Annotated in this window: 169 protein-coding genes, 3 tRNA genes, 1 rRNA gene and 1 pseudogene (1 of these 174 cut by a window edge); 123 read left to right on the top strand and 51 right to left on the bottom strand. The window is 64.6% G+C overall.

Annotated elements, in window-relative coordinates; translation table 11 throughout:
• A protein-coding gene (locus AC1AYN_RS07080) for an alpha-1,4-glucan--maltose-1-phosphate maltosyltransferase (protein ID WP_476532723.1) crosses the window boundary here: on the bottom strand, nucleotides 1–362 show its 5' portion. Its footprint begins 1,903 nt before the window's first position; 362 of the gene's 2,265 nt are visible here — the first part of the coding sequence; it begins with the start codon at nucleotides 360–362; the stop codon falls past the left edge of the window.
• A 400-nt stretch (nucleotides 363–762) separates the two neighbouring features.
• On the opposite strand from AC1AYN_RS07080, the gene AC1AYN_RS07075 reads away from it, so the two are divergent.
• A complete protein-coding gene (locus tag AC1AYN_RS07075; protein ID WP_476532722.1) occupies nucleotides 763–2,886 on the top strand; it encodes a hypothetical protein in 2,124 nt (707 codons plus the stop codon).
• A 157-nt stretch (nucleotides 2,887–3,043) separates the two neighbouring features.
• Here the strand turns inward: AC1AYN_RS07075 and AC1AYN_RS07070 are convergent.
• Nucleotides 3,044–3,120, bottom strand: a tRNA-Met gene (locus tag AC1AYN_RS07070).
• 189 nt (nucleotides 3,121–3,309) lie between these two features.
• Here AC1AYN_RS07070 and AC1AYN_RS07065 point away from each other — a divergent pair.
• From AC1AYN_RS07065 to nucS, 10 genes are all read left to right on the top strand, one after another.
• Nucleotides 3,310–4,344 carry a homoserine O-succinyltransferase gene (locus AC1AYN_RS07065; protein ID WP_476502689.1) on the top strand — a complete coding sequence of 345 codons (1,035 nt, stop codon included), beginning with the start codon at nucleotides 3,310–3,312 and terminating at the stop codon, nucleotides 4,342–4,344.
• Between the two features lie 373 nt (nucleotides 4,345–4,717).
• Nucleotides 4,718–5,530 (top strand): F0F1 ATP synthase subunit A, encoded by an 813-nt coding sequence (atpB, locus tag AC1AYN_RS07060; RefSeq protein WP_476502688.1) that lies wholly within the window; start codon nucleotides 4,718–4,720, stop codon nucleotides 5,528–5,530.
• A gap of 53 nt (nucleotides 5,531–5,583) precedes the next feature.
• Nucleotides 5,584–5,814, top strand: coding sequence for an ATP synthase F0 subunit C (gene atpE / locus AC1AYN_RS07055; RefSeq protein ID WP_034528870.1), 231 nt, complete (start codon nucleotides 5,584–5,586; stop codon nucleotides 5,812–5,814).
• A gap of 55 nt (nucleotides 5,815–5,869) precedes the next feature.
• A complete protein-coding gene (locus AC1AYN_RS07050; RefSeq protein WP_476502714.1) occupies nucleotides 5,870–6,388 on the top strand; it encodes a F0F1 ATP synthase subunit B in 519 nt (172 codons plus the stop codon).
• A 28-nt stretch (nucleotides 6,389–6,416) separates the two neighbouring features.
• Entirely contained in the window at nucleotides 6,417–7,247 is an 831-nt protein-coding gene (locus AC1AYN_RS07045; protein WP_476502687.1) for a F0F1 ATP synthase subunit delta, read from the top strand.
• 117 nt (nucleotides 7,248–7,364) lie between these two features.
• Complete coding sequence (gene atpA / locus AC1AYN_RS07040) at nucleotides 7,365–8,993, top strand: F0F1 ATP synthase subunit alpha (RefSeq protein ID WP_476502686.1); 1,629 nt, start codon at nucleotides 7,365–7,367, stop codon at nucleotides 8,991–8,993.
• A gap of 3 nt (nucleotides 8,994–8,996) precedes the next feature.
• Complete coding sequence (locus AC1AYN_RS07035) at nucleotides 8,997–9,917, top strand: F0F1 ATP synthase subunit gamma (protein WP_476532721.1); 921 nt, start codon at nucleotides 8,997–8,999, stop codon at nucleotides 9,915–9,917.
• A gap of 9 nt (nucleotides 9,918–9,926) precedes the next feature.
• Nucleotides 9,927–11,414 (top strand): F0F1 ATP synthase subunit beta, encoded by a 1,488-nt coding sequence (gene atpD / locus AC1AYN_RS07030; protein ID WP_034528882.1) that lies wholly within the window; start codon nucleotides 9,927–9,929, stop codon nucleotides 11,412–11,414.
• The gene (locus AC1AYN_RS07025; RefSeq protein ID WP_034528884.1) at nucleotides 11,414–11,710 is read left to right on the top strand and encodes a F0F1 ATP synthase subunit epsilon; all 297 of its coding nucleotides are present in this window, start codon (nucleotides 11,414–11,416) and stop codon (nucleotides 11,708–11,710) included. The genes atpD and AC1AYN_RS07025 overlap by 1 nt, the downstream gene beginning before the upstream one ends.
• Before the next feature lie 255 nt (nucleotides 11,711–11,965).
• Entirely contained in the window at nucleotides 11,966–12,700 is a 735-nt protein-coding gene (nucS, locus tag AC1AYN_RS07020) for an endonuclease NucS (RefSeq protein WP_476532720.1), read from the top strand.
• 165 nt (nucleotides 12,701–12,865) lie between these two features.
• Here the strand turns inward: nucS and AC1AYN_RS07015 are convergent, their stop codons facing one another.
• A complete protein-coding gene (locus tag AC1AYN_RS07015) occupies nucleotides 12,866–13,858 on the bottom strand; it encodes an FKBP-type peptidyl-prolyl cis-trans isomerase (protein WP_476502683.1) in 993 nt (330 codons plus the stop codon).
• A gap of 82 nt (nucleotides 13,859–13,940) precedes the next feature.
• Here AC1AYN_RS07015 and AC1AYN_RS07010 point away from each other — a divergent pair, with 82 nt between their 5' ends.
• From AC1AYN_RS07010 to AC1AYN_RS07000, 3 genes are all read left to right on the top strand, one after another.
• On the top strand, nucleotides 13,941–15,128 hold the full coding sequence (locus AC1AYN_RS07010) for a hypothetical protein (RefSeq protein WP_476532719.1): 1,188 nt from the start codon (nucleotides 13,941–13,943) through the stop codon (nucleotides 15,126–15,128).
• Complete coding sequence (locus tag AC1AYN_RS07005) at nucleotides 15,125–16,147, top strand: DUF8094 domain-containing protein (RefSeq protein ID WP_476532718.1); 1,023 nt, start codon at nucleotides 15,125–15,127, stop codon at nucleotides 16,145–16,147. Before AC1AYN_RS07010 ends, AC1AYN_RS07005 begins: the two co-directional genes overlap by 4 nt.
• Before the next feature lie 86 nt (nucleotides 16,148–16,233).
• Nucleotides 16,234–17,214 carry a tetratricopeptide repeat protein gene (locus AC1AYN_RS07000; RefSeq protein ID WP_476532717.1) on the top strand — a complete coding sequence of 327 codons (981 nt, stop codon included), beginning with the start codon at nucleotides 16,234–16,236 and terminating at the stop codon, nucleotides 17,212–17,214.
• 211 nt (nucleotides 17,215–17,425) lie between these two features.
• Here the strand turns inward: AC1AYN_RS07000 and AC1AYN_RS06995 are convergent, their stop codons facing one another.
• The 4 genes from AC1AYN_RS06995 to AC1AYN_RS06980 all read right to left on the bottom strand — a co-directional run bounded on the left by AC1AYN_RS06995 (nucleotide 17,426) and on the right by AC1AYN_RS06980 (nucleotide 20,293).
• The gene (locus AC1AYN_RS06995) at nucleotides 17,426–18,052 is read right to left on the bottom strand and encodes a CYTH domain-containing protein (RefSeq protein WP_476502679.1); all 627 of its coding nucleotides are present in this window, start codon (nucleotides 18,050–18,052) and stop codon (nucleotides 17,426–17,428) included.
• Between the two features lie 50 nt (nucleotides 18,053–18,102).
• Nucleotides 18,103–18,711 carry an urease accessory protein UreG gene (gene ureG / locus AC1AYN_RS06990; protein WP_476532716.1) on the bottom strand — a complete coding sequence of 203 codons (609 nt, stop codon included), beginning with the start codon at nucleotides 18,709–18,711 and terminating at the stop codon, nucleotides 18,103–18,105.
• 84 nt (nucleotides 18,712–18,795) lie between these two features.
• The gene (locus AC1AYN_RS06985; protein WP_476532715.1) at nucleotides 18,796–19,524 is read right to left on the bottom strand and encodes an urease accessory protein UreF; all 729 of its coding nucleotides are present in this window, start codon (nucleotides 19,522–19,524) and stop codon (nucleotides 18,796–18,798) included.
• A gap of 31 nt (nucleotides 19,525–19,555) precedes the next feature.
• A complete protein-coding gene (locus AC1AYN_RS06980; protein WP_476532714.1) occupies nucleotides 19,556–20,293 on the bottom strand; it encodes an urease accessory protein UreE in 738 nt (245 codons plus the stop codon).
• A gap of 301 nt (nucleotides 20,294–20,594) precedes the next feature.
• Here AC1AYN_RS06980 and cbiM point away from each other — a divergent pair, with 301 nt between their 5' ends.
• Genes cbiM through AC1AYN_RS06965 form a run of 3 tightly spaced genes read left to right on the top strand, consistent with a single transcriptional unit; the run spans nucleotide 20,595 to nucleotide 23,543 of the window.
• Entirely contained in the window at nucleotides 20,595–21,761 is a 1,167-nt protein-coding gene (cbiM, locus tag AC1AYN_RS06975; protein WP_476532713.1) for a cobalt transporter CbiM, read from the top strand.
• Nucleotides 21,758–22,666 (top strand): energy-coupling factor transporter transmembrane component T, encoded by a 909-nt coding sequence (locus AC1AYN_RS06970; RefSeq protein WP_476532712.1) that lies wholly within the window; start codon nucleotides 21,758–21,760, stop codon nucleotides 22,664–22,666. Before cbiM ends, AC1AYN_RS06970 begins: the two co-directional genes overlap by 4 nt.
• Nucleotides 22,667–22,715: 49 nt before the next feature.
• The gene (locus AC1AYN_RS06965; protein WP_476532711.1) at nucleotides 22,716–23,543 is read left to right on the top strand and encodes an energy-coupling factor ABC transporter ATP-binding protein; all 828 of its coding nucleotides are present in this window, start codon (nucleotides 22,716–22,718) and stop codon (nucleotides 23,541–23,543) included.
• Nucleotides 23,544–23,906: 363 nt separating this feature from the next.
• Here AC1AYN_RS06965 and AC1AYN_RS06960 read toward each other — a convergent pair whose 3' ends face one another.
• The 6 genes from AC1AYN_RS06960 to AC1AYN_RS06935 all read right to left on the bottom strand — a co-directional run bounded on the left by AC1AYN_RS06960 (nucleotide 23,907) and on the right by AC1AYN_RS06935 (nucleotide 31,900).
• Nucleotides 23,907–24,503, bottom strand: coding sequence for a hypothetical protein (locus AC1AYN_RS06960; protein WP_243394372.1), 597 nt, complete (start codon nucleotides 24,501–24,503; stop codon nucleotides 23,907–23,909).
• Nucleotides 24,504–24,648: 145 nt separating this feature from the next.
• Nucleotides 24,649–25,857, bottom strand: coding sequence for an NUDIX hydrolase (locus AC1AYN_RS06955; RefSeq protein ID WP_476532710.1), 1,209 nt, complete (start codon nucleotides 25,855–25,857; stop codon nucleotides 24,649–24,651).
• Between the two features lie 278 nt (nucleotides 25,858–26,135).
• Nucleotides 26,136–28,373 carry an RNA degradosome polyphosphate kinase gene (locus AC1AYN_RS06950; RefSeq protein WP_476502671.1) on the bottom strand — a complete coding sequence of 746 codons (2,238 nt, stop codon included), beginning with the start codon at nucleotides 28,371–28,373 and terminating at the stop codon, nucleotides 26,136–26,138.
• Between the two features lie 142 nt (nucleotides 28,374–28,515).
• The gene (locus AC1AYN_RS06945; RefSeq protein WP_476532709.1) at nucleotides 28,516–29,796 is read right to left on the bottom strand and encodes a type II secretion system F family protein; all 1,281 of its coding nucleotides are present in this window, start codon (nucleotides 29,794–29,796) and stop codon (nucleotides 28,516–28,518) included.
• On the bottom strand, nucleotides 29,793–30,911 hold the full coding sequence (locus AC1AYN_RS06940) for a CpaF family protein (protein ID WP_476532741.1): 1,119 nt from the start codon (nucleotides 30,909–30,911) through the stop codon (nucleotides 29,793–29,795). Before AC1AYN_RS06940 ends, AC1AYN_RS06945 begins: the two co-directional genes overlap by 4 nt.
• A gap of 35 nt (nucleotides 30,912–30,946) precedes the next feature.
• A complete protein-coding gene (locus AC1AYN_RS06935) occupies nucleotides 30,947–31,900 on the bottom strand; it encodes a hypothetical protein (RefSeq protein ID WP_476532708.1) in 954 nt (317 codons plus the stop codon).
• A gap of 1,347 nt (nucleotides 31,901–33,247) precedes the next feature.
• On the opposite strand from AC1AYN_RS06935, the gene AC1AYN_RS06930 reads away from it, so the two are divergent.
• From AC1AYN_RS06930 to AC1AYN_RS06915, 4 genes are read left to right on the top strand one after another with little or no spacing between them, the layout of a single operon-like run.
• The gene (locus AC1AYN_RS06930; protein WP_476502668.1) at nucleotides 33,248–33,538 is read left to right on the top strand and encodes a DUF4244 domain-containing protein; all 291 of its coding nucleotides are present in this window, start codon (nucleotides 33,248–33,250) and stop codon (nucleotides 33,536–33,538) included.
• 5 nt (nucleotides 33,539–33,543) lie between these two features.
• Entirely contained in the window at nucleotides 33,544–33,918 is a 375-nt protein-coding gene (locus AC1AYN_RS06925; RefSeq protein ID WP_476532707.1) for a TadE family type IV pilus minor pilin, read from the top strand.
• Nucleotides 33,915–34,289, top strand: a complete 375-nt coding sequence (locus AC1AYN_RS06920) for an Rv3654c family TadE-like protein (protein ID WP_476532706.1) — start codon at nucleotides 33,915–33,917, stop codon at nucleotides 34,287–34,289. Before AC1AYN_RS06925 ends, AC1AYN_RS06920 begins: the two co-directional genes overlap by 4 nt.
• A gap of 57 nt (nucleotides 34,290–34,346) precedes the next feature.
• Nucleotides 34,347–35,480: a diacylglycerol/lipid kinase family protein gene (locus tag AC1AYN_RS06915; protein WP_476532705.1), complete on the top strand. Its 1,134-nt coding sequence runs from the start codon at nucleotides 34,347–34,349 to the stop codon at nucleotides 35,478–35,480.
• On the opposite strand, the gene AC1AYN_RS06910 is transcribed toward AC1AYN_RS06915, so the two are convergent.
• Nucleotides 35,477–36,058, bottom strand: coding sequence for a TetR/AcrR family transcriptional regulator (locus AC1AYN_RS06910; protein ID WP_476502664.1), 582 nt, complete (start codon nucleotides 36,056–36,058; stop codon nucleotides 35,477–35,479). The genes AC1AYN_RS06915 and AC1AYN_RS06910 overlap by 4 nt on opposite strands.
• Nucleotides 36,059–36,313: 255 nt before the next feature.
• Between AC1AYN_RS06910 and AC1AYN_RS06905 the strand changes: the two genes are divergently transcribed.
• The 7 genes from AC1AYN_RS06905 to AC1AYN_RS06875 all read left to right on the top strand — a co-directional run bounded on the left by AC1AYN_RS06905 (nucleotide 36,314) and on the right by AC1AYN_RS06875 (nucleotide 46,336).
• Nucleotides 36,314–39,130 (top strand): DNA polymerase III subunit gamma and tau, encoded by a 2,817-nt coding sequence (locus AC1AYN_RS06905; protein WP_476532704.1) that lies wholly within the window; start codon nucleotides 36,314–36,316, stop codon nucleotides 39,128–39,130.
• A gap of 22 nt (nucleotides 39,131–39,152) precedes the next feature.
• A complete protein-coding gene (gene recR, locus AC1AYN_RS06900; RefSeq protein WP_476532703.1) occupies nucleotides 39,153–39,755 on the top strand; it encodes a recombination mediator RecR in 603 nt (200 codons plus the stop codon).
• A 415-nt stretch (nucleotides 39,756–40,170) separates the two neighbouring features.
• Nucleotides 40,171–41,775 (top strand): replicative DNA helicase, encoded by a 1,605-nt coding sequence (dnaB, locus tag AC1AYN_RS06895; RefSeq protein WP_476502661.1) that lies wholly within the window; start codon nucleotides 40,171–40,173, stop codon nucleotides 41,773–41,775.
• A 5-nt stretch (nucleotides 41,776–41,780) separates the two neighbouring features.
• A complete protein-coding gene (locus AC1AYN_RS06890; RefSeq protein ID WP_476502660.1) occupies nucleotides 41,781–43,205 on the top strand; it encodes a MurT ligase domain-containing protein in 1,425 nt (474 codons plus the stop codon).
• A gap of 25 nt (nucleotides 43,206–43,230) precedes the next feature.
• Nucleotides 43,231–43,983 carry a type 1 glutamine amidotransferase gene (locus AC1AYN_RS06885; protein WP_476532702.1) on the top strand — a complete coding sequence of 251 codons (753 nt, stop codon included), beginning with the start codon at nucleotides 43,231–43,233 and terminating at the stop codon, nucleotides 43,981–43,983.
• A gap of 64 nt (nucleotides 43,984–44,047) precedes the next feature.
• Nucleotides 44,048–44,341, top strand: coding sequence for a phasin family protein (locus tag AC1AYN_RS06880; protein ID WP_476502658.1), 294 nt, complete (start codon nucleotides 44,048–44,050; stop codon nucleotides 44,339–44,341).
• Nucleotides 44,342–44,635: 294 nt separating this feature from the next.
• On the top strand, nucleotides 44,636–46,336 hold the full coding sequence (locus tag AC1AYN_RS06875; RefSeq protein ID WP_476532740.1) for an ABC1 kinase family protein: 1,701 nt from the start codon (nucleotides 44,636–44,638) through the stop codon (nucleotides 46,334–46,336).
• A gap of 4 nt (nucleotides 46,337–46,340) precedes the next feature.
• On the opposite strand, the gene AC1AYN_RS06870 is transcribed toward AC1AYN_RS06875, so the two are convergent.
• Together AC1AYN_RS06870 and AC1AYN_RS06865 are read right to left on the bottom strand one after the other, a co-directional pair.
• Nucleotides 46,341–46,745 (bottom strand): type II toxin-antitoxin system HicB family antitoxin, encoded by a 405-nt coding sequence (locus AC1AYN_RS06870; protein ID WP_476532701.1) that lies wholly within the window; start codon nucleotides 46,743–46,745, stop codon nucleotides 46,341–46,343.
• 160 nt (nucleotides 46,746–46,905) lie between these two features.
• On the bottom strand, nucleotides 46,906–50,307 hold the full coding sequence (locus AC1AYN_RS06865; protein WP_476532700.1) for a bacterial Ig-like domain-containing protein: 3,402 nt from the start codon (nucleotides 50,305–50,307) through the stop codon (nucleotides 46,906–46,908).
• 325 nt (nucleotides 50,308–50,632) lie between these two features.
• On the opposite strand from AC1AYN_RS06865, the gene AC1AYN_RS06860 reads away from it, so the two are divergent.
• On the top strand, nucleotides 50,633–51,733 hold the full coding sequence (locus tag AC1AYN_RS06860; RefSeq protein ID WP_476532699.1) for a LacI family DNA-binding transcriptional regulator: 1,101 nt from the start codon (nucleotides 50,633–50,635) through the stop codon (nucleotides 51,731–51,733).
• On the opposite strand, the gene AC1AYN_RS06855 is transcribed toward AC1AYN_RS06860, so the two are convergent.
• Entirely contained in the window at nucleotides 51,637–52,713 is a 1,077-nt protein-coding gene (locus AC1AYN_RS06855; protein WP_476532698.1) for a LacI family DNA-binding transcriptional regulator, read from the bottom strand. The genes AC1AYN_RS06860 and AC1AYN_RS06855 overlap by 97 nt on opposite strands.
• Nucleotides 52,714–52,932: 219 nt before the next feature.
• A complete protein-coding gene (locus AC1AYN_RS06850) occupies nucleotides 52,933–56,346 on the bottom strand; it encodes a bacterial Ig-like domain-containing protein (protein ID WP_476532697.1) in 3,414 nt (1,137 codons plus the stop codon).
• A 702-nt stretch (nucleotides 56,347–57,048) separates the two neighbouring features.
• On the opposite strand from AC1AYN_RS06850, the gene AC1AYN_RS06845 reads away from it, so the two are divergent.
• On the top strand, nucleotides 57,049–59,193 hold the full coding sequence (locus AC1AYN_RS06845) for a glycoside hydrolase family 36 protein (protein WP_476532696.1): 2,145 nt from the start codon (nucleotides 57,049–57,051) through the stop codon (nucleotides 59,191–59,193).
• Between the two features lie 88 nt (nucleotides 59,194–59,281).
• Here the strand turns inward: AC1AYN_RS06845 and AC1AYN_RS06840 are convergent, their stop codons facing one another.
• Nucleotides 59,282–61,546, bottom strand: a complete 2,265-nt coding sequence (locus AC1AYN_RS06840; RefSeq protein WP_476532695.1) for an alpha-galactosidase — start codon at nucleotides 61,544–61,546, stop codon at nucleotides 59,282–59,284.
• A 434-nt stretch (nucleotides 61,547–61,980) separates the two neighbouring features.
• Between AC1AYN_RS06840 and AC1AYN_RS06835 the strand changes: the two genes are divergently transcribed.
• From AC1AYN_RS06835 to AC1AYN_RS06820, 4 genes are all read left to right on the top strand, one after another.
• Nucleotides 61,981–63,330, top strand: coding sequence for an ABC transporter substrate-binding protein (locus AC1AYN_RS06835; protein WP_476532694.1), 1,350 nt, complete (start codon nucleotides 61,981–61,983; stop codon nucleotides 63,328–63,330).
• A 134-nt stretch (nucleotides 63,331–63,464) separates the two neighbouring features.
• A complete protein-coding gene (locus AC1AYN_RS06830; protein WP_476502649.1) occupies nucleotides 63,465–64,385 on the top strand; it encodes a carbohydrate ABC transporter permease in 921 nt (306 codons plus the stop codon).
• Nucleotides 64,382–65,266: a carbohydrate ABC transporter permease gene (locus AC1AYN_RS06825; RefSeq protein WP_476532693.1), complete on the top strand. Its 885-nt coding sequence runs from the start codon at nucleotides 64,382–64,384 to the stop codon at nucleotides 65,264–65,266. The genes AC1AYN_RS06830 and AC1AYN_RS06825 overlap by 4 nt, the downstream gene beginning before the upstream one ends.
• Nucleotides 65,267–65,631: 365 nt before the next feature.
• A complete protein-coding gene (locus AC1AYN_RS06820; protein WP_476532692.1) occupies nucleotides 65,632–66,660 on the top strand; it encodes a LacI family DNA-binding transcriptional regulator in 1,029 nt (342 codons plus the stop codon).
• A 170-nt stretch (nucleotides 66,661–66,830) separates the two neighbouring features.
• Here AC1AYN_RS06820 and AC1AYN_RS06815 read toward each other — a convergent pair whose 3' ends face one another.
• From AC1AYN_RS06815 to hypBA2, 5 genes are all read right to left on the bottom strand, one after another.
• The gene (locus AC1AYN_RS06815; protein WP_476532691.1) at nucleotides 66,831–69,134 is read right to left on the bottom strand and encodes an ATP-binding protein; all 2,304 of its coding nucleotides are present in this window, start codon (nucleotides 69,132–69,134) and stop codon (nucleotides 66,831–66,833) included.
• Between the two features lie 183 nt (nucleotides 69,135–69,317).
• Nucleotides 69,318–69,806: a GNAT family N-acetyltransferase gene (locus AC1AYN_RS06810; protein WP_476532690.1), complete on the bottom strand. Its 489-nt coding sequence runs from the start codon at nucleotides 69,804–69,806 to the stop codon at nucleotides 69,318–69,320.
• Nucleotides 69,797–70,069, bottom strand: coding sequence for a type II toxin-antitoxin system TacA family antitoxin (locus AC1AYN_RS06805; protein ID WP_476532689.1), 273 nt, complete (start codon nucleotides 70,067–70,069; stop codon nucleotides 69,797–69,799). The genes AC1AYN_RS06810 and AC1AYN_RS06805 overlap by 10 nt, the downstream gene beginning before the upstream one ends.
• A gap of 568 nt (nucleotides 70,070–70,637) precedes the next feature.
• Nucleotides 70,638–74,399, bottom strand: coding sequence for an OmpL47-type beta-barrel domain-containing protein (locus AC1AYN_RS06800; protein WP_476532688.1), 3,762 nt, complete (start codon nucleotides 74,397–74,399; stop codon nucleotides 70,638–70,640).
• 219 nt (nucleotides 74,400–74,618) lie between these two features.
• Nucleotides 74,619–80,174, bottom strand: a complete 5,556-nt coding sequence (gene hypBA2 / locus AC1AYN_RS06795) for a beta-L-arabinobiosidase HypBA2 (RefSeq protein ID WP_476532687.1) — start codon at nucleotides 80,172–80,174, stop codon at nucleotides 74,619–74,621.
• Between the two features lie 400 nt (nucleotides 80,175–80,574).
• Here hypBA2 and AC1AYN_RS06790 point away from each other — a divergent pair, with 400 nt between their 5' ends.
• The 5 genes from AC1AYN_RS06790 to AC1AYN_RS06770 all read left to right on the top strand — a co-directional run bounded on the left by AC1AYN_RS06790 (nucleotide 80,575) and on the right by AC1AYN_RS06770 (nucleotide 87,840).
• Entirely contained in the window at nucleotides 80,575–82,572 is a 1,998-nt protein-coding gene (locus AC1AYN_RS06790) for a glycoside hydrolase family 127 protein (RefSeq protein ID WP_476532686.1), read from the top strand.
• Between the two features lie 132 nt (nucleotides 82,573–82,704).
• Nucleotides 82,705–84,126, top strand: coding sequence for an MFS transporter (locus AC1AYN_RS06785; RefSeq protein ID WP_476532685.1), 1,422 nt, complete (start codon nucleotides 82,705–82,707; stop codon nucleotides 84,124–84,126).
• Nucleotides 84,127–84,363: 237 nt separating this feature from the next.
• Nucleotides 84,364–85,398, top strand: a complete 1,035-nt coding sequence (locus AC1AYN_RS06780) for a LacI family DNA-binding transcriptional regulator (RefSeq protein ID WP_476502642.1) — start codon at nucleotides 84,364–84,366, stop codon at nucleotides 85,396–85,398.
• 82 nt (nucleotides 85,399–85,480) lie between these two features.
• A complete protein-coding gene (locus tag AC1AYN_RS06775; protein WP_476532684.1) occupies nucleotides 85,481–86,566 on the top strand; it encodes a LacI family DNA-binding transcriptional regulator in 1,086 nt (361 codons plus the stop codon).
• A 152-nt stretch (nucleotides 86,567–86,718) separates the two neighbouring features.
• Nucleotides 86,719–87,840: a LacI family DNA-binding transcriptional regulator gene (locus AC1AYN_RS06770; RefSeq protein ID WP_476532739.1), complete on the top strand. Its 1,122-nt coding sequence runs from the start codon at nucleotides 86,719–86,721 to the stop codon at nucleotides 87,838–87,840.
• A 64-nt stretch (nucleotides 87,841–87,904) separates the two neighbouring features.
• Here AC1AYN_RS06770 and AC1AYN_RS06765 read toward each other — a convergent pair whose 3' ends face one another.
• From AC1AYN_RS06765 to tatA, 3 genes are read right to left on the bottom strand one after another with little or no spacing between them, the layout of a single operon-like run.
• On the bottom strand, nucleotides 87,905–88,165 hold the full coding sequence (locus AC1AYN_RS06765; protein ID WP_476502639.1) for a twin-arginine translocase TatA/TatE family subunit: 261 nt from the start codon (nucleotides 88,163–88,165) through the stop codon (nucleotides 87,905–87,907).
• Between the two features lie 4 nt (nucleotides 88,166–88,169).
• Entirely contained in the window at nucleotides 88,170–89,264 is a 1,095-nt protein-coding gene (gene tatC / locus AC1AYN_RS06760) for a twin-arginine translocase subunit TatC (RefSeq protein ID WP_476532683.1), read from the bottom strand.
• Nucleotides 89,261–89,551: a twin-arginine translocase TatA/TatE family subunit gene (gene tatA, locus AC1AYN_RS06755; protein WP_476532682.1), complete on the bottom strand. Its 291-nt coding sequence runs from the start codon at nucleotides 89,549–89,551 to the stop codon at nucleotides 89,261–89,263. Before tatA ends, tatC begins: the two co-directional genes overlap by 4 nt.
• A gap of 506 nt (nucleotides 89,552–90,057) precedes the next feature.
• On the opposite strand from tatA, the gene AC1AYN_RS06750 reads away from it, so the two are divergent.
• The 6 genes from AC1AYN_RS06750 (at nucleotide 90,058) to AC1AYN_RS06725 (ending at nucleotide 102,587) form a co-directional block, all read left to right on the top strand.
• Nucleotides 90,058–92,478 carry a beta-L-arabinofuranosidase gene (locus AC1AYN_RS06750; protein ID WP_476532681.1) on the top strand — a complete coding sequence of 807 codons (2,421 nt, stop codon included), beginning with the start codon at nucleotides 90,058–90,060 and terminating at the stop codon, nucleotides 92,476–92,478.
• Between the two features lie 224 nt (nucleotides 92,479–92,702).
• Nucleotides 92,703–95,861, top strand: coding sequence for an OmpL47-type beta-barrel domain-containing protein (locus AC1AYN_RS06745; protein ID WP_476532680.1), 3,159 nt, complete (start codon nucleotides 92,703–92,705; stop codon nucleotides 95,859–95,861).
• Nucleotides 95,862–96,634: 773 nt separating this feature from the next.
• Complete coding sequence (locus tag AC1AYN_RS06740) at nucleotides 96,635–97,393, top strand: single-stranded DNA-binding protein (protein ID WP_476532679.1); 759 nt, start codon at nucleotides 96,635–96,637, stop codon at nucleotides 97,391–97,393.
• Nucleotides 97,394–97,505: 112 nt separating this feature from the next.
• Entirely contained in the window at nucleotides 97,506–97,835 is a 330-nt protein-coding gene (locus tag AC1AYN_RS06735; RefSeq protein ID WP_476532678.1) for a HigA family addiction module antitoxin, read from the top strand.
• An 818-nt stretch (nucleotides 97,836–98,653) separates the two neighbouring features.
• On the top strand, nucleotides 98,654–100,291 hold the full coding sequence (locus tag AC1AYN_RS06730; RefSeq protein ID WP_476532677.1) for a YobI family P-loop NTPase: 1,638 nt from the start codon (nucleotides 98,654–98,656) through the stop codon (nucleotides 100,289–100,291).
• A gap of 31 nt (nucleotides 100,292–100,322) precedes the next feature.
• Nucleotides 100,323–102,587 (top strand): tetratricopeptide repeat protein, encoded by a 2,265-nt coding sequence (locus AC1AYN_RS06725; protein WP_476532676.1) that lies wholly within the window; start codon nucleotides 100,323–100,325, stop codon nucleotides 102,585–102,587.
• Nucleotides 102,588–102,705: 118 nt separating this feature from the next.
• On the opposite strand, the gene AC1AYN_RS06720 is transcribed toward AC1AYN_RS06725, so the two are convergent.
• From AC1AYN_RS06720 to AC1AYN_RS06710, 3 genes are all read right to left on the bottom strand, one after another.
• Complete coding sequence (locus AC1AYN_RS06720) at nucleotides 102,706–104,928, bottom strand: M13 family metallopeptidase (RefSeq protein ID WP_476532675.1); 2,223 nt, start codon at nucleotides 104,926–104,928, stop codon at nucleotides 102,706–102,708.
• A gap of 146 nt (nucleotides 104,929–105,074) precedes the next feature.
• The gene (locus AC1AYN_RS06715; RefSeq protein ID WP_476532674.1) at nucleotides 105,075–105,431 is read right to left on the bottom strand and encodes a hypothetical protein; all 357 of its coding nucleotides are present in this window, start codon (nucleotides 105,429–105,431) and stop codon (nucleotides 105,075–105,077) included.
• A 133-nt stretch (nucleotides 105,432–105,564) separates the two neighbouring features.
• Nucleotides 105,565–106,305, bottom strand: coding sequence for a 3'-5' exonuclease (locus AC1AYN_RS06710; RefSeq protein WP_476532673.1), 741 nt, complete (start codon nucleotides 106,303–106,305; stop codon nucleotides 105,565–105,567).
• A gap of 693 nt (nucleotides 106,306–106,998) precedes the next feature.
• On the opposite strand from AC1AYN_RS06710, the gene AC1AYN_RS06705 reads away from it, so the two are divergent.
• Entirely contained in the window at nucleotides 106,999–109,350 is a 2,352-nt protein-coding gene (locus AC1AYN_RS06705; protein WP_476532672.1) for a GTP-binding protein, read from the top strand.
• 43 nt (nucleotides 109,351–109,393) lie between these two features.
• Here AC1AYN_RS06705 and AC1AYN_RS06700 read toward each other — a convergent pair whose 3' ends face one another.
• Nucleotides 109,394–110,056 (bottom strand): alpha/beta hydrolase, encoded by a 663-nt coding sequence (locus AC1AYN_RS06700; RefSeq protein WP_476532671.1) that lies wholly within the window; start codon nucleotides 110,054–110,056, stop codon nucleotides 109,394–109,396.
• Between the two features lie 179 nt (nucleotides 110,057–110,235).
• Between AC1AYN_RS06700 and AC1AYN_RS06695 the strand changes: the two genes are divergently transcribed.
• On the top strand, nucleotides 110,236–111,465 hold the full coding sequence (locus AC1AYN_RS06695; protein ID WP_476532670.1) for a trans-sulfuration enzyme family protein: 1,230 nt from the start codon (nucleotides 110,236–110,238) through the stop codon (nucleotides 111,463–111,465).
• A 61-nt stretch (nucleotides 111,466–111,526) separates the two neighbouring features.
• Here AC1AYN_RS06695 and AC1AYN_RS06690 read toward each other — a convergent pair whose 3' ends face one another.
• From AC1AYN_RS06690 to AC1AYN_RS06675, 4 genes are all read right to left on the bottom strand, one after another.
• On the bottom strand, nucleotides 111,527–112,786 hold the full coding sequence (locus tag AC1AYN_RS06690; protein ID WP_476532669.1) for a MalY/PatB family protein: 1,260 nt from the start codon (nucleotides 112,784–112,786) through the stop codon (nucleotides 111,527–111,529).
• Between the two features lie 88 nt (nucleotides 112,787–112,874).
• Complete coding sequence (locus tag AC1AYN_RS06685; protein ID WP_476532668.1) at nucleotides 112,875–113,807, bottom strand: LysR family transcriptional regulator; 933 nt, start codon at nucleotides 113,805–113,807, stop codon at nucleotides 112,875–112,877.
• A gap of 63 nt (nucleotides 113,808–113,870) precedes the next feature.
• On the bottom strand, nucleotides 113,871–115,172 hold the full coding sequence (locus AC1AYN_RS06680; RefSeq protein ID WP_476532667.1) for an ATP-binding protein: 1,302 nt from the start codon (nucleotides 115,170–115,172) through the stop codon (nucleotides 113,871–113,873).
• A complete protein-coding gene (locus AC1AYN_RS06675) occupies nucleotides 115,159–116,133 on the bottom strand; it encodes an alpha/beta hydrolase fold domain-containing protein (RefSeq protein ID WP_476532666.1) in 975 nt (324 codons plus the stop codon). The genes AC1AYN_RS06680 and AC1AYN_RS06675 overlap by 14 nt, the downstream gene beginning before the upstream one ends.
• A 208-nt stretch (nucleotides 116,134–116,341) precedes the next feature.
• Between AC1AYN_RS06675 and AC1AYN_RS06670 the strand changes: the two genes are divergently transcribed.
• The 15 genes from AC1AYN_RS06670 to AC1AYN_RS06600 all read left to right on the top strand — a co-directional run bounded on the left by AC1AYN_RS06670 (nucleotide 116,342) and on the right by AC1AYN_RS06600 (nucleotide 133,451).
• Entirely contained in the window at nucleotides 116,342–117,850 is a 1,509-nt protein-coding gene (locus AC1AYN_RS06670; protein ID WP_476532665.1) for an FAD-binding oxidoreductase, read from the top strand.
• Nucleotides 117,851–117,865: 15 nt separating this feature from the next.
• On the top strand, nucleotides 117,866–119,146 hold the full coding sequence (locus tag AC1AYN_RS06665; protein ID WP_476532664.1) for an aminotransferase-like domain-containing protein: 1,281 nt from the start codon (nucleotides 117,866–117,868) through the stop codon (nucleotides 119,144–119,146).
• Nucleotides 119,147–119,330: 184 nt separating this feature from the next.
• Nucleotides 119,331–121,013 carry an ABC transporter substrate-binding protein gene (locus tag AC1AYN_RS06660; protein WP_476532663.1) on the top strand — a complete coding sequence of 561 codons (1,683 nt, stop codon included), beginning with the start codon at nucleotides 119,331–119,333 and terminating at the stop codon, nucleotides 121,011–121,013.
• A gap of 53 nt (nucleotides 121,014–121,066) precedes the next feature.
• Nucleotides 121,067–122,014, top strand: a complete 948-nt coding sequence (locus AC1AYN_RS06655; RefSeq protein WP_476532662.1) for an ABC transporter permease — start codon at nucleotides 121,067–121,069, stop codon at nucleotides 122,012–122,014.
• Nucleotides 122,015–122,033: 19 nt separating this feature from the next.
• Nucleotides 122,034–122,957: an ABC transporter permease gene (locus AC1AYN_RS06650; protein WP_476532661.1), complete on the top strand. Its 924-nt coding sequence runs from the start codon at nucleotides 122,034–122,036 to the stop codon at nucleotides 122,955–122,957.
• Entirely contained in the window at nucleotides 122,954–124,645 is a 1,692-nt protein-coding gene (locus AC1AYN_RS06645; protein ID WP_476532660.1) for a dipeptide ABC transporter ATP-binding protein, read from the top strand. Before AC1AYN_RS06650 ends, AC1AYN_RS06645 begins: the two co-directional genes overlap by 4 nt.
• 64 nt (nucleotides 124,646–124,709) lie before the next feature.
• Entirely contained in the window at nucleotides 124,710–125,747 is a 1,038-nt protein-coding gene (locus tag AC1AYN_RS06640; protein WP_476532659.1) for a uroporphyrinogen decarboxylase family protein, read from the top strand.
• A gap of 119 nt (nucleotides 125,748–125,866) precedes the next feature.
• Complete coding sequence (locus AC1AYN_RS06635) at nucleotides 125,867–126,730, top strand: NAD(P)H-binding protein (protein ID WP_476532658.1); 864 nt, start codon at nucleotides 125,867–125,869, stop codon at nucleotides 126,728–126,730.
• A 51-nt stretch (nucleotides 126,731–126,781) separates the two neighbouring features.
• Nucleotides 126,782–127,630 carry a GNAT family N-acetyltransferase gene (locus tag AC1AYN_RS06630; protein ID WP_476532657.1) on the top strand — a complete coding sequence of 283 codons (849 nt, stop codon included), beginning with the start codon at nucleotides 126,782–126,784 and terminating at the stop codon, nucleotides 127,628–127,630.
• Between the two features lie 302 nt (nucleotides 127,631–127,932).
• Entirely contained in the window at nucleotides 127,933–128,709 is a 777-nt protein-coding gene (locus AC1AYN_RS06625; RefSeq protein WP_476532656.1) for an SDR family NAD(P)-dependent oxidoreductase, read from the top strand.
• Between the two features lie 64 nt (nucleotides 128,710–128,773).
• The gene (locus AC1AYN_RS06620; RefSeq protein ID WP_476532655.1) at nucleotides 128,774–130,162 is read left to right on the top strand and encodes a lanthionine synthetase LanC family protein; all 1,389 of its coding nucleotides are present in this window, start codon (nucleotides 128,774–128,776) and stop codon (nucleotides 130,160–130,162) included.
• Between the two features lie 84 nt (nucleotides 130,163–130,246).
• Nucleotides 130,247–131,113, top strand: coding sequence for a transporter substrate-binding domain-containing protein (locus AC1AYN_RS06615; RefSeq protein ID WP_476532654.1), 867 nt, complete (start codon nucleotides 130,247–130,249; stop codon nucleotides 131,111–131,113).
• A 33-nt stretch (nucleotides 131,114–131,146) separates the two neighbouring features.
• Nucleotides 131,147–131,845 carry an amino acid ABC transporter permease gene (locus AC1AYN_RS06610; RefSeq protein ID WP_476532653.1) on the top strand — a complete coding sequence of 233 codons (699 nt, stop codon included), beginning with the start codon at nucleotides 131,147–131,149 and terminating at the stop codon, nucleotides 131,843–131,845.
• Nucleotides 131,842–132,558 (top strand): amino acid ABC transporter permease, encoded by a 717-nt coding sequence (locus tag AC1AYN_RS06605; RefSeq protein ID WP_476532652.1) that lies wholly within the window; start codon nucleotides 131,842–131,844, stop codon nucleotides 132,556–132,558. The genes AC1AYN_RS06610 and AC1AYN_RS06605 overlap by 4 nt, the downstream gene beginning before the upstream one ends.
• A gap of 11 nt (nucleotides 132,559–132,569) precedes the next feature.
• Nucleotides 132,570–133,451 (top strand): amino acid ABC transporter ATP-binding protein, encoded by an 882-nt coding sequence (locus AC1AYN_RS06600; RefSeq protein ID WP_476532651.1) that lies wholly within the window; start codon nucleotides 132,570–132,572, stop codon nucleotides 133,449–133,451.
• Between the two features lie 255 nt (nucleotides 133,452–133,706).
• Here the strand turns inward: AC1AYN_RS06600 and AC1AYN_RS06595 are convergent, their stop codons facing one another.
• Nucleotides 133,707–135,104, bottom strand: coding sequence for an ATP-binding protein (locus tag AC1AYN_RS06595; protein ID WP_476532650.1), 1,398 nt, complete (start codon nucleotides 135,102–135,104; stop codon nucleotides 133,707–133,709).
• Between the two features lie 628 nt (nucleotides 135,105–135,732).
• Between AC1AYN_RS06595 and AC1AYN_RS06590 the strand changes: the two genes are divergently transcribed.
• Nucleotides 135,733–136,491 (top strand): SDR family NAD(P)-dependent oxidoreductase, encoded by a 759-nt coding sequence (locus AC1AYN_RS06590; RefSeq protein ID WP_476532649.1) that lies wholly within the window; start codon nucleotides 135,733–135,735, stop codon nucleotides 136,489–136,491.
• A gap of 109 nt (nucleotides 136,492–136,600) precedes the next feature.
• Here the strand turns inward: AC1AYN_RS06590 and AC1AYN_RS06585 are convergent, their stop codons facing one another.
• Entirely contained in the window at nucleotides 136,601–136,810 is a 210-nt protein-coding gene (locus tag AC1AYN_RS06585; RefSeq protein ID WP_476532648.1) for a hypothetical protein, read from the bottom strand.
• Nucleotides 136,811–137,164: 354 nt separating this feature from the next.
• On the opposite strand from AC1AYN_RS06585, the gene AC1AYN_RS06580 reads away from it, so the two are divergent.
• The 5 genes from AC1AYN_RS06580 to AC1AYN_RS06560 all read left to right on the top strand — a co-directional run bounded on the left by AC1AYN_RS06580 (nucleotide 137,165) and on the right by AC1AYN_RS06560 (nucleotide 141,483).
• Nucleotides 137,165–137,857 (top strand): amino acid ABC transporter ATP-binding protein, encoded by a 693-nt coding sequence (locus tag AC1AYN_RS06580; RefSeq protein ID WP_476532647.1) that lies wholly within the window; start codon nucleotides 137,165–137,167, stop codon nucleotides 137,855–137,857.
• Nucleotides 137,858–137,924: 67 nt separating this feature from the next.
• On the top strand, nucleotides 137,925–138,773 hold the full coding sequence (locus tag AC1AYN_RS06575; protein ID WP_476532646.1) for a transporter substrate-binding domain-containing protein: 849 nt from the start codon (nucleotides 137,925–137,927) through the stop codon (nucleotides 138,771–138,773).
• Nucleotides 138,774–138,874: 101 nt separating this feature from the next.
• Complete coding sequence (locus AC1AYN_RS06570; protein ID WP_476532645.1) at nucleotides 138,875–139,597, top strand: amino acid ABC transporter permease; 723 nt, start codon at nucleotides 138,875–138,877, stop codon at nucleotides 139,595–139,597.
• A gap of 50 nt (nucleotides 139,598–139,647) precedes the next feature.
• Nucleotides 139,648–140,346 (top strand): amino acid ABC transporter permease, encoded by a 699-nt coding sequence (locus AC1AYN_RS06565; protein WP_476502776.1) that lies wholly within the window; start codon nucleotides 139,648–139,650, stop codon nucleotides 140,344–140,346.
• 105 nt (nucleotides 140,347–140,451) lie between these two features.
• Entirely contained in the window at nucleotides 140,452–141,483 is a 1,032-nt protein-coding gene (locus AC1AYN_RS06560; protein ID WP_476532644.1) for a uroporphyrinogen decarboxylase family protein, read from the top strand.
• Between the two features lie 113 nt (nucleotides 141,484–141,596).
• On the opposite strand, the gene AC1AYN_RS06555 is transcribed toward AC1AYN_RS06560, so the two are convergent.
• Complete coding sequence (locus AC1AYN_RS06555) at nucleotides 141,597–142,364, bottom strand: VOC family protein (RefSeq protein ID WP_476532643.1); 768 nt, start codon at nucleotides 142,362–142,364, stop codon at nucleotides 141,597–141,599.
• Nucleotides 142,365–142,412: 48 nt separating this feature from the next.
• Nucleotides 142,413–143,216 carry a pyrroline-5-carboxylate reductase family protein gene (locus tag AC1AYN_RS06550; RefSeq protein WP_476532642.1) on the bottom strand — a complete coding sequence of 268 codons (804 nt, stop codon included), beginning with the start codon at nucleotides 143,214–143,216 and terminating at the stop codon, nucleotides 142,413–142,415.
• A 282-nt stretch (nucleotides 143,217–143,498) separates the two neighbouring features.
• Here AC1AYN_RS06550 and AC1AYN_RS06545 point away from each other — a divergent pair, with 282 nt between their 5' ends.
• From AC1AYN_RS06545 to AC1AYN_RS06510, 8 genes are all read left to right on the top strand, one after another.
• Nucleotides 143,499–144,548, top strand: coding sequence for a uroporphyrinogen decarboxylase family protein (locus tag AC1AYN_RS06545; RefSeq protein ID WP_476532641.1), 1,050 nt, complete (start codon nucleotides 143,499–143,501; stop codon nucleotides 144,546–144,548).
• Between the two features lie 81 nt (nucleotides 144,549–144,629).
• Nucleotides 144,630–145,799 (top strand): ABC transporter substrate-binding protein, encoded by a 1,170-nt coding sequence (locus AC1AYN_RS06540; protein ID WP_476502771.1) that lies wholly within the window; start codon nucleotides 144,630–144,632, stop codon nucleotides 145,797–145,799.
• A 110-nt stretch (nucleotides 145,800–145,909) separates the two neighbouring features.
• Nucleotides 145,910–147,724 carry an ABC transporter permease gene (locus AC1AYN_RS06535; RefSeq protein WP_476502770.1) on the top strand — a complete coding sequence of 605 codons (1,815 nt, stop codon included), beginning with the start codon at nucleotides 145,910–145,912 and terminating at the stop codon, nucleotides 147,722–147,724.
• Nucleotides 147,725–147,733: 9 nt separating this feature from the next.
• The gene (locus AC1AYN_RS06530; RefSeq protein WP_476532640.1) at nucleotides 147,734–149,560 is read left to right on the top strand and encodes an ATP-binding cassette domain-containing protein; all 1,827 of its coding nucleotides are present in this window, start codon (nucleotides 147,734–147,736) and stop codon (nucleotides 149,558–149,560) included.
• Nucleotides 149,557–150,798 (top strand): amidohydrolase, encoded by a 1,242-nt coding sequence (locus tag AC1AYN_RS06525; protein WP_476532639.1) that lies wholly within the window; start codon nucleotides 149,557–149,559, stop codon nucleotides 150,796–150,798. The genes AC1AYN_RS06530 and AC1AYN_RS06525 overlap by 4 nt, the downstream gene beginning before the upstream one ends.
• An 86-nt stretch (nucleotides 150,799–150,884) precedes the next feature.
• Entirely contained in the window at nucleotides 150,885–152,180 is a 1,296-nt protein-coding gene (locus AC1AYN_RS06520) for an O-acetylhomoserine aminocarboxypropyltransferase/cysteine synthase family protein (RefSeq protein WP_476532638.1), read from the top strand.
• Between the two features lie 187 nt (nucleotides 152,181–152,367).
• Nucleotides 152,368–153,861: an RNA-binding domain-containing protein gene (locus AC1AYN_RS06515; protein ID WP_476532637.1), complete on the top strand. Its 1,494-nt coding sequence runs from the start codon at nucleotides 152,368–152,370 to the stop codon at nucleotides 153,859–153,861.
• Nucleotides 153,862–154,030: 169 nt separating this feature from the next.
• Nucleotides 154,031–154,819, top strand: coding sequence for a YggS family pyridoxal phosphate-dependent enzyme (locus AC1AYN_RS06510; protein WP_476502765.1), 789 nt, complete (start codon nucleotides 154,031–154,033; stop codon nucleotides 154,817–154,819).
• A 5-nt stretch (nucleotides 154,820–154,824) separates the two neighbouring features.
• On the opposite strand, the gene AC1AYN_RS06505 is transcribed toward AC1AYN_RS06510, so the two are convergent.
• Complete coding sequence (locus AC1AYN_RS06505) at nucleotides 154,825–155,376, bottom strand: type 1 glutamine amidotransferase domain-containing protein (RefSeq protein ID WP_476502764.1); 552 nt, start codon at nucleotides 155,374–155,376, stop codon at nucleotides 154,825–154,827.
• A 297-nt stretch (nucleotides 155,377–155,673) separates the two neighbouring features.
• Between AC1AYN_RS06505 and AC1AYN_RS06500 the strand changes: the two genes are divergently transcribed.
• The 3 genes from AC1AYN_RS06500 (at nucleotide 155,674) to clpB (ending at nucleotide 160,257) form a co-directional block, all read left to right on the top strand.
• A complete protein-coding gene (locus AC1AYN_RS06500; protein ID WP_476532636.1) occupies nucleotides 155,674–156,399 on the top strand; it encodes a DUF4190 domain-containing protein in 726 nt (241 codons plus the stop codon).
• Between the two features lie 71 nt (nucleotides 156,400–156,470).
• Nucleotides 156,471–157,292 carry a fumarylacetoacetate hydrolase family protein gene (locus tag AC1AYN_RS06495; RefSeq protein WP_034529047.1) on the top strand — a complete coding sequence of 274 codons (822 nt, stop codon included), beginning with the start codon at nucleotides 156,471–156,473 and terminating at the stop codon, nucleotides 157,290–157,292.
• Nucleotides 157,293–157,560: 268 nt separating this feature from the next.
• Nucleotides 157,561–160,257, top strand: a complete 2,697-nt coding sequence (gene clpB, locus AC1AYN_RS06490; RefSeq protein ID WP_476532635.1) for an ATP-dependent chaperone ClpB — start codon at nucleotides 157,561–157,563, stop codon at nucleotides 160,255–160,257.
• 195 nt (nucleotides 160,258–160,452) lie between these two features.
• Here clpB and AC1AYN_RS06485 read toward each other — a convergent pair whose 3' ends face one another.
• The 4 genes from AC1AYN_RS06485 to upp all read right to left on the bottom strand — a co-directional run bounded on the left by AC1AYN_RS06485 (nucleotide 160,453) and on the right by upp (nucleotide 164,543).
• Entirely contained in the window at nucleotides 160,453–161,568 is a 1,116-nt protein-coding gene (locus AC1AYN_RS06485) for a glycerophosphodiester phosphodiesterase family protein (RefSeq protein ID WP_476532634.1), read from the bottom strand.
• A 217-nt stretch (nucleotides 161,569–161,785) separates the two neighbouring features.
• Nucleotides 161,786–163,066, bottom strand: a complete 1,281-nt coding sequence (locus AC1AYN_RS06480) for a glutamate--tRNA ligase family protein (RefSeq protein WP_476532633.1) — start codon at nucleotides 163,064–163,066, stop codon at nucleotides 161,786–161,788.
• A gap of 247 nt (nucleotides 163,067–163,313) precedes the next feature.
• Nucleotides 163,314–163,793 (bottom strand): 23S rRNA (pseudouridine(1915)-N(3))-methyltransferase RlmH, encoded by a 480-nt coding sequence (rlmH, locus tag AC1AYN_RS06475; RefSeq protein ID WP_476532632.1) that lies wholly within the window; start codon nucleotides 163,791–163,793, stop codon nucleotides 163,314–163,316.
• A 108-nt stretch (nucleotides 163,794–163,901) separates the two neighbouring features.
• Entirely contained in the window at nucleotides 163,902–164,543 is a 642-nt protein-coding gene (gene upp / locus AC1AYN_RS06470; protein WP_034529067.1) for a uracil phosphoribosyltransferase, read from the bottom strand.
• Nucleotides 164,544–164,830: 287 nt separating this feature from the next.
• On the opposite strand from upp, the gene urtA reads away from it, so the two are divergent.
• The 6 genes from urtA to AC1AYN_RS06440 all read left to right on the top strand — a co-directional run bounded on the left by urtA (nucleotide 164,831) and on the right by AC1AYN_RS06440 (nucleotide 171,318).
• Nucleotides 164,831–166,168 (top strand): urea ABC transporter substrate-binding protein, encoded by a 1,338-nt coding sequence (urtA, locus tag AC1AYN_RS06465; protein WP_476502758.1) that lies wholly within the window; start codon nucleotides 164,831–164,833, stop codon nucleotides 166,166–166,168.
• 25 nt (nucleotides 166,169–166,193) lie between these two features.
• The gene (urtB, locus tag AC1AYN_RS06460) at nucleotides 166,194–167,078 is read left to right on the top strand and encodes an urea ABC transporter permease subunit UrtB (RefSeq protein WP_476532631.1); all 885 of its coding nucleotides are present in this window, start codon (nucleotides 166,194–166,196) and stop codon (nucleotides 167,076–167,078) included.
• Between the two features lie 18 nt (nucleotides 167,079–167,096).
• The gene (gene urtC, locus AC1AYN_RS06455; protein ID WP_476532630.1) at nucleotides 167,097–168,245 is read left to right on the top strand and encodes an urea ABC transporter permease subunit UrtC; all 1,149 of its coding nucleotides are present in this window, start codon (nucleotides 167,097–167,099) and stop codon (nucleotides 168,243–168,245) included.
• Entirely contained in the window at nucleotides 168,242–169,201 is a 960-nt protein-coding gene (gene urtD / locus AC1AYN_RS06450; protein WP_476532629.1) for an urea ABC transporter ATP-binding protein UrtD, read from the top strand. The genes urtC and urtD overlap by 4 nt, the downstream gene beginning before the upstream one ends.
• A complete protein-coding gene (gene urtE / locus AC1AYN_RS06445) occupies nucleotides 169,201–169,902 on the top strand; it encodes an urea ABC transporter ATP-binding subunit UrtE (RefSeq protein WP_476502754.1) in 702 nt (233 codons plus the stop codon). The genes urtD and urtE overlap by 1 nt, the downstream gene beginning before the upstream one ends.
• 258 nt (nucleotides 169,903–170,160) lie before the next feature.
• The gene (locus AC1AYN_RS06440; RefSeq protein WP_476532628.1) at nucleotides 170,161–171,318 is read left to right on the top strand and encodes an MFS transporter; all 1,158 of its coding nucleotides are present in this window, start codon (nucleotides 170,161–170,163) and stop codon (nucleotides 171,316–171,318) included.
• Between the two features lie 275 nt (nucleotides 171,319–171,593).
• On the opposite strand, the gene AC1AYN_RS06435 is transcribed toward AC1AYN_RS06440, so the two are convergent.
• Nucleotides 171,594–173,429, bottom strand: coding sequence for a KAP family P-loop NTPase fold protein (locus tag AC1AYN_RS06435; protein ID WP_476532627.1), 1,836 nt, complete (start codon nucleotides 173,427–173,429; stop codon nucleotides 171,594–171,596).
• Nucleotides 173,430–173,884: 455 nt separating this feature from the next.
• Between AC1AYN_RS06435 and AC1AYN_RS06430 the strand changes: the two genes are divergently transcribed.
• The 5 genes from AC1AYN_RS06430 (at nucleotide 173,885) to AC1AYN_RS06410 (ending at nucleotide 181,725) form a co-directional block, all read left to right on the top strand.
• Nucleotides 173,885–176,701 carry a nitrilase-related carbon-nitrogen hydrolase gene (locus tag AC1AYN_RS06430; protein ID WP_476532626.1) on the top strand — a complete coding sequence of 939 codons (2,817 nt, stop codon included), beginning with the start codon at nucleotides 173,885–173,887 and terminating at the stop codon, nucleotides 176,699–176,701.
• Nucleotides 176,702–176,876: 175 nt separating this feature from the next.
• Nucleotides 176,877–177,647: a restriction endonuclease subunit S domain-containing protein gene (locus tag AC1AYN_RS06425; RefSeq protein WP_476532625.1), complete on the top strand. Its 771-nt coding sequence runs from the start codon at nucleotides 176,877–176,879 to the stop codon at nucleotides 177,645–177,647.
• Nucleotides 177,648–177,670: 23 nt separating this feature from the next.
• The gene (locus tag AC1AYN_RS06420; protein ID WP_476532624.1) at nucleotides 177,671–178,090 is read left to right on the top strand and encodes a hypothetical protein; all 420 of its coding nucleotides are present in this window, start codon (nucleotides 177,671–177,673) and stop codon (nucleotides 178,088–178,090) included.
• The gene (locus AC1AYN_RS06415; protein WP_476532623.1) at nucleotides 178,083–178,877 is read left to right on the top strand and encodes a hypothetical protein; all 795 of its coding nucleotides are present in this window, start codon (nucleotides 178,083–178,085) and stop codon (nucleotides 178,875–178,877) included. Before AC1AYN_RS06420 ends, AC1AYN_RS06415 begins: the two co-directional genes overlap by 8 nt.
• 265 nt (nucleotides 178,878–179,142) lie before the next feature.
• The gene (locus tag AC1AYN_RS06410) at nucleotides 179,143–181,725 is read left to right on the top strand and encodes a CocE/NonD family hydrolase (protein WP_476532622.1); all 2,583 of its coding nucleotides are present in this window, start codon (nucleotides 179,143–179,145) and stop codon (nucleotides 181,723–181,725) included.
• A gap of 409 nt (nucleotides 181,726–182,134) precedes the next feature.
• On the opposite strand, the gene AC1AYN_RS06405 is transcribed toward AC1AYN_RS06410, so the two are convergent.
• Nucleotides 182,135–182,521 (bottom strand): hypothetical protein, encoded by a 387-nt coding sequence (locus AC1AYN_RS06405; RefSeq protein WP_476532621.1) that lies wholly within the window; start codon nucleotides 182,519–182,521, stop codon nucleotides 182,135–182,137.
• Nucleotides 182,522–182,534: 13 nt separating this feature from the next.
• On the opposite strand from AC1AYN_RS06405, the gene AC1AYN_RS06400 reads away from it, so the two are divergent.
• Nucleotides 182,535–184,526 carry a M28 family peptidase gene (locus AC1AYN_RS06400; RefSeq protein WP_476532620.1) on the top strand — a complete coding sequence of 664 codons (1,992 nt, stop codon included), beginning with the start codon at nucleotides 182,535–182,537 and terminating at the stop codon, nucleotides 184,524–184,526.
• Between the two features lie 613 nt (nucleotides 184,527–185,139).
• Here the strand turns inward: AC1AYN_RS06400 and AC1AYN_RS06395 are convergent.
• On the bottom strand, nucleotides 185,140–186,066 hold the full coding sequence (locus AC1AYN_RS06395) for a GmrSD restriction endonuclease domain-containing protein (RefSeq protein WP_476532738.1): 927 nt from the start codon (nucleotides 186,064–186,066) through the stop codon (nucleotides 185,140–185,142).
• A gap of 468 nt (nucleotides 186,067–186,534) precedes the next feature.
• Complete coding sequence (locus tag AC1AYN_RS06390; RefSeq protein WP_476532619.1) at nucleotides 186,535–187,731, bottom strand: ATP-binding protein; 1,197 nt, start codon at nucleotides 187,729–187,731, stop codon at nucleotides 186,535–186,537.
• 144 nt (nucleotides 187,732–187,875) lie between these two features.
• Between AC1AYN_RS06390 and AC1AYN_RS06385 the strand changes: the two genes are divergently transcribed.
• From AC1AYN_RS06385 to ureC, 5 genes are all read left to right on the top strand, one after another.
• The gene (locus AC1AYN_RS06385) at nucleotides 187,876–189,282 is read left to right on the top strand and encodes an Eco57I restriction-modification methylase domain-containing protein (RefSeq protein WP_476532618.1); all 1,407 of its coding nucleotides are present in this window, start codon (nucleotides 187,876–187,878) and stop codon (nucleotides 189,280–189,282) included.
• Nucleotides 189,264–190,211, top strand: coding sequence for a BsuBI/PstI family type II restriction endonuclease (locus AC1AYN_RS06380; RefSeq protein ID WP_476532617.1), 948 nt, complete (start codon nucleotides 189,264–189,266; stop codon nucleotides 190,209–190,211). The genes AC1AYN_RS06385 and AC1AYN_RS06380 overlap by 19 nt, the downstream gene beginning before the upstream one ends.
• A 20-nt stretch (nucleotides 190,212–190,231) precedes the next feature.
• A complete protein-coding gene (locus AC1AYN_RS06375; RefSeq protein WP_476532616.1) occupies nucleotides 190,232–191,731 on the top strand; it encodes a P-loop ATPase, Sll1717 family in 1,500 nt (499 codons plus the stop codon).
• Nucleotides 191,732–191,805: 74 nt separating this feature from the next.
• On the top strand, nucleotides 191,806–192,486 hold the full coding sequence (gene ureA / locus AC1AYN_RS06370; protein WP_476502742.1) for an urease subunit gamma: 681 nt from the start codon (nucleotides 191,806–191,808) through the stop codon (nucleotides 192,484–192,486).
• 125 nt (nucleotides 192,487–192,611) lie between these two features.
• On the top strand, nucleotides 192,612–194,336 hold the full coding sequence (gene ureC / locus AC1AYN_RS06365) for an urease subunit alpha (RefSeq protein WP_476502741.1): 1,725 nt from the start codon (nucleotides 192,612–192,614) through the stop codon (nucleotides 194,334–194,336).
• Between the two features lie 286 nt (nucleotides 194,337–194,622).
• Here the strand turns inward: ureC and AC1AYN_RS06360 are convergent, their stop codons facing one another.
• Complete coding sequence (locus AC1AYN_RS06360) at nucleotides 194,623–195,660, bottom strand: urease accessory protein UreD (protein ID WP_476532615.1); 1,038 nt, start codon at nucleotides 195,658–195,660, stop codon at nucleotides 194,623–194,625.
• A 242-nt stretch (nucleotides 195,661–195,902) separates the two neighbouring features.
• Between AC1AYN_RS06360 and AC1AYN_RS06355 the strand changes: the two genes are divergently transcribed.
• The 11 genes from AC1AYN_RS06355 (at nucleotide 195,903) to AC1AYN_RS06305 (ending at nucleotide 211,298) form a co-directional block, all read left to right on the top strand.
• Nucleotides 195,903–195,975 (top strand) — tRNA-Arg (locus AC1AYN_RS06355).
• 774 nt (nucleotides 195,976–196,749) lie between these two features.
• On the top strand, nucleotides 196,750–197,895 hold the full coding sequence (locus tag AC1AYN_RS06350) for a glycerophosphodiester phosphodiesterase family protein (RefSeq protein ID WP_476532614.1): 1,146 nt from the start codon (nucleotides 196,750–196,752) through the stop codon (nucleotides 197,893–197,895).
• 181 nt (nucleotides 197,896–198,076) lie between these two features.
• On the top strand, nucleotides 198,077–198,466 hold the full coding sequence (locus tag AC1AYN_RS06345; protein ID WP_476532613.1) for a Rid family detoxifying hydrolase: 390 nt from the start codon (nucleotides 198,077–198,079) through the stop codon (nucleotides 198,464–198,466).
• Between the two features lie 318 nt (nucleotides 198,467–198,784).
• Nucleotides 198,785–201,193 (top strand): alkaline phosphatase family protein, encoded by a 2,409-nt coding sequence (locus AC1AYN_RS06340; RefSeq protein ID WP_476532612.1) that lies wholly within the window; start codon nucleotides 198,785–198,787, stop codon nucleotides 201,191–201,193.
• A 6-nt stretch (nucleotides 201,194–201,199) separates the two neighbouring features.
• Nucleotides 201,200–201,784, top strand: a complete 585-nt coding sequence (locus tag AC1AYN_RS06335) for a hypothetical protein (protein ID WP_476532611.1) — start codon at nucleotides 201,200–201,202, stop codon at nucleotides 201,782–201,784.
• A 188-nt stretch (nucleotides 201,785–201,972) separates the two neighbouring features.
• On the top strand, nucleotides 201,973–203,379 hold the full coding sequence (locus tag AC1AYN_RS06330; protein WP_476532610.1) for an amino acid permease: 1,407 nt from the start codon (nucleotides 201,973–201,975) through the stop codon (nucleotides 203,377–203,379).
• A gap of 263 nt (nucleotides 203,380–203,642) precedes the next feature.
• A complete protein-coding gene (argS, locus tag AC1AYN_RS06325; RefSeq protein WP_476532609.1) occupies nucleotides 203,643–205,487 on the top strand; it encodes an arginine--tRNA ligase in 1,845 nt (614 codons plus the stop codon).
• 80 nt (nucleotides 205,488–205,567) lie between these two features.
• Nucleotides 205,568–207,154 carry a diaminopimelate decarboxylase family protein gene (locus tag AC1AYN_RS06320; protein WP_476532608.1) on the top strand — a complete coding sequence of 529 codons (1,587 nt, stop codon included), beginning with the start codon at nucleotides 205,568–205,570 and terminating at the stop codon, nucleotides 207,152–207,154.
• Between the two features lie 203 nt (nucleotides 207,155–207,357).
• A complete protein-coding gene (locus AC1AYN_RS06315) occupies nucleotides 207,358–208,674 on the top strand; it encodes a homoserine dehydrogenase (protein WP_476532607.1) in 1,317 nt (438 codons plus the stop codon).
• 15 nt (nucleotides 208,675–208,689) lie between these two features.
• Nucleotides 208,690–209,724 carry a homoserine kinase gene (locus tag AC1AYN_RS06310; RefSeq protein WP_476532606.1) on the top strand — a complete coding sequence of 345 codons (1,035 nt, stop codon included), beginning with the start codon at nucleotides 208,690–208,692 and terminating at the stop codon, nucleotides 209,722–209,724.
• Between the two features lie 110 nt (nucleotides 209,725–209,834).
• Entirely contained in the window at nucleotides 209,835–211,298 is a 1,464-nt protein-coding gene (locus AC1AYN_RS06305; protein ID WP_476532605.1) for a Maf family protein, read from the top strand.
• A 67-nt stretch (nucleotides 211,299–211,365) separates the two neighbouring features.
• Here AC1AYN_RS06305 and AC1AYN_RS06300 read toward each other — a convergent pair.
• A pseudogene (locus AC1AYN_RS06300) lies at nucleotides 211,366–212,325 on the bottom strand (LacI family DNA-binding transcriptional regulator); the annotation flags it as partial.
• Between the two features lie 42 nt (nucleotides 212,326–212,367).
• Between AC1AYN_RS06300 and AC1AYN_RS06295 the strand changes: the two are divergent.
• Entirely contained in the window at nucleotides 212,368–213,093 is a 726-nt protein-coding gene (locus AC1AYN_RS06295) for an HAD family hydrolase (protein WP_476532604.1), read from the top strand.
• Here the strand turns inward: AC1AYN_RS06295 and AC1AYN_RS06290 are convergent.
• Nucleotides 213,071–214,015: an AEC family transporter gene (locus AC1AYN_RS06290; protein WP_476532603.1), complete on the bottom strand. Its 945-nt coding sequence runs from the start codon at nucleotides 214,013–214,015 to the stop codon at nucleotides 213,071–213,073. The genes AC1AYN_RS06295 and AC1AYN_RS06290 overlap by 23 nt on opposite strands.
• 367 nt (nucleotides 214,016–214,382) lie before the next feature.
• Between AC1AYN_RS06290 and dapE the strand changes: the two genes are divergently transcribed.
• The 15 genes from dapE to AC1AYN_RS06215 all read left to right on the top strand — a co-directional run.
• Nucleotides 214,383–215,588, top strand: coding sequence for a succinyl-diaminopimelate desuccinylase (gene dapE / locus AC1AYN_RS06285; RefSeq protein ID WP_476532602.1), 1,206 nt, complete (start codon nucleotides 214,383–214,385; stop codon nucleotides 215,586–215,588).
• Nucleotides 215,589–215,882: 294 nt separating this feature from the next.
• Nucleotides 215,883–218,870, top strand: coding sequence for an Rne/Rng family ribonuclease (locus AC1AYN_RS06280; RefSeq protein WP_476532601.1), 2,988 nt, complete (start codon nucleotides 215,883–215,885; stop codon nucleotides 218,868–218,870).
• 153 nt (nucleotides 218,871–219,023) lie between these two features.
• Nucleotides 219,024–219,332 (top strand): 50S ribosomal protein L21, encoded by a 309-nt coding sequence (gene rplU / locus AC1AYN_RS06275; protein ID WP_476502726.1) that lies wholly within the window; start codon nucleotides 219,024–219,026, stop codon nucleotides 219,330–219,332.
• A 55-nt stretch (nucleotides 219,333–219,387) separates the two neighbouring features.
• Nucleotides 219,388–219,639, top strand: coding sequence for a 50S ribosomal protein L27 (gene rpmA / locus AC1AYN_RS06270; RefSeq protein ID WP_476502725.1), 252 nt, complete (start codon nucleotides 219,388–219,390; stop codon nucleotides 219,637–219,639).
• Nucleotides 219,640–219,761: 122 nt separating this feature from the next.
• Nucleotides 219,762–221,441: a GTPase ObgE gene (gene obgE / locus AC1AYN_RS06265; RefSeq protein WP_476532600.1), complete on the top strand. Its 1,680-nt coding sequence runs from the start codon at nucleotides 219,762–219,764 to the stop codon at nucleotides 221,439–221,441.
• A gap of 143 nt (nucleotides 221,442–221,584) precedes the next feature.
• Entirely contained in the window at nucleotides 221,585–222,718 is a 1,134-nt protein-coding gene (proB, locus tag AC1AYN_RS06260) for a glutamate 5-kinase (protein ID WP_476502723.1), read from the top strand.
• Between the two features lie 81 nt (nucleotides 222,719–222,799).
• The gene (locus AC1AYN_RS06255; RefSeq protein ID WP_476532599.1) at nucleotides 222,800–224,008 is read left to right on the top strand and encodes a pyridoxal phosphate-dependent aminotransferase; all 1,209 of its coding nucleotides are present in this window, start codon (nucleotides 222,800–222,802) and stop codon (nucleotides 224,006–224,008) included.
• 187 nt (nucleotides 224,009–224,195) lie between these two features.
• A tRNA-Trp gene (locus AC1AYN_RS06250) sits at nucleotides 224,196–224,271 on the top strand.
• Nucleotides 224,272–224,304: 33 nt separating this feature from the next.
• Nucleotides 224,305–224,532, top strand: coding sequence for a preprotein translocase subunit SecE (gene secE, locus AC1AYN_RS06245; protein ID WP_476532598.1), 228 nt, complete (start codon nucleotides 224,305–224,307; stop codon nucleotides 224,530–224,532).
• Nucleotides 224,533–224,573: 41 nt separating this feature from the next.
• Nucleotides 224,574–225,470, top strand: a complete 897-nt coding sequence (nusG, locus tag AC1AYN_RS06240) for a transcription termination/antitermination protein NusG (protein WP_476532597.1) — start codon at nucleotides 224,574–224,576, stop codon at nucleotides 225,468–225,470.
• A gap of 604 nt (nucleotides 225,471–226,074) precedes the next feature.
• Nucleotides 226,075–227,769 (top strand): sodium:solute symporter family protein, encoded by a 1,695-nt coding sequence (locus AC1AYN_RS06235; RefSeq protein ID WP_476532596.1) that lies wholly within the window; start codon nucleotides 226,075–226,077, stop codon nucleotides 227,767–227,769.
• A gap of 49 nt (nucleotides 227,770–227,818) precedes the next feature.
• Nucleotides 227,819–228,154 carry a hypothetical protein gene (locus tag AC1AYN_RS06230; RefSeq protein ID WP_476532595.1) on the top strand — a complete coding sequence of 112 codons (336 nt, stop codon included), beginning with the start codon at nucleotides 227,819–227,821 and terminating at the stop codon, nucleotides 228,152–228,154.
• A 317-nt stretch (nucleotides 228,155–228,471) separates the two neighbouring features.
• Nucleotides 228,472–228,903: a 50S ribosomal protein L11 gene (gene rplK, locus AC1AYN_RS06225; RefSeq protein WP_476502717.1), complete on the top strand. Its 432-nt coding sequence runs from the start codon at nucleotides 228,472–228,474 to the stop codon at nucleotides 228,901–228,903.
• Between the two features lie 15 nt (nucleotides 228,904–228,918).
• Nucleotides 228,919–229,611 (top strand): 50S ribosomal protein L1, encoded by a 693-nt coding sequence (rplA, locus tag AC1AYN_RS06220; protein WP_476502716.1) that lies wholly within the window; start codon nucleotides 228,919–228,921, stop codon nucleotides 229,609–229,611.
• A gap of 684 nt (nucleotides 229,612–230,295) precedes the next feature.
• A 16S ribosomal RNA gene (locus AC1AYN_RS06215) occupies nucleotides 230,296–230,686 on the top strand; the annotation flags it as partial.

Raw genomic sequence — 230,686 nt, 5'->3', positions numbered from 1 at the left:
ACGACCGCGGTGGCGCCCACCTTCGTGCGGCCTTCGATGAACACCTGCGCGGTGACCTCGAACGGCTCGCCCAGCTCGACGCGCGCCGGGTACACGCCGCGCTCCTCGTTCGGCGTGACGTCCAGGATGTTGATGCGGCCGAACTGGCCCGGTTCGGTGACGGGAATCGACTGCGCCGGGGTCTCGCCCACGACGGTGACCTCGACCTGGGTCGGCTTCGCGGCCTTGCGGCGGCGCGTGGTGGTCCTCTTCCTCGTGGTCTTCGCGGTCTTGGCGCCCTTCTCCGCCGTTGCCGCCTCGTGATCCTCCGACTTCGTATCGGCCACGGCGTTGTTCGTATCGCTGTTGGTCGTCTTCGACATGGCGACCTCCTCCTTACTTCTCACACGTATCGCACGGACCGCAGCACAATGTTGCGGCCACGCGACCTTGGATGTGCCACGGCACCCATTGTAGGGGCGGGTGTGCCGGAAATACAGCCTTTTCGGCCCGTCGCGGTGGATAACCCGGTGGACGGGCGACAACGTTTGTGGACGACCGTCGTGGGAAGCGCCCCGAATCGGCGGAATGTGGACAAGCAAACGTTTGAACTTATCCACAACACGCCCGGCGCCGGGGGCTCCGACCACAAGGCCCGGAAAACAGGGCGCGCGCCGCCCGTTTCCGCGAACATGAACGCATCCGTCCGACGGCTCCGGCACGAGGGCGGACGTAGGGAACAAGCAGCGCCCCATCGGGGCGCAGGACAGGGAGGACACGAGCATGACCGACGAATCGAATCTCGGGTCGCATGGTGAGACGCGCGCACGGAAGCGCCCCCGTCTCGCCGCGGTCATCGCGGCCATATCGGCGATGATGACGATGATGGCCGTCGGCGTACCCGCGGCGCTCGCCGACGGCGGCATGAGCTGGGCGCCGGTGAACACGTATCTCGAATACGACGTGGGCACGCTGAAGGGGCAACGGATCGGCGCGATCACCAGAACCGCCGACGGACGCCTCGTCTACTGCATGGAAGCCGGCAAGACCGCCGGAACCAGCTACTCGTCGTCGCACATCCGCGACGACGGCGAGGCGGCGAGACGCATCGGATGGCTCGCCGACCACTATCGGGAGAACCGCGACGCACGCACCCATGCCGCCATCGGCATCCTCGTGCATGACCACTTCGACGCGGATCCGGGCGAATGGCAACGGCACTACGCGGCGATCCTGCAACGGTATCCCGGACTCGACGCGCGGGCCGCCGAACTGTGGCAGGAGGCGGGCGCGCGCGTGCCGATGGGCATCCGCGTCGAATCCGAAACGGTCGACGGCGTGCGCAACGGATGGGTCGACGTGCAGGTGACCAACGCCGGCGGCCAGGGCATCGCCGGCATCCGCTACGAACTGCGCATCGAAGGCCCGGCGCGGTTCGACGCGGGCGACGGCGGCGCGGCGGGCACCGTCGTGAGCGGCGTGACCGATCTGAAACCGATACGGCACACGTGGACCGCCACCGGCAAAGGCGAGGTGAAGGTCCACTCGAGCTACGACCGTCCGCGCATCGAACAGTTCGTCAGCGACCAGGACTACATCGGATTCGGCAAGCAGGAAAGCGTGTCCAACGTGGGCGTCGCCTTCCGCGTGCGCAAGGACTTCACGCCGACGCTCGCCACCGTCACCGCGGCGAAGATCGTCGACGCCGGGCAGGAGGTCGGCGACCAGGTGACCTCCGGCGTGGCCGGCGACGACGATCACTGGAAGGACGGATTGAAGCTCGTCGCCGACGGCTGGTACTTCGACGACATCCCCGCCGACCGGCTCGTCGACCGCATGGAACCGAAGGAAGGCGAAAGCGTCGAGGACTTCCTCGCGCGCGTGAAACGACGCGGCTACGAGCCGGCCGCCCAAGGCGAGGCGACGTTCACCGGCGCCGGACAGCAGGTGACCGCGAAGGCGACCGGCAAGGACGGCAAGCCGTACCACGCGCCCGCGCGCGGCGGCTTCGGCACCTGGGTGTGGGCGATCGACGCGTCGAAACAGAGCGACGAAGCCAAGGAATACGTGCTCGCCGACGTGGTCACGCCGTTCCTCGACGCGACCGAAAGCAACTCGAACCGCGCGAAGCTGGAGGTCGAATCGACCGTCACCGAGCACGCGGCGCAGGTCGGCTCGCACCTGAGCGACACGATCACGGTGAAGGGATTCCCCGACGACCACGGCACGTTCGCCGGCGACGAGGCCTACGGCATCGGCGCCGACCAGCCGCTCGCGCAGGTGAGCGTCTGGTGGTCCGGCGACCCGGACGATCCCGCGAACGATGACGCATACGAGCCGAAGGGCGCCGAGGAGCCCGCCGAGGACGCCAACCACCGACTCGTGGGCACCTGGGACTATCCGGCCGTCAACGGGCGGATCCGCGTGGGGGCGGGATCGCCCGACGCGCACGGCAATCCGGTCGAGATCAAGGCGGACGGCCACGGCTGGTACGTGTTCGTCTGGAAATTCGCCGGCGACGACCGCGTGATGCCCGCCGCCAGCCGCTACGACGACAAATGGGAGCACACGCGCGTGACCGTCGAGGAGCCGGACGAGCCGTGCGAGCCCGAGGAGCCGTGCGAACCGGAGGAGCCGGAGGAACCCTGCGAACCGGATGAGCCGGACGAGCCATGCGAACCGGAGGAACCCGAGGAGCCATGCGAGCCCGAGGAACCGGTCGAGCCATGCGAACCCGACAACCCCGACGAGCCGTGCGAACCGGTGGGGGAGGAGTGCAAACCGGACGAGCCGAAGGAACCGCTGCCCCAGACCGGCGTGAACGTGGGACTCGTGTTCGGCGTGGGCATTTCCGCGCTCGCGGTCGGCGCGTTCATCCTCGCCGTGATCAAGCGCCGGAGCCTGTAGCAGAGGTCCGCCTCCGTGGCGGCCCGCTTCCCCTGCGCCCCCTTCAGGGGGAGCTGGCGGCGAAGCCGGCTGAGGGGGTCTGGGTATGTGCCCGGCAAGCGCCCGGCCCGGAAAACGAAAAACGCTAGGAATCATTGCGATTCCTAGCGTTTTCTGTTGGTAGCGGGGCATGGATTTGAACCATGGACCTCTGGGTTATGAGCCCAGCGAGCTACCGAGCTGCTCCACCCCGCGTCGGCTTGTCTTTGCGACAGCTCTATCTAAGATACCGGCGAATCGGTATACGTCAAATCGGAGCGTCGTCGGCGTGTCGCGCTTGCGTGGTTCGCGGGGCGGGGGTTGATAATCCGCGATAAGAAAGAAGTATGGCGTCGGGGAAGCGGGCGACGTGCGGCAAATCCGCGTTACGGCCATAATGAAGACATGCCTATCAAGATTCCCAGCGGCCTGCCGGCCAGAGCCATCCTCGACTCGGAGCGCATCTTCGCGCTTGAGAAGCCCGAGGCGGAGCGTCAACGCGTCCGCCCGCTCAAGCTGGTGATCCTGAACCTCATGCCCAAGAAGATCGAGACCGAGACCCAGTTGCTGCGTCTCATCTCGAAATCCCCGCTGCAGGTCGAGGTCGACTTCATGAAGACCTCGACGCACGAGGCCACGCACGTGTCCGCCGACCATCTGCTCAAGTTCTACGAGAACCTCGACGCGTTCGCCGACAACTACTATGACGGCTTCGTCGTCACCGGCGCCCCGGTCGAGCACATGCCGTTCGAGGAGGTGGACTACTGGGAGGAGTTCCAGACGATTCTCGACTGGGCGTCCACGCACGTGTTCTCCACGATGTACCTGTGCTGGGGCGCGATGGGCGCGCTCTACCGGCGCTACGGCGTGCGCAAGGTCGACTACGCCGAGAAGGTGTTCGGCGTGTTCCCGCAGTATCTGCAGGACGAATACTGCTTCCTGACGAACGGCTTCGACGAGATCGCGCTGCAGCCGCACTCGCGCCTCGCCGGCGTGGACGAGCGCGATGTGCGCGCCAACCCCGATCTGCAGATCCTCACGTGGGGGCCGGAGTCGGGGCCGGGGCTCATCGCCACGCGCGATTTCTCCGAGGTGTTCGCGCTCGGGCATTGGGAGTACGGCAAGTACACGCTCGCCGAGGAGTACGAGCGCGACATGGCGAAGGGCATGAGCAACGTGCCGTTCCCGAAGAACTACTTCCCGCACGACGACCCGTCGATCGAGCCGCTGTTCGCGTGGCGCGCGCACGCGAATCTGCTGTGGCGCAACTGGCTCAACTGGGTGTACCAGACCACGCCGTACGACCTGACGGAGGTGCCGGAACTGCGGGCCGAGAAGCGGCTCGGCACGGACCGGTCGATCCGGCACGAGCCGGGCGGACCCCGCAAGGACGGTTTCGCGCCGTTCGCGCACGACGGCTACGGGGTGATCCGGGGCTGATCCAAGGCCGATTTCGGGTTGCTTCGGAGCCGGCCTGCTTGCGATGCGGACAGTGAACGTCCATTATTTGGGCTGGTAAATGGTCACAATATGGCAACGGATTACTTCTGGAAAACCGCTTGAAAAAGCCGGAAACCCGCGTCGTTCCAACGATGTAATACGACAACACGCCGATGCGACGGCCATTTGGTTTTGTCCCAAGACCGGCCAATAATCGGCAATCAGTCAATTTCGGAGCTCGACGCCGGCCCGACCCCATGCCGAGGCCGGTGGTTCCGAAGAGGGAAGACGGAAGACGAATTCATCGACACGTCACATTCGCCGACCCAGTTGGTCTAAACTGACACCTGACTAGAAGAAGCAGGAGGCGCGAATGATTGGTGCTGCACTCAACTCGCTGACGTTGGCGAGTGCCACGCAACCGGAGTACCCGAGCATCGACGATTTTCTCCCTCCGGAACTGCTGTTCCAGGGAACCCCGTTCGCCATCAACCGAATCATCCTGGTCCGCATTCTCGCGACCATCATCATGCTGATTGTGCTGGGCATCACCGCGCACCGCGTGAAGCTGATCCCGGGCCGTTGGCAGGGCGCGGTCGAATGGCTGATCGAGTTCGTGCGCGACCAGATCGTCTACCAGGTGATGGGCGAGGTGCGTGGCAAGCGCTACGTGCCGATGGTCACCACCGTGTTCTGCACGCTGCTGGTGTTCAACCTGTGCGGCATCATCCCGGGCTTCAACATCGCCGCCTCCGCGACGATCACGCTGCCGCTGGTGTTCGCCATGTGGTGCTTCTGCCAGTACTGGATCGCCGGCATCCGCGAGAAGGGCCTCGGCCACTTCCTGCGTGACGAGCTCTTCCCGAAGGGCGTGCCCGCGCCGATCTACATCCTGCTGTCGCCGATCCAGCTGCTCGAGCTGCTCGTCATCCGCCCGTTCTCGCTGACGATCCGACTCTTCGCCAACATGGTCTCCGGCCACCTCATCCTCGGCCTGTGCCTGTCGGCCACCCAGTTCTTCCTGATCGACATCGCCAACAAGGCGATGGCCCCGTTCGGCGTGATCACCTTCGCCGCCGGCATGTTCATGTTCCTGTTCGAGGCGCTGGTCGCCTGCCTGCAGGCCTACATCTTCGCGATCCTGACGACCGCGTACATCAATATGAGCTTCCCCGAGGCCGACTGACCCAGGGACAACAAACTGTTGCTATCACGGCAATAACCAGAAAGGAAACAACCATGGATATCGTTACCCTCGCTGCGGTTGCGGGCAACCTGAACGTCGTCGGCTACGGCCTCGCGGCCATCGGCCCCGGCATCGGTCTGGGCATCCTGATCGGCAAGACCATCGAGAGCACGGCCCGCCAGCCCGAGCTCGGCGGCCGCCTGCAGACGCTGATGTTCCTTGGTCTGGCGTTCGTCGAGGTGCTGGCGCTGCTCGGCTTCGTCGCCGCCTTCATCTTCCAGTGATCGATAGCCCATCCGAAACGAATCTCCAAGGACATGAAAGGAGGAAGACGTTATGGTGACTGAAGCCGCGAGCGGCGTCGAGCTGTTCCTGCCTGAGACCTATGACATCGTGTGGTCGCTGATCATCCTCGTCATCGTCGCCGTATTCTTCTACAAGTTCTTCCTGCCGAAGTTCCAGGCCGTGTTCGATGAGCGCGCCGCCAAGATCGAGGGTGGCATCGCCAAGGCCGAGCAGGCCCAGAAGGACGCCAACGCGGCCAAGGCCAAGTACGAGGCCCAGATGAGCGAAGCCCGCGTCGAAGCCGCGAAGATCCGCGACGACGCCCGTGCGGAAGCCTCCCACATCGTCGCCGACGCGCGCACCCGCGCCGAGGCCGATGCGGCGCAGATCACCGCCAACGCTCAGCGTTCCCTCGAATCGCAGCAGCAGCAGGCTCTCGTCTCCCTCAAGGGCGAGGTCGGCACGCTCGCCACCGCGCTGGCCGGCAAGATCCTCGGCGCCAAGCTCGAGGACAAGGACGTGCAGTCGTCGATGATCGATTCGATGCTCGACGATCTGGACGCCAAGAAGTGAACATCCGCAACGAGAAAGGGAGGTGACCATGCGAGGAGAGGCATCTCGTATTGCAGACCGCGAGTCGCGTGATTCGCTGGCCCCGAAGCTTCGCGACACCCGTGAGGACGCGTGGCGGATCGGCAACGAACTGTTCACGATCACCCGTGTGCTGGATGACAACATCGCGCTCGAGCGCGCGCTGACCGACCCGTCCCGTCCGGTCGCCGACAAGGTGGCTGTGCTCAAGGAGATCGTCGGCGACCGCGTGCACCCGATGACGATGGAGATCCTGACCGATCTGGTCGGTCGCCAGTGGAGCAAGGCCCGCCACATCGCGAACGCCGTCGAGGACTTCGGCGTCGACGCGATGATGTACTACGCGGACGCCACCGGCGCCACGCTCAAGGTGTCCATCGAGCTGTCCCAGCTGAACTCGGCGCTGCTGACCCTGCCGGTCGTGCGCGCCAAGCTGTACGACGACCAGGCCACGAGCCAGGCGCGCGTCGCGCTGTTCCGCGAGCTGTTCGGCGGCAAGGGCCTCAACAAGGTCACGATGCGTCTCGCCGAGCACGCCACGTGCAACCTGCGCCGCCGCCGCTATCTGGAGACCATCCAGTGGCTGATCAACAAGTTCTCCCGCCACATGGGCGAGTCGATGGTCACCGTGACCACCGCCACCCCGTTGACGAAGGAGCAGATCCTGCGACTGGTGAAGATCTACACGGCGAAGGTCGGACGCCCGGTGCACATCAACGCCGTGGTCGACCCGTCCGTGCTGGGCGGCATGCGCATCCAGGTCGGCGACGAGGTCACGGACAACACCGTGGTCGCGCAGCTCGAACATCTCCACCGCACGGTGAAGGCCGGCACGAACTGAGCAACGACTGACAGGCCCGCGTGCGCCGGGCGGGGCCATCGGCTTCCGCAAGCGCCGCACGGCTGAACACACAAGCAAAGACTTGCACTGAACAAGAAACCAAATGAAGGAGTGATCATGGCAGAACTGACCATCGATCCCGCCTCGGTACGCAAGGCCTTGGACGACTTCGTGTCGTCCTACCAGCCGAGCGACACTCCCACCCAGGAAGTGGGCTATGTCGCCACGGCCGGTGACGGCATCGCGCACGTGACGGGATTGCCTGGTTGCATGGCCAATGAGCTGCTGACGTTCGAAGACGGCACGCTCGGCCTGGCGTTCAACCTTGACGCCCGTGAGATCGGCGTGGTTATCCTCGGCGATTTCGCTGGAATCGAGGAAGGCCAGGAAGTGCGCCGCACCGGCGAAGTGCTCTCCGTGCCCGTCGGCGACGGCTACCTCGGCCGCGTCGTGGACCCGCTGGGCAAGCCGATCGACGGCCTCGGCGAGATCAAGAGCGAAGGCCGCCGCATCCTTGAAGCCCAGGCTCCGGACGTGATGCACCGCCACCCGGTCGACGAGCCGCTGTCCACCGGCCTCAAGGCCATCGACGCGATGACGCCGATCGGCCGCGGCCAGCGCCAGCTCATCATCGGCGACCGCCAGACCGGCAAGACCGCCATCGCGATCGACACCATCATCAACCAGAAGGCGAACTGGGAATCCGGCGATCCGAAGAAGCAGGTGCGCTGCATCTACGTCGCGGTCGGCCAGAAGGGCTCCACCATCGCCTCCGTGAAGCAGAGCCTCGAAGACGCGGGCGCCATGGAGTACACCACCATCGTGGCCTCCCCGGCCTCCGATTCCGCTGGCTTCAAGTACATCGCCCCGTACACCGGATCGGCCATCGGCCAGCACTGGATGTACAACGGCAAGCACGTCCTCATCGTCTTCGACGATCTGTCGAAGCAGGCCGAGGCGTACCGATCGATCTCCCTGCTGCTCCGTCGTCCGCCGGGGCGCGAGGCCTACCCGGGTGACGTCTTCTATCTGCACTCCCGTCTGCTCGAACGCTGCGCGAAGGTCTCCGACGACCTCGGCGGCGGCTCGATGACGGGTCTGCCGATCGTCGAGACGAAGGCGAACGACGTGTCCGCCTACATCCCGACCAACGTGATCTCCATCACCGACGGCCAGATCTTCCTTCAGTCCGATCTGTTCAACGCCAACCAGCGTCCCGCCGTGGACGTCGGCATCTCGGTCTCCCGAGTCGGCGGCGCCGCACAGACCAAGGCTCTCAAGAAGGTCTCCGGCACGCTGAAGATCTCCCTGGCGCAGTACCGTTCGCTGGAATCCTTCGCCATGTTCGCGTCCGATCTGGATGCGGCGTCCAAGGCCCAGCTGACCCGTGGCGCCCACCTGACCGAGCTGTTGAAGCAGCCGCAGTTCCATCCGTACTCGATGGAGCAGGAGGTCGTGTCCGTCTGGACCGGCACCCACGGCAAGCTCGACGACCTCGAGCTCAAGGACGTGCTGCCCTTCGAGCAGGGTCTGCTGGACTACCTCGATCACAACACCGACATCCTCAAGACCATCCGCGAGACCGAGGACTTCACCGCCGACACCGAGGCGGAGCTGGCCAAGGCCGTCGATGCGTTCCGTGCGACCTTCGTGTCGTCCACCGGCAAGCCGCTGGTCGACAAGAAGCCGGACGTGTCCAAGGCCGCCCCGGTCGAGCAGGAAAAGATCGTGGCGGGAGAGAAGTAAGCCATGGGCTCGCAACTCGCATTGAAATCACGCATCCACTCCACCGAGTCGTTGGAGAAGATCTTCAACGCCCAGGAGATGATCGCGTCTTCGCACATCGCCAAGGCCCGTGACGTCGCCTTGAACGCGAAGCCGTACACCGATGCGATTTTCGATGCCGTGCAAGCGTTGGTGGCACACACCCATATCACGCATCCGATCGCGGTGAAGGACGAGAACAACCCGCGCGTGGCCGTTCTCGCCCTCACCTCGGATCGTGGCATGGCCGGCCCGTACACCTCTTCGATCATCCGCGAGACCGAGTCGCTGCTGGCTCGTCTCGAGGATGCCGGCAAGAAGCCGGAGCTGTTCGTGTACGGGCGTCGCGGTTCGACGTACTACAAGTACCGCAACCGCGACGTCGCGGCCACATGGGAGGGCGACACCGACCAGCCCGGCGTGGAAATCGCTGAGACGATCTCCAACGCTCTGATGGACGCCTATATGAAGCCGGCGGACCAGGGCGGAGTCTCCGAACTCTACATCGTCTACACCGAGTTCATCAACATGGTGGTCCAGAAGGTTCGCGTGCTGCGCATGCTGCCCGTCGAGATCGTGGGCGCGCCGACGACGCGCGCGTCCGAGGAGGAGTCCTCCGATTCGGACGACGTTTCGCCGCTGTACGCCTTCGAGCCGAGCCTGGACGAGGTGCTGGATGCGATTCTGCCGAAGTACATCCAGTCCCGCATCCACGAGTGCCTGCTGACCGCCGCCGCCTCCGAGACGGCGAGCCGTCAGAACGCCATGCACACGGCTACGGACAACGCACGCAATCTGATCGACGATCTCACGCGCAAGCTCAACGCCTCGCGTCAGGCCTCGATCACGCAGGAACTTACCGAGATCATCGGCAGCGCCGACGCGCTGAATACAAAGGAAGAGTAGGAACGCACTATGGCTGAGAATCAGACCACTGTGGCTTCCGAGAGCAACGGCGAGCCGATTCACGGACGCGTCACCCGAGTCCAGGGTTCGGTCATCGACGTTGAGTTCCCGGTGGGCCATCTGCCCGACATCTACAACGCCCTGAAGGTGACGATCGTCAACACGGGCGCCAAGGAGGAAGGCGAGGCCAAGTCGACCACGATCACCCTCGAGGTCGAACAGCACCTCGGCGACTCCACCGTGCGCTGCGTCGCGCTGAAGCCGACCGACGGCCTGGTGCGCGGCGCCTCCGTGTTCGACACGGGCGCGCCGATCTCCGTGCCGGTCGGCGACGTGACCAAGGGCCACGTCTTCGACGTCGCGGGCAACGTGCTCAACAAGAAGCCGGACGAGACTATCACCGTGACCGAGCGTTGGCCGATCCACCGCAACCCGCCGGCGTTCGACCAGCTGGAGTCCAAGACCCAGATGTTCGAGACCGGCATCAAGGTCATCGATCTTCTGACCCCGTACGTGCAGGGCGGCAAGATCGGTCTGTTCGGCGGCGCAGGCGTCGGCAAGACCGTCCTCATCCAGGAGATGATCCAGCGCGTGGCGCAGAACCACGGCGGTGTCTCCGTGTTCGCCGGCGTCGGCGAGCGTACCCGTGAGGGCAACGATCTGATCGGCGAGATGGACGAGGCCGGCGTTCTCGAGAAGACCGCCCTGGTCTTCGGCCAGATGGACGAGCAGCCGGGCACCCGTCTGCGCGTGCCGCTGACCGCACTGACTATGGCCGAGTACTTCCGCGACGTGCAGAACCAGGACGTGCTGCTGTTCATCGACAACATCTTCCGCTTCACGCAGGCCGGTTCCGAGGTGTCCACGCTGCTGGGCCGTATGCCTTCCGCCGTGGGCTACCAGCCGAACCTGGCCGACGAGATGGGCGCGCTTCAGGAGCGCATCACCTCGACGCGAGGCCACTCCATCACCTCGCTGCAGGCCATCTACGTGCCGGCCGATGATTACACCGACCCGGCCCCGGCCACGACCTTCGCCCACCTCGACGCGACGACCGAGCTTTCCCGTGATATCGCCTCGAAGGGCATCTACCCGGCCGTGGACCCGCTGAGCTCCACGTCGCGAATCCTCGATCCGCGTTACGTCGGCCAGAAGCACTACGAGTGCGCCAACCGCGTCAAGGCGATTCTGCAGCGTAACAAGGAGCTGCAGGACATCATCGCCCTGATCGGCATCGACGAGCTCTCCGAAGAGGACAAGACCACCGTCAACCGCGCCCGCCGCATCGAGCAGTTCCTCGGCCAGAACTTCTACGTGGCCGAGAAGTTCACCGGTCGCCCGGGCTCCTACGTGCCGGCCGACGAGACCATCGAGGCCTTCACCCGCATCTGCGACGGCGTGTACGACGACGTCCCGGAGCAGGCGTTCTCCGGCATCGGCGGCATCGACGATCTCGAGGAGAAGTGGCACAAGATGCAGAAGGAACTGGGTGCGTGATGGCAGGATCGGAAAAGACCACGATGAAGGTGAACATCGTCGCGGCCGACCACCCCGTGTGGCACGGCGAGGCGAAAAGCGTGACCATCCCCGCCTCCGAAGGCGGCATGGGCATCCTGCCGAACCATGAGCCGGTGCTCACGGTCATCAAGCAGGGTACGCTCACTGTGGTCGAGCCCGACGATGCCCGTCACACGTTCGAGGTGACCGACGGATTCATCTCCTTCGACTCGAACAAGCTGACCGTCGCGGTCGAACGCGGCCACGACGTGCAGTACTCCGGTCCCGAGCAGTGAGTCCGGGTCCCATTGACCCGTTGATTCGCTGACCGGCATCGCGAGACCCCTTCGAAGCCCCCTCACTTTGCGTGAGGGGGCTTTCTCGTCCCATGGTGCGGCAACACACTTTCTCCATATCCCCGGAATCATGCGGTTTTCGGCGACCGCACCATGGGAGTTTTACCGCACCATGGGAGTTGCGCCGGGGGTGTGAGTGGGTTGTGGGTGAGGTGTGGTGAGTGGGGTGGGGAGGATGCGGTACAGTGAGCCGTTATGCGCATTCTTGTGGCCGATTGCTCGGCGGAATACTCCGGACGACTCAACGCATCCCTGCCGTTCGCCAGGCGCGTCCTGCTCATCAAGGCGGACAACAGCCTGCTGATCTTCTCCGAACTCGGCTCGTACAAGCCGCTGAACTGGATGAGCGCCCCTTGTACGATCCGCGAGATCGTCCCGGAAGCGGGGGAGAAGGGCGCGGACGCGACGGATGCGGACGCGACGGATGCAACCGCACCGCAGCCCGAGAAGGTGCTGCGCGTCACGGCGGACAAGTCGTCGGACATCCTGGAAGTCACGCTGTACCACGTGTATTCGGACGAAAGCTATGATCTGGGCGTCGACCCCGGTCTCGTCAAGGACGGTGTCGAGGACCATCTCCAGCAGTACCTCGCCGAACAGATCCACCGCATCGGCGACGGCGCGAAACTCGTGCGCCGCGAATACCCGACCGCCATCGGCCCGGTCGACATCATGGCCGTCAACGCGGACGGCGAACACGTCGCCATCGAGATCAAACGCCACGGTGGCATCGACGGCGTCGAACAGCTCACCCGGTACTGCGAACTGCTGAACCGCGACCCGCTGCTCGCCCCCGTGCACGGCATCTTCGCCGCGCAGACCATCACCCCGCAGGCGCGCGTCCTCGCCGAGGACCGCGGCTTCCGCTGCCTGATTCTCGACTACGAGGAGATGAAGGGTGCTGAGGACGACTCCCTGCGTCTGTTCTGAACAGGCCGTGATGGCGCGTCGGCCGCGTTGCTCCTCGGTCGACGTGCCTGCGCACGCCTTCCCTCGGTGCGCCTTGCCGACACGCGCATCACGGCCCGTTCCAGCCCAACAGCAAAGCCCCCTCTGACGAGGGGGCTGCCATGTGGGACGTGATCGTGCGACCGATCAGTAGGCGCCGAGGATGTCGATGACGAAGACGAGGGTCGAGTTCGCGGGGATTGAACCCTGGGCGGTGTCGCCATACGCCTTGTCCGGCGGGATGATGAGCAGCACCTGCGAGCCGACGGTCTGGCCGCGCAGACCCTCCTGCCAGCCGGTGATCACCTGATGCTGGCCGTTCGTCGAATCGCTGAACAGGTCGGCGTCGAGCGTCGTGTTCTTCGACCAGGAGGAGTCGAACTGTGTGCCGTCGGTCAGCCAGCCCGTGTACTTGACGACCGCGGTGTTGTCCTTGGTGAGCTCCTTGCCCTTGCCCTTGACGAGCGTCTGCACGACCAGCGAATCCACGGAGCCCTGGCCGTTCATGTCGATGGACGGCTTGCCGTTCTTGGCGCGCGTCACCTTCGGCAGGTTCGACGGGATGTCGGTCACGACGTCGCCGGTGGCCTTGGTCAGGTCCTTGGAGCGGGAGACGAGCGTGTAGGCGAGCAGGTAGGACGTGCCGGAGCTGTTCGAGTCGTTGACGCCGAACACGATCGTCGAGTTGAGCTTCAGTCCCACCATCTTCGTGTACGGCGGGATCTGCTTGAGGTTCGAGTCGGACAGCTGGATCGAGCAGTCGGGCGTGTTCTTCTCCCACGAGCTCATCAGCTCGGAGCCGTCCTTCGCGTTGATCGCGATGCCCTGGGCGCACACGCGGTCGCCCTTTTCGATGGTCTCGCCGTCGCCGTTCTGCACGACCGCGTACGTGTTGTTCTGCACGGTCATCGGCGTCTTGAACTTGATGCTCGGCTTCGAGCCGAGATCGCCGGTCGCCGTCACGCCGGCGATCTGGTCCATCTTCGTCGACGAGGAGCTGGAGGAGGAATCGGACGAGGACTTCGAGGAGTCCTTCGAATCGGAGTTCGAACCGCCGCACGCGGCGAGCGTCGCGCACATGGCGAGCGAGCAGATGGCCGCCAGAGCGGTGCGGATCACGGAATGAGAAGTGTTGCGCATGGGCACCACCCTAGCCGCCAACCGCGATTTTCCCGCCGTTCCCACCCGGCTTTCAGGCCTGGCTTGTAGAATGGCGCTCATTATGAGTGTTGAGGAATCCAAGAACGAGAACGAGCGCGCGGACGAGGCCGGCCGCAAGGACGGCCGCACTCCGCACGATCGGCGCCGCGCGACCATCATGCGCGGCGTGGTCACGCCGTTCGTCGGCCTCCTGGCCGTCGCGGCGATCGTCGTCGGCGTGCTGAACGCCACGATCTGGCAGCCGAGCCGCATTATCACCACCGATGCCAAGGTCAGCGGCTCCCGCTACATCGTCACCGATCCGAACGTGCTCGGACTGGTCGACAGCACCGTGAACATGAACGTGGACGCGGGCGGCGGCGACGTGTGCGTCGCGACCGCCTCGTCGAAGGACGCCTCCGGGTGGCTGTCCGGCGCCGCCTACACGCGCGTCACCGGACTGGCCGACTGGGCGACGCTGTCCACCGAGAAGGCGGACGGCGGCCAGGACGAGAGCGCCTCGGGCGCCGCGTCCGCCACCGGCGACTCCACCGAAGTCGCGTTCAAGGACTCCGACATGTGGACCGCCGTCAAGTGCGGCAAGGGCGAGGTCACGATGAAGGCGACGTCGCGCAGCTCCACCGACGTCGCGATCGTCGACCTCGGCTCGTCGACCGCCGCCGACGTGTCGTTCACGTGGACGCGCCGCACGCTGCCCGACTACGCGACCCCGCTGTACTTCATCGGCGGACTGCTCGCCGTGCTCGCCGTGTTCACCGCCACCGTCTTCGCGATGCCGCCGCACAAGCGCCGCAAGCGCCACGTCGAAAGCGCCCCGGTCGAGCCCGAGGAGGAGGTGTCGATCGGCGCGGCCGTCGCCGGCAGCCTCGGTCTCAGCCCGAGCTACGAGCCGAAGACGAAACGCGGCGGGCGCGGCCGTCGCCGCCGCCACGCCGTCGGCACCGACACGGGCACGATCGAGCCGGTGAAGGTCGATTCGCCGGTGGTCGTCGATCCGACGTCGCGTAATCTCGTCGCCGACGCGGCGGGCGCGGCCGATGCCGCCGCCACGCCGCAGCCGGCCGCCGCCGCGCAACCGGACGTCAACGACGAGGCGACGTCCGTGATCTCCCCCGACGAACTGCAGGCGTACTTCGCGCGTCTCGCGCAGGAGGTCGGCGGCGACGGTTCGGATGATTCCGGCGATTCGGGTGCGGCCGGAGACGCCGCGACCGACGACACGACCACGGACGGGGAGGAGAACCGATGACGAAACGTATGGGAACCATCGCGGCGAAACTCACGGCGCTCACCCTCGCCGCCGGCATGCTCGTCTCGCTCGGCGCGTGCGAAGGACAGGTGCCGAAGGTCGCGACCGCGGAATCCGCGGCCCGCACGCCCGACCTGACCGTCGCGCAGGAGAAGAGGATCCGCACGGACATCCTCGACGTGATCGATGCGGCGAACGAGTCGAAGAACGTGGACGGACTCGCCGCGCGACTGACCGGACCGCAGCTCGAGGTGCGCACCAGCGAACTCACCATCGCCGCCGCGACCGGCACGCTCGACGCGAAGGCGACGATCCCGCGCAAGATCACGCAGACCGTCATCCCCGTCGACGACGGATGGCCGCGCACCGTGTTCACGATCACGACGACCACCGAGGACCAGCAGTCGAAGCGACTGCTCGTCATGACGCAGAATTCCGCGCGCGAGAACTACAAGCTGTGGGGCGTGGCCCGCCTGTTCCAGGGCGCGAAGCTGCCGAAGTTCGAAGTGCCGAAGCTCGGCACCGAGATGGGCACCGCGAAGGACACCAAGCTCGTCGCGACCCCCCAGGACGCGGTGGACTGGTACACCGACCTGCTCAACAACGGCGACTCCAGCCAGTACAAGGACAAGTTCGCCGACGATCTGTTCCGCTCCGACCTCCAGCAGCTGAACGCCACCGTGCAGCAGGGCATGGAGGCGAACAAGGGCACACAGGAACAGGAGTTCACCGCGCCGAAGAACCAGCTCGCGATCATGCGGTCCACGGACGGCGGCGACCTGGTCGTCGCGCGCATCGACTCCACCTGGACGCGCCAAGCCGGCGAGGGCCGCGAATCGCTGCCCGCCTCCGACCAGGAGAAGGCGCTGTTCGGCGACGGCAAGGCCACCAGCACGATGAAGGTCACGTACGTGAACGTGATCGCCATGTACATCCCGCCGGCCGGCGCCACCGGCGACGCCGCGAAGATCACCGCCGTCGGCGCCGAACGCCAGCCCGTCAAGGTCGAAGCGCTGTAGTGAACGCTGTAGGCGAAGCGGGGATGCCGTCACTAAGATGAGTGGCGGCATCTTTTTGTATTCTCACGACAAGTTGGAGGCGTGGCATGGCCGATCAGCCGAAGTTCAATCCCGGGGTCTCGTTGGCGGGAGCCGTCGATCTCGAGGCGCTCGCGCATCAGGTGAAGGCCGAGCCCGGCCAGGAGGGCGGCGCGCCCGCGGCCGGCGGCTACGTGATCGACACCACGGAGAACACGTTCCAGGCGATGGTGCAGACCTCCGCCACGTTCCCGATCCTGCTGCTCCTGTGGATCCCCACCGACGACCGTCTCTTCCCGATGGCGCGCGCGCTCGCCGACGCGGTGAACGCGATGAACGGCCAGATCCAGCTCTCCCGCATCGACATCAACGAGAATCCGTCGATCGCCCAGGCGCTGCAGGTGCAGGGCGCGCCCGCGCTGTTCGCTCTGATCGGCGGCTGTCCGATGCCGCTGCTGCAGGGCCTGCCCTCCGATGACGAGCTCGACCAGATCAAGACGCAGGTGCTGCCGAAGATCGTCGCGATGGCGCAGCAGTCCGGCGTGACCGGCACCGCCCCATACTCGGGCGACCCGTCCGCGGCGGGCGCCGACGGTTCCGGCACGGACGGCGCGGGTGCCGCCGCGGCCGCCGTCGTGCCGCCGGAGCATCAGGAGGCGCATCAGCTGGCGCAGGCCGGCGACTACGCGGGTGCCGCCGCCGCGTACGGCAGGGTGCTTGAATCCGATCCGAACGACGCGCTCGCCGCTCGCGAACGCGCCAAGGCGCTGCTGCTCGCGCGTTCGGCCGACGCCGACGTGCGCGAGGTGCGCGCCGCCGCCGCGGCCGCGCCGGATGACGTGGAGGCCCAGCTCGCCGTGGCGGACATCGACATGATCGGCGGGCAGATCCAGGACGCCTTCGACCGTCTGCTCGACTTCGTGGCCGCCGGCCACAAGGCCGACATCGAGCCGGTGCGCAAGCGTCTGCTCGAATACTTCGCGATTCCCGAGCCGACCGACGCCCGCCTCAAGGCCGCCCGCCGACGCCTCGCCACGCTCATGTACTGATTTCCGCTTCCTTGCCTCCCTCTGACGAGGGAGGTGGCCGCCGTAGGCGGTCGGAGGGAGAGAAACGGAAGTGACCGTAGGCCGCGGGAATGTCGCATCGACCGAGGCCGATGCCGTTTCCTGCGGCCTACGGCCGTGGTCTCTCCCCCAGTCCGCTTCGCGGACAGCCCCCTCGTCAGAGGGGGCCGGGTGCGCGGTCTGCCCGCCTCGTTCACTCCATTTTGTTCTTGCCGAAGAACTGTTGGAATTGGGGGCCGGTGGCGGCGAGTTCGCGCTCGAAATCGTCCTTCCATTCGCCGAATGGGCGACCGGCGAGACCATCGTTGTTGAAGCGCGGCTGGTCGGTGATCTCGGTGACGCAGAATTTCGGGATCGTGAGATTCGTGACGGGCGTGGCGCGCTCCGCCTCGGCGACGATGAGCGGCGCGTTCGCCCCGCCGAACACGTCCACGCTCCACCCGTCCTCCGCGATCCACACGGAATACCGGTTCTTGATGATCGGCCTGCCGCCCCGCCGCACCAGTTCGACGGCGATGCGCGTGTCGATCTCACGTTCCGCCTCATAGCGTGTGCCGCCCACGGACGGCCCTTTCACGGTGACGTAGGCGCGTTCGAAATCGTCGCAATGCTCCTCGAGCACCGCGCGCGGGTCGAGGTCGGGCGTCATGTCGATGCGCACACGTCGCGTCTTCAGGCGCACGCGCAGCGCATAGTTGTCCTCATAGACGAAATAGCTTTGCAGGATGAGGGCGGGTGCATCGCCGTCATCGTATTCGGGCGGCAGTTCACGACAGAAGAACCGCCGCTCGAACTCGAATTCGCTCACAGTCTCGGACATAATCCCAGTGTAGCTTTCACGGCGTCATATTCGCCCGATATCGCCGCGGATCACATGCCTTCGAACAGCACGCTCTTCTTGATCCAGTCGATCACGTCGTCGACGCCCGCGCCGCCCATCAGGTCGGTGAAGATGAACGGGCGGTCGCCGCGCATCTTCCTGGAATCGCGGGCCATCACGTCGAGGTCGGCGTGCACGAGCGGCGCGAGATCGGCCTTGTTGATGACGAGCAGGTCGGAGCGCGTCACGCCCGGACCGCCCTTGCGCGGGATCTTGTCGCCCTCGTCGGTGGCGATCACGTAGATCGTCGCGTCGGCGAGGTCCGGGCTGAACGTGGCGGACAGGTTGTCGCCGCCGGACTCGACGAACATGATCTCGACGTCCGGGTGGGTGCGCGCCATCTCCTCGCACGCCTCCAGGTTCATCGAGCAGTCCTCGCGGATCGCGGTGTGCGGGCAGCCGCCGGTCTCCACGCCGACGATGCGGTCCGGCGCGAGGCGCGAATGTTCGATGAGGAATTCGGCGTCCTCCTTCGTGTAGATGTCGTTGGTGACGACGCAGATGCTGTAGTCGTCGGCCATCTTGCGGGTGAGGCGTTCGATGAGCGCGGTCTTGCCGGAACCGACCGGGCCGGCCACGCCGATGCGCACGTAGGACATATGTGCTCCTTGGGTTGGTAGATGGATGTGGGTTGCGTGTTGTGGTTTTGTGGTTTGTTTTTTGGTTGGTGATTGCGGATCGCGTCAGCTCATGTACAGGCGCGAGTACAGCGTCTCGTGCTGCATCGCGGCGATGTCGAGGAACGCGCCGGAGATGCCCAGGTCGTCCGGTCCGAGCGTCATCGCGATGTCGACGGCGCGCACGAGCCGTGGGAACGAATCGTGCAACGCGACCTGGCCCGCGTACTGGCTCAGTGGAATCGCCTTCGCCGCGCACATGGTGAGCGCGCTCAGCAACGAATAGCCGTACATGATGGCCGCGTCGCGGATGTCCGGCGCATGGTCGGCCGCGTACAGGCCCATCGCGATCGAATGCAGCCCGCGGCAGCGTTTCGCGCGGATGAGTTCCGCGTACAGGCCGAGCTTGGGGGAGTGTTCGAGTCCCGGATCCATCTCGCTGGCGAGCTTGATGAGGCGCGTGCACATGCGCTCGCCGCCCTCGCGGATCTCACGCGCCGACTGCAGCGCGCCCGACAGCTCGTCGAGCGCGGCGAGCCGTTTCGTGAGCCCGTTGCGCGACAGCCGCGCGTCGGTGGCCGCTCTGCCGGCGAGCACCATCTGCCCGATCTCCTTGTACGGCGCGACCTCGAGATAGTTCTTCATGTACTGCTCGAAGTCGGGGCCGCGGCGCAGGAAATCACGCTGCACGAAGGTCTCCATGCCGTTGGACAGCGCGAACGCGCCCACAGGGAAGACGCTGTCGCACACCTGCAGCATGGCGAGGCGGCGTGCCTCGGTCTCGTTGACGTTCATGGTTTCGGCTTTCCTGGGGCGGAATCGGGAATCAGTGCGTGTGCCAGGTGCGGCCGCCGTCGTGGCTGTGCGAGCCGTCCGGGCGGTGCAGCACGCCGTTCGACTCGTATTCGCCCGGCTTGAGCTGGTACGGGTGGTCGGCATCGACGCCGGGCTCCTCGACGACATGATGGTGGTGATGGCCGTGCTCGTCGGCGTGCTCATGCTCGGCGTGATCGTCGTGCTTCCCGCCGGCCTCCTGCGCGGCCCACGCGGCGTCCGCCTCGGCTTCCTGCTCCTCCTCGGCCACGTCGCCCGTCGTCTTGTTCGTGCCGGGGATGATCGTGCCCGAACCGGCGTGTGCCTTGACGATGAGGAATCCGTCGAACCCGCCCTCGATGATGTGCGGCTCGTAGCCGATCTTCTTCGTGTACTCCATCGTCGGATGGTCGTAGGGGACGAGCACGCGGTCGTCCTCCACCTTGAGGCTCAGATGGCGGTTGCCGAGCTCGAAGCACAGGCGGCCCATCTCCTTCATCGAGTCCACGGGGATCTCGATGAGCTGCGCGGTGCGGATACGCGCGAAATAGCGCTTGTCGTCGGTCTCGGCGAGCACGTCGCCGTCCTTGATGGTGCGGCCCACCATGATGCCGAACTCGGTGCCGTCCTCGGCGACCTTGCGCATGCGCTTCTTGTCCGTCTCGAACCAGTCGAACGCGATCGGCACGGCGAGCTTGCCGTCGTCATACCGCTGGCTGATGATGTTGCCGGTGATCTCCTTGGCGATCATCCGCCCTCCTTCAGTGTCGGGGTGCATGGCCGTCCGACTGCCGGGCGGCGATCTGCGAACAGTGTAGGAGCGTCGCCGCGCGCGCATGTAACGGATGGGAATCATCGGGGAAATATCGCCGGAAAATGCCGTCCGGCATATGGACGGCTCGCGTCCGCGCATCGGCGTTTCGCAATGATTGCAACGGGCGGCGGGCCGCCGGACCCTGCCCGAATCACGGATGTGATATTACGTCACACGATACGACACGAAACCCACGAACCGAAGCGGAACCGACCGCGGCGGAGCAGAAGGAGCGCGCATGATCACCGACACCCCATCCGCACAGGCCGCCACGCTGGCGATGCACATCCCCGACAACTTCGTCTCGCCGTCCACCGGCGCGTTGTTCTGGGCCGTCATGATTCCGATCTGGGTGCTGTGCCTGCGTCATGTCATGCGTGATGCCACGCCGGAGCGGATGGCGTACCTGGGTGCCGGCGCCGCGTTCTCCTTCCTCATCATGATGTTCAACGTGCCCACGCCCGGCGGCACCACCGCGCACGGCGTCGGTGGCGCGCTCATCGCGCTCCTGCTCGGACCGCAGTACGCGACCGTCGCCGTGTCCGTCGCGCTGCTGCTGCAGGCGCTCCTCTTCGGCGACGGCGGCATCATCACGCTCGGCGCGAACTGCTTCAACATGGCTGTCGTGCTGCCGTTCGCCGCATACGGCATCGCCGCGGCGGGTCGTGGCGTCGCGCGTCTCGCCGCCGGACGCCGCGACGGCGCGAACGCGCGTGCGCGTCGCGACGGCACCGCGCGCGCGGCCGGCCGCGTCGCGACGTTCCTCGCCGGCTACGTGGGCCTCACCCTCGCCGCCCTGTGCGTGGCGCTCGAACTCGGCGCGCAGCCACTGCTCTTCCACGACGCCGACGGACAGGCGCTCTACTTCCCGTTCCCGTTCGCCGTCACCATTCCCGCGATGCTCGTGCCGCACCTCGCCGTCGCCGGCGTCGTCGAAGGACTGCTCACCGTGGTCGTCGTCGAATTCGTGCGGCGCACCGCACCCGAGATCATCGCGACGGGCGTGGGCGGCACCGATGCCGTGACGGTTCGTGGGGAACGTGACGGACTTGTCGGACATGACGAACGTGATGGCCGCGACGGATTGCGGCGCAGCGCGTGGATCGCGCTCGGCGTCGTCGCGCTGCTCTCGCCGATCGGACTCATCGCCACCGGCGACGCATGGGGTGAATGGGGAGCCGAGGACTTCATGACCGCGACCGGACTCGACTACGTGCCGCGGTACATCGCGCACGGATTCAGCTGGAACGCGCTCCTGCCCGACTACGCGCTCGCCGGGCTGCCGGACGTCGCCGGATACCTGCTGAGCGCCGTGATCGGCATCGCCGTGCTCGCCATCGTCTTCCGCCTGCTCGCCTTCGCCGTGCGCGGGCGTGCGCGGCGCAAGGCCGTGTCCGCGGCATGACCGGCGAGACGGACGCGCGCTTGACCGGACATTCGACCGGGTGTTTGGCCGAGCGCCTGGCCGGGCCGACGACTGGCGGCGAGACCGATGCCGTGACGATTCCCGCGTGGCTGCGCGCGTCCGAACGCTACGATCCGCCCACGGACCGGTCCACGTTCATCGAACGCAATCTCGCGCGGCTGGGCGGCATGCTCGGACAGGTCGGCGCGCCCGTGTCGGTCGCGGGCAGTCCGTTCGACCGCGCGCTGGGGCGGGTCTCGCCCGGACTGCGGCTCGTCGGCATCATCGCGATCATCGTCTGCGTGAACGCGACGCGCGGCATGGCGTTCTCCTATGCGGCGCTCGCGCTCGTGCTCGTCATGCTGGCGGCGCGGCCGGCGCGGCTCATCCTGGCGATTCTCAGGCCGGCGTTCGCCGTGACCCTGCTGAGCGTCGTGATCGGGCTGCCGGCGCTGCTCGTCGGACAATCCGGGGCGGTCGTGGTGCGGCTCGCCGTGCGCGCGTTCGTCGCCGTCGCGCTCGTGGTCGCGCTCGCGCGCACCGTCGCGTGGAACCGGCTGCTCGCCGGGCTGCGTGGCGTGGGCGTGCCGGACAGCGTCGTGTACGTGTGCGACGTGACCATCCAGTTCATCGACATCCTCGGGCGGTCCATGGTGGGGCTGCTCGACGCGTTGCGGTTGCGTAGCGTCGGGCGGGACCGGCGCAAGATGATGTCCGCGGGGCGTGTGATCGGCGCCGTGTTCCTGCGGGCGCACGTCGAGGCGAAGGCCATGGCCGAGGCGATGACCTGCCGCGGGTTCGACGGGCGGTACCATGTGCGGCGCGAACCGCTGGCCACTTGGGCGAACGCGGCGTATGCGGCGGTCGTGGCGGTCGTGGCGGCGGTGGCCGTGGTATTGGGATGATGGATGTGGTGATGAAGACGATGGTGAGGGGCTGTTATGGAGGTGGTCGATGATGGCTGACGGGGCGCTTCGCGAGGATGCGATTCGAGATGACGCGTTCGGCGCGGGGAAGTCGGGTGCGGCTGGAACGACCGGAACGGCTGACATGGCTGACATGGCTGGCGCGGCTGGCGCGGCTGGAACGGCTGGGATGCCGCTGGTGGAGTTGGAGCATATCGGATTCTCGTACCGCGATCCGTATGACGATGGTTCGCATGCGGTGCTGCGCGATTTCTCGCTGACCATCATGCGCGGCGAGTGCGTGGCGCTGCTCGGCCCGAACGGGGTGGGCAAGACCACGATCATGCGCATCATCAACGCGTTGGAGTTCCCCGATGCTGGCGAATACCGGTTCGCTGGCACGCCGGTGACGCGCGCGGCCGTCGAGGCGCGGAACAGCCGGTTCGCGAAGGCGCTGCACCAGCGCGTCGGATTCGTGTTCCAGAACTCGGATACACAGCTGTTCTGCCCGTCCGTCGAGGAGGAGATCGCGTTCGGACCGATGCAGATGGGATTGCCGGATGACGAGGTGGCGCGGCGCGTGGACGACATGGTGGCGTTGTTCGGATTGGAACGTCTGCGCGGCCGCGCGCCCTACCGGCTGTCCGGCGGCGAGAAGAAGCGCGTCGCCATCGCGTGCTGCCTGTCGATGAACCCGGATCTGCTCGTGCTCGACGAGCCCACCGACGGCTTGGACGAGCGCAACACCGATGTGGTGGTGCGCGTGCTGCGCGCGTTCGCGGATGCCGGAAAGACCGTGCTGCTCTCCACCCACCACCACGACATCGTGGAACGTCTCGCCGCGCGCGTGGTACAGGTCACACCGCTGGAGGAGTGAGTCAGAAGAGACAAAAGAGAAAGCGCCGAACCGTGAAAGCGCCTGTCGGCGCAAGGGCTGACGCGTCGAGCGGGGAATCCGGTGGATTCCCCGTAGCGTCAGCCTGAGTGAGCCGACAGGCGAACGAAGGCAGAATTGAGGCTTCGCGTAGCGAAGTCCGTAATTGCAAGGCCCGAAGGGGCTCGCGGCGGCGGATTCCGTGTGCGCGGCGTGGCATGAGCTTGTCAATGCTTATACTGTTATCCGCGTCGGGCCGTGCTTAAGCCCCGGGCTCCATTTTTTGCCGCCGCGAGCGGCCCTTGCGCCGACAGGCGCTTTCACGGTTCGGCGCTTTTCTTTTTGCTTTTTTCTTTTTTCTTTCCGCTACTCCAGCTTGCCGCGCCGCCAGAGGTTCGCGGCGTGGTGGAAGTCCTTGGCGGTGACGAACAGGTTCGCGGCCGTGTGCATGAGCCGCGCCGCCTTGTCGGCGTTCGACTTGGCGCCCAGCGTGGCGGCCTGTTCGGCGAGATGCTTCGCCTCGATGCGCAGTCCCAGCGCCACCACGTCGGTGAACGCGGCCGCGCGTTCCATCGCCACGGCGAAATCGCCGGTGAACGCGCCGGACAGAATCGAATCGGCGAGACGCGCGATGTCGTCCTCGGTCGGCGCCTGGTCGACGCCGGCGATCGCGGAGGCGGACGTCGCGACTGGCTCGCCGACGCGCCACAGCCGCGCAATCGCGTCGCGGTGCGTGCGCATCCACGTGCGCAGCATGTACAGGCGCCACAGCACGCCGGGCAGCGTGTCCGCCGGCGACGAGCTCCACAGTTCGGCGATGTCGTCCACTCCTTCGCGCTCGACGACGGTGAGCACGCGCGCGACGACCGCCGGATCCTCGCTGTGGCGCACGCGGTCGAGCAGCGCGGAGGCGGAGGAGTGCGCGATCTCGTTGACGACGCCCGGGTCGTTGCCGCCCGCCATCTGCTCAAGCAGGGCGGGGGCGAGCTGGCCGGGGCGCGACGGGCGCGGCGCGGAGCCGGGCGTGGGCACGAAGCCGGAGCGGGAGGCGAGCACGGAGCCGTTGCCCGTGTTGCCGGTGATTCCGGCGGTTCCTGTGGTGGGGAAGCTAGTAGACAAGCGGAATGACCTTCTGGATATCGATGATGCGGGGGCCCCTCGGCGTGGCGATGGCGAACAGCGCGAGCGCGCTGCCGGTGGGCATGTAGGGCGACTTGGCGATCAGACGCTTCGCGAGCGAATCGGAGACGCACAAGGCGCGCAGATGGTCGAATATACCACCGATCACCGGCCGGTGCATGCAGACCGCGGCCGGATTGCGGTGTTTGAGCGCATAGTCGATCTCGGACTTGAAACATTCCCATGCGGCCTGCGGGTCGGCGGCGAACGCGTCCTCGGTGAGCGGGTCGAGTTTGACCATGTCGCGGCCGGTCTGCCAGGAGAACGTCTCCAGGGTCTCCATGCAGCGGATCCATGGGGAGGTGGCGAGGCGCACCGGGTTGAAGCAGGCGAGTTCGTGGCTCAGGGCGAACGCGGCGGCGGCTCCGCGCGGTGTGATCGGACGGTTCGCGTCCGTGCCCTTCCAGGATTTGCGGGCCTCCGCCTTGCCATGGCGCACGAGAATGACCGGCACCGCGTCGGCCGCGCCCTCCTGGAGGCGGTCGATGAACAGGGCGAGGATCTCCTTGTCCGTGGAATGGGTGAGCTTCTTGCGCGCCTTGTCCGGGGTGAGCCATATTACGTCGTCGATCTCGCCCACATCGGCGCGGTGTACGGGACCGAGTGCGGCGGTGCGCTTGAGCTTGTCGACGGGGGAGATGGCGGTGGCCATCCAGAAGCGGATGTGCTTCGTGTTCACGTCGGGAGCGTAGTTCTTCGTGTGGCGGCGCTTGCTGCCTTCTTCGGACTGCGGGTATTCGACGTCGCCGAGGTACGGGCCGAGCGCGACGGGCAGGCCGGTCTCCTCGCCGATCTCACGCACGGCGGCGTGCATATGCGATTCGTTCGGGTCGACCTTGCCTTTCGGCCAGCTCCAGTCGTCGTATTTCGGGCGGTGTACGAGGCAGACTTCGATGTCGTCGAACCGCGGGGTGCCGAATGCTGGGGAGGCGGTGGAAGCGGTGGTTGCGGAATTTTCCGTGGTGGTTGCGTTGCTTGCGGCGACGTCCGTGGGGATTGCGGTCGTCGCGGGGACCGCGGCGGTGGCCGTGGCCGTGATCACGGAGGAGCCTTCGTCGGCGCGTCGTCGCGCAACGTCGTCAGGAAGACGGCGACGTCTGTAGAGGATTCCGCCGGCCGCTTCCACGATCTTGCTCATTTTCTTGTTCACCCTTCGATTGTACGCAGGGTCGCAGGCGGGGGCTCGCGTAGGACTCTACGTAGTTTTCCCGCTGCAACGACGAAGGCCGACCCATATCGGGTCGGCCTTCATTTGCGTTAACGTTCACGAATTCCGGGTTTCATCATACGCCGTTTGGCGCGAATCCGTCGCGCCGGTGGCCAAAGGTTCCACCGGCGCGACCGCTATGCGAACGTCGGGCGACGGGGTCTCATGCGAGGCCCGTCGCTTCAGCTGCGGCGTCAGCTGTGGTTGTCTCAGCTGTGGTTGCCGCGACGACGCGTGTGCTTGCGGATCAGGTACTCCTGGCAATCCACCAGCGGGCGTCCCTCCTCGTCCTTCGAGTGGCGCTCGTAGGAGCCGTCCGGCAACATATGCCAGCTGGAGGTGGAATCGGCCATCTGCAGGTCGATGTAGTCCAGCAGCTCCTGGATCTGCTCGGGTGCGGTGATGCGCACCAGCGCCTCGACACGACGGTCGAGGTTGCGGTGCATCAGATCGGCGGAGCCGATCCACACCTCCGGGCCGGACAGCGGGCCTTCGCCGATCTGCGGGCCGTCCGCGTTGCAGAACGCGTAGATACGGCTGTGCTCGAGGAAGCGGCCGAGGATCGAACGCACTCGGATGTTCTCGGACAGGCCGGGAACACCGGGCTTGAGCGAGCAGATGCCGCGCTCGACGATGTCGATCTTCACGCCCGCCTGCGAGGCGCGGTACAGGGCGTCGATGGTCTTCTCATCCACCACGGAGTTGACCTTGATCTTGATCCACGCCTCCTTGCCGGCGCGGGCGGCATCCTCCTCGCGGCGGATGCGCTGGATCAGGCCGGTGCGGATGGTGCGCGGCGCGACGAGCAGACGGTGGAAGCTCGACTTCGGCGCGTAGCCGGACAGCTGGTTGAACAGGCGGGTGAGGTCCTGGCCGACCACCGGGTCGCAGGTGAGCAGGCCCAGATCGGTGTAGATGCGGGCCGTCTTCGGGTTGTAGTTGCCGGTACCCACGTGGCAGTAGCGGCGCAGGCCGTCGGCCTCCTGACGCACCACCTCGATGAGCTTGCAGTGGGTCTTGAGGCCCACGATGCCGTACACGACGTGCACTCCGGCGCGTTCCAGCTTGCGCGCCCACGCGATGTTCGCGTCCTCGTCGAAGCGGGCCTTGATCTCGACCAGCGCCAGCACCTGCTTGCCGGCATGCGCCGCGTCGATCAGCGCGTCGATGATCGGCGAGTTGGAGCTGGTTCGGTAGAGCGTCTGCTTGATGGCCAGAACCTTAGGATCCGCAGCAGCCTGCGCCAGAAACGCCTGGACGGACGTGGAGAACGAGTCGTAGGGGTGGTGCAGCAGGATGTCACGCTCGCGGATCGCGGCGAAGATGTCCTGCGCGCGGCTCGACTCGACCTCGGCGATCTGACGGTTCGTGGTCGGGATGAACGGGCGGTTCTTGAGGTCCGGACGATCGATGCCGCCGAGCTCGAACAGCACGGTCATGTCGAGCGGTGCCGGCAGACGGTACACCTCCTCCGGCGTGACGCCGAGCTGGTCGGCGAGCAGCTGGGAGAGGAACGGGCTGGTCTGGTCGGAGATCTCGAGGCGGATCGGCGGTCCGAAGCGACGGCGGAGCAGTTCCTTCTCCATCGCGTTGAGCAAGTTCTCGGCGTCATCCTCTTCGACGTCGATGTCCTCGTTGCGGGTGACGCGGAAGGAACGGGCCTCCTTGATGATCATGCCCGGGAACAGGGATTCCAGGTGGGCGATGATGAGGTTCTCCATCGTGATGAACCCGTAGCGCTCCTCCTTGGACTCCTCGTCGGTCATGTCGTCGACCGGCACGAGTCGGTTGAGGTTGCCCGGGATCTTCACGCGTGCGAAGTGGGACTTGCCGGAAGCCGGGTTCTCGACGATCACGGCGAGGTTGATGGAGCCGCCGGAGATGTACGGGAACGGGTGGGCCGGGTCCACGGCGAGCGGGGTGAGCACGGGGAACACCTGCTGGCGGTAGTAGCGCGACAGGCGCTCCTGCTCGGCGGTGGTGAGCTTGTCCCAGCTGAGCAGCACGATGTGCTGTTCGGCGAGGGCCGGGAACAGCTCGTCGATCACGTAGTGGGCGTGCTCGTTCTGCAGCGCGTGCGCCTGCTCGCTGATCGAGCGCAGCAGCTGGCGCGGGCTCAGGCCGGCGGCGGAGGGCACGGCGATGCCCGAGTCGATGCGGCGCTTGAGACCGGCCACACGGACCATGAAGAACTCGTCGAGGTTGTTGGCGAAGATCGCCGCGAAGCTGGTGCGCTCCAGCAGCGGCTGGTCCTTGTCTTCGGCGAGTTCGAGGACGCGCTTGTTGAACTTGAGCCAGCTCAGCTCGCGGTCGAAGAAGCGGTCGGTCGGCAGCGGGGCCTCGCCTTCAAGGGTCTCGCGCCGATCGTTCTTGTCGGTTTCGGCGATGTGCTCTGCGATTTGGCTTCGCAGAATCGCTTTCGATGGTGCGTCAAAAATCTGTGCCATGATTGTCATCCTAGGCCTTGAGACGGTTGGGTTGTGGGTATACGCGCCAAAGTTCAACGCGAGTTCACATTTTGGGCGTCGCCCGGTGGGCGGGAGACGGTGCTGTGAGCGGTAACGCGTGGCCGGACGGCCGGCGGATGCCTCACAGCGCGAACGAGACGATGGCCGGTATCACGCCGATGAGCACGAACGCGGGCAGGAAGCACAGTCCGGTGGGCGCGAGCAGGCGCACCGAGAGCTCGGCCGCGGCCCGCTCGATGGCCGCGGCCTCGTCCCGGCCGTACCGCTCGATGGCGAGTTCCAGCCGTGCCGTCGGCGAGACGCCGTGCATCCACGCCTCGCCGAGGCAGTCGCGGACCGATTCGAGCGGCAGGCCTCCCGCACCCGCGCCGATCCATGCCTCATGCCAGGTCGCGCCGCGCGTGAGCGCATAGCCGGCCGCGCGCAGACACGTGGGCAGGTCCCGCGCCGGGCCGCGGCGCTTCGGTCCGTCATGTCGTGGTCCGTCACGCTTCGGTCCGCCGCGCCGTGTGCCGTCGCGCCTCGCCCGGTCACGCTCCGTATCGTCCTGCGCCGGGCGCTCGATCGCCTCGCCCACGGCAATCAATGCCCCCGGGATGGATGCGCCCTGCCTGAGCGCGGCATGGAGCATGGCGAGCGTGATCGGCAGGTCGGCGTCCGTGTCGCCTCCCGCATCGTCGAACGACGCCAACATCCGATGCGTCCACACCAGACCGGCCGCATACCACAATCCGCCCAATCCCAAGCACAGCAGTCCCTGCGGTGAGCCGAACAGGAACGCGACCGGTCGCGCTCCCAACAGCTCGCCGAGCGCCACGGTCACGGCCGGCAGTGCGGAAAGCAGCCGTATCGTCGCCTTCGGCATCGCGAACGTCTGCCGTTTCAGCTCGGCGGCGCGACGTGCCCGGCTCTGGTCCGAGGCCACCGCCTCCAGGCAGCGCGCCAGCTCGCATCCCGTACGTTCGCTCAACCGGCATGCCGCGGCGAGATGCCGTGCCGCCGTCGCGACGTCCGTTTCGGATTCGTCGTCCTTGGCGCGCACGCGCAGCACCGTCGCGGCGCGCGCGACGGTCACGCGCGGCGTCGCGAACCGTACGCCTCCCTGCTCTTCGAACGCTTCGACGGCGGTGCCGCCGCCTTTCACGCGCGCGATGACGGCGGCGATCGTCGCATCGATGCCGATGCGCGGCGGCGCGGCGGAAGCGACGACGCCGTTCCCAAGCCGTCCGCGAGTCCCGCGCGCTCGGTTCCGCGCGCCCGGCGGCATGACGGGGCGCACGATGGCGGGCATGACGATGGGCGCGATGGCGACGGCCGCCGCCGCTATCGCGAGAACCGCGATGAGCGGGCCGATGACGCCCGGCGCGATGCCGGCCGAGGCGATGATCGTGGTCGTCGTCATGGCAGCCTCCACCGGTCGGTGAAACGACGCCATTGCGGCGCATATGAGGGCTGGTCCGCGCCTGTCCACGTGGCCAGCGGCACTCCCGCGAGCGCGGCCGGGCGGACAGGGGTTCCGCCCGTCGCCGTGACGCCCGTCGCCATGCCGGTCGCGTCATCCGTCATCGCGTCATCCGTCATCGCGCCGTTCGTCATCGCGCCGCCCGCCGTCCCGCCCAACAGGCCGATCTGCGCGATGCGGCGTCGTCCGTCGACGCGTTCCAGGTGCAGGACCGCGTCGAACGCGTCACGGGCGAGCATGGCCGTCGCCTCGGGGGCGAGACCCGCCAACAGGCCGAGCGCAATCAGACGCGACGGCACGCGCGCGACGCTGTCGGCGTGCAGCGTGGTCATGCCGCCATGGTGGCCGGAATTGTAGGCGCGCAGCAGGTCGGCGATTTCCTCGCCGCGGCATTCTCCCAGCACCACGCGGTCGGGGCGCATGCGCAGCGTCGCCTTCACCAGTTCCGGCAATCCGACCGCGCCGGCGCCCTCCACGTTCGCCTCACGCGTGACCATCGACACGTGATCGTCGAGCGGCAGGACGCCCAGCTCGCGCACCTCCTCCACGGTGACGATGCGTTCCGCCGGGTCGCATTCGGCGAGCAGCGCCTTGAGCAGCGTGGTCTTGCCGGCGCCGGTGCCGCCGGTGAGGAGCAGCGTGGCGCGTCGCGCGACCAGACCGCGCAGCACGGGCAGCCAAGGCGCGGGAAACAATCCACGGCGGCACAGGTCCGTGAGCGTGGACGCCGTGCGGTCCGGCAGACGGATTGACAGGGACGCGCCATACGGCACGATCGGCGGAATCACGGCGTGCACACGGATGCCGCCGCCGCTGGAAGCATCGGCGATGGGGCACGCGTCGTCGAGACGGCGGCCGAGTTGCGCGCACAGGCGCACCGCGTAGTCGCGCACGGTCCGCGCATCGCGGAACGGTATGCGCGGCCGGCGCTCGCGCATGCCGTTTCCGTCGTCCGCCCAGACGCGTCCGTCGCAGGTCACCGCCACGTCGGTGACGCGCGGATCGCGCACGATGGAGTCGAGCGGCCCGAACGCGATCGCCGTGACGTCCGTCATCGCGTCCGTCATCGCGCCCGCCATATGGTTTCCGCTCATGATGGCCTCCGTTCCCCGTCCGCCGCACGGTTTCCTCCCGGCGCGCGGATGCCGGCGGCCGCGAGGATGCCGTCGGCTAACGCGTCGACCACGCGCCGGTTGCGTTTCGGCACCGTGCGGATGCCCAACCCCGCGAGCATGTCCGCGCACAACGCCGGTGCGCAGCGTACGGGGCCGAGCATGTCCTCGCCGATATAGGCGACCGCCTCCGCCACCGCGACCGACGAGGAGGCCTTGGATCGGGCCGGTCCGCGCGGCTCGACGCCGACGACGAGCGGCTGGGGAGGCACGGCTCCCGTCGTGCCGGCGCTCCCGGTCGTGCCGCCTCTGCCGCCGCGCATGGCGTCACGCAGCCGGTCGAGCATGGCGAGATGCGATTTCGCGCGGGCCATGCCCAGCACGGACAGGTCGACGGCCACCACCTGATGCGCGGCGGCGAATCGGGGCATGCGCGGGATGACCGTGCCCCGGCCCGCATCCACCATCACGATGTCGTTCGCTTCGGCCAGCGCGTCCGCCGCGGCCTCGAGCTCCCACCATTCCGGATTCCCGCCCCGCCACGGCGTATGGGCGAGCACGCGTATGCCCTCCCAGGCGGGGAGTTCGTGGTTCAACGCCGATCCCTCGATATGCCCGAGCGGTGCGTCGAGATCCTGCAGGGTGAGGCCGGGCTCGTGCTCGATACCGAGCAGCACGCCGAGCCCGCCGCCATCCAGATCGGCGTCGAGCAGCGCGCAGTCGACGCCGCGTCCGTCCAGCGCCAATCCGGTGAGCGCCATGAGCGTGCTCGTGCCGATGCCGCCGCTGGGCGAGGTGAACACGACGAGATTGCCCGGGGGCGAGGTCTCCGGGAGCGGGCATGGTACGGACGGCTTGGCGCGATGTACCGTCGCGATCGCGCCCCGACGAGACATGAGGCGTTGCGGCGTCGCCTTTCGTCTGGGGCCCACGGCCTTGGACGCGCCTTTGCGCCGTCGCCGGTCGGGTGGCGTGGAAGCGGCGGACTGCGGTGGTGCCGGCGTAACCGGAGCCGGTACCGTCACGGTCGGGACCGGCACCGGCGTCGGCGCGAGCGTGGATTGCGGAAGGGCGTAGTGGCGCCGTGGCGTCGGCCCATGCGCCGTGGTCACGATTCGCGGCGTGGCCGGGCCGCGTCGGGGCAGGGCGACGGACGGCGGGTCGGCCGGCATCGGGATGGCCGGCGTCGGCGCGGCCGGAGGAGCGGCCGATGAGGCGGTCGATGGAACGGGCGATGGGACGACGGCGGACGACGCGATGTCGGCGTGAATCGTCCGGTCATCCATCGGCGGCGGTATCGATGGCGATGGCGTGAGTGGTGCTGGCGTGTTCATGATTCGATTGAAGCGGTGTGGGCGGGTGCCGGGCAAGCCGTGCGGGGTGATGTGGTCGGAGCCCATGGTTTACCCGCGTAAACCGCCGGATTGTCCACCGTGTTCCGGCAGGTTGTCCACAACCGCCGACGGGTTGTCCACAATCGGGGGTTTCGTCGTCCGGATGGTGACGGTCCCTCGTATCGGTCAGGCGGCGGCCGGATGCCAATCGGACAGCGCTCGGCGCCAATTGGGCGACACGCCGCGATGACGTCCGAAACGCACGCAATGGCACAGAACGCCGGCGAAAAACGAACAGGAAACGCCAAAAAAGCGTTTTTCCGACGGTCGAACGACCAATTGCGCAAAGAAACGCACAACGCCCTTTCCCAGGTTGCGTGGTGCCGCCCGCACGCCTAGATTATGAACTACAAGGAAAACCGAACAGAGCAGAGCCCACAAAGAGTAATGGTCACGAGGACTGATACGTTGGACGGGCATTGGAAAGACTTACCGTTGCAACGATGATGTTGTGCTGAGATTCTGCTCCTAGGTTGGACTTGTGGAAAAGGCCCGCTTCGGCGGGCCTTTTCGTTTGTCCGAGCCTGGTTCCGTATGTATGTATCCCTGCATGTTTCGGAATCGGGGGTTATCGGCGGAAGCCGGTGATATCACGTGCCGTGTTATCCACAACGATGTGGATGACACGCCCGGGATGTGGAAAACCAGGGGGTACTGACCACATGCCCCGGAATCCGTTGCGAGTTCCGGCACCCATCGCGCACAGTGGAACGACCGATCGGTCCATAACTCAATATCGTGCCTCCTCCGGCGTCGTCGCCGACCTTCATCGCCAACCCCTATGGCAGCTGCCACCCCATTCTCCATCCGATTTCCCGCCAACCGGCGAACATCCACATCCATACCAACCCCCACCACCCACCATCCTCAAGGAAAGGAACTCCCATGAACACCGTCATCCCCGTCAACGGCGAAGGGCGGGCCGGCATCTTCACCCATGCCCGCGAGCGCGCCGAACGCCTGCGCGAAACGTGCCGCGCCCGACTGTGCGTGATGGACGCGCGCATGCGCACGCTCGCCGCAGAGCCCGAGGAGGGGGCCGCCACCGCCGAATACGCGGTCGTGCTGGTCGCCGCCACCGGTTTCGCCGCCCTGCTCGTCGCCATCCTCAAATCCGATGCCGTGCGCAAGATGCTGCTCGACATCGTCAAGAAGGCGCTGATGATGGGAGGCTGATCGCCATGACCGCACGCTATATGCGGCGTCGGGCCAGACGCCCGCCGCATGCCGATCCCGGCGCGGTCACCGCGGAATTCGCCACGGTGCTGCCCGCCGTCGTGGCGCTCGCGCTGCTGCTGCTCGCGCTTGCCCGCACGGTGATGGTGTCCATCGGATGCCAGGACGCCGCTTCGGCCGCCGCGCGCACGGCGGTCACGGCCGGCGACGACGCCGATCCCTCGGCCGTCGCCCACGCCGTCGGCGGTGGTGGCATCACGGTGAACGTGAGCCGCGCCGGTGATCGGGTGACCGTGACGACGCATTGCCCGGTGATCCCCGATCCGATGGGCGTGCTGCCCACCCGGGTCGAGGGCCGGGCCGTGGGGGTGATCACATGAGCCGCGCCGCGATCGGACATGCCGACGAGGGATCCGGCACGATGGCCGGCATCGCGCTCATCATGCTCGTCGCCGTGCTGCTGACCGCCGCCGCCTCGGCCGGCCACCTGCTGGTGCGTCGCGCCGTCGGCCGGTCCGCCGCCGACCTGGCCGCGTTGTCCGCGGCGGTCGGGCGGAACGTCGGCGGCGGCGAGCCGTGCGCCGTCGCCGCCACCGTCACGACGGCGCACGCCGGCCGCCTCGCCTCCTGCGAGGTCGGCGGCGAGGACGGCGGCGACGTGACGGTGCGCGTCGCGCTCGCCACCGACGTGCCGTTCATGCCAGAGATCACGGTCGACGCGCGCGCCGGACCGGTGCCGTGCGACGGCTGACCGCCATCGTTTCATCGGCACTGGCGGTTCCGCCGGCTTTCCGGTTATCGTGAAGGCATGACGGAGAGCAAGGATTACGGCGTGGTCGCGATGGTCGGCAACCCCGCGTCCGACAAGGGCAAGGGGACCGCGGTCGGTGAGCGCGTGCGCGGGCTGTTGGCCGCAGCCGGCGAACGGTACGGGTTCGACGTGATCGACCTGACCGGCGACGGTTTCGACGATTCCCTCGCCAACGCGCGCGGGCGTATCGCCGACTATGACCATCTCGTCGTGGTCGGCGGCGACGGCATGATCGCCCTCGGCGCGAACGCCGTCGGTTCCAGCGGCAAGCCGCTCGGCATCGTCGCCACCGGATCGGGCAACGATTTCGCCCGTGGCCTGAGGCTGCCGGTGAACCGTGTGGATACCGCGGTGGAGGGCATCGTCGGCGCCATCGTGCGCGGTTCGCACATCGACGTGGATATGGGGCGGGTGACGGCGCTGGCCGGTGCCGTCGCGACCGACCCGACCACCGGCGAGGAGGTGGAGCCGTCTAGCGAGGCGCGTGCCGGAACGGCGTCCGCGTTCGACCGCTACTATGCGGGCATGCTGTCGTGCGGATTGGATGCGAGCATCAACGACCGGGCCAACCGTTCGCGGCTGCCGGGCGGTTCGCTGCGCTACTTCGCCGCCGTGCTCGTGGAGGTTGCGCATCTCGAACGGTACGGCTACCACGTGAAGGCCACGTTGGCGGACGGCTCGGTGGAGGAGCGGGACATCGTCTCGCCGATGCTCACCGTGGCGAATTCGCGGCATATCGGCGGCGGGCTGGAGGTCTCCCCGTATTCGCGGCTCGATGACGGTCTGCTCGACCTGATCTGGATCGACCACATGCCGAATGTGGTGGAGATCGCCGATGCGATCTCGAAGGGCTACAACGGCAAGCTGCTCGGCTCGAAGGTGTTCGGCTGGAAGCGTGTGCGCGACGTCGAGATCACGCGTGCGGGGGAGGGCGTCGAGCCGCCCGTGCTCATGGCTGACGGCGAGTACGTCGGCCGGCTGCCGGTCGCGGTGCGGGCGTGCGGCCATGCGTTGCGCGTGCTCGTGCCTCCCGCCGTCGCCCGGCTGCAGGAACGCGAGCATGGCGAGGACCGTGTGCTCGCCATGCTTGGGCGCGACGGCCGCGACCCGGTCACCGGCGCGTTCGTCTAGTCCGTGCCGATGTATTCGGTGAGGTGCAGGGTCTGCGCGAGCAGGCTCTTCACCGTCTCGTCCGGCGTCTCCGGGTGCGAGCGCAGCAGCGAGATGAGGCCCACGATCAGCGTGAAGAACGTCTCGTGCACGTTGCTGATCGGCAGCCCGTGGAGCGCTTCGAAATCGCGTACGGTGGTCCGTTCGAACATGTCGGCGATGCGGTCGGCGATGCGGTCGATGAACCGGATGTACAGTTCGGCGTTGCCCTCGTGGATCATGCGTGCGGAGAACGGGCTCTCGTCCGCGATCAGCGCGCGGGTGAGGCGCACGATGTCGTCGAGCGCCTTGCCGATGTTGCCGGGTTCGCGGGACGCGTCCCAGACGGCCAGCTTGGTCAGGATGTCTTCGACCACGTCGTCGAGGACGGCGTCCGCCACCGCGTCCTTGTCGGGGAAATAGTGGTAGAACAGCGATCTGGTCATGTGCACGCGTCCGGCGATGTCGCTCACGGTGATCTTGGAGAAGCCCTTCTCCAAGCAGATCTCCCGTGCCGCGCGCACAATCGCGAGCCGTCTCGCGTCACCTTTGACCGTCATTGTTGACGTCGTGTCAATGCCCATATGCCCAGTGTATGCGCGGCGGGACGGCGGACACGCGCGGTCGCCGCGGCCGTGTGCGACCCCGTGCGCGGCGTCCCGTCCGGCATCGCGCGTGCGATGCGTAGTCGCACGTGCGCCGGTTGGGATAGATTAGAGGGCAGTGCAATGGACGTCCGGGCGGGCAGCGGCCCGCGGAATCCGGCGCGGGCCCGCGTTCCGGACGATCCGATGGAAAGAAAGTAGGAACCAGCGATGGCTTTGGCGCTGTACCGCCGTTATCGACCCGACACCTTCGCGGGGGTGATCGGCCAGGACCAGGTCACGGTCCCGCTCATGCGCGCCCTCGACGAGGGCAAGCTCACGCACGCCTACCTGTTCTCCGGCCCGCGAGGTTGCGGCAAGACCAGTTCGGCGCGCATCCTCGCCCGATGCGTGAACTGCGCGAAGGGCCCCACCTCGCATCCGTGCGGCGAATGCGAATCCTGCAAGGACCTCGCCACCGGCGGTCCCGGCTCCATCGACGTGGTGGAGATCGACGCCGCCTCGCACAACGGCGTGGACGACGCCCGTGAACTGCGCGAACGCGCCGGCTTCGCCCCCGCTCGCGACCGCTACAAGATCTTCATTCTCGACGAGGCCCACATGGTCACGCCGCAGGGCTTCAACGCGCTCCTCAAGATCGTGGAGGAGCCGCCGGAGCACGTCATGTTCATCTTCGCGACGACCGAACCGGACAAGGTAATCGGCACGATCCGCTCGCGTACCCACCATTACCCGTTCCGCCTCGTCCCCGCCGAAGTGATGGGGCCGTACCTGGAGGAGATCTGCGCCAAGGAGCACATCACGGCCGAGCCGGGCGTGCTCAAGCTGGCGATGCGCGCCGGCGGCGGTTCCGTGCGCGACACCCTGTCCGTGCTGGACCAGCTCATGGTCGGCGCGGTGGACGGCGTGATCACGCACGACGCGTCCGTGGCGCTGCTCGGCTTCACGCCGGAGGCGCTGATCGGCGAGGCCGTCGACGCGGTGATCGACGCGAGCGGCGAGAAGCTGTACGGCGTGATCCAGAAGGTCGTGGTCGGCGGATTCGACCCGCGCCGGTTCGTCGAGGATCTGCTCGCCCGCGTGCGCGACCTGCTCGTACTCACCCTGGCCGGCGACCGTGCGGAGAACGTGCTCTCCGACACCGCCGAGGCGGAGGACATGGACGACCTGCACCGTCAGGCGGCGGCGCTCGGACTGTCGCAACTCACCGCGATGGCGGACATCATCAACGCGACGCTCGGGCAGATGACCGGCGCGATCTCGCCGCGCATGCGACTGGAACTGCTGGCCGCGCGCCTGCTCGCCGGCCGTGAGAACGGATTCGCCACGTCGGTCGCCGGTGCGACGGGTGCCGGTGCGCCGCCCGCATCCGGCGTCGCGTCCGGTTCCGGCGCTCATACGGGCGGTACCGCCGCAGGTACCGCGACGGGTGCGCGCGTCGGTTTCGCCGGCGCGACGACCGGAACGCACGGCGTCGGTTTCGCTGGCGCATCCCGCAACCAGCATCACGAAACCGCCGCCTCTGCACAGGGCGGCGGTTCCCCGCGTCCCCATGAACGTGGGGGAGCCGTCGCGCACGGCGCGACCGAGGGGGAGGCGGCCCAGCCCTCCTCGACGACGGCCGTCGCGGCCTCGCCGGAGACGGCGCCGGCGCAACCCTCCGCCCCCGCCCAGCCCGACACCCGCACCCCCGAACAGAAGTGGGACGCGATGCTCGCCGCCCTCCCCGAGGACGTGCGCCGCTACGTGTCGCGTGACAAGGTGCGCATCAAGTTCGTCGCCGCATACCCGAAGACGGGCCGCCCGCGCGTGTGGATGCGGTTCGACACCGCGCTGAGTAAGTACGCGTTCGCGCTCGCCGTCGCCTCCGAGCCGGTGGACGGTACGAACAAGGTGGTCTCGATCGTGCGCGGCGAAGTGCGCAAGGTGTTCGGAGACCAGACCGACATCGCGCCGACGCCCAGCACGGACGACGGCCAGAAGACGCCGCCGTTCAGCAAGTTGCCGCAGGGCGAGCAGCAGAGGATCAAGGCCCAGCTGCTGCAGGAGAACCTGCAGGCGGCGGCCGCCAAGGCGCAATCCGGCGAAGCGAACGCCGTCGCCGCCAAGGAAGGCGCGCGCGAACAGTCCGCGGCGCCGTCCGCGGCGGCATCCGGCCAGTCGGAGGACGATGACAGTCACCGAGCTGTACCGTCCGGTCCGTCCGGTGCTGGTGCGGCATCGGACGGCTCCGCGCCGGCGAGCGACGATCCGTGGGCCCAGCCGGTGTCCGCGTCACCGGACGACGATCCCTGGGCGCACCCGATGCCGAAACGGGAATCCCCCGCGCAATCCCGGACGCAGGAGCCGGAACACCATCGCAAACAGGTGGCGGTGCCCGACCTGAGCGACGACACGGATCCGTGGGCGCAACCCGCGCCCGCCGCGTCCGTGTCGCCCGAGCGGCGCGCGGGCGACGGCGTGAAATCCGCGAATACGCCGGATCCCGCCGACCCGTGGAACACCGCCGCCGACCCGTGGAACACACCGCTGCCGGCGAACGGCGGTGCCGCGTTCGGTGGCGGGAACGCCGCGGCCGCTGGAAACGGTGATGATCGTGGCGCGAACGGGAACCGGCCTGCTGGCCCCGGCGCGGGACCGCGCGTCTCGCGGGCCATGGCGCCGGAGCCGGTCGAGCCGGACGACCCGTGGAAGGACGTGCCGCCGCCCGCGGAACCCGATGACCCGTGGAACGCGCCTTCGCCCGCCTCCACGCCGCGGCCCCAGTCGCAGCCGCAGCCCGGACCGGTTGCCCGGGCGAACGACCCGTGGAACATGCCGCCGGCGCAATCCACCGGGCCCGTGAAACCGCAGGTCGACGCGGACGAAGACGAATATTCGATGGACGACGAATCGCTCGGCAGCGCCGTGGCGATGAACCGCGACGAGCTGCGCAGGCTGTTCGAAGTGAAGAAGGTCGAGACGTTCGCTGCCGACGACCCGCGCAACCCGCGCAACATGCACGCCGCGCCCAAGCACGACGAGTAGATGACGGAAGGAAGACGACCACATGGCATTGGCGTATGACGGCGCGATTCAGCGTCTCATCGACGCGTTTAACAAGCTGCCCGGCATCGGGCCGAAAGGCGCGCAGCGCATCGCGTTCCACCTGCTCAGCGCCGACGAGCAGGAGGCCGCCGACCTGGCCGACGCGATCACCGAGGTGAAGGCGAAGGTGCGGTTCTGCGATGTGTGCGGCAACGTATGCGAGTCGAGCCCCTGCCCGGTGTGCGCCGATCCGCGCCGTGACCACACCGTCATCTGCGTGGTCGAGGAGCCGAAGGACGTGATGAGCATCGAACGCACGCGCGAGTACCGCGGCCTCTACCACGTGCTCGGCGGCGCCATCAACCCGATGGCGAACGTGGGGCCTGGCGACTTGAACATCGCGAAACTGCTGGAACGGTTGAAGGACGACACGGTCAAGGAGGTCATCCTCGCGCTCGACCCGAACATCGAGGGCGAGGCGACCACCACGTATCTGAGCCGGCTGCTCTCGCCGCTCGGCATCAAGGTGACGCGTCTCGCCAGCGGCCTGCCCGTCGGCTCCGACCTCGAATACGCCGACGAGATTACGCTCGGCCGGGCCCTCGCCGGCCGCCGCGAGGCGTAGCGGCGGCAAACGGGCCAGGAACGAACGAAAGGGTCCGGCGGATGCGTCCGCCGGACCCTTTCGAGAAGGAGAGAGAGGAAGAAGAAAGAGGATTTTCAGTTATGGTTATGGGGCCGGGAAGAAGGGGTACGGCCTCACCGGTTCGCTTTCGTCCGCCCGATGGTCTGTTCCGTCGTGGCGGTCTGTCGTTCGCCGGTGATTCATATGTAACCGCGTGAACCTCCAAGCGACGATGCGGAAGCCCGGGAAAGCCGATGCGATTCGCTGGGAAAACCCTGCGAATCGCGTATCGGCGATGGGTGCCGGTGGCGGGCATCGGCGATGGCATTGGCGGCAAGCGCCGGCCGCAATCCCAGCGCGCCGTGAAAGCGGTGGATATGTACCGCACTCGATACGGGAATCTATACTGTGGCCTATGGCTGAGGAACCTTGGAACGACGAACCGCATGACGACGGCGACGCCGGTTTCACGCCTCCCGAAGAGGACTTCGGCGGCGCGGACGGCGGCTTCGACGAGCCTGCGGACGGTGCGCCCGCAGATCGCCCGTACGGCGACGACGCGCCCGCGGACCGCCCCTACCGTGGCGGCGACCGTGGCGGCCGCACGCGCACGGGCCGCGGGAACGGTCGCGGCGGGTACGTGCCTGGCGCGACCGGCACGCCGGTGAGGGACGCCCTGTTCGACCGCGTGCCCCCGCATGACGACGACGCGGAGATGGCCGTGCTCGGCGGCATGCTCATGAGCAAGGACGCCATCGGCGAGGTCTCGCAGATGATCGAGGTCACCGACTTCTACCAGCCGAAGCATCAGACCATCTACGAGGCGATCATCAACCTGTTCTCCGCCTCGCAGCCCGTCGACGCGGTGCTCGTGGCGAACGAGCTGCTCAAAAGCGGCGACCTGGAGAAGGTGGGCGGCGCCGACTACCTCCATTCGCTCGTCGCCTCCGTGCCCACCGCGGCGAACGCCACGTACTATGCGGAGATCGTGCACCAGCGCGCGATCCTCAGGAACGTGATCGCCGCCGGCACCAAGATCGCGCAGCTCGGCTACTCCGCCGAAGGCTCGCAGGCGGAGGACGTCGTCAACCTCGCGCAGGCCGAAGTGTACGAGATGAGCGTCGGCAAGGTGCGCCAGGACTACGCCGCGATCGGCCCTGTCGTGCACGACGCGCTCGACCAGCTCGACAAGCTCCAGCAGGGACTCGTCAACAAGGGCGTGCCCACCGGATTCCGCGACATCGACGACCTCACGCAGGGCCTCCAGCCCGGCCAGATGGTCGTCGTCGCCGGCCGCCCGGCCATGGGCAAGTCGACGCTCGGCATCGACTTCGCCCGCGCCGCCGCCCTCCACCACCACATGACCACCATCGTGTTCAGCCTCGAGATGAGCAAGGTGGAGCTCGCCCAGCGCATCATCTCCGCCGAGACGAACATCCCGCTCGGAGCCCTGCGCCGCGCCGACGAGATCACGCCGGAACGCTGGAACACGCTGAACGGCTTCTGGTCGAAGCTCGACGACGCCCCGCTGTTCATTGACGATTCGCCGAACATGAGCCTCATGGAGATTCGCGCGAAATGCCGCCGTCTCAAACAGACCAACGACCTGAAGCTCGTCGTCATCGACTACCTGCAGCTCATGACCTCCGGCAAACAGGTCGAAAGCCGCCAGCAGGAGGTCTCCGAATTCTCCCGCGCGCTGAAGCTCCTCGCCAAGGAGCTGGAGGTGCCGGTCGTGGCGCTCTCCCAGCTGAACCGAGGGCCCGAGATGCGCAACGACAAGAAGCCGCAGCTCTCCGACCTGCGTGAATCCGGATCGATCGAGCAGGACGCCGACGTGGTGTTCCTCGTGCACCGACCGGACTTCTACGACAAGGAGGACCGGCCGGGCGAGGCCGACATCATCATGGCGAAGCACCGCAACGGACCGACCGAGACCTTCCACCTGGCGTTCCTCGGCGCCACATCGAAATTCAAGGACATGCCGCAGGACTACAACTCCGGCGGACAGGGGGTATGAGACACATGGCATGGAATTCGTTCGCCACACCCGCCATCGGCAAAGGCGTACGCTGGGCGTCCCGCCTGCTGCACCACGGCGGATCCGCGTTCCCCGGCAAGGTCATCGAGACCATCGACCCGGGCTTCCTCGCGCGCACGCTCGGACGGCTCCCGCTCGGCGTCGTGCTCGTCTCCGGCACGAACGGCAAGACCACGACCACGCGCATGGTCGCCTCGATGCTCTCCGACCTCGGGCTCAAGGTGTTCACCAATCCGACCGGCTCGAACTTCACGCGCGGCGTCGTCTCCGCGCTGCTCCAGCAGGTCACGCTGGGCGGCCGGCTCGACGCCGACATCGCCGTGCTGGAACTCGACGAGGCGTACGCCGTGCACTTCGTCAAGCAGGTCAAACCCCGTTACGCGCTCCTGCTCAACGTGATGCGCGACCAGCTCGACCGCTTCGGCGAGATCGACAACACGGCGCGGCTGCTCGGCGAGGTCGCCAAGACCACCACCGGCACCGTCGTGCTCAACCGCGAGGATCCGCGCATCGCCGCGCTCGCGGCCCTGACGCCCGCCGGCACGCAGGTGCGCTACTTCGGCCTGTCCGACGAATTGAAGAAGCTCTTCCCCTCCGACGACGACATGGCCACCACCGTGAGCGTGGAGGAAGGTGCAGTCTCCGGCACGGCCGCCGCCGGCCGGCAGGAGCGGAAAGACGACGCCGAGGCCGTCGAACTGCCGGCGGACGTGACGTTCACTGCATTCGGTGACCATCGGGCCACGTTCCGACTGGACGGAGGCGAGCACACGACCGACGTGAAGCTCGAAGGCGTGTACAACCTGTACAACGCGGCCGCCGCGCTCGCCGTCGTGCGCACGGTCGTCGCCGACGCGCCGCGGGCGCGGACCGCGGCTGCCCCCGCCGGAGGCGAGGCGTTCCGCGAGCGGCTCAGGCATTTCGCCGACTCGGACACCGACTCGCTTATCCGGGCCGTGGCGCGCGTCACGCCCGCGTTCGGGCGCGGCGAGGTCATCGAGGCGGCGGGCAGCCCGGTCGAACTGCTGCTCGTCAAGAACCCGATGGGCTTCCGGCTCTCCCTGGCGAGCTTCCCTCCCGAAGGCGCGGACACGATGATCGTCATCAACGACGAATACGCGGACGGCCGCGACATGAGCTGGTTGTGGGACGTGGACTTCACCTCCCTGCGCGGGACCGGCGTCGCGCAGGTGTCCGGCGTGCGCGCCTGGGACATGGCCCTGCGCCTCGCATACGACCAGGTGCCGGTCTCGCAGACCGACACCGACATCGAATCCGCGTTGAACCTGTTCGTGCATGCGAACCCGGGCACGCCGAAACACATCTACTGCACGTATACCGCGATGCTCAAGGTGCGCGCCGCGCTCGGCCGCATCGCCGACGTGGCGGACGCCGGCGTGGGCGAATAGGACGAAGGGAAACGAGGAACAAGACATGGGCAAGGTAATCGACGTGATGTCCCTCTACCCGAAGGACATGAACATCTACGGCGACTCCGGCAACGTGCTCACCATCACGCGCCGGCTCGCGCTCTACGGCTACGAGCCGCGCGTCACCGCGTACAACCAGGGCGACGAATGGCCCGAACACGTGGACATGATCCTCGGCGGCGGCGGGCAGGACACCGGTCAGAAGAAGATCGTCGACGACTTCTTCCGCCGTGCCGACCTGCTGCGCGCGCTCGCCACCGACGGCGTGCCCATGCTGATGATCTGCGGCATGTACCAGCTGTTCGGCGAATACTTCGAGACCGTGGACGGCACGCGCCTCGACGGCATCGGCGTGATCCAGGCGCACACCGTCGGCCGCGACGTGCGCATGATCGGCAACCTCGTCGAGCACTCCGACGAATTCGGCGACATCATCGGCTACGAGAACCATTCCGGGCAGACGTTCCTGCGGGCCGGGGTCGCGCCTCTCGGCCACGTCGACCAGGAGGGACGCGGCAACAACGGCGAGGACCATACGGAAGGCGCGCGCATGAACAACGTGATCGGCACGTACATGCACGGCTCGCTCCTGCCGAAGAACCCCGCCATCGCAGACTATCTGATCCGCGTGGCCGCCGAACGCCGCTACGGCGAATTCGGCACCGCCGACCAGACCGAGGAACAGCGCAGGGAGCTTGAGCGCATTGACGAGATCGCCGAGCAGGCACGCAAGGTGGCCGCGGCGCGACCGCGGTAGTAGGCTTAGAGCGTACGTGCGCATGGCAGCGAGCCGTGCGCGACCTTCACGAAGGAGGGATATCATGGCAGACTTCGATTTGGGTGACGGCCTGCGCAAGGTCGTGCTGGCGGGCATCGGCGCCCTTGCCACCGGATACGAGAAGGGCAGCGAGCTGGTCGACGACCTCGTCAAGAAGGGCGAGCTGACCGTCGAACAGGGCAAGAGCCTCAACACCGAGCTCAAGCGCAAGGTGGGCGAGTCGCTCGTCAACAACGCCGCCAAGGACGACGAGAAGCGCGCCGCCAAGGCCGCGGACGCCGCCGATCCGGCCGAAACGCCGGAGGAGCCGGCGGACGAGAAGGCCGACGAGGCCTGACCGCCGAAGCTTCCCATCCGATTGCGCTGACGACCGTCGGCGGATGAACCCTCGTCCGTGTGGGGGATTCCGCCGACGGTCGCCGCGGTTCAAGCCCGATCAAGGAGACGTATCGTGACGAATACGAAGCCCACGTCGACAACAGAGACGAACGGCGAACAGGCGGGGGCCTCGCCGTCGCGGTCGTCCGAGACGGCACAGTCGTCCGAGACGGCACAGTCGTCCGAGGCCGCGAAGTCGTCCGAGACGGCGCCGTCCGCGGAACGGTCCGAGCGGCAGTCCGCCGCGTCGCACATCTCCCCGGACATCCCCGTGCCCGTGCCGGTGTGGGACACCGCCCAGAACGAGACCATCGGACTGTTCGGTCCGCGCCGCGACGACTTCGCCGCGCGCTACCATCTCACGCGCCGGGGCAAGGCCAAGCGACTCGCGCAGATCGTGCGCATCGTCAACCATTTCGACGCGCTCAAAGGCCTCACGCCCGTCAAGATGCGCCTCATGTTCGAGGCGCTCGGACCCACGTTCGTCAAGGTCGGCCAGATCCTCTCGATGCGTTCCGAGATGCTGCCGCAGAGCTTCTGCGACGAACTCGCCAAACTGCGCGCCGACGCCGACCCCATGCCCTACGAGACCGTGCTCGACACGCTCGCCGCCGAATACGGCAGGCCCGTGGATGAGATCTTCTCGCATATCGACTCCAAGCCGCTCGGCTCCGCCTCGCTCGCCCAGGTGCATCGCGCCACGCTCGTCACCGGCGAGGACGTGGCCGTCAAGGTGCAGCGCCCCGGCGTGCGGGAGACCATGGCGCAGGACGTGTCCATCATGCGCTCCATCGCCAAAGGCGCCACCAAGGTGTTTCGCAACACGCAGATCGTCGACCTGAAGGGCGTGGTCGAGGAGCTGTGGGATACGTTCCAGTCCGAGACCGACTTCCTTGTGGAGGCGCGCAACCTCGCCGAGTTCAAACGGTTCGCCGCGCCCTTCAAATACATGGACTGCCCGACGCCCTACCCGGACCTGTGCACCGAGCACGTGGTCGTCATGGAATACGTGGAAGGCATCTCCGTCTCCCATCCGGGCAAGCTCATCGCCGCCGGCTACGACCTCAACGACATCGGCACCAAGCTCGTCGACAACTACGCCACGCAGATTCTCGACGACGGCTTCTTCCACGCCGACCCGCACCCGGGCAACATCATCATCCGAGGCGGGCAGATCGTGCTCATCGACCTCGGCATGACCGGCCGGCTCGACGCGAAGACGCGAGCCGTGATGAAGGAGATGATCTTCGCCGTCGCCAAACAGGATTCGCCGCAGCTCGCCGACGGGCTCCTGCGCTTCGCCGGCGCCGAAGCGGATCCGGCCGACTATCCGTCGCTGCTCGCCGACCTCGATACGATCGTCAAGGAATACGGCACCGTCGACCTCGCCGATTTGGACATCGCCGCGTTCATCACGGCGCTCACCAACCTCGCCACCCGGCACGGCATCGAGGTGCCGAGCACCGTCACCACCGTGGGGCGTGCGCTCGTCACGCTGGAGGGCCTGCTCGACGAGTTCATCCCCAACGTGAACATGATCGAGATCATCTCCAAGCACATCGCTACGTCGAAAAGCCCCAAGCAGATGGTCACGGACGAGCTGAAATCCCTGGGAGTGGAGGGACATGAGGCGCTGCACAGCGCGCTCGGCGCGATGAGCGAGCTCAACGTGGCCGTCCGCATGCTCACCCGCGGGCAACTGCGCACCAACATCGAGCTCGTCGGCTCGCAGGAGCCGTTCCAGCTGCTGAGCGACATGGTGAACAGGCTCACGATGGCGCTGATCGTGGTCGGCCTGTTCATCGGATCGTCGATCGTGTACTACGCGGGCATGAAGCCGATCATCTTCGGCATCCCGATCGTCGGATTCCTGGGGTACGTGGTGGCGTTCGTGCTCGGATGCTGGATCGTCGCCGACATCTACCTGAAGGGCCGCAAGCAGAAGCGGCGGTAGGCCGTCAGCCGGCGAGACGGTTGGAGATGAGGCGGTTGAGGCTGATGTGCTGTTCGGCGGCCTCGATGCTCAAGGAACGGTGCAGCTCCGGGGGGATGCGCACGAGGATGCGCCCGGAGAAGCGGCGTTCCGACAGTGGTTCCGGCGCCTCCTCGCCCGCCTTCACCAGTCGCGTGACCTCGGCCTCCGCGGCGTTGCGGATACCGACGAACGCCTCCAGCTGCGAAGCGCTTTCGAACGTCACGTCCGGCAGTTCGGCGCATGAGGCGACGAACCGTTCGGACTTACCGTCCCAGCGGATGCGGTAGGCGTAATGGTTGACGTCCGGGACGGTGGCAGTCGTGTCGGAGCCGTTCGGGGCGGCGGTGGCGGGGGTCTTCCGTGACCCGGTGTTCTGGGATTCGCTCATATCGGTGATGATACCACCGATATGAGCGTTGGAACGCGGGTGTTGGATGGAGTGGTGTTGGATGGGGCGGTGATTGCATTTCGGGTATCTCTCCCCCAGTCCGCTACGCGGACAGCCCCCTCGTCAGAGGGGGCCGGGAACCGCTCGCCCTAGAGGGCTGTCACGCGCGCTTGCGGCTCGTGAAGGTGAGGGTGATGCCGGCGGCCGTCAGCATCACCGTCGCGGCGATGATCGCGGCCACACCAGCGCCGGTGGCGCTCAGGCCGGTCTTGCCGGTGCCGTCGCTCGTACCGGTCTGCGGTTTGTTTCCGGCGTTGCCGGCACCGTTCGCGCCGTTGCCGTTTGCGCCGTTGCCGTTGCCGTTCGTGTCGCCGGATCCGTTGTCTCCGCTCTTGTCGACGGTGACCGTGACCTGGGTGGTGACGGTCTTGTCGCCTTCGGTGTAGGTGACGGTGACGGTCTGCTGTCCGGTCTTGTTCGCGTCGAACCCGCTGACCTGGTAGGCGCCGGCGTCCAGGACCTTGGACGATTTGTCGCTGTAGTGGGCGGTGACGGTGAGTGTGAGTTCGCCGCCGAGGGTGATGTGGTCGCTCGCGGCCTTCGCGTCGATCGACTCCAGCGTCACGCCCGGCTGAGGCTCCGGCTCGGTGTTCTCGACCTCGCCGGCGACCAGCGGGTAGAAGGTGATCTTGTCCACGTTCGGCGCGCCGCCCCACGAGACCGCAGCCTTGCGGGAGCCGACCTCATCCCAGTTGCCGAGGGTCAGGTCGCCTCCGGCCGTGGTCACGCTCACCGAACGGTTCATGAAGTGCTTGTCGGTGTAGGTGTAGCGGAACGCGCCGCGTGCGATCTCCTGGCCGTCGGCGCCGCCTTGGCGCACCTGCAGGCCGAGGTCGACGATCTGCGGGTTGTAGGAGTGGCTGCCGATGAACGCGTCGTTGGAGAAGCTCACGACCATGGTGTAGGTACCTGCCGGCACGCCGGACACGGTCATCGTGCCCTTGTTGTTCTGGATGACGGTGGGCACGTGGTCCGCGGTGGCCTCGACACGCGTCTGGTCGCCGTAGCCGGCCTTGCCGCTTTCGTTGGTGACGAACTGGTTGCCCAGGCCGGTCACGAACGCCTTGCCGCTCGCGTCGGAGGAGTCGTCCTTGGCGACTTTCGCACCGCCGGAGAGCTTGGTGTTCTCGGCTTCGACCGTGATGGCCTTCTCGTCGGAGTCGGCGGCGCGTGCCGTCGTGACGCTCTGGACCAGCGTGCCGGCCGCGCCTCCCAGCGTGATGCGGTTGATGCCTTCGGACAGGGCGACCTTCACGCGGGAGGTCTGGAGTCCGTCGACGCCGGCGGTCAGGGTAGCGGCCTGCTGGCCGTTCACAGCCAGCGCAATCGTCGCGCCCTTGGCGGCGTGGTAGGAGACGGTCACCTCGTGGTAGCCGGCCTGCCAGGCGTGGGCGAACACGTCTGCGGTGCCGCCGTTGAGATCGGCGAAGCCGTTCGTGCCGTCACCCGAGTAGGAGAGCTTGGCACCGTCAGACAGGCGGATGTCGGACGCCGGGTAGGTCACCTGATCGACGGGGGAGTCGCCGCCCTTGGAGACCTGGTAGAGCAGCAGCTTGTCGGACTCGTTGTCGAGGTCGGTCGCTTCGACGGTGATGGAATGCTCGCCCTTGGTGAGGTCGTCGAGCACGATCTCGGCGCTGCCGCGGTACTTCCACTTGGCGGCGTCCTTGAGCGCCAGCTCCGCGGGGATTTCCAGGTCGCCGGCGGCCTTGCCGTCGACGCTCACGTGGTTGACGCCGGGGAAGCCGGCGGGTGCGGTGATGAGCTGGAGACGGTAGTCGCCGTCCGCCGGCACGTCCACCTTCCAGGTCATCTTGGCGCCGTTCTTGAAGTTGCCGACGTCGGCGTTGCCGGAGAACATGAAGTTGCCCCAGGAGCCGGTGTTGTCGCTCTTCGTGTAGGATCGGGCGCCGTCGGTCATCTCGGTGTCCTCGGCCTCGATCGTCTGCAGCGAGCGGCCGTTCGCCGCGTCGTCCACGGCGACGGCGGTGTCCTGGTGTGGGGTGACGACGAGCTGGTAGGAGGCGTAGCGGTCGACGCTGACGGTGGTCACGTCGAGGGTGCCGTCCTTGACTTCGGCGTTGGAGACCGCATTGACGACGCGAGGCGTGGCGGCCACACCGTCGGGGCCCGTGTAGGCGTTCTCGCGCACGGCGACGTCCACGTGGTCGCCGAACACGTCCGGGTCGAGTCCGGTCAGATGCACGGTCACCGGCACGTCCGCGCCGATCTTGGTGCTGTCGTTCGCGCCTCCGTACAGCACGGTGGCCTTACGGTTCGTCTTGTCGATCGCGGCGATGCCCTGCAGGTTGTCGACGCTGTCCGGGTGCTCGCTGGTCACCTTCACGGTCTGCGTGCCGCGCAGGTCGCCGTACCACTTGTACATCCACCAGCCGCCGTTGGCGCTGTTGGCGCGGGCCATGTTGTCGTTGAGGTTGCCCGCGTAGTTCCAGTAGGCGGTCTGCGCCTGCACCTTCGTGCCCTCGAACATGCTCATCCACTGCACGAGCTGGCCCGGCACGGACATGTCGCGCAGCTCGCCGAACTCGGAGATGTTGATGGCGCGCGGGGAGATGCCGAGCTCCTTCTCGAACCCGCGGTACTGCTCATAGTGGCTGCGGTAGTTCTTCAGCGAGCCGTTGCCGAGCTCATGCCAGACGGTCACGTCTGGCAGGGTGTTCGCCGCCTTGGCGCTTTCGAGCAGCGCCTTGGTGCGGTTCGCGCGCCACACGCTGTCGCCGGGGCCGGCGACCAGCGCGTGGTCGGCGGTCGGCTTGACGCCGTTGACGTTGGCCTTCTCGCCGCTCTTGTACTGATTCCAGACCTTCTGGATGGTCGCGTAGGCATCGTTCCAATCGGTGAGGAACTGCTTGTAGATCGCGGCGTTCGCGTTGTCGCCGGAGGCGTACCAGTTGCCGCCGTCCGGCTCGTTGAACGGCATGAAGACGATGTCGTCCGGGTGGGAGGTGTTGGCGAGGATCTTGTTCATCACCACTTCGAGCACTTCGTCGAAGTCCCAGCGGCCGTTCGCCTGGCCGTCGGCGTAGGTGCCGTAGGAGGCGTCGTTCGGGTCGACGTCGAGCTTGTAGGTGCGGGTGTCGCCGGGGCGCTTGCCGCCGTTGTACGACCAGTCCGGGTACCAGTCCTGCAGGTTGACGACGAGCTGTTCGCCGCCGTTGGCGAAGAACGAGTTCTCCACGGCGAGTACGTCGGCGCTGGGGTGCTGCAGACCGTCGGCGGGCTTCTGCGAGGTCACCTGAACGCGCGCGCCGTCGAGGATCGCGTCGGTCGGCGAGCCGTCGTCGCCCAGGCCGTACAGCATGCCGGAGGCGCCGCCGTGGAAGTCGCCGGTCTCGGTCGCATAGTCGGCGGTGATGGTCTGCGCCGGCTTCGGATTGTCCTGCGCCTGGGCGCTCGCCGTCGTGACGCCGCCGATGAACAGCGTGGCAAGCGCCGCGGTCGCCCCGAAGGCCGATCGCAGTATGCGTTTCGTGATGCTCATGATTCCCTTTTCCTCGTTGACTTTCCTCGTTGACTGGTTGGTGCCGTAGCTCCCACATCGAACCGCGCCAACGATTCCCACATCGAATCGCACCATCGATTCTACGCGCGTAGATAAATGACGCAAATCAGCGCGATATGCGCGGCGTGTTATCTGCCATAACGAGAACGCCGCTATGTTCTACTGGCGTAGAACACGCGCATCGGCGATCATGGTCGATGACGTGCGGCAAGGTGAAACGGCAGGCGGGACCGCCATGGGCCACCGGGCCGGCGGCCCGGCGAATCGGCGGAACATCAGATCGGCGGAACATCAGGGAGGCGCAATGTCCGGAACCGAACGGTGGGGCGAGACGGCACGGCCGAACGGAGAGACGACGGCGGGGAAAAGCCGCCGCCGCAGGGCCACCCGCGCCGACGTCGCGCGTCTTGCCGGCGTCTCGATGGCGGTGGTCAGCTACGTGTTCAACGACGGCCCGCGCCCGGTCGCCCCGGAGACCGCGCAACGGGTCCGTGCCGCGGCCGAGAAGCTCGACTACCGCCCGAATTCGGTGGCGCGGGCGCTGAGTACCGGCTCGTCGCGCACGCTGGGTGTCGTCGTGCCCGATCTGTCCAATCCGTTCTTCTCCGACGTGTACGGCGAACTGGAATCCATCGCCTCCCGCAGCGGGTATTCGGCGATGTTCATGGCATCGCACCAAGATTCGGACAAGGAGCGGGACCGCATCGCCCGGCTCATTGCCCGTGAGGTGGACGCTGTCATCGTCGCTTCGGCACGGCCCTCATCCGAACTGGCGTCGATTCCGCGCCGGGAATGCCCGTTCGTCATCCTCGACCAGACGAAGCCGGTGCCCGGCGCGAAATGCGTGTCCACCGACTTCCAGTCGGCTGTCGAATCGGCGGTGAGGCATCTGCTTGCCCACGGGCGCACCTCGATCGCCATGCTGTCCGGCAAGGCCGGCGACGGGCTCGATGATCCGCGCATCCAGGGGTGGCGGCGCGTGCACGATCAGGCCGGCATCGCCGCCGGTCCCGTCGTCGACGCCGGATTCACCCGTCAGGGCGGCTATAAGGCGATGCTCGCACTCCTGGATTCCGGCCGGTGCCCGGACGCCGTGTTCGCCGATTCCGATCTGGAGGCGATCGGCGCGCTGCGCGCGCTGCACGAGCGGGGCGTGCGCGTCCCCGAAGACATTGCCCTTATCTCGTTCGACGGTACCGTGGATTCCGCGTTCAGCTGGCCGCCGCTCACCGTCGTCCGACAGGACGCCCACGCCATCGCCGAACGCATCTTCCGTGCGGCCGTCGAACCCGACCGCGCGCCTGACCTTCAGCTGGTCGCGGCGTCGCTCGTCGCCCGCCGCTCCTGCGGATGCGGCTGCGACGTCGATTCGCGCACAATGAGCTCGCCGGGCAACTCCGTGTAGCGTGTCCAATTGTCGGTGCGCCCGCGCCCGGCCACCACGTCGTCGATCTGGGCGGCCAACATGTCGAACGCGACGCTGCCGGCCCGGCGGAAATCCTGGCGCACGGTCGTCAGCGCCGGATCCCACACCTTCGCGAGCGGGTGGTCGTCGAACCCGACGACGCTCACATCCTCCGGCACTCGGCGGCCCACGTCGCCGAGCCCGCGGATGACGCCCATCGCGACCTCGTCGTTGCCTGCGAAGATCGCGGTCACGTCGCGGCGGGACCCTAGTTCGCGCCCGATCTCACGTCCGCTGTACGGGTCCCACGTCGCCATCACCGGCTCCGGCGCGAACACGCCCGCCTCCGCCAGCGCCTGCCGCCAACCGGACAGTCGGCTGTAGCCGCCCGAACCGCCGGGAATCGCCACATGGACGACGGTGCGGTGTCCGAGCGAGAGTAGATGGCGGGTCACGTCGCGGCCGCCGTCGTTCTCCTGCAGCGAGACCTGCGCGACGTCCGGATTGCGGTCGCCGGCGACGAGCACCACCGGCATGTCTGAGGGGAAGAACGTGGACGCCTCGGCGCTGGCCGCGTCGTAGTTGAGCAGGATCGCGCCGACCGGGTTCTGGTCCAACGCGCGGCGCACACTGCGGCGGATGTCGTCGCGCGACTCCCCGGTGATCATGTTGATGTTCAGCTGGTATTCGTCCTCGCGGGCGCGCAGTTCGATGCCGTGCAGCATCTCCGACTGTCCGTACAGCGTGGTGTCGGTCGTCAGCACGGAGATTAGACGCGTGCGCTCCCTGACCAGCGCGCGGGCGATGGGGTTCGGACGGTAGTCGAGCAGTTCGATCGCCTTGGCGATGCGCTGGCGCTTCTCCTCGCTGACGCGCTCGCGGTCGTTGAGATAGCGGGAGACCGTCGGCACGGAGACGCCGGACAATGCCGCGACGTCCTTGATCGACGCGGTCTTCGCGCGGTTCGCTGTTCTAGGCATCGGGATTCCCATTTCGTAAGATCGTTCATCGGTTCCGGAAAGCGGAATCGTGTACACGGTAGCACGGCGGCGTCATGACGCCGCCCACGACGAGCGGCCCGGTCGCGATCCGTGGGGATGCGGCCGGGCCGTCCGGTGATGTGCGACTGGGGCGCGGGGTGGCCGGGTGCGTGGCGTGCGCCACGTGCGGCTCACGTCACGCACGCCACGTCATCTGCGTCACGCGCGCTTGCGGCGCATGAGCGCGAGGGTGACGCCCGCCGCGGCGATCGCCACGGCTAGGACCGCGATCGCGGTCACGCCGGCGCCGGTGGAGCTCAGGCCGGTCTTGTCGGTCGTCTTGCCGTTGCCGGTCTGGGGCTTGTTCCCGGCATCGCCGGCACCGTTCGCGCCGTTGTCGGAACCATTGTTGTTGCCGTTGTCGCCCTTCTTGTCGACGGTGACGGTGATCTGGGTGGTGACGGTCTTGTCGCCTTCGGTGTAGGTGACGGTGACGGTCTGCTGTCCGGTCTTGTTCGCGTCGAAGCCGCTGACCTGGTACTGGCCATCCTCCAGCGTCTTGGACGTGCCGTCGCTGTAGTGGGCGGTGACGGTGAGCTTGAGCTCGCCGCCGAGGGCGATGTGGTCGCTCGCGGCCTTCGCGTCGATTGACTCCAGCGTCACGCCCGGCTGAGGCTCCGGCTCGGGCTCATCGGGCACGGCATCCTTGTTGGCGACCTCGCCGATCGTCACCGGGTAGAAGGTGATCTTGTCGATGTTCGGCGCGACGCCCCACGAGACGGCGCCCTTGCCCGTGCCGGCCGGATCCCAGTTGCCGAGCGTCAGCGCGGAGCCGTCGGTGATGAACTCCAGCGAACGGTTGAGGAAGCTGGTGTCCGAGTAGGTGTAGCGGAACGCGCCGCGCGCGATCTCCTGTCCGTCGGCGCCGCCCTGGCGCACCTGCAGGCCGAGGTCGACGATCTGCGGGTTGTAGGAGTGCTTGCCGATGAACGCGTCGTTGGAGAAGCTCACCACCGCCGTGTACGTGCCGGCCGGCACCTTGCCTGCGGGAATCGTCAGCGTGCCCTTGTCGTCCGTGTGGACGGTCGGGGTGTTGTTGGAGTCCTTGACCACGACGCGGGTGCGGTCGCCCATGCCGTTCGGGCCGGTCTCGGCGGTCTCGAACTGGTTGCCGAGGCCCGCCACGAACTTCTTGCCGCTCGCGTTGGAGGCGTCGGAGGTGACGACATTCGCGCCGCCGCCCAGCGTGGCGTCCTCCGCCTCGACGGAGACGACGGACTTGTCGGTGTCGGAGGAGGCCGCGCGCGCCGTGACGACGTCGCGGACGAGCACGCCGTCGCCGGCGGTCAGCGTCAGACGGTTGATGCCTTCGGACAGGGCCGCGCGCACGGTGGTGGACTGCAGGCCGTTGTACTGCGCGGTGGTGTCGAGCACGGTCACGCCGTTGATGACGAGCGTGAGCTTCGCGCCCTTGGCGGCGGTGTAGTCGAGGGTCACGTCATGGTAGCCGCTCTGCCAGGCGTGCGCGAACACGTCGGCCGAGCCGCCGGCGAGCGAGGCGAAGCCGTCCGTGCCGTCGCCGGCGTAGGAGAGCTTGGCGCCGTCCTCCAGACGGAACTGGGAGGCCGGGTATTCGGTGCGGTCCGCGACCGCGTCGTCACCGGTGCCGGAGACCTGGTAGAGCAGGAACTTGTCGAGCGTGTTGTCGAACGCGGAGTCGCCGTGCAACGTGATCGCATGGTCGCCCTTGGTGAGCTTCAGTTCGAGTTCGGCGCTGCCGTAGTACTTCCACTTGGCGGCGTCCTTCATCGCGAGTTCGGCGCCGAACGAGAGCTTGCCGGAGTCCTTGCCGTCGACGGTCACGGCGTTCGCGCCGGGGAATCCGGTGTTGCCGCTGGTCACCTGCAGGCGGTAGACGCCGTCCGCGGGGACGGATACGTTCCAGGTGGCGGTGCCGCCGGTCTTGAAGCTGCCGACGTCGCCGTTGCCGGAGGCCATGAAGTAGCTCCAGCCGGAGCCGGAGGGCGTCTTCGTGTACGCCTGTGCGCCGCCGGCGAGCTGGGACTTCTCGGCCTCCTGGACGAGCAGGGCCTTGCCGTTCTCCGCGTCGGTGACGAGCGTACGGTCCTGGTGCGGGGTGACGACGAGCTGGTAGGAGGCGTAGCGGTCGACGCTGACGGTGGTCACGTCGAGCGTGCCATCCTTGACCTCGGCGTTGGAGATCGCGTTGACGACGCGCGGCGTGGCGGCCACGCCGTCGGGTCCGGTGAACGCGTTCTCGCGCACCTCGACGTCGACCTTGCCGCCCAGTCCGGCCTTGTTGAGTCCGGTCAGGTGCACGGTGACGGGGATGTTCGCGCCGGTGTTCTGCACGGCGTCGGAGTTCGCGTCGTTCGCGCCGCCGTACAGCACGGTGGCCTTGCGGTTCGTGGCGTCGAGCGCGGCGATGCCCTGCAGGTTGTCCTGCTGGTTCGGGTGCTCGCTGGTCACCTGGACGGTCTTCTGGCCGCGCAGGTCGCCGTACCACTTGAACTGCCACCAGCCGGCGTTGGCCGAGTTGGCCCTCGCGGCGTTGTCGGACAGGTTGCCCGCGTAGTTCCAGTAGGCGGTCTCGGCCTGGACCTTGGTGTCTTCGAACATGGACTGCCATTGGATGAGCTGGCCCGGCACGGACATGTCGCGCAGCTCGCCGTATTCGGTGATGTTGATCTTCAGCGGGCTGATGCCGTGCTTCTTCTCCAGCGCGCGGTAGGCGGCGTAGTGGGAGCGGTAGGCGTCGAGGCTGCCGCGGCCCAGTTCGTGCCAGACGAACACGTCGGGCAGCGTGCCGGAGGCCTTCGCGTGCTCGAGGAACTTGTCGGAGCGGTTCGCGCGGTACGCGGAGTCGCCGGGGCCTGCCACGCGGGCGTGGTCGGCGGTGGGCTTGACGCCGTGCACGTTGGTCTTCTCGCCGCTCTTGTACTCGTTCCAGATCTTCTGGACGAGCTGGTATTCAGCATCCCAGTCGGTCAGGAAGGTCTGGAAGATGGCCGCGTTCGCGTTGTCGCCGGAGGCGTACCAGTTGCCGCCGTCGGGCTCGTTGAACGGGATGAACGTGTACTGGTCCGGGTGTTCGGTGTTGGCGAGCACCTTGTTCATCACGATCTCGGTGACCTGCGCGTAGTCCCACACGCCGTCGCTGCCCTCGGTGTAGGTGCCGTACGACGGGTCGGACGGGTCGACGTCGAGCTTGTAGGTGCGGTTGTCGCCGGGGCGCTTGCCCTTGTTGTACGACCAATCCGGGTAGTAGTCCTGCATGTAGATCGCGAGTTCGTTGCCGCCGTTGGCGAAGAACTGGTTCTCCAGCGCCAGCGAGTCGCCGCTGGGGTGCTGCGTGCCGAACGGGGGCTTCTGGGACGAGTTCTCGACGCGCGCGCCGTCGAGGATCGCATCGGTCGGCGAGCCGTCGTCGCCGAGGCCGTACAGCGTTCCGGACGCGCCGCCGAGGAAGTCGCCGGTCTGCTGCGAGTAGTCGACGTCAAGCGTCTGTGTGGGTTTCGTGGTCTCCTGGGCCTGGGCGGGGAACACCAGCCCCACGCCCATCATCGCCGTGGCCGCCACCGCCGCCACGACCGCACTCCATCGTTGTCCCATGCTTCCTTGCCTCTTTCTACGGGTGAACCGTTGCTTCGGGGTCTTCCGCCCCGCGCTCGCCGCCACACTGCGTCTCGACGAACACGGCCAGTGTATATCATAACGTTTTCACGAGCAAATCGAAAAATCACGCAAAGGAACGCAGAATCATTGGAATCATTGCGTTTACGGCGTCCGTAATCATCGGAAATCGCCATATGAAAACGTTATTGCGAATAACAACGCACCGTCGGCACCTGGCTTCGTCGCCCCCGTCGTCGCCGTCGCCGGGCCGCACGGCGACTCGCGTGCAGCCCGGTGCGAACGCCGGAAATCCGGGGAAGGCAGCCTGGTCCACGTCGTCGCCGGCGGGCCGTCACTGAGGTGCGTCGTGGCCGCGATGCCGCGATGCGGCCGCGGTCGATGCGGTGTCACGTCACGTTTCGGGACTTGCGTAATGGTACCGATACCATGTTGCTCGTCGCCACGGCGCGCGGAGTGTGCGTTGGTGTGTGTATGTCCGACAAATGGCGTGATTGCAGCGATGGTAGGTGATGCGTCACGTACCGTAGTTGCGGTTGCCGGTGCGTGCGATTTGCGGCGTTGCGATGCTGTCGATATGATATGAAATCGATACCACGAAATGTGCGACAGACCGTGTGGCGGTCCCGCTGCGGCGATGACGCAGGCGGGCGTCGACGGGCGCAAACGCTAAGGAGTGACATGTCGACCTTCACCTGGGGCGGTACGGCCCTGTCCCTGACCTTCGCATGGTCCGACGACGAGCCTGTGGCCGTCGCCGGACTGCGCACGGACGCCGTGGATGTCCGCTTCGACCACCGCCTGCCGCTGGTGGAGATCCTGGCAACGGGCACCGGGCACTGGCTCGCAAACGACCGTCTCGCCCACACCGATATCGGGCGCGCGCTGCGCTACGTGAGCCACGCCGCCACGCGCGACGCGCACGGCGACCATCTCGACGTGACTCTCGCCGACGCCGCGCTGGGACTCACCGTGACCGTCCACTACGATCTGCCGGACGGCGTGCCGATGTTCCGCACGTCGGTGACCGTCACGAACGACGGCGACGCGACCGACGCCGACTCGCCGGCGCTCGGCGAAGACGGCGCGGTCGTGCTCGAATCGGTGACGAGCTGGGTGTCGGCGTTCGGCGCGCCTGACGGCAAGGCAGCCGACTGCGATGCGTGGACGCTCATCGAAGGCGAGAACGAATGGCTGGGCGAAGGGCGCTGGCACGCCACCGCCACCCGCGACCTGTTCCCGCGCCTCAACCAGCAGATGACCGGTCATAATCCGCGCGGCGAGCACGCCGTCGTCAGCACCGGCACTTGGTCCACCGGCAAGCACACGCCGCTCGCCCTGCTTGACTCGCGTGAGCTGGGTCTCACCTGGCTGTTCCAGATCGAACACGACGCGGCATGGCGCTGGGAAGTCGCGCGCGACACCGAGGACGGCACCATCGCCCTCTCCGGACCGACGGACGTCGACCACGACTGGGTGAAACGCCTCGAACCCGGTGAATCGTTCACCACCGTGCCCGCATCCGTCACGCTCGCCCCCGACTTCGACGGCGCGACCGCCAACGTGACCGCCTACCGCCGCGCGATGCGCATCGAAAAGGCGGACAACGCCCGCCCGCGCGTCATCTTCAACGACTACATGAACACGATCAACGGCGACCCGACGACCGCCAAACTGCTGCCGCTCGTCAAAGGCGCGGCCGAGGTCGGCGCCGAGATCTTTTGCATCGACGCCGGCTGGTACGACGACACCGGCGACTGGTGGCCGTCCGTCGGCGAATGGTTGCCGTCGAGGAAGCGCTTCCCGAACGGCATCACCGAAGTCGTCGACGCGATCCGCGACGCGGGCATGATCGCCGGACTCTGGCTTGAGCCCGAGGTGATCGGCGTCAAATCGCCGATGGCCGTGACGCTGCCCGAATCCGCATTCTTCCACCGCCACGGCCGCCGCGTGGTCGAACAGGAACGCTATCTGCTCGACTTGCGCGATCCGGACGCGCGTCGGCACCTCGACGACACGGTCGACCGTCTCGTGAATGACTATGGCGTCGGCTACTTCAAGTTCGACTACAACGTCTCGCCCGATGCGGGCACCGATTACGACGCCGACAGCGCCGGCGACGGCCTGCTGGGGCACAATCGCGCGTACTGCGCGTGGGTGGAGGGCCTGCACGCGCGCCACCCTGAGCTCATCATCGAGAACTGCTCGTCCGGCGGCATGCGCATGGACTTCGCGCAGACCTCCCGCTTCCAGGTGCAGTCCACCTCCGACCAGCAGGATTTCCGCCTCTACCCGACGATCGCCGCCGCCGCGCCGATGCTCATGACCCCCGAACAGGCCGGCAACTGGGCGTACCCGAACGCGAAGGACGATCCGGAGACGTTCGCGTTCAACCTCAACACGACGTTCCTCGGCCGCTTCTTCCTCTCCGGCTACGTCAACCGGATGAGCGACGGCCAGCGCACGCTGATCGCGCGGGCCGTGGACGCGTACAAGCGCGAGATCCAGCCGGTCATCGGCACGTCGGTGCCGTTCTGGCCGCTCGGCCTGCCGAAGTGGGACGACACGGTCGTCGCGCTGGGGCTGAAGACGCCGGAACGCACGTTCGTGACCGTCTGGTCGCGCGACGGCGAGGGCGGCGACGTGGCGCTCGCCCTGCCGCACCTGACCGGACGCGCCGACGTGGGCGTGCGCGCGTTGCTGCCGGTCGGCGACGGGTTCGCCGAGTGGCCGGTCGCGTGGGACGGCGCACGCGGCGAGGCCGTCGTGACCGTGCCGGCGGGCGGCGGGTACATCTCGCGCACGTTCGCGTTCGACGCGGCGTGAGTCTCGGTTTTCGCTGAAAACGGGCGGGGCCCGCATTCCATGTGAACCGGAATGCGGGCCCTGTTGCGTGTGATGGGTGGTCTACCCTTCAGCGGCGGATGAGCTCGATGAGGAGGGCGTGTTCGGGGGCGAGCTGCGGCAGGCGGATGCCCCACTGGGCGAGCGTCGCGCCGTCGACGACGATGCCGTCGTCGCTCCACCAGTCGAGCGTGGTGCGGCAGTTCGGGCTCGTCTCGCTTTCGTACAATGCGACGCCACCGAGCGGGCGCACCTGGTAGACGGCCGACTCGTCCAATCCGGGGAAGCGCGTGAGCCCATACGGGTATTCGCGCGACGTGGCGATGGCGGTGAACCGGTAGACCGCGTGCGAACGGTCGGGGGCGACGAGGCCGTCGACGCGCACGGCCGGGTCGGTCGTGTCCGCGTGCACGAGCACGCCCTGCGGGATCGCCGCGCGACGCGCCTTGTACAGGTCGATCCAGCGCCTGAGGCTCGCGAGACCCGCGTCGTCCAGCTTCATGATGTTCCATTCGATGCCGAGATGACCGAAGAACGCCATCGCCGCACGCATAGTGAGCGACGTGGCGCGACGGGTCGCATGGTTCGGGGATTCGGAGATGTGCTCGCCGATCATCTCCGGCGGCACGATGAGCGACGTGCCTCGCTGTATGTCCGCGCGTTCCACCGGGTCCGTGCAGTCGGACGCCCACACGCGCGAGCAGCGTTCCAGCACGCCCGCGTCGATGCGTCCGCCGCCCGACGAGCAGGATTCGATCTCGAGGCCGGGGTGACGGGCGCGCAGATGGTCGACGATCGCATAGAACGCCTCGGTCTGCTCATGCACGGCCGGACGGCCGGATGCAGGGGAGAGGGGTTCGGTGAGGAAGCGGTTGTGGTCCCACTTGATGTAGTCGATGTGATAGGCGGAGACGAGCGTGTCGATCGCCGATTCCACATACCGCGCGGCCTCGGGATTCGTCAGGTCGATGACCTGCTGGCTGCGCGCCTCGACCGGCAACCGTTCGGCGTTCGGTGCGAGCATCCAATCGGGGTGTTCGCGCGCGACGTTGGAATCGGGGCTGATCATCTCCGGTTCGAACCACAATCCGAACTCCATGCCGAGCGCGTGCACGCGGTCCGCGACGGCGGTGAGGCCCCGCGGCCACAGATCCTTATCCACCTGCCAGTCTCCGAGTCCCTTCGTATCGTCGCGACGGCCGGTGAACCAGCCGTCGTCGATGACGAACCGTTCGATGCCCACCTGCGCCGCACGTTCGGCGAGGGCGATGACCTTCTCCTCGCTTTGTGCGAAATACATCGCCTCCCACGTGTTGAGCGTGACCGGGCGCGGCCGGGCGGGGTCGGCGAGTTCCGGGTGGAAGCCGCGCAGGTAGGCGTGGAAGCGCGAGGTGACCTCGTTGAGGCCATCGCCTGCGCCGACGAGCAGCCGGGGCGCGCGGTAGGTCCCACCCGGCGCGAGCGTGATCTCGCCGGCGTAGGGGAGTTCGCCACCGCCGATCACGCCGTGCGTGTACGGCGTGCGTTCGGCGAAGACGGTGCTGTTCCCGCTGAACGCGACATGCGCCGAGAAGACGAGTCCGTGCTCGAAGCCGAAGCCGGGCACACCGGCGCTCAGCAGGGTGGCCGCGTTGAAGTCGGGGCGGCCCATGCGCGCGTTCTTCGCGAACAGTCCCTCGGTGAACGGCTGACGTTGGAACGCGCGTTCGCGCAGATGATGGCCGGTGCAGGTCTCGACCTCGCCGACCTGCGGCGGCAGGGGAATCACGGGCGTGAGCCGCGAGACGACGAGCGGCGTGCGCCCGGTGTTCGTGAGCGACGCGTCGACGCGGATGAGGCCTTCGTCGCCGATCGCGACGGTCGCGGCGAGGGCGAGGCCCGCCGCGCCGTCCGTCGCGGTGAAGCCGATCGAATGGTCGTCATGGTGCGTTTCGTCGACGGTCAGGCGCGGGAAGACCTCCACGCCGTCGCGGGATACCTGGATGGCGGGCGTTCCGGTCCATCCTTCCGCCTGCGTGGGCAGCAGGGTGGGGGACTCGCCGATGGACAGGCCAGCGTCGAGTGTCTGTGGGAACTGCGGATCGACATCCGGGAACGCGGGTTCCGCGGTGTGGCGGTCGTCCGCGGTGTGGGCCGCGTGGGTGCCGTGGTGTGCGTGCGTGGCGTGCGATGCATCCGTGCGGGTGATGGCGACGACGTGGGGGAGCCTGCCGTCGGCGAACCCCATGGTGAGACGGACGATGCGGCCGTCCGCTGCGGAAGGCGTTCCGGAAGGCCGTTCGGAAAGCTGTCCGGAAGGTTCCGGTTGGGTGATGGTCACGGCGTTCATGTGCATGGCATACCTCGATGTATCTGAGTGAAGCAGTGGTTCGACTGTGGCTCGACCGTGTGCGCGAGGGGCGGGCCGGATGCGGTCCGGACGCGCCGCGCCTGCGTGGGAATCGATACCAACGAGGATACAACGTGGAATCGGTACCACAAAATCGAAGTTGCGGAGTTCGCTGGATTTTGTAGGTGTGACGTATGGTGTGAAGCGTTGATAAATCAATATGTGCAACGTTTTACGTTATCGGTTTCAGGCAAACGTTATCATTCTGCGACACTCCATGAGTGGTTGACATGGAATCGATTCCACCTACAATTGCAGCTATCGGAACTTCCGAGGTCGCGGCATCGCAGTGATGGGTGCCGGATCCCGCCAACCAACCGATGGATTCGTCCCGTTGGAGGGCGGGTCGAGGATTCACATCAGGCATAAGGAAAGGCTCAATGATGAGGAACTGGAAGAAAGCGACCGCCATCATCGCGGGCGTCGCTGCCATGGGCATGATGTTCGCGGGCTGCGGCAACCCCGCCGCCGCAGGTGGCGACGACAACGTCGACACCTCCTCCGCCGACTACTGGCCGGCCGAAGACACCAAGCTCGACGGCGTCAAGCTCACGTTCTGGGCCGCCCAGAACTCGAACAAGATCCCGGTCAAGGTCATCAAGGACTTCGAATCCAAGACCGGCGCCACCATCGATCTGCAGACCATCCCGGACAACTACGAGTCCAACGTGCAGACCAAGATCACCACCGGCGACTCCCCGGATCTCATGTTCTGGCAGGCCGTGCCGTCCACGCTGGCCGGCTTCGTCGCCCAGGACAAGCTGCAGAAGCTCGACAACGCCCCGTGGCTGAAGAACTACGCGGACGGCATCGCCGACGCCGGCGGCAAGTACCAAGGCACCTACTACGGCGCCCTCGTCTCCGCCCCGGACACCGAAGGCGTGTGGTACAACAAGCAGGTCTTCGAGAAGGCCGGCATCACCGAGACCCCGAAGAATTGGGACGAGTTCATCGCCGCCGCCAACAAGATCAAGAGCTCCGGCGCCGCCGACTCCGCGCTCTTCGAGATGGCCGGCTCCCAGTGGGGCACCCAGTGGGCCGTGCAGGTCCAGCTCGCCGAAGCCGCCAAGGACGGCCTGTGGGACAAGGTCAACTCCAACAAGGACAGCTTCCAGGGCAAGGACATCCTCGGCGCCATCAAGGAGTACAAGCAGATGCTCGACGACGGCCTGTACAACAAGGACGCCGGCTCCGCGAAGGACACCGACCAGGCCCAGGCCCTGCTCGACGGCAAGACCGGCATGATCATTCAGACCAACTCGATGTTCAACGCCATCTCCGCCCTCGCCGACAACGACAAGACCAAGCTGGACGACACCATCGGCTTCTTCCCGATCTCCAAGGAAGGCAACATCGGCACGTCCATCCCGCAGCAGGGCAACTCGGTCGTCGCGTTCAAGACCGGCGACTCCCAGCGTGAGGCCGCGACCCGCCAGTTCATCCGCTTCTGGCTCGGCTCCGAGTACGAGACCTTCATCAAGGACCAGAACCTCGTCTCCATCCTCAAGGACGTCAAGACCCCGGACACCGTGCCGCAGGCCCAGCTCGACGCCTTCGCCGCCCTCAAGGATTCCGTCGGCTCCATGCAGTCCCAGGCCGTCGCCAACCCGGATCTCTACCTGAACCTCGCCAACATGGTCAACGGCACCCAGACCCCGGAGCAGGTCGCGAAGACCACCCAGGACCAGTTCGCCCAGATCGCCAAGGCCCAGGGCGTCAAGGGATTCTGATTCTGACCGGAACCCGATAGGTTCCATCTTCCACAGGCATCCGGCCGGGGCCTTCCGGAGCGCGGCCCACGCCGCCTCCGGGCTCCGGCCCCGGCCGGAATGCCGCAACACACATATATAAGGAAACGAATCTGATGACGACGACACACGTCTCGAAGTCCGCCCCGGTCAAGGGCACGCGGACTCTGGAGCGCAAGAACTACCCGTTGCGCTACATCGTTCCCGCGGGCGTCATGCTGCTGGTGTTCTTCTTCCTGCCCACGGTAATGAACTTCATCTACGCGTTCACCGACTGGTCCGCGTTCAAGAAGACCATCGACTTCAACGGTCTCGACAACCTCAAGCAGCTCTTCGAGAGCGGCACCCTGATGGCCGACATCAAGGTCACCCTCATCTACGCGGTCCTCGTGGCCTTCTTCCAGAACGTCTTCGGCCTGGCGCTCGCCGTGCTCCTCGAAAAGGACACGCGCCTCAACCGCTTCGCCCGTACCATGTTCTTCATCCCCGTGATCATGTCCGCCCTCGGCGCCGGCTACATCTGGCAGGCCGTGCTCAAGACCGACGGCGTCGTCAACCAGATCCTGAGCTTCTTCGCCGGCCACACCGTCGCCATCCAATGGCTCGGCTCGACCACGTGGACCATCGTGATCGTCACCATCATCCACGCATGGAAGTGGATGGGCTTCGCGATGCTCACCTACCTCGCCGGTCTCAAGACCATCGACTCCGAAGTGCTCGAAGCGGCCTCCATCGACGGCGCCAACGCGTGGCAGACCTTCTGGCAGGTCAAGTTCCCGCTGGTCGCCCCGGCCGTCACCTTCAACGTCGCGACCGCGTTGCTCGGCTCCATGAACTCCTTCGACATCGTCCAGGCCACCACCAACGGCGGCCCCGGCGGCTCCACCGAGATCCTGAACCTGTTCATCTGGCGTACGTTCGGCAAGGGCCTGTACTCCCAGTCGACCACGATGAGCCTCGTGCTCTTCATCATGGTGATGGTCATCGCCATCCCGCTCGTCATCTACCTGCGTAAGCGTGAGGAGAAGATCCTATGAGTAGCGCATCCTACAGCGAATCCGGTGTCAAGACCAACAGCCTCACCGTCGTGCGCAAGAAGTCGAAGGCCGGCGGCATCATCCACGCCGCCATCGTCATCCTGCTCATGCTCGTGTTCCTCGCCGTGCCGTTCTGGATCCTCATCGTCACCGCCGGCAAGACCCAGGCCGAGGCCGTCGTGCCCAGCATGGCATTGCCGAGCAAGTGGCACCTCATCGAGAACATCCAGACCGTCATCGTGCAGGGCAAGGTGTTCCCCGCGCTCATCGGCTCCCTGCTCGTCACCGTGCCCAGCGTGTGCATCTGCCTCCTCTTCGGCTCGATGGCCGCATGGATCTTCGGCCGCCGTACCTCCAAGGGCGTGGCCATGCTCTACGCGCTGTTCATCTCCGGCGTCATCCTGCCGCCGTCCGTCGTGACCATCATGATGCTGCTCAAGATGATCAGCCTGTCCGGCACCGCCATCGGCATGAACTGCGTGTACATCGGCATCTACCTGTCCGTCGTGATCTTCTTCATCACCGGCTTCATCCGCACGATCCCGCCGTCCCTCGAAGAGGCGGCTCGTATCGACGGTGCCAGCCCGATGAGGATCTTCTTCACGATCATCTTCCCGCTGCTCGCCCCGACGCTCGCTTCCTCGACGATCCTCGTGGTGCTGTACATCTGGAACGACATCTTCTACTCGCTGTTCATCCTGTCCGGCAAGATGAGCACCCTGCCGCTCAACCTCTACAACGTGGCGAGCGCGGGCCTGTACCTCAACAACTGGCACCTCATCTTCGCCTACATCATCCTGATGACCCTCCCGCTCCTGATCGTCTTCATCATCGGCCAGCGCAAGATCATCTCGGGTATCACTGGCGGCGCCGTGAAGTAAACAGCGCGGTGCGCTGTCTACAGGCGCCGCCGAGCGGCGACAGCCGCGAGGCAACGATGAGCCTCGCCTCAGGCGAGTCCGTAATTGCTGACCGGCGCCGTGAAGTGAACAGCCTCACCCCTTGGCTCCCCTTGCCAGGGGAGCTGGCGCCGAAGGCGACTGAGGGGTAGTTTCCGCCAGCCACCCACGATTCTCTCCTCCTCCATTCCCGAACGCCCCGACCCCGCATGGTCCTCCTCCTTCGCCTGCCGGGGGCGGGGCGTTCATTCTCTTTCCAACGACCTCCATCCCGCCCGATTCGCGTGATTCATGCGCGCCGTCGCGCATCGCCTATACTGGGCGCGATGGAAGATAGACAGGTTCACATGCCAAGACCCAAGGAAAAGCGCGCGCCGGTGATCAAGGACGTCGCCGCGCTCGCCAATGTGTCGGTGTCCACGGTGTCCCGGTATCTCAACGATTCTCCCCGCATCAGCGCCGAAAGCCGGGAGCGTATCGCACACGCCATCAAACTGCTCGATTACCATCCGAGCCGCGTCGCCCGCGGACTCGTCAACTCGGCGATGAAGTCGATCGTCGTGCTCACCAGCGATACCACGCTGTACGGTTCGGCGATGACGATTCAGGGCATCGAGGACGAAGCCCGCACGCACAACTATCCGGTGAGCATTTCGAAGCTCGCCGACGAATCGACCGAGGCGCTGCGCACCGCGGTCACGATGGTCACGGACCAGAATCCGAGCGGCGTGATCGTGCTCAAATACGACGCGCTCGCCGCACAGGCGCTGCAACTGCTGCCGGACACGGTGACGAAGGTGGTCATCGCCGGTGACCGCGAACCCGACCTCGACCAGATCGACCTGTGCGAGAACCGGTCCGGACGCGAGATCACGCGATACCTGCTGTCGCTCGGCCATCGCAACGTCTTCCACGTGACGATTCCGGGCGGTGGCGGCGGCTACAGCCGCACCGCCGGCTGGGAGGCCGAACTGCGCGCCAACGACAAGCCGATTCCGGACATGATGCACTGCTCGTGGAATCCGGCCGACGCGCGCGAGCTCGGCCACCGCGTGGCGCATATCGACGGGCTCACCGCCGTGTTCGCCGGCAATGACGAGATTGCGATGGGCCTGATCCGCGGGCTCGAGGACGAAGGCAAGTCGGTGCCCGGCGACATCAGCGTCGTCGGCTTCGACGACCATCCGCTCTCCTGCGTGTGGACGCCTCCGGTGACCACATACCGCCAGGATTTCCCCGCGGCCGGCCGTAAGGCCGTGCAGCTGCTGCTCTCGCGCATCGAAGCGCGCGAGAACGGCGAGGAGCTCCCCGCCCGATTCGTCGAACTCCAAGGCGAACTCGTCATCCGCGACTCCGCCGCCGCCCCGCGCGCGTAGGCGCGAAGCGGAAGCGGGTACTTGCATCCTTGGTTTTACGGCATGTTGAGCTGTCGAAAAACTCATAGGACTGCTTGAGCCTGTTCGTTGACAATGCTCATAAGGGTTTGCGGCATTTGATTGTTGTGTTGCGGTGTGAATGACACCGCAACACAACAATCAAATGCCGCTCAATTAAGCGAATTGCGATATTCATCAATTATCGGATCGACGGATTGTTGATCCTGTTGTTGCTTATAATCTGTTGTAGAATCAGACCAGGTTTCATCATAATCATCAAGGTATTCGTCTAAATAGTCAGTGGGAATTGGAGGTTCCAGCTCAGATATGTATTTATCTACTATATCATGTGCGCTTGAGCTATTAGGGCATTCATCCGCAAAGGAATAGATAGAATTAATATAGTCATTATATGCATCGCCAGCAATCTTCTCTTCATCTAAGAAACCATCATATTCATAGTAGCTGTCGACATTCATATCGGAAAAAACAGAATCCCAGTCAGGATCTTGGAGCAGATCGCGGATTCGGCTCTCTGAATACTCTTCAAGTGTAGATTGCATGTCTAAATCTTTATAGCTAATCAGTGAATTCATAATTTTCGCACATGGTTCAATGGTAAAATAATCAAGAAAAGCTTTCATGATATTTTCATCTTTAATCCACTTTGATATATGGTAATAGTTGAATAAGTCTTGGTTGCATATAAAGTCAACAACATTGCTCTCTAGAAGATAAGAATGAGGGTCTCTTAAATGAGGTGTTGTAATATATTCAAACGATTTGTCGACAGCCGCTTGACGATTGCTATCTAGTACGTGATATTTATATATATACCGGAGGTTGATATAAAGGTTTCTTTTATCATTAATCGAAATGATAACAGGATTGCGATCGATGAAAGATTTCAACCCTTTAGGGTCTAATCTTTCGACTTGCTCTATATAAACTGCATGTTTTGCTATTAAGATACGGGTTTCATTGGAGTTGTTGATGAAGTTGCGCAAGTAATCGACCACTGACTGGTTTATCGCTGCAATGAAGTACCCATCAGGTCTGCTTTGACGTATGAGCATTGAGTCGGTCAGTCGCTTTATGCTGTCCTGGTAGTTGTTTTTTGTGTGATCGGCGTTGGTATTTGATATAACTTCATCGTAGGCAGCTCGTAGTTGCTCTTCGTGAATGGCGTCGTCGCTAAGAGAGTATAGGCATAACATGAGAGTCCTATCTTCTTCTTGAAGATTGTTATTGAATTCATTGCTCCATACTAAATCTTGATTCATAAGAGAGTTGAAAACGAATCGTCCGTATTCGTCGACTGTTTGGTAATTGCGGTAACGACTTGGGTTGGTGATGAATTCAAGTAGACGAGGATTGAAACCGCTGCTGAAGAGAATCTTTCGATAGTTTTCCGGTGTGATCAACCAACTGCGAATGTTTTCGTCTTTAACTTGTTTTTTGATTGACGAAATGTAAAGTCTCGCTTTATCTCTTGCGGACATATTGTCCATATTAATTGTATAGAGCTGAATGTTTGCTTCCGAGTTAAGATAATCCGAGAAAGAGATATTTTTTTCGGATATGTCGCGGAAAATGGTAATGCGAGAGTTCATGATTATTTTCTTGTTTCTATTGTATTTGCAATAACGAAGCAAAGATTCAATTTCATTTGCTCTTGAATCGCTTATTTTGTAATAAGCATGACCAAAGCAGTCGTCTAGTATTATTGCTTCCTTCTTGTTTTTGTCTTGCGACATTGCTTTTTTTATTTCTGATATATCATCTTGAGATGAAACTCGAACTGTGTATCCTGATTTAAGCAGATGCCAGCACAACATGTGCGTTGTCGTCGTTTTCCCGACGCCTGGGCCGCCGACGATAAACACAGGTTTGTTGTTTTCAAGTATTTTTATGCAATCTAGATATTCTTTTGTCTCTACAAAGTATTCCTTATTGTCCTCGATTTCTGATATAAGTGCGGTTTCATCTATAAGACTGTTGTTCTGAAGGATTGATTTGATTACAGATTCAGATGTGATCCACAATTTTACATGCCTGCTTACGATGTCTGAGTATTCCGGTTGTTGAAGTAGATGTTCTATCTCATTTAAATCAATCACGTCTTCTATAGATTGTAGGTGGTATGGTTTAAGCATTGCTGCAATTTCTAAGATATTTTTCCTGGTTAAATCTAAGGAGGTGCATACAATATACCTATCGATAGGAGACGTGGAATCTATTTCTTGAATCTTCTTTATTTCATCATTGAGCTTATTTTTTAAGATAGAGAAAGATGACTTATAGTAGTGTTTGCACTGAACCACTATCTTTGTGGAGGCTTCGTTGTCGGTAATATCTATGCCGCCGTCTCGTCCTGTAGCATATGTTCTTAATTTTATATTTAATTTGCGCTCCAGTAGATCACGGCAGAGGGTCTCGAACTCTGTACTGTCGATGTTGCTGTACTCGTACATTAGGCTCCTTTCGCCTCATTCGGCTTCGTTGGCGTTCCATCTCTGCAGTGAGATGGTTCACGTCGTTTGCCGTCGATGATACCTTTGTTTCTTTGTTTTGGTGGCCTGCGCCCGTAAGGTGGCGTGGTTTCTATGACGGTGCTGTTGATTCTGCTAACTTTTTCTACTTGAGGCAGCTCGTCATCAGACGAGCCGCAGATAGAGGGCGGTGGAGCCGGGGATGGGGCGGAAGCCGAAGTGTGTGTAGAACGTGCGGGCGTCGTCATCGTAGGGCTCCACGATGAGCGCGCGTGAGCCGAGCTGTGCGCTGATGGAGCGCGCCCGGTTGATGGCGTCCTGCAGCAGCCTCCAGCCGAGTCCTTCGCCTTGGAACCGCTGATCCACCCCCAGCATGCCGAGCAGAATGGCCGGAATGCGCTCGGGAACATTGCGTCTCAGCCAGCCGCCTTGTACCGAGGATCGTTCCACGGTGTAGGCGCTGAGCGTGTAGAAGCCGGCGGTTTCACCTTCGGTCGTCGATGAGACGTAGACCACGGCGGTGCCATGTTCCGCGGCGGTCGGTGCTCGTCGCTCGGCCCACTCGTCGATGAGCGGGACGCCGCAGGAGAATCCGGTGAGGTCCGTTCCCGGAGGGAGTCTGAGCGGTCGTTGGAATCGATGCGTCACGCCCATTGCGGATCCCTCGCCATCAGGTCGTAGGCGGCCTGCGGGGCCGGCTCGTCCAACGCTTCGAGGAACGCGTCGAATGCTTGGGATTCCAAACGCAACGTGGTGGCATCCTCGATGTCGCGCCGGGCGGATTCCAGCAGGTGACGGGCCGTCCACTGCGTCAGCGTGCTGCCCGTCACCGCGGCGGCGCGCTCGATGAGACGGCGTTGCTCGTCCGTCAGGCGGATGTCCAATCGTGAGGTCTTCTGTTTCGTAATCGTAGCCATGACAGTATTGTACGGAGAAAATGCGTACAAGGCCAATGTGGGCGGGTTGCTGTCATCGGCTCTGGCGCCGGTAGCTTGTCGGTGGGGTTGTCCCTCGACGTGGGAACGGTGTTGTTTTGCGTCGAGGGGCAGGCGGGTGTGTTGGGTGATTTGGGGGTCTGGTTGGGGAATGGCGGAATTTCAATGGTTTTGGGATTCGGCTTTGTGTCCCTCGATGGGTGTCAATCGTTGTAACCGGGTTGAGGGGCAAGGGGGCTTGCCCCTCGATGGAGAAATGCGGGGATAAGACGTCGAGGGGCAAGGAATTACGAGGATTGTTGTCCCTCGACGATGGAGGACGGTGTTTTGATGTTGAGGGGCAAGTGGTGTGCTCGGTTGCTCTCTGTGCATAGGTCTCTCCCCCAGTCCGCTTCGCGGACAGCCCCCTCGTCAGAGGGGGCCAAGAGGTAGATGCAGACTTGTGTCGCCTAGCCCCTAAGGGGCAGCGGGGTCGGAATATGATGAGGTCCCTCGCGCCAACCCGGTGCGAGGGACCTCTACTGTGTGGTGGCCTCAGTCGCTCAGATGCTCAGTCGCGGGTCTTGCGGCGGAGGATGAGGGTGATGCCGGCGGCGGCCAGCATCACGGCGGCCGCGGCGGCGACCGTGGTCACCGCGGAGCCGGTGGAGCTCAGCTTGCCGGCGTTCGAGGTGCCGGGCTTCTGCGCATTCGCGCCGTTGCCCGCGGAGCCGTTGCCGGCACCAGCACCAGCACCGGAACCACCGTTGTCGCCCGAGCCGTTATCACCCGAGCCGTCGCCGTCGCCCGTGCCGGGCTTATCCGGCTCACCCGGCTTGGCGACGAGTCCGGCGATCGCCTCGTTGAGGGCGCGGGTCGCGTTGGCCACGTCCGCCTGGGTGGCGTTCGGATTCTTCGCGACGTCCTCGGCGGCGTCGATCGCGGCGAGCAGCAGATCCCACGATTCCTTCGTGTAGTCGCCCTGCTTGCGGCCGTCCGTCGCCTTGGCGGCGGCGTCGGCGAGCTCGTCGCGCTGCTCCTTGGTGGCGGGCGTGTTCTCCGGCGTGGCCTTGACGAGTGTGCCGTCGGTCAGCGCCTTGTCCAGCGCGGCAGCCGCCGCGGAGACCTCGTCCTGCGTGGCCTTGTCGTTGTCGTACACGGCCTTCGCGGAGGCGACGACCTTCTGGAACGCCTTCCAGGAGTCGGTGGTGTAGTCCTTCTCCTTGAGCGCGGCGGCCTTGTCGAGCGCGGTCTTCAGCGCCGTCTTGTCCGCAGCCGGAGGCTCCGGGGTGACGGACTCGGGCGCGTGGACCTGCCATTCGACGGCGGCGGGGGAGGCGGAGCCGGAGGTGATGACCATGCGCAGCTTGGTCGTCTTCACCGGAGTCTTCCACGTCGCGTCGCTCCAGCCCTTGGCGTCGCCGGTGGCCCAGCCCTTGGACGGCGAGTTGGCGGTCACCGTGTACGTGGCGTCCGGGATGTCCGTGAAGGCGTTCTTCGCGGAATCCCAGTACTGGAGCTTCCACGAGGCGGGGATGCCGAGGCCGCCGTCATCGGAGGTGAACTGCACGCGGCTCGAATCGATGATGACCTCGCGGTCCCACTCGTAGTCGAGGCGCATCTCGCCGGTGTTCGGCCAGGTGCCCCAGATGTCCTCGTTCGCGTTGGTCGCGTCCGGGATGATCTTGCCGTCGTTGAGCGCGGCCACGCCCTTCGTCCAGCTCGACGCCTTCTTGTCCACGTCGGTGCCGACCGCGTCCTTCTCGATGTAGCCGGTCAGCGGCACGGACGTGTCGGACGGGATGTCGGCGGAACCGGCGGCGGACACGTTGCCGGCCTTGTCGGTCGCACGGTAGTACACGGTCGTGCGCGAGCTGCTCGGCGCGGCGATCGCCTCGCCGTCCTTGTACGCGGTCCACTCGCCGTCCTTGCCGATACGGTATTCAATCGAGGCGACGCCGGAACCGGTGCCGTCGTCGGCCTTGAGCGTGACCGTGCGCTTCGCCTTGTCCACCGTGGCGGTGACCTTCGGCGCGGCGGAATCGACCTTGCCGGAGGCCTTCGCGACGTCGGACACGTTGCCGGCGGCGTCGGTCGCGCGCGCCCACACCTCGACGTCACCCTGCGTGGTGATCGTCTGGACCGCGGCGTCCGCGTTCGAGGCGACCGTCTTCCAGTTCGCGCCCTTGTCGGTGGAGATCTCCAGCTTGGCGGCCGGCAGACCCGAATCGTCCGAGGCCTGGACGGCGGCGAACGGCGCGGTGGTGAGCCACGCGCCGTTGCCGGCGTTGGCGGCGAGCGAGACCTTCACGGTCGGCTTGGTCATGTCGGCGGCGGGCTTGTAGCCGTCCTTGACGGTCACGTCCACCGCGACGTTGCCGTTCACGCTCGCCTCGCCGGGAACGCCGGAGACGACGCCGTAGGCCTTGAACGTGCCGGCCTTCGCGTAGGAGGCGGCGTCGACCGGACGCCAGATTACGGGGGAGGCGACGGTCTTGCCGCCGTACGTCACGTCGACGGTGGCGGGCAGCTGCGGCGCGACGCCGGTGCCGGTGGTCACGCCGGCGGGCGCGGCGATGATGGGCGACTCATCGGCGGAGTCGACCTCCCACTCGGGCACGGCCACGGACGCGTAGCCGCCGTCCACGGCCTGACCGGTCAGATCGAGCTTCAGCGCGGTGGTGGTCACGGCGTCGAACGTGACGGTGTTCGGATGGTCCTTGCCGGTGGTCGTCGTGTAGGCACTCGGATTGGCGACGTCCTTCCACGTGCCGTCGGCGTCGAGGTATTGGAGACGCCAGGAGCCGGGCGCGCGCAGGGCGTTGGAGTCCACGTCGAACCAGACCTTGGAGGAGGAGACGCGCACGGAGCCGTCCCACTGGTAGATCAGCGAGTCGCCGGACTGCGACTGCGGGATCGAACGGTAGTTGGTCCAATGGTCCGGCGGCACGACGGCGGCGACGAGCACGCGGCCGTCATTGACGGAGCCCTTGTAGGCGGGCGTCTCGGTGAACGTGGCGCTCACCTTCGCGTAGGGGGCGACGTTGCGACTCGGCTGGGTCTTCTCGGCCTTGGTCGGGTGCGCGGTGGAGGTCATCTTGCCGTCCTTCCACGTGACCTCGTCGATGCTCACCGCGCGGCGGAAGTCGGTGCCGCCGGCCTTGTCGCCGGTGTGGTAGGTGACGTACCACTTGTCGCCGAACTGGAGCACGGACGGGTGCATCGTGGTGGCGGAGCCGGACGGCACGAGCACGCCCTGGTACGTCCACGGGCCGAGCGGGCTGCTGGAGGTGGAGTACTGGACGCACGCCTGGTAGTTGGATTCCACGCAGGTGGCCGCGCCGGAGCCGGGCTTGCCGCCGTCGTACACGTTGTAGTAGGTGTCGCCCTTATGGAACACCCATGCGGCCTCGAAGAAGCCCTTCGGACCGTTCGCGCCGGTCTCGGCGTCCTTCATCGTGTGCAGGTTCGGGGTGCCGTCGTCCTTGGTTTCGACCTCGGTGTAGGAGGTGCGGCCGGTTGCGGCGTCCTTCTTCATCTTGATGGCGAGCTGGGTGCCGAACGTGCCGAAGTGCAGGTAGCCGGTGCCGTCGTTGTCGACGAAGAACGCCGGGTCGATGGTTTCGATCTTCGTCTGGGAGGTGGTGAGCAGCGGCTTGCCGATGGCGTCCTTCCACGGGCCGAGCGGGCTCTTCGACTTGGCGACGCCGATGGCGAACGGGTCGAGTCCGGCCGCCTCGGAGGCCTTGTCCTTCACTGGGATGAAGTAGTAGAACCAGTCGTCGGACTTGTCGTTCGGGGTGCCGTTGTCGTCGGCGACGACCTGGCCGGCGTAGGCGCCGTCGCCGGTCGCCCAGCTGAACAGGTCGGCCTTCGCGACGGTCTTGTAGTGCGTCCACTTGCCGGCGTCGAGACCGTTCTGGTCGGTGACGTAGACGCCCCAGTCCTTCATGTTGAAGCTGCCGTAGTCGGGGGCGGCCTCGTCGTGTCCGGTGAACACGAACAGCTTGCCGTCGTAGGAGAGGGCTGCGGCGTCGGCCGAGTAGTAGTTCTGCGAGAGGTCGTTCGGGGTGTCGACGCCCTCGTTCTGGCCGATCGGGTTGCGCATGTAGCTCGGCAGCGCGCTGTTGTCGATCTGCGTGACGGTCACGTCCGGGTTGTTGTATGGCAGGTCGTTGTACGCGTGTCCGGCCACGCTGGGTGCGTTGTCGGCGCTGGGCGCGTCCGCGGCGAGCGCCGTGGGCGCGGCGATCAGGCCGCCGGCGAGCAGGGTGGCCGCGGCCACGATGCCTCCCGCGATCGACCGCCATGGGCGATTGCTGTGTGCGTTCATGTGTTTCGCTCTTCTCTGAGTGTGATGGACAGTTGCGATGATATCCGATTGCCGCGTTCGTCGCGGTTCGCTGTGGATTATCGCGGATTGTCGCGGATAGGGGACGACCCCGCCGGGGCGGAGTCACCGGTTTCCCGGTGCCTCACGTCCCAGCGGGGTCTGTCCGTCGCGTCACGTGCGTTGCCGCCTGCCGGCGTCACGCGGGTGACGCGACGGAGGTCAGCGGCCGGTGTCGCGGCGCTTGAGGGCGATGACGATGCCGGCGGCGGCCAGCATCATCACGGCGGCGACGGCAATGGCCGACACGGCCGCGCCGGTGGCGGCGGTGACGCCGCCGTTGGCCTTATCGGTCACACCGGGCTGGGAGGAGCCGGGCTTCTCCTCGGCCTTGGTGTTCCAGTAGGCCTTGTCCAGGGCGTCCTGCGCGGCGTCGATCTCGGCCTGGGTGGCCTTGTCGTTCGCGAGGACCTTCTTGGCGCTGGCGAGCTGCTGCTGCAGGGCGTTCCACGCCTCGTCGGTGTACTTCGCCTTGTCGGCCTTCTCGGCCTGGGCGATGGACGCCTCGAGGTTCTTGCGGTTCACCGTCGTCTCGCCGGGCTTGCCGGGCTGGTCGGGCTTGGTCGCCGGGTGGGAGGCGAGGACCTTCTGGGCGTCCTCGAGCTGGGCCTTCGCGGCGTCGACCTCGTCCTGCGTGGCGTTCGCGTCGTCGTACACCTTCTGGGCGGCGGCGACGACCTTCTGGAAGTCGTCCCACGCCTCGGCCGTGTACTTGGACTCGTCGAGCGAGGCGGCGGCCTTGAGGGCGGCCTCCAGCTCGGACTTGTCCACCTGCGGCTGGACGGGCTCGTCCTTGGCGGCGTGCACGCCCCACTCGGCGACGGCGGTGCCGAAGGTGCCGGTGCCGGTGTGCGGGGTGAGCACGAGGCGCAGGGCGGTGGTCTTCACCGGGGCGAAGGTCACGGTGCTCCAGCCGTCGTTCTCGGTGGCCAGGGCGGCCGGCGAGTTGCGCACGGTCGTGTAGTCGCCGTCCTTCGTCGGGGCGACGTCCTTCCAGGAGCCGTCCTCGGCGAGGTACTGGATCTTCCAGGCGTCCGGAACCTCGAGGCCGCCCTTCGCGTCGTCGGTCTTCGCGAAGTTGGCCCAGTACTGGACGCGGCTGGAGTCGACGGTGACGGACTTGCCGAAGTCGTACTCGGCGTACATGCCGTCCTTCGCCTGGCCCCAGGTGCCCCAGACCTTGGCGTTCACGTCCTGGTCGTCGGTGGTGGGCCAGGTCTTGTCCACCACGACGCCGTCGTTGAGCTTGCCTTCGGCCTTGGACCAGCTGGCCTCGGCGGAGACGGAGGTCTTCGAGGCGGTCTTCTCGATCCAGCCGTCGGCCGGTTCGGGCTCCGGCTCCGGGGTGGAGGAACCGTTCGGGTCGGCGACCACGTGGACGGTGAGCTTCGCGTCGGCGGAGGACTTGTCGGCGGTGCCGGAGACCGTGTAGTCGCCGATCTTCGTCAGATCGATCGCCTTCACGTCGGCGGCGTTCCACTCGACCTTCTCGTCGTTCAGCATGCCGTTCGGGAAGCGGACCGGCACGGTGGTCGGCAGGTCGACGGACTTGGCGCCCTGGTAGACGGTCTGCTCGACCGGCTGGGCGGCGCCCACCGTCTGGTTGGCGGTGTCGGAACGGGCGGCGACGTGGGCGGTGGTGCCGCTCAGCGCGCCGGCGACGGTGCCCTTGACGTCGAACTCGTTGTCGGCGGCGAGCTGGTCGTCGGTCACCTTGCCCCAGGCGACGGCGAGGTCACGACGGGTGCCGTCGGAGTAGGCGGCGCTCACGGTGGAGGGCAGCTTGAGATCGGCGGCCTTGGTGCCGGTCTGGACCAGACGGTTGACCGTGTCGACGCTCAGCGGGTCGACGGCGTAGGCCTCGAACTCGGAGGCGCCCACGATCGCGCCCTTCGGGAAGACGACGCGCAGCTTGTCCGTCTCGACGGTGTCGGCGAACTTCACCTCGTTGCCTTCGTTCTGGTTGACCGTGTACTTCTGGCCGTCGGCCAGCTTCACGTCCTGCCAATTGCCGTCGGCATCGGCGTACTGGAGCTTCCAGCTGGCCGGCATCGGCACGCCGCCGCCGTCGGTCCAGAAGAAGATCTTGGCCTTCTTCAGCGGGACCTTGCCGGCCCACTGAAGCTGCAGCCACGGCTCGGCGCCGGTGTTGTCGCCCCAGTTGTTCCAGGTCTCGTTCGGCGTGTTCGTGTACACGACCTTGCCGTCGATGACCTTCTTCGCGTTGTCCTTCGGCTGGTAGCCGTTGGTGTAGCTCGCCGAGGCGGTGGACTGCGGCGCGACGTTCGAGGTGCCGTCGGACGGGATGCCGTGGACGGTGATCTGCTTCTCGCCGGTCAGCTCGCCGTCGGAGGCGGTGAGCTTGAGGACGTAGTCGCCCTCCTTGTTGAAGGTGACGGTGGTGCTGGCCGCGGAATCATCCACGAACTTCGCCACGCCGCCCTCGGGGCCGGAGACCTGCTCCCACTTGGTGGTGATGTCGCCGTCCGCCGGCAGGCCGTCGTCCTTCACGGAGCCGACGATGGTCGCGCCGGAGGAGGTGCTGGTGGAGACGTAGGCGTCGACCTGCGGTGCCTGGTTGGCGGTGGTGCCGGTCGCCTTGATGCCCGTGTTGTAGGCCTCGAGCTCCTTGACGCCCACGGCCTGGCCGGCCTGCGGGGTGAAGGTGACGCGGATGGCCTTGGCGTTCACCGCGTCGAACTGGATGCGGTTGTAGTTCGCGCCGGCGTAGGCGGGCGTGCGCACCTGGTTCGTCAGCGGCTTGAAGTCGGTGCCGTTCTCGCTGTACTCCAGCTTGTAGTTGGCGGGCTCGGCGTAGCCGGAGATCGTCTGGCTGGAAGAGCTCTGGTAGAAGTACAGGCGGATGTCGTCGATCGTCTGCTGCTGCTTGAACGTGACGGTGATGTCGTCCTTCTTGTTCGGGGAGCCCTTGGTGCCCCAGAAGGATTCCATCACGTTCTTGCCGTCCACCGCGTTGGTGGCCGGGTAGCCGTTGGTCTCGTAGGAGGCCTTCACGTCCGCGCCCTTGGCGAGGTCGGTCTGGCTCTTGGAGGCGGAGTCGACGTTCGCGCCGGACTTGGCGAACAGGTCGGTCACGCGCTGGTCGGCGGTGAAGGTGATCTGGTCGGCGGACTTGAGGTCGGAGCCGGTCGCGCCGGTGATCTTCGCGCCGGACTTGTCCTTGACCTCGACGGAGCCGGTGGACGGATCGTAGACGAGGTGCGCGAGCTTGTCGGACGTGAACGCGAGCTTGCCGCCCACGTACAGGCTGTAGCCGGCGGGGCCGCCGTAGTGGCTGCCGTCCTTGTCCCACACGATGGAGACGTCCTTGCCGTGGTAGCTCAGGTTGTTCACCGTGAAGTAGTTCCAGCCGGGGATCTCGATCGGGTCGAGCTCGATCTTGTCGTCCTCGCGCGGGACCATGCCGGCCACGTCCTCGACCATCGTCCAGTTCGTGGTGCCGAGCTGGGTGTGGTGGATCCAGGAGCGGTAGGTGATCTTGCCGCCGTTCTGCGCGGCGTCGAGGTTCTTGTCCTGGTTGTTGACCTTGCCGTCGCCGTTCAGGTCGCCGACGTTGTTGTTGTCCTCGTTCCAGAACTCGTTCTGGTCCGGGTACTCGTTGTTGCCGCCCTGGTAGTGGGAGAAGGCCACCCAGTACAGCAGCTTCTTGAACTGCTCGTTGGTGATGTAGCCGTTCTTGGCCGCGTCATAGTTGCGGATGCCGGCCGAGTAGACCTGCAGCAGCGGCTGGGCGTTGATGATCGAGAAGTTGTTGGAGCCCGGGAAGTTCAGGGCCGCCTTGTCCGCCTGGTTGGCGGTGAAGAACGGGAAGATCGGGAACTCGTCGGAGTCGGCGAACAGGCGCAGCGCCTTGTTGTAGTCGCTGTTGCCGGTCGGCATCAGGCCCTCGGAGTACGGGTAGTAGTTGTTGATCTCCTTGTACTTGGCGAAGGCGCCGTCCTTGAGCCACTTGTGCTTGATCAGATCGTCGGAGGAGTCCCACAGGTCGTTGAGCACGTCGGACTTGATGCCGTCGGCGATCTTCTGCATCTTCTCGGCGTTGGCGGTGTCGCCGGCGGCTTTGTAGGCCTGGGCGGCCGCGTTCGCGTTGGCCCACAGGTTGGCGGAGCCGTCGGCGCGGTCCATGCGCTGGCCGGAGCGGCCGGGCTCGGAGAAGGAGACCGCGTCCGCGTCGTTGCCGGTCATCGACCACCAGGACCAGTCGATCAGGCTGTTCTTGTTGGCGTTCTGGTTGTCGTTGTTGTCCGGCTCGGTCTGCGAGTTGAGCAGGCCCTGCACGTCCTCGGCGCCTTGGTCGGCGAGCTTCTCGGCCACGGTGGCGCCGCCGCCGTGCACCTTGTAGGCGTCCCAGCCGGCGCGCGTGATGTACTGCGTGTAGGAGTGGTTCCAGTTGGCCGGATCGCCCGGGTTGTCGTGGTAGTAGTAGTACCCCGACTTGCCCTTCTTGGCGGTGTCGCCGGCGGAGAGCCACGTGCCGTAGGAGTACTCCGGGTTGCGGAACCACTTGGTGTCCATCATGAACATGCCGGAGGTGAGCACGATCTGGTTGTTGTAGCCGAGCGCGCCCTCGACGGAGGTCGGGTACTGGAAGGTGTTGCCGGGCATGTTCGCGTCGAGCATGTTGAAGCGGCTCAGCCACCAGCGGTAGACGACCGTCTTGTCGATGTTGTCCTCAGGGGTGTCGACGTACGGGGAGTTGTCGACCCACCACTTGTTGTAGGTGGTGACGGAATCCTTGTAGGAGGCCGCCGGGTCCTTGAGGTCGCCGTTGTAGCGGGCCTCGTACTCGGTGGTGGAGTCCGGCAGCTCGTTGGCGATCAGGCCGAGCTGGAGCTTGGTGGTCGTCGGCTGGTTGGCCGCGAGCTTGACGGTGCTGACCAGCTTGCCGCCCTTGACGGTGAAGTCGTTGCCGGAGAAGCGCGGGTAGATGGTGGTCAGGTTGTTCTTGACGTTGACGCGGCCGGTGAGTTCGGTGTCGCCGTCGTTGCCGGTGGTCACGAACGGGGAGGAGGCGGTGAGCGTGAAGTCGCCGCCCTTGGTGCTGTTCAGGGTGAGGTTGGCGACCATCACGTTGTTGTTGGTGATGTACTTGACCTCGGTGACGACGAGCGACTTGTCGGCGTTGGTGAACACCGTCTTGAAGTAGCTCGGGGTCTGCTTGCGCTGGGAGGCGTCCTCGGTGAGGTTCTGGCCGTCGATGGAGACGGTGAAGCCGTTCTTGCCGGTCTGGTCCCAGTACGCGGCGTCGCCCACGAAGCCGAGCTGGCCCGGCGTGTGGGTGTACATGTAGGCGGCGCGGCCGCGGGTGAACAGGATGCTGTTGTTGTCGGCGCCCTCGAACTTGTAGGTGCCGGCGTCGTTCTTGCCGTCCGAGCCGTTCGGCTTGTTGCCGGTGCGGGTGAGGATGCGGTCGATCCAGAAGTCGTGGTCGGTGTCGGTGCCGGCGCCGTTCGCCTGGTCCTTGGCGAACGTCTCGGCCAGGTAGCTCTGCGTCGGGTTGTAGGCGACGGTGTTGGCCTTCGTCTGCATCGGGTCGTCGGAGCCGTAGAACTTCGGGTACTGCACGTCCGCGTTGGGGTGGGCGATCTCGGCGGCCGAGGCGGTGACCGCCCCTCCGCTGAGCAGCGTCGCCGCCGCCACCACGGCACCTATCGACGCGATCCACTTCTTCCGAGTGGACTTACGCGATGAGTCCATGTGTTGTTTCCTCTCTGTGTGCACAGTCCGCCGTTGCACTGATCCGCGCCGGACCACGCTGGTGTGTTGGGTGTCGCATCGGGCTGGCGTTGTGCCGGGCCGTCCTGCACTGACCTGGACCGGCACGCGCCCGTGTGACTTGTGTTCCATGCTATGGACGCGGAGTGCGAAAACGGGTGCGAAACATGTGGTTGCGAAATTTTTCGCGCGAAAAATTTCGCAATGGCGCGAACCGGGAAAATCGTTTTTCCGATGCTCGTACACTCGCTCAACGAAGCCGTTCGGAGGAACACGAAATCGATTGCGCAGCGGCCATGTTCCCCCGGCCAAGCAGTGCGGCAAGGAAACACTTCGACGGATGCGGGAACACCGCATCCGCACCATGCGGAAAGGACGAGACATGAGCCAGAAAGTCACGGTGACGTCGCCATTCTGGAAGCGATACCGCGAGAACGTCGCCAAGGAGGTGATCCCCTACCAGTGGGCGGTCATCAACGACGAGCAGAAGATCGACATCCCGCGCGACCCGTCGGGCGCCCAGCAGGACATCGACTACCACTACAGCCGCGCCGTGCGCAACCTGCGCATCGCCGCCGGCGAGGAGGAAGGCGAGTTCAAGGGATTCGTCTTCCAGGACTCCGACGTCTACAAGTGGCTTGAGGAGGCCGCCTACTCCCTCGCCTACGAGCCGGACGAGCAGCTCAAGGAGCTGTGCGACAAGCTCGTCGACCTCATCGCCCGCGCCCAGCGCGAGGACGGCTACCTCGACACCCCGTACATCATCAAGTCCGGTGCCTTCGCGAACCGCGAGCGCTTCACCCAGATCCAGCAGTCCCACGAGATGTACGTGATGGGCCACTACATCGAGGCCGCCGTCGCGTACTACGAGGTCACCGGCAACCAGCAGGCGCTGGAAGTCGCCGAGAAGATGGCCGCCTGCCTCGATGCCAACTTCGGCGAAGAGGACGGCAAGATCCCCGGCGCCGACGGCCACCCGGAGATCGAGCTCGCGCTCGCCCGCCTCTACGAGGTCACCAAGGAGGAGAAGTACCTCAAGCTCGCGCAGTTCTTCATCGACGTGCGCGGCAAGGACCCGAGCTTCTACGACAAGCAGAACGAGAAGATCGGCGACGGCTCCACCGACATCTTCCCGCAGATGCGCGGCTGGACGCACGAGTACACGCAGACCGCCCGCCCGATCCGCCAGCAGAAGACCGCCGAGGGCCACGCCGTGCGCGTCGGCTACATGCTCACCGGCGTCGCCCATGTGGCGCGCCTGATCGGCGACAAGGAGCTGGAGGAGACCGCCAAGCGCCTGTGGAAGAACATCGTCACCCGCCGCATGTACATCACCGGCGGCGTCGGCTCCACCCACGTCGGCGAGGCCTACACCTACGACTACGACCTGCCGAACGACACCATGTACGGCGAGACCTGCGCCTCCGTGGCCATGAGCTTCCTCGCCAAGCAGATGCTCGAGATCGAGACCAAGGGCGAATACGCCGACGTGCTCGAGAAGGAGCTGTTCAACGGCTCCATCGCCGGCATCGCGCTCGACGGCAAGCACTTCTACTACGTGAACGCGCTCGAGGCCGACCCGACCGCCACCGACCACAACCCGGACCGCTACCACGTGCTCATGCACCGCGCCGAATGGTTCGGCTGCGCCTGCTGCCCGGCCAACATCGCCCGCCTCATCGCCTCCGTGGACCGCTACCTGTACACGGTGCACGAGGACAAGCGCGAGATCATCGCCCACCAGTTCATCGCGAACGACGCCGAGTTCTTCGACGGCGTGAAGGTCTCCCAGAAGTCCAACTTCCCGTGGGAGGGCCACATCGAGTTCACCGTGGACGTGCCGGAAGGCGCCGACCCGGTCAAGTTCCTGGTGCGTATCCCGTCCTGGTCCGCGTACAAGCACGAGCTGACCGTCAACGGCGAGGACGCCCGTCGCCTGCCCGTCGAGGACGGCTTCGTGACCATCGAGGTGACCTCCGGCACCACGAAGATCACGCTCGACCTCGACATGGCCGTGAAGTTCATGCGCTCCAAGACCGTCGTGCGCCACGACGTCGGCAAGATCGCCGTCATGCGCGGCCCGATCGTCTTCTGCGCGGAGGAGGCCGACAACTCGGCCCCGTTGTGGAACTACCACATCGGCAGCCACGACGCCTCCAAGGCGAAGGCCGAATACCACTTCGGCGAGCTGGACGGCGTGGAGGTCATCACGATCCCCGCGACCAAGCGCACGCACGACGACGTGGAGTTCCCGCTCTACGCGGACGTCGAGGAGCACCCGGTCGGGGAGAAGTCCTACGACCTGAAGCTCATCCCGTACTACGCGTGGGCGAACCGCCAGGTCGGCCAGATGCAGGTCTGGTTCGATTCGGACTTCTGATCCGTGCGCGTGGCCCCTCTGACGAGGGGGCACCCCCTCAGTCGGCCGCAGGCCGACAGCTCCCCCTGAAAAGGGGGAGCAGAGGAAACTGAAAGATTTTTTCCAAACCAATCAAAGAAGAAGGAAAAAGCAATGAGTGCTGCAACTCAGGACGCTTCCGCTGTGAAGCTGTCGGTCAAGGAGAAGGTCGCCTACTCCTTCACCGATATGGCAGGCAACCTGCTGTACGTGACCATCTCCTCGTACATCATGTACTTCTACACCAACGTGTTCCACATCCCGGCCGCCGGTGCGCTGGGCGCGGGCACGATCCTCCTGGTCGCCCGCTTCGCCGACGCCATCTCCGCCGTCGTGTGGGGCTCCATCGTCGACCACACCAACACCAAGTGGGGCCAGTCCCGTCCGTGGTTCCTCTGGCTGTGCGTGCCGTTCGCGATTACCGTCTGGATCGCGTTCACCGCTCCGAGCCTGCCTGACGGCGCCCCGAAGTTCTGGTACGCGCTGATCACCTACATCCTGGCCGCCGGCGCCGTCTACACCGGCATCCAGACCCCGATCACCGCCATCCTGCCAAACCTCACCTCCGACCCGGTCGAGCGCAACAACGCCAACTCCTTCCGTATGGCCGGCGGCCAGATCGGCTCCTTCATCACCTCGTCCTTCACCATCCCGCTGGTCGGCTGGTTCGGCGTCCACTTCGGCGGCGGCGACAAGACCGGCTTCATGATTGTCACCGCGATCTGGGGCATCGTCGCCATCATCCTGCTCCTGTTCTCCTTCAAGAACCTCAACGAGCGCAACTACCACCCGGAACTCAACAAGCCGATTCCGCTGTCCGACTCCCTGAAGGCCGCCAAGGGCAACTGGCCGTGGATCATCCTGGTCGTCGCCTTCGTGATCTACTGGGTCGCCCAGTCCACCCGTAACGGCGTGTCCACCTACTACGCCCAGTACGTGCTCAACAACCGCGACCTCGTCTCCCTGTTCAACGGCGTCCAGGTCCTCGGCCTGCTCGGCACCATCGCGATGCCGTTCATCGCCAACAAGACCAAGAACAAGACCCTGACCATGATCATCGGCCTCGTCATCGGCGGTCTCGGCCAGGCCCTGATGCCGCTCGCCGGCCACAACGTGCCGCTGCTGGTCACCTTCTGGACCATCGGCGTGTTCGGCGCCGCCATCGCCATCGGCATGCCGTTCGGCATGCTCGCCGACACCGTCGACTACGGTGAGTGGAAGACCGGCATCCACGCGGCCGGCTTCCTGACCGCCGTCGGCTCCGCCTTCTGCATCCAGGTCGGCTCCGGCTTCGGCGCCTTCCTCCCGCTCGAGATCATGGGCGCCGCCGGCTACGACGCGACCAAGGACGTCCAGTCCCAGGCCGCCCAGGACGCCATCACCTTCTGCTTCATCTGGCTGCCGGTGATCGTCTACGTGATCGTCGCCGTGATCATGTGCTTCTACCGCAAGTTCGAGAAGATGGAGCCGCAGATCAAGGCCGAGCTGGCCGAGCGTCACGAGGCCCAGCTGAAGGCCGAGCAGGCCAACGCCTGATCCGGTCCCGGCCGGCCGCCAAGCCCCCCTTCCCGGCTTCCGGGGCCAACGGCAAGCCTGATCCCAACTCCTTATCTCCTTCCTTCCACACTGTGCCCCGGCGGGCGAACCCCATGCATCCCATGCGAGTCGCCCGCCGGGGCACAGCTCTTTCGGATACGATTGATGGTCATCCATCGGTCCGTCACCATCGCTTCACCGTCCGCCGTCGCGGACGCACGCAGAAAGGACGTCAACATGGGCAAGGGCGCATACGCGGTGGCCCGTCTGGAGGACGTCGCGGCCGCCGCCGGCGTATCGATCTCCACCGCCTCGAAGGCGTTGCACAACAAGCCGCGCATCAGCGAGGCCACGCGCGCCCGCGTGTTCGAGGCGGCGCGACGTCTCGACTATTCGCCGAACAAGCAGGCCCAGTCCCTCGCCGGAGGCCGCACGAGCAGCATCGGCGTGCTCACCTACGAGCTCACCGCGCACTGCACGAGCCCGGTGCTCGTCGGCATCGAACAGGAGATGAGCTCGCGCGGCATCAGCGTGCTGCTCGCCAACGCGCAGTCCGACGCCTCTCTGGAGCCGGGGCACATCGAACAGCTCATCTCGATGAACGTGGACGGCCTCATCGTCATCCACGACGAGACGAACCCGCATCCCTCGCTCGGCGACGGCTGGGGCATCCCGATCGTCTACGCCTATGGGCCGTCCACCAACGTGATGGACTGCTCGGTCACCTGCGACAATCTCGAGGCGGGCCGTCTCGCCGTCAACCATCTCATCGACTGCGGCCGCCACCATATCGCCGTGATCGCGGGTGACGACCGGTTCATCGCCGCCGGCGACCGTCTCAAGGGCACATTGGAGGCGCTTTCCGAATTCGGCATGGAGCCGGCCGGACAGGTGCGGTTCGGCGCGTGGACCGAGGATTGGGGCCGCGAGTCCGTGCGTCGTCTGCTCGACGACGAGCATGCGGAGTTCGACGCGCTCATCTGCCAGAATGATCCGCTCGCCCGCGGCGCGCTCGAGGAGCTGCAGCGCCGTGGCGTCACGGTGCCGGACGACGTCGCGGTCATCGGCCACGACAACCGCGAGGTGTTCGTCAACGCCACCCATCCGACGATCACCAGCATCGACAACAACGGCGAGGCGGTCGGTCGTCTCGCCGCGCGCTACCTGCTCGACGCGCTCAACGGCACGCGACGTCACGGCACCGACTACGTGTCCTGCCGTCTCGTGCCGCGCGAGTCGACGCGTCTGCTTGACGACGCGGACGACGCCTGAGCCGTTCCGGCCTGAACCGTCCCGTCGTAACGGGAGCGAAGGGGGTTAGCGCTCACGGTCGTAAGGGGTTACCATGGTGCCCATGGCGACAGGGACATCCGGAACGGCGGGGCGCAAGGTGACGCTCGCCGATGTGGCGAGGGAGGCGAACGTGTCGGTGTCGGCCGCGTCGAAGGCGCTGCGGCACGCCGACCGCATCTCCCCGCAGACCCAGCGCGCCGTCGCGGCGGCCGCGCAACGGCTCGGCTACATGAGTCCCGCCGAACGCGTCAAATCCACGCGCCGGCGCAAACGTTCGGGACTCGTCGGGCTCATCACCTCCGACTACAACGGGCGCTTCTCGCTGCCGCTGCTCACCGGCGCGGAGACCACGCTCGGCGCCTCCAACCATGCGGCGCTGCTGATGAGCTCGCACGGCCGGCCTGCGCTGGAACGCAGCCACATCGACCGTCTCGCCGCCTACGGCGTGGACGGGCTGATCGTCGTGGGCGACACGTCGAACCCCCGTCCGCCGTTGGACGAGCGCACGACGATGGGCCTGCCGGTCGTCTACACCTACGATCCGTCGCGCGATCCGGACGATTGCAGCATCGTATGCGACAACGTGGGCGCCGGCGCGCAGGCCATCGAATACCTGCTGAGCCTCGGCCGCCGCTACATCGCGATCATCGCCGGTTCCGAGGATTTCCAGGCCGCGCACGACCGCATCGTCGGCGCGCAACGCACGTTCACCCTCTATGACTTCCAGCCGATTGACATGCTGTTCGACACGTGGGGCGAGGATTGGGGCGAACGCGCGGCGAAGATGCTTCTCGAACGCCACCCGCATCTCGACGCGATCTACTGTCTGAGCGACGAGATCGCGCGCGGCGCGGTGAGGGGACTTCTGGCCGAGGGCAAGGACGTGCCGCGCGACGTCGCGGTGATCGGGCACGACAACTGGTTCGTGTTCAGCGCGAACGTGCATCCGACGCTCACCACGTTCGACAACAACATCGCGATGATCGGCAAGATGGCGGCGAGGTATCTGCTCGACGCGATCAACGGCCATCCGCATCACGGCGTGTTCAGCGTGGAGTGCCCGATGGTCGTGCGCGAGTCCACCGAAGTGGGCCGCCGCACCGCGGTCGAGGGCAGCGGAAGAATCTACGAGCGGCGCAACGGCTAGGGGAGCGGCCTGCCGTTCCTTGGTCATCACACCCCGTGAACGTTCACCACGCCCGTGCGCGCATGGCTACAATGAGTGCTGTTACGAGGAAGCAAGGCAGGCGGCGTCGCCTGCGTGTGATGGGAGTGCGTATGTCACATGCGATCGGTGCCATGGGCGCCACGGGCGGTTTCGCGCCGGAAGACGAGGAATCCCGCGACCGCGTCGGCACGGAATCACCTGGGCGTGCGCCGGTGCGTTTGCGTGATGTCGCCCGGGCAGCGAACGTCGCGTTGTCCACGGCGTCGCGGGCGTTGCGCGGTCAGCCGCGCATCAACGAGGAGACGCGTCGTCGCGTGTTCGAGGCCGCCGAACGGCTCGGCTACGAGCCCGAGCAGATGCGTTCGTTGAAGCGCACGATGGGCGCGGGCGTCGCAGGCGGCATCGGGACCGGCATGGCGGCCGGCGTCCAGCCCGGCATGCGCATCGGCGTCATCTGCATCGACCTAGCCGGCACGTTCACGCCGACGATCCTCATCGGCGCGGAGAACGCGCTGCAGGCGCGCTCGATCACCCCGATGCTCGTCAACGCCGGTGGCAACGAGGCGCTGCTGTACCGGTGCGTCGAACAACTGCTCGCGCAGGACGTCGCCGGACTGCTCATCATCTCGCGGCGCACCGATCCGGTGCCCTACCGGTTGGACGTGCCGGTGCCCGTCGTGTACGCGTACGGCCCCTCCACCGATCCGGCCGACTGCTCCGTCGTGCAGGACAACGTCGAATCGGGGCGCATGGCGGTGCGGCATCTGCTCTCCTGCGGGCGCACGCGCATCGCCGTCATCGCCGGCGACCGCACGTACAGCGTCTCTCACGAACGGTTGCGGGGAGCGGAGGATGCGTTGCACGAGGCCGGTCTGGAACTCGCGTGCAAGGCGCGGTTCGGCCCGTGGGACGTCGAATGGGGTCGCGCCGCCGTCCGTCTGCTGCTGGACGACGACCCCACGTTCGACGCGGTGGTCTGCCAGAGCGACGTGATCGCGCGCGGATGCGTCGAGGAACTGGAACGCAACGGGCGCAACGTCCCGCAGGACGTCGCGGTCATCGGCCATGACGACCGCGAGGACTACGTCGTGTACGCGCACCCGTGGCTCACCTCCATCGACGACGGCAACGAGTCGCTGGGCCGCATGGCCGCGTTGCGCCTGATGGACGCGATCGAAGGCAGGCCGCATCATGGCGTCGACCATGTGGCCGCCCGCCTCATCCAACGCGAATCCACGCTGCCCACCGACTGATCCCGCCATCACGCGCCCGTCGTCCGTCACGTCCGTCACGTCCGCCGCGTCCGCCGCGCGCCCGTCAGCGGATCGGCGGCAGCAGCCGGTCGACGTCCTGTTTCGCACCGTCGATCGTCCGCCGGATGTCGTTGATGCCGGAATCCTCGACGATGCCGTGCACGTCGATGTCGCTCTGCTTGCGCAATGCGGCACCGCGCGCACGCAGGTCGTGGATGAAACGGCCCGCCTTGCGCGCGTATCCGGGCAGACGGTCTGGACCGACCAGAATCACGGCGATGACGAGGATCACCACCAGTTCCGTGCCGGAAATGCCGAACAGCATGCTCTCACTCTCCTTCCGATGGCGCGGCAGGCGACGTCACGGCGTCGGACGTCGCGGCCACGGCCCGTGCCTTGCGCGCGCGGCCGGGCGCGATCCGCGCGACCGTCTCGCGCACCTTGCGCCACGCCGCGAACAGTCGCGGCTCCTCGCCGGCCTCGCGCATGATCCTCCACAACTGGATACGCTCGTACAGCCAGCACACGCCGATCGCCGCGAAGTAGATCGCGCAGATCGGCAGGGCGAGCGCGCACAGCGTGCCCGGGTCGCCGGTCGGCGTCGCCACGGCGGCGAAGACGAACGCAATCAGCACGGCCACACGCCACTGCCTGAGCCACGTGCGTGTCTCGACGGCCCCCATCATCGTCAACGCGACCATCACGACCGGCAGCAGGAACGACAGGCCGAAGGCGAGCGTCATGCGCAGGATGAAGTCGAAGTACACGTCGGCGCTGAGCAGCGTCGCCGTGTCCGCAGGCGCGAATCCGGTGAGGATCGCGACCGCCTGCGGCAGGAAATACCAGGCGAGGCCCGCGCCCGTGAGGAACAGCGGCACGGACGCGCCGATGAACGCGACGGCCGTCCAGCGCTCCCTGCGCTTGAGCCCCGGATTGATGAACGCCCACAGCTGGTACGACCACCATGGGCAGGAGGCGACCATCCCGAGGAAGAACGCGATCTCCAGCTTCACGTTGAACGCGGAGACCACGCCGTTGAACGTGATGCTCATCAGCCCCTGCTGCTGGGCGGCCGCCGTGAGGAACGGCTGCTGCAGGATGCGGAACACCTGGTCGCTGACCATCCATCCCGCCACGGTCATGACGGCGATGCCCGCCGCGGCGCGGATGAAGCGCGTGCGGAACTCGATGAGATGGTCGGCCAGCGGCATGACCGCCTGCGGGTTGCGGGGTCTGCGGGATTTGCGCGGTTTGCCCGCGTTGCGTGCGTTATGTGGTGACGTCGCCGGCGCCGCGGCGCTGCCTGCGGCGGCGACGTCGGTCTCCGGTTCGACGAGAAGACTGTCGAGATCGAGATGCGTGTCGCGTTCGCCGGGATGCAACGTCGGTGCCGGAGGCGTGAAGCTTCCGGAAGCCGTGCTCATCGCGTCGCGGCTCCGGTCACGGGGGCGGGAGCCGGCGCGGCGGTGGCGTTCACCGTGGCCGCGGGTGCGGCGACGGGCGCGGGCGCGGGCGCGGCGGTGACGGCCGGGACGGGGGCGGGTTGCGCGGTGGCGTTCACGGTATCGGCGTCGTCGGTCTTGGTCTCGGAACGGAAGATCTTCAGCGACTGTCCGACGGACTTGGCGAGCTCCGGCAGCTTCTTCGCGCCGAACAGCAGCACGACGATGAGCAGGATGATGATGAGCTCGGTGGGACGAAGATTGGCCATGATGAACTGTCCTTCCAACTACTGCGTTGTGACAGGGAAGGTTCTTCTTATTGACGCACCAATTCGCGAGTATAGCCCGTCGCGGAGGACACGGCCAAATCGGGTGTCGTTGCGCAACGTGCAACGAAGCGGAAAACATGCGCAACAAGTTGCGCAACTCGTTGGGAAAAAGGTTTTCGCATGTGCAACCGGGGTGTGCGCGGGGATTTCCTGTGCTTGGAGGTCCGCGGGAAACGTGCTTATTGTGAACGTGCACAGCAAGGGTGCCGCGGCAAAGGAGGCCGCGGAGCCGATACGGAGGAAGGAGCCGGCGCAGGAGCCAGTCAGGGAAGACGACGATCGTTTCCGCCCCGAACAAGACAACAGACAGGGGACGCACCACCAACGGGAACGGCCGCCGTCGCCTCGGACGGACGCTTCTTCGCGTCTTCTTCCCGCCATGTCGACGCCCTCGCATGACACCAACGCCGGCGTATGGACGCGCCGGCATCCAATGAAGGAGCAAGATGAGTTCGACAGAAGAAGCAACGGCGACGACCGGCATCTCACGTCGCGCCGTGCTCGCCGGCGCGGCCGCCATCGGCGGCACCATCGCCGTGGCGAGCGCACTGGGAGTAGGCACCACGCAGGCACAGGCGGCCCCGTCCGCCACGGGCGCGGCCGGTGCGGCGACGAACGCCGGCGGCAATGGCGGCGTGACCGTGCCCGCCGCGCAGCGCACCACCAAGGCCGTGGCCAACATCACCGATTCGCCGGCGCTTCCCGGCTGGGACGTGCAGCCGTTCCCGCTGAGAAGCGTCGCCGTGACCGGCGGCGTGTTCGAGCGCGCCAAGGACGACCTGCTCAACTTCGCCCGCTACTACCCGATCGACCGCATGCTCACATGCTTCCGCGCGCAGGCCGGCCTCGATACAAAGGGCGCCGAACCCGCCGGCGGCTGGGAGAACTTCCCCAACGGCTCCGTCGACAAGGCCAAGGAGCAGCAGTGGGGCGCGGACGAGTACACGCGCGGCCAGAACAAGAACGGCGCCGACGGCCTGCTGCGCGGCCACTACGCCGGCCATGCGATGACGATGCTCGCCCAGGCGTACGCGGAAAGCGGCGAAGAGGCGATCCTCAACAAGATCAACGCGCTCATCGCCGGACTCGTGGAATGTCGCGACGCGCTGCGCAAGATGACCTACAACGGCAAGGCCCGCTACTCGCACCCGGGCTTCCTCGCCGCCTACGGCGAATGGCAGTTCAAGGCGCTGGAGGAGTACGCCCCCTACGGCGAGATCTGGGCGCCTTGGTACACCGAGCACAAGATCCTCGCCGGCCTGATCGCCTGCTACGAGTACGCGGGCAACGAGGACGCGCTCGACCTGGCCGAAGGCATCGGCCACTGGACCTATTCGCGTCTGAGCAAGTGCACGAAGAGCCAGCTGCAGAAGATGTGGGACATCTACATCGGCGGCGAATACGGCGGCATGAACGACTCGCTCGTCGACCTGTACAACGTGTCCAAGGACAAGAACCGCGACGAGTTCCTCAAGGCCTCGAAGTTCTTCGACACCGACAAGCTGATCGACAACTGCGGCGCAGGCGTCGACATCCTCAACAACCTGCACGCCAACCAGCACATCCCGCAGTTCGTCGGCTACGCGAAGGACGCGGCCATGGCCGACGCGGACATCAAGGAGGCGGACCGCAAGCGCTACCTCAAGGCCGTCGAAGGCTTCTGGGGCATGATCGTGCCCGGCCGCATGTACGCGCACGGCGGCACCGGCGAAGGCGAGATGTGGGGTCCGGCGCACACCGTGGCCGGCGACATCGGCAAGCGCAACGCCGAATCCTGCGCCGCGTACAACATGCTCAAGATCGCCCGTTGCCTGTTCTTCATCGACCACAAGCCCGCCTACATGGACTACTACGAGCGCACGATCCTCAACCACATCCTCGGCGGCAAGTCGCGCGACCTGCACAACCCCACGCAGGATGCGACGACCGGATTCACCCCGGGCAACTGCTACATGTACCCGGTGAACCCCGCCACCCAGAAGGAATACGGCGACGGCAACGTCGGCACCTGCTGCGGCGGCACCGCGTTGGAGAGCCACACGAAGTACCAGGACTCCATCTACTTCCACTCGGCCGACAACAAGGAGCTGTACGTCAACCTGTTCACGCCATCCACGCTCGACTGGGCGGACACGGGGCTGAAGCTCTCCCAGGAGACCAACTACCCGGAAGAGGAGACCTCGACGCTCGCCGTCACCGCGACGCCGACGAGCAAGGTCACCTTCCGCATCCGCATCCCCGCCTGGAGCAAGGGCGCGACGATCGCGGTGAACGGCAAGGCCGTCGACGGCGTCAAGGCCGGCGAATACGCCACCGTGGAAGGTGACTGGAAGGCCGGCGACAAGATCGTCGTCACCATCCCGCTGCAGCTGCGCACCGAGTCGACCGACGACCGCAAGGACATCCAGGCGCTGTTCTACGGCCCGACGCTGCTCAACGCGCTCAACCCGTCCACCAAGTTCATCCAGCGCGGCTTCTACGAGCGCAACGGACTGGACGGCACGATCAAGCTCGGCGTGCAGAAGAAGGAAGGCGCCGCCAACTACTTCATCATCGACGGCGACGAGTTCGAGCCCGCCTACAACGGCGACAACACCCCGTACCACATGTACTTCCAGCGCAAGGACGACTACGTGGGGTTCGCGGGGCGTCTCACCGACGTGAGGAACCCGAAGCGCCCGGCCGCGAAGGACCGCAGCGAAAGCACCTTGATGGACGACATCTGGGCCGCCGCGCCGTTCGCGAACCGCACCGCCTTCGTCAAGAAGGTCCAGGAGGTCACCAAGACCTACCAGGACGAGGGACTCCTCTCCAGCCGTGACCGCCAGGCGATCCTCCTCGCCGCCGGCCGTGCCAAGATGAGCTGACCCCGCCGCAATCCACGCAATCATCAATCACCACCCTCCCCTCGGCCCCCGCTGGCGGGCTGAGCCGTATAGCAAACGCCAGAGGCGTTTGTAGGCGAAGGCGAACGACAGTGAGCCAACATATGGTCAGCCGAAGGCTGTCCGTAATTGCTGGCCCGGAGGGCTGTCGGCGAAGCCGACTGGGGGTGGTCCGCGTAATCGTCAATCAAAGAGAAAGAACATCCATGACCATCGCAAGCACTGCAACGGCCGCGAAGGCGGGACTGGCGAAACGCTTCGCCGCGTTCGCCGTCGCCGCCGCGACGCTGCTGGCCGGCGGCGCATTCGCCGCACCGGCCAGCGCGGCCGACGATCCGGCTCCCGCGGAGACGAACGTCGCCCTCAACACGGAAAAAGGCAACGACAACGCACCTGACGTGTCCGTCAGCTACGTGACCGGCTGGAACTCGACCGCCGCCATCAACGACGGCAGCATCGACGGCAACGCCAGCTACGGCGGCTGGGGCACGTGGGGCAACACCTCCGACCACGAGACCGCCACGTACACGTGGAACCGCGACGTGACCACCTCCAAGTCCGTCGGCTACTACTGGACGAACGTGAAGACCGGTGACGGCGGCGTGCCGCTGCCGAAGAGCGTCTCCATCGAATACCTGAACGCCGACTCCGGCAAGTACGAGACCGTGCCGAACCTCAAGGTCGACAAGACGTTCCCGACCGACGACCAGCTCGACGCGTCCAACCCGGTCTACGGCCCGTACACGTACACCTTCGATCAGGTGACCACCAAGTCGCTGCGCCTCGTCGTCAACAAGCAAGCCAACGACAACAAGGGCATCACCGTCACCGAGTGGCAGGTGCTCGGCACCAGCGCCGCCCTGCCCGTCGACCCGGGCGATCCGGACGCCTTCGAATACACGCAGCAGGTCGCCGTGCGCACCACGCCCGGCGTCGACCCGACCTCCAAGCTGCCCGCCGAAGTGTGGGTGACCCCGGAGGACGGCCCGAGCCTCAAGGTGCCCGTCACGTGGGAGGCCGTTCCGGCCGATGCCTACGCGACCGCCGGCACCACCGCGGAAGTCAAGGGCGCGACCAAGGCCGGCACCTATGACGGCATCAAGGTCGAGGCCGGTCAGGTGACCGCCACGATCGGCGTCTACGACCAGCTGAACACCGAGGTGACCGACGCCGAATACGTCTCCACCGTCACCACACCGAAGGTCAAGCCGGTCCTGCAGGACACGGTCGCCCTCACCTACGCCGACGGCTCCGTCGAATCCGGCCACAAGGTGACCTGGGACGAGATCCCGGCCGCCGACTACGCCGAGGCCGAGCAGATGGGCGAGGTCTCCGGCGCGATCGAAGGCGTTGATGGCGTCAAGGCGTCCGGCATGTTCTTCGTCGTCGCCCCGTCCGACCCGAACGCCAAGCCGATCGTCTCCATCGACTTCGACTCCGCGGCCCCCGGCTCCGGCTGGTACACCACCACGCCGAAGTTCACGATCACCGCGCTGCGCGGTGTCTCCACCGTGCCGATCAAGACCGTCGAATACAAGATCGGCGACGGTGAGTGGACCGCCGGCATCGGCCCGGTCTCCGTGACCGAGCAGGGCGAAGTGACCGTCTCCGCCCGCGCCACCGACGAGAACGGCAACGTCCGCGAAGCCTCTCAGACCATCAAGGTCGACACCAACGCGCCAAAGGTCACCGCCAAGCAGGACAGCAAGAACGGCAACGACGTGGTCGTCTCCCTCACCGCCGACGACGGCGCCAAGGGCTCCGGCGTGACCCGTGTGCTCTACTCCACCGGTCCGTCCAGCAACCCGAAGTCCAACGAGAACACCATGTGGGGCACCTACGTGGACGCCGACAAGATCAAGGTGCAGCTCTCCGCCGACCACGACACCTACGTGCACTTCTACGCGCAGGACGCCGCCGGCAACGAGTCCAACTACGCCAACATCAACCTCGGCAAGGGCGAGGCCGTCGCACCGGAACCGTCCGTCGACTCCGTCGCGATCGCCGGTGACGGCGTGAAGGACGGCAAGCTCGCGCTCACCGAGGGCGATGCCGCTAAGCTCACCGCCGACGTGAAGGTGACCGGCGACGCCGCGACCACCGTCACGTGGAAGTCCTCCGACGAGAAGGTCGCCACCGTCGACAAGGACGGCAACGTGACCGCCGTGGCCGCCGGCAAGGCGACCATCACCGCCACATCCACCGCCGACACGACCAAGTCCGCCAGCGTCGAAGTGACCGTCGCCGCCAAGCCGGTCCCGGTCGACAAGGCCGGACTCAAGGCCGCCGTCGAACTCGCCGGCAAGCTGAACCAGTCCGCGTACACGTCCGACACGTGGAAGACGTTCGCCGCCGCCCTCACCTCCGCGCAGAAGGTCCTCGCCGACGACTCCGCCACGCAGGCCCAGGTCGACGCCGCGCAGTCCGCGCTCGCCGATGCCGTCGCCGGACTGAAGCCGGTCGAGCAGAAGCCCACCGTCGACAAGTCCGGACTCAAGGTCTCCGTCGAAGTCGCGAACAAGCTCGACAAGTCCGCGTACACGGCCGAAAGCTGGAAGGCGCTTGCCGATGCGCTCGCCGCCGCCCAGAAGGTCCTCGACAACGTCGACGCCACCCAGGCGCAGGTGACCGACGCCCAGCAGAAGCTGGTCGAAGCGGTCGCCGGCCTCGAGAAGGTCGTCGAGCCGACCCCGACCCCGGTGGTCAAGGACGGCCTCAAGGCCACGGTCGACGCGGTCAACGCGAAGAACCTCAAGGAATCCGACTACACGCCGGAGACCTGGAAGGCGCTCGCCGACGCGCTCGCTTCCGCGCAGGCCGTGCTTGACAACGACGCCGCCACGCAGGATCAGGTGACCGACGCGCAGACCGCGCTGGTCAAGGCCATCCTGGGTCTTGAGGCCGCTACCGAGCCTGAGCAGAAGCCGGTGGACAAGTCCGCGCTCCAGGCCGAGGTCGCCAAGGCCGCCGCGATCGACCGCAGCCAGTACACCGACAAGTCGCTCAAGCTCCTCGACGCGGCCGTCGCCGCCGCCAATGACGTGCTCGGCGACGAGTCCGCCACCGCGAAGCAGGTGTCCGACGCCAAGGACGCGCTCACCAAGGCGCTCGCCGGTCTGGAGAAGAAGGCCCCCACGCCTTCCAACCCGGGCAACAACAACGGCAACGGCAACGCTGGCAACAACGGCAACGCCGGCTCCGGTAACGGCGCTGGCAACTCCGGCAGCAACGCCGGCAAGGGCAACACCGGCAACAAGGGCACCGCGCTCTCCAAGACCGGCAGCGCCGTCGCCACCCTCGCCGCTCTGACCCTCCTGCTGGCCGCCGCCGGCACCACCACCGCCCTCTACCGCAAGCGCCAGTAAGCGCCCGGATCCCGGGGAAACGGAATGCGCCTACGGCGCATGCAATCCTCTTGCGCTCCCCCTTCCAGGGGGAGCTGTCCGCCGCAGCCGGACTGAGGGGGTACCGAACCGCGGGAGACCCACCATACGGAATCCTCCCGTCCAACCCCCTCAGTCGGCCTCCGGCCGCCAGCTCCCCCTAAAGGGGGCGCAGAGAAACGGAATGCGCCTCACGGCGCATGCAATTCCCTTGCTCCCCCTTTCAGGGGGAGCTGTCCGCGAAGCGGACTGAGGGGGTATCGGCCCAACCCAAAGGCCGCCGCATCTTGGTGGATGCGGCGGCCTTTCTCGTATTCTCGGCTCCCCTTGTCAAGGAACCTGCGCAGCCCGGCATTGAGGCGGTGCCTGAAAGTGCTTCGGCTCCCCTTGTCAGGGGAGCTGTCGGCGAAGCCGACTGAGGGGTAGTCCACCCGCAAACCGCAACATCGCACGCCAAGCCACATCGTCGCGTAATCATCCATATCCTCACGCATCCCTCCATTCTCATATCCCCGCCCATCCGCGCATACTCCCGCGAAATTGTGGATAACTCCCTCTCCATCCACACGTTATCCACAACACGCTCGGACTCCGGGGCTCTATCCACATCGTCCCGTCGCACTGGCGACGCACCCGCGCGATGACGCACGCTGGAACCACCGGGGAATCGGCGTCGTCGCCCGATTCCCCGGTCCAGAACCGCAAAACCGCAACGATGCAGCGCCGGCCGACCAGCCGGCCGGAAAGGACCTCACATGGGCATCCAACAAGCGCTGGTGACCGTCACCGGCAATCTCGGGGCGAATCCCGTCTCCTTCAATACGAACGCGAACGTCCCCGCATGCTCGTTCCGTCTGGGCGTGACCCCGCGTTTCTTCGACCAGGGCGCGGGGCAGTGGCGCGACCGTGACACCACGTGGGTGAGCGTGTGCGCCTACCGCGGACTCGCGAAGAACATTCTCGGATCGCTGGGCAAAGGCGACCCCGTGATCGTGACCGGTACGATGCGCACCGAACGCTGGCAGAAGGAAGGCGTCGACCGCATGACGCCCGTCATCGACGCCGCCGCCGTCGGGCCGGACCTGAGTCAGGGTGTCGCCACGTTCGCCCGCCTCTCGCGCCGGCAGCCCGGCGTGAACGCCGGTGCCGGCGCGGACGGCGGAACGGCTGGTGCCGGTGTGGCCGGGGCTGGCGGCGTGGCTGTCGGCGCGCCGGGCACCGCGGGCGGTATGGTTCCGCCCGCGAACGGCGCTCCGGCGAACCCGCTGAACCCCGCGATTCCACCGAACCCGGCTTCCGTGACCGGCGTCGTCATCGACACGGATGGCGTGGGGGAGGGTGGTGCCGGCATCGCAGCCGCGGCGACTGACACCGACGCCGCGGCAAGCGGTGCTGACGGCGCTGCCGTGGCAGGCGGCATGGCCGCCGACGCCGCAACCGCCGCCGTCGACCCCGCCACCGGCGAAATGGGCGAACCGGACGAGCCCGACGACTTCGGCGACCCCGCAATGTAACGCCATCGTGTGGGGCGGCGCACACCCCGCCGCCCCACACTACTAACGTTTGACGATACTAACGGATGACGATAGTATTAGATGGATCGTGCCGTGCAGAGGAGGGTTGAAGATGTCTACTTCGACGACTACCAGCAGGAGGGACTTGTTCGCCACCCCTGGCGAGATTCTCAAGGAGGAGTTCCTGGAGCCGCTGGGCATCAGCAACTATCGGCTTGCCAAGGCGATCGGTGTCTCCGAGACCGCGGTGGGGGAGATCATCAAAGGCAAGCGCGGCATCAGCGTGGCGATGGCCCACCGGCTCGGCAAGGCGCTCAACACCTCCGCTGAATTCTGGATGAACCTCCAGCGCGACTACGAGATCTTCACCTTCGACCCCTCCACGGTGGAGAACATCCAGCCGCTGGTTCCCGAACAGCCGCTCGTCTCCGAACAGCAGTAGTGCGGTGCTTCTCATTCTGCTCCCCCTTAAGGCTGAGCCGTGAAGCAAGCGCCAGAGGCGTTTGTAGGCGAAGGCGAACGACAGTGAGCAAACATAAGGCCGGCCGAAGGCCGTCCGGAATTGCGCAGGAGCTGTCCGGCAAAGCCGGACTGAGGGGGGTCAAGTGACTGGGCGTTCGTCGCGGCATACACTGTCACTCCGCGACCTACCTGATGGGACAGCACTACCGGCCGTCCCGTTACCCATAGCCGTTCTCAGTGGGTGATTTACGCATGTCTCGGGGCATAGTTGACGTTCCGCCGCTCTGTTTCCCGCGTCCCAGTGCCACGCAAGCCGTCCTGGACCGTTGCGTGGTACGGTCGTGTGCCGCGCAACGGCCATTGCGCGTGATTCGCGCTTGCGTGGCGCGATATCGGTCGAAAACCGTGCCACACAAGCGCGAATAGCTCCGTTTCTCTGTAGCGTGGCATCGCGCCGTGCCGCATAATCCTCGAATCCGCCGAATCCGCGTTGCGTGGCATGAAAAACGCGAGAATGCGCGGTGTGGCAAGCCACGCAACGCCCGTACAGCGTTTTCGGCGCAAGTGTGGCGCACTTCTCGTGCCACACTTCCCGCGCCGACCCGTAGTGTGGCACGGTTCCCGGTGTGGAGGGCGAAAAGCGGAAGGCGGAAGGCAGAAGGAGAAAAACGAGGCGAGACGGGGCGTGAAATGACATGGCGCCCTGGTCGGAATCCCGCCCGGCAGCCGAACGGCGCGTATGATGGAGCACATGTTTCGCGGACGCGCAGGGGCGTGTGGGCGAAGAAGGGCATGTCAATGGGAGGACAGGAAAAGGGCAAGAGCCGCGTCGGCAGAACGGGCGTGCCATTACGACGGTTGATGCCACGTTTCGAGGAACAGCGTCACGGCACCTACGCCCGCACGTTATACGACGCATGCAATCCCGATCTGGTGAAGCACGACAAAAAGAGCAGCCCTGCCGAAGGCTCGGCTGCAGCGGACGATGCGATAGACGACGCCTACGCCGGCCTGCCGCGCAACGTCGCCCTATTGGGCGGCTACGGCACCGGCAAAAGCAGCATCGTTCAAGGCTTCGAACGCTACGTCCGCTACGAATTCCGCTGGTTGACCAAGCTGGGGATTCCCAGTTTGTATGTATCGGATTGGTTCGAGAATTGGGTAAATAAACGATTGCCAATCTGGTCGGGTCGTATCCCATTTTGGAGTAAGCTGGAACAATTTCTTAGTGACGTAGTTGTCTGTATAGGTGTTGTAGTCGGTTTGGGTGTTATTGCAACAATTCCAATCCTGATTATGCCAATTAGAGATTACTGGGTATTTAAAACTGTTGCATATTCTGGTCATGAATCTGAATACTGGTTTATAACCATTCCGCTGCTGATTCTAGGATTAGTTGTTATAGCTATAGGAATCGGTAGTATGACTTTTGTCATACGGCGTATGAAAGCTGCAACCATACCAGGCTACATTAAAGTATCTTCACTGCTGCTTTGCCGACAAGAGAATTCGAGTGCTGAGCAGTTCAAGGGCGATGGGGCTGATTCGTCACGCAGTACAGCTTCCAAAGAAGCAGAGAATACAAAGCCGGCGGATAGTCCAGCGCCTGCAGCGAACGATAAAACGATGCGATATCAAGCCGATCACGTGGTGGTGGAAGTCCATCCACTTGAAAAGGACGGCGGTTCTGCGCAAGAGCACAGTGCCAAGACCCTTGATATCCAACGGGAAGTCGTCAAGCAGCTGATTTACAGCATCGCTCCGCGTATCGTCGACCTGTCGCATTTCCATCGTCTGCGCTCGCGGCGCTCTCTACGTGAGAATCTGTCTTTGGCCACTGTTCCGGCATTGGGTTGTGCTTTATTGGTGTTCTTCGTATGGATATCGCAAAGCAAACCAACACTTGAAGGTGTGCTTGGCTTTACCAAAGAGCCTGATCGTTGGTGGAAGAGCCCGTGGCTATTCAATGCAGTGGTGATTGTGGTCATCGTCTGTTGCCTGTCTTTTGCGTTGAAAGACCGGCTGCGTCTCTCGAAGGTCCAGGCCGCCGCGGAAGGCGTCTCACTATCGTATGAGGACAACAAGGCCAACCTCGACTACTTTGACAAGTATCTTGACGAGATCATCTTCCTGCTGGAGAAGGCGAACATCCGCTATGTGGTGTTCGAAGATCTCGACCGCGCCGACGACATGAACATCTTCTATGAGCTACGAGAGCTCAACATGCTCATCAACTCATCAACCCAAATGCACAACCAAACCGTCACCTTCATCTACGTCATGGGTGACGACAACTTCGCCTCGGCCTTTGGTTCCCCATACGAAACAGCTGAAAGCAAAGCCAAATTCTTTGATGCCAATATATATATTCGTCCATTCATATCAACCTATACGGGTAGGGCAGTGCTGAAAGATTTGTTGCAAAATAGAAAGTAATAGGATTGCGTAATAATGAAAGGGGTAAATAGTGTGCGTTGAATTTGCTGATTGGATTAAGAAATTTGATAAAGAATTACTCAGATTGACGGCCCAGTATTTTCCCGATTATCGTATATGGGTTGATATATGTAATTGTTATGCATTGGTTGAGCGACGAATCTATGAATCATTCAATATGGAAAGTGGTGAAAACGTCAAAAAAAGAATCGGGATGGCCGAAGACTGGTTTGATGCGAATGAATGTCTTGCGGCATGTGTTATTCGTGTTGTGTATCCAAGACTTGTGGAGGATATTATAAGTAATAAGGAGCCCTTTGAAAAGGGTGTTTCCTTCAGAGAATTAATTGCGACATATGTTTATAGTGATGAAAGTGACCTAGTAGCTCTCAGCGATGAAAATATAGACCAATTAGCACTGTGGCCAAATTATATATGCGACTGCGTCTTGAGGAAATATTTTAGTGCACGGTATCCATTATATTTAATTGATTGGGAGGGTGATTTAACTCCATGTGCATGGCTTGTGATGGAACCAACGTCAAAATATGTTGACCCGGTATATGCAGGAGAGATGGTTGAGTCGTCGGATGAATGTAAGGAAGATGTATGGGATATTCCACTTTCCGAAACGGATATTCAATCAATTAAATTCTATTACGGCTTCGCTCTGGAACTTGGGCATCAGGTTGCAGCTAATGCTGATTTGATAAAATCACTTTCACATGATGATGTGTATAAAAGCGTAGTGATTAGAGTGCTTAATCATTTCTTAGTAAAAGAGATTGATGATTTTAAAGAACAACTTAAACCACTGGCAGATGATTTGCATGCGCTAAAAGATATTGATGACCGACTGGTTGGAATGGCAAGACAGGGAAAATGGTTTAAGCGTCTTAAATCTATTTTTCCCGAACTGGATGATGATGTTCAGGAAAGTGTCGTAACTCAATTCCATGAACAAATTCCGGGATGGAGTATAGAAAAAATTGAGTCATCGTTAATTGATTTTAACGTAATGAGAGATCATTCCTCATTTATTTATGGACAAGGTGATGGTGAGATGGAATATTCGGAGGTCGGTCGTAAGAAATCGATTATTCGGGTGCTGTTGAAGGCATTGTCGCCGCTGCACTCCTCTATAAAGGAAAAGTATGTAAGGCAATTATGTGGTGATGCGGTCAATCTTAGGAATGCTGGTCTATTTTCAAAATCTGAGGATTTATTTACGAAATGTCTTGATTGCTTATCGATTAATTTTGAAGAAAAGAAGAGAATATGGAATGTAATGGTCAATAAGGGTGACTTCCCCGTGGCTGCTTGGGTGCTTAATAATTATGGTGTTTTGTTGCGTCGTAAGGGGGAATTTAAAAAAGCAGAGTCGGTGCTAAAAAAGGCAAAAGCAATCAGAAATGAATTAAAAGTGGATCATGGTGAGCAGGGGCAGTTGGATTATGCTTGGTCGTGTAATGATTTAGGGGTGTTATACAGGGATATTGGGAATTATGAATTGGCTAAGGAAGAGTTTGTTGAAGCTGAGGGGATATATAGAAAACTTTGTTCCAAGGGTAACAAACAGTATATGCTTAAGCTTGCATGGACTCTAAATGATTTGGGTGTAACGTATTGCTTATCGGGTGAAAATAATGATGCGAAAGAAGCGTTAGATGAAGCTTTAAAACTCCGTGAGAATGGTGGTGATAGTCATTCGAATATTGTTTGGACTAAATATAATTTAGGTATGGTTTATTTGCGATATGCCGACTCGCTGGAAACTGTTTCACGTGTTGGATTCGAGTTGAGTGAGCTGAAGAATAGAAATACAGGAAAAATAATAGATAAGATGAGGGATGCGCGGGATTCGCAGTTCAAATATCTTAGGGATGCGGAGTCTGTTTTGCGTGAAGCTCTTGAGGAGAGGGAGGCGATTGATTTGAGGAGCAGCAATATATATGCAGGTTCATTTGTGCAACCTTTCATTTTAAATGCTTTGGGGGCTGTGTATGCAACTTCTCTCATCTCCGGCTCTTGCTACAGAATTGATTCAGCGCGTGACTATTTCGAGAAGGCTCACCGCCTTCGTTCCTTGATTGTTGAGAGTGATATTCGTGCATATGGGCCCTTGGATGCTCAAATTTTGCATAACCTCGGGCTTATTTATGCTAACGACAGACCTTACCTTGCCGTTAAAAGATTTCAGGAATCTCTAGCGTTATATAATCAATTTGAAGATACAGGCCAATATCGCAAGGAGAGGGACTCGGTTAGGGCCGATGTAAAGCGTTGTATAAAGTAGCTTTATTATTTGCTGCTTAGTGTGACTAGATGTCCCTTAGTTGGTCTGTGGTTGATGGCTCTTGAGGAAGAGCCATCAACCACAGAGAAGGCAGATGCTCGTAGGATGTTGTTTCACCTTACCAGATGCGCACGCGTGACTCCGGCGCGAGGTACATCTTGTCGCCCGGCTTTACGTCGAAGGCCTTGTAGAAGAGGTCCACGTTGCGCACGATGCCGTTGGTGCGGCATTCGGCGGGGGAGTGGGGGTCGATCTGGAGGTATTGTTCGGCGAGCTCGTCGCGGTTCTTGGTGCGCCAGATCGAGGCGTAACTCAGGAAGAAGCGCTGCAGGCCGGTGAAGCCGTCGAGCTCCGGCGCGGTGTCGAGCGATGCCGAAATCGCCGCGGCGGAACCATCCTCCGGGCGTCCCGCGGCCTTGTCCAGCGCGAACGCATACGCCTTCAACGCGATGTTCACGCCGCCCAGATCGCCGATGTTCTCGCCGATCGTCAGCGCGCCGTTCACATGCGGGGCCTTATCCGGCTCGTCCGCGTACTTCTCGGCCAGCTGGCGGGGTACGAACGCGTTGTACTGCTCGATCAGCGCCTTCGTGCGCTGCTCGAAGTTCGCCTTGTCCTCCGCGGTCCACCAGTCGTTGAGCTTGCCGTCGCCGTCGTACTGCGCGCCCTGATCGTCGAAGCCGTGACCGATCTCGTGGCCGATTACCGCGCCGATGCCGCCGTAGTTGGCCGCATCCTCCGCCTCCGGGTCGAAGAACGGGGGCTGCAGGATCGCCGCCGGGAACACGATCACGTTCATCGTCGGCTCGTAGTAGGCGTTCACCGTCTGCGGGTTCATCAGCCACTCGTCCTTGTCGACCGGCTTGCCGGCCTTGCCCAGCTCGTAGCCCATCACGTACAGGGCCACGGCCTTCATGTTGTCGGCGAACACCGCATCTTCGTGCACGTCCAGCGCCGCATAGTCGCGCCAGTGGTTCGTGTAGCCGATCTTCGGCGTGAACTTGGAGAGCTTCTCCAACGCCTTTGCCTTCGTGTCCTCGCCCAGCCAATCCGAGTTCGTGATGGACACGCGGTACGCGTCGATCAGGTTCGCGACCAGCTGCTCCATGCGGCGCTTCGAGCTTTCCGGGAAGTGGCGCTTCACATACTCGCGTCCCACGTCCTCGCCGCAGACGCCGTTGACCATGCTCACGCCGCGCTTCCAACGCGCGCGCTGCTGCTTCTGGCCGGACAACACCTTGCCGAAGAAGTCGAAGTTCGTCCTGTCGAACTCATGCGACAGGTAGGAGGCCGCGCCGACGATCATGTGGACGCGCGCCCACAGCTTGAGGTCCTCCAGGTCGGCGGCCTCCCAGAACGCGTCGAGTCCCGTCAGGAAGCTCGGCTCGTGCACGATCACGCGGCCGAAGATCGCGCGGAAGTCGAGCGGCTGCACGCTCGCCGCGGGCTTGGCGTCGTAACCGGCCTGGCAGGCGTCGATCCACGCACCGATGTCGAAGTGCTTGAGCATCGCGGCCAGATCGGCGAAATCGGTGGGATTGTAGGTCTTCACCGAGTCGCGCGTCGCCACGTTGTCCCAATGGTTCGCGGCAATCCGCGTCTCTACGTCGAGGAAGCGGCGGGCCATGTCGAGGGCGGTCTCGCTCGGCGTCGGAATCGGCGTCTCGTCGGTGTCGACGGCATCCTCGTCGGAGACGTCGCCGTGCGTCGGAATCTCGTCGTCGACGTTCGGATTGTCCTCGGCGGCCGGCGCGTAGCCGGCGTTCACAAGCTGGGTGGCGACCATGCGCACATACGCCTCGCGCACCGGCGCGTAATGGTCCTCACGGTAGTACGCCTCATCCGGCAGCAGCAGACCGGCCTGCTCGATGTGCAGGATGTTGTGGTCCGGGTCGCCCGGATCGCCGTAGACGGCGACGCCGAGGATGTCCGAGCCGCCCTCGGCATTGAGCTCGCCGAGCGCGCGCGTCATCCCGGCCTTGCTCGTCACGGCGTCGATGATGTCGAGCGCCGGGCGGATCGGCGCGATGCCGGCCGCCTCGATCGCATCCGTATCGAGGAACGAACGGTACAGGGCGCGCGACTTCGCGGCCGGCGCGGCGATGGCCGCCACGTCGCCGGCCGCGTTCGCATCCTCGTCCTCGAGGATGTCGCGGATCTGGTTCTCCGCATCCTCGGCGAGCTTGTCGAACGAGCCGTAGCGGGAACGGTCGTCGGGCAGACGGTACGTGTCGATCCACGGACCGTTCACGTAACGGAACAAATCGTCGGAAGGCTTGACGACGCCGGAGAACGACGCCGGGTCGATGCCGGACTTGCCGGCCACAGATGTTTCACTCATGCTCACCACAGTAGTCGTTCCTCCCGCCGGGGCTTGGGCGGGGTCCCTTGCCGGGAATTCGAGGCGGGGTCTCTCCCTCCGGAGCTGCGCGCCACCTCCCTCGTCAGAGGGAGGCAAGAGCGCGCGGTACAAGGGATTGGCGGATGTCAGGCCTTGCCGAGCGGCTTGACGACGTCGGCCTGGCCGAGACGCGCGGCAGCGGCCTCGACGATCTCGTTCACGTTCTTCTTGTTCCTTCCGTGGTCGGCGAAACCGAAATCGAGCTTCGACGTGACCGTGACCCACGTGCGGCCGTCCTGGCCCTGCGTCACCTGCGCGACCGCCTTCTCACCCCACGAGGCGAGGCTGATGCCCTTGACGAAGGTGACCGTCCACGAACCCGGATCGACCGTGCCCGGCTTGAAGCCCTTCAACGACTGGCTCAACTGGGCGAACGCGTCGAACACCTCCTTCGGCTGCTGCGTGAACGCCACCGTAATCGACTTACCTGCTCCCCATCCCATGAGACACGCTCCTTCGTCTTTGTCGTTGCCGCACCGACTTCGTGCGTACTTTCACTATCCCATGGGACTACGTACCGGCGGAGATGCAGGCCGGTACGGAAGGTGAACAGCAGATGAAGCCTTGGGACGCCTGTTACAGGAGGACGATCTGGCGGTTGAGGATCGCGTCGTTGTTCTTCGTCGGCACCGTCTTCCAATCGATGTCACCGAAATCGCCATGGCCCGCGTGACGGTCCACGTACTTGCGCATCCACTCGAAGCACTGCTGCGTCTGAATCGCATCGCTCAACGCGCGATGCTCCTCGTTCTCGGCGATGTCGAAGCGCTGGATCAGATCAAGCAGACGGTGATGACGCTCGCGCGCGAACAGCGCGCGGCTGATCTGCATCGTATCGAAATCCACGCAGGAGAACGGGCCGTCCAGCACCTTGCGGGCGTTCCAGTCGAGGAAGCTCAGATCGAAGCGGATGTTGTGGCCGATCAGCGGCTCCGCCACGGCGACACCGGACGCGTTGCCGGATGCGGTGTTCTCCGAGCTGTCATCCGCGCCCTGCGCGAGCCAGGCGACGAACTCGGGCAGTACATGGTCGATCGGGTCGAGGCCGGCGACCATGTCGTCGGTGATGCCGGTGAGCTTCACCACCGCCGCCGGAATCGGGCGCAACGGGTTCACCAGACGCTGGAAACGGTCCACGATGCGACGGTCGCGCACGCGCACCGCGCCGATCTCCGTGATCGCGCAGCTGTTCGGGTAGAAACCGGTCGTCTCCAAGTCGAGCGCCACGTAATCGGACGGGAAGCCCGCCACACGGGAGGAGGCGACGGTCTCGAGATCGGACTGCTGGTCGGAAACGGTGGTGCCGGAAACGGTCACGGCTGCTCCTTACTCACAAGGTCGTATTCATCAAGTCGTATGCACTGGGCAGGCCGTTCACGTCATCACGCACGCCTGCACAGTCGTGGGCCATCCATCAACTAACGGCCCGTCATGCGCACTCCATGGTAGACGAGCCACCGGGACACGGAACATCCGCACCGGTTCGCGTCGGTGCCGCGTGTCGCGGAGGTCGTCGCCGCCGGCTTATGCGGCTTATGCGGCTTATGCGTCGAATGTGCACGGTTCAAGACATAACCTGTATGGTTCTGGCCGCAACGTGCATGATTTCGGGGGCTTTGTGCAGGTCGTCGGGACGAATGTGTGGGGTGCGGCGCTGAAGAACGCCGTATTGGTGGGGAATTCGTCCATGCAAAAGCCCGGAATTCCGCCAGTCTGGATTTCGTCTGCCGATGCGCGGGCACCGCTCTTCAGCACCACACCATGCAGGTTGCCTCCATCGGTCTACACGTTCGCCACGGAATCATGCACGTTCGTGCCGAAACCACGCAGGTTGGCCCCTCGGCCATGCACATTCGCCTCTGAACCATACACATTATCCAGCGCTATCCGGGCCGTATGGCCTCGACGGCAGGCACCGTGATGCGGTGGCTCCTATAGTTGGAATGTCGCACCGCCGTCACCGGCGGCATGCGACGCGCAAACGGAGACGGCCAAGGCGAAAGGCGGGCAATGAAACGGATCGTGGCGGGAATCGTGGCGCATGTGGACGCCGGCAAGACCACACTCTCCGAAGCGCTGCTCTACCGCACCGGCGAGATCCGCAAACTCGGCCGCGTCGACCACGGCGACGCCTTCCTCGACACCGACAGTCTCGAAAAAGCGCGCGGCATCACCATCTCCGCGCATCAGGCGCTCGTCGACTACGGCGACCTGAAACTCACCCTGCTCGACACCCCCGGCCACGTCGACTTCGCCGCCGAAACCGAACGCGTGCTGCGCGCCCTCGACTACGCGATCCTCGTCGTCTCCGGCACCGACGGCGTACAAGGTCACACCGAAACCCTCTGGCGACTCCTCGCCCGATACCACGTGCCCACGTTCATCTTCGTCAACAAATGCGACGCCGCCGGATTCGACCGCGATACGGCGCTCGCCGACCTGCGTCGCCGGCTCGGCGACGGCGTGTACCCGCTGCCGCTGCCCGGTGCGGACGGCGGCGACTCTGTCGGCGACGGCGTTCCGGACGGTGTCCCCGCCGGCGTTCCCGACACCACCCCCATCGACCTCGGTGACGCCGCCGAGGACATCGCCACGCTCGACGAATCCGCGATGGATGAATACCTCGAGACCGGCACGCTGACCGTCGGCACGTTGCGTGGCATGATCGCGCGGCGCGAGCTGTTCCCCGTGAGCTTCGGCTCCGCGTTGAAGCTCGACGGTGTGAAGGAGTTCCTCGACTCGCTCGACGCGTACACGCGCGAGACCGCGTGGCCGGACGCGTTCGGCGCGCGCGTGTTCAAGATCTCGCATGATGACAAGCACAACCGGCTCACCTGGCTGCGCGTGACCGGCGGCACGCTCAAGGCCAAGTCGATGGTCGCGCTCGGCGATGGCGACGGTGATAGTGACCATGGCGGCGCGGCCGAATCCACTCCCGAGAAGATCGACCAGGTGCGCGTCTACAACGGCGCGCGCTTCGAAATCGCCACCGAACTGCCGGCCGGCGCGGTGTGCGCGGTCACCGGTCTCGAACGCACGTTTCCCGGTGCCGGGCTCGGCGCGGAACCGGCGGCGGGCAGCCCCGAGATGCAGCCGGTCCTCACCTACACGGTCCTGCCGCCGGACGCCGCCGGCGACGGCAAAACGACCGGTGCCGTCGGCACCGTCGGCGCGGCGGCCACGGACGAGGAAAGGGACGCTGCCAATTCTGCCGCCCCGACCCCGCGCTTCGACGACCTCACCCTGCACAAGGTGATCGCCGCGCTGCGCGAACTCGAGGACGAGGATCCGCTGCTCCACGTCGTGTGGGTGGAACGGCTGCAGGAGCTCCACGTGCAGCTGATGGGCGCCGTGCAGCTCGAGATCATCCAGCAGACCCTGCACGACCGGTTCGGTCTCGACGTGGCGTTCGGCCCCGGCTCGATCCTCTACCGTGAGACCATCACCAAGCCCATCGAAGGCGTCGGCCATTTCGAACCGCTGCGCCATTACGCGGAGGCGCACATCCTGCTCGAACCGGGCGAGCCGGGCAGCGGCATCACGGTGGCGTCCGCGTTGAGCGTCAACGAGCTCGACCGCAACTGGCAGCGGCTCATCCTCACGCATCTGACCGAACGCGAGCACTTGGGCGTGCTCACCGGCTCGCCGCTTGCGGACGTGAAGATGACGCTCGTCGCCGCCCGTGCGCACCTGAAGCACACGGAGGGCGGCGACTTCCGGCAGGCCACCTACCGTGCGATCCGGCAGGGGCTGATGGAGGCGCGCGCCGGCGTGACCGGCCGCCCGGTCATCGGCGAGGATACGGCGCGGCCCGCATACGAGCTGCCGGAGGAGGACGAAACGAACGGCGGCGAGAACGGCAAGACCCGCGGCGATTCCGGTACGAAGACGAACGAGGCGACGGCCGGCGACCGCGACGTCGCCGCCATGGTGAAAACCGTCGCCGCCGACCCGGGCAACTGCGTGCTGCTGGAACCGTGGTACCGGTTCCGTCTCGAAGTGCCGTCCGATATGATTGGGCGTGCGATGGCCGACATCCAGCGCATGTCCGGCACGTTCGAGGCGCCCGCGGATGACGGCGACTATGCGGTCGTCGAAGGCGAGGCGCCGGTGAGCGAGATGCGCGACTACGCGATGGACGTGAACGCGTACACGCATGGCCGCGGTCGGTTCTCCGCGACGTTCGGCGGCTACAAGCCGTGCCATGACGCGGCGCGCGTGATCGAGGAGGCCGCGTACGATCCGGAATCCGACTTGGAGAACACGCCCGATTCGGTGTTCTGCGCGCACGGCGCCGGCTACCCGGTCAAGTGGTACAAGGTGCCGGAGTTTGCCCACGTCGACTATGCGACTTCCCTGTAGACCCCTTTAGACCCCTTTCAGGATTCCTTGTCAGGCTCCCGCACTACCAGATCTGCGGCCGCACGAACCCGTGCCGCTCGAGGAACCGCTGCACGTCGCGCAGCTCGTCCATGTTGATGGAATGTGCCATGCCCGGGTACACGTGCTCGTCGAGCGTGCCGTGCGTGCGCCAGAACGCGCTCATCGCCGCCACATCCGACTTGGGGAAGATGTCGTCGATCGCGCCATGGCCGTAGAAGACCGGCGGCTTCGCATCCGCACCCGCGCCTGCGAGCGTCGCGTCGCCGGGCAGGTCGCCGGGGGCGAGCCAGCCGGAGAAGCTGACGGCCGCCGCATAGCGCGTCGGGTCGAAGCGGAGCATGTGCGCGGCGAGCAGGCCGCCCTGCGAGAAGCCCATCGTGACGACCGTGCGGTCGGCGGGGATGTTCTCGTGCACCCAATCGTCGATCGCCTGCGCCGCCTCCTTCGCCTGACGGGTCAGGGATTCGCCCTCCGGCACGCCCTCATGCGCCCAGTCGCCGAACCAGGTGCCGCCCATGCCGTAGGGAATCGGGGCCCTGAGGCTTGCGTAGTCGGCGGAACCCGCGCCGCAGTAGCGCAGCAGGTCGGGCAGATCGTATTCGTTGGACCCCCATCCGTGCAGCAGCACGAACACGGGGGAGCCGGAGGAACCGTTCAGACGCGTCAAAGCCTTCGTGATCTTCATGCCTCCCAGTGTAGGCCGGGATGTCAGTGCGATAACACCTCATAAGGAAGGCGTATAGCAACGCCGTATGTTTTCCGGACGACGTTGGTTATGCTCGGTACCAGCCGCATGGGGAACGGCCTCATGCCGATGCCAAAGCAACGCGTAAGCGCAACACGCAACACGATAGGGGGTGCGCAATGACCAGGTTCAACACTCAGCTCGTCCACGGACTGCCGCTCGGAGACAACTCCACCGGAGCCGTGAACCCGCCGATCTACAACTCCACGACATATGCCTTTGAGAAGGTCGAGTCCATGCCCCGCTATGATTACGCGCGCAGCGGCAACCCGACCCGTGAGTTCCTGGAGAACCAGATCGCGCAGCTCGAGCACGGCGCGCGCGGTTTCGCGTTCGCGTCCGGCCTGGCCGCCATCCACGCCGTGCTGAGCGTGTTCAAGCCGGGCGACCGCATCGTCGTCGGCAAGAACATCTACGGCGGCACCTATTCGATGTTCCACGAGTACTTCGCCGACCGCGGCCTCGAGTTCGTCACGGCTGACACGCATGACTACAAGGCGCTGGAGAAGGCGATCGCCGGCGACGTCGCGGAGGGCCGCGAGGCCGCGAAGGCCGTCTACTTCGAGGTGCTCACCAACCCGCTGCTCGACGTGAACGACGTGCGCGGCATCGCGAACATCGCGCACCGCTACGGCACGAAGGTGATCGTCGACAACACGTTCGTCACCCCGTACCTGCAGCGTCCGCTCGATCTGGGTGCCGACGTGGTCCTCCACTCCGCCACCAAGTATCTCGCCGGCCATTCCGATGTGAACGCGGGTCTCGTGGTCACGCTCGGCGAGAAGATCGGCCAGCAGATCTACTTCGCGCAGAACCGTTTCGGCGGCGTGCTCGCGCCGGCCGAATGCGACGCGGTGCGCCGCGGCATCCAGACGCTCGCCCTGCGCATGGACCGTCAGCAGGCGAACGCGAAGGCCATCGCCCAGTACCTGCTCGCGCATCCGCTCGTGAAGACCGTCCACTACCCGGGTCTTCCCGGCAACGAGGCGGAGCTCGCCGCCAAGGGCCTCAAGGGTGCGGGCGGCGTCCTGAGCTTCGAGGTCGTGCCGGGCGTCGATCCGGCCGACGTGCTCGACAACCTGCACATCTTCCGTCTGGCCGTCTCGCTCGGCGCGGTCGAAAGTCTCGCGGAGCTTCCGTGTCGCATGACGCATTTCGAACTGCCGCGTGAGGAGCGTCTCAAGGTCGGCATCACCGACGAGCTGGTGCGCCTGTCCGTCGGCATCGAGGATGCGGCCGACCTGATCGAGGATCTCGGCCAGGCGTTCGACATCGCCTACGACCGCTACATCAAGCGCCACGCCGGTGCCGACGTCTTCAGCGAACTCACCGCCGGCGTCCTCGCGTAAGGCCTGCGTAGGGCCCGTGTAGGGCCCCGCGTAAGGCCTGCGTAAGGCACAGCCGATCCCTTCAGATCAGCCCATCCTCCTCAAGCGCGGCCGCCATGCGGTCGAACGCCTCGACGAGCAGCGGGCGCGGCATCGCGACGTTGAACCGCACGCAGCCGCGCCCGGCCTTGCCGCATTCTCGTCCGTCGGTGAGCGCCACGTGCGCGCGCTCCAGGAAATACCCCGCCGGGTCGTCGAGCCCGAGCGGCGAGAAGTCGAGCCACGCGATGTACGTGCCCTGCGGCCGTGCATACCGCACCGCCGAGAGACGCCCGCGCATCGCGGCATCGACCACGTCGAAATTGCCTTTCAGATAATCGAGCACGCCGTCCAGCCACTCCGAGCCGCCGTCGTAGGCGGCGACCGCCGCGAACGCGCCGATCGTGGCCGTCTGATGCTCGGACATCTCCGCGTCGCGGAGCCACATCGCCATATCCGCCGGATTCGTGAGGATCACCTGCGCGCATTTCGTGCCGGCGATGTTGAACGCCTTCGAAGCGCTCGTCGCCGTGAACGCCTGCATCGCCGTGCGCCCGTCGATCGACGCGAACGGCACGTGCCGCGCGCCATCGTAGACGAACGGCGCATGGATCTCGTCGGAGAAGATACGCACGTCGTACCGCTCGGCGAGCGCGGACAGCCGCAGCATCTCGTCGCGCGTCAGCACCTTGCCGATCGGATTGTGCGGGTTGCACAGCACGAACGCGTGGCAGCCGTCCTCGAACGCGCGTTCGATCGCGTCGAAATCGAACAGCCATCCCGCGCCGCTGCCGTCGTCGTCGCCGTCGCGCAGCATCGGAATCTCTATCACGTCGACGCCGCACAGTCCCGGCACGCTCAGGAACGGCATGTACGCGGGCGTCGGCACGACGATCGAATGTCCCTCGCCGACGATCTCGTTCAGGAAGACCTCATACGCCTCCATCACGTCCGGCACGGTGCGGATGACCGCCGGGTCGACGTTCCAGTCGTAACGCAGCTGCCATGCGGCGCACGCGCGCGCCACCTCGCGCTTCAACGGGTCCGACAGGTAGCCGGTCGCGCCGCGCGTCGCCGCGTCGGCGATCGCGCGTGCGACGCACGGCGCGAGACCGAAGTCCATTTCCGCGATGAACGCGCCGATCGCGCCCGGGAATCGCGTCCACTTGTCCGAGCCGATGCGCACGAGGTCGTCCGCCGTGAGCGCGTCGATCGCCGCCGCGTCGAACGCCGGCGTGGCGGCGGCGCAGCCGGCGGTTTCGGTGATGATGGTTTCGTCGATGATGGTGCCAGTCATGCTCATGGCGTCCATTGTCCGCGCGACGGCATCGCCGCTCAACGCCGCGGCACCACGAAATCGTAATGACGCCCGTCCATTTGCTTATCGCGAGTCACTGCGCGGTCAGATACGTGACCGCCGTACGCTGCATCTCGCGCACCAACGCGTCCACCGCCGGACGATGGTCGCCGGCGCGCGTCACCACACCCACTTCGCGCGTCGCGTAATCGTCGGCGATCGGGCAGGCGACCAGGTCCTCGCCCAGATTGATGTGCGTGTCCAGTTCGGGTACGAGCGAGACTCCCATGCCCACTTCGACCAGATTCTGCGTCGCCCAGTAGTCGTCCGTCGTATGGACGACGTCCGGCGTGAAGCCGGCGCGCGAGGCGAGTTTGACGAGATTCGCGCGGCAGGTCGGGCAACCGGCGATCCACGACTCGTCCTTCGCGGCCGCCAGCGAGACCGGCTTGCGGTCCTCCTCGTAGCGGCGCGCCACGTCGCTCGACCGGCGCACGAGCAGACGCAGCGGATCCGAGCCGAGCGAATGGAACGTGAGATCGTCGCCCAACGGGAGGAACGACGGGATGGAACTGTAGCGGAACACGGCCGCCGCGTCCGCCTTGCCGCGCGACACCTGCACGATCGCCTCCGGCGGCTCCATCTGCGTGAGGCTCAGCTTCACGTCGGTGAACATGCCCAGCTTGACCACCGTGCGCGCCGCGATTGTCGAACAGATCGACGGCGGGGCGATCAGCGACAGGTGCGAGTAGCGGCGCTCGCGGTAGTCCTCGAGTTCGCGCGAGGCGTGTTCGAGCCGTTCCGCGATCGACTCGCCGTGACGGGCGAGCATTGCGCCCGTAGCCGTCAATCGCACGCCGTGCGACGTGCGTTCCACCAGCGTCGTGCCGCACTGCGTCTCGAGCTTCTTGACCTGCTGGCTGATCGCCGGCTGCGACCAGCCGAGCGCCTTCGCCGTGGCCGAGAACGAACCGTAGCGTTCGATCTGCCACAGGGTGACCAGCGACTGCGGGTTCAGTTCCGTCATAAGCGACTCGATTCGTTGAGGGTGGGTGGATGATGCGGTGCGTGGAATGGGTGATGCCGTCGGCTAGTTTTCGTTCGTCAGATAGGTGCGTGCGGAAATGAACGAGGCGTGCTTCCCTCGGAAATCCACATCTCCACGATAGACCACGGAACGCTGTTCCGGCGGGATGCCGAGTCCGTCTCCCACGGGCGTGAGGTTCTTGCAGAAATCGTCGCGAGCCGTCTGTCCGGATTTGATTTCGATGAGCCGCGGATGCAGGGCGTCGGTCATGTCCATGAGGTCGATCTCCACGCCGTTGGCGTCGCGGTAGAAGAACAGGTGAGGCTCCTTGTCCGCGTTGAAGTACCGTTTGATGGTCTCCCCGATGATGAGGTTCTCGAACACTTCGCCGCGTTGTGGATGATGGATGAGCGTCTCCGCGCTGTCGATGCCGAGCAGGTAATTCAGCAGTCCGGTGTCGTGGAAGTAGAGTTTCGGTGTCTTGATCAGACGTTTGCGCGCGTTCGACGCGTATGGTGCTAGCAGGAAAACGATGTAGCTGGATGTGAGAATGGATAGCCACGCCTTCGCGGTTTTACTGCTGACACCGGCTTCCGCCCCCAGTTTGCTGAAATTGACGAGCTGACCGGCGCTCTGCGCGCACAGGCGCAGAAACGTGCGGAACGATTGCAGGTTGCGTACGTCGAGGATATCCGCCACGTCGCGCTGTATGTAGGTGGTGATGTAGCTGCGGTAATACACGGATTCGGGGATGTCCACCTCGTACAGGTGAGGGTATCCGCCGCGGAACATGAACGCGTCGACGGTAAGCGAGGGGTTGGCCTGAGTGGCTTCGGCATAGCTCAACGGCAGCAGCTGCATGATGCCGACCCTGCCGGCCAGTGATTCGTCCACATGCTTGAGCATGAGAAAATTCTGGGAACCGGACAGGAGATATTGGCCCATGTCATGTCGTTCATCGGATGCGGCCTGGATCTCCGGGAACAGGTCGGGAGCGTATTGTGCTTTGTCGATGAGCAGATGCGAGGGGCGGGATCGGATGAATCCGACCGGATCCTCCTGTGCGCCTGTCCGGATGTTCCTGGTCTCCAGATTGAGATAGTCGTAATCGGGGAACGCATGGCGGAGCAGCGTGGATTTGCCGCTTTGCCTTGGGCCCATGACCGATACCACGGGGAACCATGTCGCCATCTGGCGGGCGCGTGCCGTAAGCGTGCGTGGAATCATCGCTGATGCCTTTCCTGCAGGTTCGTCGATTGCCGAGAATGGATATGTAGATTCGGAAGTAGGACTTATGATAATCGGGAAGTGGGATTTATGATAATCGGGAAGTGGGAGTGCCGATGATTCATCAGTGGAAAGCATGCGGATTCATCAGTGGGCCGATGAAGGCGAAGATCTCGTCCAGCACGGCACGGCTCCAGAAGTCGTTCTCGTGCTCGGCACCGTCGACAAGGATGAGCCGTGCGTCGTAGCCGCGGGCGACGAGGCGGTCGCGCATCTTCACTGACTGACGGTAGGGGACGACGGTGTCGCTGGTGCCGTGCAGCAGCAGCGTCGGCGGGTAGTCGCGGCCGTCCTCCACCTGCAGGAACGGGCTCATCGCGGCGGCACGCTCACGCACCTCGTCGGTGATGCCGGTGGCGGGCGTCGCGCCCACGACGGCGGCGAACGGGCCGAAATAGTAGAGACGGAACGGGTCGTCCTCGTGGCCGAACGCGTCGACCGCCTCCGTCAGATCCGTGGGCGGGAAGCAGCTGACCACGAAATCCACGGCGTCGCTTTCGTCCGGCCAGGTGCCGTCCGCATAACGCGGGTCGTCGGCGGTCATGCCGACCAGCAGCGCCGTGTTGCCGCCCGACGACGTGCCCCAGATGCCGAGCCGGTCCGGGTCGACGTGCCATTGCGCGGCGTTCGCGCGCAGATAGCGGATCGCCGATTTCACGTCCTCGAGATATGCGGGGAACACGTGCTCCGGATTGCGCGAGGCGTTGCGATGGTTCACCGTGGCGACCACGTAGCCTTCACGCGCGAGCTCGGCGAGCTGCGGCAGCTCGTAGTCGCGGTCCGGCGTGGTCCACGCGCTGCCCTGCACGAACACGACGGTGGGGTAGCGGCGGTCGTCGGTGGGGTTGGTGGGGTTCTGCGGCGCGATGATGTCCATGACGAGATTGTCCGGTCCGGTCTTGTACGCCACGTTGCGCGTGACGCGAGCAAGTCCCAGCCGTTGCGGGTTCGCGGGAATGTGGACGGTGGACGCGGTTTGCGCGGTTTGTGCGATGGATTGCGGCGGGAGGGAAACGGTTTGCGATGATGCGGTCGGCATAGGATGCGCAGCTTTCGGTCGGAGTGGGTTGGGTGATGGGAAAGAGGTACGGATTGCTGCCCATGGTAGGCGACGTGCGATCACCGTTCCCGTAACGGTTCATAAAGGATGGATATAGCGGCACCGACCGGTTGCATCGTGTTTTCCGCTATCGTCATGCGCAACGGTACGGGATGGGGCCCGTACCCTCGCATGATTCGGGGGAAACATGACGACGATCGACAGTCAGCGCATCATATCGAAACATGAGCACGGGGAGGCCGACCCGTTGGCGGGATTCGTCACGGCCGACGACCTCGACGGCATCGGCGGTGCGAACAGGGAGGCCGAGAGCATCGTGAACGCCGGGGCGCGGCGTGCGTTCCTCGAGCAAGTGCGGGAGCAGCTCGGTGATGGCGTCATCGTCGACGAGTCCGACGCCATTGCCGAACTCGTGGCGTCGCATCATCATGCGTTCAGCCATGAGAACGCGCCGTTCGCCGTGCTGTTGCCGGGGTCGGAGCATGATGTCAGCGTGATTCTGCGCGCCGCGAACGAGCAGCGCATCGCCGTATATACGCGCGGAGCCGGTACCGGTCTCGGCAAACTGTCGACGATTACGTTGCCGGGGGTGCTGCTGCTTACCGACCGTCTGAATCGGATTCGTGAAATCAACCCGCTTGGGCATTACGCGGTCGTCGAGGCGGGCGTCATCAACGCACGCATCAACGAGGCGACGCGGCAGTACGGGCTGTATTATCCGCCGGATCCGGTCAGCTACGAACGTTCCACCATTGGCGGCAATGTGGCGACCAATGCGGGTGGACTGAAATGCGCGAAATACGGTGTGACCCGTGACTCGCTGCTGTCCCTGACCGTGGTACTCGCCGACGGGCGCATCATCGAGACCGGTCGTCCCACGATGAAGAACGTAGCCGGATTCGACCTGACCGCGTTGTTCACCGGTTCGGAAGGGTTGCTCGGCGTGGTCGTCGCCGCGACCATACGACTGCGGCCTATCCCGCGTGGATTGGCGAAGACCATCGTGTTCGCCGACGACCTGGACCAGGCCGGATTCGCCGTCGACACGGTCCTCGGCACGCAAGTGCAGCCGGCGTCCATGGAACTCATGTCCGCGCCTCCGGACGCCACCGACCTCGACGTGTTCGGCGAAGTGGCGTACGGTGCTCAATGGCTCATCGAAATCACGACGGATGGTGCTTCCGCTCGGCAGGATGCGGACGTTCTGGTTGACGCGCTCAATCGCGCCGGTGCATGCGTGCTGTTGGCGAGTGACGCACAGGCCGAGGCGTTCCTCGCCATGCGCAAGGCCGGCAAGGCGTTCCCGCGCGGCAAGGCGTGGATGGCGGGCAGCGACGTCGCCGTGCCGCTGGACCGCATCTCCGAATTTCTGCGTTATCTCGCCCGCCTCGCGGATGATGCCCACGCGAAACTCACCATCCTCGCCCACGTCGCCGACGGCAACACCCATACCGGGTTCATCCTGCCCAGGAATTCATCGGACGACGTGTTTCCGCCTGCGCTCGCCGAGGCGAACCGGCGGTTGTTCGACTACGTGCTCTCGCACGGTGGCACGATCACCGGCGAACACGGCATCGGACTCGAGCTCAAAGACCGTCTCGTCGCGCAGATCGGCGAAGACAATCTCGATCTGCAGCGTGCCATCAAACGCACGCTCGATCCGAACGGGATTCTCAATCCGGGGAAGTGGGTGTGATTGATGGACACTGGTATGACGATTCTCTCCGATACGGTTTCCGCTGATACGGCCGGTATCGGCACCGGTTCCGCGGCGTCGATTTCGTCTGACGCTCGCATTCGCCGTTCGGCGATTCTTGAAGCATTGCGTCCGGGGGATTCCCTGCGTGGTGGTGCCGTGCCGTCCGTCTCTGCACGCCGGCCTATCGACATCGCCGCCGGCTTGCCGGATGAGACGCTGCTTCCGCGTGAATGCATCGGTGAGGCATTCGCACAGGCGACGTATGCACCTGCGGCGTTGTCCTATCCGTCGCCGTTCGGAGTGGCCGCCTTGCGTGAGATCATCGCCCGTAGGCGCGGTGTGGATGTGGAATCAGTAATCGTGACGAACGGTGCGATGGGCGGCATTTTCCTGTCCATGATGGCGGTGACGAATCCCGGCGACACCGTGCTCGTCGAGAATCCGGCCTTCCCGCAGTGGGCAGGCACGTTCCGGCGGTTCGGTGTGCACGTCGAAGCCGTCGGTCTGACCGAATCGGGCATCGACGTGGACGACGTCGAACGTCGTCTGCGTGCCGGCGGCCGGTATGCGGCCATCTACACGATCCCCGACTTCCAGAATCCGACGGGCGTCGTCTCCTCGCCGGAGACCAAGCGCCGACTGCTGGATGTCGCCGCGCGGTACGGTGTGCCGGTCATCGCCGATAACCCGTACCGGGAGCTATGGTTCACACATGAGCCCGCCGAATTCCCGCGTGAATACCGTGGCACGGCGGGAAGCCCGTTGTTGGAGATCGGGTCGTTCTCGAAGTGGCTGGGGCCGGGGTTGCGCGTCGGCTGGCTTATCGCGGACCCGGATCTGATCGGACGCATCGCCGAATACCGTCTTGCGGTGGATGGTGGTGTCTCGGCGGTCACCCAGCATGCGTTGGCCTCGCTGTTGGCCGATGAGGGGTGGGCTGATGGGTTGCTGGCGGGGCAGCGGGCCGTGTATGCGGATAAAGCCGCCGCACTGGCCGGCGAACTCCGTCGGAATTTCGACGATGACATCCGCTTCGACCGACCGCAAGGCGGATACTTCCTGTGGGCGCGGCTGCCGCGATGGCTGCGCGTGGAGGATGACGCAGTAGCGCGCGAACTCGCGGCGGAGGGCATCAATCCAATCGGTGGCGAGGGGTTCTTCGTCGGCGGCGTGCCGGGTGGTCGTGATGCGGCATACGCCCGATTCTCCTTCGCACACGCGTCACAGGCCGATCTGGTCGAGGGAGTGGCGCGTCTGCGAACCGTGGCGGAACGGGTGCGCCCAAGGTTATAAATCCTGTTTATCACCATATACGCGTCTATAAGTCGGCTTTATGGCGAAATGGGGGAGAATCGGGATAACGAACAGGCGATTCACCAAGTGAAGCGTTGTTAGGCTGTCGGTACGACCTGCAACGGGGGGACACGGAGCAGGTCGGGGGAAACGACTTATCCGCAACATCGCAAAGGGGAATAACGTGAACGCGACGAACGGTTCGAAAGGCACTTGGAAGCAGGCGTGGAAGCTCGTCGCCGCCGGTATGTCGGCGACGGCGCTCATGGCCCTCGCCGCTTGCGGTTCCGGTTCGGCGGCGCAGACCGCGTCCGGCGACACCGGAACGCCGCAGCAGGGTGGTTCGGTGACCATCGTCGAATCGCCCGACAGCCTCCAGTGCATCGATCCGTTCCAGACCGCGTGGACCCAGTCGCGCACCATCGTGCGCAACTACGTGGATTCGCTCGTCGACCAGGATCCGAAGACCGGTGAGATCAAGCCGTGGCTCGCCAAGAGCTGGACCATCAGCGACGACGGCAAGACCTACACGTTCGCGCTCAAGGACGGCATCACCTTCTCCGACGGTTCCAAGTTCGACGCAGATGCCGTGGTGGACACCTTCACCGAGAACCTGGCCACTCTCAAGGAGAAGCCGGGCACGGTGGGCGGTTTCTACGTGCAGAACCTCACCGGCGTGAGCAAGGTGGACGACCACACCGTCAAGTTCGAGCTCTCCGCGCCGAACGCCAGCTTCCTGCAGGGGCTTGCGACGCCTACGCTCGGCATCATCTCGCGCGCCTCCGCCAAGCTCACCCCGCAGCAGCGCTGCGACGGTCAGGCGGTCGGCACCGGTCCGTTCACCATCGAGAAGTACGACGCCAAGACCGGCGTGACGTTGAAGAAGCGCACGGGATACACGTCCTCGTCGCCGCTTGCCGCGCATCAGGGCGACGCCTACCTCGACTCCATCACCATCTCCTACGTGCCGGAGAATTCGGTGCGCCTCGGCAACTTCGCCTCCGGCACCGCCGACATCGTGTGGACCGACTCCGACTCTCCGTTCGTGCAGAACGACATCACCCAGATCAAGCAGACCGGCGGCACCGTGCAGAGCCGCGCCCTGCCGGGAGCCACGTTCGGTCTGTTCCCGAACGTGCGCAACGGCGGCGTCCTCTCCGACAACGACGTGCGTCAGGCGCTGAGCCTGTCCATCGACCGTACCACCTACGGCAACACGGTGCTGCGTGACGGATATCCGACCGTCAAGGGCGTGATCAGCTCCACCACTCCCGGTTTCAAGGCGGAACCGTCCAGCGTCGAATACGACACGGCGAAGGCCGCGAAACTGCTCGACAAAGCGGGCTGGGAGAAGGGTTCCGACGGCTACCGCTACAAGGATGGCAAGAAGCTGACCGTCACTTTCCTCACCTCCGAGAAGGATGACGGCTATGAGCTCATCCAGGACGAACTCAAGAAGACCGGCTTCGACTTCCAGATCAAAGTGGTCACCAGCGCCCAGTACACGACGCTCACCAATGCCAACAAGTACGACCTTGTCTCGCTGACCTACACGCGCGCCGACCAGAGCGCCATCAACACGCTGCTCGACGAACGCTACGCCACCTTCAAGGCGATCTCCGGCAACACGCAGGATGCGGACTCCCAGGCCACGCTCGAAGCGGCATTCGACAAGGGCACCGCCACCACCGACACCAAGGAACGCACCTCCATCTACGAGGGTGTGCAAGACACGATCAGCAAGGAGAACATCATCATCCCGGTGTTCGAACGACTCCAGGACGTCGGCCTGTCCTCCAAGGTGCATGGCCTGCGCTTCACCGGCGAATCGTTCGGCGACTTCCACGACCTGTGGAAGGCCCAGTGACCGGAGCGAATCGGCTCGGCCGATAAATACGACGCAAGGAATCGAGGGAACCGATGAGAACATCGAAACTGTGGTACGTGCTCGGACGCATCGCGCAGGCGGTGCTGGTGCTGTGGGCCGCGTACACCGTGTGTTACGTCATCCTGAACCTGCTGCCCGCCGACCCGCTGGCGCTCGTCCTGCAGGCCAAGGGAACGGACATCGGCTCCCTCAGCGCCGACCAAGTGGCGACATTGCGTCATTCATACGGGCTTGACGCCAACCCGGTGCAGCAGTACTTCACGATGCTGTTCGCCGCCCTTCACGGTGATTTCGGTACCTCCTACACGCTGGGACAGCCGGTGCTGCCGCTGCTCGTCTCCCGAGTCTCCAGCACGCTGCTCGTCAGCCTGCTCGCGCTCGTCGTCGCCGTGGCGTTCGCCTTCGCGCTGGCGTTCATCGCCGTGTTCACCCGCAATCGCGTGATTCGCGACGTGCTCAGGGCGATTCCGGTCGTGGGCATGTCGGTGCCGTCCTTCTGGGTGGGACTGCTGCTCATGCAGGTATTCAGCTTCTCGCTCGGGTGGTTCCCGTCCATGGGCATGCAGGGATGGAAGAGCCTTGTGTTGCCCACCATCACGATGGCCATCCCCACGGGCGCGCTGCTCGGTCAGCTGCTGCTCAGCGAATTCGACGAGGTGCTGGACAGCCCGCAGGCCGTGGTCGCCAAGGCACACGGGCTGAGCCGCACGCAGGTCATCGTCCATCACGTCATCAGGAACGCGTCGCTGCCGTCCCTCACTATTCTGGGTCTGCTCGTCGGAGACACGTTCACCGGCGCGATCATCGCCGAAACCATCTTCGCCCGACAGGGTCTGGGCATGCTGATCCAGCAGGCCGTCACCCAGCAGGACATCCCGATCGTGCAGGGGGCCGTTGTGCTCGCCGCCGGCGCGTTCGTCCTGGTCAACCTCATCGTCGACCTGATCTATCCGCTGCTCGATCCGCGCATCCGCATCTGACGTTCCAAGGAGACCTGCCATGACCACCCAACTCACACTCGACCTGACCCGTCCCGAACCGAAGGCCGCGCGTCTTCTCGGAGAAACGTCCGTCGTCCGTCGCCGCCGCGGGCGGATCGCATCCGCGTTGCGCAAGACCGCCGCACTGGCACGCAACCATGTGGCCGCCTCGATCGCCGCGCTCTATGTGGCGCTCGTCCTCGTCTCCGCGTTCCGTCCCCAGTGGTTCGCCCATACCGACCCGTATGCCACCGCTCCGGCACAGAGCATGCAGGCGCCCTCCGCCGCGCACTGGTTCGGCACCGACAAGCTCGGACGAGACGTGTTCAGCCGCGTGATCTATGGTGGCCGCACCACGATCACCGCCAGCCTGGTCGCGCTCGCCATCGCGGTCGTCGCCGGACTGCTGCTCGGCGTGGTCGCCGGATACTTCGGAGGCGTCCTCGACGCGCTGCTCATGCGTTTCGTCGACGTGTGGCTCGCCATTCCGGGACTGTTGCTCGCCATCACCATCGTCACGGCCATCGGCTTCGGCACCATGCCGGTCGCCATCGCCATCGGCGTGGGCATCTGCCCGACCTTCGCCCGCACCACGCGCTCGCAGGTGCTCCGCGTCAAGCAGGAGGACTACATCGAAGCGGCGCGCACCAGCGGCTCGTCGAACCTCTCCATCATCGTCAACCACATCCTGCCCAATTCGTTCGGCCCCGTCGGCGTGCTCGCGCTGCTCGACTTCGGCGGCATCATCATGGCCGTCGCCACGTTGAGCTTCCTTGGCTTCGGCGTCAAGCCGCCGGAGGCGGAATGGGGCTCGCTCATCAACGACGGCCGTGACTACCTGCTCACCTCGCCGTGGCTGTCCGTCCTGCCCGGTCTCGTCGTCGTCGCCACCGTGCTCGCCATCACCGTGCTCGGCAACGCCGTGAAGAAGGAGCTGAAATGACCGACGCAACCACTACTGCGGCGCAGAACGCTCCGCTGCTCGACATCGTCGACCTGCGCGTCTCCTACACTTCGCGCCGCCGTTCCATCGACGCCGTGCGCGACGTCACCTTTGCCGTGAAGCAAGGCGAGCGTGTGGCGATTGTCGGCGAATCCGGCTCCGGCAAATCCACGATTATCCGCACCGTGCTCGGCATCCTGCCGGAGAACGCGACCGCCACAGGCAGCGTGCTGCTCGACGGAAGCGACCTGCTCAAGGCCGACGACCGACAGTGGCTCGAAGTAAGACGCACCGCCATCGGCTTCATTCCGCAGGACCCGCAGACCAGTCTCGATCCGACGCTCACCATCGGCCGTCAGTTGGGGCTCATCGTCCGGCTCAAGGAGCATCTTGACGGTGACGCGCTCCAGACGCGCGTCGAGCAGCTGCTCGAGGAGGCCGGCTTCGACAAGCCCGCGCTGCGCGCCAAGCAGTACCCGCACGAACTGTCCGGTGGTCTGAAGCAGCGTGCGCTCATCGCCGAAGCGCTCGTCGGCGACCCGAAACTGCTCGTCGCCGATGAGCCCACCAGCGCGCTGGACGTCACCGTGCAGAAGGAGATTCTCGACCGCATCGACGAACTTGTGCGTGCCAAGGGGCTGTCCCTGCTCATGGTCACCCATGATTTGGCCGTGGCTGCCGACCGTGCCGACACGATCGTCGTCATGCACAACGGCGTCATTGTGGAACAGGGTGAGTCCGACCACGTCGCACGGCATCCGCTGGAGCAGTACACCATCGATCTGTTCAATGCCGCGCCCGCCCACCGTCTCGACGTGCTCACCGCACAGGCGGAGAATGCGGAAGGCTCGAAGGATACGGGTGTAGAGAAGGTCTCCGGCGAATCCGGCCCTGTCGAAGAATCTGCGGTGCGTTGGCATAACGTGACCAAACAGTTCGCGTTGCGGCGCACGCAAGGCGGTGCCGGTGCCCGCACGTTCAAGGCACTCGACGACGTGACGCTCGATGCGCCACGAGGCCGGACCTTGGCGATCGTCGGCGAATCCGGCTCCGGCAAGTCCACGCTGCTCAAGATCGCGCTCGGCCTCGAGAAGCCGGAGAACGGCTACGCGGAGGTCAATGGGATCAACATCACCAAGACCGGCGGCCGTGAGCTGCGCAATGCGCGCCGCACGTTCCAGCTCGTGCAGCAGAATCCGTTCGGCTCACTCGACCCGACCAAGAAGATCTCGCAGATCATCTCCGAACCGCTCAATGCGTTCCATGAAGGTGACAGGGCATCACGTCGTCGCCGTGTCGCCGAACTGCTCGACCGTGTGGCATTGCCCGCAAGCGTGGCGAATGCGAAGCCGAAGGAACTGTCCGGCGGACAGTGCCAGCGCGTCGCCATCGCCCGTGCGCTCGCCATCCGCCCGAACACGTTGTTCCTCGACGAACCGGTGTCCGCGCTGGACGTGACCGTCCAGTCACAGGTCATCGACCTGCTCATCGATCTGCAGAAGGATCTGGGATTGAGCTACGTGTTCGTCACCCATGATTTGTCCGTCGTCTCGCAGATCGCGCACAGGGTGGCCGTCATCGAACGCGGGCATCTCGTCGAGCAGGGACCCGTCGAGCAGGTGCTCACGCATCCGAAGAACGACTACACGAAGCGACTGCTGGCCAGCGTTCCCGGCCAGCGTCACTGACATATCAGATATCAGATTTTCCGGGAATTATTTCCACAACCACATAGCAAACAAGGGGGAAACCATGTCCGAGTGGAGCAAGATCGATCGACTGAACGCGGTCTTCAAGGGGGAGAAGGCCGATCGTCCGCCGGTCAGCTCGTACACGCACGAAGTCGCCGCCGAACGCAACGGCGACGACCTGGTCGCGGCCACGCTGCGCAACGCGCGCAAGTGGGATTGGGACTGGATCAAGCTCAACCCGCGCACCGTCCACTACGCCGAGGCGTGGGGCAACGAGTACGACTACAACGACTACCCAGTGCCGTTCCTGCCGATTCCGGCCCAGAAGAAGGCGATCGTCAATACGCCCGACGACCTGTGGAAGGTGAACGAGCTCGACATCGCCGGCAACGCACCAATCGAGGAACAGGTCGACGTGATCCGCAAGGTGAAGGAAGGCGCGCCGGACACTCCGGTGTTCGCCACCCTGTATTCGCCGATCAACGTGCTCAGCAAGCTCGCCGGTCTGCCGCTCGCGCCCGGTCTGCCCGCGCCCGGCTCCACCACCACGCTCACCATCCACGATCTCTTCAAGGAGAACCGCGCCGGCGCGCACCATGCGCTCCACGCGATCGCCGAGACGCTCGCCAAGTACGCCGCGGCCCAGAAGGAGGCGGGCGCGGACGGCCTCGTGTTCGTCGTCGCCGGCATCACCAACCCTGGCTTCCTGAGCGAAGCCGAGTACAACGAGTTCTCCCGTCCCTACGACGATATCGAGCTTGAGGGCGCGGACGGCCTGCTGCGCATCGTGCACACCTGCGGTGCCGAATCCCATCCGCAGTGGTTCCAGGAGTTCCCGCTGGAGGGCATCAACTGGGATCACGAGGATCCCAGCAACCCGGGCATCGACGTGGCGCTCGACAAGACCAAGGTCGGTGGCGTCAACCACAACCTGCTCGCGCAGGAGCCCACCGTCGAAGTGCTCGACAAGATCCGTCAGGAGGTCACCGAGGCGAGGAAGGTCACCGGCGACGTGCTCGTCGTCGCGCCCACCTGCTCCGTCTCCTCCAAGGCGTCTGACGAGGCGATTGCCGCCTACAAGGAGGCCGCCGTCGCCTGACATCGGGTGCCTCGGTGCAAGCACGCAAGCAACTACGTAATCATCACGGTCGAATCATCCGACACGGCCGAATCATCCCACCACTACACATAAGAAAGCACACGTAAGGAGCGAATATCATGACCTACTTCATCACCGGCGCCACCGGTCACTACGGATCCGCAGTCGTCCGTGAACTCATCGCGCTCGGCACGCCCGCCGACCAGATCATCGCCGCCGGTCGCAACGCGGACAAGCTTGCCGCGCTGAAGAACGAACTCGGCGTCAACACCGCCCAGGTCGACAACGACGATCCGGCGGCTCTCGACAAGGCGCTCGAAGGCGTCGACAAGGTGCTGCTCGTCTCCGGAGGCGACTTCGCCAAGCGCGCCCAGCAGCACCGCAACGTCATCGACGCTGCCAAGAAGAACGGCGTGAAGCTCCTCGCCTACACGTCCGTGCTCAAGGCGGACACGTCGCCGCTGCTCGTCGCCGTCGACCACCGCGCCACCGAAGCCTACCTCGAGACTGCGGGCGTGCCCTACGTGAGCCTGCGCAACACCTGGTACGCCGAGAACTTCATCGACGAGGTGAAGCAGGCCGGCGCGAGCGGCGTACTCGAAACCGCCGCGGGCGACGGTGCGATCGCCGCCGCGTCCCGCGCGGACCTCGCCGCCGTCGGCGCCAAGGTGCTGTTTGACGGCACGCTCGTCAACGCAACCCTCGAACTCAGCTCCGACGCGACGTTCACCTACGCTGACCTCGCACGAATCGCCGGTGAGATTTACGGCAAGGAAGTCGCCTACAAGCCGGTTTCCGTCGAGCAGCGTGGCGAGGACCTCAAGGCGGCCGGCGTGCCGCAGGGTGGCATCGACTGGGTCACCAAGCTCGACGGCGACATCGCCGCCGGTGCGCTCGCCGGACCCACCGGCGGTCTGTCCGCGGTGATCGGCCGCGCGCCGCAGACCATCGAGGACGTGCTTAAGGGTGCGCTCAAGGCCTGAACGAACGGGTCAAACCGAACCGGAACCGGAAACTCACGCAGGGAGGGACGCATGGAAATCGTCGAAGCCACGCCGGAACGCTACGGGGACGTCGCCGACGTCCTGGTGGACGCCTTCGGCTCCACCATCGAACTGTCGTCGTTCTATGAGGCCGACCTGCGCAATGTCGCCGAGCATGCGAAGGAGTACCACGTCTGGATCGCGCAGGAGGACGGCGACATCGCCGGCGTGGTCCTGACGCCGCGTACCACGCTCGGCGACGCGGACGAACTCGCGTTCACCCGACCCGGCGAACGCGAGTTCCGACAGCTGGGCGTTTCGCCGAGGTGCCGGGGGCGAGGCGTCGCGCGTGCGCTCATCGACCATGCGGTGCGCAGTATCGGTGCGCTCGGCATCGGCACGGTGGAGATCCATACTGGCCTGCGCATGGTCGGCGCGCGGCGGCTGTACGAATCCTACGGATTCGAGCGGCGTCCTGAACGCGAGACGTTCGTCGTGGACGGCGGCTACAGGATCGTGACCTACACATACCGGATTCCGGAACAATATGTCGCGCACGACCCGACCGTCGACGAGTGGGAGCGCACGCGGCCATACCGCGGCGACACGGTCGTGGACGGTCCGGGGTCGATCGCCGGATTCGCGCGTGCGCTTGGCGCCGCCGGACTGGGGCGTGTGGTCTCCACCGATCCGGCGGATATCGCCCGTTACGAGTTCCACCGCAGTGAGGCCGACGAGGAACACGGTTTGGCTGTCGCCTGGCCGATTGACACCGAACAGGCTTCGGAGTTGCGGCGTGTGGCCGAACGCTACGGTGTGCCCGTCACGTTGTGGCGTGCGGATACGGTCGTTACCGAACCGCCCGCACGCAGCGGGTTGATCGTGGTGGAGGCGGCTTAGACGATGGGCGAAATCGGGGCGGACGCGTTCGATACCGATGTCCGTCTGTGGAAGAAACTGTTCAACAAGGTGAAGTGGGGGTAGGAATCGAGTATTTCTGACGTACTTGGTGCATGGTGATGACGATGGTGTTATCACCTATACCTATAGCAGGGTACGGCGCTATAAGACGCCTTTATCGTTGTGTGGCGGGAATGGCGATAATAGGACCACCGTGTCGGAATCCCAAGTCGCATAAATTGTGAGCAATGGCCGCGAAGGGCGGTCTGGCACATATTCGACGTGGGATTGGGGCGTTCTGCATGGCCAAGAATCTATTCGATATCAACGGTAAGGTGGTGTTCATCACCGGTGCCGGTTCTGGACTGGGCCGTGACGCAGCGCGCGGATACGCCGAGGCCGGGGCTTCGGTCGTGCTGGCCGACATCGCCTTGGATCGCATTGAAGCCTTGGCTGAAGAGCTTGAATCGGCCGGTCATCCGGCTCTGGCCGTGCAGACCGATGTGTCGCTGGAATCCAGTGTGAAGGCGGCGTTCGAGGCTGCTCATCAGCGTTTCGGCCGTGTCGATATCCTGCTCAATGATGCCGGTATTTGTCCTTCCGACAGCGTGGAGAACTTCTCCGAAGAAGAGTGGAACCAAGTCGTCGGTGTCAACGTCAATGGTATCCGCAACACCGTCAAATACGTGCTTCCTGAATTCAAAGAGCGCGGGTACGGCAAAATCGTCAATATCGCTTCTGTGGTCGCCATCCAATATGATGCTTCGGAACGCTTCGTCAAAGATTCATACTACGTCACGAAGGCGGCGGTCGTGGGTCTAACCAAAGCTCTGGCTGCGCGGTATGCGAAGTATGGCATCACGGTGAACGCTGTGGGACCGGGGCTATACAAGTCGCACATGACTGAGGAATTCTACAACAACCCTGATCGCATCGCCGCCAGTGCCCGTAACAATCCTTCAGGACGTGTGTCTAAGCCCGGGGATCTGAACGGTGCGATTCTGTTCCTTTCATCGGGGGCATCCGATTTTGTGCAGGGGCAGGTCATCTATGTGGATGGCGGCGTCTCGTTGCTGTAATCGATGGCTTCGCCTCGATTCGATGATTCATTAGAGCGCATATCAATATAGGAACGGAACAGACATGGGAATTTTCGCAGACAAATATGGATTCGCGCTGGGGAAGGCATACCCGACGGTGATCCCTTCGGGGCCGAAGGCGTATCTTGATGCCGCCGAACGAGGTGAACGCGTCATCGCCACCCGCCAGCGTAACGCGTATGACGGCGTGTATTGGCTAGGCACCGATACCAGCGCCATTGACTACACGCTGTATCGAGGCATCACTGGACTGGCGTACTTCTATCTGAAGCTTCATACGGTGGCGGGAGGTGAACGATACAGGAACATCGCCGTCCAGTCGTTGGATTACCTGGCTGAGCATTGGCCGACCGTACCGGCCACGCCGAATGATGTCTGGCTCAAGCATCGTGAAAAAGGCTTGTACGGTGGTGCCGCCGGTGTCGGTGCCGTATTGCTGGAGGCTTGGCGCGTTTTCGGCGATGACAAGTATCGTCAGGCGGTGCTGGACATCCTGCAGTGGTATGTGGATAACGCCGAGCATGACGAACATGGTGCTTTTTGGTGCGACAACACATCTGTCATGCTGGACACCGGTGCCGTGCTGTTCCTGATTGATGCATATAGAAAGCTGGAACTGGACGACGAACGTTTGCGTGCGACCATCATTGCGGCGGGTGACCGCGTCCTTGCCACCGGGCAGGCCACAGCTGATGGTGGATTGTGGTTCGATGTGTTCGATGGTGTGGAGGACTTCATCGAACCGGGCTTTGAGCTGGGATCGGCAGGCGTTGGATTCCTGCTCGTGAATCTCTACAAGTTCACCGGTGATCAGCGTTATCTGGATGCGGCAAGGCGCATCGATGCCTACTTGGAAAAGCTGTATGTGCCGCAGACGAAGGGGGCTCTGCTGCCGTACCGTTTCGACAAACAGGGCAATCCGTTGGTGGAGAACGGCAACATCGTCTACTACCTTGGCAATTGCCACGGTCCTGCAGGAACCGCTCGTTTCTACTACGCGTTGGAACAGGCCACCGGTGACACCTCGTATCGGGAGAAGATTGTCCGGTTGGTGGACGGCCTTGAATCATTGGGTGCTCCGGAGCGTCAGAGCGCAGGTCTGTGGAATTCGGTGAACTACTGCTGCGGCCATGCTGGTCTGATTCACTTCTTCATCGGATTGTATGCGGCCGACCATGACGACCGTTGGCTTGACCTAGCCCGGCGTAGTGCCCATGTGGTGCTTGGGCAGGAAGAGATTCTTCCGAACGGTTCCTCTGATTGGCCACTTGCGTTCACACGTGTGGAACCGGATCAGTACACCCGCCCCGTTGGATATTTCGACGGTATCGCTGGAATCGCCGCGTCTCTGCTGGAGCTGTATGCAGTGGAGGAGGGGCAAGAAGCATGGCTGCGTCTTGCGGATGATCCGTTCCCGGAGCATTTCGCTTGATTCTGCCATGACGTTGTAGCCGTTTTTCGTCCATAGAACTTACTCCCGCATAATCCGTTTCAGGAAGAAAGAAAGATCCGCATCATGACCGTTGCATCGCAATTGCGCCGTATCCTCGCTCTCACCGTAGCGGCGGCATCCCTTACATCGCTCGCCGCTTGCGGCCATGTCTCCGATAGCGCCAATGAATCGACCGATAACAACGCGGATGCCCAGACGGTGGTCATCGGTGAGAACACCAAGACCAACAAGCCGTTCAATTACCTCAACGATGCTGGCGAAATCGACGGATACGAGGCGCAGGTCCTGCGCGCGGCGGATAAGCTGTTGCCGCAGTACAAGTTCGAATATCGTTCCTTGGATTGGGCCAACTTGCTGGTCTCCCTGGACACCGGCAAAATCGACGTGGCCGCCAGTTCGTTGCAGCTGAATGACGAGCGCGTCAAGAAATACGGTCACACTACTGTCCCCGCCAACAACTACATCGTCAAACTGGTCGTTCCGGAGAAGAGCGACATCACCAGCATCGACGATCTTGCGGGGAAGACCATGTATGTGTGGAACGGCGAAGCCACCACGAAGTATCTGGAGGATTGGAACGCCGCCCATCCGGACAAGAAGATCAATCTCAAGTACGGTGATTGGACATTCGAACAGGCCGATGCTGCGTTGAAGAGCGGCCAGTCGGCAGCCAAGACCGGTCCGGGTTGGCGCGTCATCAGTGACAACAAAGATAATCCGGATTTCCCGGTCAAGTCCGTTGGAGAGCCGCTACAGCAGGACAACTCCTACTTCCTGCTGGACAAGAAGGACACCAAACTCGCCAAGGCGCTCGATGGTGCCATCACCAAGCTTCGCGAGAACGGTACGCTCAAGAAGCTGTCCGAGAAGTACCTCGGTGATGATTTCACCGAGCCTGTCAAGGATAAGTATTCCTCGGTGTCTGAGTGACGTCGGATAGCGTATCGGATTGGAGCGCCTCGGATGGGTGAGTACTTTTCATGGGATAGGTTGGTTGCGGCCTTCCCCAAAGTGTTGGAGTATCTTCCCGACACGCTCATGATGGTGGGATATGCGCTCGCCATCGGCATTCTGTTGGGACTGGCTTTGGCATATGTGCGCATGTTCCGTGTGCCGGTGCTCAACCAGATTGCCATCGTATTCATCTCGTTCATTCGAGGCACGCCTGAAATCGTCCAGCTGTTCATCGTCTATTACGGCACTCCTCTGCTGGTCTCGGCGCTTACCGGCGTGAATATCGACGACGTTCCCGCGTTCTACTTCGCTGTGCTTGGTCTCGGACTCAACCAGGCAGGATTCATGGCAGAGCTGTTCCGCGGTGCGTTCGAAGCGGTGCCGGTCGGTCAGTTCGAGGCTGGGTATGCAGCTGGATTGACATGGTGGCAGACGTTCCGCAGAGTCGTCATTCCGCAGGCGATTCGCGCCGTTATCCCCGGATTGGGCATCATGACCGTCGGTCTGTTCCAGACCACTGTTCTCGCTTCAGCTCTCGGAGTTATGGATGTTTTGGGCCGTGCGATCGCTATTGGCAACGCCACGTCGCACAGTCTCGAACCGTATGCGGCAGCGGCCATTATCTTCGTCACGGTCAGCGTGCTGCTGGAGTGGTTCTTCCGCTTCATCGACAGGCGCTTCAGCTTCGGAAGGAAGGCTCAGGCATGATTCGCCCGTTCAATTGGGGACAGATATGGTCCAGCATCGCCGCCGCCGTGCAGTTCATTCCGCAGACGCTCATCCTCTCCCTCGCTCCGTTTGCCATTGCGTTGATGTTGGGGACGCTCGTCGCGATAGCCCGTATCTGGAAGGTACCGGTGCTCTCCCAACTGTTCGCAGTGGTGGTCACGGTGCTCAAGGGTATTCCTACCTATTTGCTGCTGGTCGCCGCAAGCTTGATTTCCACGCTGTATTACCGGCAAATCGCCGCTGCTTTTGGGCTTAAGGCAGGGCAGGACGGCATCAATGGAATCGTTCTGGGCGTCATCGTACTGAGTTTCGCCGCGGTGCCCACTGTCTCCGAATCGATCAGGGGCGCCATGCTTACGGTGTCATCGGATCAGAGTGAAGCCGGATACGCTGCCGGTCTCACCCGTGGGCAGATTATGCGTAGAATCATCATTCCGCAGACGATTCCTGAGGCCATCCCGATTCTCACCAATAATCTGGTGTCGATGGTGAAGGCATCCGCATTGTGCTCGCTCGTCGGAGTTTCCGAAGTGTTGAGCGCCTCGATACGTGCCGCAGATGAACGGTACGACCTGTTGGAAGGGTACATCGCGGCGGCACTCGTGTACTGGGTGCTGTGCTTCGTGCTGGAACAGGGGATGAACAAGTTGGCATACGAGACCAGTCGTTTCAAGTTCGCGATCGTCGCATAGGAGGCCTGCAAATGATTACCATCAGCCATGTGGAGAAGTCGTTCGGCCCATTATCGGTGTTGAAGGATGTCAGCCTATCGTTGGACAAAGGCGATGTGGTGGCGATCCTCGGTCCTTCGGGCTCGGGTAAGACCACGTTCCTGCGCTCTCTGAACTTCCTCGAGCGTGCCGACCGCGGCACGTTGCAGCTTGGCGACCGTGCATATGACCTGCACAAAGCTAGCCGCAAAGATGTCCGTGATGTCAGGCTGCATACGGCGTTCGTCTTCCAGCACTACAATCTGTTTAACAACATGACCGCGTTGAGGAACGTCATGGAACCGCTCGTCACGGCTCGCAAGGTTCCTAAGGCGGAGGCGGAACGTCGGGCCAAGGAGGCTTTGACGAAGGTGGGGATGGCCGACAGGCTGGATTACTATCCCTCCCAATTGTCCGGCGGCCAGCAACAGCGTGTCAGTATCGCACGCGCCATCGTGGTCAACCCGGATGTGATTCTGTTTGACGAGCCCACATCGGCCTTGGACCCGGAGCTCATCGGTGAGGTGCTCTCCGTAATGAAGGAACTCGCAGAATCCGGAACCACGATGATCGTCGTGACTCATGAGATGCGTTTCGCGCGTGATGTCGCCAGCAAGGTCGTGTTCATGGAGCATGGCGTCGTCGTGGAGGAGGGGACTCCCGAACGGATTTTCGAGCATGCGCGCGAGGCCAGAACTCGTGAGTTCCTTCGGCAGATTAATCCGGGCGCGGAAGTTGGGACAACGGATGCTGCGCCTGTTGCAGTTCCCGCTGCTGATCCCGTCGCAGTGCCGGCCGCCACGGTTCGTCGCGGGCCCCTTGAGGGGATTCCCCGTTTGGTGCAGCCGCTGCCCGCTTTGGTTTGTACCTGCTGATTCTTCTCCCATTCGGTGGACGTGCGATAGACCAGTGAGGGTTCCCTCCATATTCGTCACGCCTCGCTCCTCGCCAGTCACGCTTCGCTCCGGGGTCAGCCACGTTTTCGCGTGGCAAACCCCGGAGCGAACCGTATGCAATCGGGAGCGAACCGTATGCCCCTGGGAACGAACCGCTGCAGACCGCTGCAGACCAACCGCGAGGGCGATGCGGCTGCCGGTGCCGGCATTGCTGCCGACCCGCACCTGCACCGATCATTCGGCCATGTCCTCGAACGGAACCAGTTGCAGCGCCCCGTCCTTGTCGGCCAGATGTTTGAGGTCGTCGGTGAAGCCGCTTTTCGAGAACAGGATGTAGTGCTTGTCGGGGTACGGCAGCAGCAGGCCGCGACGCCGGAGTGTGTGGTATTCGGCCTCGCCCATGGGATTGTTGCGCCATTCGCATTCGCAGAAGATCGCCTGTGAAGGATCGTTTCCGGTGGCGATGATGTCGATTTCCTCCTGCTGCCGGGTCTTCGGGTCCGAGCCCCACCAGCGTCCGGCCTGCAGCACCGGGAACGGCAGCTGGTCGTATCCGCGTCCCCACAGCCATTGCAGGCTCATGTCCTCGAATACCTGTCCCATGAATCGTGGCAGATCGTCCATGACCATGTCGGCCACGAGGTCGAGTCTGCGGGCCTGCAGCGCGGACATGCTACGCGGAACATACCGGTACCAGAAGCGGAAGAACGAGTCCTTGATCCGATAGATGGTCTTCCGGTGGCTCTTCGCGCCGAACGGCGTTTCCTTGTCGAGGATGCCGAGATCGATCATGTTGGTCAGATATGCCTGTGCCTGTCCTGTCGGCATGTGGCTGGCCGAAGCGATTTCGCTCATCCGTGATGAGCCGGTCGCGATGTTGCCGATCATCGCATTGTATTCGGCCGGCTTGCGTACCTCCTGCTGCAGGAGCATGTAGGGCTCGTCGAACAGGTTGCATGAGGGGGAGAGCATCCTGTCCCTGATCGTGGCGCGGATGTCGTCGGCGGGGTCGAGCCATTCGAGGTATTGGGCCACGCCTCCGGTCAGCCCGTAGGCGATGGCCGAGTGCTCCTTCGTCAGCTCGTGCGTGTATTCGCGTGTCTCTTCGAAGGTGAACGGGTTGAGTCTGATGGATCCGGTCCTCCGGCCATATAGGGGGCTTTTGTAGTCGAGTACCTGTCGTTCCATGAAGGACATGCTCGACCCGCAAAGGATGAGCATCAGGTGGCTGTCGTCCTTATGGCGGTCGATGGCATGCTGCAGTATCGACGACACCGACCGATCGGCCTGTGCGAGGAATGGGTACTCGTCGATCACCCACACCAGGCGTTGGCTCTTCGCCATGTCGAAAACGGCGTCCACCGCGCTTTGGAAGTCACGGTAGATTGGAGCGTTCGTCTCCAGTCCGCCGCCGTTGCGGTAGGCGCCGATGGCATTGCTGAGCGCGATGAGGTTTCCCTGCATGGTGGACTCGATCGCCGAGTAGAAGATGCTGGGCTTGTCTTCGAGGAATCGGTTGATGAGCGTGGTTTTGCCGATTCGGCGACGGCCGTATACGACGATGCATTCGAACCGTCCTGAATCGTATGCCTGCTCGAGTTGACGCTGTTCCTCGCTTCGCCCTACGAACATGACTCCGTGCCCTTTCTCAATTAGGTATATCGCAATATAGTATATTGCGATATACTAGTATATCGCACTGCGGAATCACCGATGATGAACCTCTCGACCCCGCCTGATGGCCGCTACAGACAGTGCGCCATGTACAAGGGCAGTCTCACGCGTTCCCCCTCGACTTCCATCTGCCGGGGATGCAGTACGTACTCCTTGCCGAGCCGGTTGCCGTACAATGCGCGGAACTTGTCGAGTGACGACGTGCCATACCGTTTGGTGGATTTCACTGGCGTTTCGGTATGTTCCGCCACAAGATACACGAAATCAATGGTGTGGAATCGCCTGCTTCTACACGAAATCAACAGTATGAAACTACCGGATTCTACACGAAATCAACAGTATGGAGTTGCCGATTTCTACACGAAATCAACGGTATGGCCGCAGATTCCGGTGTCTTCCCCACATCCCCGGCCCATCGCCCATAACCGGTTCCTATAGACGCGTTCCGCCAATCGCGATACCGGCGCGACGGGTCGTGAGCCGGATGCCTGATAGCATGCGTGCAGTGCCGCCGCAGGTGGCGGTCGCGAAGGACTCGAATCGTCGTGGCATGCGATCGCGGCGATACGCATGAAGGGGAATGACCATGGCCGATACATCGAATACACCAAATACGCCGAATACACCAAACGCAACGAATCCGCGCACGGCGGTCGTCACCGGGGCGAGCGGTGGCGTGGGCGGCGCATTGGCGCGGTTGCTGGCCGCTCACGGCTGGCGCGTGATCGCGCCGGTGCGCTCGCAGGCCGCGTTGTCCGAACTCGACGCGATCGACGGCGTCGAAGCCGAACGACTCGACTTGTCGGACGGCGAGCAGGTGCGGCGGTGGGCGGAGCGGACCGCCGCACGGCTCGACCGTCTCGACCTGCTGGCGCACGTCGCCGCGGCCGGTCCCACCGGCAAAGCGGTGGACGCCGGCCTCGACCTGTGGGAATCGACGTTCGCCGTCAACGTGATCGCGCCGGCGACGCTCACCTCGGGATTGATCGCGCCGATCCGCGCGGCGCGTGGCACCGTCGTGTTCGTGAACTCCGGTGCCGGGACGCGCGGCGTGCCGAACCACGCCGTCTACGCCGCAAGCAAGCACGCGCTGCGCGGTTACGCGGACACGTTGCGTCTGGAGGAGTCGGCGAACGGCGTGCGCGTGAGCACGGTCGCGCCCGGTCCGATGGATACGAGGATGCTGCGCGAGGACGACAGCTGGGGCGCGTTCCGTCACGAGGACGTCATCGATCCGGCGAGCGTCGCGAACGCAATCGCATGGGTCGCCGATGCCACCCCGGACGTGCAGATCACCAACGTCGACGTCCGCCCCCGCCAGGAGCTCTCCATCAAAGTGAAGTGACGAGGGTGTCTTGCACCTTTGTGAAAGGCGTTATCGTCACTATAATTAGTGGTGTTAAAAGCCACCACTGCCTCTCACTGAAGCACACTAGGGTGGCATTTTCGTATCATCACCCGCGGCCGGCGTAGGGCGCGGGGAAGCGGATGATGAGCGGTTGGGCGGCGGCGCATTGGCCGACGGGGACGAAGACGGGCGTGGCCTGCGGCGCGCCCGTCTTCGGCGTATCGGGGCGTCGGTCCAGTCCCAGCAGCCGCAGCAGCATCGTCAGTCCGGATGATTTCGTCGGATCGTGTGATTCCCTATTGCGTTGCGTCGCCATCGTTCCCCCGTTGCCGAATGTGCGCGCCCCCGCGCGTCACGTTTGAAAACCAGCGTATCCGGCCCGCGGCCGGGCCATTCCGGCGCCGTTAGCCGGTTTCGCTATGGACGGTCATCCATCGAATCTATGACTCTGCCGCGCACGCCCTGCGCCGTTGCGGCGCGCGGGTCTGATAGTCGCGTATAGGCAACGGTTATACGTGACGGCGCATTTCCGCGTTCGTCGTGCCGTATATTCGCTGTCGTCCGCGATTCGTCGCGGGCAGGTTGGGGAACATCGTGGGGGATGGCGGATGACGGGAACGTCGTCCGCCATGGTCCGCGGCATCATCGCATGATTCGGGGGAATCGGAACATGACTTTGCGGCTCAAGGGGATTGGCTACCGCGTCAAGGGGCGCACCATCCTGGACGGCGTCAATCTGACGGTCGAGGCGGGGCGTACCGCCGTGATCCTCGGCCCGTCCGGCGTGGGCAAGTCGACGCTGCTGAAGAACATCACGTTCCTCAAGCCCCCGGCCCAGGGCAGCGTCACGCTGGACGACCGCACGGTCGCCGCCGGCGAGGCGAAACCGGCCGACGTGGCGTGGCTGCGCCGCACCATCGCCACCGTCTTCCAGACCTACCCGCTGTTCAACCACCGCACGGTACTGGAGAACATCGTCGAGCCGTTGCGGCTCGTGCACGGGCTCAAGCGCGAGGAGGCGGAACGGCTGGCGAAGACCAATCTCGAGCAGCTGCGTCTGGGGTCGAAGTTCGACGCCATGCCACGCGAACTGTCCGGCGGCGAGAAGCAGCGCGTGTCCATCGCGCGCGCCCTCGCCGCCAAGCCGAAGGCCGTGCTGTTCGACGAGCCGACCTCGGCGCTCGACCATGCGCTGGTCGGCGAGGTCTGCCAGACGATCCGCGATCTGGAGGGCAAGGGCATCGCGAACGTCGTGGTCACGCACGACATCGACTTCGCCCGGCGTCTCGACGCGGACGTGTACGAGCTCAACGGCACGCTGCGCCCGCTGAGCGGCGTCGACGAGTTCATCGCCGGCCGCTGAGGCGCCGCGCAATCCGCGATATCGCATATCGCATATCGACAAGACGTCAAGAAGAAGGGGAATCACCATGCCCAAGACCACCATCATCCGCAAAACCATCGCGCTCGCCTGCGCCGCCGCGGCCCTCGCCTCGCTCGCCGCATGCGGGTCCGGCACCGCGTCGAACTCCGGCTCGAACGACGCGAACGCGAAGACCATCAGCATCGCAGTCGCCGCGAACTCGAAGCCGCTGAGCTACACCGACGACAACGGCCAGCTCGCCGGCTACGAGGTGGACGTGCTCAAGGCCATCGACGAGGACCTCAAGGATTACAAGTTCACCTACGAGGCCGTCGCCGACGACGCCGAGACTGTCGGCATCGACTCCGGCAAGTACGCGCTCATCACCGGCGGCTACTTCAAGACCGACGAACGCGTCAAGAAGTACCTGATCCCGGACGAGACGACCGGCATCTCGCTGATGAAGATCTACACGCTGCCGGGGGAGAAGGACATCAAGTCCCTCGACGACCTGCACGGCAAGAAGGTCGCCCCGATCTCCCCGGACGGCGGCGTCAACAAGCTCGTCACCAAGTACAACGCGGCCAATCCGGACAAGGCCATCACCGTCACCCACCAGGACAACGTGACGATGGCCCAGAACTTCCAGGGTCTCGTCGACAAGAAGTACGACGCGGTGATCGAACCGGAGCAGAGCTTCGACGTGAACGCCATCAAGAAGAGCCTCGGCGTCGACTTCCGCGCCACCGAGCCGGTGGAGGTCGACCAGCAGTACTTCCTGGTCTCCAAGAAGCAGCCCGAGTTCTTCAAGGCGCTCAACAAGTCCATCACCAAGCTCAAGAAGGCCGGCACGCTGAAGCAGCTGTCCATCAAGGACTACGGCGAGGACGTCTTCAAGTACGACACCCAGCAGTGACGTCGCCGACGCCGCCGGCATCGCCATGACGTCGCCGGCGTCGCCGCCATGACCCCGCACCGCACCATCATCGACGATCATCGACAAAGGACCCGCATCCCGTGGATTTCGCATACGTACTCACCCTGCTGCCGGCGTTTCTCGTGAAACTGCCGTACACGCTGGCCATCGTCGCCGGCTGCTACGCCGTCGCGTTCGCGCTCGCGTTCCTGATATTGCGAGCCCGCGTCGACCGGATCCCGGTCCTGTCCGCGATCCTCGACGTGTACGTGTCGTTCGTGCGGTGCGAGCCGATCGTGCTGCTGCTGTTCCTCATCTACTTCGGCCTGCCGCAGCTGCTCGGCAACTTCGGCATCGACATCACGTCGCTGAGCAAGACGACGTTCGCATGCGTCACGCTCGTCTTCTTCAACGCGGGCTGGCTGAGCGAGATCCTGCGCGGCGCGTACCTGAGCGTCACACCCGACCAGTTCGAACTCGCCGACTCGCTCGGCTACACCAAGGGCCAGCTGTGGCGGCACACGCTGCTGCCGCAGATCGTCGGCATCGCGATCCCGGACCTGGGCAACGCGGCCGTCGACCTGCTCAAGGACACGTCGCTGCTGTTCACGATCGGCGTGGTCGACATGATGGGCCTCGCCTCGATCAAGGTGGCGAACAACTACGGCGTCAAACAGTCCGAGGTGTATCTCGCCGTCGCGCTCATCTACTGGGTGGCGGCGCTCGTCATCGAAGCCGTCGTCCATCTCGCGAAACGCTCTAACCGCTACTACCGCGTGGTCGACGAGGCCTCGCGCGCCCGTCTCGCCGCGGACGCGGCCTGACGGACGCGACCGGAAGCCCGCAAACGAAGGAAGAACGAAGGAAACCACCCATGCCGGCATTACTGGACTATCTCATCAAAATCGCCGTCATCGTGCCGTCCGTGCTGCTGCACGCGATCGTCATCCTCGCGCTCGGCCTGTTGTTCGCGATTCCGGTCGCGCTCGCCTTCCGCGCCCGCGTGCCCGTGCTCTCGCAGCTGCTGCGCCTGTACACGTCGTTCTTCCGCGGCACGCCGATCCTCGTGCAGCTGCTGTTCTGGTACTACGCGCTGCCGCAATGGTCGTCGGCGATGCTCGGCACGGTGGGCATCCACGTGAGCAAGAACTCGGTGAACGCGACCGTCGTGCTCATCTTCACGTTCGTGCTCGTCTACATCGCCTACCTGCAGGAGACCGTGCAGGCCTCGCTCGCCTCCATCGACCCGAACCAGCTGGAGCTCGCCGATTCGCTCGGCTACACGCGCTGGCAGAAGGCGATCCACGTGATCGTCCCGCAGGCCGTCGTCTACGCGTTGCCGAACCTGTTCAACATGTTCATGAACATCATCAAGGCGCTGTCGATGGGCTTCACGATCGCCGTGATCGACATCTTCGCGCAGGCGAAGCTCATCGCCGGCCTCAACGGCGACTACATGACCTCGTACACGGCGGCCGCGCTCGTCTACTGGGCGTTGTGCGGCGTGCTGTTCGTCCTCATGAACCTCTACCTGCGCCGCCGCGACGCCTCGCTCACCGGCGTGCGCCTGTGACGTGACCCGCGCGTCCGCCATCCATCCTTACCCATCGAACAACACCGTCGCCGCCACCGCCGCATGACGACGACGCCACCCACGCGGCAAACGAAAGGCACCATCATGACCCGCGACCGCAGACAGGAATTCCACGACCTCGCCAAGGGGGAGGGCAGCACGCCGTACCTGACCAGCGCATGGCAGCATTTCGTCGGCGACGAATACGACGTGGAGCGGCAGGCGCAGGCGCACATCGACTTCGTGCGCAAATGGGACTGGGACTACGTGAAGATCAACCCGCGCTCCGCCTACTACGCGGAAGCGTTCGGCGCGCACTTCGACCCGGACGACTACGGCACCGGCCGCTCCCCGCGCCTGCTCGACTACCCGGTGAACGCTCCGGAGGACCTGGCGAAGATCGCGCCCGTCGACCCGACCGCGAGCAAGCCGTTCGCCGACCAGATCGCCTCCGCGCGAATTATCCGCAGGGAGCTCGGCGACCGCGCGATCCTCGAGACCGTGTTCTCGCCGCTCACCGTGCTCCTGTTCGTCGCCGGTCTGCCGCGCATCAACGGCAAGCCGCTCTACGGCGCCGCCCCGAAGCTCGACAAGGACACGCTCCTGTTCACCGACAAGGAGGCCACCGTCAAGGCGCTCGACGCGATCACCGAGACGCTCATCGCCTACGTGAAGACCGTGCTCGCGCCGGTCGAACAGGGCGGTGCCGGCCTCGACGGCATCTTCTACGCGGAGACCGGCATGGCCAGCCGCGGCTACTTCACGCACGAGCAGTTCGAGGAGCTCGCCCGCCCCTACGACGAGCGCATCCTGGCCGCGGTCGGCGACGGCGTGAAGCTGCTGCACACCTGCCGCGACCATGCGAACCCCGACTGGTTCGCCGACTATCCGATCGACTTCCTCCAGTGGGACCCGTACGTGCCCGGCAATCCGCCGATCAGCGACGACTTCAACGCCGTACCGGTCAGCGGCCCCGACGCCGTGCTCATCGGCGAAGGCACCGACATCGACGAGCTGAAGCGCCAGGTCGCGGACACGGTGAAGGCGCGCGAGGGCAAGCCGTTCCTGCTCGCCCCGAGCTGCACCGTCCCGCCGAAGCCGGACGACGCCCACCTGCGCGTGCTGCGCGAGGCGTGAGCCCAGACACGAGAACGCCTCCCGTACCGTGTGGTACGGGAGGCGTTCGTCGTTTCGTTTTCGTCGCGTCGTCGCCGTCTTCCGCAACGTGACGGAAGACGGCGACGTTCCGGCTACAGGCTGCGGTAGCGCGCCTTGCCGATCGTCACGTCGAAGGACTTGCCGGCCGGCGCCTCGTACTGGAGTTCGGTGATGGCGTTGCGTCCGCCGCGCACGAACCGCCACACGCGGCCCTCGCCCACGTTGAGGTCGATATAGCCGTCGCCGTCCGTGCGTTCCAGGTCGAACACGTCCGACCAGTGGGCGGCCACTGCCTCCGGATCGGGCACCTCGAACAGCGCGCGGCGCGTGTTCACCTCGCCGATCGCGTGCTGGTGCAGCAGCCCGCTCTTTTCGTAGCGTTCCAGCTGTTCGGCCTCGCTCGCGCCCCAATCGATGACGAACGGGTAGCGCAGACCCTGGTCGTCGCCCTTGATCCACAGCAGCTGCCAGCGGATCTCCTCGCCTTCGGCGGTGGTGCGGTTGCCCGGCACGATCTCGCCCAGATCGAGGCCCTTGGCGCGCAGACGCTCGGCCGCCGCCTCGATGCCGTGCACGTGCAGCGCCGGGCGGTAGAAGCCGACGAAATCGGGCAGCAGCTCGCCCGCCTCGTGGAAGATTAGGCCGCGGTCCGGCGTCTCCGCCAGCGCCTCGTCGCGGCTGTAGAGCGTGAGGAACTCGAGGTAGTTGTCGGTGAAGTAGGCGAGCGAGTTCTCGGTGCCGTGCCCGACGTGCTTGCCGCCGTAGCGCGCGGTGAGCCCCGCCTTCGCGAAACGCTGCTCCGCCTCCTTCAGGTCGTTGACGAATTCGACCGTGTGGTCCCAAGTGAATTGCTGTGCCATGTGTCTGCTAGGTCTCCTGTCCCTGTCCTTGTTGTCCGTCCTCTTGCGTCACTTCGCGTTCGCGCCCAGCGACGTGGTGCGCTCCACGGCGGCGAGCACGGCCGTCTGCACGGAGGCCGCGAAGCCCGTCTTGTTGAGCGTGTACGCCTCGGTGATGCCGACGCCGCCCGGCGAATTGTTGATGTTGAGCAGCACCTGCGGCAGCACGTCCTTCTGCTTGAGGAACTCGGTGCCGCCGATGATTGTGTCGAGCGCGATCGCCTTCGCCACGTCGCGCGGCAGGCCGGCGAGTACGCCCGCGTCCACGTAGGCGTCGATGAAGTGGTAGACGATGTTCGGCGGGTAGAAGCCGGTGATGATGTCGATCAGACGCTCCTCCACGTACAGCACCTTGCCGAACGTGTTGAGGAACGCGTCCACGTCCTCCTTGCGCGCGTTCGCGTTGAGCGCGGCGCCGCTGTAGCCGTAGTCGACGGTGGTGAGCGTATTCGGGATGATGCGCACGACGCGCCAGCCCTCGCCGAGGCTCTGCTCGAGCTTCTCGATCGTGTACCCGGCGACGATCGAGACCACGGTGGTTTTCGCCGGGTCGAAGCGCTTCGCCACCGATGCGGCGACGCCGGCCACGTCGTCCTGCGGACGCACGGCGATCACGACGATGTCCGCGTCGGGCGTGTCCGTCGGCTTGGCGGGCTCCACGCCGTACGTGTCCTTCAGGAACGCGGCGCGCGCCTCGGAGATCTCCTCCACCCGGATGTGGTCCACCGGGTAGGTCGCCTCCTTGCGCCTCACCGCCTCGATGATGGCGGTCGGCATGTTGCCGCCGCCGATGAAATACAGGTTCGCTCCCATGATGATTCCCCTTCCGTGGGCTCGTGGTCGTTCGCGGTTTTCGATATACACATCCCGTCATACCGGATGATTCCGCGCGCCGCAGCCGTTCGACCGCCAAACGCCTATAGGTGTTATCGATAGGGAATTGCAAATCCCAGCAGCCGCCGGGCGCGGATAAGACGCTATAAGAAAAGCGAGTAATGCAAAGGTGGGTTTCCGTTTGACAGCGCCGCCGCGCATCGGTTTCGATGGTTGGCATCGGGGAATACCATCCACACCATTCGAGACAGGGAGGGGACCATGACGGATCGTCGCAGCGTCTTCCATGACATCATCAACCACAAGCCGACCGATGTGCCGTACCTCGTCGGCGCATGGCAGCATCTCGTCGGCCACGAATACGGCGCCGAGGGGTTCGCCGCCGCCTACATCGACTTCGTCAAGCGCTGGGACTGGGACTGGGTGAAGATCAACCCGCGCGCCGTCTACTACGCGGAGGCCTGGGGCTCCCGTTACGACAAGGACGACTACGCCGGATTCGTGCTGCCCAAGCGTGTCTCCTCCGCCATCGAGACGCCCGACGACGTGAGGAAGATCAAGGAGTTCGCCGCCGCCGAGAACGAGTACTTCGCCGAGGCGATCGCCGCCGCCGCGCTCATCCGCAAGGGCCTCCAGGACCGCGCCGTGCTCCAGACCATCTTCTCGCCGCTGAGCGTGCTTCTGCAGATCGCCGACCTGCCGCTGTACCCGGGCGACGACTACGCGACCGGCACGCTTACCGTCAAGGAACTGATCGACGACCAGCCGGAGGTCGCCAAGCTCGCGCTCGCCAACATCGCCCACACGCTCGCCTCCTACGCGCGCGCCCTCGTCAAGCCCGTCTCCGAAGGCGGCGCCGGCCTCGACGGCGTCTTCTACGCGGTCACCGGCACGGTGAGCGAGGACTACTTCGACGCGGCCCGCTACCAGGAGTTCTCCGAACCCTACGACCGCATCGTCATCGACGCGGTCAAGCGCGCCAACCCGGACGCCGTCGTGCTGCTGCACACCTGCCGCGCGCACTCGCACCCGAACTGGTTCGACGTGCACGGCGTGGACGCGCTGCACTGGGACCAGTACCTGCCCGGCAACCCGAAGGCGGACGCCGACCTGACCGCCGTGCCGGTCGCCGGCGCCAACTACGAGTTGTTCGCCCCCGGCGGCGACGTCGACCAGCTGCGCCGCGAGCTCAAGGAGAGCATCGCCCTGCGCGAGGGCAGGCCGTTCCTGCTCGCCCCCAGCTGCACGGTGCCGACGCCCGCCTCCGACGAGGCGCTGCAGGCGCTCGCCGACGCCCGCGCGACCCGCTGAATCGCCGCGGGTTTCCGAACAAGACTTCCGATCGAGACTTCCAATCCGAACGCATGGTTTTTTAGGAGAGAGGACAACACCATGAAGACATCACTGATCCGCAAGGCCGTCGCCGGCCTCGTGGCCGCCGGCACGCTGCTGGGCGTGTCCGCCTGCGGCCTGCAGGGCGATTCCGCCAGCTCCGGTTCGGGCTCCGGCTCGGACACCGTGAACATCGGCGTCATCTACCCGAAGACCGGCCAGTACGCCGAATACGGCAAGCTGTTCCAGCAGGGCTTCGACCTGGCCGTCGCCAAGGTGAACAAGGACGGCGGCGTCAAGGGCAAGAAGCTCGGCCTCAAGTACTTCGACACCCAGTCCGACGCCAAGCAGGATGCGGCCGTCGCGCCGAAGCTCGTGGCCGACAAGTCGATCATCGCCGTGGTCGGCGACTACGCGTCCCCGGCCTCCGCCGCCGCCTCGCCGACCTTCCAGCAGGCCGGCCTCGTCCACTACGGCTTCAACAACTCGGCCCCGACCTTCACCGACACCGGCGACCACGTGTGGACGCCGCAGATCGGCCAGGACAAGTACCAGAAGGCCAACGCGGACATCGTCGCCAAGAAGGCGAAGAAGATCTCCGTCGTCTACATCGAGAACGACTGGGGCAAGCAGGCCTACCAGTACTTCAAGCAGGAGGCCGAGAAGAACGGCACGCAGATCGTGTACGAGTCCAGCTACCTGCCCGACTCCACCGACCTCTCGCCGATCCTGATCCCGGCGCGCGACGCCAAGCCGGACGCGGTCGTCGACATCGGCTACGGCCCGGACGGCGCGCTCGTCATCAACACGCTGCGCGACAAGCTCGGCTACACCGGCCCGTACTACGGCGGTCAGGAGACCAAGGAGTTCCTCGACCTCGCCGGCAAGAACGCCGAAGGCTCGATCATCACCGGCTCGTTCTCCGCCACCGGCACCAAGGACGCCAAGGCCCAGCAGTTCGTCAAGGACTTCAAGGCCAAGTACGGCAACAACCCGGGCAACTTCGAGGTGACCGCCTACCAGGCGATCATCGACCTCGCCTACGCGGCCAACAAGACCGAGCCGACCCGCGAGGGCATCCAGAAGGCGCTGCAGACCGTGACCGACTTCCCGCTCTACCAGGGCAACGGCGGCACGTTCAAGTTCAACCAGAAGACCCGCCGCGCCGACAACATCGAGCCGATCCTGCTCATCGCGAAGGACGGCAAGTTCCAGCAGTACGAAGGCTGATCTCCGCGGCCTTCCCGTATCCCGCCACCCCGGCCGCGCCATCCGCGCGCGGCCGGGGTCCGGCGGGTCTCGGGAGGGCCATCGTAGATCGAGGATGAGATAGGACAACAATGTTTGATGTGCTTTTCGCCGGCGTGATCCACGGCAGCGCCTACGCGCTGGTCGCCGTCGGCATGTCGCTGATCTTCGGCGTGACCAACGTGGCCAACTTCGCGCAGGGCTCCATCGTCGCGGTCGGCATGATGGTCGCCTGGTGGCTCGGCACCACGGCCGGCTGGGGCATCGTGCCCACGTTCGTCGCCGTGGTCGTCGTCACCGGACTGCTCGGCCTCGTCATGAACGTGGCCGTCATCGCCCCGCTCGAAGGCCGCAAGCCGATCGCCGCGCTGCTCGCCACGATCGGCGTCGGCCAGGTGCTCGACAACGGCCTGCAGATGATCTTCGGGCCGCAGACCCGCCCGTTCCCGAAGCTGCTGCCCACCTACAACCTCCAGTTCGCCGGCGTGCGCTTCGGCACCTCCGACGTGGTGATGGTCATCCTCGCCGTCGTCTCGATGCTCGGCCTGTGGGCGTTCCTCAAATACGGCAAGTCCGGCCAGGCGATCCGCTCCACCTCGCAGGACCCGGAGGCCGCCCTGCAGATGGGCATCCCCGTCAAGGCGATCCGCAACCTGTCCTTCGTGATCGGCTCCGTGCTCGCCGGCGTCTCCGGCATCTTCGTCGGCCTGTTCAACGCGAACATCAACCCGATGAACGGCGGCACGATCGGCATGACCGCGTTCGTCGCCGCCACGATCGGCGGCCTCGGCTCGATCCCCGGCGCCGTGGTCGGCGGCCTCGTGCTCGGCGTGGTCGAGGCGTTCGGCATCTCCCTGTTCGGCGATGGTGCGCACGACCTCATCACCTTCGGCGCGCTGCTCATCATCCTCATCCTCAAGCCGCAGGGCCTGCTCGGCCCGAAGAACGACGTCAGGTCCGAGCCGCTCACCGGCACGTTCCTCGGCGGCGGCCGGCCCATCCAACTGCCTTGGTGGGGCAACCTGATCGGCGCGGTCGTGCTGCTCGCCACCCCGTTCTTCTTCTCCGACTATCTCGCCGGCATCGGCACGCAGGTCGCCATCTACGCGATCGCCGCCGTCGGCCTCACCATGATCTCCGGCTCCGCCGGCCAGACGATCCTCGGCATGGCCGGACCGTTCGCCGTCGGCGCCTACGCCTCCGCGCTGCTCACCACCGAAGCGCACTGGCCGTTCCTCGCCGCCCTGCTCGCCGCAGGCGTGATCGCCGCCGTCGCCGCCAGCATCCTCACGTTCCCCGTGTGGAAGCTCTCCGGCCACTACGTCGCGATCGCCACGATCGGCGTGGGCGCGGTCATGGTCGCGATCATCCGCCTCGCCGAGCCGATCACCAAGGGCTCGCTCGGCATCCAGGGCATCCCGTTCCCCAAGGTGTTCGGCTTCACCCTGTACACGCAGCAGATGATGTACCTGCTCGACGTCATCGTCCTGCTGCTCACGCTCGTCATCGTCACGCGTCTGCGCGCCACGCACCTGGGCCGCGTGTTCGAGGCCGTCGGCTCCGACCGTGAGGCCTCCGAGGCGCTGAGCATCCGCACCGGCGCGTACAAGGCGCTCGCCTACGCGCTCGCCACGTTCTTCGCCGGCCTCGCCGGATCGCTCCTCGCGCACCAGTACACGTACATCGATCCGACGATCTTCAACTCGAACATGTCGATCCTGATCCTCACGATCATCGTGCTCGGCGGCATGAACTCGCCGGTCGGCGCGGTGCTCGGCTCGATCATCCTCATCGGCGCGCCCGAACTGCTGCGCTTCGCCACCGACGCGCGCATCCTCCTGTACGGCGTGCTGCTCGTCCTCGTCATCCTGTTCCGTCCGCAGGGCCTGTTCGCCCGGAAAGCCTGAGTGGTAGCCATGACCGACTCCGAATACTCCACCGTCGACACCGTCACCGGCATCGACATCGACAACGAGCGGCTCACGAACCCCGAGGCGCTCGCCGAATACTCCGCCAAGCACCGCAAGGCCGTGCTCGAGGCGCCCGTCGTGCTGCGCGTGCGCGACCTCGACAAGTCCTTCAACGGCCTGCACGCCGTCAACAAGGTCTCGTTCGACCTGCATCGCGGCGAGGTCATCTCGATCATCGGGCCGAACGGCTCCGGCAAGTCGACGACCATCAACCTGATCTCCGGCTTCCTCGAGCCCGACTCCGGCATCATCGACCTGGACGACGAGCCGGTCGCCGGCTACCCGTCCGCCGAGATGTCCGAACGCGGGCTCGCCCGCACGTTCCAGAACGGCCGCGTGTTCGGCGCGCTCACCGTCGACGAGAACATCAACCTCGGCTACCACAAGCGCCTGCGCGCGCTGCGCCCGTTCAAGAACCTGCAGCGCTACCCGATCGTGCGCTGGTTGCCGCTGCTCGCCGAGACCGGCGTCGCGCTCATCCCCGGACCGAAGGCGCGCAAGGAGGCCAAGGAGGTCGACATCCGCGTCGGCCGCGAAATCGACCGCTTCCGCGAACGCCTCGGCTCCCGCCGCAACGACTACGCGTACACGCTCTCCTATGCGAACCGCCGCCGCACCGAGATCGCCCGCGCACACATCAGCGAACCGAAGATCCTGCTCCTCGACGAGCCGACCGCCGGCATGAACCAGTCGGAGACCGCCGAAGTGCTCCAGCAGCTGCAATACCTGAAGGCGCAGGGGCACACGATCCTGCTCGTCGAGCACAAGATCGAACTCGTCACCGCCCTCTCCGACCGCGTCATCGCGATGGACGGCGGCCGCATCATCGCCGAGGGCGCGCCGGACGACGTGCGCAAGGCGCCGCAGGTCGTCGAGGCGTATCTCGGCAAACGCCGCGAGATCAACCACACGCGCGTCTCCGGCCAGAGCAACGTGCTCGCCATGCAGAACGCCATCGAATCGGACAGCGCGTCCGGCTCCCTCGCCAAGGTCGAGGAGCACGACGCCGACCTCGAACAGGACAAGGCCGCGGCGCGCAAGGCCGACGAGTCGGCGCTGCTCGCGCTCGACGACGTCAACGTGTTCTACGGGCAGGTGCACGCGCTGCAGAATGTGTCCATCCGCGTGCCGCAGGGCGCGATCGTCTCGCTGCTCGGCGGCAACGCGTCCGGCAAATCCACGACGATGAAGACGATCCTCGGCATCAACCACCCGAAGACCGGCTCCCTGTGGTACCAGGGACAGGACATCACCAAACTGTCCACGCGCAAACGCGTGGAGACCGGCATCGCCGCCGTGCCGGAGGCCCGCCGCGTCTTCCCGCAGATGACCGTCGAGGAGAACCTGCTCTCCGGCGCGTACACCCGCAACGACAAGTCCGGCATCGCCACCGACCTCGAAGCCATGTACGAACGCTTCCCGCGCCTCAAGGAACGTCGCACGCAGCAGGCCGGCACGATGTCCGGCGGCGAACAGCAGATGCTCGCGTTCGCCCGCGCGCTGATGAGCCGGCCGAAGATCATCTGCATGGACGAGCCCACGATGGGCCTGTCGCCGAAACTCGTCGAGGACGTGCTCGAACAGATCGCGAAGCTGCGCGACGAGCTCGGCGTCTCCGTGCTCATGGTCGAACAGCAGGCCGAGCTCGCGCTGTCCATCGCCGACTACGGCTACGTGCTGCAGAACGGACGCATCCGTCTGCACGGCAAGGCCGCCGACCTTCTCGGCAACGAACAAGTGCAGGAAGCCTACCTGGGAGGAACGAAACAATGACCGACGCCGCGACCGAAAAAGCCACGACCGAAGCCACGCAGGCCACGACCGCGCTGGAGGCGGAACTGCTCGACCACTACCGCTGGTTCCACCGCCACCCGGAACCCTCCTACGAGGAGCACGCCACCACGGCGAAACTGAGGGAGATTCTCGAAGCGCACGGCATCGAGATTCTCGACTCCGGACTCAGGACCGGACTCGTCGCCATCGTGCGCGGCGCGCTGGATGGCCCGGTCGTCGCCATCCGCGGCGACATCGACGGCTTGCCCATCACCGAGAACACCGGACTGCCGTACACGTCCGAGAACGTCGGATACATGCACGGCTGCGGCCACGACTTCAACATGACCGTCGCGCTTGGCGCCGCCATCCTGCTCCAGTCGCGCAAGGACGAGCTGCACGGCACGGTCAAGGTGATTCTCCAGCCCGCCGAGGAAGGCAAAGCCACGAAGGAACGCCCCACCGGCGCCGTCCAGGTGCTCGACACCGGCGTGCTCGACGACGTGCAGGCGTTCTTCGGCACGCACGACGCCCCCGGCGAGACCGGGGCCATCGCCATCCGCGAAGGCGGCATCTCCGGCGCCGTCGACAAATTCCAGGCGACCATCCACGGCACCGGCTCGCACGCCGCCGAACCCGACCGCGGCATCGACCCGATCGCCGCGCTCGGCGCCGTGCTGCAGGGCCTGCAGACCGTGACCGCACGCAGCCTCGACCCGGTCGACCCGCGCGTGCTCTCCGTCACGCACGTCGAAGCCGGCAGCACGTGGAACGTCATCCCGCAGGACGCGTTCCTCGAAGGCACGGTGCGCACCACCGAACCGAAGGACCGCCACCTCGCCAAGGACAAGGCCGTCGCCATCATCGAACGCACCGCCGAGGCGTACGGCGCCACCGCCGACGTCAACTGGTTCTTCGGCTCGCCATCCGTCGTCAACGACGGCGCATGGGCCGCGTTCGGCCGCCGCGTCGCGCGCGACGAAGGTCTCGTCGTGGCCGACGATCGTCCGCAGCTCGGCGGCGAGGACTTCTCCTACTATCTCCAGCGCAAGCCGGGCCTGTTCGTGCACATCGGCGCCGGCGATGCCGGAGCCGCGCACACGCCCGCGTTCCGCCCCGATCCGGCCGGAATCTGGCCGGGGGCTCGCTTCCTCGCCGCGCTCGCCTTCCGCGCGTTGGACGAATGGGACGACGCCGCTCCCGCCGGCCGTATCATCCATGCTGATACCGAACGATAAACAACGCCTGTATCGGCAGGTACGTGTCGCTGCGACTACGTTCCTACACTGGTGACCATTCACGACTTCAAGGGGAGAATACGCACATGACGCAAGCCTTCGCCACAGCGGCCATCCATGCCGGCTACGACCGACTCCAGCACGACGACGCGGTGAGCACGCCAATCTACGCCTCGGCGGCGTTCGACATGGAAAGCGCCGTTCGCGGCGACGCGCTCGCGGCCGGCGAGACGACGGGATTCTCGTACTCGCGCGTGGCCAACCCGACCGTCGACGCGCTCGAGCAGCGCATCGCGGCGCTCGAAGGCGGCACCAGCGCCGTCGCCGTCGCCTCCGGCATGGCGGCCGTCTCGTTCGCGCTGCTGTGCGCGGCGGAGAACGGCGGGCGCATCATCTCGCCCTCCAACCTGTACGGCGCCTCGGTCGACGCGATGGAGAGCTTCTTCCCGCACTTCGGCGTGCACACCGATTTCGTGAAGAACATCAACGACCTCGACGAGGTCGCCTCGAAGATCGGTCCGGACACGCGCGCCATCTTCGCCGAATCCGTGGCGAACCCGTCCACCGAGATCACCGATCTGGAGCCGCTCGCCGAACTCGCGCACAAGCACGGCATCCCGCTGATCGTCGACAACACCGTGCCCACGCCCTACCTGCTGCGTCCGTTCGACTTCGGCGCCGACATCGTCGTGCACTCCACGACGAAGGGCATCACCGGGCACGGCAACGCGATCGGCGGCGTCGTGGTCGACGCGGGCCGCTTCGACTGGGCGAACGGCCGCTTCCCGCAGTTCACCGAGAACGAGCAGGTGATCAGCGACGAACGCAACGGCGTCGAGCACAGCTTCGCCGAACGCTACGGCAAGGACGCGTTCATCCGCCGCATCCGCATCAAGTACCTGCGCACGTTCGGCGCCGTGCCGAGCCCGTTCAACGCGTACCTGTCGCTCGTCGGCGTGGAGACGCTGCCGCAGCGCGTGCGCCAGGAGGTCGAGACAGCCACGGCGGTCGCGCGCCACCTCACGCGCACCCCGCACGTCATCAAGGTCAACTACTCCGGACTCGGCAATACGCCGCAGTTCGACCTGCTGCCCAAGTACTTCCCGAAGGGCGTCGGCACGATCCTGTCGTTCCTCGTGGACGGCGACGAAAGCAACGTGCGCCGCATCCTCGACGGCACCAAGGTGTTCTCCTACGTGCCGAACATCGGCGATGCACGCTCGCTCATCGTCGACCCGGCCCGCATCACCCACCGCGAGGTCCCGGCCGAATACCGTCTCGCCGCCGGCGTGACCGACAACCTGATCCGCCTGTCCATCGGCCTGGAGGACCCCGCCGACCTGATCGCCGACCTCGACCAAGCCATCGCCGCCGCCTACTGACGCCTCGCCGCCGGGCCGTGCGCATTGCGGTGTATCCGCATGCGCATGGCCCGGCGGCGTGATTATCGGCTCAATGATTGTCCGCAAACGGATTGTTGTCCGTAAATACCCGTAATTGTCCGTAAATTGGCTGATACTGGTCTGTAATCAGAGTTATTGTCCGCAAAATGGCTGATTCGGGGTGGATATGTTCGATTTACGGTCATTGGATGACTTGCGAGAAGGCAATCGTCTGGAAGCCAAGGAAGCCGCCGGCGGTGTGCCGAAGAGCGTATGGGAGACGTATTCGGCGTTCGCGAACACCAACGGCGGAGTGATTCTGATGGGCGTGAGCGAAGACCGGCAACATAATCTGACCGCCACGGGGGTGCGTGACCCGGAACGCACGGTGAAGGATTTTTGGGACACGGTCAACAACCGCAACAAAGTCAGCGCGAATGTGCTTGCCGACGAAGACGTGTCGATCGAGCAGGTCGATGGCGCATCGGTCGTCGTCGTGCGTGTGCCGCGTGCCAGCCGTGAATCCAAACCCGTGTATATAGACCGCAATCCCGTCGGCGGGACATACCGCCGCAACGGCGAAGGCGATTACAAGTGCTCGGAAGAGGAATACCGTGCCATGGTGCGCGATAACGGCACCGGTTCCGAGACGCTCGACCATATGCCGTTGGAACGGTTCGGAATCGAAGATCTCGATGCGGATACGGTAGGCTCCTACCGCAACACCCTCAGCGCCGTCCGTCCGGGGCATCCGTGGCTGGCTCTGGACATGGACGAATTCCTGATGCGCTTGGGCGCGGTGGCCAAAGGCGATGACGGTCGGCCGCATCCGACCCGTGCCGGCCTGCTGATGTTCGGCCACGATTGGAAGATCACGCAGGAATTCCCCTACTATTTCCTCGACTATCGGGAGGTCTCGGATGGCGTGCGTCGCTGGGATCACCGCATCGTCAGCGGTGATGGGGAATGGAGCGGCAACCTGTATGATTTCTGGCTCAAGGTCTGGGCGCGGCTGGCGCAGGCCGTTCGTCGTCCGTTCGCCGTCGACGCCGATATGCGGCGCGTGGACGATACGCCGTTGCATCTGGCGTTGCGTGAGGCGTTGGCGAATACGCTCATCCACGCCGACTACTACATGCGTGGCAACACGGTGATCATCCGGAACCGGGAATCCATTTCCTTCTCGAACCCTGGAGGATTGCGCATCCCCGCCGATGTGGCCATGGCGGGAGGGCTGTCCGACTCCCGTAACCCCACGTTGCTGAAGATGTTCGCATTGATTTCCGTCGTCGAACGCGCCGGCAGCGGCTTCGACGCCATGCGTTGGGGTTGCGATTGGGCCCATATCCCGCACCCGAAGTTGACTGAATCCTTCGACCCGGATCGGACGATGTTGGAGTTCCAAGTCGACGATGCGGATGCGTGGGATGGCGGCTCGTCGCAGTCCTCCTCTGTCGTGTCGGCGTCGGGGGAGGGGATTCCCCAAGTGAAGTCGAAACCGGACGCGCGCGACATCGTGATCGACTATCTGCGGCGTGAACGTTCCATCAGCAGGGCCGCAGTGGAACGGTTGGCTGATGTCAGCGCCTCCAAGGCGAAGTACGTGCTGAGAGGCCTTGTGGACGAGGGGATAATCGAGCAGCAGGGCCGAGGGCGAGGAACGCGCTATACGTTGCGTTGATCGTCGTTCCGTGCGCGCGCGTTCCGCGCCGTGAAGCCGCCCGTGACGCACGTCGTGCGTACGGGCGGCTTCACGCGTACAGTATGCGTACGGGTGACGCGCACGTCGCGTGGAGCGTGTGTCGCGTGAACGAAACGAAACGGATGATGACGAGGGGAGCGTGGCAGGCATGACGGCATACATGGACCACAAGGATCTGGCGAACGAGACGATCGACGAGACGCGCACGCGCGAGATCGCCGACGGCGTCAAGCGCGTGCTTGACGGCATCGCCGAGGCGGAGCAGGCGGCCGGACGCGACGCCGGATCGGTCAGGCTGCTCGCCGCGACGAAGACGCGCGACGTGGGCGAGATCATGGCCGCGATCGACGCGGGCGTGCGCATGATCGGCGAGAACCGCCCGCAGGAAGTGCAGGCGAAGGCCGAGGGATTGGCGCGACAGTGCGCCGCACGCGGCCTCGAACTCGGCCGCGACGTGCCGTTCCACTTGATCGGGCAATTGCAGTCCAACAAGATCGGCAAGGTGCTGCCCGTCGTCAACACCATCGAATCGGTGGACTCGATCGAACTGGCGGAGAAGATCGCCCGCCGCGCGGTCATGCGCGACATGACCATCGGCGTGCTGCTCGAAGTCAACGAATCCGGCGAGGAATCGAAGTCCGGCTGCGCGCCCAGCCACGCCATCGACCTCGCCAAGCGCATCGGCGCGATGGGTGGACTGGAGCTTCAGGGACTGATGACGATCGGCGCGCATGTGGACGACGAGGCGACGATCCGCGCCGGATTCGCCCACCTGCGCCGCACCCGCGACCAGATCCTCGCCTCCGGCGCGCAAGGCACCGAAGGCTGCAAGGAACTGTCGATGGGCATGACGCAGGACATGGCGATCGCCATCGAGGAAGGCTCCACGATCGTGCGCGTAGGCACCGCCATCTTCGGCCCCCGCGCCTTCATCTGAGTCGATTAGGCCTCCAGCGCTTCCTTGATCGCGCCGACGAAGTAGTCGAGGTCGTCGGGCTTGCGGGAGGTGATGAGCTTCCAGCCGTTGTTGTCGTCGACGTGCAGCTGCTCGTCGACGTAGTGGCCGCCCGCGTTCTCGATGTCGGCGGCGATGTAGCGGCACGGCGCGGCGGTCTTGCCGGCCACGAGGCCCGCGTTCACCAGCAGCCAGGCGCCGTGGCAGATCGCGGCGATCGGCTTGCCCTCATGCGCGAACTCCTGCGCGAGCGTGATCGCGTCCTCGTTCACGCGGATGCGGTCCACGTTGCAGGTGCCGCCGGGCACGACCAGCAGGTCGTAGTCGGCCGCCTGCACGTCGGAGAGCGTCGTGTCCGGGGTGAGCGTCTCGCCCTCATACCGGTCGTGCTGCACGGTCTCGCACTTGTCGAGCGTGGTCGCGGCGAGCGTCACCTGCGCGCCCGCGGCCTTCAGGTCGCGCAGCGGACGGGTGAGTTCCGTCTCCTCGATGCCCCAGTTGTTCACGATGATGAGCACCTTCTTGTCCGCGATGGCCATGGTTCCTCCTTGGAATGCCTTGGTGATGCGCTGGCTGTCCGGACGGACCGGAACGGCCGGCCGCATATGTGGTTGCTTGCCGTACCCCATTATGCCGCGGGCCGCGTCGCGCGCGTCGGTTCAGCGCGCGCTAAGCTGAGGGAGATACGTCGAGCCATGCCCGCGGGGCTTCTTCCCGACAACAGGCTGACGGAGGACGGGGGAGAGAAAGCCGTCATTCGGAATCACGCAGGATGAACCGGTGATCCTGCGAACCGGCACACTGACGCAGCCGACGCAATCGGCGAGGAGGACGCAATGAGCGAACCATACAATACGAATCCCAATCCCTATACGAATCCCAATCCGGTCGACCCCGATACGAACCCCGCCGACGTTCCGGCGCAGGAGCCGTACGGCGCGACGTCGCCCGACCCGTATGCGCCGGCGACGCCCGCAAACCCGTATGCGCAGGCCGCGCCGGAGCCCGCCGCCGGTGGCGCGCCGTACGGTGCGTACGCGCCGGCCGGCGCGGCTGTGCCGCCGGTGCCGCCGGCACAGCCCGCGTACGGCGTCGCTTCCGGTGGCGTTCCGGGCGGCGTGCCCGGCAACCCATATGTTTCGGGCGCCGCGTACCAGCCGTACTACCAGCCGGAGCCGCGCTGGAACGCGATGGCCATCGCCGGGTTCGTCGCGTCGTTCATGGTCTCGATCGTCGGTCTGGTCCTCAGCATCATCGGTCTCAACCAGATCAACAGGACCGGCGAGAAAGGCAGGGGCCTCGCCATCGCCGGCATCATCGTCGGCGCGCTGTCCACGCTCGTGTCCGTCGTGTTCGTCGTCCTGTTCGTCACGGCCGTCGTCGACGCGTCATCGCACGGCTACGACTATTCGTATGATGACGGCGGCGACGGCTACGACTATTCCGACGAAGGCGACGACACGACGAACGCCGCCGACCGTCTCGCCGCCGCACCGGACAGCGCGACCGCACGTCTCGACGTGATCGTCGCCGCGACCGCCGCGACCCTGTCGACCCGCTGACTGCCGCATACGCCGGAACGCACGCCGGAACGCGCCGGACGGCGCGACGGCGTGCGGCTAGACTTAGCAGCATGAGAATCGCACGTTTTTCATTGAATGACACGCCGCGATACGCCTTCGTGCAGAAGGACGAATCGGACGGCAAGGATTATCTCGTCGAACTCGACGGCCACCCGCTGCTCGGCGGCAAGGTCGCCCCGACCGGCAAGCGCTACGCGCTCGACGCCGACGGCATCCGTCTGCTCTCGCCGGTCCTGCCGAGCAAGGTGTACGGACTCGCCAAGAACTACGAGGCGCACGCGCAGTACATGCACGAGGCCGGCCACTCCGAGATCTCGCACGCCCCGGAGGACATGGTCATCTTCACCAAGCCGTCCACCTCGGTGATCGGCCCGGACGATCCGATCGTGTACCCGGCCTGCTCGAAGGACATGAACTTCGAGCCGGAACTCGCCGTCGTCATGGGCCGCGTCGCCAAGAACGTGCCGGTCGAGAAGGCCATGGACTACGTGCTCGGCTTCACCTGCGTCAACGACGTGACGCTGCGCGACCTGCAGGGCCTCGACCCGACGTGGACGCGCGCCAAGGGCTTCGATACGTCCTGCCCGCTGGGGCCCTGGATCGTCACGCGCGACGACGTGAACTGGAAGGACGCGAAGATCTCGTTCACGCTCAACGGCGAGGACGTGGCGATGGCGTCCGGCACGACCGCGAACCTCATCCACGGCATCCCCGAGCAGATCGCCGCGATCAGCTCGTTCTCGACGCTCCTGCCCGGCGACGTCATCATGACCGGCACGCCGAACGCGTCCGGCCACCTCGACCCCGGTGACGAGACCATCGTCCACGTCGAAGGCGTCGGCGACCTGCGCAACGTGATCGTGCGCGCGTAAGGCGCATTGTTTCTGCGCCCCCTTGAGGGGGAGCTGGCAGCCGAAGGCTGACTGAGGGGGTGCCCGCCGGATCGCCGGCGAGTGCCCCCTCAGTCTCGCTGCGTTCGACAGCTCCCCCTGAAGGGGGCGCAATGCGTGGTGACGTCGTTTTCGCAGCGATGAAATGAAACTTGAGCCGACGGCGCTCAAGTTTTGGGAATAGAATGTCCTCCGGGTTGGTTGAACGTGTCAGAAACACGAACAACCACAAGACTTGGAGGACAGACTTATGGAACAGAAGTTCACGACCATGGCCCAGGAGGCCATCGGCGACGCCATCCAGAGCGCTGCCGCCGCGGGCAACGCGCAGGTCGAGACCCTGCACGTGATGGACGCGCTGCTGCGCCAGGAGCAGGGCGTCGTGCGCGGGCTCATCCAGGCCGCGGGCGGCGACCCGCAGGCCATCGGCGCGGCCGTGCGCAACGCATTGGTGGCGCTGCCGAGCGCGTCCGGCTCGACCACGTCGCAGCCGCAGGCGAGCCGCCAGCTGACCGCCGCGCTCGCGCAGGCCGAGAAGGAGATGCAGCAGATGGGGGACGAGTACGTCTCCACCGAACACCTGCTCATCGGCATCGCCGCATCGGCCCCGAACCAGTCGGCTGAGATCCTGAAGAAGAACGGCGTCACGCCTGAGGCCCTGCGCAAGGCCGTGCCCGGTGTGCGTGGCGGCGCGAAGGTGACCAGCCCGGACGCGGAAGGCAGCTACAAGGCGTTGGAGAAGTACTCCACCGACCTGACCGCCGCCGCGAAGGAAGGCAAGCTCGACCCGGTGATCGGCCGCGATCAGGAGATCCGCCGCGTCATCCAGATTCTGAGCCGTCGTACGAAGAACAACCCGGTGCTGATCGGCGAGCCCGGCGTCGGCAAGACCGCCGTCGTCGAAGGCCTCGCGCAGCGCATCGTCGCCGGCGACGTGCCGACCACGCTGCAGGGCAAGAAGCTCATCAGCCTCGACCTCGGCTCCATGGTGGCCGGCTCGAAGTACCGTGGCGAGTTCGAGGAGCGTCTGAAGGCGGTCCTCAACGAGATCAAGAACGCAAACGGCCAGATCATCACGTTCATCGACGAGATCCATACGATTGTCGGCGCCGGCGCGGCCGAAGGCTCGATGGACGCCGGCAACATGTTGAAGCCGATGCTCGCCCGCGGCGAACTGCGCCTGATCGGCGCGACCACGCTCGACGAGTACCGCGAGAACATCGAAAAGGATCCGGCGCTGGAGCGTCGTTTCCAGCAGGTGTTCGTCGGCGAGCCCTCCGTGGAGGACACGATCGCGATTCTGCGTGGCCTCAAGCAGCGTTACGAGGCGCACCACAAGGTGACGATCGGCGACGACGCGCTCGTGGCCGCCGCGACCCTGTCCAACCGGTACATCTCCGGCCGCCAGCTGCCCGACAAGGCCATCGACCTGGTCGACGAGGCGGCCGCTCATCTGCGTATGGAACTCGACTCTTCCCCGGAGGAGATCGACGAGCTCCAGCGCAAGGTGACCCGCTACGAGATGGAGGAGATGCAGCTCAAGAAGGCCGAGGACCCGGCCTCCAAGGAGCGTTTGGAGAAGCTGCAGGCCGAAATGGCCGACGCGCGCGAGAAGCTCGCCGGACTCAAGGCCCGTTGGGAGGCGGAGAAGGCCGGCCACAACAAGGTCGGCGACCTGCGCGCCAAGCTCGACTCGCTGCGCGTCCAGGCGGACAAGTTCACCCGTGAGGGCAACCTCGCCGAGGCGAGCCGCATCCTGTACGGCGAGATCCCGGCCATCCAGAAGGAGCTCGCCGCCGCCGAGAAGGCGGACGCCGAGTCGAAGGAAGGCGGCGAAGACGCGAACAAGCCCGAGCCGATGGTCCCGGACCATGTGGACGCCGACTCCGTCGCGGAGATCGTCTCCGACTGGACCGGCATCCCCGTCGGCCGCCTCATGCAGGGCGAGAACGAGAAGCTGCTCCACATGGAGAACTACCTCGGCAAGCGCGTGATCGGCCAGAAGGAAGCCATCCAGGCCGTGTCCGACGCGGTGCGCCGCTCGCGTGCCGGCATCTCGGACCCGAACCGTCCGACCGGCTCGTTCCTGTTCCTCGGCCCCACCGGCGTCGGCAAGACCGAGCTCGCCAAGGCGCTCGCGGACTTCCTGTTCGACGACGAGAAGGCCATGGTGCGCATCGACATGTCCGAGTACATGGAGAAGGCGAGCGTGAGCCGTCTGATCGGCGCCGCGCCGGGCTACGTCGGCTACGAGCAGGGCGGCCAGCTCACCGAGGCCGTGCGTCGTCGCCCGTACTCCGTCGTGCTGTTCGACGAGGTCGAGAAGGCGAATCCGGAGATCTTCGACGTGCTGCTGCAGGTGCTTGACGACGGCCGTCTGACCGACGGTCAGGGCAGGACCGTGGACTTCAAGAACACGATCCTCATCATGACCTCCAACCTCGGCTCCCAGTTCCTCGTCAACGAGGATATGGACGCCGATGCGAAGAAGAAGGCCGTGATGGACGCGGTACACATGAACTTCAAGCCGGAGTTCCTCAACCGCTTGGACGACATTGTGATGTTCCACCCGCTCACCCGCGAGGAGCTCGGCGGCATCGTCGACATCCAGGTGAAGAGCGTGGCCGCGCGACTCACCGACCGCCGCATCAAGCTGCATGTGACGGCCGCCGCCCGCGAATGGCTCGCCAACACGGGCTACGATCCGGCGTACGGCGCCCGTCCGCTGCGCCGCCTCGTGCAGACCGAGGTCGGCGACCAGCTGGCCCGCATGCTGCTCGCCGGCAAGGTGCACGACGGCGACACGGTGCTCGTCGACCAGACCGGCGGCGAACACCTGGAGCTCACCGCCATGCCCGAGGACCCGCTCGCGGGTTCCGGTGCCGGTGACACGTCCGCGCCCGACGACCCCGACGTCAACGTCGAGGACGTCAAGACCGACGAGTGATTGCACGGTCTGCGGCACCCTATGACGGGTGAGGAGAGCGCATAAGCTCCATCTCCTGCGCCCCCTTCTAGGGGGAGCTGTCGAGCGTAGCGAGACTGAGGGGGTGTCCGGCAGGCATAACAAGCCGCCGGGCACCCCCTCAGTCGTCCTTCGGACGCCAGCTCCCCCTCAAGGGGGCGCAACAAGGCTCAGGAACTAGCGGTTGTCCGGAACGAAGGCTTCGAAGATGTGGTGGTCGAAGTACCGGTCGCACTGCGTGAGCTCGTCGCTGGAACGCACCGTCCAGGAGACGGCGATCGCGCCCATCGAACGGGCGAGACGCACCTGCGGCAACGCGCCGCCCGTCCAGTCGTAGGCGATGAAGTCGGGGCGGGACAGCCAGTCGAAGGCGAGCAGACCCGCGGCGAACTCGGCCGGACCGTTCTTCGTGAGCGAGGCGGGCCAGCTCAACTGGCCGCGGCACACCTCCGGATGATGCGTCTTGTACCAGTTCACCGCACCCGGGTTGAACGATTCGATGACGTACGGACCCGCATACGCCTCGAGCAACGCGTGGCCCTTCTCCATCAGCTCGGTCTCGCGCTCGCCCCACGCGGCGTTGTCGTTGAACTTGTATTCCACGATGAGCGGTGCACGCCCCGCCACCACCTTGAGCACGTCGGCGAACAACGGCACATGCTGGTAGTAGCCTTCCGGCGCGGTGGCCGGCGTGACGACCAACGGCGGATTCTCGTCCGCGCCCGGCAGCGGATGCGCCTTGAGGTCCCCCGGCTTCGAACCGCGGGAGACTGGGAATAGGGGGATGCGCGTCAGCTCGTCATAAGTGAGATCCTCGATGCGGCGCGGGTCGCCCGCCACACGCAGAAGGTTCGCGTCATGCACGACGACCACCTGGCCGTCAAGCGTCAGTTGCAGGTCGAGTTCGATGCCGTAGCCGGCCTCGCAGGCTGCGGCGAACGCGGCGAGCGAGTTCTCCGGCGCGATCGGCCCGGTCTCGTCCGCCGTGCCGTACCCGGCCTTCAAGGCCATGCGCCGGGCGAGCGCCACATAATCGGCGTTCTCGGCGATCGAGGCGTCGGTCGTGTCCGCCTTCGCACTGACCGGATTGTCGCCGCCGTAATCGGGGATATCCGTGACGTTCACGAGCCCCGAACCCGCGTCGTGCAGACCGCGGTGCGCATACCAGACGTCGGGGATGACGGGCACGTAGTTGCGGCGTTTGTCGTTGAACGTGCGCGGCGCCATGGCCCACGCGGCGGCTCCCGCGGCCGCGATGCCGCCGATCAGAACGTTTCTCAGGGCCTTCGACATGGCAATCCTTCCATACGTGTGACGTGACGCCGGCGGGGAGCGACGCGCGAGGCGGTGCCGTGCGGTGTGCCGTGAGGCCCGCGTCGCGTCGCTCCTGCGCCGGATATTGCCCCCAGACTACACCGCGCGAATGGGCGGCGGGTCATATCGCCCGCGCAGGTGGCGGCGGCCCGTGCCGTCCGCGTCGCGACCGCGCTGTGGTCTCGCTACGGCAGCGCTATGGCCGCAGCGCGTCGGCGAGCCACGTGGGCATCAGCGGATCGTCGGGGTCGAGGCGTCGGTCCGCATGTTCCGCGCGCAACGGCTTCCAGCCGTCCGCGCGGAACACGTCGAGCAGGTCGCGTGCCGTGCATGGTTCCGGCGTTTCGGCGAGACGCAGCAGCCACGCGCACACGCCCGTCACCTGCGCCGCCGTCACGCCGCGCTCCCGCAGCGCGCCCATGTCCAGCGAACGTTCACGCTTGGCGAGCCGACGGCCCGCCGCATTGTCGACGAGCGGGATATGCGCGTATGCGGGGCGCGCGGGAGTGGGGTGGTCTGGTTGCGGGCGATTGGCGGGTTGCGGGCGATCGTATGCGTGATTGCGGGGGATTGTGGATTGCGCGGTGATTGTGGATTGCGCGGACTTTGCGCGGGCGGTCTCTCCCCCAGTCAGCCTACGGCTGACAGCCCCCTCGTCAGAGGGGGCCGGAGAGGTGCTCGGACAGTCGTTCGGCAGTGCGCGAAGGCTGACGGCCCTCTTGTCAGAGGGGGTCGAGGACTCGTGCGAGGGGAGTGCGACGTGCCAGCCGGCGGCGATGAGGCGCTCGCGGATGTAGATTTGCAGGGCGGTGGAGCGCAGCAGGTCGCGGCCGCGGACGATCGAGTCGACGCCCATCGCGAGATCGTCGACCGTGACGACGAACTGGTAGCCGAACAATCCATCCGACCGGCGGATCACCGAATCGCCGATTTCGCATGCAAGATTGAACGACTGCGGCCCGAACGCCGCATCGTCGAACGTGACAACGGTGCTCTCGGTCGTTCCGATATCGGGCATCGCGATGCGCAGGGAGTGGCGGTCGCCGCGCGCGAGACGTGCGCGCACCTCGCCGGGGCGGTCGCGCATGAGACGGCGGCAGGTACCGGGGTAGATTTGGAATCCGTCGCCCTCCTGCGGCGCGGACGCGGCGCGGATGTCCGCACGCGAACAGAAGCACGGGTAGATGAGCGGAATGCCGTCGACGGTCTGCGATTCGAGCAGCCGCAACGCCTGCTCGTATAGGTCGGTGCGCTGCGACTGGTAGACGGGTTCGCCGTCCCAGTCGAGGCCGAGCCAGTCGAGATCGTCCGTGATCCACCGGTCGGCGTCCGGCAGCACGCGCGGGGTGTCGATGTCCTCGATGCGCAGCAGCATGCGCTGGCCGCGCGCCCGTGAGTCGAGCCACGCGGCCAGCATCGCCGTCATATTGCCGATATGCATGCGCCCCGAAGGCGTAGGTGCGAATCGTCCCGTCATGCGACCCAGCCTACACGCGGCACGGGCGGGCGGGGCGTATACACCCCCTCAGTCGTGCTCCGCACGACAGCTCCCCCTGAAGGGGCGCAGAATGCACGGTCATATGCCTGCGGCACATGCGATTCATCGCGCCCCTTCAGGGGGAGCTGTCCGCGAAGCGGACTGGGGGAGAGTCTGCGCCCCCCCTTCAGGGGGAGCTGGCCGCCGTAGGCGGACTGAGGGGGTTCCGGGCGCCCCGAGCCCGCCCCTACTTGTGGTACGGCTCTCCCGCGTTGATCTTATAGGCCCGGTAGATTTGCTCCAGCAGGATGACGCGCATGAGCTGGTGTGGGAACGTCATCTTCGAGAAGCTCAACTTGAAATCGGCCCGGCGCAGAATCGCGTCGTCCAATCCGATCGAACCGCCGATGACCAGCTGGATGTGGCTGGTGCCGCGCAGCCCGAGATCGTTGATCTTCGCGGCGAGTTCTTCGCTGGACAATTGCTTCCCGTCGATCGCCAGGGCGATGACGAACGCGTTGTCGCGCAAGTGCTTGGCGATGCGCTCGCCCTCCTTCGCCTTGATCTGGCGTTCCACGCCCGCCGAGGCGTGTTCGGGCGTCTTCTCGTCGGCGACTTCGATGATGTTGAGCTTGCAGTAGCGCGACAGCCGTTTCGAGTATTCGTCGATGGCGTCGCGCAGGTAGCGTTCCTTGACGCGCCCCGGCGCGATGATGTCGATTTGCATCGGTCAGACTTCCGTTGTGGGGGATCGATGACGCGTGTGTCGTCAAGGCGCACCGAGGGAAGGCGTACGAAGGTACGTCGACCGAGGGGCAATGCCGACGACACTCCGTCAGTCGATCACCCCGTAGAGGCGGTCGCCGGCGTCGCCCAGTCCCGGCACGATGTAGCACTTGTCGTTGAGCTTCTCGTCGACGGCGCAGACCACGACCTTGAAGTCGATGGACGGGTCGATGTGCTCCTCGACGTACTTGATGCCTTCCGGCGCGGCGATGATGTTGATCGCGGTGACGTCCTTCGCGCCGCGTTCGGCCAGATAGTGCGTGGCGGCGACGAGCGTGCCGCCGGTGGCGAGCATCGGGTCGATGAGGAAGCACTGACGGCCGGTCAGGTCGTCGGGCAGACGGTTCGCGTACGTGATCTGCTGGGTGGGGTGGTCCTCGTCGCGCTTCATGCCGAGGAAGCCGACTTCGGCGGTGGGCAGCAGGCGGGTCATGCCGTCGAGCATGCCGAGGCCGGCGCGCAGCACGGGCACGATGATCGGGCGGGGTTCGGCGAGCTTCTTGCCGGTCATCGGCGCGACCGGGGTCTCGATCGGCGTGGCCACGACGGACAGGTCGCGTGTGGCCTCGTACGCTTCGAGCATGACGAGTTCGGAGACGAGCTCGCGGAAGGTGGAGGACGGGGTGTTCTTGTCGCGGAGCACGGTCAGCTTGTGCTCGACGAGCGGATGATTCAAAACGTGAAGTTCCATGCCTCCCAAGCCTACCCGCCCCACGCGTCCGCATGGTGGATACGCGTGGCGGCGGGGCGGTCGTCTCCGGGGCGGAATCGCTGGAAAACCACGCGCCCGCGCGATGCCACGGGCGTGTAACCGTCATGTCACGGGGGATATGGAATCGAAACACGGGGGCAATTTGCCGTCAACTGGGCGCTGCCATTCTTGCGTCTTACGGAATCGCTTCTGCGGAACCGGTTTCACTGAATCATCGAATCGGACAAACCCGAACGTTCGGCATACGTGAAGAGGGAGAAGGACGTATGGCCATATCACATCGACTGAAGGCGGCCGCGGCGTGTTGCGTGACGGCCGCCGTACTCGCCACCGGCGGCTGCGGCTGGGGCCGCACCGTCGCCGAGAAGGAGGCGCAGGAATCCGGCGCCTCCACGGCGAGCACCGCGAGCTCATGCGTCGACACCTCCGGCGACACCATCAAGATCGGATTCGTCAACTCGCTGTCCGGCACGATGGCGATCTCCGAACAGACGGTCAGCGATTCGCTGCACATGGCCGTCGACGAGATCAACGCGAAGGGCGGCGTGCTCGGCAAGAAGCTCAAGGTCGTCCAGCAGGACGGCAAGTCCGAGCCGGCCGTGTTCGCCGAGAAGGCCAAGACGCTCATCGAGAAGGAATGTGTGGCCGCGGTGTTCGGCGGCTGGACGTCCTCCTCCCGCAAGGCCATGCTGCCCGTGTTCGAGGCGGACAACGCGCTGCTGTTCTACCCGCTGCAGTACGAGGGCATGGAGGCGAGCCCGAACATCTTCTACTCGGGCGCCGCCCCGAACCAGCAGATCGTGCCCGCCCTCGACTACCTCAAGGAGAAGGGCTACAAGAAGCTGTTCCTCGTCGGCTCCGACTACGTGTTCCCGCAGACCGCGAACCGCGTGGTCAAGGCGTACGCGGAAGGCAACGGCATGCAGGTCGTCGGCGAGGAGTACACGCCGATGGGCTCCACCGACTTCACGACGATCGTCAACAAGCTCAAGTTCTCCGGCGCGGACGCGGTGGTGAACACGCTGAACGGCGATTCCAACGTCGCGTTCTTCAAGGAGTACAAGGCGTCCGGCCTCAAGGCGGACACGGTGCCCGTGATCTCCATGTCGATCGCCGAGGAGGAGGTCTCCGCCATCGGCGTCGACAACGTGAAGGACCAGCTGACCGCCTGGAACTACTACCAGACGCTCGACAACAAGCAGAACACGACGTTCGTGAAGAACTTCAAGGCGAAGTACGGCCAGAACCGGCCCACCTCCGATCCGATGGAATCGGCGTACACGTCCGTCTACCTGTGGAAGGGCATGGTCGAGAAGGCCAAGTCGTTCGACGTGGACAAGGTCAAGGCGGCGGCCGACGGCGTCACCTTCGACGCCCCGGAGGGCCGCGTCAAGGTGGACGGCAAGAACCACCACATCTACAAGACCTCGTACATCGGCAAGATCGGCGACGACAAGCTCATCCACACCGTGTGGAAGTCCGACGGCCCGATCAAGCCGGACCCGTACCTGACCACCTACGACTGGGCGAAGAGCCTGAGCGCCGGGGCGAAGGACGAGGTCGCGTCGAGCACGTCCGGCGCGTCGAGCGCATCGGGCAAGTAACGAGAGCGGAAGGGAACACGAAACCATGGGTATGTTATTTCCACAGATCGTGGCGGGTCTGTCCAACGGATCGATCCTGCTGCTCGCCGCGCTCGGACTGTCGCTGACGTTCGGCCAGATGGGCGTCATCAACAACGCGCACGGCGAGTTCATGATGGCCGGCGCGTACACCGCCTACGTGATGAGCACGGTCATCGGCAACAAGGCCGTCTCGCTGGGCGTCGCGCTCGTCGTCGGATTCCTCGTCGCCGGACTGCTCGGCCTGCTGCTCGACGTGCTGCTGCTCGAACGCATGCGCACCCGTCCGCTGGACACGCTGCTCGTCACGTTCGGCGTCTCGCTCGTCCTCCAGCAGCTGGCGCGTGACATCTTCGGCGCGACCCCGGTCTACGCCTCCGCGCCCGACGCGCTCACCAACCCGGTGACCGTCTTCGGCTACAGCTTCTCCGCCGGACGCCTGTTCATCTTCATCCTGTCCGTCGTGTGCGTGGCCGCGCTGTATGCGATCCTCAAGCTCACGCCGCTCGGCCGCCAGATCCGCGCCACCTCCGAGAACCGCGACCTCGCCGAGGTCTCCGGCATCTCCACGAGGACCGTCGACCACGTCACGTTCTTCCTCGGCTCCGGCATCGCGGGCATCGCCGGCGTGGCATTGAGCCTGCTCAACTCGATCAGCTTCAACTTCGGCACCACGTTCATCGTGCAGGCGTTCCTCGTGGTCGTAGCCGGCGGCGTCGGCCAGCTGAAGGGCGCGGTCATCGCCTCCTTCGTGCTCGGCCTCGCCCAGTCCGCGATCGAGCTGCCGACGTCCGCGTCGATCGGCCAGGTCGCCGTGTTCCTGATCGTCGTCGTCTTCCTGCAGTTCCGCCCGCAGGGACTCGTTTCCATCCGTTCGAGGAACCTCGCGTAAGGGGAGGGGAGAATCATCATGAACAACGCTTCTCTGAACGCATTCGCCGTGAAATACAAGCCGTGGATCGGCACCGTCATCGCCATCGTGCTGATCTTCCTCGCGCCGTCCGTCATGAGCGTGTACAACCTCGGCCTGCTGTCGAAGTACCTGTGCTACGCGATGGTCGCGATCGGCATCGGCCTCGCCTGGGGCCAGGGCGGCATGCTGACGCTCGGCCAGGGCCTGTTCTTCGGTCTCGGCGCGTACGTGATGGCCATCCACATGAAGCTCGAGGACATCGGCCCCGGCCAGGTGCCCGACTTCATGGCCCAGTACGGCATCGACAAGGTCCCCGGATTCTGGGAGCTGTTCCGCAACCCGGTGATCGCCGTGATCGGCGTGGCCGCCGTGCCGGGCGCGATCGCCGCGCTGCTCGGTCTCGCCGTGTTCGGACGCGGCGTCCGCGGCGCCTACTTCGCGATTCTGTCGCAGGCGCTCGTCGCCGCCTTCTCCGTGCTGCTCATCGGCCAGTCGAAGACCACCGGCGGCACCAACGGCCTCAATGATTTCAAGGGCTTCTTCGGCTACGACCTCACCGACGACGCGAACAAGCAGATGATCTACTACATCTGCGCGTTCCTCACGCTCGCCATGGTGCTCATCGTCTACTGGATCCGCAAGTCGTTCATGGGCGACCTCATCATCGGCGTGCGCGACCAGGAGAACCGCATGAAGTTCCTCGGCTACAACCCCGCGTCCATCAAGGTGTTCGCGTTCTCGATGGCCGCCATGTTCGCCGGCATCGGCGGTGCGATGTTCGTGCCTGTCGTCGGCATCATCTCCCCGTCCGACATCGGCGTGACCCCGTCCATCCTGATGCTCGCCGGCGTCGTGATCGGCGGGCGCACCACGCTGCTCGGCCCGCTCGTCGGCACGCTCATCATCCGTTTCGCGGAGACGCAGCTGTCCGAGGCGTACCCGTCCGCGTGGACGTACATCGAAGGCCTCATCTTCATCCTGGTGATCGCCTTCGTGCCGATGGGACTCGGCCAGTTCAAGGGCGTGTGGCCCTGGATCAAGGAGAAGCTCGGAGGCGGCGCGGCCGGTGCCGCGGCCGCGTCCGCCGGAACGGCTGCTGGAACCACTGTCGCCGGAACCACTACTGCTAAGGCGGTGAACGCATGAGCGAGAAGAACGTGAAGAACACGGCGACGGCTGCGGCTTCGGTTGCGGCGAAGGCACCCGCCTCGCAGGAGGATCTGGAGAACCTGCGCGCCGAAATGGTCGCCATGCGCGACGAGGCCAAGCGCCTGCGCGACGAGGCGGCCGCCATGAAGGCCGAGATCGTCGAGGAGCGCGAACGGCTGCACGAGCAGCTCACCGCGCTCGACGACCGCGGCGGCCAGTGGAACGACTACCTCGAGATCAAGGGCCTGCACGTCGAATTCGACGGATTCGTGGCTGTCAAGGACCTCGACCTGACCGTCGAACACGGCGACCTGCGCTTCCTCATCGGCCCGAACGGCGCCGGCAAGACCACGATCATCGACGCGATTACCGGTCTCGTCCCCGCCACCGGCTCCGCCAAATTCCGTGGCGAGGAGCTGCTCGGACGCAAGCCGAACGACATCGTCAAACTCGGCGTCGGACGCACCTTCCAGACCGCGTCCGTCGTCGAGGAGCTGAGCGTGCTCGAGAACCTGCAGCTCGCCGAAGGCTTCCGCAAGAAGGGTCGCGACCTGTTCAAGCCGATGGGCGGCGTCACGCAGAACATCGAATACATGATGGACGTGTGCAACCTCACCGAGGACGCGCACAAGCCCGCCGGCATCCTGCCGCACGGCAAGAAGCAGTGGCTGGAGATCGGCATGCTGCTCGTCCAGGACGCGCACCTGCTGCTCCTCGACGAGCCGGTCGCCGGCATGACCCCGGCCGAGCGCATCGCCACCGGCGAACTGCTCAAGCGATGCAGCAAGAACCGCACGGTCATCATCGTCGAGCACGACATGGAGTTCATGCGCCAGTTCGCCGACTCCGTCACCGTGCTCAATCAGGGCGAAATCCTCGCCGAAGGCTCGGTCGAGGATATCCAGAACAACGAGGAAGTCGTCAAAATTTATTTGGGTGGAGGTGAGAACTGATGGCAATGCTGGAAGTGAAGGACCTGAACACCGGCTACGGCAAGGTGACGGTCGTCAACGACATCACGTTCGACGTGGCCGCCGGCCAGTGGGTGAGCATCGTCGGCAACAACGGCGCCGGCAAGACCACGCTGCTCAAGTCGATCCTCGGCCTGCTGCCGGTCTCGTCCGGCACGGTCACGTTCGACGGCGAGGACATCACGAAGGCCGCGCCGAACAAGCGCATCCGCAAGGGTATGGCGTTCGTGCCGCAGGGCCAGCAGTCGTTCGGCACGATGACCGTCGACGAGAACCTGCACGTGGTCGCCGACCGTTACGGCGCCGAGGCGAAGGCCCGCTACGACGAGGCCGTCGCGATGTTCCCGGTGCTCAAGGAGTTCTCCGGGCGCCGCGCCGGCCTGCTGTCCGGCGGCCAGCGCCAGCAGTTGGCGATCGCGCGTGCGCTCATCACCCGGCCGAAGCTCATGATTCTCGACGAGCCGACCGAGGGCATCCAGCCGAACATCGTCGCCGAGATCCAGCAGGCAATCCGGTCGATGGCCGAGCAGAAAGGCATCGGCGTGGTGCTCGTCGAGCAGAAGGTGCAGTTCGCCGTCGAACGCGCGGACAAGTACTATGTGCTCGCCTCCGGTCGTTTCATCGCCGCCGGCGAGGGCGGTCCCGACCAGGTCGAGGCGGCGAAGGACGCGATGAGGGTGTGATCGCGCGCGGCGTGGTGTGGTTCGCGTGGTTCGCGTGGTTCTCGCGGTTCGCGGCGTGATGCGTTGCAATTGCGGCGTGATGCGCGTGTGATAGCCTGACTCACGATTTCAGCGGTGCGGCCCCACGGTTCTCTCCCATGCCGATTGCGGCGGGAAGTGGACCGTGGGGCCGCACGCGTACGCGCGGATCGCAGGACGGGAAAGGATGCCTTGCTTCCCTTGCCTCGCGATCCGCCTCGAGAACGAGGGGAACCACCGATGAAGAAGAGTCTGCTGGCCGTCGCCGCCGGGGCGTTCGTGCTCGGCGCCGCCGAATTCGTGATGATGGGCATCCTGCCCCAGGCCGCGGCGGCCACGCACGTATCCATCCCGACCGCCGGCCATTTCATCTCCGCATACGCGATCGGCGTGTGCGTGGGCGTCACCATGCTCGTGTTCGGGCGCAAGGCGAGTCCGAAGCATCTCGTCATCCTGTTCATGGCGCTGGCGCTCGCCGGCAACGCGTTGAGCGCCGTCGCGCCCACCGCCGGCGTGCTCGTCGCCGCGCGCTTCATCGCCGGACTTCCGCACGGCGCGTTCTTCGGCACCGGAACCGTGATCGCGAAGACGCTCGCCGACAAAGGCAAGGAAGGCAAGGCGGTCGCCGTGATGGTGACCGGACAGACCATCGCCAACATGTTCGGCGTACCCGCCGGAACGCTGCTCGCCGAATACCTGAACTGGCGGCTCGCGTTCACGATCCTGGCGATCGGCGCCACCCTCACCATCGCACTCACGCTCGCATGGATGCCGCTCGTTCCCGCCGTTCCGGACGCGGGTCTCGCCGGACAGTTCCGCTTCCTCGCCAAGCCCGGACCGTGGCTGGTGCTCGGCGCCGTGTTCATCGGCAACACCGGCGTCTTCTGCTGGTGGAGCTACGTGAGCCCGTGGCTGCAGAAGACCGGCGGCTACGATTCGCGATTCGTGCCGCTGCTGATGATGCTCGCCGGATTCGGCATGGTGGTCGGCGGACTCGCCGGCGGGCACCTCGCCGACCGGTGGCTGCACGCGGCGACCGCCGCGGTCGGCCAGTCGATCTCCGCGGTCGGACTGTTGCTCGTGTTCCTGCTGCCCGGCAATCTCGTGACCTGCGCGATTCTGACGTTCTGGATCGCGTTCGGCCTGTTCTTCATCAACGGGCCGCAGCAGCTGCTCATGGCCGACGCGGGCAAGGGCGGCGGCGAGCTCATCGGCGGCGCGGCCGTGCAGATCGGTTTCAACGGCGGCAACGCGGTCGGCTCGCTCGTCGGCGGCATGGCGCTCAACGCCTCCGGCATGAACTACCACATGACCGGTCTGGCCGGCATGCCGTTCACCGTGATCGCGGTGATCCTGCTCACGGCGTTCGCGCTGCGGTTCGAGCGGGCTCGGCGGTGATACGTGTGATGCGGTTGCGGCGTGATGACACGGTGGCGCGGTGACGTCTCGACGCGGACTTTTCGGCGGCGTTTTTTACGGAGGTGAGCCCCTTAGTCCGTAAAAAACGCCGCTTACCGTTGCTCAGTGTCGCTTTTTACGGATATGGCCGTTATCTTCCGTACATTGGGACGCTGAGCCGCCTTCAGCGTCCCAATGTACGGAGCCGATGAGGCGATTGCGTACTGTCCGTCGCTGAGGGAGCGGCGGGCATTTATGCTGCTAAGCGCACACAATCAGTGATCCTGCTCGATGGGATAGTGCTTCTTATCGCGGAAGTATTCGATGACTGGTCGTTGGATATATGTTCCGAACGACTGCTGATACGGGTATCCACAGCCTCCGTTCATCGCGTAGAGATTCTTATCGTTGTCGAAGCTCAGGATGCGATCTTCGCGGTCATCGGTGGCGGATGTAACGACCACCAACAGTCGGTTACGGTCGAAACGGGCAGTCGGGGCAAGGGAACTCTTGGGTACGGCCGCCTGGATCTCCTTCCCTAGGCGTTGTTCGAAGGTATCTCTGTCGATGTGGGGGTTATCTTGGGCGAATTTATGTGCGATTCGCTCCAGAATTTCCTGCTTGCCGATTTTGTATGCGGCATGCCCCTCCTCGGTCCAATTCCATTTGGAGAAGTCCCGACCTACGGAATCCGTTGTCTGGTTCACGGCCATCGGTGTAATCTGCATGATGCGTTTGACGGTGCTGAGCTTCATGTCGGTGAACACTTGGTTGCGAAGGTACCGTTGCGCATATAGGAACTCATTTTTGCCAATGACGTTCGAAACCGACGACGGGAGGCCGTTCGTCTGCTGGTTGGTATCGTCGGATGTCTCTTCGCTCTCGGTGATGTCATGTATGAAGTCGAGGGAGGAGAGCTTGGTCTCCAACTGTTCGGCGTCGATGGTGTTGACGTATTGTGCGATTTTCGCGTAAAGGCCCGGCCACGAGACCTGCAATCCCAGCAGATATAGGAACGCCTTCTGATCTACCGGTTCGGCTGCGTCGTGCAGTCGGTCCCAGAACATGCTTGACAGCAACAGGAACGTGTTGATGAAGCGCTTCGTCTGTCGTGGGTTGGATTGCAATGCCTCCAGTGCGATTATGCGTACATCATCCTTGAGACTTCTGTCAAGCCAAGTGCCCAGGATCTTCCCCCAGCTTTTCTTGCCTACGAGATTTTCGATAGTGACCTGTGTGCCGGCGTTCTGGGAGAATTCGGATAGCGGGATGGTAAATGGCAGCTGGATGATCTTTTCGAGATACCGGGTTCCGTCGATGGCGCTGCCGTGTGATTTGTAGTGCGTCTCCAAAGCACTGACGATGTAGTTGCGATCCAAGGCAAGCACGAAAATCATGCCGGCTCGTCCGGTCAGGGAACTGATGGTCTCTATGGAACGAGTGATGCTGTCCGGGGCGCAACGATCTAAGTCATCGATGAGAATGACGAGCCGTTTGTTGGCTACCGCTAGGCATCCGGCAAGCAGGTCGAGAGCCTGAGACATGGAAAAACTGTTCTCGTTGAATGGAAGTGTTTCCAGTATCTCGGATACGCGCTTCAACGTGGGATTGGCCGATTGTTTAAGGTCAGGGATTGCGTTGGCGTATTGGGCGAGGGTGAATTCCGTTGTCACGGGACCGTTCGCACCGACAGTGACGGTTGTATTGGCCGCTGCATGTGCCAACCCGGCGAGAAGGCTTTTCATGTATTGGATTGCGGTACGTGCATGGTCGGACAGGGTATGCTTCTTGGTGCTTTCCTCCTGTTCAAGCATATTTTTTACCGCTTGATACATTGCGCCGATGAGTTCCTGATCAAGGTTGGAGGAACGCTCGTGGTGCCATGCATTGAAACTGATGACGATGGACTGTTGCCTCGACTGCTTTTCGACTTTCTGTTGGATGCTGCTCAGCAACGTGGATTTTCCGCTTCCCCATGGTGCGAACAGTCCGATGGTCATCGGCGTGTTATCGAGTGCGGAGCCGTTTGCGTTATCGCTCGTATCGTCACCACAGATGATTGCGGCCAATGTATTCGCATAGGCTTCGTAGCCGAGTTGGGGCTTGTCCATGATCGGCAGGTCGTTCAACATAGGGATGGGTGTTGTGGGCTTGGGGGTTGTGCTCGTACGCGTTTGGGGTGCCATCCGTACCTACTTCCGGGGAGTCAGCGCTGAATCATTCCGCAACAACGATACATCGGATGATTCGGTGAACGAGGAAGCGGAAACGCTGTTCGGACATCAGTGGGCAGAGAGATGAGTTTGCAACGGTGCGCAATGGTGCAATTAGGTACGCAATCGTGTAATTAGGTGTGTTTTGCTGCGGGGGCATTATATGACGCCTCGATTCGCGCGGAAACCCCACGGAAACCGTTGGGAAACCGTCGGTAACGTCATGTTCCCGAATTGGAAACCGTGTGGATTCGCTCCTGCAAACAACGGCGACGATGATGCCTCTCAATCGTGATTCCGGCATGGCCGATGTCGTGCGGATCATCACGCAGCCATGAGAGAGAGGAAGCGTCATGTCGAACTCATTGCGCCGACGGGAGCAAACGCGTCGCCCTATATTCACCAGATTCGCCGCCGCGATGAGCGGTGTGGCGATGCTCGCCACGTTCGGACTCGCGTCCGCCGCGGCGGGAAGCATCACCGCCACCGCCTACGCCGATCCGTTCACCAGCAGTCAGACCGCGTCCGCTGCCACCGTGACCAGTGGCACGATTCCCGCCGGGCAGCTCTCCGTCGTGAATTTCGCTCCGAAATGGGGCGACAAGCAGGCCAACAAGGCGAGCATGCTCAAGTACATCGCCGATGCGCATGCGTCCGGTGTCAAGATGATCGTCTTCCCTGAAATGGCGCTCACCGGATACGTGTACTCCTCCGACCCGGATTCGCCTGACTATAAGATGGCGGTCTCGCAGGCGGAGACGACGGAAAGCCCCATCACACGCGAAATCGCCACGGCTGCGGCGGCCGACGGCATGTGGGTCATCTACGGCACTTCCGAGAAGATTCCCGGCGACACGAACCACGCCTATAACTCCGCGTTCGCCATTTCGCCGGAAGGCAAGGTCACCTCCTATCAGAAAATCGCGCCGGTCGAAGGCGATTGGGCGACGCCCGGCACCACGCCGGTCATCCTCCAGACCGAATGGGGGCTGATGGGATTGAGCATCTGCTACGACACGTACGCGCAGCCGGAGATTGAACGATACTATGCGGCGCAGGGCGTCAGCCTGCTCGTCAACCCCACCGCCACGTCGCGTAGCTACACCGACATCGACGGTGATGGCGTGAAGGACGCGAAAGGTTGGGAATGGTACTACCGTAACCGCCTTGAATCCATTGCGTCACGTGACGGACTGACCATCGCCAGCGCCGACCTCGTCGGGCCGGACGGGTATACGGGCGATGACGGCACCCAACCCTACGATTTCCCCGGCGGCAGCGTCATCCTCCAGGGCGGGTTTGGCTCGGCGAAATACTATGCCGGGCAGAACACCGATGGCACGCTTGTCACCGCGAAGGCAGGCGCGCTCGTCAACGACACGGATCTGCGCCTCGGCGCCGGCAGCACCACGCAGGTCGCTAACGATTTCCACCCCGATTACTACGCGAAGTGGTACGCGGAACTTGCTGATAAGCAGGAAAGCGGCGACGGACTGTCGTACACCTTCGGCTCCAAGGACGGTCCCACCACCGCGGTCGCGAACGTCAGCGGTGTCTGGGGCGACAAGGAGAAGAACGTCGACATGATGCTCCGCTACGTCAAGGAGGCGCACGAGAAGGGCGTGGATGTCATCGTGTTCCCCGAGACGATTCTCACCGGTTATGACAGCACCGATCCGGCCGGCAAGAACGACGCCCACACCGCCAATCCGGAAGTCAACAAGACGCTCGCGAACAGCAATGACTACATGCAGGTGCTGCTCGCCGAGAAGGTGAAGGGCGCGGACGGCGACACGTCGCGTGGCCCCTCCGTACAGAAGATGGCTGCCGCCGCCAAGGAATACGGTATGTACATCATCTTCGGGCTGCCCGAAATGCCCGACGGTGGGCCGATCACCGACAGTGATGGCATCCGCAAGGTCTACAATTCCGCGGCGATTTGCTTCCCCGACGGTCATACTGACTCCTACCAGAAGATGCATCGTGCCGGCAACGAGGAGAAGGTCTGGTCCGTGCCCGGCGACACCCCCGTCATGTTCGACATGCCGGAGTGGAAGGGCAAGGACGGCAAGGCGCTCAAGGTGGGCATCGACATCTGCCGCGACGGCCACTTCTACCCGGAACTTGGACGCTATTACGCGGCGAGCGGCGCCGAACTCCTGCTGCACCCGACCGCCACTACCGGCAACGCCTGGTACCGTGAGACCCGCATGGGCAGCTACACGGATCGTGACGGACTCGGCGTCGTCAGTGACAACGTGTGGGGGCCCGACGGATATCCGCTCGATGCGGACGGCAATCCCGTGTACTCGGTAGATGATTCCGGCGAGACCGTGTCCAGCGGCAAACCGGTCGCCGGATACAACTACGCCGGAGTCGGCAACGACCCGTTCCGCACCTCCAGCCTGATTATCAACGCATGGTCCGGCAAGAACGGCACTCGCTTCGACTATGCGACCGGCAGCGCGCTCGACACGAGCGGTAGCGGCAAGGGCGCGTCCGCCGATACCTCCGTCGACATGACGTTTGCGCAGGGCGCGTACGATCCCGACAACCTCGAATACCGTACGATGAACCTGTCGCAGGCCGGATTCCGCATCACGAACTTCCAAGCAAGGCTGTACTCGAAGATGTACGATGCGCTCGCCGTCCGTACGATCGCCGGCTACCAATCGATGTACCCGGCGATGAGCGGCTTGGACAAGTCCGCACTCGATGAGCCGATTGCAAAGGCGGAGACGATTCTCGGTGCGTCGGAAGGTACCGGCAAATACACGGACGAATCCGTGACGACGCTGACCACAGCGTACGAGGAGGCGCTGTCGCTGAAGAACAACACCACGTTCAGCAGCGAACAGAGCGATCTGGTGACCGCGGCTGTGAGCGATCTGGATACGGCCTTGGCTGCGCTGACCGCGAAGCCGGGGACCGGAACCGGAAATGGCTCCGGTACGGGTGCAACACCCGGTTCCGGTTCGGGCAGCTCCGATGCCACCGGCAAGAAGTCGGACGCGGCGAGCGGTTCCGATACGAAGACGAAGCAGCCTGCTTCCATGCCCGGCACCGGTGCCGATACCGCGACCGTGGTCGCCGTAGCCATCCTTCTCCTCGGCGCAGGTGCCAGTGGTGTGCTGATTCGCACACGCTTCCGTAGCAGGTGTGAACGATAGCTTGTTGCTGACTATATTCGGTGGGGGCACGTGATATCTATCGCGTGCCCCCACCTATTCGTATTTGTGCATGTCAGGAGTGGAGTGCGCGTAGGGAATCGCCGCATGCTGCCCGAACATCGTGCGGCTGTCGGTGGTAGAGTAGGGGCGATCGAAGGAGATTGGGGGAATCGCGATGTGGCGTTTTAAAAGGATTTTGGCGTCTTGTGCAGGCGTGGTGCTGGCTCTGGCGATATGTGCGCCATCTGCCTATGCGTGGGGTCCGGAGCGGAAGACCTTCACGATGGAGAATCCAGCTCCGTACAACACATTCAATTCAATAACGGACAATCCTGATGTCGGAGACGAGCGCAATTTCTTCAGAGTGCGTAACGTTGATCAAAACAAATGGGATAAGAAATCAGTTAATGGGTGGATGGACACTATCGAACTGAAAGATGGGGAAGAATATGAGGCGCGCGTGTATGTAGCCAATTCAGCAGAAAACAAGTCGTTGCAAGCTAAGAACGTTCATGTTGCCGTAAATATGCCGACTAAAGATAGTGTTTTTGGGTATGCGTTTGAAGTGAATGCTTTCGTGTCGGCCGACAACGTCGAGCCGAGGCAAATCTGGGACAATGTGGTATTAAAAAGCGAATATCCCTTTCATGTGAAAATAGTTAGTGCTGTATATTGCAATAATATTAAAACAAAAAAGAACTCTGGTTTCAAACTTGGAGAGGATTTGTTTACGAGAACGGGTTCCTTGATTGGGTATAAAAAGATGGATGGTATGATGCCGGCATCCTTTGCGGCTTCAGGCTATGTCCTTATCCGTTTTAAGTATGTCGGACATCCTTTTTGGGAATGGATGGATTCCCGTGTGCTTGGTCGTATAGCAAATAGTTGGGATATGGGAATGAGTAAGAAAACTGAATGTTCTCCTGGTGAGTTTTGTGATTTTTGAAATCGGCATATGATGGGAGTGGAATGATGGCTATGTTGAAATACGGTAAATGGTTCCTGCTTCAGGGAATATGTTCAGCGTTATTGATTATGTCGTCATTGGGAGTGGAGCGTCTGTTTGGCAAACAGTATAAAGTGCTTAACGTAACATTATATTTTCTGCTCATTCTTAGCATTTGGGCACTTGTGCTTGTTTGGAGGGCTGTGCAATGTGGGCGTTCCTTGGGCTTGATTCATGAGGCGTCGGTATTCCCTATAATCTCATTGGTGATATTCGTGTTTCCGGTTCTCCCCATACCTGGGACCAGCGGATTCGTAAGTACGTTGAGTGAGACTATGGTGGGATTTGTGATTATCTCTCAAGCGGAAGCGCTGTGGAAGATTCATTGTGATCTTTCCGTTGCGCCTTTTAAAAAGACAAAAAATAAATTTCGTAATGCATGATAGCCGATTGTTTAATATCGGTGCAACATTAGAGTCGTATATGAAAAAGTTGAGCGTTGTTGATTGGGTATTGGTTGTTTCATATATTGCCGCAACGCGGTTGGAAAAACTGATTCGCGGTAGGGCTAGGCGTCCCTCGTTGAATGACTTGCGTCCTTGGTATCTTCCTATTGTAAGTCAAATGCGTTCTGCTGTAGAAGCTAGACTCATGTCTTTTGTTGCTATTTGGTTTGTTGGCATCTTGTTTTCATTTCCCATGCTTTTCATATTGCTTTCTTATGTGCCTCATATTGATAAGACTATTGATGGGCTTGAACGATATCAAACCGTAATTCGTGTTGGGGCGGCATTGTTTGTTATTGTATTCGGTTTCATTATTTCATATATTATTTCCTTAGTGTCAAAGCGTGATGAATTTGTTGCATATTTGTCGTCTTTGATGATTCTTGTTTGTGTTTACTCTTTGATAATGTTGGTATTCGTTCCTAACTCCGTTTTGCTGTTCATGGTGCGGGCGTTGCCGTTGATGCTAGTCGTGCTGCCCTTCGTCAGTGGCATAATTCAGAGCGTGGCTTGGAGATGGGGAGCTTCGAAGACAATCGAAAAGCGTGCGTTGTGTTCCGTCACATGGCGTATGCGTTTGCAGACGGTACAGATTCTGCTGATGGTCTTCTTAGTGTGCAGTTGGGCCGTCGTACTATGCAGGACGGCCAAGCCGGAATACCTGGAAGTCAACCTTCGCATACTGTGGGATATATATACGGCGCACGGTCTGGGGAATTTGTAGTTTCTTTCCATCAGCAGTTTCCCGAAACACGAGGTGAGTATGGTGGCCGAGTGGAGAAGGGAGAGACGTGTCTCGGTTATCGATGATGCGCCACGCGGCGCAATCCCCTCTTGCGGAATGACGGCGCCGCAGAAAGCAGGGGGGCATGGAGCTCTTTGACGGGAACCGGCGATCATCGGCATCCTCGCAGTCGGTGAAGCAGGCAAGAGACAGTCGATACGGCACTCGCGGTGCCAGATACGTCGGTCGCGCAGGCGTTCGCAGCATGACGCGCGTCATCGCATCTATGATTGCGGCGGGTGTGACCGTCGGCATGGCGTTGGGCGTGCCGACAGCGGCCACAGCTGCGCCGAAATCGACGAATGGCGCCGCTTCGGCGCAGACCGTGAACGTCGGTCCCGGAACGGATGGAGGCCGTACCGGACTGCAATTGTCCGACAACTACCTGAGCCATGGTGCTGCCGGGACGTACAGCCTTAACGGTGCGAACGACGAGCCGAGCAAAACCCGTCAGGACAAGGAATACGATTATCCGGGCGGTACCACCAGCCAATACGACTACAAAGACGCCACCCGCGACTACGTATACATCGACACCGGCATCGATAGCGACAAGGACGGGCAGACCGACCTCGTCCGCGCCGACTTCATCCGCCCCAGCGATACGCAGCTCGATGGCAGGAAAATTCCGGCGATTATGGATGCGAGCCCGTACTACGGCGATCTGCAGGCCAAGCAATATGAGGATATGAACGACAAGGCCAACAGCCGTCAGACCTCGTTCGCCGGAAACTACGACAACTTCTTCGTGCCGCGCGGCTATGCGTACATCATGCTCGACATCACCGGCACCGCACTGTCGCAAGGGTGCACCGACATCGAGGGCCCGAATGATGTCGCGTCCGCGAAGGCCGTTGTCGACTGGCTCAACGGTCGTGTCAAGGGCTATCGTTCCCTTACCAACCGCAGCCAGGCCAACGAGGAGAAAGCCGACTGGTCCAATGGGTTGATCGGCGTGGAAGGCGGATCATACGATGGTGCCGCGGCCAACGCACTTGCCGTCACCGGCGTCGAAGGCCTCAAGACCGTCATTCCTGAAGAATCCATCAGCAGCCAATACAACTGGTACCGCAACAACGGTGCGCAGCTCAGCAACTGGTGGGAACCGGACGCGTTCGCGAACTCGCTCGTCACTGATCCAACTCAGAACGCGAAGTGCGCGGCCGCTGGCCATTGGAACGCAATGAACAAGGGGGCTGAGCTCTCCACCCGCAACTACAACGACTTCTGGGCGGCGCGCAACTACGAGGATAAGGTCGGCAACATCAAGGCCAGCGTATTCCTCATCCAAGGCGTCAACGATCTCAACACCAAGATGAACAACGTGGATAAGTACTGGGAGTTGCTTCAGAAGCACCATGTGCCCAGCAAGATTTGGATCACTCAGAACGGTCACGATAATCCGAAATACTACCGTCATGACGAGTGGATTCTCACCCTGCACAAGTGGTATGACCATTGGCTGTACGGCATCGACAACGGCATCATGAGCGAGCCGCAGGCATCCGTCGAGTCTTCTGACGGCACATGGAAGGACTATGCATCTTGGCCGACGCCCGACGCGAAGAACGTGACGTTGACACTCGACTCCGCGAAGAATGGTACGAGCGCAGGAACGCTTGGAACCAGCGCGCATGCCGTTTCCGGCACTGAGGAGGGCTTCGGCGGCTACCGTGTGGATGAAGGCGTTGAGGACGAGACGACTGACCAGCTCGGGCAGCCGCTCGACAGCGCACGGTCCATTCCTCAGGAGAATCGTCTCGCTTATCTGACGGAGCCGTTGCAGGCCCCAGCCCACATTTCCGGTACGCCTGCACTGTCGCTGAAGGTCAAGGCCTCCGATGCCGATGCCAATCTATCGTTCGCGCTCGTCGATTACGGCAACGGCACCCGCATCAAGGCCACGCCCGCACTATCCACGGTGGAATATGACGAGAACCACATGTTGTGCCTCGGAGGTGAAGGTCAATACGACGACGGTTGTTCGCCAACCGGATCCGAACGCAAAGTGACCTCCGATGCGTATGTGATCACGCGCGGATACGTAAATACCGCCCACAAGGATTCGCTGACCGCGCTTACTCCAACGCCGGTCAACGAGTACTATCCGATTTCTTGGGACGCGTACGCCACCGACTACACGGTTCCTGCCGGGCATCGGCTTGGGCTCGTCATCTTCAATACGTCGACTCGACTGGCCGATACCGGTCGCTTGTCCGACTTCACTGTGAGCACTGCTGATGCCAAGCTCACCCTGCCATTGAGCACTACGGCGAAATCCGCGGCACCTACCAGTGTGACGGCGCAATCGAAGCCGGTCCGTGGCGGTGGCGATGTCACCGTGGCGTGGAAGTCGCCGGAAGGCAATGACTCGCTGCTAACCGTGGACGGCTATGAAATCCAAGCGGTGCCTGCGCAGGTGGGAACCGATGCGAAGAGCTACTCGACAAAGGTATCTGGCACGGATGCGACGACCGGTGTGATTAGTGGTGTTCCCGCTGGCGATTACACAGTGCGTGTGCGTGCGCTGACCGGCGAATCCGCATCGGACTGGTCGGATTCCGCGTCGGTGATGGTGACGGCCGCTCCGGAAAGGCCTGAACCCGGCACGAACGGGGCCGGTCCCGTGACAGGCACGGCCCGACCGGTCTCCGGCAATAACGGCTCGTCCGATCGGAACCCGCTCTCCAACACCGGATCGGCGATTCTGGCGGTGGTCATCGTGGCGGTGGTCGCGTGCGCGGCCGGCGTCACCGTGATGGTCATCCGCCGTCGCCACCGCCAGTGATTGCGTGACGCGCATGCGCCTTGCGCTGGGCGACTGACGGCAATACCAGTTGCCGCGCAAGAAATCCCGGGAATCCACGTCGATTTCCGGGATTTCTTGCGTTGAGACCGTCTCAGTGCAAAGATTCCCGGACAATAACGCTGTCGTCCCGGATTTCTTGCGCTGAGTCGTGGTGGGTGCACATATTCCCGGACATGGCTGATGATTTCCGGGATTCTTTGCGCCGCGGTTCGTTGGGCCGCGCCAAGATCCGCAGTGTCCGAACCTTCTGGCGCTCGTATAACCCGCCTCTATGACGACACATATGTTTTTGTTGTTGGACAGCAACGCGGCTGATGGTGTTTACTGCCGGGTACGGGGAAAACGAGAGGAAGGAGAAGCGCGGGGCGGTCGTGTCCCGCGCGAAACATCATATGACCGCATCATCCACAACAGCATCGTCGATCGGATTATCGACCACGGCGACATCATCGACGGCAACAGCATCGTCATCATCATCCGCGACGTCATCATCCGCGACGTCATCCGCCCCGACATCGCCCGCGACGGCGGTCGCAACCGCAGCAACAACCTTAACGGCTACCACGCGACGCAGCGGAACCACGCGACTGCGCAAGGCGGCGGCGCTCGCGCTCGCCGCCGCGCTGTCGCTGTCCACCGCGGCGATCGTCACGCCGGCGTCGTATGCGACGCAACAGAACGCGAACGCCGTCACGGCCAGTGCGGCGGCAACCGCAACCAACACCACCAATGCCGCGCCGTTCGACGCTACTGAGCGCGCGCTGCTCGACGGCATCGACGACGACTACATGCTGAAGAACGTGCAGTACGTGCACGACAACATCGGTCCGCGCGTCGCCGGAACGCCGGCGGACGAGGCGAGCGCCGACTACTTCGCGAACGACTTCAAGGAACTCGGCTACGGACCGTTCTCGCAGGCGACCGCGGCGGACGGGACCGACGACTACTTCGACACTTTCGCCAACGACCGCGTCAACAGCCGCATCGGCGCATCCGTCACCATCGACGGACGCGAGTACACGGCGCTCGCGCCGGGCTGGGCGGACGACAGCGTGTACAAGGGCTACGAGACGCCCACCGTCACCGGCGACACCGTCTACTACGCGGACGTGGACGACGCCGTCGCCGCGAACGCGAACGACATCGCCGGGAAGATCGTGCTGACCAACCGCAAGACCTACGACCAGTGGGACCGCAACAGCACCGCCTACGCGGACGTGGCCCGCGCGCTGCAGGCCAAAGGCGCGAAGGCCGTCGTGTTCTTCCACAGCAAGTACACGGTCAACGAGGACGGCGGCACCTCCGCCGAGCGGCCGTTCCCCGCACCCAAGACCGGCGGCGACATCACCATCCCGGTGATCCTCGCCTCCTACCTCGACGGGCGGCAGATCGTGAAGAAGCTCGGCGCGGCCGGCAGCGGCGCGGCCGACGGCAAGCCGCAGAGTGTGCAGGCGACGGTCGTCAACCGCCGCAACACGAACACGAGCAACATCCTCGCCGTCAAGAAGGCCGCGCAGCCGTCCGACAAATACGTGATCGTCGGCGCGCACCGCGACAGCGTGTTCGGCGCGGAAGGCGCGAACGACAACCTGTCCGGCACAGTCAACGTGCTCGCCATCGCCAAGGCGCTGAAGAACATTCCCACGAACGTGAACGTCGTGTTCGCGCTCTGGGCCGCGGAGGAGGACGGGCTCGTCGGCTCCGCGCACTTCTACAGCAGCTTCCTGTACCCGAACGACTGGGGCAAACAGCATGTAATCGCCTACTACAACATGGACATGGCCGCCACCTCGCAGACGCGCAACAGCGTGCTCACCGTGCACACGCCCTACCGTGACGCCGACGGCAAGCCGCAGCAGAGCGTCGCCGGCGACGTGGCCGAACGCCAGGCCGAACGCTACTGGGACTACACGGACGGCAAGTACGCGAAATGGTGGACCAAGGGCCCTGACGACACCGTCGACCTCCAGTACTTCGGCAGCTGCTCCGACCACGCGACCATCACCGGCGCGACGGGCGCGAACGGTACGCCCAAGCTCGGATTCGGCGAAGGCATCCCCAGCGTGTACATCTTCTGGGGCGACCGCATCGGCGACGGGCGCAACGACGTCACCGAGCAGAACTACCACGTGATCGGCGACATCTACCAGTGGCCCTCGGACGAGGACCGGTTCACCGTCGTCAGCGACGACCACCCGTTCACCGGCAACTACAGCATCGAACGCGCCACGATTCTCGCCAGCGTGTTCGCGCTCTCCGTGTACAACACGGCCGCCGCGCCCGTGCAGGGCCTCGAGAACGGCAAGACCTACACCGGCGACACGACGTTCCACGTGGCCTACAACTACCGTAACGACGTGAAGGTCGACGGCAAACCGGCCTCCGTGGATGAGAACGGCGACGTCACCCTCGCCGCCGACGACGCCGACCACACGGTGAGCGTCGTCGACATGTTCGGCGAATCCGCCACGTACAACGCGCATGTGGCGAAGGGGGATAACGGGAATGGTGATGGTGCCGGTAACGCGGGGGCCGGGAATAACGCCGGTTCCGGCTCTGCCGCCGGGAACGCCAATGCCGGGAATGCCAACGCGGCCGGACAGGGATCCGCGCAGGCGTCCGGTTCCGGAGACCGGAACGGCAATGGCCTGTCGAACACCGGTTCCGCTGTCGCCGGACCACTCGCCGTGGCCGCCGTGCTGCTGATCGCCGCTGTCGGCCTGCTTCGCGTGCGCGGCGTGCGCGACGGATACGCGGGATCCGACGGGAAGCGGGAGTAGCTTTCCGGGGACGATTCTGGGGCGGCTGCCCCTGGAAGCGGCCCCAGAAACTGCCTTGCGGCGTTCCAACGTGTCTCAGGGGCGGGAATCGAGTATCGACCTCCCACCCCTGAGACGTTTGTGTATGGTTCCGCGGCTTATGTGCATGGTTTGAGGTCGAACGTGCAGGGTTTTCGGCCCAACGTGCATGATTTTCGATGCAACGTGCAGTCCCTGAGCCGTAATGTGCGTACACAGGTGCCGAAGAAGACGCGTGAGCCCGATGCCGACGATGTGGGGAGCCTTGGAATTCCAAGGCTCCCCACATCGCGGTTTGGTCGGTTTCGCTTGCTCTTCACGGGGTGCCCCTACACGTTGTGCCCTCGATTCCACACGCTGGGGGCGCGACTTTACAGATTGCACCTTCAACCGTGCAGGAAAGCCGTCGAACCATACACATCACGTGCCGGACCATACACATTGCACCCATCGTCATCGTCATCGCTTGGCGAGAACCATCGGAGTGGAAGGAAGTACGGGCCCATTACCCCGTGCCGTGCGACGACCTCACTTATCCCAGCCCATGCACTTGCGGGCGAGACCGAAGTCGACGGCCTCCAGGTGTGACGCCTCGCTACTCGCAGGCTACGCCGTCGCGGTCGCGGTCGAGCTTGGTGGAGTAGCCGGGCTGGCCCTGGTAGAGCGGGGCCTTGCCGGCGGCGCGCACGGCCGAGCAGTTCGGGTAGTAGACGTTCGCGTCCTGCTGGGCTTGCTGCTGCGCTTGGGCTTGGGCCTGCGCCTGCGCTTCGGCTTGACGCTGCGCCTCCTCCGCGGCCTTGCGTTGGGCCTCCTCAGCCGCGGCCTTGGCGGCCGCCTCCTCTTCCGCCTTGCGCTGCGCTTCCGCCGCTGCCGCATCGGCCGCCGCCTGCGCCTCGTCGTTCAGCGGCACGGTCTGCGTCGGGCAGGTGACGAGCACCTTCGTCATCGCCTTGCGTTCCGCTTTGGTGACCCACAGCGAGTACTTCGCCTTCACGCCGATCTGGCGCGCCACGTACTCGCAACGGAACGACTTGTTCTTCGGCAGCCAGGTGGCCGCGTCGCCGTCGCTCTTCTTCTGGTTCGACGGGCCGTCGACCGCGAGCAGGTTGTACGGGTCGTTGGCGAGATTCCTGCGCTGCGACTTGGACAGCTTCTGCGCGCCCTTCTGCCATGCGTCGGACAGGGCGACCACATGGTCGATCTGCACGGCGCTGCTCGTCTTGTTGCCGCGCTTGAAGCTGATCGTCTTGCCCGTGTACGGGTCGGCGAGTGTGCCCGACGTGACGATGCAGTCGTGGGTACCCGCCTTGAACGTCACGTCGGTCATGTCGCGTTTGAGGATGTCATTGCGCGTATCGCAGCCGTTGTGGTCGACGTCCGCCCACGCCGCGCCGAACTGCGTGCGCGCGTATCCGGTCTTCGGCGCGCGTCCCTTGGTCTTGAGCGTCGTCAGCACCTCGGTCGCGGCCTTGCCCTCGAAGTCGGTGGTCGCGGCGAACGCCGGTGCCGGCGCGACCAGCATCGTCGCCGCCATCGCGATCGTCGCCGCCGCGGCGAGCGCCGTCGCGAATATGTCTGTTCCATGACGATGGATTCCGAACATGATGATTCCTTCCTTTCTCTCTGAATCGCGTCGACGCAGGCTACGTGTGCGGGATGATCTGCCGCTTTGCATGGTGCCGTCACGCTGTGCCGCGCCGATGCGGTCGAACCGGATTCCGGTCCGGCACGGTTTGTCGCATGAGTCATTATGCACGGTTCGGGAGGATTTGCGAAATGCTCACGAACCGTGATGCCGAGATTGGCCACTTGGGGGACGATTCACGGTTAAGTGTCGAAAAATGTCGTCTGCGACATTTTTATCCACCAAAAATGCGTTCCACGACATTTTTCGGCACTTAAGCCGTTCCCGGATATCTGATGCGGCGCGATTGCGGCTGTGCAATGTCGCGGCTGTGCCGGTGCATCAGAGTTGTGGCGGACCCGTCTTTCAGCGGCGTCCGTCGTAGATCTGATCGACCTGCGGCATGATGCGTCGCACGAATTCCGCCATCCGCGGCACGGAGAACGCGACCTGTCCGTATCCGGACGCGTAGATGAGGCCGAGTTCGATGAGCGAGGCGCGGGCGCTTGCCGCCGAGCCCTCATTGGCGAACCGCTTCTTCACATCCGCGGTGCGCACCGGACCATCCGACAGATCCGCCATGATGCGCAGGTAGGCGCGCCCGTTCTCCGTGGCGCGCAGCCATCGGGCCATGTACAAGCCGTGATCGAGCATGTCCAATGCCTCCGGCTCGCCCTGCTCCACCGCCGTGACGTTGATTGGATTAGTGGTCGAGGCGTTCCATGTGGCCGCACCGTACGCCTGGATGAAATACGGATAGCCCTGCGACAGTGCCTCCAGCTTGTCGAGGGCCGCGTCGTCGAACGGGCGTCCCGTTTTCTTCGCCGGGGTCTGGAAGCCCTCGCGGGTCGCCGTGCTGTCCAGCTTGTCGATTTCCCGATAGTCGAACAGGCGCTCCGCATACGAGCGTGCCTTGGATAGAACGCCGGGCAGGTCCGGCAGTCCGGCGCCGATGATGTAGAAGGGGAGTCCGCGCTGCCCCATCTCGTGCTGGATGGTGATGAGATCGCTCAGCGGCGTCTTGTGCATCTCCTGCATCTCGTCGATGAACAGGTACAGACCTGAGTTGTCGCTCTTGAGCTCTTTGCAGATGCCTTCGATGAGCAGTTGGAGCCGGTACGATTCGGTGCGGAAATCGGGCTTGCCGTTCAGTTCCGCGGAGGCTTTGACTCCCATGAAATCGAAGGATACCGATTCCACGTTGGAGAAGACCTTGGCCACGCGCTCGCGGATGTCGGTTTTGCCGATGCGCGCTATCGCCAAGGGGATTTCGTGAAACAGGGCGTCATACGTCGTGGCGGCGTTGGCGCTCGCCTCGATCTTGAGGGTCGCCATGTGGCGTTGGTCGGCGATGTCGCGCATGTGCATCAGCAGCACGGTCTTGCCGATGCCGCGTAAACCGTACAGCATGATGCCGCGGTTGAGGAGTTGCAGCTTCGTCCGCGCCGCCATCCTATCGATGAGGGCGATTTCGTGTTCGCGCCCGACCAAGGCGGGCGGTTGCAGTCCTGCACCCGGCATAAACGGGTTCAACGCCTGCAGCGGTGTCGTCATGTCGCCCATACGCCCTCCAGATAAGTTCAGATAACCTCAGATATCTTCAATATAGTCAGATAATCCAGATAATTTCAGATAAGTTTTGCGATGCGAGTGGGACGGAATCGGATTTTGTTTTGGCCGACACCGAAGGCCGGTATCCTGAGGGGTATGAATTCCGAATCCATCGCGCAGATCCGAGACGAGGCCGCGGCGGGGCTGGTTCCCGAGCGGCAGCAGCAGTGGGAGCAGTTTCTGACGCCCATGCCCGTCGCCGAGCAGGCGGTGGGATTGTTCACGGAATCCGATGAGCCGCAGCAGATTCTCGACCTCGGGTCGGGTTCCGGCATTCTGGGTGCGGTCACGGCGAAACGGTTCGCGGATGGCGCCAGCGTGCTCGCCATCGAGCGGGATGCCGCGTTGGCACGGGCTTCCGAAACGTCGTTGCGTCAGGTGTGCGACGATGTCACGGTTCTCAACGATTCGGTCTTCGACGTCGCGCTGGAGCCTCGCTTCAGCCGGGTGATTCTCAATCCGCCGTACAAGAAGATTGCTCCGACCGTCATCGCGACGAACAGCGGCGACGTCAAGGTGACGAATCTGTATACGGCGTTCCTGGTCATTGCGATTCAGGCGCTTGCCGCGGGAGGCGAGTGCGTGGCGATCATTCCCCGATCGTGGATGAACGGCGACTATTTCAAGGATTTCCGCAAGTGGATGCTGCGTGAATGCAGTCTGGACGCGATGGTCGTATATGGCTCGCGGCAGGAGCATTTCAAGGATATGGGCATTCTTCAGGAGATCATGCTGCTGAAGGTGTCGAAGCGCTCGCAGGTGAAGAAGGTCACTGTGTTTCCTGATGCGTCGCCGGCGACGCCGCTGGAACGGCAGTCGCAGGAGATGGTCGCGCTTCGTGCGCTCAGCATGGGGCGTGACCGTATCCTGCGCATCCAACGGCAGGATGCGCGTCTTGCCGGGTTCAAGACGATGGCCGATGAGGGATTGTGGGTGTCTACCGGCAAGCTGGTGTGGTTCCGGAACCGTGATGTGTTGTCGGATGACGAGGTGATTGGCGGGCATCCGTTGTACTGGTCGGACAATCAGGACGGATTGCGTATGGAGCATCCGGTCGAGTGCGACCGTGCGCAATGGGTGACCGGTGCTGCCGACGATCGGCATGTCGTGCTGCCTGCGGGTGGCTACTGCATGGTGAACCGGTTCTCCGCGAAGGAGCAACGGCACCGCATCTACGCGTCGTATCTCAACAGCGATGTGGATTTCGTGGCGGACAACAAGCTCAATTACGTGCATCAGGGAACGTCGCGCAAGACGATTCCACTGGATGATGCGGTCGCGCGTGGGCTGACGCTGTGGCTGTCGTCGTCGATCGTCGACGAATGGTATCGGCAGGTGTCCGGCAGCACGCAGGTCAACGCCACGGATCTGAGGCAGATGCCGTGCCCGTCGAAGCAACAGCTCGCCGTGTTGGCTGGTATGCTGTCAGTCAACGATGCACCGGACCAGAGTCTCGTCGACGAGACGATTGGGGGACTGTTCGAATGGGCGAAGGCAAGCTGATCGACGAAGCCATGGAGTTGCTGCGCCGATTCGAACTCGGCGACCAGCAGCTCAATGAACGTAGCGCAATGACGCTTCTCGCATTGTTGCAACTGGGGAATGGGGATTCATGGGATAAGGCCGAGAACCCGATGCTGGGCACTCGCGCGATTATGGATTGGATTCGTGATGAGTTCGGTGTCGCTTATAAGCCGAACACACGTGAGACCATCCGACGACTCTCGCTGCACCAGTTCGTCATCGCGGGAATCGCGGAAGAGAACGCCGATCAGCCGAATAGGCCGATCAACTCACCGAAGTGGAACTACCGGGTGACCGATGACGCGCTGAAGGTGATTCGCAAATACGGTACGGAACGGTTCTCTTCCGAACTTGATGTGTTCCTGACCGCCCACACGTCATACCGGTCGCTTGCCGAGGAGCGACGGCATATGCCGAAGACTCCGGTGACGCTGCCTTCCAGCCGTGATATCCGTCTGTCTCCGCAAGGGCAGTCCACACTCATCAAGGCGATGGTGGAGGAGATGCTGCCGCGGTTCGCGCCGGGGTGCCAGGTCGCGTTCATCGATGACACCGACCACCAGCATGGCGTTGTGGACGCCGTGCTGATGGATGAGTTGGGTATTACGCTTCGGGCGCGCGAGAAGGCACCGGACGTGATTGCGTGGGATGGTGAGCGCGGCTGGCTGTTCCTGATGGAAGCGGCCGGCACGCACGGCCCCGTGGATGTGACCCGCAAAGTCGAGTTGCATGATCTGTTCGCCGACCAGTGGGACAAGGTGGTGCTGGTCTCCAGCTTCCCGAACCGTTCGGTCATGCAACGCTACTGCGCGCAGCTCGCATGGGAGACCGAAGTCTGGTGCGCCGACACCCCCGACCACATGATCCACCTCAACGGCTCCAGATTCATGGGGCCGTATGGCATTTAAAGAAAAACAAGGAGCTATCAATGGAACTGTACCAAAACATGGGTTTTAAAACTAATCCATTTTCGAATTTCTCTGCTGAAAATGAGTTTAATGATTTGTCCAAAACATTTGTAAAGCCAAAATATTATTCTACAATTAAGGATGATATATTACAAGGCAGAAGTAAATTTGTTTTTGGTGAAAGAGGAGTTGGGAAATCTGCTTTAGTCTATTCACTGCTATCCGATTTTAAAAAAGAGAATGTATTTTCTATCGTTGTTAATACTTTTGATTCTGTTGGCATAAAGAATAACGAGAGTGATTTCTTGGTGTTAATTATAAAGGAGGTTGTTGGAGAACTTCTTGAATTGTGCGCGACTGACAAAAAATTATTAATGAAACTTGATAAATCCGATAAACAATGCTTATCTTTATTCTTCACTTCTTTTTCAGATAGTATTGAAAAAGAAGATGCGAAACGTCTGGCTCAAAGATTGCGTGGTTATGCGCTTAGGAGGGTGTCATATGGCATGGCTAATAGTATAGTTAGGCCTATTTTGAACTATCTCCTATCTATAAGTACTAATTTCATTGGATATACAGTTAATTCCGCATTGGGGTTGACTGCAAGTGATGGTGAAACCTATAAGGAATTTGTGCCCATTGTAGGAGAGATAAAAGATTCAGAGGGGTATCCATTTTCATTGGATCCCTTGACTCTCACGCCGGAGTCATTGCGTAAGATTATTGTTAGATTATCAAAGATTATTAAGCATTTGGGATATCGTCAGGTGGTTATATTTTTTGATCAGATTGATGAATACAGTGCATTGGGGTCTAAGGTCTCAGCTGTAACTGATTTCATTATTGATATTCTCCGTGACACTTCCCTGCTGTTGAATAACGAGTTGTCTCTCGTGTTTTCGTTGTGGAGCAAATTGAGGAAGCCGTTACAGAGCCGTGGGGTGAGATATGATAAAATTAGTGCTATTGATGTCACTTGGGATAATGAGCAAATAAAAGAAATCATTAATCGTCGTGTGCGTTATTATTCACAAAATAACAACGGAAGTGGTTCTGTTTCTTTCTCTGGCATCTTTCCTGATATTGAGTCTTCTGAGGAAATAGTCAAATTGGCCGCATGTTCCCCTAGGCATATGATTTTACTGCTTAAGACCATCTATGATGAGCAATCCATTGAAAATGATTCAGCGCGTATTTTCTCGCCAGTGGCTATTAAAAATGGCATGAAAAGGTATGTTAGATATTTTGACTATTATACTTTTTATGCCGGCGAGGTGAAATCTGATTTGAAAAGAGTGCTTTTCCTGATTCCGCGACTCCCTAATGTCATTTTTACGTCAAATGACATTGCCTCTGTTTTGAAGAAAAGTTCTCAGACTGGCAATAATCGTATTGGCGTCATGATGGAGTATGGGATTGCTAAAATCTGCAATCAGGATAGCAGTCCTAAAAAGTATAAAATTATTGATCCTCGGTTGGTCTATGCTCAGCAACATAGGATTTTTATTGATGAGTGACGCATAGGAAACCTACTGTTTTCATTTCGAGCATATTCTTTAACTAATTATCTCGATACAATGAGGGGAGCCTGATGAGACTTACACCACGGGAGACGGATAAGCTGATGCTGTACTTGGCGGGGCAGCTCGCCAAGGACCGCAAGGCTCGGGGCGTCAAGCTGAACTATGTGGAGGCGATCGCGCTGATCTCCTCCGAGTGCGTGGAGCGGGCGCGCGAAGGCGCCACCGTCGCCGAACTCATGCAGTACGGGCGCACGCTGCTCAAGCCCGAGGACGTGATGGACGGCGTGGCCGAGATGCTCGAAGTCGTCGAGGTCGAGGCCACGTTCCCCGACGGCACCAAGCTCGTGTCCATCCACAACCCCATCGAATCGACCGAAAAGCTCGTGCCCGGCGAATACCTGCTCGCCGACGGCGACCTCACCATCAACGAAGGCAAGGACGCCATCGAACTCGACGTGGTCAACACCGCCGACCGACCCATCCAGATCGGCTCCCACTTCCACTTCTTCGAAGTCAACAAATACCTCAAGTTCGACCGCAAAGCCGCGTACGGCAAGCGTCTCGACATCGCCGCCGGCACGGCCGTGCGCTTCGAGCCGGGCGAATCGCATCGCGTGAGGCTCATCGACATCGGCGGCACGCGCGAGATCCACGGATTCAGCGCGCTCGTCGACGGCAAGCTCGACGACCCGATTGTGAAGGAAGCGGCGTTCAGGAAGGCGAAGGAGGAGGGGTTCCTGGGGGCTTGAGGACCCCCTCAGTCCGGCTTCGCCGGACAGCTCCCCCTGAAGGGGGCGCAGGGACTACCCCTCAGTCCGCTTTGCGGACAGCTCCCCTGACAAGGGGAGCCTGGATAGAGACTTAAGGACTTGATATGAGCAGGATCATTACTCGTAAGGATTATGCGGGGATGTTCGGGCCGACCACGGGGGACCGCGTGCGACTCGGCGACACCAGCCTCGTCATCGAAGTGGAAAAAGACTACACGCATTACGGCGACGAACTGAAGTTCGGCGGTGGCAAATCGTTCCGCGACGGCATGGGCCAATCCTCCGTCCAACTCGACGCCGAATCGCCCGACACGGTCATCACCAACGCGCTCATCGTCGACTGGACCGGCATCTACAAAGCCGACATCGGCATCAAAAACGGCAAAATCAGCGCCATCGGCAAAGCCGGAAACCCGCAGACCATGACCGGCGTCACGCCCGGACTTGAAGTCGGCTCCGGCACCGAAGCCATCGCCGGCGAAGGCCTCATCATTACCGCGGGCGGCCTCGACACGCACATCCACTTCATCTCGCCGCAACAGGTGCGCACCGCACTCGCCGGTGGCGTCACCACGATGATCGGCGGCGGCACCGGCCCGGCGGACGGCACCAACGCGACCACCTGCAACCCGGGCGCGTTCCACCTCGCCCGAATGATCGAAGCGGCCGAAGCGCTGCCCGTCAACATCGCCTACCTCGGCAAAGGCAACGACTCCAGCCCGGAACCGCTGCGCGAACAGATTCGCGCCGGCGCGGCCGGACTCAAGATCCACGAGGACTGGGGCTCCACGCCCGCCGTGATCGACACGTGCCTCGGCGTCGCCGACGAAACCGACACGCAGGTCGCCATCCACACGGACACGCTCAACGAGGGCGGCTGCGTGGAGGACACGATCGCCGCGTTCAAAGGCCGCACCATCCACACGTACCATACGGAAGGCGCGGGCGGCGGCCACGCGCCGGACATCATCCGCGCGGCAGGCTTCCCGAACGTCCTGCCGAGCTCCACGAACCCGACCATGCCGTACACGCGCAACACGATCGACGAGCATCTCGACATGATGATGGTCTGCCACCATCTCGACCGCAACGTGCCCGAAGACATCTCGTTCGCCGACTCGCGCATCCGCCCCGAGACCATCGGCGCGGAGGACGTACTGCACGACATGGGCATCATCTCCATGATGAGCTCCGACTCGCAGGCTATGGGCCGCGTGGGCGAGGTCATCACGCGCACCATCCAGACCGCCGACAAGATGAAGAAGCAGCGCGGCCCGCTCCCCGAAGACGAGCACGACAACAACCGCAACGACAACTTCCGCGTCAAGCGTTACGTGAGCAAGTTCACCATCAACCCGGCCATCACGCACGGCGTCTCCGACTACGTCGGCTCCGTCGAAGTCGGCAAGATGGCTGACCTCGTGCTGTGGCAGCCGTCCATGTTCGGCGCGAAGCCGGAGATGGTCATCAAGGGCGGCTCCATCGCCTACTCGCGCATGGGCGACGCGAACGCGTCCATCCCCACGCCGGAACCCGTCTACTACCGCGACATGTTCGGCGCGCTCGGGCGCGCGCTCGGCTCGTCGTGCGCGACCTTCGTCTCGCAGGCCGCCATCGACGACGACATCAAGGGCAAGCTCAACCTGCAGCGCCAGGTCCTGCCCGTGCACGGATGCCGCACGCCCGGCAAGAAGGACCTCAAGTTCAACGACGTCCTCGCCGACATCCAGGTCAACCCGGAGACCTTCCAGGTGACGGTGGACGGCGAGCTCGTGCACTCGGATCCCGCGTACGAGCTGCCGTTGACGCAGCGGTACTTCCTGTTCTAGGGGATTCCGGGGTTTCTCTTCCGGGGTTTCTCGGGGAGGGATGGGGCGGACGTTGCGTTCCGGCTATCTCTCCCCCAGTCCGCTTTGCGGACAGCTCCCTCGTCAGAGGGGGCCGGATGCGGGGCTTGCGTTAGAGCGGGCTGAGGCGATACCTCCTTAGTCAGTACCCCCTCAGTCCGCTATCGCGGACAGCTCCCCCTGAAAGGGGGAGCAGAACGTTATGAAGTTGAGCATGCCGGTGGGTGCCTTGGCTCGCTCCCCCTTTGAAAGGGGGAGCAGAGGCAGGTTAGGATTCGGTGGCCATGGCGGCGATGTCTTGGATGAGGTCGAAGGCGTCGTCGCCGCGTTTGGTGAGGACTCGGACGCAGACGCCGTCAATCGCGCGGCTCGCGCCAAGCTCGCCGGCGAAGCCGATCGCGTCGGCGTGCGCGCGGATACGGTCGATCAGCGCGTCCTCGGCGGCGATGCGCGCCGTCTCAACGCGCTCGCGGACCGCGTCGGGCGACATGTCAACGTCGTCGTCGGCCGCGTTCGGATCAGCCGAGTCGAGTTCGGGGAGGTGGATGTAGAGGACGCCGCAGTGGGTGAACTCGCGCCACATGCCCATCTCCGTGTAGTCGAACGACTCCGGTTCCAGCAGCATGCGGTCGGCGAACGCGAGACGCGACTGCGGGAGGTGCGTCTCGGATTTGCGCGGACGACCGCGGCGAGGCGACGCGGACTCGCCGTCGCCGGAACGCCGGGACGACGCGGAAACCGGAATGGACGGTACCGCCGGTGACGTTGATGACGTTGGTGACACCGGCGCCGCGGCGAACGCCTTGGTCACGGCGGCGGGTTCGTCGACGATGACTCGTAGGCGATTCGTGAAACGGCGCATCGCCCAGCGTTCGTCCATGCCGACGCGGCCGCACGTGACCACGTCGCCGTAGACGAACGTCGATTCGGCGGAGATGCGCGCCGTGGTGAGGTTCTCGAACGTACTGTTGCGGAACGGGATGACCGGGAACGGGAGGAACACGGCCTTCGCGTCGCCGCGGGCCGTCAGGTCGATGGTGCGCGCCGCCATGCCGTCGGACGTGTCGAGCACCTTCTCATAGCTCTGCGTCCTGATTGTCGAATCCGTGCCGGGGGCGAAATCGATGGCGATATGCGCCTCGTCGCCCTTGAGGAAGCCGGGGGAGGCGAGCATCACGATGAAATCCGAATGACGGCCGTTCGTGAACGGCGTCATCAGTTTGAACGGGGCCTCGAAATACACGTCGTCGATCTTCGTGCGCCCATGGCGGAACGCGGTGGTCAAACGGAACGTGCTGCTTCCCATGGACGGGCCTTTCTGCGTGGCGGCGGCGAAACAGGTTCATTATGCCGCGCATCGGGCAACGCAATGTTTCGATGCGGGCGGGCCGGCCGCGCGGTACGGGGCGGTACGGGGATGCGGGCACACGGACGGGCGGTTGCATGGTGTGTGGGCGGTGGTGTCGCGCGTGGTGCGGACGTGGTGTACAGTAGGGGAGTTGCATGTCGCGGCGTGTGCCCTTGGGCGGCCCGCGGATGCATGATTCTGGGTTCGTAGCTCAGTGGATAGAGCGTCTGTCTCCGGAACAGAAGGTCGAGGGTTCGAACCCCTTCGAGCCCACCCGGAATCGAGGCCCCGCATCGTAGGATGCGGGGCCTTCGGCGTCTCCGGCCGGGAAGAGCGGCAGGGGGCATGGAAAGTCGTAGGGGACAGGTCCAAGTGAGTGGCCTGAATCTGCGGTGGACCTGGATCTGCATGGTTGGAGGGGAACCTGCATGGTTCAAGAGCGAACGTGCGTGGTTCGGCGACGTACCTGCGTGGTTCGGCGACGTACCTGCGTGGTTCGGCGACATACCTGCATGAGACGAGGGCGAACCTGTACGGTGGGGTGCTGAAGAATGGGGCTTCATCGTGTCGGAGCCTTGGCAGGATTGTTGGAATATGGCCGATTCATTGTTCGTGATGGACGTCTGCGGCGGGTGTCTACTGAAGGGTGGTGTGCAGGTTCGGATAACAATCCTGCAGGTTCGTGCTCGAATCATGCAGGTTGGTCGTCGAATCATGCGGATTCGTCTTCGGACTTCGCAGGTTTGTACGTTAATCGGTATGTACTCACGGATGACGAGGCTTAGAGAATGACCCTGAATTTTCCCTGAGATAACCATGAGGAGGCCATGAAATCGTGCATGGCTCCCACTCGGCGGGCGCATAATGAATCCTGCTTCAACCAGCAGGAGGTGTGTGATGGGAAAGCAGGAACCGAGGAATCGCGGCGGGAACGACGTGACCCGTGGGGCTCGTGACACCCGTGACGTCCGTGGAACTCGTGATGTCCGTGAGGACATGGGTGGTGGGCCGGTGACCCGAGTGGCCGCTGCCAAGGAATCGTCCGTCGTGGGCGAGCAGTCGCCGTCCGTGTCGTCCGCGTCACCCGCGGATTCCGCGTCGGCTCCCCATCATCGCTGGATCGCGCATCTCGTCATCCTGGCCATCGCACTGGCGCTCGTCATCGGCGGTGCGGCCGCCGCGAACCTGCGTCGTCGCGAACGCGACGGACTGGACGGTTCCGGCGTCATCGCCGGCGTCGCGGGATTGTTCGGGCACGGGGCGTTCGACGGATTCGGCGTTGCGCCCACGGCCGATCCGTTCTCGCGGGACGCCGCCGGCACGCAGGCCGCCCGCGACTCGCGTGACATGTGGACGGTGCGGCCGCTCGCCATCGCTCATCGCGGCGACGATTCCGCACCCGAGAACTCGTTGCACGCGATCGCCAACGCGGGCGCGCGCGGCGCCGACTACGCCGAGATCGATATCCGTCTCGACGCGGACGGCACTCCCGTTGTCTTCCACGACCAACGCACCGGACGACTGTCCGCCGACGGGCGCGATGTGCCGGTTTCGGCCATGCCGACGCACGAACTGCAGCATATGCCGATGCGCCAGAACGGTGAGACCTTCCATATCCCCACGCTCGCGCAGGCGATCCTCACCGCGCAGCATACGAACGACCATCTCGGATTGCTGCTGCATCTCAAGACCGATGACCGCCATGCACCGCGCGTCACCGACGCGGTCGCACGGCAGATCGAACGCCATGACTTCGCGTCCCGCGTGATGATCATGTCCACGGACGATACCGCCATCCGACTCGTCCACCAGGCTCACCCGAGCTGGCTCGTCGGCAAGTGCGTGAGTCCGGCCGGGCACGCCCGCATCGAATGGCCGCGTGGCGCGAGCTTCGTCGTCATGCGCGGCAACCGGTTCGACCCGCGCGTGGCCCGGCGGGCCGAGCGGGACAACATGCCCGTCTACGCGGGGGTGAGCGGCGACTATCGCGAGGCGAACCGGTGCCTGAGGCTCGGGGCGAGCGGCGTGCTCGGCGACAGCGCGCGGCGGCTCGGCCACGTGGTCGACCGCCACGCGGTGCGCATCGACGGGCGCGACATGGGCGGCGGGCCGCGGGCAGGCGCGCGAGGCGGCGCGCATGACGGATCGCGCAGCTCCGGCGACGCCGTGCCGTGGGCGCGGCCGCGCGCATGACGTGTGCGGCACGGTTGCGACGTTCGCGCCGCTGCGTCGCGTGCGTTCCCGCGCCGCGTGACCGTATGACGGGCATCGCGCGCGGCGGCGACACATGCGCTCACTACACTGCTGGGTAATCAATCGCTCGTGCGGCATCGGTTACGGCACCGGGCGAACGACCAACCGAGAGGAGCACACAATGAGCGAAAAGATGGAAGCGGTCGCGACCTCCGAGGCACCGGCGGCGCTGGGCGCGTACAGCCAGGCGGTCAAGGCCAACGGCTTCGTGTTCGTGTCCGGCCAGCTGGGCATCGATCCGGCCAGCGGCGAGCTCGCGGGCGAGACCGCGGGCGAGCAGGCCGCGCAGGCGCTGAAGAACATCAAGCACATCCTCGACACGGCGGGCACCGGCATCGAGCACGTCGTGCGCGCCACCATCTACCTGAAGAACGTGGAGGACTTCAAGGAGGTGGACGCCCGCTACGCCGAGGTGTTCATCGGCTCCGTGAAGCCAGCGCGCGTCGCGTTCGGCGGCAACGACATCCCGAAGGGCGCGCTCGTCGAGATCGACGCGATCGCCGTGCTGTGATCGGCCGATCTCGCATGCGATTGTGATTGCGCGTGCGCCGTCGCACGTCGTGATGCGTAACGTGACGTGATGTGACGTGACGTGCGTCGTGACGCATGATCGGAGGCCCGTCCGGACGATGTTCCGGGCGGGCCTCCCGTCGTCCCGCCGGTGATGCCGTGCCGATACCCCGCCGATGCGCCGGACAGGAAACCCCAAGAATTCTCAGAAACCGCTAAGGCAACCATCGTTGTTATCACAACGTTCCCTAAAGTTCATCTCAGGGTCGGCGTGGGAGCGCTAACGAAACCTAACGTGGGGAATATGCAATCTGCATATATGTATATGAGAAGAGCGGGCATCGTCGCTCTAGTAGCCGCGAGCTGCTTTGCACTGACCACCCCGGCGGCCTATGCGAATGACAACCCGTCGACCCAGCCTTCCGAAACCACCATCACGTCCACCGGACTCAAGCCCGGCCAGATCAAGCACGTGTGGACCATCATCCTCGAGAACAAGTCGTATGACGCCACGTTCACCGGCCTGAACCAGAACAGCTACCTGTGGAAGGAACTCCCCGCACAGGGCGCGCTGCTCACGAACTACTACGGCACCGGCCACTACAGCATGGACAACTACATCACGCTGGTCTCCGGCCAGGCCACGTCGAAGGACCTGCAGGAGGACTGCGGTGTCCGGAACTTCGACTTCGGCAAGAACTCCGACATCATCACCGAGCACACTGGCGACCAGCAGTTCGGCCAGTACGACAACTACGGCCAGGTGAAGTCCCCGGCCGGCCCGAACGCCAAGAACGGCGACAACGGCTGCACCCTGCCGAAGGACGCCCCGACGCTGTTCAACCAGCTCGACGCCGCGGGCAAGACCTGGAAGGGCTACGCGCAGGACCTGCGCAACCAGCCCGGCCGTGAGGATGGCCTCGGCGGCGCGCCCGGCACCCGCGAGAACGACCCGACCAACAACCCGAAGACCATGAAGCCCTCGGCGACCGACAAGCAGAACGGCATCACCTCGTTCACCGGCGCTCAGGCCAACGACCAGTACGTCGCCAAGCACTTCCCGTTCCCGTGGTTCCACTCCATCATCGGCGACGACAACACCGGCAACGACTCGCTGACCAAGCCGGCCAACGGCGGCACGATGACCGACGAGAACCACATCGCCAACCTCGACGACGCCAACTACGGCCTCATCGCCGACCTGAAGAAGCCCGCCGACCAGGTTCCGGCGTTCAACTGGATCACGCCGAACAACTGCTCCGACGCGCATGACGCGGTCTGCAAGGGCAACAACATGTCCGGCCTGTTCGACGACAACCTCCAGCCCGACTACACGAAGCCGCTCAACACCGCGCCGAAGAACCACACCGGCGGCCTGTACGCGGCCGACCTGTGGCTGCGCTACTACATCCCGCTCATCGAACGCTCCGACGCGTTCAAGGACGGCGGCCTGATCGACATCACCTTCGACGAGGCGAACCCGCCGTTCTACGGCATGTCGTTCAACAACGCCACCGATGACAGCGACGTCGCGAAGGACGCCGCCAAGAACGAGCGCTACCAGTACCAGGTCCCCACCATCAAGGACTTCCAGGAAGGCTACAAGCAGTACTCCGCAGGCACCTTCCCGCAGCCCGGCCCGATGGCCAAGAACTACATCCAGGCCGACCTCGCCGGCCAGAACATCAACGGCCAGAACGTCAACTGGGAGCCGGAAGGCCCGAACACCCCGCTCGCGCAGGACGCCAACGGCAACCAGCTCTACCCGGGCTCCGGCGACAACGGCTACATCACCCGTCCGCCGTCGTGCGACGATCCGCAGGACGCCGATCTGGTGAACGCCGACAAGAGCAACTGCGTGCCCGGTGCCAAGAACACCGGTTCCGGCTTCTCCGGCGCGGATGACCTCGACGTGAGCGCCCCCGCGGGCACCGACACGATCCAGGGTTCGGTGAACGTCACCGACATCGGCCGCAAGGTCACCGGCGAGGGCATCCCCGACGGCGCCTACGTCGGCTCCGTCGTGAACGAGGGCCCGAACACCGACGACTCCAAGCCGGTCGTGAACTCCTCCTTCAAGATCGTCGACCAGCAGGGCAACCCGCTGCAGACCACCGCTGCCGTGACCAAGGTCACGCTCTCCGCGCTCGGCATTCCGGGCCACCTCAACGAGGGCGAATCCCCGCTGTCCACCTTCGACGCGCAGGACGCCACCCCCGGCGGCGGCGCCACCGGCTCCGTGCTCATCTCCCCGCTCATCAAGCCCGGCACCGTGTCCACCACGAACTACAACCACTACTCGTGGCTGCGCACCATGGAGGACATCTTCCAGGTCTCCAAGGGCACCGATACGAAGCCGCTGACCGCCGGCTCCGTCAGCGGCGGTCTCGACGGCAAGGGCCACCTCGGCTTCGCCGCGCAGGACGGCCTCACCCCGTTCGGCACCGACGTGTTCACCAACGCCGCCTCCGACAACAGCGGCAACGGTGGCAACAACAACGGTGGCGGCAATGCCGGTAATCAGTCCGGTGCCGGCGACCAGGCGAACCAGTCCGGTCAGAACGCCGGCAAGCACCAGAACGCGAACGCCGCCACGCAGGCCGGAGCCAAGGGCAACGGCCTGTCGCGCACGGGTGCCGCGGTGGCCGGCATCGCCGGCGCCGTGGTGGTCCTGCTCGTCGTCGCAGGCGTGACGCTGGTCCTGCGCCGTCGTCACGGAACGCGATAAGGAGGCATGATGCGCAGCAAGACCAAGACATTGCGAATCGCGGCGATTCTCCTCAGCGTGGCCGCCATGACGGCCTCGCTGGCCGCCTGCGGAGGCAGCTCGTCGGCCTCGTCCCAGTCCGTGGCGGACAGCATCGGCTCGATGCCGAGCTACCTGCCCAAGACCGACGGCACGGTGAAGACCGTCCGCGGCACGACCGGCAATCCGGCGCTGTCCTACCCGGGCAGCCCGGTGCTCGTCAAGGTCGGTGATGGCGAGGTGCGCGTCGACATCGGCGGCCCCAGCTACCCGTCCACCGGCAAGACGAACGATTCGGCCGTCCCCGCCTCGTTCCCCGTCACGATCACCAACACCGCGGCGAAGGGCGGCAAGGCCGTCTCCCTCGACAAGGCCGTGTTCGACGTGCTCGACAACGCCGGCGCCACGCACGTGCTCATCCCGACGCCCGCCCTGCCCAAGAGCCTCGCTCCCGGGCAGAAGGTCAAGGTGACGCTCCGCACGACGACGCCCAGCGGCGAAGGCCTGCTGCGGTTCCGTCCCGACGGCGGCGATTCGGCCGCAGGCTGGGACTTCATCCTGGAGATCGACTGATCTCAATCGAGATCCAGTGAAGTCGACTGAAATCGACTGAATGATCGACCGAGGCCGGCCGGACTCCCCAATCGGGCGTCCGGCCGGCCTCGTCGTTCCGTCGAGGCCACGTTCCCACGTTGCGGGCGTTGGTATCATACGGTAGTCGCCGCATGACGACTGACACGGATGATATAAGGAGTCCCAGCATGGCCCACGCCGGCAATTCCGACGACACACAGGACAACGGCCTCGAACGCAAGATGGAGTCGCGCCACCTGACGATGATCTCGCTCGGCGGCGTGATCGGCACCGGCCTGTTCGTCTCGTCCGGCTACACGATCCACCAGGCCGGCCCGCTCGGCGCGATCCTCGCGTACGCGGTCGGCTCCGTGCTCGTCTACTGCGTGATGGTCTCGCTCGGCGAACTGTCCGTCGCGATGCCGTACGCGGGCAGCTTCCACATGTACGCGAAACGCTTCATCGGCCCCGGCACCGCGTTCGTGATCGCCGTGCTCTACTGGCTCAACTGGGCGGTGGCGCTCGCCAGCGAGTTCACGGCGGCGGGCCTGCTCATGCAACGCTGGTTCCCCGATTCGCCCGCATGGGTGTGGTCGGCGGTGTTCATCGCCGTCGTGTTCGCGCTCAACATCCTGTCCGTACGCCTCTACGGTGAGGCGGAGTTCTGGTTCGCGTCGATCAAGGTGTTCGCGATCGTCGCGTTCATCGTGATCGGTCTGCTCGCGATCTTCGGCGCGATACCGATCGCCGGCTACACGCACGCGCCGCTGTTCGGCAACTTCACGGCCGACGGGTGGTTCCCGAACGGTTTTGCGCCCGTGTTCTCCACGCTGCTCACCGTCGTGTTCGCGTTCTCCGGCACCGAGGTGGTGGGTGTCGCGGCCGGCGAGACGAAGGATCCGAGCAAGGCGATTCCGAAGGCCGTGCACACGACCGTGCTGCGCCTCGCGATCTTCTTCATCGGCTCGATCCTCGTGATGGCCGCGTTGATCCCGTGGCACAAGGCGGGCGTGGAGACCAGTCCGTTCGTGCTCGTGTTCCAGTCGATCGGCATGCCGTTCGCCGGCGATGTGATGAACTTCGTCGTGTTGACGGCCGTGCTGTCGGCCGCGAACTCCGGCCTGTACGTGTGCTCGCGCATGGTGTGGTCGCTCGCGAAGGAGCGTCTGATTCCGGCGCGGTTCGCGAAGACGAACTTCCGCGGCGTGCCCGTGTGGGCGGTGCTGTTCTCGATGGCGGGTTCGCTGCTCGCGCTGCTGTCGTCCGTGGTTGCCGCGTCCACCGTGTATCTCGTGTTGGTCGCGGTTTCCGGCCTCGCGACGCTGGTCGTGTGGTTTTCGGTATGCGTGTGCCACCTGCGGTTCCGGCGTGAGTGGAAGGCGGGCGGCCATACGGCGGAGGAGCTCGGCTACCGTGCGCCGGGATTCCCGGTATTGCCGTGGATGGCGATTGTGATGTGCATCGGCGCGCTGGTGCTCGTCGTGCTCGACGAGACGCAGCGTTCGACGTTGTTCTATATGGTCCCGTTCGTCGCGCTGTGCTACGGCGGCTACCATCTGCTGGAACGTCGGCGCGGCAGCGCCACTGGTCGGTGACGTTGCGGTGTCGTGACGGTGCAGCGCAAGAATTCCCGGGAATAATCCGTATCGTCCGGGATTCCTTGCGCTGAGACGTGGTTAGTGCAAGAATTCCCGGGAATGTGGGTCGGCTTCCGGGATTTCTTGTGCGGGGAGACGGTCAGTGCAAGAAATCCGGGATGACGGGGATGTTTTCCGGGATTTCTTGCGCCGGTCGGCTTGGGAGGGGCAATGATGACGATGGACGGGGGAACGTCGGCGCGGTCGGTATTCTTGGAAGAATGAATCCTGAAGCGTTGAGCGAACTCATTTCGCGTATTGCCCACGAGCTTGTCGCCGCCGGAAAGGCCGGACAGCTCACCGAAGACCTCATCCCGCCGGTCGCCAAATTCGCCGTCATGCGTCCGAAGGACCGCGCGCACGGCGATTGGGCGTCGAACGCCGCGATGCAGCTCGCCAAGAAGGCCGGCATGAAGCCGCGCGACCTGGCCGACCTGTTCGCCGCCGAACTCACCGCCGCCGACGGCGTCGCCAAGGTGGAGGTCGCCGGCCCCGGCTTCATCAACATCACCCTCGACTCCGCGTCCGCCGCGGCCGTCGTCGACGCGGTGCTCGCCGCGCCGCGCACCGACGCCGGCGTCTCCGTGTTCGGCCGCAACGACCACCTCGGCGGCGAGACCCTGAACCTCGAGTTCGTCTCCGCCAACCCGACCGGCCCGATCCACATCGGCGGCACCCGCTGGGCCGCCACCGGCGATTCGATGGCCCGCGTGCTCGAGGCCAACGGCGCGAAGGTCGTGCGCGAATACTACTTCAACGACCACGGCGAGCAGATCAACCGCTTCGCCAAGTCCCTCGTCGCCGCCTGGGCGCACGACAACGATTTGGGCGCGCAGGGCTACCAGACCGAGACCCCGTTCGACGGCTACAAGGGCGCGTACATCGACGAGATCGCCCGCCGCGTCGAGGCCGAGGCCAAGGCCGACGGCGTCGATCTGACCGCGCTGGGCCACGAGGACCAGGGCCTCAACGCGGACGGCGAGCCGATCGGCGAATCCGATTCCGAGCTGCGCGAGGAGTTCCGCAAGCGCGCCGTGCCGATGATGTTCGACGAGATCCGCAAGTCGATGAAGGACTTCCACGTCGACTTCGACGTGTGGTTCCACGAGAACAGCCTCTACCAGGACGGCGAGGTGGAGCGCGCCATCGCCGAACTGCGCGGCCGCGGCGACATCTACGAGAAGGACGGCGCCACCTGGTTCGCGTCCACCAAGCACGGCGACGACAAGGACCGCGTCATCATCAAGTCCAACGGCGAATTCGCGTATTTCGCCGCCGACATCGCCTACTACTGGAACAAGCGCCACCGCGCGCAGGACCCGGCCGACGTGGCGATCTACATGCTCGGCGCCGACCACCACGGCTACATCGGCCGCATGATGGCCATGTGCGAGGCGTTCGGCGACAAGCCGGGCGAGAACATGCAGATCCTCATCGGCCAGCTCGTCAACGTGCTCAAGGACGGCAAGGCCGTGCGCATGTCCAAGCGCGCCGGCAACGTCGTCACCATCGACGACCTCGTCGACGCGATCGGCGTGGACGCGTCCCGCTACTCGCTCGCGCGCACCGACTACAACTCGCCGGTCGACATCGACCTGAACCTGCTCGCCTCCCACTCGAACGACAACCCGGTGTACTACGTGCAGTACGCGCACGCGCGTTCCTGCAACGTGGACCGCAACGCGGCCGCCGCGAACGTCACCACGGAAGGCGCCGACCTTGGCCTGCTCGACACCGAGGCGGACGGCGAGGTGCTCGCCGCGCTCGCCCAGTGGCCGGCCGTCGTCAAGGAGGCCGGCGACAAGCGCGCCCCGCACCGCGTCGCCCGCTACCTCGAGGACCTCGCCGCCACCTACCACAAGTGGTACAACGTGGAGCGCGTCGTGCCGATGGACCTGACCGGACTCGAGGAGCGCGGAAGCGAAGCCGAACGCGAGGCCCTGCGCATCGCCAAGGCCCCCGAACCGGCCCGCGCCGCCGCCCGACTCAAGCTCAACGACGCCGTCCAGGCGGTCATCGCCTCCGGCCTCGACCTGCTCGGCGTCTCCGCCCCGGACAAGATGTGATCGTTCCCCTCCCAGCTCCCCTTGACAGGGGAGCTGTCGGCATAGCCGACTGAGGGGTAGACGAAACCTAAGGAGATTCCATGCCCATCACACCGATCTGGCCGGCCGCCTCGGCCGTCGACCCCGAAACCGGCGCGCTCACCTTCCACGGGCGCACCGCCGAATCCCTGCTCGACGAGTTCGGCTCGCCGCTCTACCTCATCGACACCGACGAGGTGCGCGACCGCGCCCGTTACTTCGTCAAGGCCGCCGCCGACGCGTTCCACACGTCCACCACGCACGTGAGCTTCGCCGGCAAGGCGTTCCTCTCCAAGGAGATCGTGCGCATCGTCACCGAAGCGGGCATGCTCGTCGACACCTGCTCGATGGGCGAGATGCGGATCGCGCTCGCCGCCGGCGCGCCCGGCCGCCGCCTCGTGCTCCACGGCAACAACAAGTCCGATGAGGAGATCGCGCTCGCCATCGAGGAAGGCTTCGCGAAGATCGTCGTCGACTCGCCCGACGAGCCGGCGCGCATCGCCGCCATCGCCGAAAAGCTCGGCAAGCGCGCCAAGGTGATGCTGCGCGTCACCGCCGGCATCCACGCGGGCGGCCACGAGTACATCTCCACCGCGCACGAGGATCAGAAGTTCGGCGTGCCGCTGCTGCCCGCCGGCGCGGACGCGGGCGTGCTCGGCGTGCTCGACACGCTCGCCGCCGAACCGACCGCCGCGACCCCGGCCGCGACCAACGCGCGACTCGCACAGCGCGCCGGCGCGACCGACGGCGAACGCGAACTCCAGTACGACGTGAAGTACCCGTACGACCTGAGCCACGAGCAGGTCTCCGAGACGGACAAGGCGCTCGCCGAGGCGATGAGCACCGTGGCCGACGGCCCGGCGCTCGCCGTGCTCAAGGACATCCTCCGCCATCAGGACACGCTCGAACTGGTCGGCATCCACTCGCACATCGGCTCGAACATCCACGATGCGGACGCGTTCATCCAGGCCGCCAAGCGCATGATGCTGCTGCGCAAGACGTTCTACGCGACCGACGCGTACACGCTGCCCGAAGTCGACCTGGGCGGCGGCTACTCCGTCGCGTACACGGACGGCGAGGATTCGATGGACGTGCGCCGCGAGCTCGCGCGCCTCGCCGAGGCGGTCACGGGTATCAACCGCGCGCTCGGCATGCCCGCGCCGGCGATCAGCTTCGAGCCGGGCCGTTGGATCGTCGCGCCCGCCGGCGTGACCCTCTACCGTGTCGGCACCATCAAGCCCGTGCACCTGAGCGACGCGAAGGATAAGGCGGGCGAGCCGATCACGGAACGTGTGTACGTGTCCGTCGACGGCGGCATGAGCGACAACATCCGCCCCGCCCTGTACGGTGCCGACTACACGGCCCGCCTCGCCAACCGCCGCGGATCCGACGAGACGATGCTCGCGCGCGTCGTCGGCATGCACTGCGAGTCCGGCGACATCGTCGTGCACGAGGTGCGGCTGCCCGCCGACCTTAAGCGAGGGGACATCCTCGCCGTGCCGGTCACCGGCGCGTACGGCCGCACGATGGCGTCGAACTACAACCAGGCGCTGATCCCGGCGGTCGTGGGCGTGGGGGAGGACGGCGCGCACGTGATGCTGCGCCGCCAGACCATCGACGACCTGCTCGCGCTCGATGTGAGCGAGTGAGGCGGAGGGCGGTCGCCCGATACCCCCTCAGTCGCGCGAAGCGCGACAGCTCCCCCTGAGAGGGGGAGCCAAGCGAATATGAACGCGGAGCGTGACGGCTCCCCCTGAGAGGGGGAGCAGGGGATGGCGACCGAGGGGTTGCGTGTCGGAAAGAGGCCGTAGGATGGACGGGTAGACTCGCCGTCCATCAGAAGGGAATTTCCGTGGCTGACCAGAACGCAACCCCCATCCGCGTCGGACTGCTGGGTGCCGGCACCGTGGGCTCGCAGACCGCACGTCTCATCGTCGAGCAGAAGGACGAGCTCGCCGCCCGCATCGGCCGCCCCATCGAACTGACCGGCGTCGCCTGCCTCGATCCGAAGGAGACCGAGCGGTTCCCGTGGATCGACCAGTCGATCGTCACCACCGACACGATGAGCGTCGCCACGAACTCCGACATCGTCATCGAGCTGATCGGCGGCACCACCGTGGCGCGCAAGTTCGTGCTCGCCGCCATCGAATCCGGCGCGTCCGTCGTCACCGCGAACAAGGCGCTGCTCGCCAAGTACGGCCCGGAGATCTACGCGGCCGCCGAGGCCAAGGGCGTCGACATCTACTTCGAGGCGGCCGTGGGCGGCGCGATCCCGTTCCTGCGCCCGCTGCGCGAATCCCTGGTCGGCGACAAGGTGACGAGCATGCTCGGCATCGTCAACGGCACCACCAACTACATCCTCGACGAGATGACCGTCAAGGGCCTCCAGTTCGACGACGTCCTCAAGGACGCGCAGGCCAAGGGCTACGCCGAGGCCGACCCGACCGGCGACATCGAAGGCTACGACGCCGCGAACAAGGCCGCCATCATGGCCACGCTCGGCTTCCACACCGCAGTCACCATCGACGACGTCTCCGTCGAGGGCATCACCAGAATCACCGCCGACGACATCGCCGCCGCCACCGCCGAGCACAAGGTCATCAAGCTGCTCGCCGTCGTCGAGAACGGCGAGGCCGGCGTCTCCGCGCGCGTCTACCCGGCGCTCATCCCCGAGACCCATCCGCTCGCCAGCGTGCACGGATCCTTCAACGCGATCTTCGTCAAGGCCGAGGCCGCCGACGATCTCATGTTCTACGGCCGGGGCGCCGGCGGCGCGCCGACCGCCTCCGCCGTCGTCGGCGACGTCGTCACCGTCGCCCGCCACATCGCCGCCGGCTGCACCGGCCCGTCCATCCCGCTGTACAAGGACCTGAAGAAGGCGCCGATCAACGCGACGAAGGCCGCGTTCGCCGTGCGCTTCCTCATCCACGACAAGCCGGGCGTGCTGGCCGCCATCGCCACCGAGTTCGCCCGCAACGGCGTGTCGATCAACGGCGTCAACCAGGATCTCAAGCCGTCCCTCAAGGCCCCGGGCTATGACGGTGAGGTCCAGCAGCTGCGCCTCGTCACGCACGCGACCGACGAGATCACCCTGCGCGAGACCGTCAAGGCGGTCCAGGCCCTCGACTTCGTCACCGGCCAGCCGTCCATCCTGCGCGTCCTCGACTGATTCCCAGAGGAAACCATGAACCCCATCTGCAATCAGGTCACGGTGCGCGTGCCGGCGACCAGCGCCAACCTCGGCTCCGGCTTCGACACGGTCGGTCTCGCGCTCGACTACCACGACGAACTCACGTTCACGCTGAACGACGATCCGACCGACGGCGTCGCGCACGTCATCATCCACGGTGAAGGCGAGGACACGCTGCCGCGCGACGAGACGCATCTCGTCGTCTCCACGTTCCGCCGCGCCTGCGCCACGTTCGGTCTCGGCCGGCTCGGCTTCACGCTCGAGGCGACGAACAACATCCCGCAGGCGCGCGGCATGGGCTCGTCCGCCGAGGCGATCGTCGCCGGCATCGCCGCGGCCGCCGCGTTCGCGCAGCCCGGCGCGCTCAACCGTCCGGCCATCTTCGACATGGCCGCGCAGATCGAAGGCCACCCGGACAACGTGGCGCCCGCCGTGTTCGGCGGTCTCACCGTCTCCTGGGACTTCGAGACCGCGGAGGGCGTCGGCTCGGTCGCCATCCCCGGCGGCGATCCGCTGCACGGCGGCTTCCACACGGTCAACTATCCGGTCGACAAGGCGATCACCGCCGCCGTGTTCGTGCCCGACTACGAACTGTCCACCGAGAAGGCGCGTCAGGCGCTGCCTGGCGAACTGCCGTACAAGGACGCCGTGTACAACGTCTCGCGCGTGGGGCTCCTGCCCGCCGCGATGAACCCGTCCGTGCTCGCCACGACCGGCGGGGCCGCCGAGGGGGAGGGCTCCGACGCCGGCCACGAGGCGAACGCGCTGCTGTTCACCGCCACGCAGGACAAGCTGCACCAGCCGTACCGCGGCGCGCTCATGCCGCCGTCGACCGAGCTGATCCGTCTGTTCCGTTCCAAGGGGTATGCGGCCGCCGTCTCCGGCGCCGGCCCGTGCGTGCTCGTCCTGCATTACGGCGACGCGCGTGAGGCCATCGACGAGATCGCCGCCGAACAGCTCGCCTCCGGGCATTGGCGCGTCCTCCACCTGCCCATCAACACCGCCGGCGTGGAGGTCGTGCGCCGGTAATCTCTCCCTCCGTCGCGCTTCGCGCGCCACCTCCCTCGTCAGAGGGAGGCTTCCATGATGAGGCACGGCCGCTTCCCTCGTCAGAGGGAGGCTTGTATCGAAGGAGTTTTATGTCCATTCCGCTGATTCTCGCATCGAAGTCGAAGCCGCGCCGCGACGTGCTGTATGCGGCGGGCGTGTGCCCGACGATCCGCGTCTCGCACGTCGACGAGCCGGCCGCGCTCGAGGCGGCGGCCCGCGAATCCGGCGTCACCGTCGACGATCTCACCATCGAGCGGCGCGTGACGATCCTCGCCGGCGCGAAGGCCGGTGCCGTGCACCGCGCGTATCGTGACGTCGCGGCCACGGCCGCCGCCGCGACGGGCGAACGCGTCATCGCGTACCCGTTGCGTGCGGAGAGCGTGATCGCCGCCGACGCGCGTGCCGCGGCGGCCGGCGGCGATGGCGACGCCGCTGCCGTCGACCCCGCGACCATCGACTATTCGCGCGACAAGATCGCCACGACGCGTGATTTCTCCGGCGTGGACATGCCGACCATCACCGAGCCGATCTCCAACGTGATCGCGCTGCAGCCGGGATTGACGCGCTCGACCGTCGGACCACTGATCGTCGGCTGTGATTCGATGTTCCTGCTCGACGGCGAATGCTACGGCAAACCGCACAGCGTCGACGTGGCGCGCGAACGGCTGCGCCGCATGAGCGGCGCGACCGGTGAGCTGTGGACCGGACACTGCGTGATCGACTTCGCGACCGGACGCGTCGCGCGTGGCGCGAGCCACGCGACCGTGCGCTTCGGCGAGTTCACCGACCGCGACATCGAACGCTACATCGCGACCGGCGAGCCGTTGGAGGTCGCCGGATCATTCACGCTCGAAGGCTTCGGCGGCGCGTTCATCGACTCGATCGACGGCGACCCGCACGGCATCATCGGCATCAGCCTGCCGCTGCTTCGTCGTCTCGTCGGTGAACTCGGCGTCGACTGGACGGACCTGTGGAACGTGGCGCGCGGTGAGGACCTGCCGGGCGTGCTCGACAAGGACGGCAACGAGATCCCGCCGAAGGAGAACGTGCACCAGCCGGGTGATGGCTGGGTGGACTGCGCGTGCGGCCGCAAGCATTGGGGGACGAACGGCGCGTCCGGCGTGCTGCTCGCCCGCCGCGACAGGACGAGCGGCGAGGTGACGCACGTCGTCATGCAGCACCGCGCCAAATGGTCGGCGGAAGGCGGCACGTGGGGCATCCCCGGCGGCGCGACCGCGGACGGCGAATCGCCGATCGAAGGCGCGCTGCGCGAAAGCTTCGAGGAGGCGAACATCACCCCGGAGGACATCGAGGTGGTCGGCTCCTACCGCGAGGACCACGGGCCGTGGGCGTACACCACCGTGTTCGCGTTCGAGAAGCCGGGGCACGAGGTGCATCCGCGCGCGAACGACGACGAAAGCATGGAGATCGCCTGGGTGCCGATCGACGAGGTGCCGGACCGGAAGCTCCTCACGGCGATGCGGACCGACTGGCCGCGCTTCGACGCACGGCTCAGGGCGCTGGCCGCGGACGCGGCGCAGCGGGATCGGTAGGCGCGGCACGTTGCGGTAGGCGCGCGCCCGCGACCGTCTGGAACGTCCGGACGCCGCCGGCGCGGCATCACTGCGCCGGCGGCGTCGTGCTTTCGCGGGCGACGATGCTGGTCGGCAGGATGACGTGCGGCTCCGTCTCCCGCTCCTCGCGCGTGTCGACGATCATCCGCACCGCACGCCGCCCGATCTCATCGAACGGCTGGTGCACGCTGCTCAGCGACGGCATGAGGATGTCCGAGGGGAAGATGTCGTCGAAGCCCATCACCGACAATTGGCTGGGCAACGCGATGTGGTGCTCGCGCGCGGCGCGGTAGGTGCTCACCGCGGACAGGTCGTTGCAGCAGAAGATCGCGGTGGGGCGTTCGGGAAGTTCCAGCAGTTCGCAGGCCGCACGGTAGCTGGTCTGCGCGGGGAAGTAGTCGCCCTGCCGCACGTAGTCGTCGGGCAGCGGCACGCCGGCCTGCCGCAACGCCGCCTCGAAACCGTTGAACCGCGCGGTCGCGGTCTGCAGGTTCGCCGGACCGCGTATCACGCCGATGCGCCGGTGACCGAGCGACGTGAGGTGATGCCCCGCCTGGTAGCCGGCCGTCCAGTTGTCGATCGCCACGCTCATCACGTCGTCGTCGACCATGTCGATCGGGTCGATGACAACGATCGGGATGCCGCGCGAGCGCAGCAGCGACTTCGCCAGATCGTTGAGCCCGCCCATCTGCTGCATGATGACGCCCTGGGGATTGCGGTCGATGATGCCGCGGAAGCACTCCTCGGTGGCCTCGCCGTGGTTCGTCTGGGTGACGGTGATCGCGAGCCCCTCCCGCTGGGCCCAGTATGAGGCGTACTTGATGAGCTCCATCGTGCCGTTATGCTCGATGTACTCCACGACGAGCTCGATGGTGGGGGAGAGCTTCGTGCTCACCAGCGGGCGCGAATACCCATGGTCGCGCAGCACCTGCTCGACCTGGCGGCGCGTCTCGTCGGAGACGCCTGGCCTGCCGTTGATGACCTTCGAGACCGTGGACGGCGAGACCGGCGGCGTGCGGCGAAACGCGTCCGCTGCGAAAGGAACATCATGAACGGGACAGACGCCATGCCGCGCATCACCATCACTGCGGGCGGCCGCACATATAGACCACGGGCCGTGCTGTGGGACCTCGACGGGACGCTCGTCGACTCCGACCCGATGTGGGTGGAGGCCGAACGTCGGTGCGCCGAACGCCACGGCGTCGTCTGGAGCGATGCACTGAGCCGCGCGATGACCGCCGCGCCGCTGCCCGTCTGCGCACGCGTCCTGCGCGAGGCAGGCGTGAGGGAGAGCGCCGACGCGGTGATACGCGGACTCGTCGCCGACGTGACCGCCATGTACGAAGCCGGCGCGGATCGCGGCGCGGGGAACGACGCCTCCTCCATTCCGTGGACGCCGGGGGCGTGGGATCTGATGCTCGCCCTGCGCGCCGCATCCGTGCCGTCCGTGCTCGTCACCGGCTCGCCGCGCTCGCTCGGGGAACGCGTCATCGCCGCCGCGCCCGCCGGCGCGTTCGTGAGACTCGTCGCCGGTGACGACGGGCTCGCGCACAAACCCGACCCCGCGCCCTACCTCGCCGGCGCACGGCTGGCCGGTGCCGATCCGAGCGACTGCCTCGTTTTCGAGGATTCGGCGGGAGGGCTGACGGCCGCGCTCGCCGCCGGCGCGCATGCGGTCGGCGTCGAGGCGTGCGCGCGCGTGCCGCTGCCGCGCGGCATGGGCTGCCCAATCGTGGATTCGCTGGAGGCGGTCAGCTCAGCAGCGCCGCGATGACGGCGATGAAGACCGGGCTGGTCATCGTGCTCATCAGGATGCCGTCCCTCGCGAACGTGAGACCCACGTTGTAGCGGGCCGCGTAGTTGTACACGTTCTGGCCGGTCGGCAGGGCGGCGAGCACGACGCACGCGTACAGCTCCGGCCCGCGGAAGCCCATCATGAAGTAGGCGAGCAGGAACGCGATGACCGGCATCACGACGTTCTTCAACGCCGCCACCGTGAAGATCGCCGGGATGTCGCCCTTCTGCTGCAGCGGCCTCGTGCCGTGCAGCGACATGCCGAACGCCATGAGGATCATCGGCACCGCCGACTCGCCGATCATGTTGATCGGGTCGTAGATGTAGTTCGGCACGGGGAACCATCCGAGCTTCGCGTTCAACGCGGAGACCACGATGCCGAGCAGCGAGCCGATGAGCAGCGGCTGGTGCAGCGGCTGCTTCGCGATCTCCTTGAGCGACACCTTGCCCTTCGTGGTCACGTCGAGCACGGTCAGGCCGATCGGCGTGAACAGCGCCTGCTGCATGACGAGGATCGGCGCGACCAGCGCGCCGTTGCCGAGGATGTACGTGGCGACCGGCAGACCGATGTTGTTCGAGTTCAGGTACAGCGAGTTCAGCGCGCCGATCGTCGCGTCCGGGGCCTTGAGATGGAAGAACATGCGATTGAGGACGAGGAACACGACGCCGACGAGCAGCGCCGACAGGAACGCCACGATGATCGACGGGTGGAAGATGTCGAAGATCGGCTCCTTCGACAGGATCGCGAACATCAGGCACGGGCTCGACACGAAGAACGAGAAGCGGTTGAGCACCATCTGCGCGCTCGGGCCGCCGATGCGCATGCGCGCCGCCACATAGCCCACGAAAATCACGATGCCGATGACGCAGAACCCCTGCATCGCGCTCAACAGACCCGGCATACCCGTAAAGCCCCCTCTATATCGTTGTGATATATCGTTGTGATTCCTTGATTTCTTACGAACCGTCACCTTGAGTGTGGCACAACGGCCCGCCATCCGCCCCGAAATCTCAACCAATGGCCGGGACGCGCGGCAACCCCCTCAGTCTCGCTGCGCGAGCCAGCTCCCCCTGAAGGGGGAGCAAGGAGCTGGTAGGCATGTTGCACTGTGCTTCCCCTGAAGGGGGAGCTGTCGGATCGCGGTGACGACGATCATGATCGGGTTCGCGGTGCTCCCCCTGAAGGGGGAGCTGTCGGCGGAGCCGACTGAGGGGGTGAAAACGGGACGCGCGCCTTGTGTGCGCCGTCGCGCCGTTAGGATGGACGGCATGACGCTTTCCCTGAACACCACCGCGCCGCGCGGCGAACAGCTCGAATCCCTGCTCGACCAGATCATGGGCGTGTACTCCGTCAGCGACGACGAGACCGCCCTCGCCGACGACATCGAATCGTTCCTCAAGGCCTACCCGCATCTCGACGTGCGCCGCCACGGCGACACGGTCGTCGCCTCCACCGCGTTCGGACGCGATTCCCGCGTGATCCTCGCCGGCCACATCGACACGGTGCCGGTCATCGACAACTTCCCACCGAAGTGGCTCGAACCTGGAGACCCGCTCATCCGCGAGGACGTGGCCGCCGCCCACCCGGGCGAACGCGTGCTGTGGGGCCGCGGCGCCACAGACATGAAGGCGTCCGACGCGGTCATGCTGTACCTCGCCGCCGTGCTCGACGGCTCCACGCCCGAGGCCACGCCGAAGGCCGACCTCACGTTCGTCTTCTACGATCATGAGGAGGTCGCCGCCGAGAAGAACGGTCTGAGGAAGGTCGTCGAAAGCCATCCCGACTGGATCCAGGGCGATTTCGCGATCATCGGCGAGCCGACCAACTGCGGCATCGAGGGCGGCTGCAACGGCACGATCCGCTTCGACGTGGTCACGCACGGCGTCGCCGCGCACTCCGCCCGCGCGTGGATGGGCGAGAACGCGATCCACAAGGCGGCGGGCATCCTCAACCGTCTCGCCGCATACGAGCCGGCGGACGTGGAGGTGGACGGCCTGACCTACCGCGAGGGCCTCAACGCCACGCTCATCTCCGGCGGCAAGGGCACGAACGTGATCCCCGACGAGTGCCGCGTGCACGTCAACTACCGTTTCGCGCCGGACAAGACGCTGCCCGAGGCCAAGGCCCTGATGATGGGCGCGGACGCGGGCGCCGAACTCGGCAACGGCGAGCATGTCGCCACCGGCGGCGTGTTCGAGGGCTACGGCATCGAGATGAAGGACGAGTCGCCGTCCGCCCGCCCCGGCATGGACGCGCCGCTCGCCGTCTCGCTCGCCGACCTCGTGCGTGAGCGCACCGGCCGCGAGCCTCTGGCGAAGCTCGGGTGGACCGACGTGGCGCGCTTCTCGCAGCTCGGCATCCCGGCCGTGAACCTCGGCGCCGGCGACCCGCTGCTCGCCCACAAGCACGACGAGCAGCTGCCCGCCTCCGAACTGCCACTCCTCGCCGACATCCTCCTCGCCTGGCTCGTCTGATTCGTCGGGAGACATGGGCCCTGCGTGAACACGCTCCGCTCAAAGTTGTGGCATACTGGAGGATGGCGGTTCTGCAAGCCGCCGACGTGCCAGATGGCGTCGATCCCCTCGCATCGGGTCTTTCCCCCGAATCTTCGCGCGAGCGCCGGTGTCCGCCGTCCGAGCCGCACAGACTTTGACTGGATTTGCTTCTGCGGGCGCAATCGATGCGCGGCCACGGTGAGAGCGTGGTGTGACAGCCGCAGCGAGCCTGAGTAAGGCCTGGCATGGTGCAGCATGCCGGCGAGGAGCATTGTGCCCACTGTGAACAACGATGGGGCCGACGAGGTCGGCGCCCTGAACATCAACGTACCCGAATCCGCCGATTCCTCCGCCGACGCGTCGTCGTCCGCGTCCCCCACGCCCGCCCGTCGCCGTCGTGGCGGCCGTCGCGTGGTGCGCGGCGCCGGTGCCGCCGGTGCGTCGCTCGAACTGAAGGTCGAGGACCACTCCGCGCCGATGTTCGAGGAGCCGAAGCTGCCGGCCGCCGACCAGTCGTCGGAGACCGCCGAGGAGAAGTCGTCCGACCCCGCGCCCGTCGCGTCCGACGACGCCGACGAGGCGCCGGTGCGTTCGCGCCGTCATCGCGTCTCCCGAGACGATCGCGATGACGACGATCGTCCGTCCCGTTCGCGCCGTCGCGCGCGCTTCGACGACGATGACGACGACCGTGACGACGATCGTCCGTCGCGTTCCCGTCGTCGCGCCCGCTTCGACGACGATGATGATGACGTCGAGCCGGCCGAGCGTCCGTCACGCCGTCGTCGTCGCGCCTCCCGCGACGATGACGATTATGATCGTCCGGTGCGTTCGCGCCGTCGTCGCGCCGCATTGCACGACGACTACGACGATGACGACGATTACCCGCGCTACTCCCGTTCCCGCCGCGACGACCGCGAGGACGACGACGAGCAGCTGGAACGCGCCGAGGAGCTGCTCGACGTGCTGCCGATCCACGATCGCGACGATCGCGACGAGCGTGATGACCGCGACGATCGCGGCGACAACGGGGGCCGCCGCGCCAAGCCGATGACCTCGTTGCTGTTCCAGGAGCCCGTGCTGCCGGCCGGATCGGCGCGCACGCGCGACGATGACGACGACGAGACGGAATCCCGCGACGAGCGCGAGGGCTCCGACCATGACGACGAGCGCGGGGACGGCGCCCGCGAGGGCCGCCGCACGCGCCGTCGTCGTCGCGCCGACCGCGACGCCGCCGACACGCGCGCCGACGACCGCGACGAGCGTTCGGAACGCGACGAGCGTGATGACCGCGACGCCGCCGACACTCAGGACGAGGAATCCGGATCGACGCGCACGCGCCGCGGCCGCAACCGCCGCCTCAACGCGCAGGAACGCCGCGCCGCCGCCGAAGTCGAGCAGATCGAGGAGGACCTCGAACTCGACGACATCTCCTACCGTCCGATCGACGAGGAGGAGAACGACGAGAACGCCGACGAGACGCGCACGCGCCGCCGTCGTCGCCGCCGCAACAAGGCCGACCAGACGTCCGGCGACGAGCGTTCCGCGCGCGAGACCGACGATCGCGACGAGCGTGACGAGCGCGCCTCCCGCGACGAGGAGGAGACGGTCACGCGCCGTCGCCGTCGCCGTCGCAACAAGGGAGGCGACGACGAGCAGATCGTCGCGCGCCGCTCCCGCAAGCAGCAGTACATCGACGAGATCACCGACGTGGAGGGCTCGACCCGACTCGAGGCCAAGAAGCAGCGCCGCCGCGACAACCGCCGCGAACGCTCCCGCCAGTCGCAGCTCATGGAACAGGACTTCCTCGCACGCCGCGAGAACGTCGAACGCCTGATGGTCGTGCGCGAGAAGGAACAGCACACGCAGATCTCCGTGGTGGAGGACAACGTGCTCGTCGAGCACTACGTGTCCGACATCCAGGAGGTGCAGACCGTCGGCAACGTGTACCTCGGCCGCGTGCAGAACGTGCTGCCGAGCATGGAGGCGGCGTTCGTCGACATCGGACAGGCGCGCAACGGCGTGCTGTACGCCGGCGAGGTCAACTGGGACGCGACGCGCCTCGAAGGCCAGCCGCGCCGCATCGAACTCGCGTTCAAGTCCGGCGACCCGGTGCTCGTGCAGGTCACCAAGGACCCGATCGGCCACAAGGGCGCGCGACTGACCTCGCAGGTCACGCTCGCCGGCCGCTTCCTCGTGCTCGTGCCGTCCGGCGGCATGACCGGCGTGAGCCGCAAGCTTTCGGAGCGTGAGCGCTCCCGCCTCAAGAACATCGTCTCGAAAATCGCCCCGAAGGACATGGGCGTGATCATCCGCACCGCGGCCGAGGGGGCGAGCGAGGAGGCGATCGTCAAGGATCTGGAGAGCCTCGTGCGCCAGTGGGAGCGCATCAACGCCAAGCGCGAGGAGTTCTGGCACGGCAAGCGTCCGAAGCTGCTGCAGGGCGAGCCGGACGTGGCGATCCGCGTCGTGCGCGACATCTTCAACGACGACTTCACGAAGCTCATCGTGGAGGGCGACAAGGTGTACGAGCGCATCGAGGAGTACCTCGACACGATGGCCCCCGATCTGAAGGACAAGCTGGAGAAGTGGGATCCGGCCGACCACCAGGGCAAGGACGTGTTCGACAAGTGGCAGATCGACTCGCAGCTCCGCAAGGGCATGGAACGTCAGGTGTACCTGCCGTCCGGCGGTTCGATCGTCATCGACCGCACCGAGGCGATGACCACGATCGACGTGAACACCGGCCGCTTCATCGGCCGCGGCAAGTCGCTCGAGGAGACCGTCACCCGATGCAACCTCGAGGCCTCCGAGGAGATCGCGCGCCAGCTGCGCCTGCGCGACATCGGCGGCATGATCATGATCGACTACGTCGACATGGTGATGCCCGCCAACCGCGACCTCGTGCTGCGCCGTCTCGTCGAATGCCTGGCGCGCGACCGCACCAAGCACCAGGTGGCGGAGGTCACCTCGCTCGGCCTCGTGCAGATGACGCGCAAGCGCATCGGCCAGGGTCTGGTGGAGGCGTTCTCCGAGGAGTGCCCGACCTGCAAGGGCCGCGGCTTCATCCTGCATGACAAGCCGATCGTCAACGCCGATTACGACGACCCGTACGCGCTGCGCGGCGGCGACCCGTTCGTCAAGACGAACAAGCATGGCCGCGGCACCACCCCCGCGCCGGAGCCGGCCGGCTCCACGCCGGACGTGAAGGCCAAGCTCGCCCAGATCGCCGCCGCGGCCGTCGCCGCCGGCAACGAGGACTGAGCCCCTATAACACATCCACACCTGACACGCGGACGGAACACGGTTGCGTTAGTCCGCGCGTCGGTGTAAGTTCGACTGTTGGTGTCTGACCGCGAGCCCGGCATATCCGGGTGAGTCAGGCAAGAAGCTTGCCAATTCAATAAAGGAACGATTATGTACGCGATTGTGAAGGCCGGTGGCCATCAGGAAAAGGTCGAGGTCGGCGACGTCATCCTCGTCAACCGTCTCGACGCGAAGCAGGGCGATACCGTGGAATTCCCGGTCGCACTCGTGGTCGACGGTGCGAACGTCACCCTCGCCGCCGCTGATCTCGCCAAGGTCTCCGTCAAGGCCGAGGTCGTGAAGGACGACGCCAAGGGCCCGAAGATCAACATCCAGAAGTACAAGAACAAGACCGGCGTCGCCCGCCGCAAGGGCCACCGTCAGAAGCTGACGATGGTGAAGATCACCGAGATCGCCTGAGTTCTTGACAGCAGGTTTTCCAAACAAGCTTAATTAGTACCGAAAGGAAACGATCATGGCACATAAGAAGGGTGCTTCCAGCTCGCGTAACGGTCGCGATTCAAATCCTCAATACCTCGGTGTGAAGAAGTTCGGCGGTGAGGCCGTCGTCGCCGGCAACATCATCGTCCGCCAGCGTGGCACCAACTTCCACCCGGGCCAGAACGTCGGCATGGGCAAGGATCACACCCTGTTCGCGCTGACCAACGGCTCCGTCAAGTTCGGCGTCCGTCGTGACCGCAAGGTCGTCGACGTCATCGCCGCCTGAGCGACCAGCTGAGATTTCAGCGACAAGCGTTTCGAGAAGCCGCGCCCGCAAGGACGCGGCTTTTTCGTATCCGGCGTATTTCGAACGACCATGAACCAAGGGTCAGGATAGGGTAACAAGTTATGAGTGATTTTGTGGATCGAGTGACCGTCCATGTGAAGGGCGGCGACGGCGGCAACGGCTCGGCCGGCATCCGCCGTGAGAAGTACAAGCCGTTGGCCGGCCCGAACGGCGGCAACGGCGGTGACGGCGGCTCCGTCATCTTCGAGGCGACGCGCAACGCGACCAGTTTGCTGGACTACCGTTTCATGCCGCACCGCGTCGCGCCCAGCGGCACGATGGGCCTGGGCGACAACAAGGACGGCGTCAAGGGCAGGGACCTGATCCTGCCCGTGCCGTGCGGCACCGTGATCTTCACGGCCAAGGGCGAGCAGGGGAGCCCCAAGCACCCCGGCGAGGAGCTCGCCGACCTGCGCCATGAAGGCGACCGCTTCATCGCCGCGGAAGGCGGCGCCGGCGGCCTCGGCAACATCGCGCTGGCGAACCGCACGCGCCGCGCCCCCGGCTTCGCCCTGCTCGGCGAGCTCGGCGAGGAATGCGACGTGATCCTCGAGCTCAAGTCCATCGCCGACGTGGCGCTCGTGGGCTTCCCGTCCGCCGGCAAGTCGAGCCTCATCGCCGCGATGAGCTCCGCCAAGCCGAAGATCGCCGACTACCCGTTCACCACGCTCGTGCCGAACCTCGGCGTGGTCATCGCCGGCGACCGCCGCTACACGATCGCCGACGTGCCGGGCCTGATCCCGGGCGCCTCCCAGGGCAAGGGCCTGGGTCTCGAATTCCTGCGCCACATCGAACGCACCGAGATCATCGCGCACGTCATCGATTGCGCGACGCTCGAGGACGGCCGCGACCCGGTCAGCGACTACGAGGCGCTGGAGCACGAGCTCGCCGAATACGCGGGCTCGCTGGAGCTGCCGCTCGGCGCGATCCCGATCCCGGAGCGTCCGCGCATCATCATCCTCAACAAGGCCGACGTGCCGGAGGCCAAGGAGCTCGCCGAGTTCGTCAAGCCCGAATTCGAGAAGATGGGCATGAAGGTGTTCATCATCTCCACCGCCTCGCACGAGGGCCTGAAGGAGCTCAACTTCGCGCTGGCCGAGATGGTCGCCGAGATGCGCGACGAGGTCGCCAAGCGCGAGCAGGCCGAGGAGGAGACCCGCGTCGTCATCAAGCCGTTGGAGACGCGCGGGCGTCGCCGTCGTTCCGCCGACGAGCACGGCACCCCGGTCGACTTCACCGTCGAACGCAAGGAGAACAAGCTCGGCGAATTCTGGTTCGAGGTCACCGGACGCAAGCCGGAACGCTGGGTGCAGCAGACCAACTTCGACAACGACGAGGCCGTCGGCTACCTCGCCGACCGTCTCGCCAAGCTGGGCGTCGAGGACGAGCTGCGCCGCAAAGGCGCCAAGCCGGGCGACGAGGTACGCATCGGCCGCGGCGACCGTGCCGTCGACTTCGACTGGGATCCGACCATCGCCGCCGGCGCGGAGCGTCTCGACGGCGCGCCGCTGGGCGCGCGCGGCCAGGATCTGCGTCTCGACGCCGAACAGCCGGGCTCCCGCCGCCGCACGAACGCGGAACGCCGTCGCGAATACCACGCGATGATGGACGCGAAGGCCGCCGTGCGCGAGGCGATGATGAAGGAACGCAAGGCTGGCCACTGGGCCGACCCGTCCATCGACGACGACCGCCACGACGAGAAGAGCCTGTTCGGTCGCGGCGAAGACATCGAAGAGCAGTAGTCATCGTGGCTCCCTCTGACGAGGGAGCTGGACCGCGCAGCGGGACTGAGGGAGAGACCACCCGGGGGCATGCGGATCTCTCCCTCAGTCGGCTTGCAGCCGACAGCTCCCTCGTCAGAGGGAGCCGAAACGGAAGGGGAATCATGTCCACACCATCACAGGCCGAGATCCGCAGGCGGGTGGCCGAGGCGGAGACCGTCGTCGTCAAGGTCGGTTCGAGCTCGCTCACGCAGGCGGACGGCCATCTCGACGCCGGCAAGCTTGACGCGCTGGTCGGCGCGCTCGCCTCGACGCACCTGATGGGCGCGCGCGTCGTGCTCGTCTCGTCGGGTGCCATCGCCGCGGGCTTCGGCCCGCTCGGCTTCGACGCGCGACCGGCCGACGTCGCCACGCAGCAGGCGACCGCGGCCGTCGGCCAGGGCCTGCTGATGGCGCAGTACGAGGCGTCGTTCGGCCGGTTCGGCGTGCGTGTCGGGCAGATCCTCATCACCGCGGAGGACACGATCCGCGCCACCCAGTACCGCAACGTGCAGCGCACGCTCGACCGGCTGCTCGACCTGGGCGTCGTGCCGATCATCAACGAGAACGACTCCCTCGCCTCGAACGAGATCCGTTTCGGCGACAACGACCGGCTGTCGGCGCTCGTCGCGAACCTCGTGCGCGCCGACGCGCTCGTCCTGCTCACCGACGTCGACGGCCTGTACACGGCCCCGCCGTCGGAACCCGGATCGAAACGCATCGGCTACGTGCCGAACGTCGTGGACGCGCTCGGCGAGGTGAAGGTCGGCGGGACCGGCTCGAAGGTCGGCACCGGCGGCATGGTCACGAAACTGGAGGCGGCGCGCGTCGCGGCCGTCTCCGGCATCCCCACCGTGCTCACGTGCGCGGGCAATGCGGGACCGGCGCTGATGGGCGATCCGGTAGGCACCGCGTTCGCGCCGGTGAAGCGCCGTGGCTCGACGCGACGGCTGTGGATCGGCTTCGCCGCCGAGCCGCGCGGCACGATCATCGTCGACGCCGGCGCGGCCGAGGCCGTGCGCGGCGGACGCGCGTCGCTCCTCGCCGCCGGCGCGGTCGAGGTGCGCGGCGCGTTCTCCGCCGGCGACCCGGTGTGGGTCGACGCGGAGGACGGCACGCATCTGGCGCGCGGACTCGCCGGCTACGACTCCGAGGAGGTGCCGCGCATGCTCGGACGCAACACGACGCAGCTCAAGCGCATCCTCGGCGAGGAGTACGCGCATCCGCTCGTCCACCGCGACAATCTCGTGCTTGTCTGAAACGTCGCCGACTCACCAGGGGAACAGCCCGTCGGACTGTTCCCTTTTTCGCTCCCCGGGTTTATTGTGGGAGCCATGACTATGGCTGATTGGCAGACTCTCTCCGACCGTATCAATCACGTGACCCCGAGCGCCACGCTCGCCGTCGACTCCAAGGCGAAGGCCATGAAGGCCGCCGGACTCGACGTCATCGGCTTCGGCGCCGGCGAGCCGAACTTCCCGACGCCCGACTACGTCGTCGACGCGGCGGCGGCCGCCTGCCGCGACCCGAAGAACTACAAGTACACGCCCACGCCAGGCCTGCCCGAACTGCGTCGCGCCATCGCCGACAAGACGCTGCGCGACTCCGGCTACGAGGTGACGCCCGAGCAGGTCGTCGTGACCAACGGCGGCAAGCAGGCCGTCTACTCGACGTTCCAGATCCTGCTGGACGAGGGCGACGAGGTCATCATCCCGACGCCGTACTGGACCAGCTATCCGGAGGCCGTCAAGCTCGCCGGCGGCAAGCCGGTCGAGGTGTTCGCCGGCGCCGACCGCGGCTTCGAGCCGGACCTCGCCGCGATCGAGGCGGCCCGCACCGAGCGCACCAAGGCGATCATCGTGACCTCCCCGAACAACCCGACCGGCGCCGTGTGGAGCGCCGAGACGATCGAAGGCATCGCCAAGTGGGCGATCGAGCACCACGTGTGGGTCATCTCCGACGAAATCTACGAGCACCTCAACTACGACGACGCGCACACCACGTACATCGGCACCGCCGTGCCCGAGGTGCGCGACCAGCTCATCGTGCTCAACGGCGTCGCCAAGACCTACGCGATGCCCGGCTGGCGCGTCGGCTGGCTCATCGCCCCCGAGCCGGTCGCCAAGGCCGCCGCCAAGCTGCAGGGCCACATGACCTCCAACGTGGCGAACGTCTCCCAGCGCGCCGCCATCGCCGCCGTCTCCGGCCCGCTCGACGCCGTGTACCGCATGCGCGAGGCGTTCGACGTGCGCCGCAAGGCGATCGTCGCCGCGCTGAACGACATCGAGGGCGTGAACTGCCCGACGCCGACCGGCGCGTTCTACGCGTTCGCCGACATCACCGCGCTGCTGGGCAAGCCGCTCGGCCCCAACGGCACCGTCTCGCACTCCTCCTCCGAGTTCGCCGCCGCGCTGCTCGACGAGGCGCACGTCGCCGCCGTCCCGGGCGAGGCGTTCGGCGCGCCCGGCTACCTGCGCTTCTCCTACGCGCTGGCCGACGACCAGCTCGCCGAGGGCATGCGCCGCATGAAGGCGTACGTCGAGGCGTGACGCGTGCGTTTCGCGTAGATCGCGACATGCCGTAACATCGTTGGAATCCCGTGGTTTTGCCACGGGATTCTCTGTATGTGGACACCTCGAATTGACGGATTCCGGACGAGCCGCTACTATATCTGCTTGGCGGTTTTCGCCGGGCGAAGCGTTCTCTCGAGGATGCCAAGCAAGGTGATTTTCACCTAGGGAAGTGGCGCAATTGGTAGCGCAACGGTCTCCAAAACCGTAGGTTGTGGGTTCGAGTCCCGCCTTCCCTGCCAAGGATCTATGAATACCCTGAGCGAAGGATGAATATGGCGAAGGCTAGCAAGAGCGAAAAGGCCATCAAGCCGAACGTCTTCATGCGCATCGGTCTGTTTATCAAGCAGATCATCGATGAGCTTCGCAAGGTCGTGACCCCCACCGCCAAGGAACTGTTCTTCTGGTCTCTGGCCGTTTTCATCTTCGTGCTGCTGCTGATGGCGCTCGTCACCGGCATGGACTACGGTCTGGGCAAGCTTACGCTGTGGGTGTTCGGCTGATCGTACTGACACACGACAACGAAACCCGAAGGTGAATACGCATGAGTGATGAAGTGAATCTCGAGAATCTCGACGCGCTGCCCGACCTGCCGGAGACCGCTCCGGCCGAGACCGCCGACGTGAACGCCGACGACACGGCTTCCGCCGATGCCGCCGCCCAGACTTCCGAGACCGCGGAATCCGATGCGACCGCCTCCGAGGTTCCGGCCGAAGCGTCCGAGTCCTCCGAGACCCCGGTCGCCTCCGTCGAAACGCCCTCCATCTCCCTCGACGATGATGAGGAGCAGGAGACCAACGAATCCGAGCAGGCCGAGGCCACCGACGCCGGCCAGGCCGCCGTCGAAGCGTTCTCCAAGTCGCTGCGCACCCTCGATGGCAAGTGGTACGTGCTCCACACGTACTCCGGCTACGAGAAGCGCGTCAAGACCAACGTCGAATCCCGCATCCAGTCCTTCGGCCTCGAAGACACCATCTTCCAGATCGAAGTCCCGATGGAGGAAGTCGAGAAGCACACCGAAAAGGGCAAGAAGGTCATCACCCGTGTGCGCGTCCCCGGCTACGTGCTCATCCGCATGTGGCCCGACGAGAACGCCCGCCGCATCGTCCGCGAGACCGAAGGTGTCACCGGCTTCGTCGGCCCCACCAAGGACCCGGCCCCGCTCTCCCGCAAGGAAGTCGTCGCCATGATGGCCCCGATGATCGCCTCCGAAGCGCTCAAGAAGGCCGGCGACAAGCCCGCCGCCGCCAAGAAGCGCACCGTCGAGGTCTCCTACGCCATCGGCGATCAGGTCACCGTCACCGACGGCCCCTTCGCCACCATGGCCGCCGTCGTCTCCGACGTCGAGCCCACCACGCAGAAGCTCACCGTGCTCGTGTCCATCTTCGGCCGCGATACGCCAGTGGAGCTGGGCTTCAACCAAGTCCAGAAGCTCGACTGAAATCCAACGATGGAGCGTTAGCTTCGTTGCTCCTCGGTCGCGGTACCTTGGTACCGCTTCCCTCGGTGCGCCTCGCTACCGCACGCATCGTTGAATTTCAGCAGTGAACTGACATCGGTTGACTGACATTCTTGGAATCCCCGCCTTGGGCGGGGATTTTTCGTATCTGGGGGCATGCGCGATGCGCGGGAATCGCACATCGTGGGGAAATGTGAGGTATCTTACATTTCTTTGCGAGACAGGCGGGGGCGAGGCCGGCGGAATCGAACCGGTTGATGCCAATGTTCCCAGTGCGTCCGCGAACGCGGAACGGCCGCCGGAACGGTATGCGGCACGCGGTCATGCGCGCCGGAAATGCACGCGCAAACGGCGGAAATGTGCGGATTAGTTCGTCTTTGTCTTGGATTGTTTGAAATAAATAGCAATATGTTCGATACAAGTTGCGATTTTGTAAAGGTGGGTTTATATTAATACCGGTAACGCAAACATCGGCAGTGAGACCGATGCCTGTGTTCAAGGAAGAACAACTCTAGGAAAGAGGGAGCGGCATGATTGATCTTGCTGCCGGGGAATCCGCGATTCGCCTGTCGCTGAGCTGGGTGGATTGGCTTATCCTCATCGTCTACTTCGCCATGATCGCTGGATCGGCTACTCGATCCACAAGCAGCAGAAGTCCTCCGAGGACTTCCTGCTCGCCGGTCGTTCGATGCCGGCCTGGATCGCAGGCCTCGCGTTCTGCGCCGCCAACCTGGGCGCCACCGAGATCCTGGGCATGGCCGCCAACGGCGCCCAGATCGGCACGCCGACCATCCACTACTACCTGATCGGCGCCGTGCCGGGCATGGTGTTCCTCGGCATCTTCATGATGCCGTTCTACTACGGCTCCGGCGTGCGCTCCGTGCCTGAATTCATGTACCAGCGCTTCGGCAAGGGCGCGCACGTCATCGTGTCGCTCTGCTTCGCCGTGTCCACCATCCTGCAGGCCGGCATCAACCTGTACGCCATGGCCCTGATTCTGCAGGCCATGCTCGGCTGGAGCCAGTGGACCGCCATCATCGTGTCCGCCGTGTTCGTGCTCGCCTACATCACCCTCGGCGGCCTGACCTCCGCCATCTACAACGAGGTCATGCAGTTCTTCGTCATCGTCGCGGCCCTCATCCCGGTCACCGTCATCGGCCTGTCCCACGTGGGCGGCTGGAGCGGTCTGACCGCCAAGCTCGACAGCATGAAGGGCTGGAGCGGCTCCATCCACGCCTGGGCCGGCACCGGCATCGGCAACGTGACCAACCCAGTCGGCGGCGACTGGTTCTCCATCCTGATGGGCCTCGGCTTCGTGCTCGGCTTCGGCTACTGGACCACCAACTTCACCGAGGTGCAGCGCGCCTTCGCCGCGAAGAGCATGACCGCAGCCCGCATGACGCCTATCCTCGGCGCCATCCCGAAGATGCTCATCTGGCTCATCATCATCATCCCGGGCATGATCGCGGCCGCCACCGTCGGCAACCTGTTCTCCGGCGCCCACCCGGTCCTGCAGTACAACGAAGCCATCCCGTACCTGTTCAAGATGTACCTGCCGAACGGCGTCCTCGGCGTCGCCATCACCGGCATGATGGCCTCCTTCATGGCCGGCATGGCCGCGAACGTCTCCTCGTTCAACACCGTGTTCACCTACGATCTGTGGCAGGACTACGTCAAGCCCGGCCAGAACGACAAGTACTACCTGAACATGGGCCGCATCATCACCGTGATCGGCGTGTTCATCTCCGTGTTCACCGCGTGGATCGCGTCGCAGTTCGGCAACATCATGACGTACCTGCAAACGCTGTTCAGCTTCTTCAACGCCCCGCTGTTCGCCGTGTTCATCCTCGGCCTCGTGTGGAAGCGCGTCTCCAACATCGCCGGCACCGTCGGCTACGTGTGCGGCATCATCGCCCCGCTCATCACCTACATCCTGTACCTGCAGTCCGTCGCCGCCGGCAGCCCGATCTTCGGCTCCGCCACCGCCGAGACCTGGTACGGCGCCATCATCTCCTGCCTGGCCACCTGGATCGTGGCCGCGGTGCTCACGCCGCTCACCAAGTCCAAGACCGACAAGGAGCTCGAGGGCCTGACCTTCGGCACCAACGGCATCAAGTACTTCAAGGAGGCCTCCGCCGAGGAGCTTGAGGACGCCAAGCGCGCCGCGAAGGAAGCCGGAAAGGACGTCGCCACCGTGAAGGTCCCGTGGTACAAGAAGCCGCTCATCCTGGGCACCGTGATCTTCGTGCTCGGCCTCGTCTTCTACATCCCGTTCTTCTAAACCCATCGGGTTGACCCATAGTACGTAGGAACGTCTTAAGGAGTTTGCAATGGCAGAAGAGACTCAGGGCAAGGACCTGCTGACTCAGGCCGAGAAGGACCAGGCGGTCAAGGCGGCGCGCAACAACGATCTGCGCCGGCTCATCGCCATCCTGTTCATCATCTACGGCGTGATCGTCACGATCGTCGGCATCGTCGCGCCGAACATGAACGGCGCCGACACCAACGGCATCGCGATCAACCTGTGGACCGGTATCATCATGCTGGTCGTGGGCGTCGCGTTCGAACTGTGGTGCCGCCTCAAGCCGCTGTCGGCCGAGGACATCATCGCCTCCGCCGAGGAGTCCGTGCGCAAGGCGCAGGTTCAGCACGAAAGCTCGAAGTGAGTCGCGTAAGGTGACTCGCGTGTGAGGCGACATCCGCGCGCGGCCGGTACGCCGGCGTCGCGCGGACGCCGCCGCGCGGGAAAGGGGCCGTCGGGAGCATCGCTCTCCCGACGGCCCCTTTCGCGTGTCGACGACGTCGACGATGTCGGGACAGCACCGCATAATGGGATGGTTTGTGTCTGGAGGGGAGACCCGCTAGCACAGCACAGCGATATAAGTTGCGGGAGGAGACCGTGCGGACATCGCGCATCGCTTCGGCGGCGCGTGCGGACGGACGGCGACCGATTGCACCGCGTTATAGAAAGAAGAACCATAACATGGCTCCCAAGAAGAAAGTCACCGCGCTGATCAAGCTGCAGATCCAGGCCGGCAAGGCCAACCCGGCCCCGCCGCTGGGCCCTGCGCTCGGTTCGCACGGCGTCAACATCATGGACTTCTGCAAGGCGTACAACGCCCAGACGCAGGACAAGATGGGACAGGTGATCCCGGTCGAGATCACCGTCTACGAAGATCGTTCCTTCACCTTCATCCTCAAGACCCCGCCGGCCGCGGCTCTGCTCAAGAAGGCCGCCGGCATCGACAAGGGCACCGAGAACCCGCTGACCCACAAGGTCGGCTCCGTCACCAAGGCGCAGGTTCGTGAGATCGCCGAGACCAAGATGGCCGATCTCTCCGCCCGTGACATCGAGGCCGGCATGAAGATCATCGAAGGTACCGCCCGCTCCATGGGCATCACGGTGACCGACTGATAAGGAGAAGGACAGATGGCTAAGCATTCCAAGAAGTACCTTGAGGCGGCCGAGAAGGTCGATCGCAACAACCTGTACACCCCCGACCAGGCCATCGCGCTGCTCAAGAGCATGCCGACCCGCAACTTCGACGAGTCCGTCGAAGCGGTGCTTCGCCTGAACGTCGACCCGCGCAAGGCCGACCAGCTGGTCCGCGGCACCGTGAGCCTGCCTCACGGCACCGGTAAGACCGTCAAGGTCCTCGTCTTCGCCCGTGGCCCGCAGGCCACCGCGGCGCAGGAGGCCGGCGCCGACATCGTCGGTGACGACGAGCTCATCGCCAAGGTGCAGGGCGGCTTCCTCGACTTCGATTCCGTCGTCGCCACCCCGGACATGATGGGCAAGGTCGGCCGTCTCGGCCGTGTGCTCGGTCCGCGTGGCCTCATGCCGAACCCGAAGACCGGCACCGTGACCATGGACGTCGCCAAGGCCGTCAAGGACATCAAGGCCGGTAAGATCGAGTTCCGCGTCGACAAGAACGGCAACCTCTCCTTCCTGATCGGCAAGGCCTCCTTCGAGGAGTCCGCTCTGGACGAGAACTTCCGCGCCGTCGCCGACGAGGTCAAGCGCCTCAAGCCGACCACCGTGAAGGGCCGCTACATCACCAAGGCGACCATCACCTCCACGATGGGCCCCGGCATCCCGGTCGACCCGAACGCGGTTGCCTGATGCCGTCGCTATGGTGTGACGCCGTTTCGGCGTGATGCCGTGACGTATTGAAGATCCCCGGTTCCGTAAGGAGCCGGGGATCTTTCGTATGTGCGTGGGCGTTGGCGTTATCGGCTCCTCTGTGGTGGGGGCTCCCGGCGGAGCCGGGTGGGGGGAGAGAGTGTGCTCCCCCTGTGAGGGGGAGCTGCCCGCCGGGGGCGGGCTGAGGGGGTTGGTTGTGTTTGGTGAATGCCCGGTTGGTTGTGGGTGAATTGTGTTGGTTGGGGTGTGTGTGGTGGTGTGTGGTTGGGTAGGCTGGTGGATGTAGGGGTTTGTCGGGCCTGTTTTCGACACGCCGTGGGAGCGCCGTCGTTGCAACGATTCGGGCGTGTTTTTCGCATGCTGGTTTGCGGTGTTGGTTGGGTTGGTGTATGTTTTTCTCTTGCTGCCGGTCGGCTTCTGGTTCTTTCCTTTGTGTGGTTGGTTTCCGGGGTTGGCCGTGTGTGGTGGTTTGAGAACTCAAGAGTGTGTTGTACTACTTACTTCTTTATAGTCAATGATTGCCAGTCCGATTCCCGCTCGTTTTCGAGTACCCGAGGGGGTTTGATGGGGGTCGGGGTTTTTGTGCGAACCTCTTTCCTTATTAGAGGTTCCGTCAATTGTTTTTAGTGAGAGTCATCTGTCGATGTCTTTCTGCAATGTTTTTTTGTGGAGGGTTCGATTCTGGCTCAGGATGAACGCTGGCGGCGTGCTTAACACATGCAAGTCGAACGGGATCCTGCCAGCTTGCTGGTGGGTGAGAGTGGCGAACGGGTGAGTAATGCGTGACCGACCTGCCCCGTACTCCGGAATAGCTCCTGGAAACGGGTGGTAATGCCGGATGTTCCAGTTGATCGCATGGTTTTCTGGGAAAGGGTTTTACTGGTACGGGATGGGGTCGCGTCCTATCAGCTTGACGGTGTGGTGATGGCGCACCGTGGCTTCGACGGGTAGCCGGCCTGAGAGGGCGACCGGCCACATTGGGACTGAGATACGGCCCAGACTCCTACGGGAGGCAGCAGTGGGGAATATTGCACAATGGGCGCAAGCCTGATGC

This window comes from Bifidobacterium sp. LH_413, assembly GCF_056357015.1.
This window is presented reverse-complemented; position numbering and strand designations above follow the sequence as displayed.

Excerpts from the sequence above, each read along its gene's own strand:
- AC1AYN_RS07075 (WP_476532722.1), top strand. The coding sequence starts at position 763 with ATGACCGACGAATCGAATCTCGGGTCGCATGGTGAGACGCGCGCACGG.
- AC1AYN_RS07065 (WP_476502689.1), top strand. The coding sequence starts at position 3,310 with ATGCCTATCAAGATTCCCAGCGGCCTGCCGGCCAGAGCCATCCTCGAC.
- atpB (WP_476502688.1), top strand. The coding sequence starts at position 4,718 with ATGATTGGTGCTGCACTCAACTCGCTGACGTTGGCGAGTGCCACGCAA.
- atpE (WP_034528870.1), top strand. The coding sequence starts at position 5,584 with ATGGATATCGTTACCCTCGCTGCGGTTGCGGGCAACCTGAACGTCGTC.
- AC1AYN_RS07045 (WP_476502687.1), top strand. The coding sequence starts at position 6,417 with ATGCGAGGAGAGGCATCTCGTATTGCAGACCGCGAGTCGCGTGATTCG.
- atpA (WP_476502686.1), top strand. The coding sequence starts at position 7,365 with ATGGCAGAACTGACCATCGATCCCGCCTCGGTACGCAAGGCCTTGGAC.
- AC1AYN_RS07035 (WP_476532721.1), top strand. The coding sequence starts at position 8,997 with ATGGGCTCGCAACTCGCATTGAAATCACGCATCCACTCCACCGAGTCG.
- atpD (WP_034528882.1), top strand. The coding sequence starts at position 9,927 with ATGGCTGAGAATCAGACCACTGTGGCTTCCGAGAGCAACGGCGAGCCG.
- AC1AYN_RS07025 (WP_034528884.1), top strand. The coding sequence starts at position 11,414 with ATGGCAGGATCGGAAAAGACCACGATGAAGGTGAACATCGTCGCGGCC.
- nucS (WP_476532720.1), top strand. The coding sequence starts at position 11,966 with ATGCGCATTCTTGTGGCCGATTGCTCGGCGGAATACTCCGGACGACTC.
- AC1AYN_RS07015 (WP_476502683.1), bottom strand. The coding sequence starts at position 13,858 with ATGCGCAACACTTCTCATTCCGTGATCCGCACCGCTCTGGCGGCCATC.
- AC1AYN_RS07010 (WP_476532719.1), top strand. The coding sequence starts at position 13,941 with ATGAGTGTTGAGGAATCCAAGAACGAGAACGAGCGCGCGGACGAGGCC.
- AC1AYN_RS07005 (WP_476532718.1), top strand. The coding sequence starts at position 15,125 with ATGACGAAACGTATGGGAACCATCGCGGCGAAACTCACGGCGCTCACC.
- AC1AYN_RS07000 (WP_476532717.1), top strand. The coding sequence starts at position 16,234 with ATGGCCGATCAGCCGAAGTTCAATCCCGGGGTCTCGTTGGCGGGAGCC.
- AC1AYN_RS06995 (WP_476502679.1), bottom strand. The coding sequence starts at position 18,052 with ATGTCCGAGACTGTGAGCGAATTCGAGTTCGAGCGGCGGTTCTTCTGT.
- ureG (WP_476532716.1), bottom strand. The coding sequence starts at position 18,711 with ATGTCCTACGTGCGCATCGGCGTGGCCGGCCCGGTCGGTTCCGGCAAG.
- AC1AYN_RS06985 (WP_476532715.1), bottom strand. The coding sequence starts at position 19,524 with ATGAACGTCAACGAGACCGAGGCACGCCGCCTCGCCATGCTGCAGGTG.
- AC1AYN_RS06980 (WP_476532714.1), bottom strand. The coding sequence starts at position 20,293 with ATGATCGCCAAGGAGATCACCGGCAACATCATCAGCCAGCGGTATGAC.
- cbiM (WP_476532713.1), top strand. The coding sequence starts at position 20,595 with ATGATCACCGACACCCCATCCGCACAGGCCGCCACGCTGGCGATGCAC.
- AC1AYN_RS06970 (WP_476532712.1), top strand. The coding sequence starts at position 21,758 with ATGACCGGCGAGACGGACGCGCGCTTGACCGGACATTCGACCGGGTGT.
- AC1AYN_RS06965 (WP_476532711.1), top strand. The coding sequence starts at position 22,716 with ATGATGGCTGACGGGGCGCTTCGCGAGGATGCGATTCGAGATGACGCG.
- AC1AYN_RS06960 (WP_243394372.1), bottom strand. The coding sequence starts at position 24,503 with ATGGCGGGCGGCAACGACCCGGGCGTCGTCAACGAGATCGCGCACTCC.
- AC1AYN_RS06955 (WP_476532710.1), bottom strand. The coding sequence starts at position 25,857 with ATGAGCAAGATCGTGGAAGCGGCCGGCGGAATCCTCTACAGACGTCGC.
- AC1AYN_RS06950 (WP_476502671.1), bottom strand. The coding sequence starts at position 28,373 with ATGGCACAGATTTTTGACGCACCATCGAAAGCGATTCTGCGAAGCCAA.
- AC1AYN_RS06945 (WP_476532709.1), bottom strand. The coding sequence starts at position 29,796 with ATGACGACGACCACGATCATCGCCTCGGCCGGCATCGCGCCGGGCGTC.
- AC1AYN_RS06940 (WP_476532741.1), bottom strand. The coding sequence starts at position 30,911 with ATGACGGACGTCACGGCGATCGCGTTCGGGCCGCTCGACTCCATCGTG.
- AC1AYN_RS06930 (WP_476502668.1), top strand. The coding sequence starts at position 33,248 with ATGAACACCGTCATCCCCGTCAACGGCGAAGGGCGGGCCGGCATCTTC.
- AC1AYN_RS06925 (WP_476532707.1), top strand. The coding sequence starts at position 33,544 with ATGACCGCACGCTATATGCGGCGTCGGGCCAGACGCCCGCCGCATGCC.
- AC1AYN_RS06920 (WP_476532706.1), top strand. The coding sequence starts at position 33,915 with ATGAGCCGCGCCGCGATCGGACATGCCGACGAGGGATCCGGCACGATG.
- AC1AYN_RS06915 (WP_476532705.1), top strand. The coding sequence starts at position 34,347 with ATGACGGAGAGCAAGGATTACGGCGTGGTCGCGATGGTCGGCAACCCC.
- AC1AYN_RS06910 (WP_476502664.1), bottom strand. The coding sequence starts at position 36,058 with ATGACGGTCAAAGGTGACGCGAGACGGCTCGCGATTGTGCGCGCGGCA.
- AC1AYN_RS06905 (WP_476532704.1), top strand. The coding sequence starts at position 36,314 with ATGGCTTTGGCGCTGTACCGCCGTTATCGACCCGACACCTTCGCGGGG.
- recR (WP_476532703.1), top strand. The coding sequence starts at position 39,153 with ATGGCATTGGCGTATGACGGCGCGATTCAGCGTCTCATCGACGCGTTT.
- dnaB (WP_476502661.1), top strand. The coding sequence starts at position 40,171 with ATGGCTGAGGAACCTTGGAACGACGAACCGCATGACGACGGCGACGCC.
- AC1AYN_RS06890 (WP_476502660.1), top strand. The coding sequence starts at position 41,781 with ATGGCATGGAATTCGTTCGCCACACCCGCCATCGGCAAAGGCGTACGC.
- AC1AYN_RS06885 (WP_476532702.1), top strand. The coding sequence starts at position 43,231 with ATGGGCAAGGTAATCGACGTGATGTCCCTCTACCCGAAGGACATGAAC.
- AC1AYN_RS06880 (WP_476502658.1), top strand. The coding sequence starts at position 44,048 with ATGGCAGACTTCGATTTGGGTGACGGCCTGCGCAAGGTCGTGCTGGCG.
- AC1AYN_RS06870 (WP_476532701.1), bottom strand. The coding sequence starts at position 46,745 with ATGAGCGAATCCCAGAACACCGGGTCACGGAAGACCCCCGCCACCGCC.
- AC1AYN_RS06865 (WP_476532700.1), bottom strand. The coding sequence starts at position 50,307 with ATGAGCATCACGAAACGCATACTGCGATCGGCCTTCGGGGCGACCGCG.
- AC1AYN_RS06860 (WP_476532699.1), top strand. The coding sequence starts at position 50,633 with ATGTCCGGAACCGAACGGTGGGGCGAGACGGCACGGCCGAACGGAGAG.
- AC1AYN_RS06855 (WP_476532698.1), bottom strand. The coding sequence starts at position 52,713 with ATGCCTAGAACAGCGAACCGCGCGAAGACCGCGTCGATCAAGGACGTC.
- AC1AYN_RS06850 (WP_476532697.1), bottom strand. The coding sequence starts at position 56,346 with ATGGGACAACGATGGAGTGCGGTCGTGGCGGCGGTGGCGGCCACGGCG.
- AC1AYN_RS06845 (WP_476532696.1), top strand. The coding sequence starts at position 57,049 with ATGTCGACCTTCACCTGGGGCGGTACGGCCCTGTCCCTGACCTTCGCA.
- AC1AYN_RS06840 (WP_476532695.1), bottom strand. The coding sequence starts at position 61,546 with ATGCACATGAACGCCGTGACCATCACCCAACCGGAACCTTCCGGACAG.
- AC1AYN_RS06835 (WP_476532694.1), top strand. The coding sequence starts at position 61,981 with ATGATGAGGAACTGGAAGAAAGCGACCGCCATCATCGCGGGCGTCGCT.
- AC1AYN_RS06830 (WP_476502649.1), top strand. The coding sequence starts at position 63,465 with ATGACGACGACACACGTCTCGAAGTCCGCCCCGGTCAAGGGCACGCGG.
- AC1AYN_RS06825 (WP_476532693.1), top strand. The coding sequence starts at position 64,382 with ATGAGTAGCGCATCCTACAGCGAATCCGGTGTCAAGACCAACAGCCTC.
- AC1AYN_RS06820 (WP_476532692.1), top strand. The coding sequence starts at position 65,632 with ATGCCAAGACCCAAGGAAAAGCGCGCGCCGGTGATCAAGGACGTCGCC.
- AC1AYN_RS06815 (WP_476532691.1), bottom strand. The coding sequence starts at position 69,134 with ATGTACGAGTACAGCAACATCGACAGTACAGAGTTCGAGACCCTCTGC.
- AC1AYN_RS06810 (WP_476532690.1), bottom strand. The coding sequence starts at position 69,806 with ATGGGCGTGACGCATCGATTCCAACGACCGCTCAGACTCCCTCCGGGA.
- AC1AYN_RS06805 (WP_476532689.1), bottom strand. The coding sequence starts at position 70,069 with ATGGCTACGATTACGAAACAGAAGACCTCACGATTGGACATCCGCCTG.
- AC1AYN_RS06800 (WP_476532688.1), bottom strand. The coding sequence starts at position 74,399 with ATGAACGCACACAGCAATCGCCCATGGCGGTCGATCGCGGGAGGCATC.
- hypBA2 (WP_476532687.1), bottom strand. The coding sequence starts at position 80,174 with ATGGACTCATCGCGTAAGTCCACTCGGAAGAAGTGGATCGCGTCGATA.
- AC1AYN_RS06790 (WP_476532686.1), top strand. The coding sequence starts at position 80,575 with ATGAGCCAGAAAGTCACGGTGACGTCGCCATTCTGGAAGCGATACCGC.
- AC1AYN_RS06785 (WP_476532685.1), top strand. The coding sequence starts at position 82,705 with ATGAGTGCTGCAACTCAGGACGCTTCCGCTGTGAAGCTGTCGGTCAAG.
- AC1AYN_RS06780 (WP_476502642.1), top strand. The coding sequence starts at position 84,364 with ATGGGCAAGGGCGCATACGCGGTGGCCCGTCTGGAGGACGTCGCGGCC.
- AC1AYN_RS06775 (WP_476532684.1), top strand. The coding sequence starts at position 85,481 with ATGGCGACAGGGACATCCGGAACGGCGGGGCGCAAGGTGACGCTCGCC.
- AC1AYN_RS06770 (WP_476532739.1), top strand. The coding sequence starts at position 86,719 with ATGGGCGCCACGGGCGGTTTCGCGCCGGAAGACGAGGAATCCCGCGAC.
- AC1AYN_RS06765 (WP_476502639.1), bottom strand. The coding sequence starts at position 88,165 with ATGCTGTTCGGCATTTCCGGCACGGAACTGGTGGTGATCCTCGTCATC.
- tatC (WP_476532683.1), bottom strand. The coding sequence starts at position 89,264 with ATGAGCACGGCTTCCGGAAGCTTCACGCCTCCGGCACCGACGTTGCAT.
- tatA (WP_476532682.1), bottom strand. The coding sequence starts at position 89,551 with ATGGCCAATCTTCGTCCCACCGAGCTCATCATCATCCTGCTCATCGTC.
- AC1AYN_RS06750 (WP_476532681.1), top strand. The coding sequence starts at position 90,058 with ATGAGTTCGACAGAAGAAGCAACGGCGACGACCGGCATCTCACGTCGC.
- AC1AYN_RS06745 (WP_476532680.1), top strand. The coding sequence starts at position 92,703 with ATGACCATCGCAAGCACTGCAACGGCCGCGAAGGCGGGACTGGCGAAA.
- AC1AYN_RS06740 (WP_476532679.1), top strand. The coding sequence starts at position 96,635 with ATGGGCATCCAACAAGCGCTGGTGACCGTCACCGGCAATCTCGGGGCG.
- AC1AYN_RS06735 (WP_476532678.1), top strand. The coding sequence starts at position 97,506 with ATGTCTACTTCGACGACTACCAGCAGGAGGGACTTGTTCGCCACCCCT.
- AC1AYN_RS06730 (WP_476532677.1), top strand. The coding sequence starts at position 98,654 with ATGGGAGGACAGGAAAAGGGCAAGAGCCGCGTCGGCAGAACGGGCGTG.
- AC1AYN_RS06720 (WP_476532675.1), bottom strand. The coding sequence starts at position 104,928 with ATGAGTGAAACATCTGTGGCCGGCAAGTCCGGCATCGACCCGGCGTCG.
- AC1AYN_RS06715 (WP_476532674.1), bottom strand. The coding sequence starts at position 105,431 with ATGGGATGGGGAGCAGGTAAGTCGATTACGGTGGCGTTCACGCAGCAG.
- AC1AYN_RS06705 (WP_476532672.1), top strand. The coding sequence starts at position 106,999 with ATGAAACGGATCGTGGCGGGAATCGTGGCGCATGTGGACGCCGGCAAG.
- AC1AYN_RS06700 (WP_476532671.1), bottom strand. The coding sequence starts at position 110,056 with ATGAAGATCACGAAGGCTTTGACGCGTCTGAACGGTTCCTCCGGCTCC.
- AC1AYN_RS06695 (WP_476532670.1), top strand. The coding sequence starts at position 110,236 with ATGACCAGGTTCAACACTCAGCTCGTCCACGGACTGCCGCTCGGAGAC.
- AC1AYN_RS06690 (WP_476532669.1), bottom strand. The coding sequence starts at position 112,786 with ATGAGCATGACTGGCACCATCATCGACGAAACCATCATCACCGAAACC.
- AC1AYN_RS06685 (WP_476532668.1), bottom strand. The coding sequence starts at position 113,807 with ATGACGGAACTGAACCCGCAGTCGCTGGTCACCCTGTGGCAGATCGAA.
- AC1AYN_RS06680 (WP_476532667.1), bottom strand. The coding sequence starts at position 115,172 with ATGCTTTCCACTGATGAATCATCGGCACTCCCACTTCCCGATTATCAT.
- AC1AYN_RS06675 (WP_476532666.1), bottom strand. The coding sequence starts at position 116,133 with ATGCCGACCGCATCATCGCAAACCGTTTCCCTCCCGCCGCAATCCATC.
- AC1AYN_RS06670 (WP_476532665.1), top strand. The coding sequence starts at position 116,342 with ATGACGACGATCGACAGTCAGCGCATCATATCGAAACATGAGCACGGG.
- AC1AYN_RS06665 (WP_476532664.1), top strand. The coding sequence starts at position 117,866 with ATGACGATTCTCTCCGATACGGTTTCCGCTGATACGGCCGGTATCGGC.
- AC1AYN_RS06655 (WP_476532662.1), top strand. The coding sequence starts at position 121,067 with ATGAGAACATCGAAACTGTGGTACGTGCTCGGACGCATCGCGCAGGCG.
- AC1AYN_RS06650 (WP_476532661.1), top strand. The coding sequence starts at position 122,034 with ATGACCACCCAACTCACACTCGACCTGACCCGTCCCGAACCGAAGGCC.
- AC1AYN_RS06645 (WP_476532660.1), top strand. The coding sequence starts at position 122,954 with ATGACCGACGCAACCACTACTGCGGCGCAGAACGCTCCGCTGCTCGAC.
- AC1AYN_RS06640 (WP_476532659.1), top strand. The coding sequence starts at position 124,710 with ATGTCCGAGTGGAGCAAGATCGATCGACTGAACGCGGTCTTCAAGGGG.
- AC1AYN_RS06635 (WP_476532658.1), top strand. The coding sequence starts at position 125,867 with ATGACCTACTTCATCACCGGCGCCACCGGTCACTACGGATCCGCAGTC.
- AC1AYN_RS06630 (WP_476532657.1), top strand. The coding sequence starts at position 126,782 with ATGGAAATCGTCGAAGCCACGCCGGAACGCTACGGGGACGTCGCCGAC.
- AC1AYN_RS06625 (WP_476532656.1), top strand. The coding sequence starts at position 127,933 with ATGGCCAAGAATCTATTCGATATCAACGGTAAGGTGGTGTTCATCACC.
- AC1AYN_RS06620 (WP_476532655.1), top strand. The coding sequence starts at position 128,774 with ATGGGAATTTTCGCAGACAAATATGGATTCGCGCTGGGGAAGGCATAC.
- AC1AYN_RS06615 (WP_476532654.1), top strand. The coding sequence starts at position 130,247 with ATGACCGTTGCATCGCAATTGCGCCGTATCCTCGCTCTCACCGTAGCG.
- AC1AYN_RS06610 (WP_476532653.1), top strand. The coding sequence starts at position 131,147 with ATGGGTGAGTACTTTTCATGGGATAGGTTGGTTGCGGCCTTCCCCAAA.
- AC1AYN_RS06605 (WP_476532652.1), top strand. The coding sequence starts at position 131,842 with ATGATTCGCCCGTTCAATTGGGGACAGATATGGTCCAGCATCGCCGCC.
- AC1AYN_RS06600 (WP_476532651.1), top strand. The coding sequence starts at position 132,570 with ATGATTACCATCAGCCATGTGGAGAAGTCGTTCGGCCCATTATCGGTG.
- AC1AYN_RS06595 (WP_476532650.1), bottom strand. The coding sequence starts at position 135,104 with ATGTTCGTAGGGCGAAGCGAGGAACAGCGTCAACTCGAGCAGGCATAC.
- AC1AYN_RS06590 (WP_476532649.1), top strand. The coding sequence starts at position 135,733 with ATGGCCGATACATCGAATACACCAAATACGCCGAATACACCAAACGCA.
- AC1AYN_RS06585 (WP_476532648.1), bottom strand. The coding sequence starts at position 136,810 with ATGGCGACGCAACGCAATAGGGAATCACACGATCCGACGAAATCATCC.
- AC1AYN_RS06580 (WP_476532647.1), top strand. The coding sequence starts at position 137,165 with ATGACTTTGCGGCTCAAGGGGATTGGCTACCGCGTCAAGGGGCGCACC.
- AC1AYN_RS06575 (WP_476532646.1), top strand. The coding sequence starts at position 137,925 with ATGCCCAAGACCACCATCATCCGCAAAACCATCGCGCTCGCCTGCGCC.
- AC1AYN_RS06565 (WP_476502776.1), top strand. The coding sequence starts at position 139,648 with ATGCCGGCATTACTGGACTATCTCATCAAAATCGCCGTCATCGTGCCG.
- AC1AYN_RS06560 (WP_476532644.1), top strand. The coding sequence starts at position 140,452 with ATGACCCGCGACCGCAGACAGGAATTCCACGACCTCGCCAAGGGGGAG.
- AC1AYN_RS06555 (WP_476532643.1), bottom strand. The coding sequence starts at position 142,364 with ATGGCACAGCAATTCACTTGGGACCACACGGTCGAATTCGTCAACGAC.
- AC1AYN_RS06550 (WP_476532642.1), bottom strand. The coding sequence starts at position 143,216 with ATGGGAGCGAACCTGTATTTCATCGGCGGCGGCAACATGCCGACCGCC.
- AC1AYN_RS06545 (WP_476532641.1), top strand. The coding sequence starts at position 143,499 with ATGACGGATCGTCGCAGCGTCTTCCATGACATCATCAACCACAAGCCG.
- AC1AYN_RS06540 (WP_476502771.1), top strand. The coding sequence starts at position 144,630 with ATGAAGACATCACTGATCCGCAAGGCCGTCGCCGGCCTCGTGGCCGCC.
- AC1AYN_RS06535 (WP_476502770.1), top strand. The coding sequence starts at position 145,910 with ATGTTTGATGTGCTTTTCGCCGGCGTGATCCACGGCAGCGCCTACGCG.
- AC1AYN_RS06530 (WP_476532640.1), top strand. The coding sequence starts at position 147,734 with ATGACCGACTCCGAATACTCCACCGTCGACACCGTCACCGGCATCGAC.
- AC1AYN_RS06525 (WP_476532639.1), top strand. The coding sequence starts at position 149,557 with ATGACCGACGCCGCGACCGAAAAAGCCACGACCGAAGCCACGCAGGCC.
- AC1AYN_RS06520 (WP_476532638.1), top strand. The coding sequence starts at position 150,885 with ATGACGCAAGCCTTCGCCACAGCGGCCATCCATGCCGGCTACGACCGA.
- AC1AYN_RS06515 (WP_476532637.1), top strand. The coding sequence starts at position 152,368 with ATGTTCGATTTACGGTCATTGGATGACTTGCGAGAAGGCAATCGTCTG.
- AC1AYN_RS06510 (WP_476502765.1), top strand. The coding sequence starts at position 154,031 with ATGACGGCATACATGGACCACAAGGATCTGGCGAACGAGACGATCGAC.
- AC1AYN_RS06505 (WP_476502764.1), bottom strand. The coding sequence starts at position 155,376 with ATGGCCATCGCGGACAAGAAGGTGCTCATCATCGTGAACAACTGGGGC.
- AC1AYN_RS06500 (WP_476532636.1), top strand. The coding sequence starts at position 155,674 with ATGAGCGAACCATACAATACGAATCCCAATCCCTATACGAATCCCAAT.
- AC1AYN_RS06495 (WP_034529047.1), top strand. The coding sequence starts at position 156,471 with ATGAGAATCGCACGTTTTTCATTGAATGACACGCCGCGATACGCCTTC.
- clpB (WP_476532635.1), top strand. The coding sequence starts at position 157,561 with ATGGAACAGAAGTTCACGACCATGGCCCAGGAGGCCATCGGCGACGCC.
- AC1AYN_RS06485 (WP_476532634.1), bottom strand. The coding sequence starts at position 161,568 with ATGTCGAAGGCCCTGAGAAACGTTCTGATCGGCGGCATCGCGGCCGCG.
- AC1AYN_RS06480 (WP_476532633.1), bottom strand. The coding sequence starts at position 163,066 with ATGACGGGACGATTCGCACCTACGCCTTCGGGGCGCATGCATATCGGC.
- rlmH (WP_476532632.1), bottom strand. The coding sequence starts at position 163,793 with ATGCAAATCGACATCATCGCGCCGGGGCGCGTCAAGGAACGCTACCTG.
- upp (WP_034529067.1), bottom strand. The coding sequence starts at position 164,543 with ATGGAACTTCACGTTTTGAATCATCCGCTCGTCGAGCACAAGCTGACC.
- urtA (WP_476502758.1), top strand. The coding sequence starts at position 164,831 with ATGGCCATATCACATCGACTGAAGGCGGCCGCGGCGTGTTGCGTGACG.
- urtB (WP_476532631.1), top strand. The coding sequence starts at position 166,194 with ATGGGTATGTTATTTCCACAGATCGTGGCGGGTCTGTCCAACGGATCG.
- urtC (WP_476532630.1), top strand. The coding sequence starts at position 167,097 with ATGAACAACGCTTCTCTGAACGCATTCGCCGTGAAATACAAGCCGTGG.
- urtD (WP_476532629.1), top strand. The coding sequence starts at position 168,242 with ATGAGCGAGAAGAACGTGAAGAACACGGCGACGGCTGCGGCTTCGGTT.
- urtE (WP_476502754.1), top strand. The coding sequence starts at position 169,201 with ATGGCAATGCTGGAAGTGAAGGACCTGAACACCGGCTACGGCAAGGTG.
- AC1AYN_RS06440 (WP_476532628.1), top strand. The coding sequence starts at position 170,161 with ATGAAGAAGAGTCTGCTGGCCGTCGCCGCCGGGGCGTTCGTGCTCGGC.
- AC1AYN_RS06435 (WP_476532627.1), bottom strand. The coding sequence starts at position 173,429 with ATGGACAAGCCCCAACTCGGCTACGAAGCCTATGCGAATACATTGGCC.
- AC1AYN_RS06430 (WP_476532626.1), top strand. The coding sequence starts at position 173,885 with ATGTCGAACTCATTGCGCCGACGGGAGCAAACGCGTCGCCCTATATTC.
- AC1AYN_RS06425 (WP_476532625.1), top strand. The coding sequence starts at position 176,877 with ATGTGGCGTTTTAAAAGGATTTTGGCGTCTTGTGCAGGCGTGGTGCTG.
- AC1AYN_RS06420 (WP_476532624.1), top strand. The coding sequence starts at position 177,671 with ATGATGGCTATGTTGAAATACGGTAAATGGTTCCTGCTTCAGGGAATA.
- AC1AYN_RS06415 (WP_476532623.1), top strand. The coding sequence starts at position 178,083 with ATGCATGATAGCCGATTGTTTAATATCGGTGCAACATTAGAGTCGTAT.
- AC1AYN_RS06410 (WP_476532622.1), top strand. The coding sequence starts at position 179,143 with ATGACGCGCGTCATCGCATCTATGATTGCGGCGGGTGTGACCGTCGGC.
- AC1AYN_RS06405 (WP_476532621.1), bottom strand. The coding sequence starts at position 182,521 with ATGCCGTCGAGCAGCGCGCGCTCAGTAGCGTCGAACGGCGCGGCATTG.
- AC1AYN_RS06400 (WP_476532620.1), top strand. The coding sequence starts at position 182,535 with ATGCTGAAGAACGTGCAGTACGTGCACGACAACATCGGTCCGCGCGTC.
- AC1AYN_RS06395 (WP_476532738.1), bottom strand. The coding sequence starts at position 186,066 with ATGCTGGTCGCGCCGGCACCGGCGTTCGCCGCGACCACCGACTTCGAG.
- AC1AYN_RS06390 (WP_476532619.1), bottom strand. The coding sequence starts at position 187,731 with ATGGGCGACATGACGACACCGCTGCAGGCGTTGAACCCGTTTATGCCG.
- AC1AYN_RS06385 (WP_476532618.1), top strand. The coding sequence starts at position 187,876 with ATGAATTCCGAATCCATCGCGCAGATCCGAGACGAGGCCGCGGCGGGG.
- AC1AYN_RS06380 (WP_476532617.1), top strand. The coding sequence starts at position 189,264 with ATGGGCGAAGGCAAGCTGATCGACGAAGCCATGGAGTTGCTGCGCCGA.
- AC1AYN_RS06375 (WP_476532616.1), top strand. The coding sequence starts at position 190,232 with ATGGAACTGTACCAAAACATGGGTTTTAAAACTAATCCATTTTCGAAT.
- ureA (WP_476502742.1), top strand. The coding sequence starts at position 191,806 with ATGAGACTTACACCACGGGAGACGGATAAGCTGATGCTGTACTTGGCG.
- ureC (WP_476502741.1), top strand. The coding sequence starts at position 192,612 with ATGAGCAGGATCATTACTCGTAAGGATTATGCGGGGATGTTCGGGCCG.
- AC1AYN_RS06360 (WP_476532615.1), bottom strand. The coding sequence starts at position 195,660 with ATGGGAAGCAGCACGTTCCGTTTGACCACCGCGTTCCGCCATGGGCGC.
- AC1AYN_RS06345 (WP_476532613.1), top strand. The coding sequence starts at position 198,077 with ATGAGCGAAAAGATGGAAGCGGTCGCGACCTCCGAGGCACCGGCGGCG.
- AC1AYN_RS06340 (WP_476532612.1), top strand. The coding sequence starts at position 198,785 with ATGTATATGAGAAGAGCGGGCATCGTCGCTCTAGTAGCCGCGAGCTGC.
- AC1AYN_RS06335 (WP_476532611.1), top strand. The coding sequence starts at position 201,200 with ATGATGCGCAGCAAGACCAAGACATTGCGAATCGCGGCGATTCTCCTC.
- AC1AYN_RS06330 (WP_476532610.1), top strand. The coding sequence starts at position 201,973 with ATGGCCCACGCCGGCAATTCCGACGACACACAGGACAACGGCCTCGAA.
- argS (WP_476532609.1), top strand. The coding sequence starts at position 203,643 with ATGAATCCTGAAGCGTTGAGCGAACTCATTTCGCGTATTGCCCACGAG.
- AC1AYN_RS06320 (WP_476532608.1), top strand. The coding sequence starts at position 205,568 with ATGCCCATCACACCGATCTGGCCGGCCGCCTCGGCCGTCGACCCCGAA.
- AC1AYN_RS06310 (WP_476532606.1), top strand. The coding sequence starts at position 208,690 with ATGAACCCCATCTGCAATCAGGTCACGGTGCGCGTGCCGGCGACCAGC.
- AC1AYN_RS06305 (WP_476532605.1), top strand. The coding sequence starts at position 209,835 with ATGTCCATTCCGCTGATTCTCGCATCGAAGTCGAAGCCGCGCCGCGAC.
- AC1AYN_RS06295 (WP_476532604.1), top strand. The coding sequence starts at position 212,368 with ATGAACGGGACAGACGCCATGCCGCGCATCACCATCACTGCGGGCGGC.
- AC1AYN_RS06290 (WP_476532603.1), bottom strand. The coding sequence starts at position 214,015 with ATGCCGGGTCTGTTGAGCGCGATGCAGGGGTTCTGCGTCATCGGCATC.
- dapE (WP_476532602.1), top strand. The coding sequence starts at position 214,383 with ATGACGCTTTCCCTGAACACCACCGCGCCGCGCGGCGAACAGCTCGAA.
- rplU (WP_476502726.1), top strand. The coding sequence starts at position 219,024 with ATGTACGCGATTGTGAAGGCCGGTGGCCATCAGGAAAAGGTCGAGGTC.
- rpmA (WP_476502725.1), top strand. The coding sequence starts at position 219,388 with ATGGCACATAAGAAGGGTGCTTCCAGCTCGCGTAACGGTCGCGATTCA.
- obgE (WP_476532600.1), top strand. The coding sequence starts at position 219,762 with ATGAGTGATTTTGTGGATCGAGTGACCGTCCATGTGAAGGGCGGCGAC.
- proB (WP_476502723.1), top strand. The coding sequence starts at position 221,585 with ATGTCCACACCATCACAGGCCGAGATCCGCAGGCGGGTGGCCGAGGCG.
- AC1AYN_RS06255 (WP_476532599.1), top strand. The coding sequence starts at position 222,800 with ATGGCTGATTGGCAGACTCTCTCCGACCGTATCAATCACGTGACCCCG.
- secE (WP_476532598.1), top strand. The coding sequence starts at position 224,305 with ATGGCGAAGGCTAGCAAGAGCGAAAAGGCCATCAAGCCGAACGTCTTC.
- nusG (WP_476532597.1), top strand. The coding sequence starts at position 224,574 with ATGAGTGATGAAGTGAATCTCGAGAATCTCGACGCGCTGCCCGACCTG.
- AC1AYN_RS06230 (WP_476532595.1), top strand. The coding sequence starts at position 227,819 with ATGGCAGAAGAGACTCAGGGCAAGGACCTGCTGACTCAGGCCGAGAAG.
- rplK (WP_476502717.1), top strand. The coding sequence starts at position 228,472 with ATGGCTCCCAAGAAGAAAGTCACCGCGCTGATCAAGCTGCAGATCCAG.
- rplA (WP_476502716.1), top strand. The coding sequence starts at position 228,919 with ATGGCTAAGCATTCCAAGAAGTACCTTGAGGCGGCCGAGAAGGTCGAT.